Raw genomic sequence first — 230,686 nt, 5'->3', positions numbered from 1 at the left:
ATTGCGCTTATCTCGATGGGCTCAGGTGGTATCTCTGCATTGCAGTCTTTCATCGTGATTACCGCCGTACCAGTGTCTTTCATTCTGCTGCCAAGCATTTGGAAAGCGCCGAGCATCGCGAACCACATGGCGAAAGAGCAAGGTTTGGTTTAACTACATAACCCAAGTCCTTCTCGCCAATTAGATAAGAAAACGGCCCCGACACATAAACTGTGTCGGGGCCGAATATTATGGATTAGATTCGAAAAGCTTTCTTATCCACTTTACCGATGGGGATTCTTTTTGTATTTTTCTTAATGTTCGCCATACGCGAGTGGCGCTATTATCGCTCAAAAAACAAGACTGTATTCAGTACACAATATTGAGATCTGGTTCGAAAGACGCCTTATATCTAAAACAGCCTTGTATCTAGAGCATCTGTAGACCTAGCGCACCAATTTACGTAACGTACAAATGCATCTAAAGCACGCAGTTCGTATAAGTATCACTGTATTGTAGTTGTCTATCGCCAACTCAGACATGATTCAACCCATGACATTGATATTCTGTTTTACAAAAGCCAGAAAAAGTGCCACGAAATCGTCACAGTTTATCGTTAGCATACGTCCCATACTCGTAAACCTCGCTCTATACTGAGCGATACATTCCGTCGACCTCGATTCAAACTGTGAGAAGCCAACTATGTCCAAGCCTTTGTATTTTTGATCTGGATGAAACCTTAATCAACGCTGACTGCGCAATGATTTGGAATGAATTTATGGTTGAGAAAGGGCATCGCCACTGCACCTAACTTTATTGAGGAAGATCAGCGTCTAATGGGCTTGTACACAGAAGGCAAAATGGACATGGAAGATTACCTAACGTTCTCCATGAAGCCGATAAAAAACATGCCTATTGAGCAGGTAGAAGCCATAGTAAAAGAGTGCGTTGAAAACCATATTCTGGCTAAACAGTTCCCTCAAGCCAAGACACTGATTGAACAACTGTCTGGTGATGAGATAGATATGGTCATCATCTCGGCCAGCGTCACTTTTTTGGTTGAAGCGGTTGGTCAACGCATCGGTATTCCTAACGCGCTCGGGATTGACTTAGTGGTGGCTGATAACCGTTATAGCGCAGAGATTGACGGAATCCCTAGTTACCGAGAAGGCAAAGTAACGCGCTTAAAACAGTGGTTAGAAACTCAGCCTGACAATTACTCAGAAATCCATTTCTATACGGATTCAGTCAACGACTTACCACTGTGTGAATACGCAGATTACGCCTATCTGGTCAATCCATGCCCTCGCCTAAAAGAGCACGCCAATAGACCAAATTGGACTGTGTTGAGTTGGGGGTAACCCCATTCAACATCACTTACCCTTAACGAGGCATAAAGAGCAGACCTTACTGCTCTTTTTTGTACCTCTCCCTCACAAATTAATCACTTGATTAAATACTGATTAATTTTCGCATGTCGTATGAGAAACAGCGTCTTATAATTAATCAAATGTTTAATATTTTGAGAGACGATTGTGACGGAAGCTCATCGAAGGGCGGGAAGACCCACAGATAAAATCGACGCACGGGAGAAACTGATTTTCCATGCGCGCGAACTCTTCACTATTATGGCTTACGACAAAGTATCTACTCGCCTGGTCGCGCAGAAAGCAGGCGTGAACGTGGCGATGATTCGCTACTACTTTGGCAACAAAGAGGGCTTGTTCGAGACCATGTTGCGCGAGACGCTGTCACCGATGCAAAAGCAGATGCAGGCATTGATGTCCGACAGTAACGAGCAAAACTTCCTCGATTTAATGCGTACCTACTATCGCGAGATGATCAAAGTGCCACAGTTCCCACGTTTGATTGCTCAAGTCATGCATATGCCTCCTTCAGAAACTCAACGTAAATTACTAGAAAAAGTTTTCGCTGACATCAGCAAACCAATGCAAGGCGTGATCTTTGATAAGTTGATCGATGGTGGTGTTTTGCGAAAAGACGCTGACCCTCAACTTTGTCGCGTCTCTTACATCAGCTTAATGGTGTTTCCTTTTATGGCACCACCAGCACTTCTGGCTATTCACGGTATCGAGCTCTCAGAAGTCTTCTTGAACCGATTATTCGACCACAACATACAACTGATGAAACATGGATTTTTAGATTCGGGCGACCAATATGAAAATGAATAAAAAGCTGCTGTTCTTTCCTGCCCTTGCTGTTGGGGTCGTCATTCTATTTTTGGCGATTAGCCTTAGACCAGATTTGCCCGTCAAGCCCGCAAGTGATCGTGCAAGATTGGTTGAAACAATTCCTCTGGAACTCAAAGCCATCGCACCTGTTGCTATTGGCTTTGGTAAAATCGCACCAAAAGTTGAATGGAAAGCGATAGCCGAAGTATCCGGCAAAGTAGTTTACCGCCACCCGCAACTGGAAAAAGGACAAGTGCTGCAAGCAGGGACGGAAATCTTGCGTATCGATCCTCTCGATTACGAGTTAAAACTGGTTCAAACTCAAGCTGACCTCAAGTCTGCCCAAACCTCTCTGGCAAAGCTGAACCAAGAAGAAGCGAACCTCAAAAGCACCCTCAAGATAGAAGCCAACCGTCTGGTTATCGCCAACAAAGAGCTAGACCGTAAACAAAACCTACGCAAGAAAGGCCTAACTTCCCAATCAGATGTAGACCAACAAGAACAAAGCGCGCTATCTCAACGTAAGGTAGTGCTAGATATCGAAAACCAAATCGGTTTAATGCCGGATGAAAAGCGTGTCGCAGAAGCCCTAGTTAAGGTCAATGCATCAAAAGTCGATGAAGCGAAACGTTCGCTTGATAAAACCATCATTACTTTACCTTACGATCTGCGTATTGCAGAAGTCGAAATTGAGCAAAACCAAGTGGTAAACCTCCAACAGACCATGGTGACCGGACATGGCATTGATGTCATGGAAGTGGAAGCTCAGCTGTCCATTCATGACATGCAAACTTTGGCGGCGAGCATCGGTGAGTTTGTTCGCGACGAGTCCGGTATTCCACAACCTGATATGAATGCAATTCACGCTAACATTGAACTCAACAGCGGTAATCTTTCTGCAAGCTGGTCTGCTAAAGTTGCACGTATCAGTGAGACCGTCGATCCAAGCCAAGCAACTGCTGGTGTGATTCTGGAAATTGAACAAGACTACCGTGCATTAAACCCAACCTCTGCTCCGCCATTGGTGAACGGCATGTTTGTGCGTGCCTTGATTGAGGGGCAAGAGAATCCGAGTTGGGTCATCCCAGAGCGTGCGCTTCATGGCGATAAGATTTACCTGATGGGTGATGACAATCGTCTGCAAGTGGTGACGGTTGAAGTATTATATCGCCGAAATAACCAAGTGGTGATCGATGGCGAATTGGAGCAAGGTCAGAAGCTGATCATCAACGATTTACTGCCTGCGATACACGGCATGCTATTGAAAGAGTCACCAGAACAGTCAGAAGCCACTATTGAGGAATCTGATTCATGATCCGATTCTTCGCCAAGCACCCAACAGCAGCCAACTTGCTGATGCTAACGCTGCTGATATTGGGTATTTCTTCACTTTCCACGATTAAGCGGGAAACCTTTCCTGAGTTTGATCCACCTTACATCCTAGCTGGTGTAGTTTACCCTGGCGCTTCCCCGCAAGAAGTCGAAGAGAGTATTTGTGTCCGAATGGAAGATGCTGTTGATGGTCTTGCTAACATTGAAGAAACGCAATGTGAAGCGATTGAAGGCTCTGCGCGTCTTATCTTAAAACTGAATGAAGAAGCCGATATCGGCCGTATGCTGGTCGACGTTCAAACTCAAATCAACTCGATTAATGACTTTCCACAAGAGATTGAATCACCTGTGGTCCAAGAACTAGATTGGAATGAGCCTGTTGTGGATGTCGCGATCACCGCAGATACCACATGGCCAGAGTTAAAAGCGTATGCGGAACAGCTTAAGCGCACGTTAAAGCTCGACTATGACGTATCTTTGGTTGACGTGGCCGGCTTCTCAGATCACCAATTCAGAGTAGAGCTAGACACTCAAGCTATTCGCCAACTTGGCTTGAGTGTTGGTGATATTGCTGAGCAGATTGGTCGTCAAAACGTTAAGTTGCCAAGTGGTAATGTCGAAACGCCAGATAAGAACTTTCTGATCCGCTTTGACGAACGACGTGTGACGCCAGAAGAGCTTGAGACTATCGTCGTGGGTTCTGGTCCAAATGGATCAATCATCCGTCTAAGAGACATCGCAACGATTACTGATCGATTTGAATTGGACGAACAGAAAGTCCTCTTTGATGGTCACCCTTCTGCCTTACTAAAAGTCAGTAAAAACAAAGAAGACGATGCGCTACGTATCAAGGAACGTGTTGCTCAATTTGTCGAAGAACAACAAGCCATCGCCCCAGACGGTGTGATGCTACAAATGACCAATGATCTTTCATCCGTACTTTGGGATCGCCTGACCATGATGGTCAAAAACGGTTGGCAAGGTATCATTCTGGTCTTCGCCACCATGTGGTTGTTCTTTAGTTTTCGCTACTCTTTTTGGGTCGCGGCTGGTTTGCCCGTTGCCTTCTTAGGTGGGTTATTTTTGATGGCGCAACTTGGCCTGTCCATTAACATCATGTCTTTGGTCGGGTTACTCATGGCCATCGGTATCATGATGGATGATGCCATCGTTATTGCTGAATCGATTGCCGCTCACCTCGACCGAGGAGAAGAGATCGATGATGCGGTAATTAAAGGGGTGAAAAAGGTACTGCCGGGGGTAATTTCTTCCTTCCTAACCACGGTGTGTATTTTCGGTAGCTTGTTATTCCTGCAAGGTGAAATGGGTGCAGTACTTAAAGCGGTACCTCAAGTTCTGATCCTCGTTTTGAGTTTGAGTTTGGTGGAAGCCTTCTTGATCCTACCTAACCACCTTTCTCATTCACTGCATAAACAAAAGCAAGAGCGAAAGACACCCAAGTTCAAACAAAAGCTGCTGGCTTCTTTTGAGAACTTCCGCAACACCACCTTAGTCAACGCAGTCGATAAAGTGGTCGAGTATCGCTATGCCTTTATGGGGGGCGTGGTTGCCTTGCTTCTTATCTCCGCAGCCACGTTAGTAGGTGGTTTACTCAAGTTCCAACCCTTCCCTGAATTGGATGGCGACATTGCAGAAGCGCGCATTATTCTTCCTCCGGGTTCTTCTCTTTCTCAAACGGAAGCTGTCGTCGATAAGATCGTCGCTTCCGCTCAAAAGCTAGATAAAGAATGGACAGAAAAAGTGGAAGACGGCAATCCATTGGTTCTGCACATCACCAGTCAATTCAACGCCAATGCCGACGCGAATGAATCAGGCCCTCACATTGCCACGGTACGTCTGGATTTGCTTGGTGCAGAGAGTCGTAACACACTCATCGATGAATTTATCGATGCATGGCGCGAAGACATTGGTGAACTTGCCGATCCTATCTCACTGGTATTTAAACAACCGACCATGGGCCCGGGTGGACGAGCAATTGAGATTCGAGCGAAGCATGACGATCTGGATGCGCTCAAAGCAGCTTCTATCGACATTCAGCAATACTTGAATGAGTTTGACGGTGTCCATGGTGTGTTGGATGACATGCGTATGGGGAAAGAAGAAGTCTTGGTTAAACTGCGTCCGGGAGCGGAAGCTTATGGGATTAACGGCCAGCTCATCGCTAATCAATTGCGTGCGGCTTTCTTTGGCCAAACCGCAGACGAAATCCAAGTTGGGGTAGAAAACATTTCCATCGAAGTTCGCCTTGATAAAGCACAAGCCGGTGACTTACAGCAATTGGCAAACTTCCCAATTATCTTGTCCGATGGCAGTCAAATTCCACTCGCGACCATTGCGACTTTGGATTTCCAACGTAATTACGTAAGAATCCAGCGCATTGATGGCTTGCGCACTGTGAGCGTATTCGGCGATATCGACAATACGAAAGCCAACTCAACTGCCATTATTCGTCAGTTCCAACAAGATGAAGCGCCAAAGCTTATGCAAAAGTATCCTGGCCTTCGCTTCGATTTTGAAGGCGAAGCCAAAGATACCGCCGAAACTGGCGCATCAATGGGTAAAGGCTTCTTGCTTGGTTTGTTTGGCGTGTTTGCGATTCTGAGTTACCAATTCCGCAGTTATTTGGAACCATTCGTGGTAATGCTTGCGATTCCACTCGCCTTTATTGGCGTGGTATGGGGACACATCCTACTCGGTCACTCATTAAGTATGCCAAGTATGATGGGCTTCGTCTCATTAGCAGGGATTGTGGTGAATGACTCGATTCTGTTAGTTCAATACATACGCCATCATGTGGATGAAGGAGATAATGTACATGACTCGGTAGTCAAAGCCAGTCGGGAGCGCTTTAGAGCAGTATTCCTGACATCAATGACCACTGCAGCAGGTTTGCTTCCGTTACTGACTGAAACCAGCCTGCAAGCACAGGTTATCCAACCACTGGTTATCTCCATCGTGTTTGGTATTTTTGCATCCACTCTGCTGGTGCTGTTTATGATCCCAGCAGCGTATGCCATTTTAGCTGACTTCGGCCTAGTCCATAAGCACGAAGAAATCTAAAACGACTGATAAGTTTGCTTATCAACATAGACAAGAGCGGCTTAGGTCGCTCTTTTTGTTCTCAGCAAATAGCGTTAAAAGCAATACAAATGCTTAACAAACACAGAGTTATTATGTGGCATTAAGTGCAAATATGAAACAGTTAAGAATGCAGTATGTCGAGTTTTATATAACCAATCCAAATGATCACCGTAGGATTTATGATAAGTTTTATTATCAAAAACGATATTTGGCACACTTATGACACACACCAACAACACATTCACACCCTGAACTAACGATAATGAAATCATTGATTGAAGAATTAACATTTTAACAATCATTACAACAATGTTAACTTTAGCCTCGTTGGTCGCACTGGTGGTAAGCCTTTCACCAAGCCTATTGTCAGTATGATATGGACGTTCGACCATCTCCAAAATGAATAGACACCCAATTTGGTGCCCTTTTTTCGCCCGTGAAGGTATTCTTCGCGGGCTTTTTTCTATCTGCCGTATTTCTCCTACTCAACTCTCAGTTTTGACGCCCCTCCTCAATCAACAGGCATAAAAAAGCCAACCCATAAATAGGTTGGCAAATAGAGCAACAAGGTTGACGCTGACTGCTCACTAACGTCATGCTTGTATCGGATGCACTCTGGTTAGTCACTCGTCCTTGTGACTAACACGGAATCTTTGTCGTCAGAGGTTATGACTTGGTTGCCTCTGTCTTCTGGCATTTGATCTTTACCAGTTGAGCTTGTTGTTCTTTGATGTGTTTAACAATGCGTTCATCGCGTTCATCAATAGCATCCATGTTCATTTGTTGGATGTCCGCAACCGCCTCATGCTTCATTGTTGTAAATTCTTGACGTAAATCCGCACTCCACTCTTCTTTGTCTAGAGTGTTAGCAGCAGCGATTGGTGATGACATTACAGCAATAAGACCTAGAGTAGATAGAAATACGCTTTGCATAATAAGCTCCTTAAGGATTAGCAGTTCATTGGGTTGCATTCTATACATTGCACATAGAGTGCCAACTTTTTAAACCTTTAATATCAACAACTTAAACAAAGGTTTATTTTTCTACCATCTGCTTTATGGCGAATTTCACACACACAGTGTTAAATTAACCAACGATATCCATGAACAACAAACCATTCACCAAACTTATTATGTAGATAGTCCATTTCAGTTCGCTTAAGGCACAAAAAAAGCAGCCCGAAGGCTGCTTTAGATTTTCGCTTTAGGTGAAACTAGCTTTGCGTGCTTTCGTTGCCGACAGTGTTTGATGACTGTGATTTGAACTTACCTATCAAACGACCAAAGAATCGTTTAACAATGCGGAAGATGTTTTTAATATCCTCTAGCATCAGGTACAAACAAGGCACAAGAATCAAGGTAAGGACAGTTGCAAACAGAACGGCAAAACCAAGCGCGACCGCCATCGGGATAACAAAACGCGCCTGCAAGCTGGTTTCAAACATGATAGGAAGTACACCTGCGAAGGTGGTAATAGACGTCAGCGTGATCGCTCGAAAACGAGCACAGCCAGCTTCAACAACCGCCTGTTTAATGCTCATGCCTTTTTCTCGCACTTGGTTAACGTAATCCGTCATCACCAAGGAATCGTTGATAACCACACCCGCTGCTGCAATTAAACCAAATGTCGACATCATGCTGATGTCCATATCCAGCCAGAAGTGTCCCCAAATCGCACCCGTTAAGCTAAACGGAATTACCGACATGACGATCAGCGGTTGGGTGTAGCTCTTAAGCGGCACGGCCAACAAGATGTATACGATGATCATGCCAGCAATAAAGAACATGATTTGCTCGTTACGTTGCGCGGCTTGCTCTTCGATGTCACCACCCAATTCCGTTTTCACACTTGGGAAGGATTGCTTCATGTCCGGTAAGATGTTGTCGTCGATAACTTTCACCACTTCTTGAGGTTCAACCAACTCTTCATCTATAGAGCCATACACATAAACGGTTTGATAACCGCCTTCACGTCGAATACTACTCACACCCGGTTGTTCGTTGATCTTCACCACATCACCAAGCATGACCTTCTTGCCTGCTGGTGTGGTAATCACAGCGTAACGAAGTGATGAGAAAGCTTCACGCGTCAGTTGCGGGTAACGCACCATGACTTTGATTTCTTCGCCATCACGAATAATGCGTTGTGCTTCGCCGCCGTAGAAACTACCGCCCACTTGTTCTGCGATCATAGTCAGATCCAAGCCCAAGTCATAAGCAACCGGGGCAAGTGATAGCAGTACCTCTTTACTACCGGAATCAATAGACGACGAGATATCGTACAAACCTTCCTCTTGCTGCAAGCGACCAATCAAATAGCGACCTGCTTCGTTTAGCTCATTGATATCCGAGCCAAACAGCAAGTAACCAAACTCGTCGCGGTCACCGCCACCTGCACTTTGCTCGCGGATCTTAAAGCTCTTCATGCCCGGAATAACTGGCATTGCCTCACGCCAGCGACGTGCAAGTTCAAAGGTATTGAATGGACGTAATTCTTCATCCACAAGCGGTACAAGAATACGACCTTCAGTACGGCTGCGGTTATAAGAAAGCACATCTCGAATCATCCCCTGACCATGCTCATCAATGATCTGGTTTTCGATTTTCTGCATCACGCCTTCAATGGTTTTTAACGCATTGATGGTTTGCTCGCTCGACACCGTGTCATTCATCTCAATCGTAATCGCCGGATAATCCGTTGGCACTTTCGGGTTTGGAATCACACGAACATAGTTCGAGCTAACTAAAGCTGCACTAATCAGTAACAGACCACAGAAGAAGGCAAACACGGTCCAACGCCAATGGGCACAAACCTTAACAAAGCTGCGGTAAGGACCATTTACAAATCCGAAGAAACGCTTGTTGAAATTATCCCGCCAACCGCCTGCTTTGATTGGCGTAAAGTTGGTGTGGGCTAAGTGAGCCGGCAAGATCAACTTAGATTCTATCAAGCTAAAGATAAGACACAGGATCACCACACCCGCAATGCCGTAGAAGAAGGCACTATCAATCCCACTTGAGAGTAGGAATGGGGCAAATACCGCTATCGTGGTTAACACACCAAAGGTCGCCGGAGTCGCGACACGCTTAACACCCGTCACAACGTTCTCAACACCACCACCCTTCTCTTCGATCTCACTGTAGGCACTTTCCCCGGTTACGATGGCGTCATCGACCACAATACCGAGCACCATGATAAAGGCGAACAGAGACACAATATTCACGGTGATACCCAGCATTGGCATCATCATCACTGCGCCTAAGAAACACACTGGTAACCCCAACATTACCCACATTGCTAAGCGGAAGCGAAGGAATACCGAGAGCATGATGGCAACCAATGCGGCACCTTGAAGAAGGTTCTTCAGCATCATGTCGAGACGACCATTTAAGTAGTAGGTCATATCAACGAGAACTTTCAGTTGAATGTCGTCAGGTAAGGTTTTGTTCTTTGCTTCGATGTAGTTACGAACGGATTCAGCAACTGGGATGATGTTTTGATCACGCGTGGCTTGAACCGCCATGTAGATCGCGTTTTGACCCGAGTATTCGAAGTAACGATCTTCTTCTGTGAAGCCGTCTTTAATCGTTGCGATATCTTGAAGGAGTACCTTCGCACCATTCGCTCCCAGCTTAACTGGGATATTGCGGAACTCATCACCACGGTAGTATTGGTTCTCAATACGTACTGCGATCATGCCTGCATTGGTTTTTACTTCACCAGCAGAATAGTTTGCAGAATAACGACGAATCGCATTACTCACATCGTTCAAAGTCAGGTCGTATTTGCGCAAAACAAGCGGATCGACTTCAATCGCAATCTCTTCTTCTGGTGCATTTATATCCACCAGCATAACGTTTTTCAGTTGCAGTAATTCGTCTTCAACTTGCTTAGCGATAGGTTTGAGCTCTTCTAGTGGCCTATCACCCACCAAGCCCATCTCTATCACCTCTTGTCGCCATTCCACCTGATAAACGTTGATGGGTTCCATCCCTGCTGGCAGGTTAGATAAGGTATCTACCCGCTGCTTTACATCGTCCAATACACGTTTGATGTCGGCATTCACATCCACTTCTATCGATACATGAGCGCTACCTCGAGAAGCACGTGCTACGGTCTTTTTGATCCCAGTAACGTCTTTGATCGACTCTTCGACTTTAACCAAAATACTCTCTTCAATCTCTTGAGGAGAGGCTCCAGGGTATGCCGCGTGAATATTAATGTAGTTTACTTCAACGTTTGGAAACATTTGTCGTTGAATGAACATGAAGCTGACGATACCCATCACGATGATGAACACCATCATTAGGTTCGCAGCGACAGAGTTATTCGCAAAATAGGCAATGATGCCCTTTTGTTGATTCTCTTCCATGATTGACTCCTACTTACTGTACGACGGTTTCGGAGTCGTCATTCTTTTTTGCGACTTGGACAGCCATGCCTTTTTGTGGGTACTCAGGCAACGTCAGTACCAACTTGTCTGATTGCTCAAGACCCTCGCCCACGAGGAGGAATTCCCCCTCAGCACGAAGGACATTTACCGTTCTTGGTTGAAGCTCATTTTCACCATTCACAACCCATACAGTGCGGTTTCTCACCAGCTCTTGAGGAAGACGGTAGATATGCTTAAGTTCCTTACCAGTAAAGCTAACTTCAACATACGAGCCAAACTTAATTGGCGGCTGATTGTTGTCGAGACCATATGGGTCTCTTACTTGGATGACCATGTTGATCATGCGCGTCGCGCTGTCGATCATGCCAAGATCTCGAACAACTTTACCTTCACGAGTCGTCGATAGAATGCCTTGTTGCGTAACCGTTGCACGCAGCTCTTTCAGTGATTCAGGAAGAAACGCACTGTCAAAGCCAGCGATAGGAACGTGGATTTCCGCCACTTCGATATTGTTCAGTGTTGCCACACGAGAACCAGAAGAAACAAACTGACCCACACCGATTTCACGCTCAACGACGAGCGCATCATATGGCGCTACTACTTTGCAATTTTCTAGGTCGCGCTTCGCTCGCTTCAGCGCGGCTTGAGCTGACTTCACTTGAGCCTGAGCACTCAACACATGTGGCTTGCGTAAGTAAAGGTCGGTCACTTGTTTGTCGCTTAACTTTTTCGCTTGGCGTTTTGCGACTTCCGCTTTGGCTTGCTCTTCGATCAACGCAGCACGTGCGCTTGCCAAGCCAGCTTCTGCCTGTAAAACGGCCGCTTCGTAGTTATCACTCTCAATCGTGAATAACACCTCTCCACGCTTAACGATGCCACCTGTCACAAAGTTGGGGTGCCAACTGACTACTTCGCCGCTAACTTGCGCCGCTAAGTGTGTTTTCTCGAAAGGAACCATCTCACCATGGCTGGTGATAACCACTTTGTGATCGGTAGGAAAGAGTGAAGAGGTTTGTACCGTCGGTTCAGTAACGGTGTCTTTGGTTGACTCTTTCTCGGGCGCAGTAGCAGCAATTGCGGCATAACCCGCATAAGAACTGCCCACCACAAAGAAGGGTAAAAGCCAACGTAATACTGGTTTTGCTAACATCAAGATTCCTTTTTTATTTTTGTATTCTCCTGTTTGTCTCCATCAGGCTTGCGCCTCGGGGCTGAGTTAACGAACTGAACATCCGGCAACCTAGCATCCTACTCCCAGCAGACAAACAGTGAGTTTTGCATCTGAAATAGACAACTTTATAAGAGAGCCGCGCTTCCGCTGTGTTTCGCAATTATCAATCGCAAAAGAACTATCCATGGCAAGTTAATAAAATTAACAAAAACTTAACCACCTACGCAAGTTACGACCTCTTACGCTCACTGTTTATACGCAATCGCCATGCCAAACGTTTACCCTTTAAATATCAATAAGTTAAGCTAGAACGGTGGTTTCTCTCAGTGCAGTGTTGGTAATTACCACCAGATATTAGTGATATTGACCATTCTTGAGTAAAAGATAAGTAAAAAAAATGATATTGTCCGCCCGAATCGTATTCCCTCAAAAGCCATACCGACTCATTTAGATTCGATTGCTTGATTAAGAAAACTGCGACTTGGCTACAATCGCTCGCATTACTTACTTTCAACGCTTGATATATAATCGAAAGTTAACGTTATGTATTAAGAGGGAACCTCAATGTCAGTAGCATGGAACGAATACTACCAAAAGGTTGCAAGCCAACCTCACCGACCAAACGTAGAACGTGCCGCCAATCTCCTTATGCTCGACAGCAAAATCGCCATTGATGCAGGATGCGGTACTGGTCGAGATTCAAACTACCTTCTTAATCAAAGCTTTACCGTTTACGCGTTTGACACTCATCAAGATGCGGTGGAAACTTGCTTGACGCGTTTCGAAGGCAATCCTAACTTTTCCATATCGCAATCTTGCTTTAGTGACTTTGATTACCCACCGTGCAGTTTATTTATTGCCAGTGCAAGCTTGTTCTTTTGCCCTAGTGAACGCTTCGAAAGCGTGTGGCAGAGAATTAACGAAACATTACAACCGGGTGGTATATTCTGCGGCGATTTACTGGGGATTCGCGATTCCTGGGTTGGTACAGACATACACTCAAATATCAGTGCGTTTACCAAGGAAGAAGTCGAAGCATTATTTGACGATTACGAAATCATCCACTTTTATGAGAGGGATGAAGAAGGCACCACTGCTGTCGGGAACGCTAAACATTGGCATACGTTCAGCATCACTGCCATCAAACGTTAACTCGTTACTATCAATCCGTTACTAAAAGGAGTGTTATGTACCATTTCCAAGGCGTCACACTAAGAAGAGCCGTTCCGGAAGAAGCCAAAGCGCTCTATAAGCTCATCACTGAGGATGAACGCTGGGCGCAATTTAATGGTCCTTACTTCCCTTATCAAACACCGACATTAGAAGGCTTTCGGAACCACACATTTCAACGCCTACTGAAAGGCAAAGACATGTTGTTGATTGAGTTTGAGGGCAAACCTGTCGGTTCAGTGAGCTGGTATTGGGAATGTGAGAGCACTCGTTGGTTGGAAGCTGGCATCGTCATTTACGATTCGAACTACTGGGATAGAGGGCTGGGCTTTTCCGCACTCGTGCCTTGGATAAGCCACATCTTTGATACCCAAGACATAGAACGAGTGGGCTTAACAACATGGTCAGGTAACCCAAGAATGATGCGTTGTGCAGAAAAGCTTGGCATGCAGCGAGAAGCACGCATTCGCAAAGTACGTTATTACCAAGGCAAGTACTACGACTCAGTAAAATATGGCGTATTAAGAGAAGAGTGGCAAACGCTGATCCAACAGCTCTATAGCCAAGAACAATTGGCGTAAACAATCTTATTAGAAAAAGGCTTAGCATTTCACCAAGCCTTTTTCTATCAGGTTCATTTCAATTGCGGATACACTACTTCAAACCGCTCTAGAAGCAATAATCGCTGCTCATGCCATTCGATACCAAGCTCTTCGCATTCCGCTTTAAAAAATCTGGTGTGCGCTTTTCGCCACCAAGCCATTGTGCGGTCACCTTCCCCTTCTGCGTGAGCAAATTCCTCACTCACGTCTGCATATCGACAAGTACTTACATCAGTGATTCGAATGACGCATACAGGTTCACCATCCCAGTTGGTCACAACTTGTAAGTGTCCAACTTGAGGCATCATTTCTCCCTGTTCGCTATACCAAAGCTCCATGCTGCAAGAGGCGGTTTTCTGACCAATTCTTACCAATTCAGCGCAAGCATTCGCATTATGTTCATCAGCGCAGTAGTAATCTGCACTCACCGATGGGATTGCGTCTTTTTCTTGCTGGGATAATGTTTGAAGATATTGCTCAAGATAAGCTTGTGATTTTGCGTCCATACTGTTTGCCATGCATTTCCAATAAAAAGAAAGGATATCCATTCACCATAACAAGGACAAGCATCAAGCTTATTAGAAAACCTTATAAAACAAGCATTTTTTATCAGCTCTTTGCTAAAACTAGCCTCTATTTGCTATGGTTTCAGGGATTACACCACACACGACGCAAAAGGACGTTCTATGCGCTTATTCATTGGCATCTTCTTCGCTGCTCTCCTCTCTTTTCCAACCCTAGCATCAGAAGAAAAACATTCAGAATCCGACCTTTTAGACCGACCATTAATGGAGCGTTATATCCTTGATGAGCTGAAATCACTTCGTCAGGAGCAACAAGACCTAGAGCGGAGAATGATTGTTGAAATCACTGACCGTGAGTTAACGGTGGCCGATAAGTCACTGAACTATGCCAATGTCACCGTCACGTACTTCTTCTACATCATTGCTGGTGTCGCCTCGCTCATTGCTTTTGTTGGTTGGCAATCCCTGCGCGAGTTCAAGCACAACACCAAAGAAATGGCAGACAAACGCTTAGAAAAAATAGCCCAAGAGTACGAAAAGAAATTTTTAGCATTAGAGCGCGACTTAAAACGCAAGACTCGTATTATCAGTGAGAACAACAAAGAAATAGAAAAGATCAACGAGATCCATAACTTATGGCTTCGCGCACAAAGCTCACAGACACCTGAGCAACGCATCGATATCTACGATGAAATTCTGCTTGTTCGCCCAGGAGATTTGGAAGCATTGACTTACAAAGCTGACGCTGCGATGGAGATCAAGGAGTATCACTGGGCACTGAGCTTGTGTAACAGAGTACTTGAAGTAGATGACACCAACGGTCCAGCCTTGTATCAACGTGCTTGTGCATACTCTCGTTTAGGGATTGAAGAGCAAGCGATTGAGGACTTGGAGCGTGCGATTGATACCAGCCCATCCATTCGCGATCTACTAGCGGAAGAACCCGATCTAGAGCTACTTCATGGCAATGAGCGATTTGAGCGATTGATGTTTTCTATTACAGAACAATAGACGCCAGACTCACTCTTCAAACACATCGATGAAGAAGAACTCAACCTTCTTCATCCAATATTAGATTTGAACCTGCGTGCTCTTTACCCAGAATATCTTCTGGGTTTCTTAATGCACAGTTTTCTAGCGACAAGCAACCGCAACCAATACAACTTCCCAAGTCACTTTGTAATGCTTTGAGTTTTTGAATTTTCTGCTCTAACTGCTCATGCCAATGACTAGCCATGGTTTCCCACTGTTCCTTGTTTGGGGCTTGGTGCTTAGGCAATTCTTCCAGTGCCTGTTTTATCTCTTCTAATGACAACCCAACTTGCTGCGCAGCTTTGATGACCGCCACGCGACGAAGCACGCTGCGATGATAACGACGCTGATTGCCTTGATTTCGCCAGCTCGAAATCAATCCCTTTTGCTCATAAAAGTGTAATGCGGATACCTTAACCCCTGAGCGCTTTGCCACTTCACCTACGCTGATTTCCATTTCTAGCCTCTTTTATCGAACAAAGTGCTTTACCTCAAGTTTACTTGAGGTTTTAAAGTTACATTACGTTAACAAATTAAGCAGATAAAAACTATGAAAAATAAAACAATTCCCTACTTGGCTGGACGCTTCTTTGATGGCATTTCTTCCGGATTATTTATGATGGCGCTGCCATGGGTTATGTTGGCTGAACCAGACATGGGAACCTTCGTCGCATTGGTCGCTCTCTCTTGTACCGCTATTTCCTTCTTGGCGACCCCTTTCTTTTCCACTTTTATCGACCGCCGTTCAAGAAGGCAGCTCCTAGTACTCAATCAATGGCTACAAGCGGGCATGGCATTTATTGTTTTTATCGCTTACTGGCTTGAACTTGGATCACATTGGCTTTTAGCTTTTGCGCAAATGGTTTATTGGGTATCCAGTAATTTCGCATGGACAACCAATAACGCATTCACCCAAGAAAACTACCAACCTCATGAATACGCTAAGATTTCAGGTCAGCAAGAAATCATCATGCAATCAACCACTTTAGGCGCTGGGGCATTGGGTGTCATCTTGCTTGAGATGTGGGGAATGTTGGAGTTCGCGTTATTTGCCGCCTCGGCCTCTTCCATCGCAGCACTTTTCTACATGGTAACGCCTTACGTACAGCAAATCAGAGAAAACCACTCAATTGCATTCATGAATCAATTGAAAGAGAGTAAACAGATCTTTGCCAGAGAACCGACGTTTTACGCCTTTATTCTGCTATCTTGCTTGTCGTATCCGATCTTAACTTATCTTGGAAAACTGGTGCCGATTTGGTTCGCACAACAAGGTATATCCGGCGATTGGTACGCTGGGTTTAACATCAGCTTTGGATTGGGCTCCCTGTTTACTGGGCTTGTTGTCACCAAAATACTGCGTCAGTTTTCTCATACCAACATCATTGTCGTATCGATGAGTTTTTTAGCATTTTCCCTGATTGGTATGAGCTTATCCGCAAGTCCAGTCTCCATCCTGATGTTTACGGCACTATTTGGCACCTTTAACGCGCTCAATCGAATAGCAAGAATCAATTGGATGCACCATTCCGTATCTGTACGCCAAAGAGGACGAGTTGATGGTGGCATCAGTATGTTTGCAACGACAGTACAGTCTTTTAGTTATGTCCTCATTGCGATGCTAAGTCACTATGGCGTAACCCATTTCGGTTTCACACTCGCGGCAGCCACCGTATTGTTAGCAGTCTTCTTTATGTGGCATTTGCAAGGAAAACTAAACCAACAAGGCAACATATATGGGTATAGAGTTAGAAACTGCAATGAAGTAAATTAGAAGCTCTTATAAATCTCAAACAGCGAAGGAAACCGCAGTGAATTTAAGGCAATTGGAAGTCTTTTACGCCATCATGCAAACCGGAACCGTTTCTGGCGCCGCGCGCCTATTGCATGTATCGCAACCTAATGTCACTCGGATACTTGCCCATACAGAGCAACAACTTAGCTTTACCCTGTTTGAGCGTGTCAAAGGTCGCTTAGTGCCAACCCACGAAGCCAAAGCCCTATTGCCAGAAGCCGAGAAAGTCTACCAACAGCTTGGACAATTTCGCTCCCTCACCAATAAGGTGAAGCAAGGTACTCAGCACTTGAGAATCGGAGCGCCGCCTGTCTTAGCTTCCCAACTGCTTGCTCCAACGGTTGCGATACTATCGAACCAACAAGGCATCTCATTTGAACTATTAACCGCAAACCGTGATGAGCTGTGTTCAGGCTTACTTAAGCACGAATTGGATGTAGCGATTGCCTTTGGTGAAGAAGCGCCACCCGCAATTTTGAGTGAGATTTTACTCAAGCAACAACTTGTTCTGATTGCGCCAAAAGAAGCGCTCAATTCGGACGACGACGCAGTATCGTTTGATGATTTGATTAAGCACGCTCTGCCAATCATTGGCTTGGACAGTCGCGACCCACTCGGTTTGTTGCTTCATCAAACACTCTCTGCACGTGATAAACATTATCACCATGCGATCACAGTACGCAGTTACGCCTCTGCCGCCGAGCTAGTCAAGCATCATGCCGGGTTTGCGATTGTCGACCCATGGACAGCAAAACAGTATCAAGATGACGAATCAGTAAGCGTGCGCTCACTTTCTCCAGCGCTGTCATTTTCTATCTCTATCTTGTTTGCAGAACACTCGCCGCAATCCATATCGACCAAGCTTTTTATTGAGTCGTTAAAGCAGCACGTTAATCAGTAAGTTAGCACTCATGCCCACCTATAACTTCAAGTTATAGGCGCACAACAAATAGGCATTCGGCTTCCCTCTTCAAACTGACTACATTGTCTGAAAACGTATGAATAACAGAGGGAACCATCATGCAAATTGCTCAACCTTACCTACTTTTTCTTGGCGACGTCACCGACCCATTAGCGGCAAAAACCGCGCGCGGAATTCACCAATGGCGCCCAGAGATTTGCTTAGGTCAGCTTCGTCTTACGTCAGAAACCGTCTCATTAGGTTTAACCGACATGACGCTGCAACAGGCTCAGCAGCAAGGCGCAAAAACGCTTGTCATCGGTACCGCAAACCCTGGTGGTGTTATCCCTGAATCATGGCAGGCGACGTTACTGGAAGCGGCGGAAATGGGTTTTGAAATTGCCTCGGGTATGCATCAACGTCTTTCTGAATTTGCGCCTTTGAATGACTTACAGCAACGTGGCTTAACCAAGTTGCACGATGTACGCCATTACGATGAACCACTGATAGTGGGCACTGGTAAAGCGCGCTCGGGTAAACGCTTACTAACGGTTGGCACCGACTGCTCCGTTGGCAAAATGTTCTCAGCTCTCGCGATTGAGAAAGCCTTACAGCAATCTGGTTGTAAAGCTGAGTTCAAGGCCACAGGTCAAACGGGCATCTTAGTCGCGGGCAGTGGTATTTCGATTGATGCGGTTGTCGCGGACTTTATCTCTGGTGCGGTGGAAGCCATTAGTCCCGAGTTTACTGACCACGAATGGGACATCATTGAAGGGCAAGGTTCAATGTTCAATCCCTCTTTTGCTGGCGTGAGTTTAGGCTTGCTTCACGGCGCACAAGCAGACGCTTTGGTATTGTGTCACGAGATCGGTCGCCCGCACATTCGCAACCTTCCTCATGCTAAGTTGCCAACAATTGAGCAAACCATAGATGCGAATTTACAAGCTGCAAGTTTAACAAACTCTGACACACGTCTTGTCGGAATCTGCTTGAATACTTCTGCAATCAGTGAAGGTGATGCTGCACAGCTTTGCCAAGACTGGACTGAGAAATACCAAGTACCAGTGACCGATCCTGTGCGTTTTGGCGTAGAGCAAATTGCTCAACACATTATTGCGATTTAAGGATTATAGACGCGATGAAAATTCATGTAGAGCCCGTCACCATTGCGATGGCGACACCTTTCCGTATCTCCCGTGGCAGCAGAACCGAATGCCACGTGGTGCGAGTAACCATAGAGCAGAGTGGCATCAGTGCCCAAGGTGAATGTACGCCTTATCCCCGTTACGGCGAGTCGGTGGAATCGGTGATCAAAGCCATTTCTCAAGCCGCTCATGAACTGCAAGGTTTGTTTGCCAAAGGCGATGCAAACATACTCTCTCTCAGAGAAAAGCTGCAAACCCTTCTCCCTAGTGGTGCGGCACGTAATGCACTCGACTGTGCGATGTGGAACTTACAAGCTAAGCTAGCGGGCAAGCAACACACTCAAGATTTATTTGAACTACCAGCATCCATTGTCACTGCAATGACCGTGTCGATTAACACGCCAGAGGCAATGGCAAACCAGACCCGCAACTACATCGAGCAAGGCGCAAAACTGCTTAAAGTGAAGCTCGATGGCGAACAAGTGATTGAACGTGTTCGCGCAGTTCGTGAAGCGGCAGGCGATGCGATGATCGTGCTGGATGCGAACGAAGCATGGCAAGAACTGGATTTAGACGCCACCTTTGCCGCGCTTGCGCCATTAAATATCGCAATGATTGAGCAGCCTTTACCCTCGAATGAGGATGAAAAGCTAAAAGACATTTCGCACCCAATTCCACTTTGTGCCGATGAAAGTTGCCATACGCGCCAACAATTGCATGAATTGGTAGGCAAATACGAGATGGTCAACATCAAGCTCGACAAGACGGGTGGTCTTACCGAAGCCCTACAGCTTGCAGAAGAAGCGAAACGCCTTGGCTTTACCTTGATGTCTGGTTGCATGCTAGGCACTTCATTGGCGATGCGAGCAGCACTACCTATCGCTGTTCAATCGAAAGTGGTCGATTTAGATGGTCCGGTTTTACTGGGTCAAGATGTTGAGCCTGCTTTGGTATATCGAGAAGGTGAAATCGTCCTGTAAAGGTACAGTGATCACCCCATCACCCATTTCATGACCTAGACTAGAAAACAATCACCGTCAGCATAAAATAAGTCACATAGGTTAAAGGGTTATTACGGCATGCTAATACCGTAGTAACCTCTAATGCGCTTTTTCAGCAAGGTGGTGGTTGTATTTGTAGAGTCATACGAAAAATGACATGGAAGACGAAAAGGCGGTAAACCCGCCCTACTCCAATGCAGTTCGTGCCTGATGTCAGGTCTGCAACAAAGCTAAGACTTAACACATTTAACCTCACCAAAAAAACGCCCTCGAGACTTGAGGGCATTGTTGTATTCAGTTGAGGTCTATTTGTCTAACGACATACCAATCTGCTCCAGTTTGGTTTGGAACTGTTCTACACTGTCGGCTTTATAGGTAGGAGAACCGTTAAAATAGCGAGGCTTCTCTGGCAACATCGCATTCTTTAGTTCTAGTTCCTGATCGACATTGTCATGGTACACCGTCACACGGTTTGGGATATCCTGCTTCATAAATGCCATTTTGGTTCTCCTTCATTAATACGAATTCTAAGCGTAGAAACGAACAAAAAATTCGCAAAGACTCACCATCAAAAAATATGATCTCCTAGACAATATCTTCCAAAAGTAAAGCCAAGATATATCCCCTACTACTACAGTAGAACAATGAGAACGATTATTGTCGCTTCATTTCACGTTCCCTCTTGCCACGCTCATTGTATTTACGACAGCCAGCGCGAGCAATGTTCCGTTACATTAGTATTTTCCCCACGTGCAGGGACACGGTTTCAAAATGTTTATGCTTAGTTATGACGCTCTAGCAAAGACAAAGTATCCGCTTATACCTCGTTCAACTAATCGAGGAATATTGTCATAGATACTTTCAGGCATTGAGACAAATTCTAACTCTGTAAAACCTGCTAGGGTCAATTGCTGCTCAATTTCGGAATGATTATAGCAATTGAATAACATTGAGCATTCTGGGTCATCAGCCCAATCATCAATTGTATATTGTTCTAGACCCTTCGAAGACTGAATCAACTGTAGACACAAAATTCCTCCAGCCTTGAGGAGACCATTCAGATTCAGCAATGACTCGTAAGTAAACTCTCTTGGAATATGAATGAAACACGCGAAGCCATAGATACCATCAAACTTTCTCTGTAGAGATCCAGTGTTCGTGACATCCAAAAGTTGAGCATTTAAGTTTGGATATCGTTGCCGTACAATTTTTATAAACTCAGAAGAGAAGTCGGTAGCTAAAACATCAAAACCTAACTCATGAAACTTTGCTGCATCAGTACCAGGACCGCATCCGATCTCTAATATGGATTGTCCACCCAATCGTTTTATAAATTCATTTCTTGCGAACTGCCTTAGCTGAGGGTCGTCCTCTGTAGCTGATTCACCGGAGTAAACTGGAGCCACTTTCTCCCATGCCATTTTGTTTATCTCATTTTGACCTTTGTTCAATTTAGCCATCTCCCTGGTTTTTATGTCTGAGTAGTAGATTAATTTTCCTACAAAACAAGAGCTTGATTGACGCATAAGTAAAAATCCTCAACAACTAAGTGGTTGAGGATTGTCATACGCATCCAATATGCTTAAAACACCAAGCTTAACAACAGCAAACTTATCGTCAGTTTATTATTTATGCCGCGTTATAATCTAGCTCAGACCCACAAGACAACGCCATTGAGGCTGCCGCTTGACTGGCAGAATGGCCCAGCTCTTCGAATAATGAGTAGTAGACATCACTGGTCCACGGTACTTGTTTTACTGAGCTTATATGACGGTAGATTTTTTCTTTAATCTTACTTCTCCCTAAAATTTCATCGCTTGCGACAAAGTCACTCATCTCTTTAAACATGCAGTGCTGCCACAGACGAATCGGAGAATAGTCATCCGCTGCATTAGTGTTAAAAGAGGCGGCCGAAAAAAGGATAAAAAAACTCAAAGTTTTCATTTTCATATTTAATTATCACCAGTAGGTTCACGTAATTTTGTCTAGTTGAACTTTTATTCTCAGACAATAAGCATTCGTATATCCTTGTAGCACGGCAGTAGTTGGTGTTAAAAATATAATTTTAATTCAATAACTTAAAAGTCAATTAAAGCCTAAAGTCATATGATATAGACCACATTAGCTAGCCCTGTTCGACATGTAATATTATCATTCGTTCAAGTATGGTCTGAATATTGCCGCGTTGGACGCCCCCTCTTCTAGAATGCTTTCCTGACAACTTCGGGGGATGCTCATACTCTCAAGGAGAGCTTTTACTCGCATCCTTTTCCTGCGATACAAATAGTATAATCGTCATTAAAACAACGCCCATCTGTCGTTCCCCACGTCCCGTGACTCACAGCTAATACCTTACAAACACCATGCTTTTCTATTTGCTCAGTCCTAACGGAAAAGTCAGTATAGGGCGATTTGAGATTAAATTTTAACTGGGAGTAACTCCCGAGTGGGATCACCAGTTGTGAACCATCGGCAGGGAATAAACGCAGATATTCAAGGTTTTTACGACTGCGTGAGTAACCTTGAGCATTAAAAACTGTAAATACTGAGCAATTACCATCGGGACAGCTGGGGTTTGCTGAGTGATTAACGACGCGAAAAGTCTTCGGTGTAAAACCATCAGAGTAGACATACTTGTCGTTACCGTTCCGAAAATGGCACGTTTCTCCATCTGCGCAACCAGCGAAATCTGGTACTTTATGGGTACTATCTGCAAAATCGAGCAGATTCACGAACGCAATATGCCCATCCTGCGTTGTTTGTGGTCTAAAGCCCTCCGTATGGAATATGTTTCTCATCATTTCCGATGAGGCATAATTCTCTGGTACTGTAAGAAGTTGAAAAATAAAATGTGATGCGAGAATAAAGTGCGTCTTGGTCGATGGGTGAACAGCGCCACCTACCACAGCTTTATTTACAAGACTCGGACGATATGGAATCAGAGAGTCACGGGCAAAACTTTCCATTGGCCCTGCAGTTATCGAGCCCACGCCTACTGTGCCAGCTGTTTCATTATCACCACGTAAGTTGAAGAGCCCTAAAAAGTTGCTGCTGTCATTTATATTGCGCAAAATACCATTGTTTTCACTTGGCTGATTTAGCATGGTTTTGGCTTGTCCCCACATCTGGGCTGATAATCCATGGTGATAGTTTCCCCCGTATAAACCATCAGAGAAGCCATAATGCGTTTTTTCTCTTTGGATATTTTTGAGCCAAGCGTGAGTAGGTATGTATACAAATTCGATGTGGGGGTAGTCACTTCTGAGTTGTTCGTACGCGATTACTAGCCGTTGGTTGAAAAGTTCAATCTGCGCACGAAATTGCCCTAGGGGTGTTGGAGTTACACCATCGCGCATTGAATGGTATAACTGAGGTGCGATACTAATATCGGGAAGCTCAAAAAGAGCAATACTGATTCGCTCTTGCTCTTCATCGGTGAGCTTTGCAATTAAGTTTTGACGAATATTAGTTATCAAAGATTGCGCAACTAATGGATAATTACGCTCAATTTCTCCTCCCGCCATTGCCATAAAGTCGTTTCCTCCCATTAGGAAAGTCGTCATTACTTTACGCTCAACCTTTGCTCTGGCCAAACGACGTTTTAACTGAGGCATGGCGACGCTCAGTTCATCCTCCAAGCTTGGCGACATAGGAAACCCAGAAGGCATGAATACGATATCAGTGTTCAATTTTTCGATATGCGTTGCCGCACTTAAATTAGCATCAAACCGACGTGATACCCTCATGCCACCAAAAGCATAATTGTGGCTAGGAATACCAGTAAACATAGTGACATAGTCGGGCCACATTAGGCCATCAGCCCAACGACCGTTGTAAAACACACCTTTAGGCAAATCCCCGCCACTAATACTGAATGCGTTGTGAGTATCAGTCAAACTATCACCAAAGAAGAAGATATCACTGTAAGGTGTCTGGTTCTTAGGTAGCTCCGAAACTTGTATCAGATAAGTCGGCTGATAATGTGTACTTGTATAATTGTTTAATAATTGTTTTGTTTGTTGAGAAAGGTCTGACTGACATTTATTGAGAGCAGAATCTGAGTGGTAAGCACACCAAGTATAAACATGACCATTGTCGATAAGGGTCCCCTGCATTGACCCAGCGCCTGCATGTGAAGCTAAACGATATTCAATATGCTGACTACCTAAACTAAATTTGAGGGGACCAAATTCAGACATAAACTCTTGGTAGGCTCGTGCTGGCAGCGATAGGCAGGAATAAAGGTCTAGCGCTGTGAAATTTGGCCAGGTTATAGCTTTCCCAAGTCCCGAAGTATTTAGGTTAAAATCTAATGCTGATGAGGACTTCATAGTCCAATTATGCCTAGACCCATCTGTGGAGACCGCATTGGGATATAACTTACTTTGAGTACACAGGTCAGGAAATATAAAGCTTATACTCCCACCAGTAGATAATTTTTCACTTGGATTTAATGAATGGTGAGAGATATCAGATTCAACACTTACACTGGATATGTTTAACACCCTGCTAGTATTATTGACAATCACCATATTTATGGATGGAATTGAATCAGATGCGTATAATTTAAATGCTGGTATGAAAGCACAAAAAATAACCAGAAAAGTGCGGAAATTCATATATTTTCCTGAAAATAGACTAAGTAAATTAACATCTATTATTTATAATAATAATTTATATGCAAGCGTATTTTATTTTTTTATGGCTTGAATTATATTTAACATATAAGATGCATCCGAATGACCTAGTCAAGTACTTCTTCAAAGTCCACGGTAATTAAAACAATTCACTAAAAATAAAAAAAACATACCAAACTCATCATTGATAATGTATCTCTCAATAATTGATTCACTATTTTAAGTTGAGAAAAATGAAAACTCTCACCGTAAAAGGAGCTAAAAGCAGAGTCTCTATACGTAAGTCTTTGGTGAATGTTCTGATTGAAAAAATTGTAACTCCAAAAATTATTCTACCATTCTTTCGCCTTATGATTGAAAGGGCAAAGCAATAATCCTTATGTATAATGCCAATATAGTCCGTGTCAGTCTCGCCGTTGTTAATACGTCTTTTTCAATAACATCGCAATAAATTTGCTCTCAATAGAGTATTAACCCTAAACGAAGAAGGCTCACACTATAACGTAAGTTATCATTATAGAGCCTCCCATTGATAAGAAATGATCGTCTAACTAAAAAATCTCCACTAATGCTCTGAAAATAATGACTTTTAACAAAACCCTGTCAAACAGAAAACAAAGATTAGAAGAGAAATAGGCAGACTCTCAAGTATCATTTAGCACCAAAAACTAAGGATAAAAGGAATTCAATGATAAAGCACAAGTTATTGCTCGCAGCTATCTTTGCAACGGGATTTATTGCCCCTATCCAAGCTGAAACTAAACAGCATAATTCTTTGGCCTCACGATCATGGGTTGTGACTGGATTTGTATTTAAAAATGGTACCGATGAAAATGATATTCGACGTGTTGAGTCTCAGTTAACCCTAAATGCCAAAGATTTAAATGGACTCAAAGGTTTAAAAGAGTATACAGACCACGCTCTCTTATATACGCGTTACCAAGCATCCGGCTACACATTTTTAGTTGGGCCTTTTCCCTCTGATTCGTCATATATTGATGACTTCCGAAAAAAAAATTCAAGCTTAAGTCTAGTACAAGCTTTACAAATGGGAGAAGAAGAGCTGGATATAAATGTAGAATCAATATTGTTATCACGTTCAAAAACGCAACCCGGCTACGCATATATCAACAGTTTTTGGGAGCATGGAATCACTGGAAGTGGGTATTTGTCAGCCGTACTTGATAGTGGTACTGATGTTGACCATCCCGCATTTTCACAAAAAAAGATCATTGTCATGGGGAGTGACACAGATGACGAAGAGCGTTACAACTGGCTGATGAGAAGAGAGTGGCTCAAGACTGAGGGTAGCCGACATCTTAGAAGCACTCATGGCACTGCGGTTGCAGGAGCAATGGCGGGGAATCCCTCTACTAGCACTGATGTCCACAGTCCTCAAGATGGTATCGCGAAAGATGCCAACATCATCAGTGGGTACGCAGGCTCAGCATCGGATACGCTCTATCCAGAGGGTAATAGTGAGTTTGCTCAATTACTCAGAGAACTATATGCGGCTAACCTGACCATGTCTAGTCTATCAAACTTGAAAAATTACAATGTTGTAACCCTAAATTACAGTTATGGTAATGGGCGAATACCAGCTCCAAAAGGGAGAAAAACGACAAATCAATGGCAAACATGGTCGTTTTGGGCAAGATACTTTGATGCTGTGAGCTACCAAAATGATTTTCTACTTTCAAAATCTGCTGGTAATGATGGCTCAAAATATCCAAATGGCGATACAGCTGATAAACCTCAGCCTTACTCACTATCTATACCCGGAGATAACTACAATGGCTTGACGGTAGCAAACGTAGACACAACAATATCGAGTGGCCCATCTGAGAAAACCGCAGACAGATCACAGCATACGATACGCTCAACAAGTAGTCGTGGACCAACTACAGATGGTCGACGTAAACCCGACATAGCGGCGCCTGGTCACGACACTAGAACGGCAGCTCCAGATCCCGAAAAATATAGTTATGAAGGTCCTTTCAAGGACAGATTCCAAGCAGATAAATACAAGGAATATGATCCCACCACGATTACTCGTCTTGCCACTGGTACCAGCCTTGCTTCGCCACACGTTGCTGGTGCAGCGGTACTTGTAAGGGAAGCTTTAGAGAAGACAAAAAATCCTCAATATAAAAAGTACTCACCTTTAGTGAAGGCAGTACTGATCAATAGTTCTGATAACAATTCTAAAAATATCTTAGAAGAAGATCTGCCTAAGTATTGTGATTCTAATGGTCATTGGTGCCCATCTCGAGGGTGGGGTTATATGGATATGACCCAAGCATACAGTGAATATAAATATGCCAAGCAATTTGAATTACGATTTGAACATAAAACAAAATCATACCGAATAGTACACATGGGGAATAATTTTAAAGCTACTCTGGTCTGGGAACACAAAAATTTTGATGATGCCAGTAAGTTGCTCTCCGTCGAAATGACTTTGTACAACGATGACACTAAACAAGAAATACAGTCAGATCAGAGTCAAGGTATTCACAATGTACTACAAGTACAAACACAGATTCAGCAAAACTTATGTATGCAGATTGAAGCTAAAACGAATCAAAAGGTGACCTTTAGCAACAACTATATGTCATTGGCATCGAATACAATGTTGATTCCTGTATCTTCATGCATTTAGCCTGCAGACGATACAGTAGCTGAACAATATTAAATGCCGATGAAAAGCCTCGGCATTTTTTATTTACTAAATCATCTTTAATCCATTTTCCCCACTTAAAAAAGTTGAGTATTAAAGATACTATCCACACTAACACGGACTCTCATAAACAATGTGATTATCAGGGAAGAGTCGAGATACAGCAACAGCAGAATCCTAGCTTATTTTTGAATAATTCAAAAAGTTGGATAATTAAAAAGGCGTCATAGCAGCGCCTTTATTTTTTAGCTTGTTAACAAAGTAGATACTTACTTCGTTCTTGACCCCATATTTTTGTCTTCTTCCGGCCCTTCAAGTAAAGTGGACAACTCATCAATATACTCTAACTTCCCGGATTGGTCGAAGTAGTAAAAGGCATAAAGCTTCAACTTAGACCGGCTACCATCGAGTTTCGTTACTTCAACCGTATGTATTTCAGATATTGTTCCATCCGAACTAACATTAACATCTTCAAACACAATTTCCATTCTAGTAAGCTGCTCACTTAACACTAATGAATGCTTGATAAATTCATTATAACTGTTTTTCTCCCCGCCAAATTTCTGAGCAAAACCTTCTGATAGCATATATTTCAGGTTTGACTTATCATGAGCAATGAATGCTTTAAAAAGTTCTTCTAGATATTGATTATTTTCTGGATTTGATTGATCTTCAAATTCCACAGTTAAAACTGGTGACATATCTTGCTTTATTTCAGAATTTGCGCTTACATAGCCGCTGGAAAATAAGATCGACATTAAAAAAGCTGAGACCAATTTTTTATTTAATAATTTAACTTTCATTTTTAAATTCTCCTTGAGTACGAGAGTAAAACATACACATACCGAGAGATATTTAGGTAACTAATTTACGACAACTACTTCTGTTTACACGCCAATTAATCACCTCCTTCTTCGGCATTAAGTATCCAACTATCTTGCTGTACACTATCTAACTCAGCTAATTTCATATCCAGAATGAAGTATTTTTTCATATTCGATTCTCTCTGGTAGCTTCAGATTCTATCGGAGTTCTAACTCTTTTGATTAAATCACTACCAGTAAGATTGAGCGCTATGCGGAAATCTTTGTATATGAATACTCACGGCCTGATCATGAAATTCATTAGATCGTTTAGAAGCAGCCCATCAAATCTGTACTCACTATTTAGTAGCACTACTTTTACTTAAAAGCGCAGTCTGCAATGTCTTTATTTACCCTAGAAATGATTAGACATCTAACAAAAACAGGGCAAAACATACCAGAATCCATATGTTTAACGGATTGTAGACACCGCTAATCGCTCACTTTTTAAGCTTAAAGTAATCAAACCTTCTATATTTTTCACAATTATTTACAAACAAAGCTACAATTCTCGTGATGCATTAATTTGAACACTAATGATCAATTCGTTACCCTAAGTGAGCTATTTAGAGAAAGGAAACTCAATATGACGTACAAAACTCCCTTACTACTAGCGATTGGTGCGCTAGCAACAACCAACGCAAACGCAAGTGAGTGTGGAACGGTTACCATTGCAGATATGAACTGGAACTCTGCAACACTGATTGCCAATGTAGACCGTTTTATTCTTGAGCACGGCTACGGCTGTGATGCCGAACTCATTCCTGGTGATACCATGCCGACAGGCACATCAATGATTGAAAAAGGACAGCCTGATGTGGCACCTGAACTGTGGAGTAACAGCCTTAAAGACGCGCTAGACAAAGGTGTCGAAGAAAAACGCCTACGCTATGCAGGTAAAGCGCTCGTCGATGGTGGTGAAGAAGGATTCTGGATCCCAGCCTATCTTGTTAAGCAATACCCTGAAATGAAAACCATCGAAGGTGTGAAAAAGCACGCGAAGTTATTCTCTCATCCTGAAGACAAAGCAAAATCGGCATTTTACAGCTGTCCTGCCGGTTGGAACTGTCAAATTAGCGCTGGCAATCTTTTCAAAGCGATGAATCTTGCTGACTCAGGCTTCGACATCATCGACCCAGGTTCAAGCGCCGGTCTGTCTGGCTCAATTGCAAAAGCCTACGAGCGTGAAGAAGCGTGGTTCGGCTACTACTGGGCACCTACTGCGGTTCTTGGTAAATACGACATGGTAAAAGTGGATTTTGGTAGCGGCGTTGATGAGAAAGAGTTTGTCAGCTGTACAACACAAACAGACTGTGAAAATCCAAAAGCAACCATGTACCCACCTTCACCAGTTCATACCATTACGACTGAGGAGTTTGCTTCACGCTCTCCAGCCGCTTACGACTACTTCACTAAGCGTGGCTTCACCAATGCGGATATGAACCAGCTGTTAGCTTGGATGGAAGACAACCAAGCAGACGGTGAAGAAACCATGTTCCATTTCCTAGAAAATTACCCGCAGATCTGGAACGCATGGGTTCCACAAGACGTAGCTAAAAAAGTGCAAGGTGCACTGTAAGACTTAGACGTTTCGTAAATGGTATAGGAATACCAAAATTGTTGTATGCCGAGGCTCACTTGAGTCTCGGCAAGAAAAGGAAGTAAACATGTCTGACTCGAATTGGCTTAGCGAATTTCCAGAAATGGATCGCTCAGATCTCAGAGCCATCCGCAAAACCTTAGATGGAGCCTACCGCGATTTCTCTCGCGAATACGGCGACCTTATTGAATCATTCTTCGACCCTCTTCTCTCATTTCTCGTTTGGTTCGAAAAACTCCTCATTTCTACACCATGGATGATCATTCTTGGTGTGTGTACTGCATTAGTTTATGCCGCTAGTCGCTCATGGAAACTGGCTGTCGCGTGTTTCGTGTCGTTGATCCTGATTGGGTACTTTGGCATGTGGGAAGACACGATGCGAACGCTCAGCATCATCACGGTTTGTACCATGCTCGCCATTGCGCTCGGCATTCCAATTGGTATTGCGATGGCGCGCTCAAATCGTGTGCAATCCGTTGTGACACCACTGCTCGATGTGATGCAAACCATGCCCGCGTTCGTCTATCTGATTCCTGTCGTGATGCTCCTTGGTATCGGTAAGATCCCTGGCTTGATTGCGGTTGTTATCTACGCAATCCCACCAGTAATTCGTTTGACTAACTTAGGCATCCGACTCGTAGATAAAGAAGTTCTTGAAGCCGCCACTGCCTTTGGTGCAAGTAACAAGCAACGCTTAGTCGGCGTACAATTACCTTTAGCAATGCCAACCATTATGGCTGGTATCAACCAAACCATCATGATGGCGCTGTCTATGGTTGTTATCGCTTCTATGATTGGCGTAAAAGGCTTAGGTCAGCCAGTATTAAAGTCAATTACGAACCAGTATTTCACGCTTGGTCTGCTTAACGGCTTGGCAATTGTGGCACTGGCGATTCTGTTTGACCGAGCGTCGCAAGCTTACGCGAAGCGAACCCAAGCACACTTAGGAGATCTGAAACATGACTAAGCCACTTATTGAAATCAGCGGGCTGTACAAGATCTTCGGGCCAAAGCCAAAAACAGTCATCGAGCGAGTAAAACAAGGTCAGAGCAAAGACCAAATTCTTGCTGATACGGGTCATACCGTCGGTTTAAAAGACATCAACCTGCAAATTAACAAAGGCGAAATCTTCGTTATCATGGGTCTATCTGGCTCTGGTAAGTCGACTATGATTCGTCACTTCAACCGTTTGATTGACCCAACTATGGGACAAATCTTAGTTGAAGGCGTCGACGTGATGCAGCTGTCTTCAAAAGAGTTGGAAGAGTTTCGTCGCCATAAAATGTCGATGGTATTTCAACGCTTTGGCCTTTTGCCTCATCGCACTGTGGTTGACAACGTCGCTTACGGCTTGGAAATCCAAGGCATCAAGAAAGAAGCACGTATTGCGAAAGCCAACGAATGGTTGGAGACAGTTGGTCTTAAAGGTTACGAGAACCAATACCCAGCTCAGCTTTCTGGCGGCCAACAACAACGCGTTGGTTTGGCTCGCGCGCTGGCGACTGACGCTGAGATTCTATTGATGGATGAAGCCTTCTCTGCACTCGACCCGCTAATCCGAAGTGAGATGCAAGATCAGCTGATTGAACTGCAAGAGAAGCTGCATAAGACCATTATCTTTATCACTCACGATTTGGACGAAGCGCTTCGCTTAGGTGACCGTATCGCTATTTTGAAAGATGGTGAATTGGTACAACAAGGTTCTCCAGACGAGATTCTGCTCCACCCTGCCGATGAATATGTAGAAGCCTTTGTTAAGGACGTAAACCGAGCGAGAGCGCTTACGGTAGAAACCGTAATGCAGCCACCAGCATATCGCATTGCAGCTACGACTATCGAAGAAGCCCTTGTCGAGATGAAACGCGTGAAGCAAGACTACGCGTACCACGTGACCGACGAAGGCTATCAAGGTGTCGTTACCAAAGAGAGCTTACTAGACGCCGCGAAGACGGATGCCGCGCAAGAGCTGGCAGAAGAGATCTACGAAGAAGTGCCTGTTGTCTCTCCGGATTCCGTAATTGAAGAAGTGCTACCAGACACCATGTCTTGTGACTACTCACTGCCGGTTGTGGATGACGAAGGTAATTTACAAGGTGAACTAGAACGTAGCGCCGTAGCTGAAATCTTTACTGATAATACCGAAGAGGTGTCGCCGCCAAAGGAGGTCAAAACGCCTCCAGTAATGGATAAGGCATCTTAATACAGTAAAGGCTCATCGTCGGATGAGCCTTTTTGTTTGCTTTGTTGTCTCTTTACTACTGGTGTTATTGCTATCGCTACAGCCTTATAAGCAGTGCGAAAATTAACAGACTCAACACGATACCAAGCAGAACAATCCGTCCCTGCATTTCTGTCGAGACGGGACGATGAGGCCTTTTACCTAACGTCAGAATATACAATCCCGCGTAACCGATACTGTAAGCAACCCTGTCTAAACAAAGTTCGATCAACAACCAACGAATAAGTGCTCCCAATATCCTAAGCGCACCTAGAACTAATTCTTCCATTTTTCTTTTCCTATTCCATTTTATTTTCAAACCACTGACGTTAAAGAGTTTTTCTTACAAAGGCTGTTCAATGGTTTGCTTTGTTCTGACGCAGGTTTAGGAAACAGGTCTATTATTATCACGGTATACCCAAGTGACCTTAGCATACAGGCAACGAGATTATTTGGGTATATCAACTTGTTGATTTAGAGAGGAATATTATGAAAAAGACACTATTAGCACTAACTGGTGCAGTCGTTATCTTAGCAGGCTGTCAGGATGAGAAACCCGCGGAGACAACTGCGGTTGAGGTTCCTCAAGCAACAGAAGTTGAAACCACCGTTGATGCAACACCGATTGAAGAAGAGCAAGTGATCACCACAGATACTTTTGTTGATTCTGGTCACAACGCGCAAAATGCGCTGGATTGGAACGGCATTTACAAAGGTAAACTTCCTTGTGCTGATTGCGCGGATATCGATACAACACTGACTCTGAACGAAGACGGTACTTACTCATTGGTAAAGCTGTATGAGGGTAAAGAAGGCGGCCCAATCAAATCGGATGGTAAGTTCACTTGGAACGAATCAGGCAACACGATCACCTTGATTGATGAATCCGGTCCGAACCAGTACTTCGTTGGTGAAAACATGCTAATGAAGCTGGATATGAACGGCGAAAAAGCAACAGGCGAGCTAGCGTCATTCTACAACCTGAGCAAAATGCCTTAATGCTGAATAGCGATTTCATCTCATCCTGATAAAGACCCAATCCGAGCCTCCACTGCTCGGATTTTTTCATTTTCGTGAGAGAACAGCGAAGCAATCACTCAAATTACACTACAAGCACTGCTGTTTGAGCCAGTTGGTCAACTTAATGATTTCTGGCTGACGGGCACGATTCCTCTTGTGTACGAAGTAGAAGCTGTCTCCCGTTTCCAGTCTATGCGAAGGGATATAGACCAAATCCTGAGATTTATCTCGTTCATTCAACATGAAGTCATTAGCGAACGTAATGCCTTGGTCGTAACGAGCGGCTTCGATAGCAAGCAGCATGTGACTGAAGTGCTGCATATCAATGTCTTTTGGCAGTTCAAACCCACCGGCTTTGCACCACTCTGCCCAATCTTTACCTCGTTCGCGATAGATAGAATCAGTAGAAAGGATCGGATAGTACCAGAGCGCATTCGGCATAGGTTGGTCTTGGATTTCTTTCCAGATATTGAGGCTGCATACTGGATACAAAACCTCATCATATAAGCGCACTGCCATATAATTACGCTTCGGCTTTTGCACTGTGATAAAGCAATCACCAACACTGTCGGTTTGTTCGGGATCTCCGGCGACCATATTGAGTGAGAGATCGATTTCTGGGTACTGACGCTTAAAGTCCGCCAATCTTGGGATCAGCCATTTCACCGCCAGCGAGCTGTAAATCGCTAACCGTAGACTGCCCTTTTCTCCTTCTCGCACCTTTTGACTCGCCATCGCAATTGAACTAATAGCAGGACTGATATCTTCAAGATAACGAAAGCCGGTATCCGAGAGTGACAACTTACGCCCCTGGCGAATAAACAAGGCTTCACCAAAATAGTCTTCTAATACTCGAATCTGATGGCTCACTGCACTTTGGGTCACGTTGAGCTCCTCTGCTGCAAGGGAAAAGCTCAAATTGCGCGCAACAGATTCGAAACAGTGGACCGCTCTAAGAGGTGGTAGTTTCATTATCTAAAAATCTCATACTTAAACTAATAAATATCATTTCAATTCATCCTATGACATCACCTACTCTTTGGCAAAGAATGAGGAGAGGAATAAAGTGAAAGTCACATCTGTCGGTGCAGCCATGCTGCTATTAATCGTTGGTAACCTAGTTGCGGTGCTCTCAGACGCTTTGATCAAAAGTGTCGGTAATGAAGTGCCGGTTTTTCAGTTTGTGTTTTACCGACAATTGTCAGCTATGATGATGTTACTACCCGTGTATTTACTCACTAAACAAGCCCCATTAATGGAAGGCTTCAAGTGGCATGCAGTTCGTGCGCACGTTTGGTTAACTGGCGCGATTTTCATGGTGTTTGCCATCTCGTCGATGCCACTCGCCACCGCGAACGCGATCTTCTATGCCGCGCCTTTGATCATGCTGCCACTTGCGGCCATCTTCTTTGGAGAGAAACTTTCCGGTCAATCCGTTGCGGCGGCAGTGATGGGCTTTGCAGGCGTGCTTGTGATTATTCGTCCCGATCAGATTGATTGGGCGGCACTATCGGCATTGGTTGTCGCAGTCACATTGGCGATCAACAACCTGCTGATCCGCAAACTGCCAAAGAACCAATCTGTCCCACACGCACTGTTGATGACTAACCTAGCCGGCATCCCGGTATCATTGTTGTTGGTGTTTATTGAAGGTGAAGCATGGGATTGGAGTTCCTTCCCTATTGCGGCAGGTTCGAGCTTGTTCATCATGATTTATGCAGCAACCTGTGTATTGGCTTATCGCTCTTTCGATAGCAACAAAATTGCCAGCGCAGAATACAGCGGCTTGATTGGTGCAGTAATCGTTGGTTTGATTTGGTTTGGTGAAGTGCCAGATATCTTTATGGCAATTGGCACAGTGATGATTGTGGTGCCTCTGGTTTGGTTATCTAAGCGCGAACGCCGCAAGCAAAAACAAGCCCAAGCTGCAAAGCTCGCTGAAGAGCAACAGCACCACCAAGCACCTGTGGCATAGACGAAACCGAAACAAGGGGCAATTCACTGTCCCTTGTTGTTTGGTAACAACTGCTATAGTTAAAAACGTAAATAATAAAACTAGGGCAGTACTGAATTCATCATCACCCCCTCTGTTTCTGAACATTCTTACATTTTTAGGGTGACTCTCGCTCTCGATACAATTCACAGCTGCCTCTTATTTGAGGTCTTGTGCATGCAAAACGTATTCAAATTGACACTTCAACACTTTGTCACTTCCGCACTTTTCGTTATTGTCTTATTTAGCTCAGCCTCCTTCGCTACCCCTCTCAAAGTCGGCACTTATCCCTGTCCTCCCTTTGTTATTCATTCGACTGGTGAAGAAATTAACGGCCTGAGCGTTGAGCTATGGGAGCGAATAGCTAAAAACATGGGAGTAGAGTTTCAGCTTGAGAATCATCCTCTCGACGATCTCCTCAGTTCGATTGAAACTGGCCAAGTCGATATTGGCGTCTCCTGTATATCGATCACACCGGAGCGAGAGTTATTTGCCGATTTTTCTCACTCCTTTTATGAAACACACCTCGCTATCGCGGTTAAGCGTCAAGGCTACCTACATACCTTAAAGTCGATATTTTTGAACCCTGCGTTATGGCTGATCATTGGGGCAATTGTATTGATAGCAGGTTTAGTAGGCGCTTTTTTCTACATCATAGAGAAAGGAAAGAATGAAAAGCTGTATTCAATGAACAGTCGAATCGGTCGCTGGGTTGAGAGCTTTATACTTGGCTTACTGTTTATCACTCGCGGCCCGTTCAATTATTTTGAGTTTAAGAGCCTGACAGGGCGTATCATCACTGTACTAATCGGTGTACTTAGCATGCTCTTCATCGCAAGTATTACCGCTGTTTTAGCCAGTAAGCTCACGCTCAGCCAAGGATATTCTCAAATTAAAGGCGTCAATGACCTTGCCAAAGTTCAAGTTGGCGCCAAAGGAGCAACGACCTCTTCGCTCATGCTCACTAGTTTTGGTATTCGACACAAAAGCTACGACGACATGACAACCTTGCTGGAAGCATTGGAGAACGGGGAAGTTGAAGCAATTGTCGCTGATGATGTCGTCCTAAAGTACATGATTGGTAACGGCAGACAGAGCGGACAATTTGAAAACCTTGAAGTGTTACCTTATCAATTGGAAAAGCAAAACTACGGTTTCATCATGACCGAAAACAACCAATATGAGGAAGAGATCAATCGCGCATTATTGCAGATTAGAGAATCGAGAGAGTGGCGCAAAACCTTAGTCGACTATTTTGTCGAGAAATAATCACTGCATGATCAAAAAAGCCCTTTGCTCGCTTAAGTAAAGGGCTTTTACATTCAAGTTTGTTGGCGATTATTGCGGTAGAACCACTTTGCCATCTTGAATTGGGAATGTCTTGCCTGCAGGCTTGCTCTTCATACGAACGGTGGTTGGCGCACCAGCAACCTCGTAAGTGACATCGTAACCGACTACTTTTTCAGAAGTCGTGTACTCGGTATGACATTGCTTCTCAGTTGATGTCACAACATCACCCTTCTGAACATTGTCTTGGATTTCGCGACCCGCCATTGCACCCGCGATAGTACCTGCCGCCGTTGCAATCACTTTACCTGAACCGCCACCAATTTGGTTACCTAACGCAGCACCTGCTGCTGCACCACCAACCGTGCCAAGGATCTTGTTGTTATCCTTTGGTGCAACTTGGTGAGTCACAACCACGTCTTTACACACTTGGTGTGGGTTCTTCACTGTTTCAGTTACCGCTTCAACAAGCGTAATGTTCGCTTCTGTTGGTGCCGGTGGCGTCTTATCTTTACAACCTGCTAGTACAGCAACAACGGCTGCAGCGATTGCGATAGATTTCATATTCATGGATTACTTCCCAGTACAGTTATCTTTGCTTGGCGGTATAGTAAATCGCGGCCTGAAATTCACATCAGGTCAAATTAAGCCTTCTGTCATTAGCAGGTTAAAAAACATTGTTTTATTAAGGTGACGTCAGCAAAAAAGCAAGCTACGGTAAATCAGAGCTAGATCACATCAGGTTGAGCTATGAGTATTCGGCTAACTACATTGTAAGGATGGGTAATAATTACGCAGGCACCATCCATCGCGTCCAAAATGCAAGCAACATCGAAGCGAACATAACCCAAACAAGTGTCGCCGCTGTTAATGTGCCAACCAAGCTCAAGCGATAGCTAAAATAGAAGACTGAAATCAGATACGCGGCATAAGGAATAAGAAAATAGATACCAAACAGTATCGTTTGCCGCAAGGCTTCCATATCTCGTTCACTGCCCACAATAAAATGAGCGATCAACGCAAAAGTTGGAAACAGTGGCACTAAACCCGCGATGTAGAAGCTTTTCGACTTCGACAGCATAGCAATGATCAACACTGCGACTGCACCGAGTAAAGATTTAAGAAAGAGACTCGTCATCCGATTTTTCCAGAATGCTTAAGCCAAACTTAAAAACAATTCATCATCCGTTAGATACTTATGACGATGGCTAAGGCTACGTAAGTGCATAAACATAAAGTCAGGAAAACCTGGAGCAATGATATTGTTTGGCCCCCAGAAAATTCCGCCAACAAATACGTAACGACCTTGTTTTTCATCATCATACAGAGGATTGTTAATCGGTGTCGTCAGTTCAGCGCGGCAACCTTCAACAACACACACGATTTGCCCCTTGTAAATGCCAATCACACGCTTAACAAGGTTCGCTTTGATGCCACACTTCCACGCTTGGCGCGTTGCCCACTCATAACCCTGTTTGTTAATCACTTTCTTCTGTAGATGCACAACCAAATTCATCGTAAATTCCAGACCTGATCTTTGTTTGTACTATAACCAAATCACCTCCTAGGTTTGCCGATATAAATTTGTCGAAACCATAGAAGTTAAAAATCAAGAAATGAGAGCATTACAACAAATCGCTTTGTACTTAACGATTTTTAGGATTTTTCTGACATTAGAAACTGGAATGTGTTGCATAGAGTAATAACAAATTTATAAAAATAAAAATGACAACACGGTGAAGTATGGCTTTTGATGATTATTGGAAGAAAGTTCGGGAAAAACACCTAAAGAGTGCCGACCTAGAGGGGCTTATTGTAAAGAGGGTTCGTGCCAATACAGGCAGTAAACGTCTCCCTTATCGCACAAAATGTGGGGCACTGTGCGAAATCAAATACAACGAAGTTTGTGAGGTGCAAAAAGAGTGATGCCTTTGCACCACTCTTTTTATCAATCATTAACTTCTCTTATCAGGCGTCGATGAGGTAATTATCTCCTTCATCCTCTAGACGGTCGATCAGTACACGGCACTCGTCAAGATCAAGTGGCTGCTCAAAACGACGCTTCAAATTCATTAAAAAGAAGATGTCTTCGCACATCGCTTTCTCTGGCTCATCACTGATTTTAGCAACTGGTGAGCCATTGCATGACACCATCTTAATCACAATAGACAGTGGCTTGTATGCGATGCCTTGCGCGTTTGCGTAATCACCCATGTCGTTCGCTAGTGACGTACCAATACCAAAACTCACTTGAATACGGTCTTGGAAGTGCTCACAAATATCCAGTGCTTGCTCGAAGTTCAAACCATCGGTAAACACTAAGGTTTTCGTCATTGGGTCGATGCCAAGCGATTGGTAATGCTCGATCATCTTCTCGCCCCATGTGTAAGGGCAGCCACTATCATGGCGCACTCCCACGTACGCGTTACTGAGTTCCTCATCAAAGTCTTTTAAGAACGCATCAATGCCAATAGTGTCCGTTAACGCGATACCTAACGCGCCGTTAAACATCTTTTGCCAACGTTGCAAAGCCACCTTTTGTGAATCACGAACATTCACCAATGCTTGATGACCCATAAACCATTCATGTGCTACAGTACCAATCGGTGTGAGGCCTAGCTCTTTCGCCAAGTGGTAGTTGCTGGTCCCTGTAAGGCAGTCAGGCAACTCTTTGCTCAGATAATTCAGCATTGAGCGTTGCGCTTGGAAAGAGAAGCGACGACGAGTCGACATATCTGCAAACTTAAAGTTGGTGATATTGCGACGTTTCAGTTCTGTTTTAAGGTGACGAACCTTCTCTTCTAAAACAGATTGGAATTGCTCGACTGGAATCTCCGCCCAACGTGCACGACTACGCACTTCGGACACAATACTCATGATGATGGTTTCGTAGAGAATGGTTTCTTTCCAAAGACCATTGATGGTAATGCGCAATTGGCTGGTACCATCTGCCATGGTTTTAATGTTAAAAGAAACGTTACGTTGAGGATTAAAACGAAACGCGTGCAGCGCATCAACAAACTCAGGGTTTAGATAAGGTGCAACACCTTTGATGTACTCGATTTCTTCAGTGGAGAAAGTGATGTCTTGCAGTTTAAGTACTTCAGCTTTCACCTCTGGCAGTAATTCCGACAGGTCTTCTTCGCTGCGTACGATGAATTTATAAGACACCATCGCATCAGGATAGAGCGCTGCAACAGCACTCATCATATTCACTTTATATACGTCAAAATCTAAAGCACTTTGGATGATGCGAGACGAAAATAAATTGGTGGTCATTCGGAGCCCTTCTACACGCCCTTTTTCGTTTATACCCAAATTCCCTCAGCACGGTACAAACCGCATCTTATTGTTTTCCCAACCAAGTTGGTGGAAAGTTCTCAACAAGGCAAACTTGGGTATATAACTTGTTGTTACTAACTTAATTGCGTAAACAATAAACACCCACTTAGAGTTTGTCAACTTTTGTTACTAACCACTCATTTCTATAAGGTTTTTACGTACAAAAATCCGACAGTTATTGTGAATAACCTAAGTAGATAAGCACACCCTTGCTTAAAGAGAAACGCTAGGCAGCAATGAGCATGTTTCTAACAATCGGTTACTTACCCATTGATTGACTACTTGTTATGCGCTAGATTACTTACAAATTTTTCTCAGGACCAAATCATGATCGTAACCGTCGACATCATTCCATTCAGGCTATCTGGCTGCGCCGATAAAGGGTTGGAAGTGTTGCTGATCAAACGTTCGAATCCTGAACGTCCGTACCACGGTGTATGGGCTCTTCCCGGTGGGTTCGTGTTTGATAAAGACATGACCGACGAAGGTGGATGCCCAGCAGACGAGAACTTCGAAGCGGCACGACGTCGTATTTGCCGTGAAAAAATCCACACCTATCCACGTCACTTTAGTGAAGCCTTTGTCGATGGTGACCCAAAGCGCGATCCTGAGGATTGGAGCCTGAACATCACTCACTACGCCTTGGTTGACCGTAACAACAAAGAGCAAATCGATAACGCTGGCGTACCAGAATGTCATCTGAAGTGGTTTCCGCTCCAAGCAATCCTTGATGGTGAAGAAACCCTCGCTTTTGATCACCAAAAGATGATTGAAAAAGCATGGCAAAAGCTGCGCGCCTCTATCGAATACACCTCTGTCCTGCTGTTCGCACTTGATAAAGAGTTTTTGGTTGCCGACATCATTTCCGCCTATCAAGAGTTCGGCATCGACATCAGCCGAATGACGATCAAACGCCGTTTGATTGATTCCGGCGTACTTAAGCCAACCAACAAAGTCGCTTCCACCAACAAAGGCAAAGGCGGTAAGCCAGCTATGGTGTACACCCTAGCAAGCGACGAAGTGACCTTTTTCCAAAACTGTTTGCGTGGCTAACGCAAGCATAGAGACAGACAAGGAGTCTGCCATGACCGTTCGAGTTAATTATCAAACCACTGCTGTGATCGATGTCGATCCAGAGAAAGGTTTTACCGAACTTTGCCCTGACGAACTACCAGTTACTGGCGCATTAGAAATCGTTCCAGAGCTGCTTAAGAACCACACGAAAGGTCGTTTGAAATTAGTCAGCCGTGACTTACACCCACCAAAAGCGGCTTGGGATGCAGAAACGCCAGCAAATATGCTTGAGCCAGTTGGCCTGCCCAATGTGGATATTAAGTGGAACCGACACTGTGTGCTTGGTACTAGTGGGGTAGAGCTGCTAGACGGTCTGCCACCTGTTCTGGAATACGATTTCCAAGTGAACAAAGGTATGGATCCAGACGCCCACCCTTACGGCATCTTTTTCCATGACGTGGCGGATACCAAAACCACCGGTGCGAATGAGTTCTTAAAATTCAACCACATCGACACCGTGGTTGTTGGTGGCTTGGCACTCGATTTTTGTGTGAAAAAGTCCGTCACTCAAGCTCTAGAGTTAGGTTTCAAAGTGATTGTGAACCTAGCGTCTAGCCGCGCAGTATTGCCAGATACTATCGATGCGGTCATTGCTGAAATGGAAGAGAAAGGCGCGGTGTTTGTTAACAATGCAGATGACATCATCGTAGAAAATTTCGCTTAACCCCCCTCTCTGAATAACAAAAAACGGTCCAGCAAAACTAGACCGTTTTTATTCGATATGAGCCAGATGAACTATTCGACCTCGGCCACAGTCATATTTATAGTATAATGACGAGCTTTCCTCCAGCTACTTACAACTGACCAATAACTACTTTGCAGTAGATATCCGCGTCTGGACAAGGTTTATCATTCTCAATTGAGGACGATAAAGCATACTGTAGAAGAAAGATGGACATGACTGATACTATAGATAGGTTTAAGAAAAACATTTATTCACCAAAATTTATAGACAGTTAGACAGCTTATCTGAAAAATTAAAATAATTTTCTAAAGATGTTACTTCCTAGTAATAAACTTACCTGCATTTATGATAAAGCTATTTTCAGAATCACAACTTGCATTGGCTTTCAATCTTATATCGTTACCAAGATTCAAAGATAAGAGTTGGATATACTCGTGTTTTTGTGGGTGGTTTTGAGCTACCTTCAAAGTTGTCACACTTTCACAACCTTGAAGTCCCCATCCTTCATCCGAATCAAGAAACCAGCTTCCATCAACACCCACAGAAATAGAAGTTACTTTTGTAACTTTCGTAACTAGTAATAACTCTTCAGCATTAGAAAAAAATGAAGTTGTCGATGTAAGAAAAAGTAACGCGGTCAACTTAAAATACAATCTCATTATAGAGCCTCAATTGATTTATAATCATCATAAATAATATCCACCTTTAGTATTATTTCAAATTTATAGATCACAACAAACGAGAAACTTACTGACAAATAAATTAAACCAAACCTTAAATTATATATTTAAGGTTTACTTTTTATTACATTATTTAAATAACTTGAAATATAAAGAAACATTTAACAAATTAAAATAAAATTTAAACAATAGAAAAATCAAAAATCTTTCTATTAGTGAATAGTCAGTTTTATTAATTGGTGTTAAAAAATAAATAACCAATCAACCAGTAGCTACTTACACCTGTAGAATAGGGCTCTCTACAGTTTTAGATTAGAACAACTTACAAGCAAGTTTAGCGCTAATGTTATACCTACTATTGATCTCACCTTTGGTTTAAGTCACTGTTAGTGCAACAATTAATCAATGAGGCGCTAGACCTCGACCAAGGATGTAACATGAGTGTAGCCAGTTTTTTTCGCTTACTTTGTCTCGCTGCTATTTGGGGAGGTTCGTTTCTATTTATGCGAGTCGCCGCCAATTCATTTGGACCCGCTTACTTAATTGAGTTTCGGGTAGCCTTCGCAGCAGTAGCATTATTGTTGATTGCCCTCTACCTCAGAAAGAGAGTAATCTTCTTCAAACACATTAAACACTTTTTCATTATTGGCTTGTTTAATAGTGCCGTACCCTTTCTGCTTTTCGCGTATGCAGCACAAACACTGAATGCATCAACGTTAGCTATTCTCAACTCAACGGCACCGATATGGGGGGCTTTAATTGGCTTTGTTTGGTATCGCAGCCCGTTAAGCGCAAAAGCGATTCTTGGCATGATGATAGGTATTGGCGGTGTCGCCGTTCTTGTTGGCTTAGATTCTTCGACAATTGGCGACGAGGCAATATTCCCTATCGGGGCGAGTTTAATGGCTTCATTCAGCTACGGTATTGCAACCAACTACACCAAGAATGCACGACAAATCCCTGCCTTTGATAATGCTCACGGCAGTATGTGGGCAGCCGTGATTTGGGTACTTCCTTTGCTGCCATTTTTGCCAATGCGGGCAGAACCGAGCACCTTTGAATGGGGCTCTGTGATTACACTCGGTGTGCTATGTACTGGCTTAGCCTACTTACTTTACTTCCACTTAGTCTCTGAAATTGGCCCGACTTCAGCCCTCACGGTCACGTTCCTTGTCCCTGTCTTTGGCATCCTATGGGGCTATTTAATTCTGGGCGAGCCGATCGGCTTCAATACCATCATAGGTACCATTCTGGTGCTGAGTGGAACGATGTTGGTTACAGGCTTCTCCCCTGCCGCCGTGCTTGCTAAGAGAAAGGCAAAGTAGATTCGTTAACCCAACACCACTTCTACACCTTGCTTTCTCAACTGTTCGAGGTCGCTTTTCGGAGCGGCTTCGTCAGTTAACAGCACCGAGATTTCACTCGTTTTACCAATCGAAGATGGGTAGATTTGCCCAAACTTGCTTGAGTCCGTCAGCACGATATTACGGCGCTTTTTCGCAATGATGGTTTCAGCGATTTCTGCGCGCATCATGTCTCGGCTAGTAAAGCCTGTGTCTTGATGGAAACCGTCAATACCCAAGAAAGCCGTGCTGAAGTGAATGTTCTCAATACACAGCTTGGTTAACGGACCAACCAAACTCTCGCCTTGATGTTGATACACACCACCGAGCAAAATGATATTAGCTGAGGTGTTACGGATGAGGTGGGCGATGTACGCCGATGGGGTAATGATGGTGACGTCACCACGTTCAGCCAGCGTGCGAGCCAATAGCGCATTAGCACTTCCGCCTTCGATCAATACGGTTTCGTTTGGTGATACCAAATCTGCCGCTTTGTTGGCTAACGCTTGTTTGATGTCGAAGCGCACTTCAAGTCGCGTATCAATATCGTCACTTTGTAGCGCCGTCGCAGCGCCATGTACACGCCTCAAGTAGCCTTGTTGCTCAAGGCAGTTCAAATCCTGCCTGATGGTCACGCCCGACACGCCAATGATGTCAGAAAGCTCCGTCACTTGAACGCGTTTGCGGTCATTAACCAATTGCAGGATTTCGTTTTGTCTTGAGTTCAAAGGCTCGCTCCTTATAGATGAGCTTGCAGTATACGCCCGAACACTTTCATATGAAAGCAGCCTGTCAACGATAGAAATAAGCTAAGTCGCGTTACACCGTAAGCTCAAGTCGGTTGCCGTCCGGATCTAGCACGCAGCTTTCGTAGTAACCGTCTCCAGTTTGTCTCGAACCGTCGAACCATTGGTAGCCATTATACACTAAGGTTTTGGTTAATTGATCCACTGCCTGCTCTGATCCTAAGGCGAAGGCAAAGTGTGCCAACCCTGTTACCTGCATTGCATGAGATTTGTCACAGGCGGTCACACCTTCCATCGACATCATCTCCAATCGTTCGCCACTTTCAAACGAAAGAAAGTAAGATGAAAACTGCTTAGTTGGGTTGTGGTATTTCTCGTTAGACACCGCGTTAAAGTATTTCTCATAGAAAGCTTTTAGCTCTTCCAAACGTTCAGTCCAAATCGCGATATGTTCAATTTTCATTAGGATTCCCCCTAGCTCTTAACTGCGTTAAATCTAACGAGGAAAAGCAGCACAAAAAAGAGAGCAAACCACCACCGAGTTGTTCCTATTTTATGGTTGGAGTTGTGTTTTAGCGAAAGTGATGCCCATAATGACGCAAAGTTTTTCAGGACAGAATAATGGAAGAGATTTACTTCGCAGGCGGCTGCCTTTGGGGCGTTCAAGAATTTATGCGCCACCTTCCGGGCGTAATTAGCACCGAAGCAGGACGAGCAAATGGCTCAACGGATAACACACAATCCGAATACGATGGCTACGCGGAATGCGTGAAAACCCAATTCGACCCGGAGCAAGTTTCGGTTGAAACTTTGATGGGGTATCTGTTTGAGATCATCGACCCGCACAGTGTAAACAAGCAAGGTGAAGACGTAGGTGAAAAGTACCGTACCGGTGTTTATAGTCAAAACGAACAACACCTAGCGATTGCCAAAGCGTTTATCGCCGCAAGACCAGATGCCGATCAGATCGCCGTAGAAGTGCTGCCACTCACAAACTATGTGCCAAGTGATGATGAGCACCAAGACAGACTCACACGCTTTCCCAATGACTACTGCCATATCCCGTTAGATTTGCTGCACAAGTACAAGAATCCGTCTTAATGGATTAGCCAAATCCAGCGTCACAGCCTCTCCTAGCCTCCCCTTGGCTTTAAATTCGGAGCTTACATTCGCCAATGTGTATCAAGGGGATGAACTAGCTGAGTTCACTATCCGCTCTCCTGCTCGCTTTATGTCTTTTATCAAAGAGATAGAAAATTAAGTTAATAAAAGGACTATTGGAGTAACTTTAGCACAAAGCCTCTTTGTTATAGCAAAATTGAACCATATTTGATTCCCTTCTCGTTTATTTTTAAGCTTCATTATTAATTTCAAAATAAATGGAACATAAGTCACAATACTAATTCCCTTCTAGCTCATTGATATTAATGACTTCTATCACACTTAGCACTCAGTGATACAAAAGTATAGTTATTGGATTTTTTTTACTATTTCAGAAAACCGTAACATTAATTAAATTTGCCTCATTACTTCAGTACCAATGAGTCAAAAAATGATTACAGAACTAACAAACGTCAATTTAATTAAAGGCAACCTTCAAGCAAATAATAAAAAAGAAGTCTTTGAAGAACTAGCGCAAATGCTATTCGAAAATAATCGAATCAGCAGCAAAGAGGCTTTTTTAACCGACATCGAAGCACGTGAAGCATTAAGCGTGACTTCAATGGACGGCATCGCTTACCCACACGCAAAAAGCAAAGCGGTGACAGAGCCTGCAATCGCTGTTGGCGTAAAGCGCGAAGGCATAGAGTATGGCGACGAAGAGGGAGTCAAACCGACCGTATTCTTCATGATTGCTTCACCAGATAACGGAGCCGACCACCATATTTATGTTCTTCAAGAATTATTCGGTAAATTTAGCGAAGAGTTTATTGAAGATATTCACAACGCAAAAGAAGAAAACCAAATACTAAATATTTTAATTAATTCATAAGGCGTGAAATTATGAGTACAATCACAACTCAAGCTAGTAATAATAGCGATTTAAAAAAAAATCCTAAGTACCATGAAAGGTCACCTTTTATTCGGTACTTCTCACATGCTTCCATTTATCGTTGCGGGTGGTGTACTACTGGCGCTGGCGGTAATGGCATCAGGTAAAGGTGCGGTTCCTGCGGACGGTTTATTGGCTGATATTTCTAATATCGGTATTAAAGGTCTGGTGCTGTTCCCAATCATTCTTGGTGGCTTCATCGGTTACTCAATTGCAGACAAACCAGCACTAGCGCCAGCGATGATCTCTTCTGGCATCATGGCTGACATGGGCGGCGGCTTCCTTGGTTGTATCGTAGCGGGCTTCATCGCAGGTGGTGTGGTATTCCAACTTAAGAAGATCCCTCTTTCTGCTAACATGACTGCGTTGGGCGCTTACTTCATCTACCCTCTACTGGGTACGCTTATCTCAGCAGGTATCGTTCTTTGGGGTATCGGTGAGCCAATCAAGATCTTCATGGCGTCTATGAACGAATTCCTAGCTTCTATGGCTGGCGCTTCTAAAGTGGTTCTAGGTACGATTCTTGGCGGTATGACTGCATTCGATATGGGCGGTCCAATCAACAAAGTAGCAACGCTATTCGCTCAAACTCAAGTTGATACTCAACCATGGCTAATGGGTGGTGTTGGTATCGCAATCTGTACGCCTCCTCTAGGTATGGCACTAGCAACATTCCTATTCAAGAAGAAGTTCACTAAGCAAGAGCAAGAAGCGGGTAAAGCAGCAGCAATCATGGGTTCTATCGGTATCTCTGAAGGTGCTATCCCATTCGCAGCAAACGACCCTGTACGCGTTCTTCCTTCAATCGTTGCTGGTGGTATCGTTGGCTGTGTGTTCGGCTTCCTAACAGACGTACTACTACACGCACCATGGGGCGGTCTAATCACGGCACCTGTATCAAGCAACATCCCAATGTACGTTGTGGGCATCGCACTAGGCTCACTAACAACAGCAGTTATCGTTGGCTTCTGGAAACCAGTTGCTGAAGAAGAAGACGAAATCGTTGAAGCAGCACCTGCACAAGCTCAAGCGGCTTCAGCAGCAGGCGAAGGCGAGTACGACATCGTAGCAGTAACATGTTGCCCATCTGGCGTAGCACACACATTCATGGCAGCGAAAGCACTAGAGAAAGCAGGTGCAGCAGCAGGTCTGAAGATCAAAGTAGAAACTCAAGGTCAAAACGGTATCCAGAACCGCATCACTGACCTGGATGTAGCAAACGCGAAGCTGGTTATTCTAGCTCACGATATCCAAGTAAAAGACGCTCACCGCTTTGCAAAAGCAAACGTTGTTGAGTGTTCAACGAAAGAAGCGATGCGTAACGCAGCGACTCTTGTGAAAACTTAAACCTCAAGCTCCTCCCCCTAAGAGCCCTTTCTCCCAAAGGGCTCTGTTTCAAGTTTTTGAGTTTTAGTAATACCCCTGATTTTTTTAATTATATAACCCTTAAATTCACAGGGTTTTAAAAATGAAATTCAAACCTTCCCTACTTGCTTGCGCAGTTCTCAGTGGTCTAGTTGATCTAACAGGCTGTAACAGCGACAACAATTCTTCCTCTTCACTGCCGGGCGATCCAATTGTTGATCTCGCGGTGTTGAAATACGTCGATCCTATGATCGACACAGCAGCTTCAGGTCATACGTTCCCGGGCGCGACGGTACCGGCTGATATGGTTCAACTTTCCCCAGATACTTTCATCGGTTCCAACACAGACCATGAATCTGGTCTTGGCACTCGGCATCTGGCTACTAGGATTCATCCAACTACGAAACTGGCGAAGTGGTTAACACTGACGTTCCGCTGTACGGCTTCTCCCATACTCACCTTTCAGGTACAGGCGCAACGGACCTAGGCGACATCTTGGTTCTGCCATACGCAGACATGGCGAACACACAGCTGAACTCTTTCGACAAAGCCAATGAAGAAGCAAGCGCGGGCTACTACAAAACCAAGCTAAACAACCTATTTACTGCCGATCCAAATGGCGGCGAAGCACACCAAGACATGACAGGCTACATCGGTCAGTACATTCACGGTAACGAGCCTTCGCACCACATTATCTACTTGTACAACCGTGCTGAAGAATCTTACAAGGCGCAGGAATACCTAGACCAAGTTTACGACCAGTTCTACAAACCGACGTCAGACGGCATCATCGGTAACGAAGACGTAGGTCAAATGTCGGCGTGGTACTTGATGTCAGCACTGGGCTTCTACCAAATCTCGCCAACCGATCCAGCCTACAGCATTGGTCGCCCAATCTTCGACAAAGCGACGGTAGACATTGGCTCTGGCACCTTCACGGTAACGGCTGAGAACAACGCCGATGACAATATGTACATCAAGTCTGTCACCATCAATGGCAAAGCTTTGGATAACGGTTTCTTCTTCGACCATCCCGAGTTCAAACCAGGTGGTGAGTTGCACTTCGTGATGACGGGCGAGCAATCTTAAGCGATGAAAGCGCCTCAATAAACCTCTATCACTCTTCCCTCTTCAAAGGTCAGTTCGCAAGCGCTGACCTTTTTTCATAAACAAATCAATCGATGTTCTGACCAATACGCCACAACACGCCACTAGGATCGTGCAAACAGAACTCTCGCAGCTTCCAAGGTTGATCAATCAGTTCCGTCATCTTGGCTCCGAATGACGCCAGATCAACACTCGAAACATGTTCATGCCAACTGGCAACATCTTCCACCAACAAATGCATCATGAAATTATTGCAGTGTTTTGGCTCATGAAAATCTTGCAACAAGAATGAGCAACTGCCCTTGAAGAAGTACGCCACACCACCAAAATCCGAAGGCATCTCAAAACCCAACGCCTGATAAAAACGCTTTGATAGCTCATAATCTTTCGCCGGAACAAAAGATTTAATTTCAACAATATTGAGGTTTTCCATTTCCTAAATTTCCATTATGTAGCACGTATTCAACCACGTTAAATAACTCAGCGCGCCCTGACTAGGGTCTCTCTCTGTTTCTTAGGTGCAAGGCACACACTCCGCCATTTGGTTTTGCAGCCAAAGCACAAATTTTTGTTCCAGTTCAGAGCGTGCTTTGTCTTGAGTCAATAAGACATAGTCATGCCCTGACGGCACAAAACCAAATGGTGCAACAAGACTGCCACGTTCCAGTTCGTCCATCACCAAAGGATAAGAGCCCATCGCCGCGCCTAAGCCGTCGACTGCAGCTTGAATGCAGAAATAGAAATGCGCGAAAGACTGCTCTGCTTTGCCATTCATCGACGCTTCACCAGAGCGCTGCATCCATTCTTGCCAAGCTTCAGGTCTGGTTTGGCTGTGTAATAGCTTCACAGAGTTCAAATCACTTTTCACTTGCTGCCAGTAATCAGGTGAAAACACGGGACCCACCCACTCTTCCACCAGCTTGGTTTTTGGGTAGTGATACAAAGGCTCAAAGTCATCTCGACGAATCGCCATAGCAAGCCCCGTCGAGCCAAGCGTTACAGGTCCTCCCGCAGTAGAAAGACGAACGTCTGCGTCACAACCATCATTAAACGCGGAAAGCCTTGGCATCAACCAACGCATGGTTAACGTTGGCTCACAAGAGACTTCAAGGTATTGATGCTTCTCCTGCACCAGCTTGTTCACGCCAGTCTCCAGCGCTTGGAATGCTTGCTCGGTGTAGCTTTTCAGCACCTCCCCCTCTTTGGTGAGCAACATATTGCGCCCTTGTTTGTAGAACAGAGGTTGAGCCAGATAGGTCTCCAACACTTTGATCTGCTTACTCACTGCGCCATGCGTAATACTGAGCTTATTTGCTGCTTCACTAAAACTCGCAGACGACGCCGCGACATGGAAAACATGGAAGGATTTAAGATGCCTCATCTGTGACTTTTTCTCACACCTAGCAGAATTTGTTTCGATTATAGTCTCCGAACTCTCGACCTACAATTGCCTCATTCATAACAACGAAGAAATAGGAAATACTATGGAGCTTTTCAGCCTTGCCTTATTAGGCATACTCATTGTCATCAGTCCCGGTGCCGATTTCGTATTGGTTCTTAGAAACAGCCTCAACAATGGTAGACGAGCGGGGATTTGGAGTGCCGTAGGCATTAGTCTTGCGATTTCGGTGCACATTACCTATTCCTTGCTTGGAATCAGTTACTTAATCTCACAGAATGAATGGTTGTTCAGCTTGATTCGCTACCTAGGTGCGGCTTATCTGATCTATCTCGGATTGAAAGGGATTTTTAGGGCTGATTCTCAACAGAAGATAGAGGGGGAAACACAACAAAGCATCTCAATTTGGCAGTTCTTTTTCCAAGGCTTTTTGTGCAATGTGCTTAACCCAAAAACCATGTTGTTCTTCTTGAGCATCTTTAGCCAAGTCATTGATCCAAATACAGAATCGCAACACCTTGCTTTGGGTTACGGTGCCTACATGATTGCGCTACACGGGATTTGGTTTTCTATGGTTGCCATCTTATTTACCTCACCACGATTACAGAGCTTATTATTACGCGTGAAACATAGGTTGAATCAGGCTTGTGGCGCTGGCTTATTGGTGTTTGGGGCCATGCTAGGGTTAAAGTCATAACACGCTGAATTACGACATTTCGACTGGTGCCACATCGAAGTTTGATAATCGCACGTATAATCTTCGTCGGAACAATTAAGGGCAATTGACTTGAGGAAAGGCACTCAATGAAAAAACTACTTCCGATTGTATTCACTTGTTTGAGCTTAGCTTTCACCGCACCATCGGTATTTGCTTCTGAACGTGTAGAGCAAGGTTGGCAATGGATTGAGCAAGGCGCAATGATTGTCGATGTGCGCACACCGCAAGAGTTTGCCGATGGTCACTTGGACAAAGCGGTTAACTTCCCGCTTTCAGAGTTAGATAAACACTTTGCTAATGTCGATAAAGATACGCAAATCGTGCTTTACTGCCGAAGTGGTAATCGCTCAGGGCAAGCGTATCAGTACCTACAATCACAAGGGTTTACCAACCTTCATAACGCGGGTGGCTTAGTTGAGATGCAACAATCGAAGTAACGACTAAGTCGCCGTAAAAGCGCGGAAAAGCGCAGCGACCATCGACGCGTTCCTTAAACATGGTGGTCAAACAGAGCGTGACGCGAAAGACATCCGAGGCATCTTTATGGATACGGCGGCGGAGTTAAACAAACAATAGAACTTGGTTCGCCATCGGCCTAAGGCACCGATAGCCCGTTGATGCCTTTTCTATTAGAAAACTCGGGAAATCTTATTGCATGAAAGACGATTAAATCATTCGTTTATTGCAAACTTGGCTTATCAACAGCAATGTTAGAAACAAAATTGCGCGTGCGAGGAAATACAATGGAGGCAGTTAAATAATAGCCAGAACATTAGAGAAACGAGGTCCTCCATGAATCAACTTCCCGACGAAAACCAAAAACGATTTGTTGCCGTAATCAGTAAAAAAGTCGAGGTGGGACGCGCCGTTAACGTATTAGGACACTTGAGCATAAGCCTTGCGAATCAACTTTCTGATGGCGACGCAGTCTATACCGACTATCACGACCTCGACGGCAATGCTCATCCAAATATCTCCCACTATCCGTTTATCGTCCTGAGATCGGATAGCTCCAACAAAATCAGAAAACTTCGCCAAGAAGCACTTGATAAAGGCATCCCCTTCTCCGATTTTACTCACACCATGGTAGAAGGCGGCTCTGAAGTTCAACAGCAAACCACCAAAAACACACCAGAAGCCGAGTTAGAATATTTGGGCATTTGTTTGTTCGGCGAGACTGAAACTCTTCGAGAATTGACCAAGAAGTTCAGCTTATATCGCTAAAAGCGCGTGATACCTTGGTGATCCTCTCATCATTTTTTCATCAAGCTATCTGTACATTGCCACTTTTAGGGTTAGAATCTAGCGCATCTATCAACCAAAAGTGGCAACACTTACAACGAAATTAAGGAGGAATTTATGTCTTTGTGGTGTTCAATCAACCCACGTTTTTATGGCATGAAGGACCGCTCAAGAGTTTCAGATTTCGCGCTGCGATAATCTCGACTTGAGCGAATAATTACCTTTCGACGAAAACACGTCACCCGAGTACTTTCCCTCAAGCTCGAAGAATTATTGTCAGCTATGACAACGGCGTTTTACGCCCAAAATTCTTGAGAACACTATGAGTACTTTTTTAACTGCACAATCATTAACCCTTTCTCACACAGCAACACCAATCTTCAAAGATCTAACGTTTACGATTCATCGTGGCGACAAAATTGGTCTTATCGGTCATAACGGCTGTGGTAAAAGCTCCCTACTCAAACTGCTTAGCGGTCAATTTGAACCAAGCCAAGGCACGGTTGCCAAAGCCAGTTCATGTTTGATGCGTTATGTTGAGCAGCATTTACCTGAATCTTTAAGCACACATTCTGTCTTAGATGCGTTAGCGGAATCCTTATCCGATGATGAGATTTGGCGCGCCGAACTCTTATTGGATGAACTCGGATTTTCAAACACAGAACGACACATGCCGGTTGAGAATTGTAGCGGAGGTCAGCAAATGCGATTCCTGCTTGCACGTGCGATTATCCATCAGCCTGACTTGCTGCTTCTGGATGAGCCCAGTAACCACTTAGACTTGCCATCGCTCCTTTGGTTAGAGCAATTTCTATCAAACTGGAAAGGCTCATTCGTGTTGGTATCTCACGATCAAACCTTACTCGATCGCGTCACCAACACCACTTGGGTCATGCGAGGTCGGTCTCTTCATCATTTCTCTCTGCCTTGTTCTCAAGCGAGACAAGCATTGAAAGAGAAAGATGAAACCGATCAACTTCGCCATGCCAGCGAGCAGAAAGAGATCGACCGAATCGAAAAAAGCGCCAAGCGTTTAGCCACTTGGGGCAAAGTCTACGACAACGAGGATCTTGCTCGAAAAGCCAAGACGATGTTTGCGCGCAAAGAACGTTTAGAGGAAGAACAAACCGAGCTGACAGAAGGCACGCCGTGGGCACTACAGCTTCAAGGTGAATCACTGCCAGCAAATCGACTATTAGAGGTTTTACCTTTCTCGGTAACGCCACCAGACAGTGATTATCACTTGTTTGATATGGCAGAAATACGCGTCAAAAGTGGCGACCGAATTGCCGTTCTAGGCAGTAATGGTTGCGGCAAATCGACGTTGTTGAACCTGCTTTATCATCAGTATGAAGCCATCCAAACCGACCTAAGCAACCAACATGAGAGTGTGACTTTCCACGATCGCTGTCGCTTGGGTTACTACGATCAATCTCTAAGGCAACTCGACGATCATCAATCCATCACGGATGCGTTGCAGTCGTTTGCCAGCATCAGTAGTGAACAGGCAAAACTTTCGGTAATTGGTGCAGGATTTGAGTACGCAAGACACGAGCAGAAAGTCATCAGTCTAAGTGGTGGAGAACGAGCAAGGCTGCTGTTTGTCGGCTTAACCCTCGCTCGTTATCACATGCTGTTTTTAGATGAACCGACCAACCATTTGGATATGGAAGGCAAAGAGGAGTTGATTGAAACTTTGCAAAACTTCGAGGGTGCCGCCTTATTGGTGAGTCACGACCGAAGCCTGATAGAGCAGAGCTGTAATCGATTCTGGTTTATTGAAAATGGCTTACTGACGGAGTATTTAAGCGTGGAAGAAGTGTATCAACGCGTAACTGATACTGCTCCCAAATCAGCCATATCGCATCACTGTAATGAAGTAATATCGATGGAAACAAACACCGCGTCTGATGAACAATCCGAAGAGCAAATGCTGGAAAGACTGTTGGAACTGGAAGGCTTGCTGGAAGCCGATTTAGGGCGGAAACCCAAACATCAAAAACCAGCGATGCAAAAGCAATGGCAGCAAGAGATAGAGGAAATTACGGCGCAGCTATAAAAACAAAGCCGGAGGTAATCTCCGGCTTTCTTTATTAGATTCGAATTAGATCCACTCAATCTCAGGTCCTGCGGGCACAATCCCATTTGGGTTGATGTGCTTGTGCGAGAAGAAGTAATGCTGCTTCATGTAATCAATATCGATTGTGCTGCGAATGCGTTCATCGACAACCAAATCCAGCATGTAACGATACAAGTTTTGGTGCGCCTTTAGGGGCTTTTTGTTGGCTTTGAAGTGCACTTCATACACCGCCTCGAAGCGCACTAATGTTGGCAGCAAGAACAAGTCTGATAGGGTAACGTCTTCACCATGCAAGTAGCGCGACTGCCCCAAACGCTTATCCAGCTGCTCTAGCGCATCAAACAAGGTTTCACTCGCTTGGTCATATTGCGCTTGCGTGGTTGCAAAGCCGACTTGATATACCTTGCCATTCACATTGCTGTGAAGCCATCGATTTAGGCTTTCGAGCTCTTCACGCAATGCGGCTGGTACCAGCTCCACCGGATGTTTTGCCAAAGGCAGCCAACGCGTAGCGAGGTCCATTGCCATTGCGGCTGAATCATTACCCACAATCGCATGGTTTTGCTTATCCCACAGTAAAGGGACGGTTACGCGTCCGGTGTAGTCGCTTTTCGCTTTCGCATACAACGCCGCTAGATTATCCGCGCGGTACAGAGGATCAGGATGTGCACTATCAAACTCCCAACCATTGCTGTAAAGCTTTGCAGCAACGGAAGAGATGGAAATGACCTCATCCAAACCAAGGTACTTGATCACTAAGTAAGGGCGATGGGCAAATGGACAAGCCAACGACATGTACAAGTGATAGCGACCTGCTTCGATCTGACTTGGTAACGCGAATTGATCTTCTGCTGTCAGCTCACTTGCGTCTTTGTTTGGATACCAAACGCCTTGTTCTAATACCGCCATATCTTACCTACCTTTCTTGATTAGCTACCCTGATGAATCACTACTCATGCGAGTATAGATAACTTAAACAGACTTCTCGAAAGACACCATTAGCTCACTCAGTTCCGCTAAGGTCGCAACATCAAATTCGCCACCTTGGAATTTGTCGTAGAAGCCGCCTAGGCTGTATGTGCCTTTTACATCGCCACCCCACCAAGGCATCAACTCAGCCATGGTTTTGATGTTAGTTGCGCCGCCGTTTGCACCTGGAGATGTGCTCACTAGCAGAACCGGTTTCTTGGTGTCACCAAAGAAAGACGTGCCTTGGGGTGCAACACGCGATAGCCAATCAATCGCATTTTTCAGGAATGCTGGCATTGAGCCGTTGTGCTCTGGTGATGCAATGATGATCGCATCGTATTCGTTTAACGTTGCACGCAGTTTGTGTGCGTTTTCTGGGATGCCCTGACCTTCAACGTCCAAGCCGTACATTGGCAATTCAAAGTCATTTAGGTCAATGGTGTTTACTTCTGTTTGTTTAGCTTGGTTTGCCAACGCTTGAACTAAAAGGCTGTGGATTGATTGGCTGTTGTTGCTACCAGTAAATGCGACGATCTTTTTCATAGTGGAATCCTAATTACGTTTGCCCCTACTTATGTCGGGCACTCAGTGAATGAGGTGATATTAATTAACTCCCACCAGTGAATAAACACTATAATAGTGGCTATATAGTTCACCATTAGTGAACAATAAAAACATGAGGAAACTAATGCGTGGATAAGATCAGAGCATTAACCGTATTTCGTCGAGTGGTGGAGCTAGGTAGCTTCGTCGCGGCTGCAGAAGATTTAAACCTCTCAAAAGCCGCAATAAGTAAGAACATCAATGAGTTAGAGAGCTATTTGAAAAGCCCTTTGATTAACCGCACGACGCGTAACTTGCACATTACCGATAATGGTCAGCTCTATTATCAGCAAGTGTGCCAGGTTCTCGATGCTCTCAACAATGCAGACCGCTCAGTGATTGAGTCTTCCCACACCTTAAAGGGCACGCTAAAAATCAGCATGCCGATGTCATTAGGATTGATTGAGCTAAACCCCATCATCTGTGAGTTTATGAAGCTACATCCAGAACTGTCCATCGAAGTGGTGATGAGTGATGAACATATTGATCTAATTGAGCAAGGTGTCGATATTGCCATTCGTGGCGGAGGTGAATTGGGTAACTCTAGCCTACGCTCGCGCAAACTATTGGATATCCGCCGTGTACTTTGCGCTTCACCTCAATACCTTAAAGAATCGCAGCCGTTTCAATCTCCACGTGACGTTATAAACCATCGCCTACTTAGCTATAGCCTCTCTTCAACATCTCGCCGCTGGACATTTCAAAATGGCAGTGAGGTACTGGAAGTTGATCTGCCTGCGAGTGTTTACACCGTCAATAGCGGTTTGGCACTCACCCAAGCGGCATGTGCCGGACATGGGGTTGCGTTGTTGCCAGACTTCTTTGTTGAACCTCAATTAGCTTCAGGTGAATTGGTTGAGATTACCCCTGAGTGGCAGATGGAAAAGCACGCGCTGTATATCGTTTACCCTTACCACAAAGAGCAATCGCAAAAGTTACGAGCCTTTATTGATTATGTCGTAGAGAGCTTCCCAGCGCGATTCAGCCGTCAGTCAGACCCGCAACAGATGTACTCTTCGATTATTAAGCTAGGGTCTTGATAGCGAGGTTTAGCCAAAGAAAAGACAATAAAAAAGCCAAACTGGGTAGTTTGGCTTTTAATCAAAATCATTCTTCTCTTAGACATCAAGCCTACAAGAACAAGAAAATGAAAGTTTATCGACGGCGGTTGTTAAAACGAGCACGATCTGAGCGTTGCTTTGCTGAACGCTCTTTGTGGGCAGATGCTGCCTTCGCTTGTGAAGCCAGGATTGACTCAACCGTCAGTTCCATTGGTTCACGCGGCTCCAATCCATGACGGAAAGTACGTGCACGTGGTGGCAGATTGTACTCGTATTCAGACGCCTTTGGCATGCGCTTGTAACGGTATAGGTAGAAGTTTTCTACACGCTCACGAGCCCATTCAGTTTTCTTCAGGTATTTAACACTGCTTGCGATGCTTGGCTTGGTGTTGAAACAGTTCATACGCATTGCTGTGTCGAGGATTTCCCAACCGTAATGGTCAACAAGCTGCTGCAACATGTCTTCTAATTTAAGACCGTGTAGCGGGTTGTTCTTCTGCAGTTCAATACGTTCTTCGTCGGTCATAAATTCATGGCTCATGAACGGCTCCTTAATTATGGGTAGCGAGCATGGTACTCACTACCTTACCTCTATTAGGTTTAGATTAATTCATCATAGTGAACAAGCCATCAAAGTTCTGTTTAACAGGTATACCTTCTTGGCTTGATCACAATTATATGGCTTAGCTACGTTGGTTACGCGGCACTCAACATTTTTTGCTGATGTGCCATGTACTCTTCGAACGTACCTTGGAAACTCACTAACTGTTTGTCTTTCATATCAATGATCGACGTCGCCAAAGACGATACGAACTCACGGTCATGACTAACGAAGATCAAAGTACCAGTGAAGTCTTTTAATGCGCTGTTAAGTGCTTCGATAGCTTCCATATCCATGTGGTTGGTTGGCTCATCCATGATCAGCACGTTGATGTCTTGCATCATTAGCTTACCAAACAGCAGGCGGTTCTTCTCACCACCCGAGCAGTTTTTCGCCTTTTTGTTGGCATCGTCAGCAGTAAAAAGCAAGCGACCTAGAATGCCTCGCACCATTAGGTCATTGTGCTTCACGGTACGCCACTGCGAGATCCACTCAAAGATGGTCAGATCATTATCAAAATCTGCACTGCTGTCCTGTGGGCAGTAACCAATCGAAGCGTTTTCAGACCATTTTACTACGCCTTGAGTTTGCTCGAGTTCGTTCACTAGACAACGCAGCAAGGTCGTTTTACCCACACCGTTTTCACCAATGATCGCAAGGCGAGTGCCCGCTTCAAGTAACAAATTGCCTTTTTCAAACAACAATTCATCACCAAACGAGTGACCAAGGTCTTGCAGTTCCAACGCTAAGCGATGCAGTTTTTTACCCTCACCGAAATCAATCGATGGGCTAACACGGCTACTTGCTTTCACTTCATCGAGTTGGATTTTTTCCATCTTCTTCGCGCGAGAGCTGGCTTGTTTCGCTTTCGATGCATTCGCACCAAAACGGTTTACGAATTCCTGAAGTTCATTGATTTCAGCGGTTTTCTTCGCGTTAGAAGCCAATAACTGCTCACGACGAAGACCAGATGCTTCAAGGAAGTATTCATAGTTGCCAGGGTAAATACGCAGTTCGCCGTAATCGATATCTGCCATGTGAGTACACACAGAGTTTAAGAAGTGACGGTCGTGCGAGATGATGATCATCGTACACTTACGTTGGTTCAACTCTTCCGCTAGCCAGTTGATGGTGTGAATATCCAAGTTGTTGGTTGGTTCGTCGAGCAGCAAAATATCTGGGTTAGCAAACAGAGCTTGCGCCAAAAGCACACGCAGCTTCCAGCCCGGAGCAACTTGTTGCATCAAACCAAAATGCAGCTCTTCTTCAATACCCGCTTGCAGCAAAATATCGCCAGCACGGCTTTCTGCTGTGTAGCCGTCCATTTCTGCGAACTCGCTTTCCAGCTCTGCGACTTTCATGCCGTCTTCTTCGCTCATTTCAGGTAATGAATAGATGCGGTCACGTTCCTGCTTCACTTCCCAAAGCTTGCGATCGCCCATGATCACAGCGTCAATTACGCTGTATTGCTCGAACGCAAACTGATCTTGGCTCAATACGCCCAGCTTCAGCCCCGGAGTAATAGACACATTGCCTGAGCTTGGCGCTAGTGCTCCACTCAGGATTTTCATAAATGTCGACTTACCACAGCCGTTTGCGCCAATCAGACCATAACGGTTGCCGTTGCCAAATTTAGCAGAGATATTTTCGAACAGTGGCTCGGCACCAAATTGCATGGTGATATTGTTTGTACTAATGATAGCGGCGTCCTCGAAGGAAATTTCTTTTAAATAACAAGTTGTTAATTCACTTTCGAGATACGGTGAGACAAGGGCATATTGAAAGTGGCCGCCATTCTATCTGATTCGTTCAATAGGTGATATAGATCACGCTAATGTTGCGAAGGATTTTTATCAAAAATAAAGCGTGGCTTTAACCACGCTTTGCTTATTAACGACATCTTGGATTAAAAATCGAGATGGTAATTGTTGTTGGATTGGTTCAACGAAATCACCCAGTTCTTCTCAGGTTCACCGGCATTCATTGGTACCCATTGTGCGTACAACTTGGTCCAATTGCCATTCACCTCTAACTCAACCTGATTGGTTCGGGTTGGATAAATGGTGGTGATGCGTGACGTTGGGTCTGCAATCACATCACCGTTTTCAGCCATAAACGCCTCTCTGGTGTAAAGATGCAATGCACCATCAGAAGCCCCTTGGTAGTTCATAGACAAGGTAATGGTCTCGCCAACATCAAAGGAAAAGTCACGTTGTGCCACAATGTCTTGGGTTCCTTTAATAGGATCATCCGACGCCTCAGGAGGTGGAGTTGAAGAACCTCCACCGCCTCCGTCACCACCTCCACAGGCAACGGCAAGCAATGAAACAAAAATAATGGTTGGCAGCCTTGTAAAGATATTCATGGGATGCTCCTTGCTATTCCGTTGCTGAGATAACTTTGCCACTCGCTGGTGCGTTGTACCAACTGGTGTCCGTTTCGCCACTGCTGGTTACCCATGCTGGGAATCCTGTGTAGGCATGGCTGATGTCTGTTTTCTCGGTTGGGTGATCCCATTCATCACGAATGTTGATTGCCCAAGGCATGTTGTTGCTGGTTAGGAAATATTCCGAGCCGCCTGTGTCGTCATCATGCAGGTTGAACAATGCGTTATTCATGTCCCCAGTGCCTGAGAATGTCTTAAAGTGGGTTTGCCATGTAATGCCAGGGAAAGTCGAAACAAAGTCCCCGTGGTAGGTACCTTCTGCCGCAAAGATAAATGAGTCATATGGCGGGTAACCGATTTGATCTCGTGCGACTGGCGTGGTCAGTTCGACGACCATCTGGTAGCTGAGGATGTCGGTAGCTTGCTGATTCAAGCAATTGCTCTGAGTACGGTAATAAGTACAACCTGAAGTCAGAACACCAAGCGCATCCAGTTCAGCTCTTAAATCCTCCGATACCACCAACACGGTTTCGCTGCCAGATTGAAGCACCGTATGCTCCACTGCTTGCCCATTTTTGGACACCGTTACCGATGCCACGTTGGATGAATCCACATTAGGCAGCTTCACGGCAAAACCATTGGAATAACCCGCCCCCATTGCTTGTAGGGTGTAATCGACGGTAATGGTCTTTAATTCACGTTGACCATTCAAAAGTTCGGTCACACGATAGCGCCACACCACATCGTTAAAGTCGTAGTCACCCATTAACGGCCAGCGATCTTCGAACGCCATCGTTGCGTAAGTGTTGGAACTTGGATAAACCGAGGTCACAGTCACGTCAGGATCATTTTCTTGAACAAGAACTTCGTATTTCGAGTCAGTGGTGCCATCGGTGTTCACACCATCAACTGCCGTGAAAGGTGTCACTTCAACAGTAAAAATTAGGTCATTAAAATCGTTGTCTCCACTAGGGCGTTTAATGTCCTCAAACCCCAAGACTAGGAATTCATTCTCAGTGTCTAGGAATGCCACATTGTGCCTACGGTAATCGGCAGTCGCTTCTGGGTTTAGACTGGATAAACTGTAAAAAGGGGTATTCCAAGGACCTAGGTAATGAATGTTGTTATAAGTACCTACATGCCAACCATTTGGAATCAAGAAGAACGCTAGCGTTTGGCCCGAAGTGAGTTGTACATCCAGATTGATCGTGTCCCCTTCTTGCATATCACCATCAGGAGCTTTGGAGGTGTTAGGGAAAATCACTATGTGAGCAGCAATATCATCCTTGGTCGCTGGGGGGTTGGCTGTGTCATAAACAAAATATCCGAGGGTATTTCGATATCCAGCCCCTTCGTTCAGGAATGTTACAGACGCAGTTGCGTATTCAGCACCATCAAGTTCGTCATCGATATCGATGTTTGAATAACGCTCTGGTGCAATAAACGCACTGTTAACGTAAGTGCCTTCTGGAAGCATCGAGTAGACATTTGAGAGCGTATCGTGAGGTAAAGAGTCCGCAATGGATACAGTCTCTAAAGGCTTGCCTTTAATGGTGTAATTTGAGTTGTCGCTACCTGATTCGAACGATAAATCACTGGTAGTGAGTGCGTATCCAAACATTGACACGCAGCAACTGGTCAGCGCAATCAGTTTCCCCGCTTTCATGTTATTCCCCCTCATCAACTGAATCGATGGTCGTAGAGAGATAAGGCAAATATGATGCCGAAATAACTTCTTTATAAAACATGAATTTATATTTGCTTTAATGTCATTCTCATTTTGAGAATTAAGCTGATAGGCAAAGTGAGGCCAAATGGGAAGAAAAGAAAGAAATGCGAAAGGTGGACCACATGAAACAAAAAAGCGCCCCGAAAGACGCTGTTAATATCAATTAGTATGAATCTATGAACGCGCAGTCATTGGGTGGCTTGGACTCATTTCTAGCAAATCCCACAGGTTGCCATAGAGATCTTCAAATACGGCGACTGTGCCGTAGTCTTGCTCCGCTGGCGGGCGAACAAACTTAATACCCTGCTCTACCATTCGATTGTAGTCACGCCAGAAGTCATCGGTATTCAAAAATAGGAACACACGTCCACCGGTTTGATTACCGATGAAGTCATGCTGCTCTGGCTTAGACGCTTTGGCTAGCAATAATGTCACACCATTAGAACCCGGTGGAGAAACCACAACCCAACGCTTGTCTTGCTCTGGTTGGTAAGTATCTTCCACCAGCTCAAACTTCAGCTTATTCACATAGAAATCAATCGCTTCATCGTAGTCTTTTACGACCAAAGCAATATGGATAATGGATTGTTTCATCGCGTTATACCTTGAGTTTTCCGCTGATTACCGTCTTTGCGGAGCCAATCAGTTTAATGCGTCCGTTTTCTAACAACTCGGTTTGTAAGTGGCCGCCACGCGCTGAGGCTTGATAAGCTCTAAACTGATTTTGACCGAGCTTCTGCGCCCAAAACTGAGTCAGTGCGCAATGGGCTGAGCCTGTAACAGGATCTTCGTTCACGCCTACCCAAGGAGCGAAATAGCGCGAGATAAAGTCGAGGTCTGGGGAGTTCGATTGAGCAGTGACCACCACGCCGCGCCCTTGAATGTTCTTTAATGCATCAAAGTTAGGCTCGAGCTCCAACACGGTTTGTTCACTGTCGACTTCAATAAAGCCTTTGCTGTCAAACTGAGCGTAAGAAACCACTTGCTCCGCTTTGAATCCAAGCGCCGCTAGCAATGTAGCGTCTTGTTCAACATCCATTTCAAGCTGAGTCGAAGGAAAATCGAGCTCAATTGTCGACTCGTTTACTTTTGCATGAAGCTCACCAGAGAGAGTTTGAAAGGCAATGGTATCGCCAACCTTCGCTAATCCTTGTTCTTTTAAGATTTGCGCTGTAGCTAATGTGCCATGACCACATAGCGCCACTTCTACTTTAGGTGTGAACCAACGCAGTCGCATGTCTTTCAAACAGAGAAAAGCGGTTTCTGATACCGCCATTTCTTCAGCGATAGAGAACATCAATGCTTCTGGTAACGGTTCTTGTGAAAGGCAGACTCCAGCAGGGTTTCCTTTGAAAGGTTCGGTGGTGAAAGAGTCCACTTGGTAGATATCGAGATCCATGATGCGTTTCCTAATACTGCTATTTTGGCAAGATGCCAAACAGCTTATCGGTTTCATGGTAAAGCGACAATGCATGCCCTGATTGTTCTTGCAAAACACAAACAAAAGGCACCTTTCATGATGCCTTTTAGTCTCTATTTGGATTGGTTGTATATTAGCTCAATCATTTCCTTTACTTCTTGGCTAACAAACGCTTGTTTATGTAATGTCTTTTCGATAGCTCTAGACATTGAAGGACTTCTAGATTCTGCTTGGGAGATAATTTGCCGAACGTACGCCAAATCTGAAGCATCCTGACTAGCGCTCCATTTAATCAACGCGACACCAGCTTCATATTGCCCCATATTAGCAAGGGAATTTAAAGATGCTGCCACTAATTGGCTCTCAGCTGCATTACTATCAATCACTTGCTGCAAGTTCGGAACCAAACGTTCATTATTTAAGTATTGCAAACTAGATAAAGCCACCTTGGATTTGCTGCCATCAGTTTTGGCCATATCAATTAAGAACTCCAAATCACGCGCCGAAGCATTCTTCGCAATCCCTTGAGCAACATCACCGATATAAAGATTATCTTCTTCTAACTCTACAAAGCTATCCTTCAATAAACTGGTGTGATTGGCATCTTTAGATATCTTTTGTATGGACTTCTTCGCTACGTATACCGTATCTGAGCTCGAGTTAGAAAGCGTTTGCAACGCGTCTAGAAGTACGGCAACAGATTCTGGGGTGTTAATAGCCGCCAAAAGGCTCAATAAGTACTCCTGCGTCCGATCAGACGCATCATTAGGGCCTAGCTGCAATAGCTTTCTAATTTCATCATAAACATCAGGGGCTGCTTTCTCCTTCAACATAAGAATCAATTGTTTTTCTTTTGCTGAATCGACCCTTGCTATCTTTATGGAATTCACCAATTCTTGCCAAACACCAAAAGTCGAAATGCTAGTGCTTGTCTGCCGACTGTCCTGCACGATCATCTCTCCATCCCGGTTGGTATATGCATCTTCAATATTTGATGCTTTACCACCTTGTCTAGTCTGCTCATGAGCAATAGCTTTACTACTCTCGTCCCCCACCAGTTCAGAACTAACAGACTCACGCAAGCCAAGTTTGGTATACCCAAAATAAGCGAGTAGCGAAAAGCTGCTAACAAGAATGGCTAGTTTTTGTTTTCGCGTCACATTTTGTCTCCCCAACCTATGGATTCTGATACTTGCTGGTACATCTCAAATAAATCTGTAACTTGCTTAGTCTGATCGATATGGACGATATTATGACCATCATTCGTTAAAGAGAAATCAACATTTCTACCATATGGAGTAAGAACCTGGCTTAACTTTTGGCTATTGACGGGTACGATACCATCGCCAACCAAACTTGCTCTCGTTGCGCCATTTTCTATATACCTAAGCGTACTAGGATGTGGGTGGTCGCCATTAAACCATGATCCATAGTCGTACAAATCATAAATACCAACAACTTCAACATCTGTATCCAAAATACCAAATTCAGTTCCGCTGTAACTTAGTTGAGATAACACTGTTTTTTCTAACGCCAGTACATCTCTATTCAACGCGATAACTGATTCAGACTCAGGTGATAGAAAATCAACACTAGGAGCCATCAAGTCCATAACGTATTGACCAATTGGTAAACCCCAAAATGTTCTTTCACCAGCCAATAATTCAATCACTTCCCAGCTGTCTTCACAAACACTATTGTCCTGCCTAAAACTGCTCTTTGGCGTACAATTCTCATCCATATATTTATAAAAACGTCCAAGCGGTGAACCTTGATGAGGCGTACCTGTTGTCATCATTGCTTTTACATGATTTCTATTAAGTAAGGCGGTATTTTGTAGGTAAGCTCTAGCAGCTAAGCCACCTCGGCTATGACCAATCAGCACTATCTCCGTATCGATTCCAAGTTCATCTACAATTTTACCAATGATCGTTTCTACTTCTTTGCCTAGCAACTCAAAGCTAGAGTAGTCTCCATTGCACCCCAGAGCAGAAACACAAGTTTTCCCATCGAGTCCTTTAGAGCTGAGTATTGTATCTCTGTCATATCCACCGAAATCTAAACTAAAACAGTACTCCCCACGCATATTAACATCTGGAAGCGAGACGAGTTCGCTATCCAAATCGAGTACCTGACAGGCTCCAGAATAAAAACTATCGTCATTGATCAACGGTTGCCATGTTTCTGAACTTGATGCTAGGCCATGCAATAAAAGAGTGACTTTGTTGACGATTATTTCATCTAGTCTCGCCAATATTTGGTAACTCGTATCTTCTTCGGCAGACACTGCGATGAAATGAACCTGACCTGTTTTAAGTCTTTGCAGACATTTTTCATCAAGCTTGTAACTGTTGTTTGACCGACAGTCATAATCAAACTTAGTTGGAAGAGAGCCTTGTTTCACGTAAAGGTCGGCGTCACCTGATAATCCTTTCAAACTGATATTGAGTAAAATGTCTTCCGGAGTTTCTACCTTAAAGTAATGCCACTGCCCTGAGTTAATATCTTCACTTAAAGGCGCAGATAGCGACAATGTTGTAGGACGACTGGCTGTGTGATCATCGAATTCATACGGGTAGGAATCTTCGTCGTTTAAGATACCATCGCCGTCGATATCAAGGTCATCGCTATCAGCGGTGCCATCTTGGTCGGTATCGACTTCCATCTCATTTTTTGAGTTTCTCACGACATGCAAGAAATCATTTGGATCGGATTGAATCTGAGCGTAATGACTTAGACTTTCATATGTCTCTGTTGAGTTATCGAGAACTTGTTCAAAACTCGCATCGCTATCTGGCAGTAGATTTAATCGAACTAAATCTTCTGCGATAGAAATCATTCGCTCATCATTGTTCTTCACGAAATCTGACAGCAAATGCTCAGGCTTAACTTGAAGCTCTGCCGCTAATTGCTTTATTGCCTGTTCCGTTGTCAAACCTGACTGAACTTTGAAATAAACAAAAGTAGAAAACGGTGTGACGACATTTGTTCCTGCTGGAGCTGCCATAAGAAAATCATTTGTCACATAGCGATTCAAACCTTCGTCAAAGGTTTTTCCTGAACTTGCATGGACAAAAACGGTGTAGTCCTCAGGATTAATATCATCCGGAACCTTAAATGTTGCGACTCCTTTTGATCTTGTTACGGCAGCAAGAGATGATCTTTGAGTCGGTCCTACTCCCTCCTTATCCAACCAAGCGGTCGCATCAACTAAATAACCATCAATTGCTGTAATGGAGTAGTCATTGTAGGTTGTTGACGTTGTTGAATTCGACGCACTGGATGAGGAGTCATCTCCACCGCAACCAGAAACCAATAACAATGAGCAAAGAGCCGCCCATTTATAAATAGCCATTGCAAATCTCCATATAACACAAAATGCATAATCAACGAATACTAACAGGCTTAAATATCATTACAATTTGTTATTTAACAGTTAGTTGAGCGATCTCAAATATAAATAGAAAGAATGCAATTCAACAAATTATTATTCGACGAGTATGGGGGGGATATGGATAGCGGCCTCAATCAAGCGCCATATGTCTCGACTCATTCACATTTACAGGACACATGAAAAAGGCACCAATCGGTGCTTTTTGTTTTACTTAGTGAGTGTACTTACAGCTCGTGCCCGGTTCGAGCGATGATGTCGTCTTGTGCATCACCCGAAGTCATGTTGCCTTCGACTTTAATGATGGTGCTGGCTAAGATTTCTTGCTGCTCATCAGTAAACAAACCATAACAACGATCTTGAATTGTTGCTCGATCAAAACCAACTACCAGCGAAGATTTTGGCAGCCCAGCCTCAAGAACACTCAACAAGCGATGGAGGTGATGAAACTGGGCATCGAAGCCATTACATTACCAACCGATGTGGCGGCACAAATGTTCGCTCACCCAGCAGTAAAACCGGCGTTTGCACAGTTCGATAAAGACTGGAAAGAGACGTTTGGCGAGAAACTTTCATTTGAAAGCTAATTAAAAGTAGCAGCTAGACGTCTCAATGAATAATAAAGGGAATCTTCACTCACCCTGTGCGCCGGTGAGTTTAAGATTCCCTTTTGTGTTTCAGATAAAGAAGTAGCGCTATAGCAGCTCTCTATTGGTCAGTGACCAAAGGTACACGCGCTTGAGTAAACTGATTTTGAACCTCTTACGAATACCTCGTTTGGAATAGCGGAGTCGGCTTGGCAAAGTAATTGCTTTCAGCTCGGTTTTCATTTCTTTTCCATCCACCAACACAGTAAACCTCCGATGCAGTAAGCTAGCAGATCTTTCCAATCAAATGTGGCGCCCAAAATTACAGCCAGAGGCGATGAAGGTTCGATACCAAGCCAAACAGCAACCTGTAACAATTGCCCCAACTCGACGGCAAACGCAATCAACACCACCAATGAAACCAGCCAGTTAACGGACATGGAAAACAAGCTTGCGAGAAAGTAGTAGAGCCAAACCACAACCAGAACATCGCCAAATGTCGGACGAATAAAGCTGTCTCGAACAAAGAGCGCGATAACGACCAATGCGATAAAACACACCAAGCTTCTGAGTCCATTTTTTGCAGAAAATTGCAAGTGGATAGCGGACGTCTCTATCACCATATCGCTTGGCCGACCAGCGAGAGTGGCTCGCTTAAACATCTTCATGATTCGCCTCTGCGCTTTCTTCCACTTTCTTATTTCGTGCGTACCAGTCGATGTTGCGTGTAATGACCATAGTGAAGCTCAAAATCGCGAAACACAGTAATGTCCCCATGACCAATGCGTAACTCTCTGCTTGTAGCAAGCCAAACAGCAATCCATAAAGAGTGAGCAAACACGCTCCGAATATCGCGCCGTGTTTGGTGTTACTCAACATACCGCTCACGTACACACTTAAAAGCCCAGTCGATGCGACTGCCGACACCACATATGCCCAGTTGAAGCCGAGGTGTTCACTCATCGAAATCAGCAACAGATAGAAAAGCGCTAAAGCCAGACCAATAAAGCCGTATTGTACTGGGTGAACCGGACGCGCTTGGAACAGCTCCAGCAAGAAGAAACTCGCAAATACTAATGTGATAACCAACAGTGAATAGTTCACTGCTCGGTGAGATTTCAGATAGTGGTCCACGGGATCAATCAAATCTACGCCCATTTGTCGCTGTTCAAGCTCGTGACAAGCGTGATTAGATGACAAACAGCTTTGGAACAGCTGCGCGATATTGGTTGAGAAATTGTTGCTCGCCCATTGTGCGTTAAATCCATCTTCAGATACTTCTGACGACACCGGTAAGTAATCACCGATAAAGCTTGGATGTGCCCAAGCTGAAGAGAGCTCAACCGTTGTTTGACTGCCGATTGGTGTGACTTGAAGCTGCCCCATCCCTTGCAGCAAGAAGTTAAGATCGAACGCCAAAGGTTGCTCTGTGTTTAGGTCTGCAAGTGTCAGAGCATTGTGGAAGCCTTGTGGTAACTGGTCTAGCCCTGTTCCCGGTGCGACTTCGATATCAGCACTCGCCATGGTCATGTCATCCAAACGAATCAATCCGCGGCTGTCTTCAATGCCAACCACTAGACTCATGTTTTCAATATCAAGCCCCTGCAACGCCGCGACATCGTCTGCATCAAAAGCGCCTTTCAGCGACACTTGCGCTTTGTATAAACGCGCACGGTAAATACCTCGGTACTTTTCAAAACTGTCCAGATTTGCGCTCATATCAAAAGTGCTAGGTAGGAGGAATTTACGACGCTCTTTAATCTGTACTTTGTCATCTCGGTAACTGGTTTCGGTGTAGTTAACCATGATGAATGGACCAATGATGCGCTGTTCGCCGCTGCTGCTGCGTGCGATGTCATTTCTGACTTCATCTTGGCGATATGAGCGTTCTGAGATCAGCCCTGTGACCATTGAAAGTGGGATTTGCAGTAAAACAAACAAAAACAGCACGAAGGAGAACTTCGTGCCGAGTTGGTTATTGAGGATCTTTTTCATATTTCATTCTCCATTTGCTGATGGGAGTAATCTAAATCAGCAATTTGGAGAACGAATGGAGCTAATGTGGAGTTTCTATGGAGTTGGTAAAATCAAGGTCACTTTCACACCAGAATCGACGTTTTCTACTTGTAACTTACCTTTGTGCAGCTTGACCACTTGCTCAACAAAATTAAGCCCAAGCCCAGTGCTCTTAACGCCATTTTCCCGAGCGAGGGAGTAGAAGCGCTCGGTCAAACGAGGTATCGCGTAGTCGGGAATGTGAGGACCTGAATTGAAAATCGATAGGCACACTTTCTCTTTCGTGACCTCAGCTTTCCATTCAATACCTCCATCTGAATGAACAAAATCCAGCGCATTATCCATCAAGTTAAAAACGGCTTGTTTCAGTAAGAAGGCATCACCAAGCACGGCGAGATGGTCATCAATTTGGATGTTGGCAGTGACCGACTTAGCACTCAAACGCGCATCCGCCGATTGAACCACTTCATTGACCATTTGTTTTAGCGAGATAGCTTCGACTTGCTCTAGCTCGGGGCGCTTTTCAAGACGAGCAAGTTCTAGCAACTTATCAATCAATGACTGCATGCGGTCGCTTTCTCGCTCAATGTTGCCAGCAAAGCGCGTGACCTTTTCTTCAGGCAACGGCATTTGCAATATTTCACTCGCGCCTTTAATCGCTGATAACGGACTTTTCAGCTCATGAGTCAGCGTCTGTACGTACTCTTCCACATATTGTTTGCCGTCGAGTTGGTTGCGCATTTTCTCCAATGCGTCGCTTAGCGTGCCGTACTCATAGAAGATACGAAATGTAGGCTTAGAGACCTTTTCGCCCTCACCCATTTTGGTCGCGTAGTCTTCTAGCTTGTTCAGTGCCGAGTGAATTCGCCAAGCAAACAATGCCCCTGCCAGTAGCACTAAGCCACTCATCCACACCATCCAAAACAACACATTGCGTTTAGAGAGATCGATGAAAGGTTGTACTGAGCGATTGGATTTTGCCACCGTTACGCTGCCAATGATTTCGCCTTTGTGGTAAATGGGCGCAGCAACGTGCATAACGGTTGAGAGTGGATCTTTCGGGTCTTCAATGGTACTGCGCGCGCCGTATTGACCACGCAACGTGAGATACACATCATTCCATTGCGAGTAGTCTTTGCCTACATCTTGCTGCCAAGAATCTGCAATCACAATGCCTTGTTTATCAGTTATGTAAATTCGATGGTTAATCGCTTTTTTGCCGATTTCCCAAATGCGCGCTTGAGGTTCTCGCTGCCCATAAGCCGCTAGCAGTTTGGAAAAGCGACTCTCAGATAACTTGTCGTTCGCGACGTCCTCTTCAGCCAATACCGCGAGTAAGTTCGCCATATCCACCAGCGTCTCTTCGGTGGTTTGACGCACAGTTGGCTTAAGCTCTTGGACGACAGTTTTACTCACCATGTAAGCCGTCATTCCGACTAAGATGAAGTAGAGAAAAAACAGTCTGAGTCCAAGCGGGATCTTCGGCCAGCGATTCATCATTCACCTTTAATGCAGTAAAAGTACCCAAAGCCACGCTTAGTACAGATGCGTTCAGACATCTCAACCGGCTTCAACTTGTGGCGAATCGCTTTGATGTGGGTATCGATATTACGCTCATATGCAGCCTCTGGCGCCATATCAGCAGCGATCATAAGCTGCTCTCGACTCAATACATTGGAAGAGACAGAAATCAGTTTATTGAGGATCTTGAACTCCACCGCAGTTAACCCAAGCATTTGCCCGCCAATACCATAGTCGAAGTTTTGCGCAACCAAGTCATGGCTCAATTGAGGTTGTTCTGGAACAGTCACAGACTCCGGTTTGTGCTCCATCATCGGCGCTTTAGCTTTGATTCGAAGTTTAATACGAGCCAACATTTCACGCGGGCTAAATGGCTTAGTCACGTAATCATCCGCGCCAATCTCCAAGCCCACTACACGTTCAATTTCATCGCTTCTTGCAGTGAGAAAGATAATCGGAATATCAGAAAACTCACGGATGGTTTTGCACAATTCAAAACCATTGCCATCCGGTAAACCAACATCCAACACAAGTAACGCTGCTGGGTTTTGTTGCAAAAAAGCTAAACCCTCGCCTGCCGTTGCAAACCACGCCGCATGATAGCCATCCATCTCTAATACATGAATGAGGTTTTCTGCAATAGCAGATTCATCCTCAATAATAACGACAGTTGATTGGTCGCTCATTGTCTTAACCTCGTTGACGATATTTATTTTTGTGTTGGGGTTATCCCTTACTTTGATGCAGAGGCTATCGGATTGATACAGCAATGGCAAAATCCGCGAGAGATATTAATAAAACAAAATTCATTCAAATAATGGAACTTATCACCCGCACTGATGACTCACTACATTTGCGAATACAATGATTTCACCCATTGATATGAACAGTGTTCATTTTACACTCTTTGGTTGGAATCAATTTAAAGGACAATAACGGATGAAAAGAGCACTACTCCCCTTAACGTTAATCACTTTGCTCTCTGGCTGTGCCAGCATGTCTCCCGAAGAATGTAAAACCGCGGACTGGTACAACGTCGGATACCAAAATGGCTTAAACGGCAACGCGCCAAGCATTATTAATAGTTATACCGAAGACTGTAACGAGGCCGGGGTGACTCCAAATCGCGCGCAGTGGAAAGAAGGCTTCGATAAAGGCACCATCATCTATTGCTCTCCAGACAACGGTTACACCGTGGGAAGTGAGGGCAGAGAATATTATGGCGTATGCAGCAACAAGCAATTTCTTGAAAATTACCAATTAGGTCGTCAGGAATATCAACGCCAACAGCGTATCCAACAAATCGATACCGAAATCTCGGTTATCGACAATCAGCTAGACAACAATCCTGATAAAGAAAATTCTAAGCGATTAAAAGAAAAGAGAAAAAGGCTAGCAGATGAGCGTTCACAACTGCTCACACCAACCATTAATTTCAATTTGAACTTCTAAAACCGCTGCATTTCGTTTGCTAAAAATCCATGGCCCTAGCTCAGCTCTAGGGTCATAAATTGGCTGTTCGGATCGAGTTCGTAATCCCCGAACGGCTTACAGTAGACAAAGCCATGTTTCTCATACAGCAGACGGGCAGGCTCAAAAAATTCCATCGAACCCGTTTCTAGGCTTAATCGTCGTAGCCCTTTTTGCTTTGCTTGCTCAATCACATGAATCAATAATTGAGACGCCACACCTTGGCCTCTTGCCGATGGCGTAGTGCGCATTGATTTCAGCTCTGCGTGTTGCTCGTCCAATTCCTTAATCGCAGCACAACCAAGTAGCTGTTTCTCTCTCCATCCAGTCCAAAATGTCACTTCTGGCGCTTTCAGTCTATCCAAATCTAACGCATGTACGCTCTCTGGTGGCGACGTGGCATACATATCTTGCAAATGCTCTTCTAGCAGCGCAATGACCTCTGCTCTTTCTAAATTATCGACTTCAATGTTCACATGTCTTCCTTGAGAGTTCGTGGTTATTCATTCAATTGCATCAAATTTATTGCAAAACTTTAGTAAGTACAATCTATTGCTTTGTTCTTCTTTACAACCCTTGTCGCATGATGTGCTGAGGCCCAACCGGACCACCATGATACAGCTCGTTAGTATCTTCAAAGCCCGCCTTTAGGTAACACTGGTAGGCGGGGACGTTTCGACAATTAACCGTTAGGTAGAGAAATTCAAACGTTGGGTAATGCAACTTAACAAAATCCCCAAACAGCCCGATTGCTTGCTTCGCAATACCTTTGCCTTGATGGCGATGATCCACCAGTAATGAGCGAACACCTAAACTTCTTTGAGGGCAAAAGTCATAATCTTCACTGTACGCAGCATCAAATAAAAAGAACCCGACGACACGATCATCTTCAAGGATCAAATGAGGCAGCTCTGTCGGTTTAAGACTTTCCAACCGCTTACCAATATTCTCAACCGTAAACTGAGCTTGATCTTCCAAGACTTGCAGCTCAATGGTTTGAGCGTGTCGACATGGCGTATACTTTTCAATAGTAATCATGGTCATCCTTGTTTAATTTACATTCGATTCATACAGGGTATGTCGTAAATGGAAATACCTACGGTCGTAATTCCCACTCGCAGGCAAACGTTTCACATTTTATTATCCTCGCCAATTGTCAGTGAGGTTATTATGTTCCGTTTTCTGCTTTGTAGTTTTTCCCTTGTATTACTCTATCCTACCGCGATTGATCTTTACCTTGTAGGTTTGCCACAAATTGCAGCCGATTTACACGCCAACGAGTCACAATTACATATCGCGTTCTCTATCTATCTCGCGGGAATGGCAGCCACTATGCTATTTGCAGGCAAGATTGCCGATTCCATTGGCCGCAAACCCATGGCTATGGTTGGCGCTGCGATCTTCATTGCGGCATCACTGCTTGGTAGCATGGCTGAGCAATCCACTGCATTTTTAATCTCACGTTTTGCCCAAGGTATTGGAGCAGGCTCTTGTTACGTGGTTGCTTTTGCCATTCTAAGAGACACGTTGGATGATAAACGCCGCCCTACAGTGCTATCTATGCTCAACGGCATTACCTGCATCATTCCGGTCATCGCGCCAGTGATTGGGCACTTGATCATGCTTAAATTCCCTTGGCAGAGTCTGTTTACCACTATGGCAGGCATGGGTGTGGTGGTTTGTTTGCTTTCAGTCTTGGTGCTGAAAGAATCGAAACCTAGCGTCATCCCACAACAAAACACCGCTTCAGCTTCTAACCAAGAAAACTTCTGTGAACGCTTTTTTATCAGCCGACTCATCATTACTGCCATTGGCGTGACCACCATTCTTACCTACGTGGATGTCTCTCCAATGCTGGTGATGGGCGAACTTGGTTTTGATCGTGGTGGCTACTCTTCGGTCATGGCTGGCACAGCATTAGTCAGTATGATCACTTCTTTCTCTGCGCCATTGGCTTTGTCTTACTTTAAGCAACGTACTCTGATGTTGATTTCGCAAACCTTGCTTGTCAGTGCTGCGATGGTGATTGGTTTTGCGCATCTAAACCAATGGGGAATCCCATTTTACTTATTCGGATTTGGGCTAATTTGCGCTGGCTTCTCGATTGGCTTTGGCGTGGCTATGAGTCAAGCGCTCAGCCCTTTCTCTCTGCATGCTGGTGTAGCAAGCTCACTGCTGGGCATCGCTCAAGTATGTTGCTCTGCCCTCTACATCTGGTTTATGGGGTTCATCGGCGTTAATGCGCTGAATATGTTGGTGTTTATGTTAGCAATAGGTGGCGTAATCAGCTTGTCTCTAATACTATTTATTCCTATGCCTGCTCATGAAAGCCACTATGAAGAAGTCACTAGCTCGTCTTGATCTCAACTTGTTGTTCACTCTGCAATTGCTGCTGCAAGAGCAGAGTGTTTCTAAAGCGTCGAAGAAATTAAACGTCACGCCTTCAACGGTAAGTAAATCGCTTAATAAGCTTCGTGACTGGTTTGATGATCCTCTGTTTGTCAAAACACCAAAGGGATTAGCACCCACTCCGTTAGCGCAAAGCATGGAGCAAGATCTGGCGGAATGGCTACAAATTGGCAGCCAAATTGCGGAGAAACGCAGCGATATAGCCCCAAAAGGCATACGCTTTGATCTGACCATTGAATCCCCGTTAGTGCTGACGATTCTTGATAATCTTCTTGTTGCAATCCACCAGCGCTACCCAGACGCCAAAGTCAAAACCAGTAACTGGGATTACGATTCACTCGATGCGATTGTGCGTGGAGAGGCAGACATCGGCTTTACCGGAAGAGAGAGCCATCCCCGCTCGAAAGAGTCACTCGACCTGCTCCCTTACTTCCTCGATTTTGAAGTATTGTTCTCAGATTTACCTATGGTGTACTTGCACAAGAATCACCCTGCTTTGAAGCAGGAATGGAATCTTGAGACCTTTTTGAGCTATCAACACATCAACATTGTTTGGGAAAAGAGTGAAACATGGGCTTTAGATGAAGTGTTGAGTGAACTTGGCCTACAGCGCTCTATTGGCTTAACCATGTCGAGCTTCGAGCAGTCTCTGTTTATGGCCGCGCAACCACACCACAATATGCTGACCACAGCGCCGCAGTACTGCGAGAGTTACACCAAGAAGCTGCATCCAGATTTGGTGTGCCTACCCATTCCATTGGAACAAACTCAACAAGATAAACTGCTGATCCCATTCACCATGATTTGGCACAAACGGAATGCTTACAACCCAAAACTGGTGTGGTTACGAAATACCATTAGGTTGCTTTTTTCCAGCCAACCGTGACGAGCAATTAGCAGCTAAGTGGGGTGAAAATGTCATCCCACTTAGAGTTTCTAAATGCGCTTCAAATCAGCCGCTGCTTATTCCACATTAACCTGCCTTTTCTCAGCAAGAGCCATAGCGATATTGGCTTTGCTGTATGCACTCTCATTGATGAAGTGCGGATAGATCTCCTGTTTGCCTTCCCAAAAAATGTCGTAACCAAAGAAAGTCGCAAGCAAGGGCTCTCCGGGTTTCACCACTTCGAAATCTCGTCCACAGATCATAGGGTGCACTATCGCAACACGCATTCCATCGTGGTCAACAGGGATCATCACTTCTTCAGTATAAAAATATGCATCATAGTTGTTCAACTCACCAACTTGACCAAGGTTATGCTGCTCAAGGTAATCTAATACCATGGTCAGCATCTTTTTCATCAGCTCTAGAGTCTCGTAGTTTAGCGAACCATGCGCTTGAGCCCCAACTTCGATCATCACACCATGCTGCCCAGTGGTGCACAAGTAAGGTTGGTCATCCCACGCTTTTCTGTCTTCAAACAAGATGTTGGCTTCTGGCATGCGTTGCTTCACATAAGCCCCCATCTTGCGATAGAACACGTCGTTAGAAACCAAAATCAAGGTCGCGCCCATGTTACTGGTGGTGTTATGTAGGTCGACAATAAGTTGCTTTTCTTCAGCGGCATGAGTTTGGGTAAATTGCTTTGCCAATTCTGTCTCTTGCAGGCTCCCGCCTTCACGATGAGAAGAGGCTGATGAATTCGCAAGCGCAAACTCGCGGTTTAAATCCGTCTCAACATAACGAACGTTTTGCTTTACCGCTTCCGGGTTGCCAAGCACACATTGAGTGCTGAACGTAGAGCGTTCAGCATCGTAAAGACGATCTTTGATGAGCTTCTGAAGATAAATGCCAGAAAGCTCATTACCATGCGTGCCTGCTACGAGCAGAACACGATTAAGTTTGTCCATAAAAGTGATATTCCAAATATTGAGTAAAAGTGAGTTTTGGTTGAGGTTGAGCAGCGCCGTGCTTTTTAGCGAAAGGCCATTGCTCCTTTCCCTACGCCTTCATAAGCAATGATTTGTAACGACTGTCCTTCATCCAATGAAGGAGCGATTTCATTTGCGACAAACACAGCCAACAACTCTACCGTCGTATCGGTGTTCAATACCTCGGTTTCGCTGTGCGCGATAGCGAGTTGGAAGTCACCTTGTGAAGTGGCGTATCGGAAACCAAAATGCGTGTCACAGTTGATGAGGCTTGCGTGTTCGCTTAGATCCAGGTGGCCAATCTCGACTAAGTCTTCGATGGATGCGAGGTAGATATCTTGCCAACGCTGTGCAAAAGCGTGCTCACGAACGGTATCTCGCTGACCATCAACCAAAATTTGAATCGGTGAGCGATGCCCGTGCGCAATGCGCTGGCAGTTACCGTCGTGTTTTTTCAAACCGTGGGTGTAGTGATAATACGCACCATCAAGTTTTTCATGACGCAAGGTCAGATCAATCGATGCGACATTACTTGGCAGATGACCTTGCAGGACGTCGTGGATGTGTTGCGTTAAGCTCTCTATTGAGATGTCTTCCGCGTTCACAAAACAAAATGCTTCATCGGGGCAATTCAGGTGAATACTCTTTTCTCCACGCATAAGATCCACTTGAGAATAGCCCGCTTCGGCATTGGTAATTTCCACCGCCTCGTTCTTTACGGGTATAAGCAAACGGTGATCAACATATTGATCCACCAATTGCTTGATTTGTTTTTTCACTTTAGAGAAATCCAGCACCATGCTCATCTCATTGAGATCACCATGCATTACTACGTCCAGAATCCAACTCTCACCCACCATGCCTCGTGTTTGACACAGGTATGAAGCATCAATAACCGTGAGATCGTTAACAAATAGATTCAATCTGAATTCCTCATTCTATATCGAGCATTAAAATCAAATTGTTATATTATAACACTTGCTATTGTTACTCAATTTCGCAATATGATGACTTTTTGACTCAATGCTGCACTTGTTCTCTTTTGTTTAAGTAAAACTAGCAGCTGTTAATGAAGCATTGTTATTTTTTGGTGTCGCACAGCTGACTTTGCTCGCACTTTACAGGCGGCAAGCACAGCAACCATGTTTACGGTTTGGGTTGTAGTGGCAGCGCTTTCTGAGAACTTGTTTAAACCAATGTCGATGGGCCGCGGGGTTGATGTTCCAATGCCAGTGATTCTGCTTGGTGCAATAGGTGGTATGCTCTTCTATGGCATCGTTGGCCTGTTCTTGGGTGCCGTTATCCTAGCAATTTGGTACGAACTGTTCGTTTGGTGGTTGAGCATTGAGAAAGCACAACAGCAAGAAGAGAGCTTGCGAGAAGAGAAGGATGAAGCACAAGCCGAATCAGGACACGGTGCGGTCATCTAATCTTTATTAATCACCTCATCAATTGAAACAAACCGCTGCCTTTGCAGCGGTTTGCGCAACTAAGTTCACAGTTTCATTGTTTGCTATCCGATTAAAATGACGTTCTTGTTAAATTTTCAATCTTCTTACATTAGGGAGTTGCAATCAGACAATGAACGATGCACTCTCGATGACCACCAATACAGTGCTTAGGATAAAAACAATGAAATTGATCAAGCCTTTAACTTGCGCGCTTGCTCTGGCAATGAGTGGCATGGCTTTCGCGGATGTGACAGTAACCGTTCCTGACGACGTTTCTATTTTGGCGGCTAACGGCGAGAAAGTGAAATTATCGGGTGGCTTCTTTGCTTCTGAACGTTCACTAACTCTGCCAGATGGCGTTAACCAAGTTGTATTCCGTTACTCACCATACTTCAGCCAAGGCAATGATCGCCTAAGCGTGGAAAGTGACGTTATCGTAACTCGTTTCGACGCAGCGGGCGCAGAACTAAGCATACAAGTTCCTGAATACCGAGACCTTCGCCAAGCGGAAGACAAAATCAAAGACCTAGATTGGAAACTGATTGATGCTTCTGGCAACGCAATTGCGGTAGAGCAAGACAAGCTAATCAAACCTGGCATGCAAATCGGTCGTAATTACGTGCGCGAAGTGGAAGATTACAACAAGACAGGTGGCGTAGCGGCAATCGGTGTTGCAACAGCAGCGGTTCAACCTGTAACACTTCCTGCAAAAATTCCAGCAGACATGAAGCAAACTAAGCCTGCGACAATGAAAGCAGATTCAACGGCTGAAGAAATGCTACATTTCTGGTACCAAAAAGCGGACGCTGAGACACAAGCGCGCTTTAAAGACTACATCAACCAGCAATAAGCCCGTTGTGTAGTTAACGAAAGATTCAATGCAAAAAGCCACACTCGAGTGTGGCTTTTTTAATTCAGAATTTATACGCCTAGGTCAGCATTGGACCATAGAATCGGTAGGTAACATCGAGCTCGGACTTATCACTTTCATAGTCCACGCCAATCAACGTAAACGCTGTGCTTTTTGTTGAAGTAATACTCCACTTCGACATAAGGCAGCACGGTGAACTCTTTCAAATCGAGATCAGATTCGAAATCAATGGTGCGAATTTTGTCGAGGTAAGGGTCGTAAGCGTTGAGTTTTGTATCAGTGCGAGAGAAAAAGCCACCCACTTCCACCTCCCATTCGCCAGCCATCGTAGCAAAAGAAGTGAGCGCCGCAAGGCACACTGCCCAACCTGCTTTTTTCATCATCCTTGAATCCTAAGCGATTGAATTTATGTCTGAAGAAAGTGTAGTTGTAGGAAGGGAGATATAAGAAGTTGACTCGATCGCAACTCTGAATGAAACAAAGATTGTAATGCAGGATAAGCGAGTGGCTTAGCAATTGACGACTTTGGTGCCCGAAAGCATGTCGTGCAACAAACGTTGCTCTGGATGGCAAAAAAGCAAAACGATGTTCAATAGTGAAGTAAATGGTATAAGCATCTCAATTAAATAGCTTAGACACAATCGAAGTGAAGCAGTGACTTTCGTCGTATCGTGACCGTTCTTCATCACGACTTTAATACCAACGAGCCGCATACCTATGGTTTGCCCTTCCCTAAGCAAATTCCAATTCACTAACATCAACATAGGTATGGTGAGTACGTAGCTAGCCTTGGTATCTTTTACTAACTGAAGGTTTTCACTCAAGGAGAGTTCGAAGCCATTCACAAATGAATTGATGGTCAACGCGATCAGCAACACGAATCCCGTTACGATCAACAGATCGATGAAACCGCCAATAATCCTTTGCTTTCTCTTGGCAATAGAACGACTCATACCTAATCCCCTCAAATGCAATCTGATGCATTCTAGAGACGAGACTAGGCATGCTCAATTAAGAGACGTTATATTTGTGACGCTCTCTCAGAAGTGAGATGATCTAAAAATTAGTCAGTGCTCACCAATATCTCTCGTAAATGATATTACCACCCGTACGAGCTCGATATTTTTCTAACCCCAACTCTTGCAAAACAGGCGAGGTATCTTTGATCATCTCAGGATTACCGCACATCATCACAAAACTGTTTTCTTTAGAAAAAGGCCGGTCAGCACAGTTAGCCAGCTCTCCTGAAGCGATCAAGGCTGGAATACGACCTTGTAACTTATTCGGAGCATTTTCTCGGCTAACAATCGGCACGTAACGCAAGCGACCGTCATAACGCTGCTGAAGCTGTTCGATCAAGTATTTGTACACCAAGTCCCTTTCATAGCGCACGCCATGTACTAACACAATATGATCGCAGTGCGGCAACAAGTTGATGTCATCGAGTAAAGAAAGGAAAGGACCTATCCCCGTCCCCGTAGAAAGTAGCCAGAGATCATTGGCGTGTTTGGGGATGGTGTCGTGGACCAGATCGCCATGAGCGGTCTCACCCACATAGATGCTGTCGCCCGTTTGAAGCTGCTGCAGCCTTGGAGTTAGTTGCCCTTCTGGATTCGCGACAATTAGGAATTCAAGCCATTCAAACTGCTCACTAGGTGCATTTACCACCGAGTACGCACGGCTGATTGAGTTGCCCTGTTCGTCGAGCAGAGCGAGTTTAGTAAATTGTCCGGCTTTGAAGGAGAGAGGCGCACCGGACACCCTTAAACTGAACAGCTCACCTGTCCAGTCGATTCGTTTTTCTACTCTGGCAAGATTGAAACCTTTCAGCTCTGTCATCGGACATCTCCTTTTGGTTGCACTTACTTAAACCTACGCCTCACAACTGACTATGTAAAGTTTTTAGTTTACAAAAATAAGCAACCATTCTATTTCACAATTTACATACAATTTTATTACAATTTAATCAATTCCATCTAGAATAAATACTCAAAGTGATAAGTCGCTCAGCAAATTGCGGCAACGTCGATGAAAAAGGAACATGAGTAATGGATACGTTATTAAAAGAATTCCCAGTGATTACGGAAATCAAAGTCGCTTGGGGAGAGATGGACGCCCTGCAACACGTTAACAATGCGGTGTATTTTCGTTACTTCGAGACCGCGCGTTTGGACTACTTCAACAAGATTAATCTATTGGTAGATTTGCAGACGTCTCACATCGGTCCGGTTTTAAGTGAAACTCAATGCCGTTACAAGCTGCCCGTTACTTTTCCAGATACGCTTTTAATTGGCTCACGCGTTATCGACATGCAAGACGATCGCATGACAATGGAATACCAAGTGCTTAGCAAGAAGTGGGGCAAGATTGTGACTGTCGCCACCGCCACTGGTGTGATGTTTGATTTTAAGAACAACGTGAAAGCCGCAATTCCAGACCATGTTCGCCAGTCGATTTTAGAACTGGAAAGCAACGTGGGCAGTACGCATCATTTGGAATAATAAAGAGGCGAGATGCGAGAGATTAGAATCGAGATTTCCGACTGCGCTCCTTCGTCGCTATCGGGAATGACGCAGAGGAACTCTTCCAGCTTACGTTATAAGAAAAGCTGTGTCATTCTAGCGAGCCAAGGCGAGACTAAGAATCTACTTACCGCTTGCTGCAGACCATAAAGCAGTGAATAAACTCAATATATTCTGAATCACGCTTCTCGCTCGGGCGCTCAGCCCTCAATGCGAGCTCAGACGTCATTCCGGACGAGCCCGAGCGAGCCATCCGGAATATCTCTTTGAGACGTTAACCAAATCCAATTAACAGAACGTCTCGATGTACAGCGCTTCCACCTTATCTCTCGCCCATTGCGTTTTACGCAGGAACTTCAACGACGATTTAATCGAAGGATCTTTCTGAAAACAATTAACACGAACGCGCTCATGCATTCCCTTCCACCCAAAGTGCTCAACTAAACGGGTAAGGATTTTTTCTAAACTCAACCCGTGAAGTGGGTTATTCGGCTGCTGTTGGCTCATGCTATGGATCCAGTAAAGTGAAGTTGCGCGCTAATCTAACTCAAACTCGCCGTGCAACCTAATGTTTTAGCCTTGAATTGCCCTGCGACTCTCCCCTATAGTAGCTCAAACTTCTTAAAAGCCCCTTTTCATTATGAAAGCCCTCAACGATCTGAATATCTTTGTCGAAACCGCACGCCAAGGCAGTTTTTCGAAAGCCGCCAACAGCATGGACATGACACCTGCAGCCATCAGTGCATCGATCAAACGTCTTGAAGGGCAGATTGGCTTTCCGCTGTTTGTACGCTCGACTCGCAGCCTGCGCCTAACCTCCGAAGGTGAACTGTTCCTAGATAAAACCACCCAAGCATTGGCAACATTGCAAGAAGGTTTGGATCAGATCTCAAGCGCGCGTGGTGAGTTATCAGGTCAATTGCACATCACGGCACCATCTGACTTTGGTCGTAACATGCTGCTTGATTGGGTCGATGAGTTTATCGAGCTCTACCCGAACGTCTCCATCAAGTTAGAGCTGTCTGACAGCTTGACGGATATGTACACCAAACCCGTCGATATTGCGATTCGATACGGTGAACCCGCAGATTCTAACTTAGTTGTGCTGGCATTATGCGGTGCGAACGAACGGATCTTATGTGCCTCCCCAGAATACGTTGCAAGTAATCCAGAATTGACTAAACCAGAAGATCTCCACCAGCACAACTGCTTGTGTTACATGGTAGCGGACTCGGTATACAACAAATGGACACTGACTCGCGAAGGTGAAACAGAACAGGTTGTCGTAAGTGGCAAGCTACTCAGTAACGACAGTGACTTATCCCATCGATTAGCAATTAAAGGCAAAGGCATTACCAATAAATCACTGATGGACATCAGCCAAGATTTGATTGAAGGAAGATTGGTACGCGTACTGCCTGAGTGGGATTGTGGTCCCGTACCGCTTTACATGGTGTGCGCTGATCGTCGATTGCTAACACCAACGATTCGTACTTTCCGAGATTTTATCCAAGAGAAATGTTGCCAGCAAAGGAAGTCTGTACTGACAACATTCTGTTCAGAGCGTTAACCAACGAACGTCATCGGTCGGATATGGGTGTACTCAAGTAGGCCGTTCTTTTCTAATGTAGAAAAACATTGGGCAATGTGAGGGCTTTGTAAGTGCTTGTCTAAAGCTTCTTGCGATGCCCACATTTCTTGGAACATAAACAGGCCTTCGATTTTTTCATCCAAATACAGCTCGTATTGGCAACATCCCTCTTCTTCACGAGTGGGAGCGAGTAGTTCAGTAAGTAACTGAGTAACCTGTTCAATATGGTCAGGAAAAGCTTTAATTTCCGCGACTAGATGGATCATTTTTTATCTCTTTGAGTGTGTTTCTATATTCCAACAATCTACTCCTTTCCACCCAAGAGAAAAATCGACCTGAGCGAATAACTTTTTCAAAATAAATTTGAAAATTTATCTGACGCTAATTAAACAACGATTTCACCCACAGCACCAAACTGTCCCATAACTTACCAATCCATAAGCCCTCTTCCACCGCTTGGTTACTTACCAACGGATAGCTTGCTACTGTTTGATCGTCACTCTTCCACACGACTTTACCAACCACATCGCCTTTCGCGATGGGTGCTATCAACGGTTCATTCACGACCACGCTCTTGTCTAAACCAGCGGTTAGAGAACGAGGCAGCGTCAGGTACGCATCTTGAGCAAAGCCCAAATCAATCTCACTGACATCGCCTTTCCACACTTTTGCACTCGCCTGCACTTCTCCCTGTTTTGCCACTTGTTTGGTATCATAAAAACGGAAGCCGTAACTGAGTAAGTTCTTAGACTGGGTGATTCGCGATTGTTTACTTGGCGTCCCCATGACGACAGAGATCAATCGCATCTTTCCTTGTTTAGCAGAGCTCACCAAACTGTATCCCGCATTGCTGGTGTAGCCCGTTTTACCTCCATCGACATCCATCGATTTATCCCATAGCAACTTATTGCGGTTGTATTGGGTGATCTTGTTCCACTTGAACACCTTCTCACTATAGAGGGCATAGACTTCAGGCACGTCATTGATGATGGATTGCATCAGCGTCGCCATGTCATTAGGAGAAGTTTGAATGCCCTCGCTATCCAGACCATGCGAGTTAACAAAGTAGGTATCATTCAAACTGAGCTTGTCCGCCCAACCGTTCATGAGCGCGACAAATGCTCCTTCGCTACCGGCAACGTGCTCGGCGAGCGCCACACAGGCATCATTACCGGACTGGATGATCACGCCGCGCATTAGGTTAGCAACGGTGATTTCATCTTTGGGTTGGATAAACATTTTTGATGAATCCGGGAATTTGGCCGACCACGCGTTTTCACTCACCGTCACTTTGTCGTCCCAATTGAGTCGCCCAGCTTTGATCTCTGTACCTACCACATAGGCCGTCATAAGCTTAGTTAAACTGGCAGGGGCTAATCCAGCACGCGCGTTTTGCTCCGCAATAATAGCGCCGGACTGAAAGTCCATTAGCACATAACCTTTCGCCTGCAACTGAGGCGGATTCGGCGTTACGACCGCCAGTGCGGGTGCGCTAAAAGTCTGTAGTAATAAACAAGCAAGCGTAATTCGGGTTAGTGACGTGTTCATCAAGCATCCTCCATGGTCAATGACCGCCAAATGTCTCGTTTCATAAAAACTGTTCAAGATGGTGATAAGACAGTGATTTCCAAACTTCACCTAACAGATCATAGTTCACTCAGTGCATACCAACACGGAAAGATCGAAGAGTTTCAGTTTTGATTGCCTTTCAGGAGTCAAAAATCGAGTTCTTACAACAAATCGGTTGTTTCTAATAAGGAATTCGATATCGTAAAGCGACTATAAACAAGGACAGACCATAACAATGAACGCTCAATCATTTATCGACGCAGGATTGCATTACACGCCCCACTCGTTCACCGTGCCACTGGATTACCAAGATCTAAGCAAAGGCACGATCAACGTCTTCGCTCGCTCCGTTTGTTTAGTCGGCGATGAAGACTCAAAAAAACCATGGCTAGTGTATTTTCAAGGCGGTCCGGGCTTCCCTTCTCCTCGTCCAAACGGAAACAACGGCTGGATCAAGCGCGCGCTGAGTGAGTATCGTGTACTGCTGCTCGACCAACGCGGCACTGGCAACAGCAGCGTGATCAATCATCAGACTCTTACGCACCTCACGCCGGAGCAACAAGCAGACTACTTAAGCCACTTCCGCGCAGACAACATTGTTCGCGATGCGGAATTTATCCGCGAACAATTTGGCGTTAAGAAGTGGGCGATTTTAGGTCAGAGCTTTGGTGGTTTCTGTTCATTAACTTACCTATCGCTATTCCCAGACAGTTTGCTGCAAAGCTATATCACAGGTGGTGTGCCTTCGGTTTCTCGTCATGCGGATGATGTGTACCACGCAACATTCAAGCGCACGATGGAGAAGAACCAAGCCTTCTTCCAGCAATTCCCACAAGCGCAGCAACTGTGCCAAAACATTGCCAATCACTTATTGGAGCACGAAGAGTTTCTGCCAAATGGTCAGCGTTTTACTGTTGAACAGTTCCAACAAATTGGGATTAACTTTGGTGTCAGTGATACCTTCTTGCCAACTTACTACTGGCTAGAAAGTGCCTTGATTGAAGCGAACGGTAAACCTCAGCTTCGTTATGAATTCCTCAACGACATGTTGGCGCAGCAAAACTTCCAGACCAATCCAATTTACGCGATTCTGCACGAGTCGATTTACTGCCAAGGATTTGCTTCTCGCTGGAGCGCGCACCGAGTACGTCAAGAGCACGATGCGTTCAACTACGAACAAGGCAAGCCGTTCTACTTCACTGGCGAAATGGTCTTCCCTTGGATGTTCGACCAATACGTAAATCTAAAGCCATTAAAAGAGGCAGCAGAATTACTGGCAGAAAAAGCCAATTGGACGCTACTATACGATGCGCAGCAACTGGCAAACAATAAGGTGCCGGTAAGCTGTGCCGTCTATGCCGACGATATGTTTGTAGAAATGGACATTAGCCGTGAAACACTCGCTGCGATACCGAACTCAAAAGCGTGGATCACCAACGAATATGAGCACAACGGTCTTCGCGCGGATGGCGAGCGCATTCTCGACAAGTTAATTGCAATGGGAAAACAAACCGAAGCGACACTGAAATAAGCGGCTAACGCTCAGAAAACCTAGATAGAAAAACGCCTCTTTATCACGAGATAGAGAGGCGCTTTTTATTCTGGTTTGAGTGCTTGTTACGATTAATCTTTGACCCGCTTAGTCATCATTTTGGTGATAACGCGGTAACCCATCTTATGATAAAAATCCTCGCCTTCGTGATTAAATGAAGCCACGTTTAAACCAATTTCTTCAATGCCTTGGCTGCATAAGTCGCTCTCGATTTTATCCATCAAAGACAAACCAATACCTAAATTTCGGTGGCTTTCAGACACCACTAATTCGTTGATATAACCGATGCATTTTTCCGGAGAAAGCATCGAGTTAACCTCTCGAACGGTACCAGAGATAAAACCAACTACTTCTCGGTGTGAACAAGCAATAAAAGCCGTGATGCTGCCATCAAAATATTTATCGAAGGTATTACGTTCCTCTCTGAGCTTTGCCATTTCCTCCGGTGAGCGGTAGAAGTCTGGCTCAGCCTCATAGTGGGAAGTGTCGAGTTCAACTAAGAGCGTTTTCAACAGAGGGACGTCTTCTTCTCTTAGTCTTCTGATGTGGAACTGTTGCATATTGAATTCCTTTGCCAACCGATCTGCATCAAGCACAGATCTTTGCTTCAACTGATTATCGGATAAGAAGTTGTAGGAATGTGAAGCACATCAACAGTACAAATTTCGACCATGCATGTCGAGTACGTTTTCTACACTTTTCTGAGTTTTTAATGATAATTTGAACACCCACAAAATTTAAGTGGAAATAAAAATCCCCTTTTCTCAATAAAAGGGGATTAGAGACCTAATTTAGAAAGCGGCATTTTGCTCAAAAGCGAGTGCGGATTTTAAGCGACTGAAATCGCCAATGGGTTCGCCATCAAGCATAAACTGTGGGTAGCTTCTTGCGGTTGGGAATAACTCGAACAAGGTTTCTCGGTCAAATTCCACATCCAACTTGAGCGTTGCCACGTTAAAGCCCTGATTTTGCAACCACATTGCTGCGGTTTCACATTGGGAGCACTGCTCCTTGCTGTACATTTCTATTTTCATCACTCTTCTCTGCTATTCCTTGCCGTTAGAAATCTGCATCAAAACTCAGCTGGCGATCTTGTGGTCGTTTGTACTCAGTAACGCGTTTTTCGAAGAAGTTGGTCTTTCCTTCCATGTCCAGCAAACGCATGTAATCAAATGGGTTTTCCGCACCAAAGATCGGGGTGAACCCAAACAAACCAGCGATAACATCGGCAGTGTGTTCAATGTACTGGCACATTAGTTCTGCATTCATACCAATCAAGTCCACCGGTAGGGCTTCCGTTACAAACTCTTTCTCAATTGAAACCGCTTCTCGGCAAATCTCTTCAAACTCTTGTTGCGTCACTTTGCCCTGCCCCAAGGTTTTGAATAGCAGCGCAGAGAAGCTAAAGTGCAACCCTTCATCACGAGCAATCAAGTCATTGCTTGCTGCCAAACCAGCCAGCAAACCACGTTTACGGAAGTAGTAAATGGCACAGAAGCTGCCAGCGAAGAACAAGCCTTCCACCAAACCAAATGCGATCAAACGCATTGCCAAAGGTTTATCGGAAGAGATCCACTTCATTACCCACTCCGCCTTACGCTTCACGGTCGGGACGTTTTCAATCGCATTGAACAAGCGCTCACGCTCTTCAACATCGGGAATGTAAGTTTCGAGTTGCAGTGCGTAAGTCTCTGCGTGAATAACCTCATTAAATGCCTGCAAAGCAAGGAAGCAGCGTGCTTCTGCGATTTCAATTTCGCCATAAAATCGAGTCAATAAGTTCTCGTTGATCATCCCTTCGCTCTGGGCAAAGAACGCCAACACATGTCGAATGAAGTGCTTTTCGCCTTCGGTCAGCTTGGCAAGATCAGCAAGATCTTGAGCAAAGTCGAGTTCTTCTGTGGTCCAGAATGCCGCTTCGTGCGTTTTGTACGCTTGCCAAATCTCTTCGTATTGAATGGGGAACAAGCTAAATTTGTTTTTAACAATCATACCGTTTCCTTACTTTCGGTTGATGTGAATCTTTTTAATTGACGAGAGAGGTTTATGCGCCGCAGTTTAGGCAATCTTCATCTTCGCTTTGCTGACCAACGGTGACCTTCACCGCATTCGTTGATGGCTTAGAGCGCAAGTAGTACATGCCGGTTTTCAGACCACGTTTCCACGCGTAGAAGTGCATCGCATTGATTTGGGCGAACGTTGGTGATGCGAGCCATAAGTTGAGGCTCTGCGATTGGCAAACAAACGGGGCACGAGCTGCCGACATATCAATGATTACCTTCTGAGAGATTTCCCACACGGTGCGATACACGGATTGAAGATCGTCTGGAATAGCATCGATGCCTTGTACTGAACCGTTATTGAGAATAATGGCGTCACGGATTTTGCTCGTCCAAAGACCACGTTGTTCCAGATCGCTTACCAAGTGTTTGTTGATGATGATGAACTCACCCGACAATGTTTGGCGTTTATAGATATTGCTGGTTTGCGCTTCAAACGCTTCGTTGTTACCTAAAATTTGCGCTGTCGACGCCGTTGGCATTTGAGCAATCAGTAACGAGTTGCGCACACCATGCTCTGCGATTTGGCGCTTGAGCTGTGACCAATCCCAGCGGCTGCTTGGTTGTTCATCCCACAGATCAAATTGGAACTGACCATGACTGATTGGTGAGCCGTCATAACTGGAGTACGCACCTTTTTGCGCCGCGATTTCACAAGACGCTTCAAGGGAGGCGTGATACATGGTTTCCGCGATGTCACGGTTAAGCTGCAATGCTTCTTCGCTATCGAATGGAAAGTGCATTTTGAAGAACACATCCGCCAAACCTTGGATACCCAAACCAACAGGACGATGCGCGTGGTTCGATTTTTCAATCTTATCGGTTGGGTGATAGTTCACATCGATAACACGGTCGAGGTTCTTAATCGCGACTTTGGTGACTTGATGAAGTTTGTCGAAATCAAAGCCCGCGTCTGTAACGAACTTAGGCAGTGCCATAGACGCCAAGTTACAAGCCGCCGTTTCATCTGGCGTTGAGACTTCCATGATCTCTGCGCACAAGTTACTCGACTTAATGGTGCCGAGATTTTTCTGATTCGACTTTTCATTACACGCGTCTTTGTAGAGCATGTACGGCGTACCTGTCTCGGCTTGTGACTCAATGATTTGCGTCATCAACTGGCGGGCTTTGATGGTCTTCACGCCCAAGCCCATACGCTCGTATTCTTGGTACTTCTGAGTAAATTCAGCGCCGTACAAATCAGACAAACCTTTGGTATTGTGTGGGCTAAACAGAGTCCATTCCGCGTCGTTTTCGACACGTTCCATGAACAAGTCTGGCACCCATAGAGCAAGGAACAAATCACGTGCGCGGAACTCTTCTTTACCGTGGTTTTTACGTAAATCGAGGAAGGATTCGATATCCGCATGCCAAGGTTCCAGATAAACCGCAAACGAGCCCTTACGCTTACCGCCACCTTGGTCCACATAGCGAGCCGTTTCATTGAAGACTTTAAGCATTGGCACAATGCCATTCGACACACCGTTAGTGCCAATAATTGGCGCACCCGTCGCTCGAATATTGTGGATGTGTAGCCCAATGCCACCCGCCGATTTAGAAATCAGCGCACAATCTTTGAGAGTGTCGTAAATGCCGTTGATGGAATCTTCTTGCATCGCTAATAGGAAACACGAAGATAGTTGTTGCATCTTACAGCCAGCATTAAACAGCGTTGGCGTAGCGTGAGTGTAGTAACCAAGGCTGAGCAAATCGTATAGCTCTCTAATTTCTTCAAGATCGTCACCCGCGACAGCGACCGCCACGCGCATAAACATATCTTGTGGCCGTTCAACCACCACACCTTTTACTTTCAATAGGTAGGAACGCTCGAGAGTTTTGTAGCCGAAGTAATCAAACTGATAGTCGCGTTTGTAGTCAATCATCTCTTCGAGCGCAAACTGATTCTTGGCAACAAAGTCCACGTAAGCATCGGAAAGAATACCGATTTCAGAGAGCTCACGTGTTGCAGTGGCGTATCCGCTGGTTTCTTTTTGCAGAGAACTCACCATCACGCGAGCAGCAAGCTTGGCATAATCAGGGTGTTCCGTCGCAAGGCTTGCTGCCGTTTCGGCGAGGAATACATCGATTTCCGTCACCTTAATGCCGTCGTACAAACCGCTTACCACGCGTTGTGCAACCGCAATAGGTTCAACTTTTAGTCCATCAGCCAGCGCTTCGGCTCTTCGAGTCACCTTATCTAGACTGGCTTTTTCTTTCCGTCCATCTCGTTTTATAACGTCCATAACCTATATCTTGTGTGTAGTTTAAATGTTGAGCACCATATGTACGCAATAGATCTAGATGATAATAGTTATCATTACAAGATAGTTTTTTAAAAGTTAGAACTGACGATAGAGAGGGTAAGGAAACATATTGACACCGACACCAAGCTCGACAGGAGCAGCAATCAGAGGCAAGCACCGCAAACCTGACAAAGTGATGAAGTTTTCCACAAAGCTTAAATTTTCATTAACTTAGTTCATTTCTAGAAAAGAATAACAAATGTGATCTGTTTCAAATTTTCACACCCTTTAACTTCCAATGCTATACGCTGAAATTTGTTGAAAAAAACGCCGGGGAAACATGACTAAAAATATCCGCATAGTTTGTCCGTATTTCCGACTAAATTACTCAGGTATACTCCGAGCCGCTAAAATTGTTAGGTATCGAGCCGTTAAACTAGCGACGTGTCGAACCATCGAACCTTAAAGTAAGGAATAATCATGAGTCAGTATGTTGTCTGCGCCCTGTATAAATTTGTGGAACTGGAAAACTACCAAGAGTTACGCGAGCCATTGCTTGCCCTAATGGAAGCCCACGGTGTACATGGAACGTTGCTACTGGCGAGTGAAGGTATTAACGGTACGGTTGCAGCGAAACGCGAAGGTATTGATACACTGCTTGCATGGCTAAATAACGAGCCTCGCCTTAATGGCATTGTTTACAAAGAGTCATACTCAGATACTCAGCCGTTTAATCGCACCAAGGTAAAACTCAAGAAAGAGATCGTGACATTGGGCGTTGAAGGCATCGATCCTCGTCATGTCGTTGGCACCTATGTGAAACCTCAAGATTGGAACGACCTGATTGCTGATCCAGAGGTATTTGTGGTTGATACTCGTAACGACTATGAAATCGAGATCGGAACATTTAAAGGTGCAGTTAACCCAAATACTGACACATTCCGTGAATTTCCTGACTATGTAAAACAAAACATGGACCCAGAGAAACACAAAAAAGTCGCAATGTTCTGTACTGGTGGTATTCGCTGTGAAAAGTCGACCGCTTACATGAAAGAGCAGGGCTTTGATGAGGTATACCACCTAGAAGGCGGTATTCTGAAATACCTTGAGGAAGTGCCAGAAGAAGAAAGCATGTGGGAAGGCGACTGCTACGTATTCGACGGTCGCGTTGCAGTTAACCATCAGCTGGAAAAAGCAGACTACGACTTGTGTAACGCTTGCCGACTGCCAATCACGGAAGAGGACAAACAATCTGAGCAGTTTGAGCAAGGCGTAAGCTGCCCAAAATGTTTTGGTAAACACAGCGAAGAACAGGTAGCACGCTTCCGCGAACGTGAAAAGCAAGTGTCGTTAGCTGCGGTTCGTGGCGAGCAGCACGTCGGCGGTGAGAGTGCCAAACAACGTCAGCAACGACGCGCAGAAAAACTGGCAAAGAAAGAAGCTCAGCGTAAACAAGCGTAATTAGTAAGGTGCGAGCTAACAAACCTAGCAGCTCGCACTTTCCCCTCTTTCAATCTAATTTCAATAGAGCTCGTTGTCTTTCAGCAACACTTCCAGCTCATTAGTACCAATCCTACTTGGCTGCCCAACCATTTCATCATAGGCACTTTGCTGGCGAAGCACCTGTTTGTTCGCTTTCAAGTTACGACATTGCTTTTGCAACTCCAATATCGAATGCGCCCTTAAAAACCTCCCTTTATCGTCAGTAACAAAGTGTTCCTCTCCGTCGACTAGAACCGAGACTTGATACAAAGCGAGATCGAGAGAGTGGATGACAAGCTTGTCGATATAGAAAAACTTTTCCAGTTTACTGAGTGGCATAGACATAAAGCACCTCCTTGCTCCGTGCCTCTACGTCAGCTGCAATAAAATCGATCACCGAGTGAGAAATTTGCCTCTCTCATGCGTAGAAATCGGAAAACCAGTGAGGGCTCCGATGCACACAATCAACTTAGTATGGCTAAAACGCGACTTACGCCTGACCGACCACCTCCCTTTGCAGCATGCTCTATCTTCTAAGAATCCAACAGTGCTGCTCTACATTTTTGAGCCCATGCTGCTGGATGACCCACATTACTCCGAACGTCATTGGCGCTTTGTTTGGCAATCAATTCAAGACATGAACGCACAGCTTGCCCAACATGATCAAAAAGTCTCAGTAATGTTTGGCAATGCTCGGGATTGTTTGAGTGCGATTCAAAACCAATTCAGCATCGATGCCGTTTTCTCACATCAAGAAATTGGATTGAATTGTACGTTTGAGCGAGACAAACAAGTATCAGCATGGCTTCAAGCACAAGGCATTCCATGGCATGAGTTTGAACATGGCGCAGTTGTGCGAGGCGCAAAAGATCGATTCGGCTGGGACAAACATTGGGATACCGTTATGCGATCTCCGATAGAAGAGGTTGAGCTTGAAAGCGCTTCTCTTATTACTCTCGATGTCGAAGCGCTAGGTTTCACCTTTACTCCTCCCCCTTCTTGGTTAGAAAAAGTAAAAGGCATGCAAACTGGCGGGAGCTCAATCGCTTGGCAAACATTGGAAGACTTTTTTCAACGCCGAGGACGAGATTATTACCGAAGTATTTCTAGCCCGACTGCATCTCGGACAGCCTGTACTCGCCTCTCTCCCTATCTTGCATGGGGAAATATTTCGCTTCGAGAAGTATATCAGTACCTCTTGCAACATTGGCAAGTGACGGGGTTTCGTCGCAGCCTAATTGCGTTGTCTTCAAGGCTTCATTGGCATTGTCATTTTATGCAGAAATTTGAATCTGAATGTGAGATGGAATTTCGCTGTGTGAACCAAGCCTATGACCCTTTGCTTCGCCAAGCGAGCAACAACGACCCAATCCGACTAAATGCTTGGAAGGCGGGAACCACTGGCATACCTCTCGTCGATGCCTGTATGCGCTGCCTTCATCACACCGGATACATCAACTTTCGCATGCGTGCGATGTTAGTGAGCTTTTTAACACATCATATGAACATGGACTGGCGCGATGGCGTAACTCACCTAGCACAGCTCTTTCTCGATTTTGAACCGGGTATCCATTACCCACAGTTTCAAATGCAGGCGGGCGTGACGGGCACCAATACCATTCGTATCTACAATCCGACGAAACAAGCACAAGAACACGACGCCGATGGTGAATTCATTCATAAGTGGATTCCGGAGCTCGCCAAGGTACCCGCGCCCATGTTGTTTGAACCTTGGAAAATGACCGCAATGGAAGTCGTAATGTACCAGTTAGAACCGGATTCAAAATACCTCGCCCCAACAATCGATTTAGAAGCGAGTGCAAAAGCAGCCAGAGAACGCTTATGGGCTTGGCGAAAACGTGTCGACGTAAAAATGGAAGGCACACGTATTTTAGCTCAACACGTCCGCCCTTCTAATAAAAAGAAAGCCAGTTGATCGCCAAGAAAAAGGCGTGCGTACAATCAGGGACTTTATCAGGGAGAGAGCAGTACCCAAACAACAAAAGGAACGCATTATGTTGAAACGTATCTTGGTTACGACCACGGTTTTGTTCGCCACCCTAACTTTTTTACTGCCAGCGAAAGCACATGAACATGGAATGATGAAAGAAGACATCGTTGATGTGGCTGCAGCAAATGGCTCGTTCAATACGTTGGTCGCAGCAGTCAAAGCTGCAGGCTTAGTGGATACTCTGAAAGGTGAAGGTCCATTCACTGTGTTCGCTCCCACGGATGAAGCCTTTGCTAAGCTTCCAGATGGAACAGTCGAAATGCTAATCATGCCCGAGAACAAAGATAAGCTGGTTGCGATTCTCACTTACCATGTGGTTCCAGGAAAAGTGATGGCCGCAGACGTGGTCAAAATGAATAAAGCGACGACAGTCCAAGGACAAGACGTGATGATAGAAACCATGGGCGACAAAGTCATGGTAAACAACGCAAATGTCATTGCGACTGACGTTAAAGCCAAGAATGGCGTGATACATGTGATCGACACCGTCATCATACCGAAATAGCGACATAACATGGAAGGGCGAGGTATCTCGCCCCTTTTTAGGACATGGAAAACATCAAACTCTCAAAGCACGATATACAAACGATGGAGCAGCGCCAAAGAACTCGATTGGTCAACTCTCTTGCGGGATACAAAAGCGCGAACCTCATAGGAACAAGAGACAGGCAAGGACAAGAGAACCTGGCTATCGTAAGCTCTGTGATCCACTTAGGCTCACATCCGCCACTGTTTGGTTTTATTGTACGTCCACGCAAAAGCCGTCGACATACATTAGAAAACATCCTCGATACCAAGCACTTCACCATTAATGCCATCGGCGTCGATTTCGTCCAAAAAGCACATCAGACCTCCGCCCGCTATCCAAAACATATATCTGAGTTTGAAGCGGTAGGGCTTACTCCTAATTACGATGATGCGTTTCCTGCGCCATTCGTCCTAGAGAGCAATCTCAAAATGGGCTTGGTGTTGAGAGAGCACATCAAGATCGAAAGCAATCATACAGAGATGTTGATTGGTGAAGTGTTGGCGGTGCACGCTCCTGAAAGAGCCATCATGCCCGACGGTTATCTCGACCTAGAGCTGCTCGACTTAGTGACCATTTCCGGGCTGGATAGCTACCACGTCACTCAACGTCTGCATAGGTTAAGTTACGCCAAACCAGACTCTCGCCTATTCCCTCTAACGAGAGAAGGAGAGCCTTCATCTTGGGGAGCGCTTGAAGTCGATATGGACTAACCTCTATACATATCAAAAGCTAAATACAGAAGTGGCAGTTTTCTCTGTCTAAGCCGTGTTCACCGGCCCGGTTGGTAAGGTGAGCGCGCCCTGCTTCCAACCCCATTTCGTAACCTTCTAGCAATACTGTCTGGCGCATTGATAGACGTTGTACACTGAATTCATCCGGCGGTGCGACAACACGAATGTGCGTGTCTTTTGGAGGGTTACGAATGAAATCTAGCGATTCATTGTAGTTCTCTGAACGGTGCAGCATTGCCTCTGCCATCTGTGGATGCTCTGCGAACAACTTCTTCATTAACCAAGGTGTTTTTACCGGCTTTTTCTCGTAAGCCAACGGGTGTGAGAGAACCACTGTTATGTCACGAGCACCACGGCGGTATGCTTCTCGAACAGGAATAGAGTCCGCCACGCCCCCATCGGTATAACAACCACCAGAGAAACAAGGAGTATGTTTGTAAGCAATAGGCAGTGCCGTCGTCGCTTCCATCGCGTTATGAAAGTTATGGCGGTTCACACGGTAATAATCCGCTTTACCCGTATTTACGTTCGTTGTCGCCGCTAAGAAAGGGATGCCTTCAAACAGTTTCGCTTCATCGACTGGGTACAAACGATTTGACTCTTCAAACAACCATTTAACGTCGATCAAATCACCGCCCTTCAAAAAACGGGTAGGATCGAAAAAGCGTTTGCTGGTTGCTAATTTGGTAATAACGTTGATGCTACGATGCGGGTAATCGGTCAAATAACCGATCAAATTTGAAGCCCCTGCCGATACGCCAATCGCAAAATCAAATGGTTTGTAGTCTTGTTCTAAGAATGCATCTAATACGCCGCTAGCAAAGACGCCACGCATTGCGCCACCTTCGACTACAATTGCTTTTGTTGCCATGTTCCCCCCCAATAAATACGTTAAAAAGATTACTGAAATTCGTGCTACAGCAACAATCGGTTATTCTTATTATTGAGATAGGTGAAGTCTATGTTTTTATTACTTTATAAATGGAAACTTAAAATTAACAAATCCACATCAACTGAGTAGTCAATGTGGATTCTAAGCAGCAGAAACGGGGTTAAGCAAAAACGGTTTTATACGCCTCTGCTGCGCCATCAATAAACATTTGGGTACCAATCACGGCTAGGATCAAACCCATCATTTTGGTGATCACATTCAGCGCGCTTGGACCAACGGCTTTAACCAGCTTGTCACCAAATAAAAACAGCACATAAGTGATCGCACACAACACAGCAAACGACACAATTGTAATTATGGTTTGGTCGAATCCACCAGCTGTAGCAAAGTTCATTGCGGTAGCAATCGTACCGGACCCAGCCAAGATAGGCATTGCCAATGGCGAAACGGCAATGCTCAGTGCTGCTCGCTCTGCTCTGGCGAATAAGCCTTTTCTTTGGTTTTTTGATGCGTTGATTCCCCCTGAAGCATATGGAAACCAATCAAAAACACCAAAATACCACCGGTAATACGCAGTGCGTATAACGTAATGCCGAACAGATCGAAAATCACTTTACCTGCAACAGCAAACAAAGCCACGATAACAAAGGCGATAAAAACAGAACGAAACGCAATTGATCGAACCGTTTGTTTATCTTCATCCGCCGTTAAGCTCAAAAAGATAGGGATATTGGCGATCGGGTTCATGATGGCAAAAAAGCCCATAAACACTGTGACCGTATGAAGTATAAGCTCTTTCATGTCCTCCATATTCGGTAACTTATTGATTATTTAAAATAAGTATATACCTAGCTTTATAAATAACGTCATTTTATGTTCGCATCATTATCCATGATTGTTATCTGTTACCCACAAACACGAACTTGAGAGCCCTATCAGTTTACGCCCAATATAAATAGCGTTATGGTGAAGATTCAGCCAATACCAACAACAAGCTAAGGAAATTGATTCATCATGAACAGTACGATTGAAACCATTCTCGGTCATCGCTCTATTCGTAAGTTCACCTCTGAGCCAATTGAAAGTGAGCAACTACAAACGATTCTCCAATCGGGGTTAGCTGCCTCTTCTTCGAGCATGCTGCAAGTCGTGTCGATCATTCGAGTAACAGATACAGAAAAGCGCAAACTGTTAGCGCAATACGCTGGCAATCAGGCTTACGTTGAAAGTGCCGCAGAATTTTTGGTGTTTTGTATCGATTACCAGCGTCACGCCACTATCAACCCAGACATTCAAGCCGACTTTACTGAATTGACTCTGATTGGTGCAGTGGACTCTGGCATCATGGCGCAAAACTGTTTACTTGCTGCCGAGTCTATGGGATTGGGTGGTGTATACATTGGTGGGTTAAGGAACAGCGCTGCACAAGTGGATGAACTGCTCGGTTTACCTAAAAATACCGCCATTCTGTTTGGTATGTGCTTGGGTCACCCGGACCAAAGTCCGGAAACAAAGCCACGTCTGCCAGCACATGTGATTGTTCATGAGAACCAATACCAAGCACTTAACGTTGACGATGTACAAACCTACGATAAAACCATGCAAGAATACTACGCAAGCCGTACAAGTAATCAAAAACAGAGTGTATGGTCACAAGAAACCGCCGGAAAGCTAGCAGGAGAGTCTCGCCCTCACATTCTGCCTTATTTGAATAGCAAGGGGTTGGCTAAACGCTAATGATATAGTTCGCTAATCAAGAAAGATAAAAAAGGCCTCGTATGAGGCCTTTAGCATTTCTGCACATATTATTTGAATGAAAATCCACTTTTGACACTACACCACCATCAACTTGTCAAAACCATAACAAATTAGTATTGACTAATGGAATACAACAAGATCTAAGTCACAATTTAAGATAAATTAAATAAATTCATTCCGTGAATTCACCAAATTTATAGCAATGCATAATTTATAGAAAAAAACGTTTTCGTGAGCCAATACGAAAAATAAGAGCCAATTACCAAATAGTTTTATCAATCAAACACAGAATACTTCGCATAAAATAGAAAAATTGCATATATAACTGGATTTTCATTAATTTATCATCTATTGCCCCGCCAAAAAAATTTCTTTAAAGTGCGCATCGCAAGATGCAACCCATTTACTATTGAGTATTTTATAAATTAAACCTAATAATAATGCCCAATTAAATTATGACGCGTTGCTAAATAATGTTGCTATTAGCAACTCGCTCTTTACGTCAGATGAATGAAAACGCATGAATTTCAACTATACAAAGCTAGGTAGTTTACTCCTTTCCTCTGTACTTCTCGCCGGGTGTACAGTTCCGGGCAGTCACTTATCCACGGGTGGAAAACACATCGTTGAAGACAACAGCTCCAATACGGCGGCAGATTTTAACGTCTTTCCACTGACTATTGATAAAGTCTCGCAGCTAAAAAGTTCAGATGTAGAGACCAAAGCCAACCCAAATCTTGACCTACAACTCGCGGCTTACGAGTATGAAGTAGGTCCTGGCGATATTCTAAATATCACTATTTGGGATCACCCTGAACTTACTATTCCAGCAGGCTCTTACCGTAGCTCTGAAGAAGCGGGTAACTGGGTGCATGCTGATGGCACAATTTTCTATCCATACATCGGTATCGTTGAAGTTGCGGGTAAAAATGTTCGCCAAATTCGTACCATTATTGCTAACAAATTGGCGAAGTACATTGAGAGCCCACAAGTAGATGTGAGTGTTGCGGCATTTCGTTCCAAGAAATCTTACATCACTGGCGAAGTTAACAAGCCAGGGCAACAACCTATCACCAATATCCCACTTACGCTTCTTGATGCAGTTAACCGCGCTGGCGGTCTAGCAGAAGATGCGGATTGGCGTAACGTCACACTGACACGCCAAGGCAAAGTCGAAAACATTTCTCTCTATGCGCTAATGCAAGAGGGTGACCTTACTGAAAACCGATTACTTCAACCTGGTGACATCGTACATGTGCCAAGAAATGACACCCAAAAAGTGTTTGTTATGGGTGAAGTTAACGATCCTAAGCTACTGAAAATGGATCGCGCAGGCATGAGCTTGACCGAGGCTCTAAGCAATGTTGGTGGTATCAACCAACTTTCTGCGGATGCAACTGGCGTTTTTGTCATCAGAAAATCTCAAGACAATCAATCATTAGGCGACATTTACCAACTTGATATCTCTGACGCAGCGGCTTTAGTGATTGGTACTGAATTTGATTTGGAACCTTACGACATTGTGTATGTTACTGCTGCACCAGTCAGTCGTTGGAACCGCGTTATTGCACAGTTAGTACCGACGATTTCAGGCTTCAATGAGCTTACAGAAGGTGTTCTACGCGTTAAAAACTGGCCGTAGTTCAGACGTTCTTGAAAGGGCTTATGTGAAGGGGTAAGCCCTTTCCAATAGTTATTGATAAGGAACAAACCATGTTTTCAAACATTCTTGTCGTATGCGTGGGTAACATTTGTCGCTCTCCGACTGGGGAACGAGTGCTTCAACAACTTCTTCCGAATAAAACCATTTCTTCAGCTGGTATTGCCGTTGAGAAAAGTCGACTGACTGGGAAACCAGCGGATGAAACTGCAACGCTGATTGCATCAGAGAAAGGTTTATCTTTAGAAGACCACAAGGCTCAGCAGCTGACTGCACAACTATGCTCGAAGCAAGATCTCATCCTTGTGATGGAACAAGGGCATATTGATGCGCTGACTGAAATCGTTCCCGAAGCAAGAGGCAAAACCATGCTATTTGGACATTGGATGAACTCTGTCGACATTCCAGACCCATACAGACAGAGCAGAGAAGCATTCGACCATGCGTTCTCACTGATTGAAAAGTCCGCTCATGCATGGGCAAAAAAAATATAACTTCAGACTACTTGGCGAAACATAAAAATAATGGCTAACCACACTATAAGTTCATCTACACCCACCGATGATGAAATCGATCTCGGTAAACTGTTTGGCATACTAATAGATGCGAAATGGTTCATCGTTGGCATTACACTTCTCTTTGCAACAATCGGTATTGCCGTTGCATTGCTATCGACACCAATTTACAAAGCTGATGCCCTAATTCAGATCGAACAGAAAAGCTCCGGCGGTATTTCGGCGATGGTCGGTGATATGGGCGACCTTTTTGCTGCTGAATCTTCAGCAACGACTGAAATTGAGATCATCAAGTCACGTATGATCCTCGGTGATACCGTCGATAAGTTTAACCTAACAACAATTGCCACTCCGGAATACTTTCCTTTTTTTGGCAAAGGTTTGGCTCGAATCAATGGCACTCAAAATTATATTTCAGTATCAAGTTTCGAGATACCTCGCACCGCGCAAGGCTTCAAACACCACCTTGTAGTGAGCGATGCAGAGAACGGTACTTTTGATCTGATGATTGAAGATAAAATTGTGCTATCTGGCGTTGTTGGTCAAACGATCGAAATGAATGGCTACCACATCAAAGTGCGTGAACTGGTTGCGCAAAACGAAGACAGTTTTTCAATCGGAAAAATTAGCAAGCTTGATGCGATCAACCGATTAGCTTCACAACTGTCTATTTCAGAACGTGGAGCGAAAACGGGTATTGTTTCACTGAGTATTGAAGGCGAATACCCTGAGCGTAACCAACAAATCTTGAATGACGTCGTACAAAACTATTTCCTACAAAATGTGCGAAGAAATTCAGCAGAGGCAGAACAAAGCTTAAACTTCCTAAAAGATCACCTGCCAGAAATTAAAGATAAGCTTAACGGCTCAGAGGACGTATTGAATCGTTTTAGACAAGAAAACGAATCGATCGACTTAAACCTTGAGGCACAATCAACACTCAAAGTGATGGTTGCTCTTGAAGCACAGCTAAATGAACTGACCTTTAAAGAGAGTGAAATCAGTCAGAAGTTCACTCAAGACCACCCCGCATACAAATCACTATTGGATAAACGTCAGACACTACTGCAAGAAAAAGCTCGTTTAAACCGACAAGTACAGAAGTTGCCGAAGACACAACGTGAAGTGTTGCGTATGACACGTGACGTTGAAGTGAACCAACAGATCTACATCCAGCTTCTAAACAAAGTTCAAGAGCTGAACATTATTAAAGCTGGTACCGTTGGTAACGTACGTATTATCGATAGTGCACAGTCTTACGCTATTCCAGTGAAGCCTAAAAAGCCTCTTATTGTTGTTCTAGCAACACTATTAGGCGGAATGGTGGCCGTTGCTTTCGTTCTGGTCAAAACTGCTTTCCATCGCGGTGTCACATCCCCAGATGAGATTGAACAAACGGGGATTTCCGTTTACGCAAGTGTTCCTAAGTCTGTACAACAACTGGAAGTCGCTAACAAGCTTAAGCGCAAGGGTAACAAGGACCTACTGTTATTAGCAGAAGAAAACCCAGCGGACCTTTCGATTGAATCATTACGTGGACTTCGTACCAGCCTTCATTTTGCGATGATGGAAGCGAAAAACAACGTTCTAATGATCTCTGGACCTGCTCCCTCAATTGGTAAAACATTCGTTTCAACTAACTTTGCAGCAGTTGCGGCGAAGACAGGCCAGAAGGTACTATTGGTTGACGCAGATATGCGTAAAGGTTATCTGCAACAGTGTTTTGGCCTGGCGGCAGATAACGGCCTTTCTGACTTTTTAAGCGGTAAGATTAGTCAAGATATGGTGATCAAGCCGACTAAGGTTGAGAACTTAGATGTAATTACTCGTGGTCAAGTACCACCAAACCCTTCTGAGCTTTTGATGCACCCACGATTTGCTGAGTTTGTAGAAAAAGCATCACAAGAGTATGACCTAGTGATCATCGATACACCGCCAGTATTAGCAGTGACTGATCCTAGTATCGTTGGTGCGATTGCAGGTACCACTCTTATGGTTGCTCGATTTGACCAAACGACATCGAAAGAACTAGAAGTCGCTCGTAGCCGATTTGAACAATCGGGTGTCGAAGTAAAAGGCGTCATTCTTAATGCAATAGAGAAGAAAGCCGCAAGCTCATACGGTTATGGTTATTACAACTACGCTTACAAAAGTGAATAATCTAACTCCCCGTCGAAGTGAAAAGCCAAGCCCCGCAATTATCGCGGGGCTTTTTCAATAATTATCACACTATTAGAAATCTAAGCGGTCACCTTTAGTAATATCTTCATCTTTTCAGTGACATCAATACCATGCCTCATTATTCTCACACTCATTATGTAAACAGTTGTAGTGCAAGTATTATGTCAGTTGCTTTAGATACCCAATCTCTGGTCGTGGAATACGACCCTCAATCTCTTGAATCTTTACGCCAAGCCCTAAGACACTATCGAGAAGCCCTCCTGAAAGAAAATGCCTTTAATAACTATCATTGTCATGTTCGCTTCCAAGTAAATAACGGGTGTGACGATCAAATTGGTTCATTGGTTGAAAATAAAATTGCTCAAGAAGTGTTTGCTTACGTTGGCTACTCGTACGAAAGCGATATTCAACCAACTCAGTTATTAAACAGCACCTATTTAACCAGTGAAGGCGCGTTTTTTCTTCGAGCAAGTCAACATCAAGCACTAGAGTCTGAATTAGAGGAAACGGCTAAATTGATTTGCCACCTCGCGAGACAATTTAATGACTCTAGTGAGATGTGGGTATCTGAAGAACAAGTATTTGGGTTGTTACCACTTTTGATTGTAGGGCTCACCTTCCCTCGATTGGCTTTTTATCTTGGCGGTTACACCATCCCATATTGGGACAGTGAGCACGCTCCCCACGGTGAGTTTGCATTGGGGGTTCTGACAAACCATTTGGGTTATACCCACGATACACTGAAAGCATTTTGCTACTGCGATAACAGTACTGCTCGAGGATACATGTTTGATGATTCTAAATATGGGAGTGCAAGCGACCTAACGAATCATAGCCAAGTCACTGGATTACTTAAAATCTTCCGCGAAAAGCCACACGAGTTCGAAGTATTTCGATCTTTAATGAAGCAACGCTTTGCTGATCAAGACTACCTACAATATACAGATGACTCTCGCTACTATGTTGAACGCCCAGTAGACCGATTCATCTATTCCATCATGTCGCCCATTCATGGCATTGATAACGATGATCATGAAATAGATTACCACACGGTGATGATGAGCAACTTTATTGACTCATCAGCAGAACAAGCAGCGGTGGCACTTACCAGTGAGATCGAAACATATCTGGGTCGTCCAATTGTTCCACCCAAAGTCATCGAAAATGAAGACGACTACTACCGTGATCACTACTATTATCGAGGCACTGGTATTGCGCAATGGAAGTCATTCATTACCGAAGGTTTTAATGAAGGGAAAACAATTTGGCATTACATCGAGAGTGGGGAAGATGCACAAGTCCTAGATGTGATTGAACCGTGTAACATTCAAATCGCTGCGAGAAAAGGTAACTTCGATATCTCCGAGAAATTCGAATATTACCTCGGCCGCTATGACTCTTATCACGAAGAGATGATGACCATTGCCGGTGAAATCCTACACGATTGGCACAATGAAGACTTGGATGACGCTGCGATAACGGAAAACAATCAAAAGATCTTGCGCTTGTTTGACGTATTACATTGTTGGAACAACAAAGCGTCCTTTCATGCCGATGTGGCTCATGGGCTTGTCCACGACTTTGAGCTCATAAGTGATGAGGATTTCACCCAACGTTATAACGGTGATTGGAAGGCGCAATTTCTAAACTATGTCGAAGAATGTGGTGCATACCGAGACAATATTCGCCAGAAAGAGACCCAGCTTGCCCATGAGTTATTGAACAAACATCGAGAAGAGGCAACTGATCTTCTCGAACAATTGGCTGACGCGTTTGATGACAAGTTTAGCTTAGCCAGTCAACTGGCCTTCTGTGCTGGCATGCTTTACTACGATAATAAGCACGGTATCAACGACAGGGCAACAGAAGCATTTGAGGACAAACTTGCCTCAAGCCTAAAGTCAGAGCTTCTTCTCGCTTTGAGTGAAAACAGTCGATTCCATTGTATTGAGACTGCCGAGAAACGTTGGCGATACGTTCCTCTCACAGAGGAAGAGGAATCCCAAGCAAAACAAGATTGGAAGATCGTCGATGCATTTCTAAGCAATGAAAGCGATTATTTCGATGTCACGCTAAAATCTTTTAAAGGCAATATCGAACAACTCAGTGACAGCAGACAAATCAACAAAAATCAGCCTTACTATGAGTTTCTGCGTGACTTTGACGACAAAGCCCAGAAACTATTAGTCGCTGCTCATGTTTGGGGCTCACTACAAAATACTCCTGAGCAAATATATTGCCATCGCTTACTTTTACTCTGGTTGACATCAGCTCCGGCGAAAGTAACTCGCATGCTGTCTTATTTTTATTGCGATCGTTATGGAGAGTTAAGCGATCAATCACACTCATTTGTCGATGACTTAGACTACCATTCAGAGATCGATAAACTGACTGGGCGCTTGGAATTACTATTGTCTCAAATCGATCGCAGAGACGATGATGAAATCAGTTTGATGGACATATATTTCGATCAGTTCGAAGCGCAGCAACAAACAGAACAAAACAAACAGCACGTTCGATCAGCACTTAAACGACTCCGTCCGGATGCTGAGCTGCGCTTCATCGAGCTGCTGGAGCAACGAAGACCAAATATCAAAACCAGTTACTACGATGAAGCGCTCTTAGACTCTATTCGCTACACCGTAAGTGAACAAATGGGACGTCGTAACCCTAATGGTTACGCCATCACCAAAGAGCAATCCAAAACAGTAGAGTGGATCACTGCTCAGATCGCCCAAACGACATTGCTCAACTCAGAGCAATTACAAACATTACTGGATACACTAACAACTAACTTCATCAGTGATTTTGATACCAGTTACGGAATTCCTGGTATTGATGAACTGTATTGGAAAGCCTCACCGCACATCCAAGATAACCTCTTGCGATTATTTTCTCTTAATCCTAGTCTAGGGTTGAAGCAGCTTGAGAATGAACGAGTGCTTTCTCTACCTGAATTATGTCAACAACTGTATGAACGCGATGCGCAACTGATCGTCTTACTCAAGTATGCAATTAAGCAGCATTGGTTCGATGCGATGCCTTGGTTTGCCAAACAAACCGATCTAAAGCGCTATACAGACCAATTGGAGATAAGCCAACTACTTAAGTTTATTGAGTTAGTCGCTAACCTCCCAGAGTTCACAACACTTATCAGTGAATATGCGCAGCACGCGTCGTTGAAAGTCCAACAGCTTGTAGCAGATATACAGGCTGGAAAGTATTGTCATGCCGCGCTTTCTCCTTTTGAGTTGCTCGATTGGGGCATTTACCATATCCCAGAAGATGATGACCCAAGCGAATTAATAAAACAAACCACCCTAGTCCGTGCGGAAGATCAACGTTATTTTGGACTTCGTATCGGCTATTTCCCAGAAGATGATGACGAGGACGGTTATGAACCTGAAGTCTCCCTGACAGTTCGCATCGATCACCCATACAGAGCTTCAATTGGAGGTTACTCACATGAATATGAGTCTTCGATCCGGCTTAATCACTCCAACTGTTTGACTTGGAACCTAGGCGAAAAAAGTTCTAACTCAACCGGCGTCTATCGATATCGAATTTATCATCCAAATGGCGACTTGCTTGCGGACAAAGTGTTCCATGTCGTCGATGATAGCCCTAGGCAAATGGCGCTAATGGAAGAAGCTCAACAAAAAGCACCATTTGAAAGCTCTCATATTGGTTCGATCTGCCTTAATCAGGGGCTTCTCGATTTTGTGGATGCGAAAACGAAGCCGTACGGAATGATCTTTGGTTGTAAGTTGCCAGAAAAGCCGATGCCCGTTCACTGTCATACAAAAGACAACCAATTGGAAATCGCTGAAATACACGTCACTCCTGCCGAGCCGACACAGTGGTTCTATGCTTCAAACCCAACCTACGCTTTTATGGAACAGCGCGTGAAAAGCCGAGTGCTTCTCGTTGGCAGTACAAACACCATAACGGAGACTCAATCAAAAAAATCGCTATGGAAAAATGCGGTCAAACAGAGCTCCCCCGTAGCACTCATTCAACCAGATGAAACAAAAGCCAACAATGTTGCTGCAATTTATCTCGATAAGTGTGGAGCGAAGGTGTTTTATGGTTTTGATGAGAAAGACAACTTATGTCGTATCGCGGTAACGAACGTTAAATATGGTTTGGCTCGGCGCTTCTTCATCCGTGTCATGAACCGTATTGCGAAAAAGATAATGAAAGATGGTGGCGAGTTTATGCCTCATTAACAATGAAGCCCCGTGCGTATCACGAGGCTTCTTATCAGCTTGGAAACTTGAACTTTTATGTGAGTTCAAAGGCAGTTTTGCTTGTTTATATGATTCTAAGTTGCGAACCCCATTTCAATTACATACCATGTAAAAAGCTCAAGCCTAAAGCACCCAACACTCGCGGAAAGAACTCGGTTCATGGCAACTCAACTTCCCTGCTTTCGTTAGCAGGAACAATCTGTTTTTACCTTCTTTTAAGCTTCTAATAAGGCGAGTGTGGAAGAGATAAGAAAGGTGAAAAATGCAATCTCACAATAGCTTCTCTATTAATCTTAACCAGCAAAAGTCCGTAGCGAAAAAGCGTCTAAAAGCGATCCGCCAAAATGATGCCAACGCACTTGAGCAGGTTAAACTGTTTCATTCCCAACCCGAAACCCTCACGCCAGAGTCTATCCAGCTTGCAGATGTTCAACACGCCCTAGCTAGAGAGCTTGGCTTACCCAGTTGGAACAAGTTAAAAGCTCATGTAGAAGAGCTAGAAAGTCACAAGCTCGCTATCAACAACCAAGCAAATCCACTTGATGCCGAACTAACAACACTGCACGTCCGCTGTGGGCACGATATTCAACAGCAACTAAAGACATGTGGGTTCGAGGGTGACTTCTTACCCATGATTGATCCATTGTGCGTCGGTCCCATTCCGAGCAATCAAAAAGGATTTGTCGCTATTCGAGCACAATACGTTGTAGACACATTACTGCCTGTTATGGGGAGAAAAGACTCGGTGCAAGAGGTAGCGCAGTTTGAGCAAGGCAACATCCATACCCTGCTCGACCAGCAATACGAACGCATCGTGTTTTGGGTTGAACATGATGCCTACGATCAGTTCATGCTACTTCGAGGGCTATCTCTGCTAGATAACACCGAAGGTAAAGTCATTGAGATCATCGAGTTCAACCAGTTTCCGGGAACTGAGCGGTTTATTGGCTTTGGGCAACTTCCTGCAGAGGCGATTCGATCGTGTTGGCAGTATCGAAAGCCTGTGACGGCCAAGTTGTTCAGCCAAGCTAAACTCTGCTGGAATGCCTTACTCTCTCCAACACCGCAGCCACTCGTTAACTTGCTAGAGCATCATAAACTGGATTGTTTACCGAACATCAAAGCTGTCATCACTCGGCACCTACAAGAACTGCCACACTCAGAGTCAGGGTTGAGCTTCACACAACATTTGGCTTTGCAGATATTGAACGAGCAAAACGAACCAATCAAAGTGAAAGATTGGTTTCAGACGAGCCAACAACGAGAACCACTTCCTACTCTCGGTGACGTGATGTTTTATGCTTTGATGTTGCCACTGGCACAAGCAGAGAATCCCCTGGTCACTGTTGATTCATTGGATAAGAATTGGTGGGAGCAAGAAGTCAGTATAAGCTCGCGAGGCAAAACTTGTTTGATTGGGAAAGGTGCTTTCATTCAGGACTACTGGAGCGGAGGGATCCACAACCACGCACAAAACCGCTGGATATGGAATCACACCCAGCTTTCTACCTTACGCCACTTATCTATTAATTAGATGAGAGTGATGACAAGCTAGTAACGGTAGCCATCTAGAAACAGCGTAAGGATATCTTCGACGATTTTCTTACGCCGCTCGACGCTTGGCACCGCTTGATTGGCAACCAACTGAGGCCACAAGCAGTTTCCTTTTAACAAGTACATCAGCATGCCGCTCATCATTGCAGGGTCGTACGCTTTAACCTTGGTATCTGCAATAGCCTCTTTAAGCCAGTTTTCCAGCAACACCTCTTTATTTTCAAAATGGCGATATAAGGTACGCTTCGTCGCCCCAGCTCGCTCATGTACTCTATCCACATTTGCGCCACTAAATCCGAGCTCAATAAACTCAAACTAGAGCGCTTCTATCTATTAAAAAGCAAATGATTTTCCGGTGGCGGTCATCTATGTCCGTGGCAGAAAAAACATCAAGGCAGTCTCATGATCTTGGCGACGAATGAAGTGGTTTATATAATGAATAAAAAGTACTGCCTAGTTATGCACTAGGCACTTAAAACCACTCCTTTATGCATGCAGTTTCCCACCATTTGAGAATGTAAGAAACCCTTTCTATCGGTTGTAAATTCGATAAATTTGTTAAATGGCAAACTTTTTACCCGTTCATATGGTTATCATTTGGTTAAAATTCTATTTTTTAAAGTGATTAGCTTCACATCTATTAACCATTTAGACGATTATTCTTTCGTATTTTCACACTCCACTGCTAATCTGCTCGCCGCCTTGAAGTGAACTCAAGGTGCATAACTATAAGGAGTGTTCTCATGAATACCAAGAAACCGATGTCGCTCACCAGCCGCGTAATTTTGGGTATGGTAGCGGGTATCTTGACAGGATTTGCAATTCGCACACTTTTCGCCGACAACGGATTTGTCGACGCATACATTGTTAATGGATTATTCGAAGTTGGTGGACAGATCTTCGTTGCCAGCTTAAAAATGCTTGTAGTACCACTGGTGTTCGTTTCACTAGTTTGTGGTACAAGCTCTCTAAAAGACCTATCAACATTAGGTCGCATGGGTGGTAAAACCCTTGCTTTCTACGTAGCAACGACTGCTATCGCAATCACACTTGCTCTAACCATGGGTACGCTATTCCAGCCGGGCGCTGGTGCAGACCTAACCGCAGCAAGTTCATTCAAATCAGCAGAAGCGCCATCTTTGGGTAAAGTGATCATTGATATGTTCCCGACTAACCCAATCAGCGCAATGGCAGAAGGTAAAACACTGCAAGTGATCGTGTTTGCCGTACTATTCGGTATCGCAATCAGTGCAGCAGGTAAGCCTGGTAAGCGCATCGCCGCTTTCTTCTCTGATCTAAATGAAGTAATCATGAAATTGGTTGCGATTCTGATGAACTTAGCGCCATACGGTGTGTTCTTCCTAATGGCGAAGCTGTTTACAGGACTTGGTCTAAGCGCAATCTTCAACCTTGCTGAATACTTTGTTGTACTAGCAGGTACGCTATTGCTGCACGGTCTGGTCACTTACAGCTTGATGCTAAAAGGCTTCACTGGTCTAAACCCAATTACGTTCTTACGTAAAATGAAAGATGCAATCATGTTTGCTTTCTCTACAGCATCATCGAACGCGACCATTCCGGTGACAATGGAAACAGCTAAGCATCGCATGGGCGTCGAGAACCGCGTATCATCGTTCACAGTACCGCTAGGTGCGACCGTGAACATGGACGGCACAGCGATCATGCAAGGTGTGGCGACTGCGTTCATCGCACAGGCATTCAACATCGACCTAACTATGGGTGACTACCTAATGGTTATCATGACGGCAACATTGGCGTCTATCGGTACCGCAGGTGTCCCTGGTGTTGGTCTAGTAATGCTAGCAATGGTACTGAACCAAGTGGGCCTACCTCTAGAAGGTATTGCACTTATCATGGGTGTTGACCGTCTACTTGATATGATTCGTACCGCAGTTAACATCACCGGTGATAGCGCAGTGACGATCATTGTTGCCAAATCGGAAGGTGCATTGGATGAAGCTCGCTTCAATGATCCAATAGCCGGCGTAGCCGAAGAAGAAGTGCGCCTGAAACGTGCTGACGCCTAAATCGTTCTACGATTAAACTATCCTGTCTAAATGAAAGCCCCGATGGAAACATCGGGGCTTTTATTTTATTTGCCATCTAAAGAATAGGTCATAGCAGCCCTACTCCGTCATCGAACTCAGTTTTTCTCTCGCTTGCTCTTCATGCTCGTCGGTGATGGCATTGCCGACCGAGTTCGCCGCTAGAGTCAATGCTGCCATGTCATCGGTAAAGCCGACACCTGCTAACACGTCTGGCACCATATCTGTTGGTAGGACGAAGTAAGCCAGCGCGCCACCTAAAATAGCCTTGTGGCGAACAGAGGTGTTGGAGTCTGCCATCGCGAGCCATGATTTAATACCCATAACAGCAATCTCTTCGCCTACTCTCTTGACGGAGTTTTTCATTTTACGCCAGAAGGTTTTCTCATCTGGCGCTTGCAGCTTTTGGACAAAGGCGGCATCGGACGCCGAATTTACAGACATGCTTGTGGTCATCGAGGCTCCTAAATTTCTAACAGTGGTGCAGATATTAAAACGATGAACCTGAACATAGTATTAATACAGCACAATAGTCTGCGCACGGCGAAACATGACCATGTTGGTATCATCAACGTGCCCGCTTTTAGCTGCTCTTTGTGGAAACGTCTGAAGGTAAGCGCATGATGGCGGAGAAAAGCTCCCCCGAGGCAGGCAGAAGGGAGCTTACCCATATTCACATTCGTTAATTTTACTTCGTTTGTCGCCCGAAGCATCGCTCAACTACAATGAAAAATACAGGCACGAAAAATACGCCCAAGAACGTAGAACTCATCATACCTCCGAGCACAGAAGTACCTAGTACAGTTTTAGCACCTGAACTCACACCATGGCTGATAGCTAGGGGCAGCACACCAAGACCGAATGCTAATGACGTCATTATAATTGGTCTTATGCGAGACCTCACAGCATCAAGTGTTGCCTCAACAATAGAGCATCCTTGAGTATATTTCTCTTTTGCAAACTCAATGATTAGGATCGCGTTCTTTGTGGCTAGACCAACTGTAGTAAGTAAACCTACCTGGAAAAAGACATCATTTGCCATTCCTCTTACTCCCACAGCAGCGAGGGTACCAATAACGCCAAGTGGTATTACCAGCAGCACGGAGAATGGTACTGACCAACTCTCGTATAGGGCAGCAAGAACAAGAAACACAATCAAAACAGACAACACATAAAGCAATGGTGCTTGACTACCAGATTGCTTTTCCTCGTACGACAAACCATTCCAAGCAATAGAGAAGCCGGGAGGCAACTGCTTCGATAGAGCTTCAATATCCCTCATTGCATCTCCCGTGCTGTAGCCATCAATAACGCCACCCTGAATATTTACGGCAGAGACGCCATTAAAACGCTCAAGACGAGGGGAACCTTTTTCCCAGTGCCCAGAAACGAAGGAGCTTAACGATATCATTTCTCCGTTGCTGTTTTTCACGTACCACAAGCCGATATTGCTTGGCGACAATCGATACTTTTCATCACTTTGAACATAGACTTTTTTAACTCTTCCTTGGTCGAGGAAGTCATTGACGTAGGTTCCACCAAAAGCCGTACTCAACACAGAGTTAACATCATCCATAGAAAGCCCAAAAGACAGTACTTTCTGTATATCAATGTCAAGTTGATATATTGATGAATCCTCTTGACCATTTGGTCTAACGCCAACAAGATTCTTATTATTTTGCGCTAAACGAATCAAATCATCACGGGCATTCAATAATGCCTCATGACCGTGCGCTCCGCGGTCTTCCAGATAGAAACTGAAGCCAGTAGCCGTCCCTAATTCAATAGCAGCAGGCGGTGCAAATGAAACAGCAATCGAATCTCTCATAGTAGAAAAGTACTGCATAGATCTTGCGACCACAGACTTAACATCCGTTCCTGGTTTTTCACGCTCTTTCCAGTCTTTTAAGCCTATAAAAGCGACACCCATATTGTTGCCAGTGCCTGCAAAGCTAAACCCTGATGCAGTAAAAACATTCTCAACAACGTCTGACTCTTGCTCTAAAAAATACTTTTCAACTTTCTCCATTTCTCGCTCGGTTTGTTCCTGCGTTGAGTTACTAGGCAAGACAACCTGAGCGAACAAAATACCCTGATCCTCATCTGGTAAAAAGGCAGTAGGTAGAGTAGTGAAATACCACGTCCCTGCCGCGGAAATTACCACAAATAAAAGCATTACCCGGATTGTTCTGTTTAACATAAACGAGACAGTGCGTTCATAATTGCCTGTAAAAGCATCAAACATTCGATTAAAACAAGCAAAGAACTTATTCGGTTGTGACTCTTTATTTACTGGCTTCAACATTGTGGCACATAATGCTGGTGTCAGTATTAACGCAACGATAACAGAGAGCGCCATAGCGGTAATAATCGTTATTGAGAACTGGCGATAGATAACTCCAGTGGAACCTGACATGAATGCCATAGGTACAAAAACAGCTGACAATGTAAGCGCAATACCGACTAGAGCACTTGATATTTGCCCCATAGACTTGTGAGTTGCCTCTCTCGGGCTCAAATTCTCCTCGTGCATTATTCGCTCGACATTTTCAACCACGACGATAGCATCATCTACTAACAAACCAATAGCCAAAATCATGGCGAACATCGTTAGCATGTTTATCGACAAGCCAAAGCTATACAAAACGGCAAAAGTACCAAGTAATACAACAGGAACGGCAATCGTGGGTATCAGCGTCGCACGTAAGTTTTGTAAAAATAAGTACATAACAAAAAATACGAGTAACACGGCTTCAAACAAAGTATGCACGACCCCTTCAATTGACTTTTCAACGAAAGGAGAAGTGTCATAAGGGTATACCACTTCCAATCCGTCTGGAAAAAAAGGACGTAGCTCATCCACTGCTTTTTTCACTGCTTCAGCGGTTTGTATTGCATTCGCTCCTGTTGCTAATTTAATACCTAATGCTGCGGCAGGATAACCATTATAAAAGTTTTTCATAATATAATCGTCTGCCCCCAACTCAACGCGGGCGATATCTTTCAGAGTAACTTGAGCCCCCGTGCTGTCAGATTTCACGACAATCTTCTGAAATTCTTTTGCAGAACTAAGACGACTTTGAGCTGAAATAACCGCGTTAATCTGCGTATCCTGTTCCATAGGCGTCGTACCAAATTGACCAGCAGAAACTTGTACGTTTTGTTGCTTTATGGCGTTGACTACATCAGAGCTTGCTAGGTTGTACTTTTCAAGTTTGAAGGGGTCGAGCCAGATTCGCATTGCATAGGGTGCACCAAAAACTTGAATATCCCCAACTCCTCGAACGCGACTTAGGGGTTCACTCATTTTTGAGAAAACAAAGTCAGATATATCATTCTTATCTAAGCTTCCATCCTTTGAATACAAACCAACAATCATTAAGATATTCGAACTTGCTTTACTCACTTTAACCCCCTGCTGTTGGACTTCAAGGGGCAATAACGGCAAAGCAGATTGAAGCTTGTTTTGCACTTGCACTTGTGCAACATCAGGATCCGTTCCACCCTCAAAAGTGATAGTAATTTCCACATTTCCAGAACTATCGCTTGCCGACGAGAGATATCGTAAGTTATCAATACCTGTAATTGACTGTTCAATGACCTGTGTGACACTGTCCTCTACTGTCTTGGCACTTGCACCGTTATAGCGAGTAGTGATCATAACTGTAGGTGGAGCGATACTAGGGTATTGTGAAATAGGCAACTTTGTAATAGAAAGTGCTCCAGAAAGCATTATCAAGATTGCAATCACCCATGCAAAAACGGGTTTATCAATAAAGAATTTCGCCATTATTGTGCTCCGACCTGATCATTGATTGCCAACTCTTTCGAGGAGATCGACGCAGGTTTAGTGGCCTCACTCGCTCTATTATCTACCTTAACTCGGTCCCCGCTTTGAATACGTTGCAAGTTACTGATAACAATTTCGTCACCTTCAACTAAGCCGGAAATGACACGCCATTTCTTTCCAACTGCCTCCGCGACTTCCACGACCCTCCGTTCGACTTTGCTCTCTTCTACAATCACCATGATCGTCGACTCACCTTTGCTGTTTCTCGTTACAGATTTTTGAGGCACGAGGATAGCATGGGGATCTTCCCCAACTTTCAAGGAGGTATGAACGAACATTCCAGGAAGAAATTGACGGTTTTGGTTAGGAAATTCGGCTCTGAGTACAACTGAATCGGTATCTCGATCGACATTGATTTCGGTGAACTTAGCCTTTGAACGATAAGAAGTATCGCCACCAACAGTAATAGAGACTGTTGGTGTTGAATCAAGCACCAGTTCGCCACGCTCACTCGCCTGCTTCAAACGCAAAACTTCAGTTGTCGAACGACGTAGATCAACGTTGATAGGATCTAATTGCTGAATTTTTGCAAGCATCTGATTTTGCCCAGAACTTACTAGAGCTCCATCTGTGATGTAAGACTGGCTGATGATCCCAGAAATCGGAGCTTTGACTTTTGTATAGTCTAAATCAATTTGTGCTTGGTGAAGCGACGCTTCAGCAATATGGAGTGAGGCAACAGACACTTTATAGCTTGCCATGTCCTCATCTAACCGCTCTTTGCTAACAGCGCCACTTGGAACAAGCTTCTTAGTTCTGTCTAATTTCGCCTTAGTAGCCTCTAACGATGCCCTCTCGGCTTCTACTTTTGACTTGGCCATCATCAAATTAGCTTTATACTGAGCAGGATCAATTTGATAAAGTGACTGACCTTTATTTACAAACGAACCTTCTTCAAACAACTTAGCCATAATGATACCGTCGACTTGAGGTCTTACTTCGGCCTCCTTAAAGGCCTTCGTATAGCCAGGTAAGTTAAATAGGATCGGCTGGACCGTTTCCCGTACGATGAATGTATCGACTTCAACAAGCGAGCGTTCCACCGGCACGTCTTCAGTTCCCCCACACCCCAAAAGTAGGACAGGAAGAAGTGAGAGGCTTAATTTTCTGTACATAAAAAAATTCTCTATTCACAAGGGATAGAGAATTTAACAAGATATGCAAAGCACCATTTACAATATAAAAGACAAATTACATCAATTTAAGGACGCATTTTTTGTAACACTGTCAATCCCATCACTTTAGATTCAACGGTGAAAATTAGGCTCTAATAGTCATTCATAAAATTCATAGGTGTCTGGCCCGTTTTCTGTCTGAAGAAATAGATAAACGCACTATCGCTAGAAAAACCGAGTCTATCTGCCACTTCTGGGATCCTAGACCCACTCGATAAAAGCTCAATAGCACCTAGTAGACGCCACTGTTGACGCCAACTTTGATAAGGCATGCCCGTCTCACGGTTAAAGATCCTCGTAATCGTTTTTTCGCTCGCCCCAACCAATTGACTTAACTGAGCTAAAGAAGGTGCTGTGAAGGCCTCATCATCAATTTTCGCGATCCAAGACTGTAATCGATAATCTTTGGGTAGTGGCAGTTGCAGATAGACATCTTTGGAATTGTTTAACTCTTCTATAAACAAATTAAGAGTATTAACCTGTTCGTTCTCAGGTTTTTCGAAAGGCCAAAAAGCCATTCTCTCGATGAGAAGCCTCATAAGAGGCGTAACATCAAAGATTCGAATCTTCCTTGGCAGGCGCGCTGCCAGTGAAGGGTCAAAGTAAAGAGAGCGGTATTGTGCCACATTTGTTGACTGAGCATTGTGCAATACACCTTTAGGAATCCATGCTGCTCTCATCGGTGGCAGTACATATTTTATATTCTCAAGCGTTATAGTCATACAACCATGTTGTGAAGAAAGTAGTTGGTCCTTCTCGTGAAAGTGGACACCTGAATCATGAACTGATCTATCGGTTGCGACTCCGATGACCAACCCATCTAGCTCATCAGCACAAAAATTATGATTTTCCGAAAGCAATGCCATTGCACCACCCTGTCCTTATTTTGATGTTTTAAGTTTTGTTCTCATTATAAGACCAAGTGATAGTCGAGGTATACTTTGTCACATCACGTACCTCATAAAGCGTGAACTTCGTACTCGAATACCATTTACTCAACATTTACTACAAAGTTTGAGTAACATTTAAAAATAGAGGAAATATTGAGAACTGAAAAATGAATAAATTAATAGAAAAAGTATCTATCCCGTTGGCCGTCGTGCTTTTGATGTTTCCGCAAATCATCGAAACAATGTACAGCCCTGCACTGACTTCTGTGAAAAGTACGTTCGGTGTCAGTAGCAATGAAGCCGCACAAGCTATGTCAATTTTCTTTGTCGCTTTTGCCTTTGGTGTGGTTTTTTGGGGAAGAATGTGTGACATCGTAGGCCGAAGACCATCAACCCTACTTGGACTGGTCGTATTTATTATCGCAGCCATTTTTACCATGCTTGCACCAACATTCAATTTGTTACTCGCTGGTTTTGGTTGTTGCGCATTTGGAGCGGCTGTTGGCTCCGTCTGTACTCAGACTATTATTCGTGATGGCTACCATGGCAAAGAACTCGGCCACGTTTTCTCGATTGTCGGCACATCGATCGGTATTAGCCCTGTAGTTGGAATGCTCGCTGGCAGTTGGTTAACTTCATTCGGCGGATACCAATGGGTGTTCTTCGCTATGGTCGTGTTCATCGTGGCTTTATTAATTTGGTCTTTGTTCAAATTGCCAGAGACAAAACCAGAGCACACCAAAAAAGATAGTTTGCTGTCTGTTGGTATAAAAATGCTGACCGATGCGCATATCTGGTACATCACAATCATGGTAGGTTTGTTTAACATCGCGCTGTTTTCTTATTACAGCATCGCACCATTTATGTTTGAGAAACTGGGTGCAAGTGTCAACTTTTTTGGTAACACAGGGTTCATACTCGCTCTGGGATCCGTATTAGGTTCTCTTATCAACATGAAATTAATACGCATGCATTTAAGCCACGAAAAGATTGTGATGTTTGCTTCATTCTTGCTTTTAATTAGCGGTTTTGGCGTGTTCATAATGCAAGAGTCCGTTTGGTTTTTCATTCCTGTGGTATTGGTATCCCTATCATTTGGATTGGCTATTCCTAACCTTTTGAGTGGCGCGTTAACTCACTATCGAGACCACTTAGGGAGTGCTGGTGCACTATTGGGCTTATTCTACTATCTGGTCATCGGATTTGGCCTTCACAGAGCCGCTGAGTTTGGTGATTTGGCAATGACTTTAATTGGCTGCGCTGCCGTTGCATGTGTCATTTCAATGATGAAGCATCTCGTTGGGCTAGTCACTTTCAAGACATCCGATACCAATTCCTAAAAGTATTGATTTAATAAAGACCTATCAACACTTCAACCCCTTCCCACGTCCAAACGAGAAGGGGTTGATATTTCGGTTGTAACATCGATGACTAAATCACTCTGACCATCATCATATAACCTACCACCCTTCGAGCTTGATTCTATTAAAGCAAATGTCCTTCTTTTGATATTTTTTGCTTATTAATCATTATAAGACCAGACAAATACAAAGGTACACTTTGCCACATCACGTACATCAAGAAGCGTGAACTCCGTACTCGAATGCCATTTACACAAGATTCACTAGAGCATTTAAGTAACATTCAAAAATAGAGGAATATTTGAGAAGTGAATAAATTAATAGAAAAAGTGTCCATTCCTTTAGCGATTGTGCTCTTGATGTTTCCACAAATCATCGAAACAATGTACAGCCCTGCACTGACTTCCGTGAAAAGTACGTTTAGTGTTAGTAGCAATGAAGCCTCAAAAGCAATGTCAATTTTCTTTTTCGCTTTTGCCTTTGGAGTGGTTTTTTGGGGGAGAATGTGTGACATCGTAGGCCGAAGGCCATCAACGCTACTTGGACTGGTCGTATTTATTATCTCAGCCATATTTACCATGCTTGCACCAACATTCAATTTATTGCTCGCCGGTTTTGGTTGTTGCGCATTTGGTGCGGCTGTTGGCTCCGTCTGTACTCAGACTATTATTCGTGATGGCTACCGTGGCAAAGAGCTCAGTCACGTTTTCTCAATTGCTGGTACATCTGTCGGTATTAGTCCGGTAGTTGGGATGCTCGCTGGCAGTTGGTTAACTTCACTCGGCGGATACCAATTGGTGTTCATCGCTATGGTTGTGTTCATCGTTACTCTATTAATTTGGTCATTGTTAAAATTGCCAGAGACAAGACCAGAACACACTAAAAAAAGTAGCTTATTGACTGTTGGTATAAAAATGCTGACCGATGCGCATATCTGGTACATCACAGTCATGATAGGTTTGTTTAATATCGCGCTGTTTTCTTACTACAGCATCGCACCATTTATGTTTGAGAAACTGGGTGCAAGTGTCAACTTTTTTGGTAACACAGGGTTTATACTTGCACTGGGCTCCGTATTAGGTTCTCTTATCAATATGAAATTAATACGCATGCATTTTAGCCAAGAAAAAATTGTGATGTTTGCTTCATTCTTGCTTTTAATATGTGGCCTTTGCGTTTTCATGATGCAAGAGTCTATCTGGTTTTTCATCCCTATGGTATTGGTATCCCTATCCTTTGGGCTGACCATACCAAACCTTTTAAGTGGTGCGTTAACACATTATCGCGATAACTTAGGGAGTGCCGGTGCACTATTGGGCTTGTTCTACTACCTGGTCATCGGATTTGGCCTTCACAGAGCTGCTGAGTTTGGTGATTTGGCGATGACTTTAATCGGCTGTGCTGGCATAGCTTGTGTCATATCTATCATCAAATATCTTATTGAACTGGTTACTTTCGACATTTCAGATATTGATTTTTAAATACGACAATCTTGGAAGAAACACCTACAGCACTCACGCAGCCCCTTCCCACATTCAAGTGAGAAGGGGCTGATGCCGTAGTGTCGTTTATTTCTCACGACCAACAAAAGCCACAACAACTTTGTCATTGCCAAGCGAGCGAGAGAACACGTACGCGCCTTCTTGTTCAATCACTTGGTGCTGACCTGCACCAATCGCTGGATGCGCTTTACGGAACTGACCAAGAGTTTGCCAATGTTTGAGCAGCGCTTGCTTCCCATCAGATAGCTTCCATACCATGTCAGAGCGTGTACCTTGGTGGAAATCATCCGCGTAAGGGCCAATATTACGACCCACTTCGTCACCGAAGTAAACCTGAACAGCACCTGGGCTCAGAAGCAGTGCATTCGCGGCGTTACGCTGCATGCCGTAATCTTTGAAGCGAGAGAAGAACAACTCAGTATCGTGAGAAGACATGTAACTCACTGGGTTGAAGTCTTTCTCGTTAGCGATTGTGTTTGCGTAACTTTGGTAGGTGTCTGCCATTTGGCTGAAACACGCCGCGCCTTTGTCTAACTTCTTCTGCATATCAAAGTTAATCAACGCATCAAAGCCATCGTCAAAGTAAGGACTGCGATAAGCGGTATGTCCCCATACTTCGCCCATCATCCAGAATGGCTGACCTGACTTACCGTTCTCTTTACGCCACTGCTCAAGGCTGCTCGAAGCTTCTTCTTTCAAACGTTTCCACACATCGCCTTCAACGTGCTTCACCGTATCAACACGGTAGCCATCAATACCAAAGCGTTTCACCCAATCAGTTTGCCACTCAATTAGGTAGTCCGAAACGGTGTAATTGTCACGCGCCTCTACGCGAGTACCAGGGTTATCCAATAGCCACTGCGCAGGCTTCACAGCTTTGTCTGATTCGGTGATAAAGTCAGGCAAACCCGCCAATGACATAGTGATGTCACTGCTGCCCGGAGCTGGGTATCCCGGCAAACCGGTTCTTACCCAGTCACCGCCCCACCATTTCGCCCAGTTTGGACTCTGGTAATCAATATTCTGGTGGTAGCTATGCCAATTTTCACCCGCTTTTGGTTGCCAGTCGCCCCACTTCTTCGGTAAATCAGCGTTTGGTTTTAACACCTCAATACCGTCAAATTGCAAATCGGCTAACGTTGAGTAACTGGTGTGGTTGATTACTGCGTCCATCAAGACTTTAAGACCACGTTTGTGTGCCTCTTCCACCAGCAATTTAAGGTCATCTTCGTCACCGAAGTTCTCATCAATCTTCGTAAAGTCACGCGTCCAGTAACCGTGGTAAGCGTAGAATGGGAATGAGCCGCTATCGCCGCCGCCCACAAAACCATGCACTTGCTCAACGATTGGCGATAACCAAATTGCATCGGTACCTAGGCTCTTGATGTAATCCAGTTTCTCGATCACGCCTTTTAGGTCACCACCGTGGAAAGTGCCGATCTCTTCTTTGCCATCTTTATTGCGCCCATAGCTGTTGTCATTGCTCGTATCGGCGTTGTTGAAACGGTCGACCATCACGAAGTAAATATTGGCATTACGGTAATCAAACGGTACTGCTTCTTTGGTTTTCTTCACTGGCTCTAGTAGCACCAAACCGCCAGAGTCTTTGCTTGGCGTCAGCGATACTTGCTGATCTTTTACTTCGACCATTTGCCCAGAATAGGCATCACGCAACTTGGTGCCATCAGGGAAACTGTCACCTAACGCAATGGTAACTTCACCACCTTGGTAAACTTCACATTGCACTTGTGGGATTGGGCGTTTGAACTCAGTCTTGGCGACTTTCTTAGGCTCACGCTTGAAGCGCAGTGTTTTCGCTTCCGCATCAAAAGCAAAAGAGTAATCGCCGGTAAAGCGGATTTTTAACGGCAGTTCCGTTGGCTTACCGCAGTTCAACGCGATAGGCTTGTTAAACTTTACCTTTTGACCATCAGGCGCGACACAATCGCCTTCAACACCCGTGATTTTGAGTGTATAGCCATCTTTGGTTAAGGGCACAACCAAAGGCTGCTCTGCACTTAAAGGAAAGTCACGGCTGTTGGTCGTGGTAGATATGGTGATGTTTGGCTCGGCGATGGCACTTGCCGATGCAAGCAATAAGGTAGTCGTAATCAGATTCAGTTTCATCGTTCAGTCCATTGGTTGCGCATAGGCGCAGTATTCGTGTTGTAGTTTTATTCACACTAATAGTAAATGGATGAAAAACTGAGCACATCATTCTGAAAGGCTACGCCCTAAAGCTTGTGACGCTTCACATTTTGCTTTTATTGGGGCGTAGTTCTATTTATGAGCAGGATAAAAGGGAGTTTAAAGCTGCACGCTCCCTAGGTTGCGCATTTGTCTCATCGCCCAATTGACGCGGCTGATGGTGTAAGAAGTCTGAGGGTAGACTTTGATTCGATAAGGGTTTGGCAGCACTACTGCTAGCCTTGCGGCTTGGCGCGTCGAAAGTTGTTTAGCAGGGATACCAAAGTAGTTTTGCGCAGCGGCTTCTGCGCCATAAATACCTGGGCCAAATTCCACCACATTCAAATACACTTCGAGAATGCGTTCTTTACTCCACATTGCTTCCATCAGCAGAGCAAAATAAAGCTCATAAGCTTTGCGCACATAAGAGTGTGAGGGAAACAGAAACACGTTCTTTGCAGTTTGCTGAGTAATCGTGCTCGCACCGCGAGAAGGGCCGTTCTCGCCAGACTCTGAGATCACTTTAAACAAGGAGTCAAAATCCACTCCGTAATGGGTCGGGAACTTTTGATCTTCTGTCGCAATCACGGCCAATTGAATGTGCTTAGAAATGTCACTCAAAGGCACCCATTCATTTTGACTCTCTTCAGAGAATCCCTCTGGAGGAGAAATCATGCGGCTGATCTTCCATCCCCAAATTGGTGGATCGACGTATTTCACTATGCCAACGAGCATCACTGGTAAAAGCAAAAGCACCAATAAGATATTGAACAGAAGGGATTTAATCTTTCTCAAAGTCCGACCTAGCTTGATTTCATAAAACAATATGATGCAAGTATAGAGTATGCAGTCTGTTTATCGTTAGTGAAAACTTGGTCAAAAAAAGCCCGATTTACAATGTAAACCGGGCTTAGTATCTGATTATAGGCAATTATTTAATCAGCTTGTAGAATACCGTCGATAGAGGTGGCAAACACAACTCTAGAGATTGAGGTAGTGACTCACTTTCTACTTCTTCTGTGTCTACGCTGGTTAGCACTTCAAAGTCGCTACCATCGTATTTCGCATCGTCCGTGTTAAGCAGAAGTTCGTACTTACCTTCCATCGGCACGCCCAAACGGAAATTTCCATGCGGCACTGGGGTAAAGTTGCTGATCACTAATACGCGTTCGCCAACTTGGCTAATACGCTCGTGCGCAAGAATGCTTGCTTCCGCTTCATCTTGCAAACGCCATTCAAAACCAGCTGGCACACAATCTTGATCGTGCATCGCCGCTTCATCACGGTACAAATGGTTCAAGTCTCGAATCAGCGCTTGCACACCTTGGTGACGACCAAATTCTATTAAGAACCATTGCAACTGATCGTCGTGGTTCCATTCTGCGGTCTGACCAAGCTCTGCACCCATGAAGTTTAGCTTCTTGCCCGGTTGACCGTACATGTAACCGAAGTAAGCACGCAAGTTCGCCGTTTGTTGCCACTCATCACCCGGCATCTTGTTATGGATAGAGCCTTTGCCGTACACCACTTCATCATGAGATAGCGACAGTACATAGTTCTCGCTGTGTGCGTAAACAAGCGGGAATGTGATGGTATTATGGTGGTATTTGCGATGAATAGGATCTTCTTGGATGTAAGAAAGACTGTCGTGCATCCAACCCATATTCCACTTAAAGCCAAAGCCTAAACCGCCCATAAATGTCGGTGCAGATACGCCCGGGAATGCCGTCGATTCTTCTGCAATGGTCATTGCGTTCGGGAAGTGCTTGTACACTTCTTCGTTCATCCACTTCAGCGTTGCGATCGCATCGTAGTTCTCGTTACCGCCGTCCACATTTGGAATCCACTGATCGTGACTGCGTGAGTAGTCTAGGTAGAGCATCGACGCGACAGCGTCCACACGGATACCATCAATATGGAATTGCTCAAACCAGTAAAGCGCGTTAGACACAAGGAAACGGCGCACATGCTCACGACCTAGATCGTAGATGTAAGAGTTCCAGTCTTGGTGCCAACCACGGCGAGGATCTGGATCGTGGAACAGAGGCGTACCATCAAAATTCGCTAAGCCATGATCATCCGACGGGAAGTGCGCAGGTACCCAATCCAGTACCACGCCCAAGCCAGCTTGGTGACACGCATCAACGAAGAACTTGAAATCATCCGGAGAGCCGTAACGACTGGTCGGCGCAAACAAGCCAACAGGTTGGTAACCCCAAGAGCCAAAGAACGGATGTTCAGAAACTGGCATCAGTTCAACGTGGGTGTAGCCCATGTCTACAAGGTAAGGTAATAACTCAGCGGCCAGTTCACGGTAGTTTAGGAAATCGCCGTCTGCGTTGCGCTTCCAGGAACCAGCGTGCAGTTCGTAGAATGACAACGCTTCATCACGTTTCTGCGTCACTGGACGGTTTTGCCATTTCGCATCTTGCCATTGGTAACGGTTGTGATCGTATGTGATCGACGCGAATGACGGGTATTGTTCAGAGTAGAAGCCCCAAGGGTCTTGTTTATGAGGAAGCCCTTCCCCATTCGGACCTTTGAGTTCAAATTTGTATTGTACGCCCTCTTCCAAACCAGGAATGAATAGGCCCCAAATACCGTAGTCTAGGCGTTGCATTGGATGACGACGGCCATCCCACTGGTTAAAGCTACCCACTAGGCTGATAGCAGATGCATGAGGCGCATAAACAAGGAAACGTACACCAGAGATGTTTTCACCACCGCGCTCGATGGTCACAAACTGTGAACCCATGTAACGGTACATGTCTTTTGGTGTATGTAGATGTTCGTATTCTTGATAAATGTTGTGGTATTGGTAAGGGTCGTCGATGAGCTGCTCTACACCATTCCAGTCGACTGCAAGTTGGTAATGCGTTAGATGCAAGTCACGCTTGTCTTTTAAGATGAAGCCGCTTTCATCTTCACGATCTAGCTCAATTCGAGGTTCGCCGCTGATAACCAATTCAACTTTGTCTGCACCTGGCATCCAAACGCGTAACGATCCTTCGCCGTCATCAATGAATGGACCAAGTGACGCAAACGGGTCTGAGTAAGCCGCCTCAGCTAATAATTGGTAAGCGCGTTCGTGTTTTTTCTTTACCTTGGTTTTCAAATTTTTCTCCCTAGCACCGATATTCTCCTTATGGTTTTTGAACATCGGATTTCCTCAGCCAAACGTTGTGAATTCACACAATTATAAAAAGCCGCACTCTATCCAAGAGATGAATAAAATAGCGTCAAAAAACAAAAATGCCCGCTATTGTTGCGGGCATAATAACGGTACACCATCCTAACGGATTGTGCCGATTTAATGAGTGACCTAGGCTGTACTTTCGTACCTCAGCGCAATTAAATTCGCGGATTCCTACATCACTCATTCCACCTTATTTGCTCGCTTTCGCGCGCACTTCAGTCAAGCGCTTAGAAATACGGTTAACGTCTTCACGGCTGAAGATTTCATCAAGGTTCATCGACAGTTTACGACGCCAGTTTGGATACTCATCTACCGTGCCAGGAATGTTGACCGGTTGGTCCATCTCTAGCCAGTCTTCAAGCTGAACACTCAGTAGTGCTGAATCACCCGCAGCCACATGCAACTGCAATGCTTCACTTAGGTAAGAATCCATTGGTACGTATTGCGCATCATGGCCGATACCTTCTGGCAGGTAACCGTGCCAACGTACGCTGTCTAGGATACCTTGCTTACACTTCAAACGATCCTCAAACAGACCTTCCAGTTGTTGCTCGTCTGGGTACAGACCGATCTCACGCCCCATCTTCAAGTCATCACAGTGCCAGAAACCACGGAGAGTTGGCATATCGTGCGTACACAATGCCGCCATAGACTGCTCAGCGTAGTGCTTCGGAGAAATGAAGCCGCCGTCGTCTTTTGATGTTTCGAAGAAAAACACTTTGTATGAGTGCACGCCTGCGTCACGTAGGATGTCGACGATTTCATCAGGCACAGTACCCAAGTCTTCACCGATTACAGAACACTGATGACGGTGAGACTCAAGTGCTAGGATTGCTAGCATGTCTTCTACTGGGTAGTACAGGTAAGCACCTTCTGTCGCTTTCTCACCTTTTGGAATCCACCATAAACGAAGCAGGCCAAGAACGTGGTCGATACGCAGCGCACCACAGTGTTTCATGTTGGCACGCAGTAGCTTGATGTACGCGTCGTACCCTGTTGCTTCCAACACTTGTGGGTTTAGCGGTGGTAGACCCCAGTTTTGGCCTAGTGGACCAAGGATATCTGGTGGCGCACCGATGCTCGCATCCAATACTAACGCGCCGTCATCCGCCCAGGTCTCGCTGCCGGAATCCGCAACACCAACCGCAAGGTCGCGGTACAAACCAACCGTCATGCCTTTTTCTTCAGCAAGAGCCTGCGCTTCTTTGATTTGGTCGTCTGCAAGCCACTGTAGGTACATGTACAGATGAACGCGGTCCGAGTTATCTTTAATGTACTTCTGAGTTGCCGCTGCATCGAACGTGCGGAACTTCTCAGGGAATACTGGCCAACCCCAAACGCTTGAATCTTCAGCGTGTAGTTCACCGTGTAGCGCATCGAATGCCGCTTGGTGAAGCAGGCTCTCGCCACCAAGTTCTACAAACTCAAGGAATGCACGAGCACGGTCTGTGTTCTTGTCTAGATGACGCGCTTTAAACTCGCTAAATAGCAACGGAAGAATGCTCATCTTAAGCTCAGACACTTCGGTGTAGTTCACCCAATGTGATTCACGTGCTTTTTGTAAACGTTGTTGGAATTCAGCGCTGCCAACGCGTTGTTGTGCTTCTGCACTTAGCGCGAATTCAGGCACAGAGCTTACGTCGATGTACATGATGTTCAACCAACGACGAGAAGATGGGCTGTATGGGCTCGCACCTTCTGGGTTCGCTGGGAACAATGAATGAATTGGGTTCAAACCAATGAAGTCACCGCCACGAGATGCGATGTCACTCACCAACTGCTTCAGATCACCGAAGTCACCGATACCCCAGTTGTGCTGAGTACGCAGTGTATAAAGCTGGATGCTTGGGCCCCATAGCTTTTTGTGTTGGTTTAGGTCTTCTTGTTTGAAACACGCTTTAGGTGTGATGATCAGCGACATTTCGTAAGGGGTCTTGCGACGCTTACGGCTGATGATCAGTTTGTGGTAACCCCATGCCAAGTTCTTTGGCAATGCAAACACTAGAGGGCCACCCTCAGCTCGTTCATCACGAACAATTTGCGACTGAAGATAGCCTTCAAGTACCTCTCCTTGTTCTGTTTCTAAACGCCAGCTAAATTCGCTCTCGCGAGCACTCGTACCTAGGTTTAGTTCCACTTCGACTGGTTCGCCGTCGCGTAAAACAAGAACAGGGGCTAGTACGTCTTTCTTATGTTTTTTCTCAGCAGAAGCCAATAGCTTCTCATCGCTGCCAGTATCGTAGCCAAGTGAAGTGAGCAAGCGGCGCAGTGTTTCTTCAGAAACTTTTGCCTCGTCTCCCCACGCGCTGACGTAGCTATCAGCTAATCGCGCCATGTCTGCGACTTTCTTTAATGCTGTTTGTTCTTTCATCGCTCTCTCCGAAGGTAATACCAACACCTTCCATGTAGGGTTTTATTGTTATCAATAACTAATTCTTGAAAATGACCAAAGGTAGCGCTCGGCTACCTTGGTCTTAACTGGGTTCTATTAGCGTTTCACCGCTTCAAGTTTCCAGATGTTGTTCACGTAGTCGCGGATAGAGCGGTCTGATGTGAACTTACCAACTAGGGCAGTGTTAAGAATCGCTTTCTTAGCCCAGCCTGCTTGGTCTTTGTATTGTTTGCCCATTTCTTCATGCGCTTTCACATAAGATGCGAAGTCAGCAAGACATAGGTATGGGTCACCGCCATCTAGTAGGCTATCGAATGTAGCGCGTAGTAGGCCTGGTTGACCTGGCGTAAACTCTTCACCTTTTAGTAGGTCTAGAGACGCTTTCAGTAGGTGATCGGCGTTGTAGTAGTCGTAAGGGTTGTAGCCAGCTGCTTTAACCGCTTTCACGCCTTCAACATCAAGACCGAAGATGTAGATGTTCTCGTCGCCCACTTCTTCACGAATCTCAACGTTAGCACCATCCATAGTACCAATAGTTAGGGCACCGTTAAGAGCCATCTTCATGTTACCTGTACCAGATGCTTCTTTACCCGCTAGCGAGATTTGTTGTGAAACGTCTGCCGCAGGGATGATGATCTCAGCCATGCTCACGCGGTAGTCAGGGATGAATACCACTTTCAGTTTGTTACCGATGCGAGGATCGTTGTTGATCTTCTCTGCAACCTTGTTGACTGCGAACATAATTTCTTTCGCTAGGTGGTAGCCCGGTGCTGCTTTCGCTGCGAAGAAACATACGCGCGGCTCACACTCGAAACCTGGTTCGTTCAGAATGCGGTGGTATAGAGACAGAATGTGTAGCAGATCTAGGTGCTGACGCTTGTACTCGTGTAGACGCTTGATTTGAACGTCGAAGATAGCGTTAGTATCTAGCTCGATACCCATGTTATCTAGAACCCAATCAGCAAGACGCTGTTTGTTTTCTTTCTTAACAGCCATGAATTCTTTTTGGAATTTCGCGTCTGTTGCGTATTTAGCAATGCCTTCTAGCTGCTCTAGTTTCGCAGGCCATTCTGGACCTACTTTCTCAGTGATTAGCTCAGATAGACCTGGGTTACAGAACTTCAACCAACGACGTGGCGTGATGCCGTTCGTTACGTTGTGTAGACGAGTTGGGTACATCTCGTGGAACTCTGGGAATAGGTCTTTCTTAACCAATTCAGAGTGAAGTGCTGCTACGCCGTTTACCGCGTAAGAACCAATCACACATAGGTTAGCCATGCGAACCATGCGGTTGAAACCTTCTTGGATGATAGAAAGCTTCGCTTGCTTCTCACCGTCACCAGGCCACATCTTACGAACTTCTTGTAGGAAGCGGTGGTTGATTTCAAAAATGATTTCCATGTGACGTGGCAGTAGACGCTGGATTAGCGACTCTGGCCATGTCTCTAGTGCTTCTGGAAGTAGCGTGTGGTTAGTGTACGCGAATGTCTGAGAACTGATTTCCCAAGCCGCTTCCCAAGTAAGACCTTTTTCGTCCACTAGGATGCGCATTAGCTCAGGGATAGCAATTGTTGGGTGCGTATCGTTAAGCTGGATTGTCTCTTGCTTAGGTAGATCCGCTAGCGAGTAACCTGCTGCTTCGTGGCGACGTAGGATGTCGCGTACAGACGCTGCTGAGTGGAAGTACTGTTGCATTAGACGCAGTGTTTTACCTTTTTCGTGGTTGTCGTTCGGGTAAAGCACTTTAGTGATGTTACCTGCATCGATCAGCGCGTGCTGAGCTTCGAAGTAATCACCGTTGTTAAAGCTTTCTAGTGAGAATGGTGCAATTGCCTGACATTCCCAAAGACGTAGAGGGTAAACCGTGTCTGACTCGTAACCTACGATAGGTAGATCCCAAGGCATTGCTTTTACAGACATGCCAGGAACCCATTTACGAACTTCTTTACCGTTCTCGTTTACCACTTCAACGTGACCGTAGAAGCCGATTTCTTGCGCAAGCTCAGGGCGAGCCACTTCCCAAGGGTAACCTTCTACACCACGCCATGCGTCTGGTGCTTCTTGTTGACGGCCGTCTTTGAACGACTGCTTAAATAGACCGTATTCGTAATGCAGGCCGTAACCTACGGTTGGGAATTCTTGAGCCGCACATGAATCCATGAAACATGCCGCTAGACGACCTAGACCACCGTTACCCAGTGACGGGTCGCGTTCTTCTTCTAGAAGGTCTGTTAGGTTGTGACCTAGCTCAGCCATAGCTTCAGTGATCTCTTCGTAAAGACCCATGCTGATTAGGTTGTTACCAGTCAAACGACCGATAAGGAATTCTAGTGAAAGGTAGTTAACGCTTTTCGCTTCTTGGATGCGAGCGTCCGCTTCAGTAGCAAGCAAATCACAAGTCGTAAATTCAGCCAGTGCGCGACCCATTGCTAGGTACCATGCGCGGCTATCTGCATTTTCAATCGTGTGAGCGTAAGTTACAGATAGATGTTTCTTCACGCTTTCTTGGAACGACTTCTTGTCAAATTGTTTCTGTTGAGTAGGTTTCATTAAGAAATTCTCACGTCTTTTAGTAATTCATCTGCCATACATCGTGCATTTCCCTCTGTGAATAAACATCCTCCCATTTGTCCTCCCCACAAGGAGGAGGGGGTAGGGCGTAGAGGGCGTAAGCTTGCAAACTTAGTGATCTAAATCGCAACAGAGCAACCTATCATCCGATTCTTAGTGATTCGGATCACAGCCACCTAATGGAAAGATTAAAATTTGTTCATGACGTTTTTTATTCACCCTTCTCACTCCATTGTAAAAACTGTCTTATCGATCACATTACTTCTTTTAACATTGATAATTTCTCCTTAATAGATGTGCAACTCTTTCTACATGGGTTCAATACCACCGGCTCTTAAGTGACCAAAATCACAAATATAGGGCGTAGTTGATGGCATTTGCATCAACTCTCGAGAATTAGGAAGTGGATCAAAGTAAGAGGCATTTCTGATGTCGTAACATCCACAACGACTCGCAAGCTTGTACACTTTTTATACAAGCTAGAATTTAGTGGTGTGAGTCAATTTCTAGTTTCGCTAGCTCAAAAGATTTAAGGACAGAATTAATAATGTGGATTCCATCTAAACTTACCCGCCCTGGCCGCTTGCATAATGCGATCGTCCGCCCGCGAGTATTGGACTTACTGCAACAAGCGCCTTACTACAAACTGGTACTGTTTCGCTCGCCAGCTGGTTATGGGAAAACCACCATGGCAGCGCAGTGGCTATCAGATAAACCCAATGTGGGTTGGTACAGCATTGATGACAGTGATAACGATGGTTTTCGCTTCGTCAACTATTTGCTGCAAGCTTTAAACAAAGCGACCAACTACAAATGCTCCAACGCACAAAAATTGGCTGAGAAACGTCAGTTCTCTTCTTTACGCTCTTTATTCAGCGAAGTTTTCGCTGAGATGGCAGATTTTCAGCACGAATGCTATGTCGTTTTAGATGACTACCATTTGATCACTAACGACGAAATTCACGAGTCAATGCGCTTCTTCTTAAAGCACATGCCAGACAACCTGACTGTGGTAGTCACTAGCCGTGCGGCGCCACCATTGGGTACTGCGAACCTTCGCGTCCGTGATCTGATGATTGAAATCGGCAACGAGATGTTGGCGTTTGATACCGAAGAAACTACTCGTTTCTTTAACCAACGCATTGCCGATGGCATCGATGAAGATATGGCCAATAACCTGCGCACTTACGTAGAGGGCTGGCCATCCGCGCTACAGCTAATCGCACTGCAAGCGCAGCACCAGAACCGTACACTGGCACAAACCGTAGAATCGGTGTCTCAATTTAACCACGCGCATCTGTGGGATTACCTCGTAGAGGAAGTCTTTGACCTTCTCGACCAAGAAACCCGTCATTTCTTAATGCAAGTGTCGGTGCTTGACCACTTCAACGACGAGCTCGTGTTTGCCCTGACTCAGCGTGAAGACGCGCTAGGCATAATTGAATCACTCAACCGCTTCGGCTTGTTTATCTATCCATTATTAGAAGGTGAGCAAAACTGGTTCCGCTTCCATAACCTATTTGGTGAGTTCTTATCTCATGAGCGCCTTGCTCGCATTCCTCAACAAGAAAAAGACCTACATCGCAATGCCGCGGTTGCTTGGCTTAAACAAAAAGCCCCTCATCAAGCGATTCATCACGCCCAAAAGTCCAACGACACCGATCTGCTCGTAGAAATCTTGAATGAGTTCGGCTGGAAGATGTTCAACCAAGGCGAGTTGACGACCCTAGAGTCTGCCATCAACCAACTTGATAAAGATCTGTTGTTCAGCCATCCGAAATTATCGATGTTGCGAGCGTGGCTAGCGCAGAGTCAACACCGCTATAACCAAGTAGGCAAACTGCTAGCGGAAGCAGAAGAAGAGCACAAGAAGCGTAATATTGAAATCGATTCTGGCTATCAAGGCCAAGCGAATGCCTTACTCGCTCAGGTCGCGATCAACAGCAACCAACCAGAGCACGCATTAGAGCTTGCCGAGCTTGCCTTAAGCCAGCTTGACCCAACCGTATACCGCAGCCGTATTGTGGCTACGTCGGTCGTCGGCGAAGTTAACCACGTATTAGGCAAACTGGATCGCGCATTGCCAATGATGCAGCAAACCGAAAAACTGGCGCGCCAGTATCAGGTTTACCACCAAGCCTTGTGGGCAATCTTGCAGCAAAGCGAAATCATGATCGCCCAAGGCTACGTTCAAGCCGCATTTGAACTTCAAGATTCTGGCTTCCGTCTGATTGAAGATCAGCAACTTCAACACGTTCCTCTTCATGAGTTCTTGTTACGTATTCGTGCGCAGGTACTGTGGTGCTGGAACCGCTTAGATGAAGCGGAAGAATGTGCGTACAAAGGCCTGCAAATTCTAGAAAACCACTCACCAAGTAAACACTTACACAGCTACTCAATGTTGGCTCGCATTGCCATTGGCCGTGGTGAGTTGGATAAAGCCGGCAAGTTCATCGAACATATCCAACATTTGATGAAGCAATCCACTTACCACGTTGACTGGACAGCAAATGCCTCACTTTCTCTGATCTTATTCTGGCAAGCGCGCGGCAATACAGAAGCGATTCAAGAATGGTTGAACACCGCCGTCCGTCCTGAATCGGCATGTAACCACTTCCAACAGTTGCAATGGCGTAATATTGCTCGTGCTCATATCAACCTTGGTCAGTATGATGAAGCGCGCGAAGCACTGGACTTTTTACAAAGCGAAGCTCGCCGTACGAATTTGGTCACGGATACGAACCGTAACTTGGTTGTCGAAGCCATCTTGGCAGCACGCCAGAAAGACGAAGAGCAAGCCAAAACACTGCTGAAAGAAGCACTGGTCATGACAAATCAGACAGGCATGGTAGGTAACTTCTTAACTGACGGTGCAACCATTGGTGGTCTGCTAGAGAAGCTGAGCTTACGTCATGAGTTGGGCGACCTAGAACGCCATCGTGCGCAACAGTTGATGAAAGACATTTCATCGAACCAACGCAGCCGTTCTATTCACTTCGATGAAGACTTTATCGAGAAGCTAGTCAATCACCCGAATGTACCGGAATTGGTTCGTACTAGCCCACTGACTCAACGCGAATGGCAAGTACTTGGCCTGATTTACTCTGGCTTTAGCAACGAGCAAATCGCACAAGAGCTGGATGTGGCAGGCACAACGATTAAGACTCACATTCGTAACTTGTACCAGAAGCTCAACATTGCCAACCGTAAGGAAGCGATCGTGACAGCGGAAAACTTATTGCAGCTAATGGGTTACTGATTGGATTGAGTAAATATAAGTGGTGAACACAAGGGTTGGCGTTATGCGTCAGCCCTTTTTTATTACTAATTAATCTTTGAAAAGTGCAAATTGCAAAGCACGTAGGAAACGTTGTACATATATACCCAAGTAGCCTCGAGATGCTAGGTTCAGCGAGAATGACTTGGTTTGTAGACGCGGCGGCGATTTAAAGGTTTAGTGGGTCTAAATCAAGAATCGGCAACAAAGTATACAAGCCAAGACAACTCGCCCTTTGGGAGCGTGTCATTGACTCGATTGCTGCGTCAAACAACTTGGAAAGAGCTAGCTATTACACGGCGTTGTTTTCCTTGCCCCCGAATCAATGACAACGCTCTGAATCCTGCATCTTGAAGTCACTTGGGTATATTACAAACAAAAAAATAGCCAACCGCAATTAGGGCGATTGGCTTATGTATTTTGTGAACAATGTGTATTCACTAACAACGTCAGTTGGCTAGGTGACCCTCGGCTTAAGAAGGGTCGAAAAGAATTATGCATTAATCGTGCCAGTTTAAAAAGCACTATTTTTGGGCACAAGATCTCATATAAAATCTTGTTACACCCTCCACCTTTGCATTATGCAAACCCAAAATGCAAAGCGCAGTTGCAAGACGCAAACTGGCCACATAAGTGATAAATAAATCATCAATTAGCCAAATTCACCAAAATTATCGTTTGTCCTAGGCAATTTATACCATTTGTCGATTTTTATATTTCAACGTCTTTGTCGTCCAATCTCGCATATCTGCCTGTTTTGGTTCGTTGAAACTCGCAACTTCACCCGAGATGTTCTGATAAGCAATCATTTCGATATCTTCAGCAGCACTATTTCATACTTTTTTGACATCAATGTTTGTATACTCACTGCCATCAACATGACTTAGTACTTGAGAAATGAACTATCTAATCACCTACTTTAAAGGAATGGCTATGGGTGCAGCTGATGTTGTCCCTGGCGTGTCAGGCGGCACCATTGCATTCATTACCGGCATTTACGACACGCTGCTAGAAAGCATTCGACGTATTAACCCATCACTTTTCTCGATTTGGAAAAAAGATGGCTTCAAAGCCGCATTTAGCCACATTAACGGCTTCTTCCTGATTTCATTGTTTGCAGGCATCTTCACCAGCATCGCAACTCTGGCTAAACTGATCAGTTGGTTACTAGAGACCCATCCAATTCCGATTTGGTCATTCTTCTTTGGTCTGATTTTGGTGTCGGTTTACCACATCATTCGCCAAGTAGAAAAGCGCGATGCGATTCGCTTTGTCGCACTATTAATTGGTGTTGGCTTTGCTTACAGCATCACGGTGCTAAAACCACTTCATATGGAACCAACGGCGATCAACACCATTCTTGCTGGTGCCATCGCAATCTGTGCGATGATTCTACCGGGCATCTCAGGTAGCTTTATTCTGCTGTTGATTGGCATGTACGCACCTGTTTTAGGCGCAGTGAAAGGTTTCCAAATTGATATCCTTGCGCTGTTCCTTGTTGGCTGTGTGGTCGGTCTGTTGTCCTTCTCTCATCTGTTATCTTGGTTACTCCGCAAGTTCCGCGATGTCACTCTGATGTTCCTTACAGGCTTGATGATCGGTACGCTACCAAAGATCTGGCCTTGGAAAGAGACGCTAACATGGCGTACAAACTCGAAAGGTGAACAAGTACCATTGCTAGAGCAAAACCTATCACCGTTTGAGTTTGAGCACATCACATCTCAGCCATCACAACTAGTGTTAGCTGTGATCATGATGCTAGCCGCTATCGCGCTGGTGCTTGGTTTAGAGAAGTTTGCAGATTCAAACAAGTAGAGCAAAATCACTGTTTAATCATTTAGGAAGCGGAGCCATTGGCTCCGCTTTTTTTGTTTACGCTTCACAAACGATAAGTTTCAAATAGATCAGGATAGTGCACAATTTGTTGAAGTTACGAGTTTTCCTACATCCCATCTGTGCTAGGATGCTGGCAATGTTAAGTGATAAATACTGAATCTTAGTGAAAGTGTTACAAATCGCAGGGATAGCCGTTGCACTGGTTGCTGGCTTTTACGCGCCTACCCTGTTCAAAAACTTCTCTTCAGCGCTCGAGCCTAAGTCGCTCGATGAATACTGTTTCCTCTCTACTGAACCTTGCATCCAACATGATGTTGCGATGACGCTTAGCGTCGATACTGCTCAACCTCTGATCCCAGCTCAGCTCGAAGTCGAATGGCAAGACAGCGAAGCCGATCAGCTAGTATTAAGTTTGGTTGGTCGAGAAATGGAAATGGGCGAGCCAAAATTCATGCTGAAGAAAGTGGCGCCGGGTAAATTTGTGGGCGATGTGACATTGCCCGTTTGTACACAAGATTCAATGACGTGGGTTGGTGAGCTTTCCGACGGAAAAGACATCATCTACCCAGCCCTCAAAATGCAAAGATAAGGAATAACTATGAGCCGTAACTGGTCTCTTTTTCTCGTGGTTGCTTTCGTTCTCGGCTTTGGTACTAAAACGTATCTAGACGGCCAAAAAGAGGTAGAGAAAAAACCGCAACAAGTCGCTACCGAACAAAGCGTGCTGTTTGGCGAAGGCGATAAACCTGTCGATATCTTCGACACTAGTGATGATCGAATTCGTATTGTTTACTTTGGCTTTACGCGCTGCCCAGATGTGTGCCCAACCTCATTAGCCATGCTAGCCGGCGCTCTCAACCAAATCGACGATGCACAAAAAGCACAGTTGCGTCCGATGTTCATCTCACTTGATCCGGAACGCGACGAAGCAGATGCATCCGCTAAGTACGCCCATTACTTCCACCCAATGATTGAAGGTCTGTCAGCGCCACTTGATGTGACCACCCCACTTGCTCATAAGTACGGTGTCATTTTCCGTAAAACAGAGCTTGAAGGCTCGGAGCTGAAATACACACTCGACCACAGCTCTTACTTCTATTTCTTGAAGCCTGACGGCACACTTATCACCAAAGTGCCGCATACCTTAACGCCTGCGCCAATTGTCGAGGCAATAACCAAACTGACTGCAGAAGGAAAAACCAATGAAAGCTAAGCACGCAATCAAAACGTTGGCACTCTCCGCCCTACTTCTAAGCCCTTTAGCGCAAGCAAATCTCAACGTGATGCCACATGAGCCGTATGCACGAGCAATGGCGCCAGGTGCGGTCACTAGTGCTGTGTTTGTGACCTTTGCTAACCGAAGCCAAGAAGACATCAATATCGTTGCAGCGGAAACCCCAGTGGCAGGAAAAGTCGAGCTACACGATGTGATTAAAGAAGGCGATATGATGAAGATGCGTCAAGTAGACCACATCACACTAGCGGCAAAAGGGACCACCGAGCTAAAACCGGGCAGCCTACACATTATGTTATTCGATCTTAAGCAGCCGCTTAATGAAGGTGACGAAATCGAAGTCACCGTGACTTACGACAACGGTCAAAAGCAAAGCTTTACCGCACCGGTCAAAAAAGTCATGGCGGGAATGAAAAAGCACGAACATCACCATTAATTGTTGATCGGAAAATCAGTTCAAAGCTCCTCCAACGTGAGGAGCTTTTTTATTCCTCTATCTTTTCCCTAAACAGCTATCAAAAACCATCTCACAGAGTAATCAATGCAAAGTTTTATGTCCTAAATCAGCGCGAAGCAGCCAAAGCTGAGATATAAACAAGGCTTTGCTGACGAACGAGTTTCTCGCCATGTTAAAAGCCCTTTCTCGCGTCTTCAAAATGCTGACGCAAGTGAATCCAAATCTAGTACAAGACGTCGATACTATTATTAACGCTATCGGTGGCATGGAGAATTTGGTGGAAACCGGTGCTTGCACGACAAGATTACGCCTAACTCTAAAAGACACCTCTATCGTGAATCAAAAAGCATTGAAAGCACACGGGGCACATGGCGTGGTGATCATTGATGAGCGGCATATTCAAATCATCTACGGCGTAAAAGCCAACACTATTCACAAGAGATGGCAGAAAGTCGAATAAAACACAAAGGAATTGTAAGAATCACATTACTGCCGCTATACTCCGACCGTTAACTCACCAACATAAGAGGAAATATGATGATTGTAATGAATAACACTAACTGGGCAGTGAAAGGGTAAACGTCCAACTTTTTTCTCGTGGCTAAGCCGCAACTCCTCCCCTCTTTGCCCGGTTTTCACCGGGGTCAGCTCTATGCGAATTAGACCCTAATGCGATTTGTATTAAGGCGCTTTGTTGCGTCTGGGATAATTCAACAATGAATAAAACACATTATTTTTGTGAAACAATACTAACTCAGCCTAACCCATTAAAACGATTAGGTTGGAAACCGTTCTTTCAACAACAACTGACGTTAGACGATTACGAGAATACGCTTTTCGCGCGAGTGATTGCTCACCATCGTAGTGGTTATGTTGTGGTTAGCGAGCAAGGTGAAACTCACTTATCTATCCAAACATCACTACCCAGCATGACCGTTGGCGATTGGGTGATTCTAAACCACCAGCAGCAGTTTTCTCGTTTACTTGAGCGCCGCAGCTTATTCAGCCGTAAAGCCGCTGGTAGCAGGGTCGCTGAGCAGCTTATCGCCGCCAACATAGACACAGTATTTATCGTTTGTTCACTCAACCACGACTTTAACCTGAGCCGCATTGAACGTTACTTATCACTCATTAATGAAACCGACGTCGAGCCTGTTATTGTGCTAACGAAAGCAGACTTATGCGAGGATGCTGACGAACTCATGGATCAAGTACAAAAACTCGATCCGTCGCTTATGGTTGAAAGCGTGAATGGTCTGGAGGAATCGAGCGTTGCTACCTTGATGAGTTGGTGCGGTGAAGGTCAAACTGTCGCGTTCATCGGCTCTTCCGGAGTTGGAAAGTCAACCTTGGTGAACACTCTACTTGGCGAGCAACAACAAGCGACAGGTGGTATTCGTGAAGATGACAGCAAAGGTCGACACACTACGACCTCTCGTTCAATCCATCTACTGCCCTCTGGTGCAATCCTCATGGATACTCCAGGAATGCGTGAGATCCAGTTGGCTGATAGTGAAACAGGGGTCAGCGAAACCTTTGCTGATATTGAAGCGCTAGCAGAAAACTGCCGATTCAATGATTGCCAACATCAAACCGAACCTGGATGCGCGGTTCAAGCCGCGATTGAGGGTGGTTCATTGGAGTCGCGCCGCTTTACTAACTATCAAAAGTTATTACGCGAGCAAGCTCATAACGGTGCAACACTTGCAAAACAGCGAGCGCAGTACAAACAGTTAAGCAAAATGGGGCGTAACGTGGCCAGCGAAAAGCGCAAACGACGACAAGGTTACTAGTTTGTTACAAATACGTAATCAATAGAACAAAGGAGGCTAACGCCTCCTTTTTTAATAACTTACTCAAAAATCATCATTCATACTTTGCCATACAAAGCAACACAAAAGACCAATAACGATAACATTGAGCAAACATTTAAACTAAGGACAAACTAAAACTAGACACAAAATATTACCAAGCTAAGATGTGTGATATTCAGCGAGAAAATAGCTGAATTTATAAATATAGGATAATTGATAATCAGGACGTCTTAGCAACGCAATAACAAGATTCAGCCCCCTTAACGCAAGGGAATATTACGCTGTGTGATGACTGAATTTGCGCGTTTGCTGAGGCAAAAAATTGCAGGAATGATGTATGCAAATGCAACACAACAGTCTCGTTGCCCGATACGCTCGCGGTAACCTCGTTCTCCAAATCCTTGTCGGTATCGTCTTTGGTATCTTGCTTGCAACGATCTCACCAAGCCACGCTGAGAGCGTTGGTATACTGGGTAGTCTATTTGTAGGTGCGCTAAAAGCGATTGCTCCAATATTGGTGTTCATCTTGGTCGCTGCGTCTATCGCGAACCAAAAGAAAAACCAACACACTTACATGCGTCCAATCGTAGTTCTTTACCTAGCGGGCACTTTCTTTGCAGCATTAACCGCAGTGTTACTAAGCTTCCTTTTCCCGACCAATTTAACGCTAGTAACAGGCGCTGAAGGTGCAACGCCACCACAAGGTATCGCAGAAGTTCTACAAACCTTGCTGTTCAAACTGGTTGATAACCCAGTAAACGCGCTAGTAGAAGCTAACTACATCGGTATTCTTGCTTGGGGTGTGGGCCTTGGTCTTGCACTTCACCACGCATCAGCAACGACAAAAGCGGTATTCGAAGATCTAAGCCACAGTGTTTCTCACATTGTTCGCTTCATCATTCGTCTTGCGCCTTTCGGTATCTTTGGTTTGGTTGCATCAACGTTTGCTACAACAGGCTTCGGCGCACTAGCAAGCTACGCTCACCTTCTAGCGGTACTACTAGGCTCAATGATGATCATCGCGCTAGTGGTTAACCCAGCTATCGTGTACTTCAAAACCAAAGAAAACCCATATCCTTTGGTGTTCCAATGTCTACGTGAAAGTGGCGTAACAGCATTCTTCACTCGTTCAAGTGCTGCGAACATTCCAGTTAACATGAACCTATGTAAGAAGCTAGACCTAGACGAAGATACGTACTCAGTGTCTATCCCACTAGGCGCAACTATCAACATGGCTGGTGCCGCGATCACTATCACTACACTAACGCTAGCAGCGGTACACACTATGGGTATCGAAGTTGACCTAATGACGGCAGTACTACTGAGTGTTGTTGCAGCGGTATCAGCGTGCGGCGCATCTGGTGTTGCAGGTGGTTCTCTACTGCTTATCCCACTAGCGTGTGGTCTGTTTGGTATCTCAAACGACGTAGCAATGCAGGTTGTAGCGGTTGGTTTCATCATCGGTGTGATCCAAGACTCGGCTGAAACAGCGCTAAACAGCTCAACAGACGTTATCTTCACTGCCGCTGTTTGTAAATCAGAACAGAAGAAAGCTCAGTAAGACTTAAGTATCTGTAAGATATAAAAATAGAAAGGGGAGCCAATGCGGCTCCCCTTTTTTGTGTAAACGCCAATTAATACCGCCACACCAAACGAATTCAAAATGCAAGAGGAGCAATATGCTCCTCTCCTCATACTTTGATCATACTTCAACTTTGCGTCAGGATTTTCTGAAACACACAATTTGCCCTTAAATTTTCGAAAATCGATGCGTAGAATCCCGCCCTGTTATACGTATGGTTGAGTTGTATTTAGGGTAAAAACCAATGAGATTGTTGTCTGGATTCTCGTCAAAAGAATGGCTGTTAACGGCTGTAATGCTCGGAGGCTTAACCGCGTATGCTGTTTATCACTCCAACCAACGTACTTCTGATGCCCGCACAGCCGCCATTCAAGTGATCTTCGCCGACATGCAGTATCACGTTTCCATTCTCAATCAGAACGCGAAAGCCTTTAAGCAAGACCAAGGGGCCGACCAGTGCGTCTTAACCACCGTTGGGTATCAAGAGTTTTACAATGGCTACCCAGAAACCCAAAGTGAGTGCGGTGAGCAGGTCAGCTTCTTCGATAACCTAACCATTACCGATGAGATGAAACAGACAGATTTAGTCTTCATCGAGAACGACCAATACTCCATGGTTGGGTATGGCAACGACGAATCACCAGAAGCGCTCATGGCTGGCAAATGCTACGCCTACTACCGAATGGATGGCAAAGGCGCGGATGGACACAGCTTTAAGGTTGATACCTCTCGCTGTTAGGGCAGACTTAACGCTGTATAGAACAGGCTATAGAAATCAAAAAGGGAGCTAAGTGCTCACTTTTTACGGCTTACAGCCTGAATTTACGCTTGGCTGAGTGTTACTTCTTCCAATGGGAAGTGCGCGCTAGGCTCAACGAACTCTTGCTGTGCTGCGATGGTTTGCAGTTCCCATTCGCCCGCTTGGTAAGTCGCGTTAAGTACGCCATAGCAAGCGTCGTGGCAGTGTTGGAACGCTTGTTTTGGCGTCCAACCTTTCAATAGACCAGCGGTGAAAATCGCCGAAATCAAATCGCCAGCACCAACGGGTGCTTTAGCAAACTCAAAATGTGGACGCTTCGCTAGGTAAGTGCCTTCTGACGTCGCAAGTAGCATGTTGAAGCTGTCATCTGACAGGCAGTAAAGGTGCTTCACTAACACCACTTTAGGGCCTTTTTCTAGCGCACGCTGACAAGCGTTGATTGCGTCATCCAACGTGTGAATTTCCATCTCTGCAAATTGGCTTAGTTCGAACTGGTTAGGCACGATCACATCCGACATTGGCATTAGACGATTCAACAAGTTATCTGCGATACCCGGCGCAACAATACAGCCTTTGTCTGGCGCGCCCATCACTGGGTCACACACGTAAAGCGCTTCTGGATTCGCTTGTTTAACTTTAGTGACGGTATCTTCTACTGCCAGACATTGCTCAGCACTGCCTTGGTAGCCAGTCAGAACGGCTTGGCACTTCTCTAGCGCGCCAATATTGCCAAGACCACGAACTAATTCGCTGATGTCATCAGCCGAAAACGCACGACCCGTCCAGCCTTCTTGATACTGGGTATGGTTAGAAAATTGAACCGTGTGAATAGGCCACACTTCGAAACCCATGCGCTGCATTGGGAAAACGGCACTGCTGTTACCAGCGTGACCAAAAGAAACATGAGATTGTATAGAGAGGATACCTTGCATAGTACCAGACCTCTTCTTGTTGTTATCAATAGTTCAAAGACAGCGGCGAGCGCCAGATTTGCGAAACCAGTAGTGTATCCGACAAACCAAGATTCTCTAACTCAATTCTAGCCTTCTTCGCTAGAATCGCTTGGAGAGCTGGTTTTCAGAACCATTTTCTTAATTTCCATTTTGTCTTTATTGAGCGCAATTTCGATGGTGCCCCCGCTCCCAGAAGGCTGCCCCTGCTCTTGGGGGAATAAGCGCAATGGCTCCCTTAATCTTAATAGCAGCTTGACACGCTCTCGTGTAATAAGCCCCATCACCAGATACCTCGAGGATACTTCGGCCTGTTTGTTTCAGTAAATTCGAGAGAACTGCCCCATCTGTAACCCGACGTGGTCTCACGCACTTATTCTGCTTGCTTTTCGCCAACCCGCTTATCGCCTCTTCATCAATCTAAAAGGTCAGAGAGCCACGGTTAATGAGTGATTGGCTGTATTGCTTCCAGTTGGTTGTTTTGTAACGTGGTTTAGGCATGGGGCGACGAGAGATAGTGAACGTAACGGAACAGATCGTAGATTCTGGATTTAGTTCAATTGAATCACGCAACAAAGCCGCTAGGGGGGAATCACTACTTATTGATTTATATAAGAATAGGTTGGTGGTAGGTAAAATTCTGTTGAAGCTTTGCATAAAGATCACCCAACAAATATGTAAGCGATAGAATAAAGAAGAATTTGAGTGATAAAAAAGCCTCACGAATGAGGCTTGTTGAGATTCTGTGGCTGTAAAAAGTTTTGCGTAAAATCGAGCACTTCTTTGGAAGGTTGTTTTGGTGGAGGTGCAAACTCTTGTTGAACAGGCATCTCCGTTTCAAAGTTCAACTCTGGTGTGTCACCGAGGAGGCTTGCTTCATCATGCTGTTCCTCACTGAGCAGCTCGTTTAGCTCCTCTTCACCAGGGAAGTAAACTTCACGTTTGTAGACCTTGTTCAATGCACGAATGATAGAATGCTTCTTCACAACACCAGACGCTAACTTTCTTTGTAGCGGTTTAGCAATTGATTGTAAGCCAACCACCACATCCACACCGATATTGCTGGCTACCTCATCGCGTACAACTCTCGCAGGCTCATAACCCATGTTCGCAGACAAGAACAACCAAACGTAAGCAATCGCGTTACCTGTTTTGCCTGTGTCTTTCCAAGCTTCACCTGCATGATACATGGCCTCTGCACTGCCACATTCTGCTGCTCGTTCTAACCAGTAGCAGCCTTTTACCATGCTCTTTTCAGTACCAATGCCATTGAGGTAACAAAGGCCAACTTGGATTTTGCCATCCGCACTGTCTTGTTCTGCGGCTTTCATAAACCAAAATAAGGCGTCTGCTCGCTGACCTGATGTATTTTCTGGTGACAACTGCCACTCACCCATATACAGCATGGCTGGAATGCAGCCTTCATCGGCAGCTTCTTCGATTAATTGATGACCTTTAGGAATGTTTTTCTCTGTACCACGCCCAAATACGAGCGCTTTACCAGTGGCAAACTTCGCCTCAACATCCCCTTCTAAGCCCGCAATCGCCGTGCGCCAAAAGTTGGCTTGCTCTCTTAAGATCACGTCTTCACGCATGCGCTCTGCCAAACGAACGACACCGTACATGCCGGTAACGTTATCCAGTTTGGCGGCTTTGTCGTACCAATACAGAGCTTGCTTGATGTTTTCTCGTTCCGCTTCTTTTGCTAAATAGAGAATGGTCGGCACATGGCCCGTTTCCGCCTTAAACGCACGTTCTTTACGTTCTTGCTCTCGCGCTTTTTGCATCGCCTTGCGATACGCAACCTCGCGCGCTTTCCTCTCTGCCTCGAGACGTTGCTTTCGCATCGACAACGAGATCATCCAAACAAATATCAGGATGAGTGAAAGGCCAGTTGCTGCAATAGCAATGCCCATACTACTCATAAACCGCCTCTTTTAAATCGGGCCCATAAGGATTTCCCCTTCGACAGGAAAATCTTGTAAATTCGAATTTGGGTGTCAATACGCTCACGCAATGAAGCGCACACCGTCTCTATTATATAACGACCGTGTAAGTAAAATCTGAAGTTTACAAGTCATGAATGACGTCTTTTTATTCAGTATCAACCAAACTTATTTTTAGTCGATAAATATCCCCCTTATTTTTATAGAAATAAGTCACAGTTTTGGGGCTTAGACATTCTCATCCCCTATCATCCCCCCTTTCTCCTCCTATAAAAATTTACATCATTAGGCTGTGCTCGATATCTCACTATGCGACAGATTTATTATTTAATTTGTGAACAAAATCTACTGTGATAGAAAATTTTCACTTGTAAAAAACTTAACGGCCTGCTCTCACATTTTGCTGATAGTTCAGTGTATTAGCATCTAGTTGAACATTTCCTTTTCGGCATTTTGCCAACCTATTATCAATTCAATAACAATGGATTTGTAAACGTGGACAATAAAACATTTAAATTATCAGCGATCGCCAAAACCGTTCTGCCTTTGATTTCCGTAGCGGTTATCAGCGGTTGTGGCAGTGATAGCTCTAGCGATGACACAACGAACCCGGGCTCTGGCCTACACCCTGCGGGAGAGAACGAAGTTGTCATCTATTACAAACGTGACTTAGCATCAGCTTCAACAGCAAGCGACTACGAAGGTTGGGGTCTGCACCTTTGGAATGGTGAGGGCTGTACCAGTACTGACCTAGAAGCAATGGGGATTGCTGATGGCGGTACAGACTGGGCATCACCACTTCCATTCGATGGCATCAGCGACACTTACGGTGCGTACTACGTGCTTAAAGTCGATCCAGATGCGTCTGACCCACATAACTGTATGAACTTCATCCTGCACAAAGGCGACGAAAAAGCCTTCGGCAGTGGCAATTCAAAAGTGGACCTGACCAAGCTAGGTGAATCACAAGGCCTATTCGGCTTCCACGGCAGCAGCGAGCTTTACTACGAGCCAATCGAAGAACGCCCTGTAGACATCGATGGCCAAAAAGCCCATTGGTTAGACGCTGAAACCATCGCATGGGAAGCGGCAGTTAGTGCTGACTCAATGAAGCTCTACTACAGCTTGACCAATGACATCAAGATGGATGAAGACAAGCAAATCACTGGCGGTACAGCGGTTGAGCTGACAAAAGCTGGCGACTTGTCTGATGAACTAAAAGAGCGCTTCCGTCACCTTGCTAGCCTGCAAGCTGCGGGCATCGACGTGAATGCCGAGACACTACGTACGATTTTAAAATCACAAATCGTAATGGTCGCTTACAATGTCGATGGCGATGTGACTTCAGCTACTGAAGTACAAAAACCAGGCGTGCTTGATGCCGTATTTGCAGATGAAGATGCAGGTAATGCAATCAGTGAAGAGTTGGGCGCAATTGTTGAAGGTAGCGCGGCTACATTCAAACTTTGGGCACCAACCGCGCAAGACGTTGACCTAATCATCTACGATGCGAACTTTGCAGAAGAAGCGACAGTTGCAATGACTGAGAACCCAGAAACAGGTATCTGGGAATCAGAAGCACAAGGCAACGTACTGAACAAGTTCTACCGTTACCAAGTTCAGGTTTACCACCCGACGACTGGTGTTGTTGAAACTCGTCTAGTGACTGACCCTTACTCGCTAAGCTTGTCGCAAAACTCAATGTACTCACAAGTTGTCGATCTAGACAGCGCTGCGTTGAAACCAGCAGAGTGGGATAACTACGACCGACCAACGGTTGCAAAAGATGAAGACCACGTTCTTTACGAATCACACCTTCGTGACTTCAGCTTTAGCGATACGAAAGGCACGCAATCTCTAAACGGTAAGTACCTAGCACTAACAGAAGCAGAGCGTGAGTCGGTTACTCACCTTCAAGCACTGAAAGACGCAGGTCTAACTACGCTTCACATTCTTCCAGCGTTCGATATTGCAACGGTTGACGAAAACGCAGAAAACCGCGTTGATATCACAGATACCGTAGGCAAGCTATGTGGCATCAAACCAGCGGCTTCAATCTGTGAAACTGAAGACGACGCTAAAATCATTGAAGATGTACTAAACAGCTACGATCCAGCAACGGGTGCAGCACAAGCACTGATGAACGATCTACGCATGCTAGACAGCTTCAACTGGGGTTACGACCCATTCCACTACACTGTGCCAGAAGGCAGCTACGCGACCGATCCAAACGGTTCTAAACGTATCCTTGAATTCCGTGAAATGGTGCAAGCGACACACAAAATGGATCTCAAGCTGGTTATGGACGTAGTGTACAACCACACTAATGCATCGGGCGTAAACGAAAAATCTGTCCTAGATAAGATCGTCCCTGGATACTACCACCGTCTAAATGTGAACACGGGTGGCGTTGAGAACTCAACTTGTTGTGACAACACAGCAACTGAGAACTTGATGATGGGTAAACTGATGGTTGACTCATTGCTTGTGTGGGCGGACGACTACAAAGTTGACGGCTTCCGTTTTGACTTGATGGCACACCAACCTAAAGACTTAATGGAATACGCTCTGAAGCGCGTTAAACAAGTCGATGAAAACACACTATTCTACGGTGAAGGTTGGGACTTCGGTGAAGTAGCAAACAACGCTCGCTTCGATCAAGCAACACAAATCAACATGGCTGGCACTGGCATCGGTACCTTCTCTGACCGTCTACGTGATGCGGTTCGTGGTGGCAGCCCATTCGATGGCGGTGTGGACTCTGAAGGTAAGCACCCACTTCGCTTTAACCAAGGTTTTGGTAACGCAGGTTACCCGAACGAAGAAACGAAGACAGATGCAGAAGCGGTAAACGGTCGTCTACACAACCAAGACTTAGTACGTCTGGGTATGGCAGGTAACCTAGCAGAATTCGTTCTTCTAGACTTCGAAGGTGAGACTAAACTGGGTAAGAACGTAGACTATAACGGTGCGCCAGCGGGTTACACTAAGATCCCTTCTGAGAACATCTCTTACGTATCTAAGCACGATAACCAAACGCTATGGGACAACAACGCGTACAAGATCGCGACTGGCACTTCATCTGCTGACCGCGCACGTATGCAAATTGTGTCTCTATCTACGGTAATGCTTGGTCAAGGTATCCCGTTCATCCACATGGGTTCTGAACTACTGCGTTCGAAATCAATGCAGCGTGACTCTTACGATTCAGGTGACTGGTTCAACCGCGTTTACTTCGACGGTAGCGACAACAACTGGAACGTCGGTCTACCTCGTGAAGACAAAGACGGTGCAAACTGGGAGTTGATCAAAACGATCGTTGCTGACAGTACTGCGATGCCAAACACTGACGATATCGAGCTAACTAAGCAACAATTCCTAGAACTACTTACTATCCGTAGCTCAAGCGAGCTGTTCCGTTTAGATACTGCTCAAGAAGTCATGAACCGCGTTGACTTCCGCAACGTAGGCAAAGACCAAGTAGAAGGCTTGATCGTCATGTCTATTGATGACGGTGTATCAGCAGGTAAAGATCTTGATACCAACTACGATGCAATCGTGGCAGTAGTGAACTCAACATCAGAAACGAAATCGTTCAAAGTTGAAGGTGCAACTGGCTTCGAACTGCATGAAGTTCAAAAAGACTCTGCAGATAACCGTGTGAAAGGCGCAAGCTTCTCAGGCGAAACCTTTACGGTTCCAGCACTAACAACAGCGGTATTTGTTCAACCACAAAACGGCGCTCAAGGTGCAGGTCTACCAGTAAACACTGACAACAAAGACGTATCGAGCATTCCTCCTTACGGTGAAACAGTCGTTTACGTTAAGGGCACAATGAACGATTGGTCGGACAACAGCGATTGGGCAATGAGCTTCATCGGCAACGGCATGTACTCTGTAACTGGCATTCTTGAAGCTGGTGAGCACGAGTTCAAATTTGCGGACTCTGGCTGGGCAAATCCAAACATTGGTTGTGATGCTGCAGAGCAAGCGTCTGGTTCACTAGATTTAGGCTCAGAAGGTAACTGTAAGTTATCGGTTGCTGAAACAGGTAAGTACAACTTCACTCTGAACGCACTGCACGCTCAAGATGAAAGCGTAGAAAAGCCTGTTGTATCTGTGACTAAATCAGCGGATGCACCAACGTTCGGCGAAACAGCACTTTACCTACGTGGTGATGTAACCGATGCAAGCTGGGCGGCACTAGAGACAGCAAAATTCAGCTACGTTGCGAATGATGTTTACTCTTTAGACATCGATCTAAAAGCGGGCACATTCGATATGAAAGTAGCGAGCTCCGACTGGGCAGATGCAACCAACTTTGGTGGTCAAGGCGCGATTGAATTTGGCACACCACTGACTATGGAAGCGGGTGGCTCAAGTGGCAACATCAGCATCACACTAGCAGAAGATGGAAACTACAACTTCCACTTCAACGCAGCGGATAAAGCAGCGCCAATCGTGACGGTGACTCAGAACTAAAAACAGTAGGCACAATTACGTGCTAGTTTGGGGAGGGTAATACCTTCCCTTTTTTTGTGCTTTAACAGACACCAAAAAGCCGCCAAGTTAACGTTTTTAACTTAGGCGGCTTTCGTGTTTTTGGTGGTTTAGGATTAATTACCCCAAATGATCTCTACAAACTCAGGGTGATCCACAAACGGGTTGCGGTTACCTTGGAATTCAAACACCGCTTGGTTACGGCTGATCTCTTTCGCGCTAACAGGATCGTTTTTGTGCCAACGTTTCAACATGTTCAGCATCCATGGTTCAAAGACGGTCGTTTTCGTGCCGTTCAATACCGCGTCAGAGTTGCTAGAGTTGCTTTCCCAGTTGCCAATGACGTTTTCATAGCGCGTCGCCATGTAGAAATACGCACGAGCAAAATCACCTTTGAACTCATCTATAGGTTCAAATACCGTTCCTGAATAGCCCAAAGTAGAGCTTGCTGAACCAACTTTTGAGCCATTGCTAGATACGTAAGTGCTGTTACCCACTTCACCAAATGGCCAGTTGCTGCGCTTCGCATTCACATAGCCATCGGTTGCAAACAAGTGGTGACCATCCGAGTTCATCGGTTCAACCTTGCCACCAAACCAGCTTTTCGGGAACGAGTGCTCACGGTTGTAGCAATCGCCTTCAGTTCTGTATTGACCACATTGGTCGGTGACTTTGGTAAAACTTACTGTATCGCTACCAGATGGCTTTTCAGAATACATATCGAGAATGGAGCCATCTTTCTCGTAGTAGTTGTCTATGTCCGCGTCTTTCACTAAGGTCCAAATCGCTGAGTAGCCGCGCCCTGTATGATCCTTGATGATGTTAAACAGCGCTGTTTTCAACTCAAAACCTGTTTTGCCTTCTGCGGCTTTATAGTATTCCCCGACCACTGGCGGAGGCGTCGTTGAACCACCAAGAGTAAAGCTTGTGGTTTGAGATTTCGTGAATTCACCACCAGACGCTAATGTGGTTTGGCCAAACATTAAGGCGTATGAACCACTGCCATTACCGCAACAAATGCCATCCCCATAGCTATCACTGATCGTAAACTGGTAGTCACCATTCGTTAAGCACATGGTTTTTTCGTAGGTTTTCGAAGATTCAAAACCTTGGCCTGAAAACAGAACTTGCGATTGGCTATCTTTCAGTTCCCAGCTGGTTTCTGAGCCATAACTGTCGGTGTTCAATGTCAGTAGCACTTTGTTGTCATTACAGCTTTCTACTGGCGGCTGAGTGCCACCATTTTGGTTTGGCTGAAAGTTATCGACATAAACGACTTCGGAACCATCAAAGCCAGATTTATCATAAAAGCGTAATCCGACATTGATCGTTTTGTTAGATGATGCAGTGTAGCTATGGGTGATTTGTTGCCACTGATTGGTTTGCTGAGGGTTAGAGTAGCTGTGGTATCCATCAACTACAAAACGCGCTTTAACATTACCTTCAGTATGGTAAACCGAGACTGAAAATGGGTAGGTTTTCCCCTGCTCCACATTAATGGTTTGCAAAAAGTCGGTGTTGCTTTGGGTACCTGTATTTACAATCACTTGAGCCGCAAGACCACCTGAGTTGTGCGGATTGCTGGTTGGTGAAACGGCAATGCCAGAATCAATCACAGACCACTGCGTTGGTGCATTGCCATTCCACTGTTCAAAGTCTCCATTCAAGACCTCAGCATAGGCGATTGGAGAGCAAATGAGAGGTAAGAGACAGAGGGGTTTCGTTATGGATTTCATTATAATTTTCCATTAGTTATATAAATCCCCAAAAAGATAAACATAACAATTACACATGGGTAAGCCTTGAATCACAGTTTGACGTTGCATGAATGTGAATATTCTCATTATCGTGCAGCACATCTCACAAACTGCGCACTGTTTCTTTCACTTCTGCATGGACGGTTGTGCGATAAAAAACAAAGAGATGTAAAGAAACAAGGCGGGGCCTCAAAGTGGAATATCGCCATCGATGACTAAAAAGAGCGGCACCTTAGACAAAGTGATGAAAAAAGCCAAGTGCGTTTCTATTGGGGTAGAGAACAACACTTGGCTTGGTATGGGTTATCTTGATTGAGAATGACTTATTGAGTGTTTGGCGTCACTTTGAAGAAGCGCCCTTGTAATGATGACATTGGGATTTGGTATTGCCCGTTACTTGGCGTGATTTGTTGGTTAGTGATTAAATCCACCAGCGCTTGATTACTCCCGGTTTGCGCTTCTGTCAGCACAATATTGCGGGCACTCTCAAGGGTATTCAAAGCAAATAAGACTTGGTCGTCGCCAGATACTTTCAAGTCAACATAACTGCCATTGCTTGCTACCAAGTTATTACGATTGCCTTGATACAAAGCAGGATGTTCAGCACGCATTGTCATCAATGACTTAACGTAGTTTTTCAGATCAACTTGGTTAGCATCTAAGGTTGCAGTTACGCCTTCGATCTTGGCACTGCTGCGAGCGACATGGTCATCACATACGCCACGAACCGCACACGTATTGTTGTCTTCTTTTGCGGCAAAACCATCAACTTGGTCACCGATTTCATCTCCATAATAGAGAGTGATTGGCCCGGTGTAAGCCGCTTGGAATGCAAACGCGGCTTTGTGACGTTGCCAATATTCAGCATCGTTCACATCCGCTAATCCGCCTCGTTGCAACAAATCACCAAAGCGAACCAAATCGTGATTGCCAATCATCAAGTTTGGCTGAGCATGAGACGGATATTGGTTGTGTGTTTGGTAGCCATTGTCTAGCCAATCCACACCACGACCGCCGACACCACTCTCATTAACAGCCAGTGTTTCCACCACGCGATAGCGCATTGGGAAATCAAATGCCGAGCACAACGCAGGATCGTCAGCCGCGCCATATGCATCACTCGCGATTTCTGACTCGCCTTTCCAGATCTCAGCGACCATGTAACCCAGAGGATTCACTTGATCACCTTCCGCGTTGGTGTAAGTCACACTCTGTGAGGCTTCATCCACCGCTTTGCGGATTTGTGTCCATGCGACGGTTGGGACTTGGTACGCTTGGTCTAAACGCCAACCATCAATTTTTAGCTCTTTGACCCAGTAAGTCGCGACTTCTTTGTAGAAATCCAAACTTGCAGGGTAGTCGACCGGATTGCTCGAACCAGAAGGTAATAAACCCGATGGAGACGGCTTAATCAACCCTTCTTTGTGATGACCAAATACACCATCAAAGAAAACATACAAGCCGCGTTTGTGTGCTTCATCAACTAAGGTTCTCGCCGTTTCTAAATCGCCAAAGCGAGGATCAATCTTAAAATAATCCGTGGCGAAGTAGCCCGTTGCATCCAAACGATCGGCACAATGATCCTGCCCATCAATGGCTTCCGATTCAAAAACTGGCGTCAACCAAATCGCATTCATGCCCAAGTCTTGGATGTAATCGAGCGAATCGATAACCCCTTGAAGATCACCGTTATGATGGCTGGTGCCGTAACCTGTGCCATGACCGATATTCGAATCGCCATCAACAAAGCTCTCAACCATGATTTAATAGGTGCGAAGTTGGTTGCTTTGCTCCATTACATTCGCTTGGCAAGCATAACTTGTATCAGGAAGTGGCGTGCTGCCATTGTCGCTTCCGCCAGAGGAATTACACGCGGATAAAGCACCAACCACACTCAAGGCTAAAAGTGATTGGCCAAATAGTTGTTTATATCTTACGTTGCGCATTAAACTCTCCCAAATAAAATTAACCCAACATGTTCCCCATACAAGGATTAATAAATAAAAATAAATTTTAAATAACTGAATGGAATATTATTGGCATTTAGAAATCATGATCGAGTAAGGAGAGCCATTATCTTTAAAATCCAAGCTCCACAAATATTTCCCTGGTTCTTTAATCTCTAATTTCGTATCCGTACCGTAGCCACCATAAGTCAACTCATTTAATTGACCAACCGTTAACTTTTTGCCCTTAGCTGTAAATTGTGGCTTCCATTGTTCAGCGGCGTACTGCATTTTATATTTGCCAGCGACTTCATCGGTAACCACTTGATAAACTTTGTTTCCTTTATAGGTTAACTTGCGCTGTACAACATGCTTCCAATCGGCATTGGGGAAGCTACCAACAACAAAAATGTCTTTAGATAATGGGCCTAATTCTGCAGAATCCGGCAGAGCACAGTTTGTCATCATATCAAGGTTTACGCTTGTTAATGCCACCGTATTATTTACTTCATCTTGCGCAATATTTTCTGATGATGTTGACGAGCAAGCAGATAAGATAGAAACAGCAGCCAGAGTGCATGCTGTATTTATAATTAATTTTTCACGTTATATCCTTATTTTTATTCGACCATGTGCTAATTGAATTAGCACTGGATATATTATGAAGTGAAATTAATTAAACTTTAAATGTTAATAATATAATCTGTGAAAAATATAACTAAATGTATAATATAAAAGCCGACATTATCGGTCGGCTTTTATAATTTAATTATTTTGTATTTACTGCTTTAACAAATACTTCTTGCGCACCTTTAATACCTAACGCTTTTGCTTCATCTAGCAGTGTAAGCGCTTTAGGAATATCGTCCGCGGCAACCGCTGCCTTGATAGAACTGTGGTAGTAGCTGGTTAAATCTGTACCTTGAGGAATATTGTCGTTTTTCGCAACAATCTTAGTATTCACGATATCGTTCGCGGATACTGAAAAGCGGAACTGGCCAAATGAGCTGTGTTTCGCTTGAGGGTCTGCAATATCTGGTGGCTGAGTATGATTTGCCAGTGCGAAGGCTTTTGCAGGGTGAAGAACTTCAGAACTTCCTTTTAGATCAGCGGAAGTTGTGTAAACCAGTACATGCAAGTCATTACCTGTCATGTCTGGAATCACGTTCATTTCAAGTACGAATTTGTCGTTATCCAACAGTTTTGCTGGCTCGTACCTAAACTTTGAGAAATTTGCTTGGTAGATAGTTTCACCAGCCGTGTTCATAACAACGACATTAGGTGCGTAAAACTCTAGATTTTTGTTTACAAATGTCTCTAGTTTGATGTCGAGACTGCCACGATTACCTGGTAATGCGAACGCTGCAATTGCACCTGCGCTATCACCATCTAGCAGCATCTGGCTTTCATCAGTCAAAGCAAACTTAGTAACCACAGGTACATCAACTGGTACCCATTGAATATCACCCGGCTGCGTGATCACTTGTAGTTGACCTTTCGGGCTTATATCGACTTGTTCTACAGAAGTACATCCTGTAGCCAACATTCCCAACAGCACGGGAGCAAGCCATTTTTTCATTACCGTCTACCTCGACTTCATTATTGTTTTTTGAAATAAATACAGCCAGATAAGTTTCTGGCTGTATCATTCTAGGACAATCTAGGACTTAGTGGCTAGATGATTACCACCAAGCTTCAGCTTGTACACCGAATTGGAATGTATCGTCTGAACGACCGCCGTCGAATGCGTTTGAGTTGTCGTCTTTATCTGCAGTTAGGTAAGACGCATAAACGCGGATTTCAGGACGATCCCAGAAGCTAGAGCCAGCAGACCATGCTTGAGCAACAGTTAGTTTACCGAACTTGTTCTCTGCACCGTCGTTATCATCAATAGCGTAACCAGCTTCAAAGATAGTTTTGTGGTTGTCATCCCATTTGTACATTGGACGAACAACTACAGACATGGTTTCCAACTTGTCTTGGCCAGCCGACATATCTTCACCAACGCCGTATACTAACTGGTGACCCATTTCCCAGTTTTCGCCCATGCCGATTACACCCCAGTTGATTAGGCGGTAACCAGATGCGCCACTGTCAGCTTCTGCACCGTACCAGCTACCGTCACCGTAGTATGCCATTGTTTTAGAGTAGCCTTCTGTACCGTACTGGAATACTGTTTTGTTGAAGCCAGAATCTAGACCTTGAGTCAATTCGGCAGTGAACATGACACCGTCTTCTGCATCTTTAGTACTATTTGGTGCGTCGTCAGTTTCGTTAACTAGGGCATAGTTTAGGCCAAGTTCTAGAGAGCCTTTTTTCCATACTGGAAGACCCGCGTAACGTAAGTCTAGAGTGTTAACGTTTGCATCGCCGCCATTGTTACCCGGGTCCGCAATATCGCCACGGTCGTTACGAACCCATGCAAAAGATAATTGACCTGGACCAGCTTCGATACCTTCAACACCAGCGCCCGCGCCGGAGATGTTCCAGTAATAGAAGTCAGAGATATGGATGTCGTGACGTTGGTAGTAACGCTTACCTGCCCATAGTGTTGCTTCTGGAGCGAAACCCAGAACACCTTTAGCTTGAACGTTGAACTGGCGTAGAGCGAATTCGGCGTCGTCGGTACAGCTGACTGCATCACCATCGTCGTTTAGACCACAGTTAGATGCTGTGCCTTCCCAATCGTTAGAGCCGTTGGAAGTTACTGCGATCATCGAGTCTACGTAGAACGTTTTACCGTTCTTGTTGTAAACTTCTTGACCTAATTGGATTTCCCCGTAGATGTCGCCTTCGTTACCTAGACGGCCAATTTTGTTCTTTTCGAACGTTAATTGTTGGCCACCGTCAGCGCTTACGCCAACACCAGCACGCATGTAACCATGAAAGTCCACTGCGAAAGCAGAACCAGCAGCTAAAGTTGCAGCAACAGCAGCAGCAATTACACTTACTTTTTTCATTCTTAACTCCATTAAGGGTATTTATAATTCTGTCTTCCCTGCTCACTCTTTTGGATACATATAGGCAGTAAAAATGCACCTAAAGAAAGAGAGGTAAGATGGGAACAAGTCCCCGTTTGTTTCAACAGTCTGCAGATTACCCAAGGAGTACAAGGATGACTTCCTCCGCCCCAAACTAATTTAGGGGGGATGAGAAGGGATGAGAAAATTTACCAAATGGCGTTTTTACGAGTCAGATCACCAATCTAGGGAGGAATTAGTAAGTTTCTTCAGTTTATGGCCGCTACAAAGTGATAGCCATTTCATATTTTTGTCAAAAATAGGTCGTAAAAAGTAATTTAATTACAGTGATAATTTTCGATATAAGGTGGTTGACCTCAGTAAGACAAAGTTTTTTACTTATAGTTTCTTAAAGGTAGCAATAAAATTAAAAAAAGATTCGCTGATGACACAACTTCACTCTCGCCCATACCCACTCGGCGCAACTGTGAGTAAGGAAGGTTGTAACTTCTCTATTCACGCTCCGAGTAGTAAAGATATTCAACTTGCGCTATTTGCGGAAGACGGTAGCTATGAGCTGCACGACTTGCCAAGCGAATATGCAGGCATTCGTCATACTTTCATCCCAGACATTAAACCGGGGCAAAAGTATGGCTATGTAGTGACACATCAAGACCAACCTTTGCTGATCTCCGATCCTTACGCAAAGTCGATTGATAAAGCCCTTCACTACCAACCTCCCTTCTCCCCTACAAAAAGCTTTGATATGCCCAAGTGTGTCGTGATTGAAGATAACTTCGATTGGCAAGACACCGATCATCCTCGCATACCACGCGAAGAGATGGTGCTATTCGAAACCCATGTGAAAGGGTTAACTCAACAGAACCCAGAAGTCGCCAGTGATACCAAAGGCCGTTACTTAGGGTTGTCTTCGCCAGAAATGCTGGCGTTCTACAAACAGCAAAACATCAATACGCTGCAATTGCTACCCGTGGCAGCGTGTATGCATGAGCCTCACTTGCTCAAGATGGATAAAGTGAACTATTGGGGTTACAACCCATACTTGTTCATGGTGCCCGATCCACGTTACGCAGAGAAAGACGCCGTCACCGAACTTAAAACCACCATCCGCGAGCTACATAAACACGGCATTGAGGTGATTCTTGATGTTGTTTACAACCATACAGCCGAGAGCGGGGAAGGCCCAACTATATTTAACTTGAAAGCGCTCGATCCACGCTTCTATATCAAGCACGGTCAGCACTTTGCTAACTTCACTGGTTGCGGCAACACGGTTGATATGACCTACCAACCTGCACTGAATCTCGTTATGGATACGCTGCGTTACTGGATCAGCGAATTTAAAGTCGATGGCTTCCGTTTCGACTTAGCAGCGACGTTGGGTCGTCAAGGCGATGATTACAACCCAGAAGCAGCGTTCTTTAAAGCCGTCGCGCAAGACCCCATTGTTCGCGAAACTAAACTGATCGCTGAGCCTTGGGACATTGGCCCTAACGGCTACCAAGTGGGTAACTTCCCATTTGGTTGGAACGAATGTAATGACAAACTTCGCGACATCTCTCGCAGCTTCTGGCGGGGTGATCAAGGCTATCTGAAAGAGTTTGCGACTCGCTTGATGGGCTCTCGTGATATCTACAGCGCAGCGAACTGGCCTTATAAACTCACAGTCAACTACATCACGTATCATGACGGCTTCACCTTGCAAGACTTGGTGTCTTACAAACAGAAGCACAACGAGGCGAACGGTGAAGAGAACCGCGACGGCCACGGTGACAACCGCTCGGAAAACTATGGCGTTGAAGGTGAAACAGAGAACCTTATGATCATCGCCACACGCGAAAAGCAAAAGCGCAACTTGATTGCTAGCTTGCTATTCGCGTTCGGTATACCTCATATACTGACTGCAGACGTGCTATCTCATACTCAAGGTGGTAACAATAATGCTTACTGTCAGGATAACGAAACCAGCTGGTTGAACTGGACAACGTCTGAGCGCAAGCAAGATTTCAAAGCATGGATTTCACAAATGGTGGCAAACCGTAATCAATATATGGTGCCATTCATTCGTGCTTTCAGTGGTGAAAATCGTAATAACAACCGCATCTTCTGGCGTCGCATTGATGGTAGCTTGATGGAACACGACGATTGGAACCGTTTAAGCTCGGTAGCGCTGCATCTAGGCATTGGCAAAGAAGGGCAAGAGTTGGTGTACTTGATCAACCAAACCAACGCGCCAGCGCGTTTCAAGCTGCCAAGTGAGCGTGGTCAAGAGTGGGTAACGGTGTGCGATACCAATGTACGCAACCTAAACCCAGGTCATGCAGAGGGCGAGGTACTGCTTTCTCCGACTTCGATGGCCATTTTACATTATCAGCCAACTAAAAAAGCTTAGCTGACCCAAACCGCAGCTTATTCCTACACACTCTGACAAACCCAGCAACACGCTGGGTTTGTTTTATCGACATTTCGAGTAGAGATCCATCAACTAGGGCAAATAGCACACCATACTCATTGATACAAAAATGAAACTCACAAAAAATCCCATTTAGGGAGCCTTTAGAGCGGCTTTCCTCGCAAAACCTAATACTTAGTAACGCCTAGTGTTACTTTTGGTCTTGTGCGCTATGACTTGTTTTACATTGATGGTGACACTCGTTCGACTCAGGCAATCTTCCTCTCAACCAAGGCTCATCCCAACAAACAAAATCAGAGCCAGAGCCAGAGCCAGAGCCAGAGCCAGAGCCAGAGCCAAGATACCATTTTTGGGAGTCAGCACTATGAAAGCCATCAAATCAATCATCATCTCACTACTGTTTACATCGACACTTTCTGGGTGCGTTTCAACGCCCGGTCACTACCGTTTGGCACCCAACGTTCGTCCTACTTTGATGAATGCCAATATTAACGTTCAACCACTGGTCAATACCGCAGTCTCCGTTGGCAAAGTCATACTGCCTTATGCGATATCAGCGCGACACGCTTACGTTAATACGCCTTACTTCCTATTGCGATAAACCCGCCAAACCCATTCATTTCCCAAAAAACTAGCCAATTTCTTCGGCTAGTTTTCATCTATGTATCATAGAGATAAAAATCATTACCTCACATATGGTTCATTTGGTGTTGTAAGAATTAATGAACCTCTGTATATTTATGGACCATTACAGTATGTGAACCAATCTCAAGAGACGCATTGCACCCATGGCTACCTTTCTCTATACGCGGCACTCGCCAAAAAATCGAGCTTACCCTGAGCAGCTCAACACTTTGAAAGCCTATGCTCCAGAAGCAGTTCATCTTGAGGACAAGGTACGCGGCTGCACACCACCAGCCGAGCGACAAGCCTTTCAACAGCTCTTAAACACCGTGCAAACCGGCGACACCGTTGTACTTTGGTGGCTAACCGCCTTTGGCCGAGACTTCAGCCAAGCATTAAGCACGATTCAAACTCTGCTAAACAAAGGCATTACCTTAAAAACCGTTTGTGAGCCACTGACCTTTGAACCCGATTCCGTACAAACGCAAACCTTGCTTTCGCTGCTTTCTGGTTATGGGCAAGTACAAACTCAACACCGTCTATTTGCCGCAGCACAAGGCCGTAAAGCAATTAAAGACAACCCTGAGATGTGGAAACAGAAGTTTCGTGGTCGTCCGGCAGACAAAGCAAAACATCAGCACATTGCGACCTTGCTTCTGGAAGGCAACACGCTACAAAACGTCGCAGAACAATGCGAAGTTAGCCTATCGACGGTCAAACGCGTGAAAGCCAAACTGAATGAATTTGATGAGGAAGGAAGCCTGCGCCGCCGTGGCAATGGTGAAAAATCATGAGTCGACCGATTGAATTTAAAACCATCTTGCTGGCGTGTCTCATCATCAGTGTTGGTCAGCTCAGTATGGGCTTGGTGTTCCCATCTCTTCCTTGGATCGCGAAAGATTTCGATATTTCCCTCGACCAAGCTCAGCTGTTAGTCAGTGTTTACTATCTTGGTTTTGGCCCGTCTCAGTTTATCTATGGCCCAGTATCCGATGCATTGGGCCGCAAAAAGGTGCTGTTAGCTGGCTTGCTGGTTGCCATGCTCGGCCTATTGATGATCATCTTCCTAAGCCACACTTTCACTGGCATGGTCACAGGCCGTTTTCTGCAAGGTTTGGGGACAGGTTGTTGCGCGGTGTTAGCCCGAGCGTCTACTCGCGACCGCTTTAATGGCCCTGAGCTCCCTGTCGCTTTGTCCTACATTGCGATGGCTGCCTCTATCACACCATTGGTTGCTCCGGTTATTGGTGGTTTCATTAACGCCCACTTCGGCTGGACTATGGTGTTTATCTCGCTGTTGGGTTACGTATTGTTGGCTTGGACTGTGATCGTATTTCGCTTCCAAGAAACCATCACACAAACCTCTGCGTTGCCATCACCGAAAAAGATGCTGCTGCAATATCGTGATCTGCTGACTTCTCGTTACTTTATGAGCTTTGCCAGTATTGGTTGGCTTAACTTCAGCTTGATGATCACCACCGTTTCGGTAATGCCTTTTATCATGCAAAACCAAATTGGCATGACATCCGATCAATACGCGATGTGGGCACTGATTCCAGCATTCGGCATGATTTGCGGCACCAGTATCTGTAACCGTGTGCGCCCAATCATCGGAACGAAGAAGATGCTATTGGTCACACCTATCCTACACGTAAGTTCCGCAGCATGGCTGTTCTTCTGTCCTGTTGAGCCGCTGTATTTAATGCTAGGCCAGCTGTTGATGATTTTAGGCAATGCTATCGCTCTACCTTGTGCTCAAGCCATGATAATGCAACCCTATAAGAAACAAGCAGGTGCAGCTGCGGCGATGTCAGGCGGTGGCCAAATGGTGGTGTCATCAATTGTGAGTATGGCATTGGTGCAGCTTGGATTAAGCCAAGCGTGGCATCTATCATTGGTGATTGTGGTCTTCGCGACCATTACACTAACCAACGTTCTGCGAGGCTTTGCCACTGAGCAACCTTCAGAGCAATAAAAACAAAAAGGCGACACCAAGGTCGCCTTTTGATTATGAAAAAATGCTTCGAGCTTGAAGCCAGTGAATCACGCTTATTGCTGCGCTACCTTCACTGGTGGTTTGGTTGAGCTTGTATAGTCAAAGTCAAACGCAATGCCATCTTTGGTTACATCCAAAGACATACCACCGATAAGCTCACCTTGTAGACTCATCTTCACGTCTTCTGGTACTGGCTCGCCAGACACTTGAGATGCCGTTTCAATCACTTCCAGTACTCGGTCCGAATCCATAGTAAAGCTCAATAGGCCATTCGCTGTTAGCGGCTGAGCCATGACTTTCTCACTCGCTGCTGCTGACGCATCACCACTGTAAAGCGTTAAGTGGCTACCGTTGAGGCGAGCAAACACGTCCATTGGTTTACCTGCGTATGGTTCAAGCAGACCGCCAATATTCACCGGTTGGTTGTCCGGTTGGATATGAATCTGCGCTAGTTCAGGCATAAACATTTGCGCCGTTTGCAGCAACATGTTTGGATCATCTGCTGAGATGGACAAGATCGCATCCAGCTGACCTAGCTCAGGCCCGTACTGACCATTCATGTTCACATCTAGGCCGAACATTTCCATGCTCAAGCCTTTCAGGCCATTTGCCATGCCTGCACCCATGCTGATCGCCGGAGCTGGGTTTTGACCACGCATTTCATTTTGCGCCTGTGCCAGAAGCGAACATTGGTATTCAGGCGTGGTTAAATCTGTCCAGATCTTACCAATCGCAGGAGCCAGAGTAGCAACGTCTAGGCCTAACGCCACGCTAAACATGCTCTGCTCACCGTTAGATTCAGCCAATACGCCACGCATAGATTGCAGCGCTTCAAGGATCACTTGGTTCTTCGATTCAACAACAAAGCTACCATTTAGGCGAGCTTTATCACCACCAGAGCTGTACTCTCCAAACGCTACCATCTGCGGCCAGTTGTTTGCTATTTGAGTAAACTCGGTATGACACGCTGGAGAACGCAGTTGCTCTAAGGTTGGGTCAGAATCGACATTCTTAAGTTGGCGCGCCATTAGGTTGCCATCAAGTGTCGTTAGGCCTTTAATGATCTCACGAATGTCGAAAATCCCGAATGAGTTGTTGTTCGTGCCGTACTTAGTTTGCACCGCTTCGAGGCGACCAGAATCAACGATGCTGCTCTTAGGAGCTTCCAGACCAAATGCCAGTTTAAGTGGGTTTTCAACACCAAGTTCAGGAATGTCGAAAGTCACAGTCAGTACGTTGTTAACCACTCCCACCGCAAGACCAATGCCCAGTTGTGGATCTTGCGAATCCGTCAACTCATAGCGACGGAACTCCACGGTATCTAGCTTAACAAGTTCATGTTGAATGCCCGCCAGTTGCTCTTGCTCATCCAGCGTTTTCCAAAGCGCTGCAGGGGTTTCCAACTGCACTTTGTAAACAGGAACAAGGCCTAGGGTGTACATGATTGGGTTGACCATATCGCCCGTACCCAAGAAGGCTTTTAAGCTCTCAGGAGAAGACGCCGCTGCCATATACGCATCCAAGAAATTAACCGCAAACTCTAAACCAGGAGTCAGCTCTTCTTCAGCAAACAATTCTCCCATTGGTGGCTGCTGTGATGTACCGAACGCATTCATGTACTCGAAGTGATTAAAAGGTTCCGTTTGGTAGGTAATCAACAAGGTATCAGCAGGCACTTGAGCAAGTAGCGAGCTTGAAGATTCACCTTGGGCAAGGTTGTTTTGGTACATATATGCGGCACCACCGGCTGCTGCGACCACTGCAGTAGCTAATAATAATTTTTTCACGACCAACTCCGTTGTCTTGGTTTTATTTCCCCAAACCAACCTGCTGGTTTGAGTAAACATTAAGCCTTAAATAAACGCTTTGAAAGGATGAGAAACTTCATTCCAATATTCAGGTATTTATTTGCATGCAACGCCATCATAAACGCACAAACAAAGTTATCAATTGGCTGAATATCAATTTCTTAAAATATCCAACATTTATAAGACGAACCGTGAAGTAAGTTAAACTGCGCAGCTACACTATTAGCAAGTGGCTCAATAAAAATAATGAGATGCCATACCCACCGTCCAAACTCAGCGCACTATTAAATCCATTTGCAAACTTTTCTTTATTGTCTGAAAACAGCTCACGACCTGACATTTCCATCTATTCCCCCTCTAGAAGACGACGGAGCTTTCACTTACAGTCAGAGCTATCAATAACGAATATCGCACCATTATTGCCCTATATATTGCCATGAAAGACCAGCTGACTATTTCTATCTCGACCATCAATGGCTCTAAGCATTGGTACTTCAGCAAAACCATGCAGCGTAACTTTAAAACGTGCTTGGCGGTATTCGCCTTAGGGTTAGCAGCGACAGCGATGTTGGTGAATCGCCTCTACTCTCAAGTGGATGAGGCGGTGCTTGAACAAGCAAAGTTATCCGAGCATTCACGCAATATGGGGCAAGAGTTAAGTCAGCTAAAAACACTGAAGTCAGAGCTTGAGAACGACCTCTCTGAGCGAGAAGAGCGCGTCCAACTTGTTTCTGAACGTTTGGGCGAGTTGGAGAAAGTACTCGGTGTCGCCAAGGAATCCAACACTGAAAGTCTAGATGCGCGCTTTGATACCGCCGCGATCACGTCCAATGTCAGAATGGTGATGCTAAACCAGATCCCTAGCGGCTCTCCAGTCGGTAAAGCACGCCTTTCATCGGGGTTTGGCAAGCGTATTCACCCTGTCACCAAGCAGGCCAAGCTGCACCGAGGACTCGACTTTGCAGTTAACACTGGCACCAAAGTATATGCCTCTGCCGACGGCGTTGTAGAAGCGGCACGTCAAAGTAACAAAGGTTACGGTAACTTGTTGCGCTTACAGCATTCATTTGGTTTTTCGAGCGCTTACGCGCACTTAAAAGAGTTCAAGGTTAAAGCGGGTGAGTTTGTTAAAAAAGGACAGCTCATCGCCATTTCAGGCAATACCGGGCTCTCTTCCGGTCCCCACCTTCATTACGAGGTGAGATTTATTGGACGAGCCTTAGATCCGAGGCCATTCGTGGATTGGCACCTCAATGATTTTGAAGACATTTTTACCAAGGAGCGAAGAATACGATGGGAATCTTTAATCAAAACCGTGGAACAACGAGTGGCTCATCAGCTTCAACTCTCGTCGCCAAAGGCTGTTCTGTTAGCGGAGAACTCAAAGTAGAAAGTGACATACAGGTTGATGGCATCATCGAAGGTCAGTTGCATGTCGAAGGCGCATTGGTCGTAGCAGAAAGCGGCCGTGTTAAAGGCGACATCTACGCTAAACAACTGATCGTCAATGGCTTGCTGGATGGAAACTGCCATGCAGAACACATCCAAGTGCTAGCAAAGGGCCGAGTCAGTGGCAAAATTTGGAGCAACAATCTGAGTATTGAAGCGGGTGGCAAGTTCTTCGGAGAAGCCGCAGAACTGCCAGAAAAAGAAGTCGTGACGCTAAAAGATAAGTCTACTGAAGCGAGAGAGGCAACACCGAAATCAGACAAGTCACCAGATTGCAACACTGCATAAATAGTATCTTTGGTTGGACTACTTCCACCCAGCTTTTTGCAGGTATCTCCTGAGATGGGAAAGCGATAAACAATGCTTTAACGATCATTGCAGGATTTAGTCCTACAGAGGAACGTAAAGAAGTCAGGGGACTCAACATTCGCTCGCTCTGTTATATACATTTGATAGTGGTTCATCTTATCTCTCTAAAAAGGTGAACTCTTATATTTTTTATTAAAAAATCATTGGGATTTAAATGTCATTCATATTAGTTATTTTTGAACCTTGCAAAAAATCAGAACCAGAAAAGGACTAAAACCACCAAATAATTTTGACTTACAGCCAAAAAGTGAGTGCCATGTTGACATGATCCCAGCAAAATAAGCAGACTATGAAAATCAGTAAAGGCTAATTTAAAATTCGGCTACGCCAAAGTATCTTAGACCGAGAGGGGTAGATATAAGTTAAGCCCTCAAACATTAATTTAATTTATCAATAAGAGAATTGTCTAAATATAAATACGAGAAAGCCATTTTTTATACTTAAAACCGTAAAAAGTGCTAAAATATTAAAGTTAACGTTCACAGTATATAAATATATGATTTTTTCCTTTTTATTTATTAAGGTTAATTATGATAGATAGAATTAATACGAAAATAGTTCTTCTAGGTACACTAATAGGTGGCGCTATAAGCTCAATGGTGAAATCTGGATCCGAGTCGCCAATGCCACCACGTATACCGGGAGAAGCTTCTCCACCAGCCATTAACATTAACGAGTGGGGACAATGGTTCGGCGTTGATGCTCACTCTTTAGACTATGTTTATCAAACAGTAACCGTACCTGGTGCAGTACTTCTATACCACTGGTTATTTAGCTTTATTTTTGCGTTTGTCTATATTGCTCTATCGGCTTATTGGCCAAAGGTAAGATTGTGGTATGGTGCGGCTTATGGCCTAGCTATTACTTTTGTTATGCATGGACTTATAATACCAGCATTAGGTTTCCGTAATCCTGCTTATCTCAACGGAGAAACAGGCTGGCTTTGGAACCTCAACGGCTACGAGCTGTGGAGTGAACTTATCGGGCATGTTTGTTGGTCTGTTTCTATCGAAGTCTCTTTAATTGCCGTTTTGGCTTGTTTCTCTAAGCCGATTTTCGGTAATTGGTATGAATCAGACTAAAGTAACAGGCTCTGCAATTACACCTAACAAGTTGTTAAGGATAGCAAACGCATGCATCGCTCTAACTGGAATATGTTGCTCACATGTAGCCATGGATATCTTCACATCTAAACCAAAATACTCTTGTCCTAATTTTCTGTATGAATTGATTTGATCCATAGGATAGGTGTTTAGTATTTATGAATACCTCCCACCCGCCCCCGCTAATAACGCGGGGAGGGTGATTAGCTTCGTTCTTTTCGTTATCCGGACACTTCGCTTGACTAAAAACGTCTTTTGATATGACGCTTCTTCTGAATTATCGTTGCACAACTTCCAACCAAGAAAACAAGCCATCGGGCTCATGATTAACCGACGAAATATGACTTCAGAGCCACCTTGTTGCCTATGCTCCATTTCGAAACCCCAGTCTTTAAGTACCTTACACCAAGATTCTATATCCCGTCGCCAATAGTATTAAGTGCCAAAGGTCCAAGCATATACGTAGTCAACTTCTTCTAAAAAAGTTCATTACCAACATAACGCTCAACTGTTGGCAACGTAAATTAGAGTCAAAGAGTGGAGGCTATATAGTTTCAAGTGGGCCATGATCGTCACAGTGGTCACCATGTTGATGGTGTAAGCGTCCGTCAACTATATAATCTATATGATCACCATGCTTTATAGCTTCGTGCCCGCAACCGGGGCCATGCACATGTGCCCCGCAAGAATGAACTGGTTTGCACTCATTTGGGTTTTTATCACTGTACTCAATTATATGCTCATCGCAGTGATCACCGTGAGGGTGGTGAAGCCTACCATCTACCAAATAGTCTATGTGACCATTGTGTCGCACAGCAGTGTGACCGCAAGATGGGCCATGGGCGTGGCTATCGTGTTTATGGATGTTGCTACATTTCATTTGGAAGTTTCCTTTTTGTAGTGTGACCTAATTTATAGATTAGTTGCTCGTACTATAAAGTGAAGTTGTGTGATCAAAAATCTCGATGATGATTTGCAGCAACACTCGCGGATCAAAGTAAAGGTAGAGAAAGACAATATTACAGATCGGCGTAACTTTGGTTACCGCCGCTGTGTGAAAAACATCGAAGTTTACGGTAACTCTGAAGGCTCTAAAGCGGGCGTTCGCGTTTACGGTAAAGAAAAGAACGATTAATCGCTACGAGATTCAAAAGGGATTAAAACCAACCTCATCCTTACCGAATACAAAAACCCCTCGCCGATTGGTGAGGGATTTTTATTTGTGGTTAGAGTGCTCTTGCTGTCGTTATTGCGGTGACACCAATTCGGTTCCGTTCACCATCACTTCCACTTTCCGCGCGCCTTGTTCACTGCGCTCTTGTTCGATGACAGACGTCTCAAGACGAATACTCTCTGCTTTCACACCATGTAAAATCAAGAAGTCAGCGACCACTTTCGCCCGCTCCTCTGCTAAACGTTTATTGTGCTCCAAATACTCAGGCTTACTATCGGCACCTCCAGTCACCACCACTTCATAACTTTCCAGTTCAGCTATGCGACTTGCCATTTGCATCAGTTGCGTTTCCATTTGCAGATTCAATGACGCGTCATCGTAGCTGTAAACCTGACTGTTCTCAGCGAGAATCACGGTTTGCTCTTCAGGTGCATCTTCTATGTGCTCGATTGGTTGAGGGTCATAGCTGCTGCTTGACCATGGATGCAACACCAGAGACAAATTCACCTGACGCAACTGCTTGGTGTCTTTCTTGTCGTAGTTCTGATCCAGCACACTCACATTGAATAAATTGTCGAATTGGACAGAAACATCAATAAACTCACTCAGAGCATAGTAACCGCCCACCGATAGATACGGTGCCACGCCGCTGGTTTCTGTCGGTGAATCCAACTGAGGTTTATCCATGTCTGCGTTGTAGAAATAGCCACCCACACCGGCAAATAACCCGCCATCGGGCCATAATGGCCATTTGTGTTTAGCGAGAATGTCCAAGCCTTTCATATCAAAGCCATTGCCGTCCGATAAGCTGCGATAACCTATCTCATAATCCAAAGGCTCAGTCGTGATACCCAAACTGTATTTCAAACTGGTGATGTCGTTATCGTGCTTGTACTGTTCGTCCTGAAACTGGGCAAGCCCTCCTCCTATTTGAAAGTACAAACCATTTGATACCAAGGTATCAATTACGCTTTTCTCAGGCTCCTTGGCTTGCTGAGCCTCTTGGGCAAAAGCCGGTGTAAGCGCGAATACAGACAGCGCGAACAAAATTGTATTTTTGTAATTCATAAGCCTTCCCCTATAAGTAAGAAACGGTATAAACCACCATTCCTTCAAATTTCCCTTTCTTGATATGGTCAGGATCGAAAGGCACCAGTTTGGCAAGATAACGGTCATAGCCGACCTGCTCTACTTCATAGCCATCACCGACAGGCTCATTAAGTTGCACCTCTTCACCACTTGGGGTGTAAAGCTTGATGCCATAGGATTTGATTTCTTTGCCGCTTTCATCAAAGACAGGGACATAAGTTCGGTTGGTCAGATCTCGTACGTTATCAAAGTAGCCACGCAACTTGACGGATGGGCAATCGGCACCGTATTTTACGTTGCGAACAATGATAGTGAGAGGGCGAGGTTCAGTTTGCACAATATCGTCTACGCCAATGCGCCCGTAATCGATGTTGTTGTTCTTGATCTCAAGCTCAACCAAGCACTTAGAAGGCTTAAGAATATCCATGTTCTGAATCACGCTGCGGTAGTTCGCATACGCACCGTTGTAGCCCAACTCCCCATCTAACTGGAAAATGTTGACCGGCGCGCTATATCCAGAGAAGTCCCCCGGCCCCGTAACAATGATGGGCTGGTATGTAATGGTTTTGGATGTTTTTGTGCGTGATTCACAGGCGTTGTTATCTTCGCTGGCACTACACTGAGGAACCCTAAAGCCATCGACAGCCGTTTTTACGCCATAAATATCTCGGCCTTCATATCGAAACCCCACCTTAATACCGGGAATATTCGGGACGACGGTATCACCCGTTTTACCGGGCCAGAAGAATACTTGTTCGGGGAAATCCTTCAAGTCAGGGAAATTCGTCGCATCTTTATAACAAGTAACATTCACCGTCTGAGACGGGCCACGCCATACCACTTGCCCATCAGGGGCATCAATGGGTACCGATGCAGAAGGGTCAATGTAGAAACGGCTTACACCGCCAGGACCACTACCACCAAAACTACCACCGGCCTCTGTGCTATAGCAGGCTAATGCCCACGCATTGGGAGCAACTGAGAACCCCGTGACAAGCACAAAAAGTGTCAGAAATAACGCTCTCATCATTACCCCTCACTTTCGTCTTTGGCTGTACAGATATTTTGCGAGCTGCAGTAGAACGTGTTCGTTACTGTGGCGCCATAGTCATTGATATGGCTTAGTTCGTATCGGTCGCTTTTTTCTACTTTCAACGTTCTGCTGGTAAACGGCGCTAGCATCACGGGTTTAAATCCCGCGGCTTTGCTCGATTTGCCCACCAGCAACTCCGAGTAGGTCACATAAAATGGCGAGCCGTTTTCTAGGACGATTTTATTACTGCCTTTTCGCTTAATTTTGGTCGCGCTAGCTACCGCTTTATCAACACGCTTAATCTTGTTCAGGCTCGCTGGTCGGTAGAAGAACTTGATCACCGATTCAATCGCAATTTGGATAGAACCAGTGGCCGTGTCGGCTTTTTCATCAGCACTTTTCTCGTCCTCAGAAGGTGGTACCTCTCGAACATGTAAGAAGTAAGCGGTCTCTCTGTCTTGGGGTAATTGAGAGGCAGTAGGTAACGACTTGATGCGCAACATGGCGTAATCTTTACTCTCGATCCTTAACACCGGTGGGACAACGATGAATTTGTCCTCTAAATCCTTACCATCCATGTCCGTCAACCAAGATTGCGCCAAGAATGGAATGTCGGCAGGGTTTTTAATTCTTACCGTTTCCACCTTCGAGTCGCCTTCATAAACAACACGAGTTCGGTCTAGAGCCAATGCAGCATTCGCCGATGCTGAGACCATCAAACAACACAGGATGGCCAAAATTGAATTTTTCATAATTTCTCAACTACTAATTAATTATCACAATGAACGGAACGGATGACTTCTTGACTATTCAGAATCGAGTCATCAATGACTAAGTGACAGCTTTGGTTATCCCCCCAACTCACACTGATCTGTGAATCGAGATTGACGCCGACCAGATAAGCCGTTGAGGCTTGCCCAACAATGCCAATCTCTTGATCAAGTTCGTCATCAAAAACCAAGGCACCAAATGGAATCTCTTGTTTGCTTTGCAAGCGCGCCATAAAGTTACTGCCCTGACGTGCTTTAATTTTTTGATAACCAATCGCGCCTTCGGTCAGCACCATGCTTTTCACGCTTCCAAGCACCTCAACATCATCAGGCAGTGATTTGTAATCGATGGTGTTGTAGCTCTTTTGATAAGGTGTCACACCGTTAATCAACGCCAAACCAAACGCATTAGTCTCTTCGTTGTTGCTGCCGTTAATGGTGACGTTTGGTACATTCGAATCGATGAGAATGCGCGACGTACCTGAGTTAAGTGCGCTATACGCCAAACCATGTTTTGAAAGCAACACCGTGCCCATCGTGCTGGCATTCACTTGGCTGTATGAATTGGTTTTGTAGCTGCCACCAACAGAAGTGGACATAAACGAGAAATCGCGATTGTAGTTACCACTTACCCCATTGGATTCACCTTCATAAACGTCGTAAGTAACGCGATAGTTCGAACCGTCATCGTTGTTGTAGCCCGAGTAAGCAAGGCTTTGAGAGTAGTCCCCACCTCGAGAGTTGGTTTGTACTGAGACAGAGTTACTGCCACCAATAGGGATAGAAATTCCCAGCGACCAACCTTTTTCATCGATACTCGGTGAGTACTCATTAATACCCGACTCGTAGTCGTAGGTCAGGTAAGAGTCGTTTGACTGGTAGAGATTCATCGTCAAGTACAAGTCGATCCCGTTGATCTTCAACGGATGCGATATATTGATGTCGTAACGAGAACTGTCACGGCGATCGTCCCAGTAGTTATTTGAGGAGTAAGAAACGTACGCACTGGTTGAACCAAAACTTTGAGTCAGCGCGATGTACTTTTCATCTTTACGGTTGTTGTTCGCGGCATAGATGATGGACGAAGTGTGGTCATCATAGGACCTTAAATATTCACCAAATTCGTAGTACTGCTCTTCAGAAAAACGGTAACCAGCCACACGCAAACCCAAGCCGAAATCGGTCAAGGTGTTGTTGTAGGTAAAACCATAAGACAAGCCAGAGGCATTACTTTCATCACCCAACTTGGCTTGCGAAGTAGAGATATCGAAGGAAGCTGCGCCCAAGTAATTTAGGTTGATACCACTACCGATGGTGTAAGATTGATAATCTTCAGACAACAATGTCGCAGAGAACAGCGACAGGTAGTTGTTCACACCATAGGACGCCTCTGCAGAGAAGAACTCTGGCGTGATCTCGTAAGAGTCACTGTCCGGCACACCCGCAGAAAGGCTGTAGCGTAGGTGATTTGGTCGCGTCAAATACGTGACGTCCGCACCGTTCACTTGGTAGCGTTGAATCGAACCGTCAGCCTGTTTGACTTCGACATCCAACGTACCTTGAGAGGCTTGTGAAAGGTCATCTATGAGATACGGGCCTGCATTTACGTTAACCACTTTAAGCACATTACCCTGCTGACGAATAGTGATCACCGCATTGGTGTTGACCGTGCCAGAAACCACCGGAGAGTAGCCACGCAAATTCGATGGCAACATTTGATCATCGCTTTGCAGACGTGCGCCCGTCATTTGGAACGAGTCGTAAACGTCCGAACCAAACTGGGTATTACCGAACGTCAATTTCGATTTAATGCTGCGGATCGGCGCGTAGCCATACAATGAAGTAAAGTCACCCGAGTAGTTGTTGGATGCTTGGTAGTTTGCTCGGAAGCGAAACACTCCAGTATTTAGCCCCACAATGCCATAGGTGGATAGATCATCATTCCAACCGTTTTCATCGTCTTGTTGGCTAGAAAAGTAGTTAACGTTGTAATCCAGATAGAGCGCGGCAATACCATCATCCCACAAACGATCTGGGACAAAGCCGTATTTGTACTCATTGGCGATGTATTCTTGAGGCGTGGTGATCTCTAAGCGAGCTTTACCAAGATCCGATGCCACCTTGGTATAGCCAACTTCTTCAACTTGGTAGCATACTGCGTTACCGACTGATGTCGCGTTTTCTTTATAGACTTTATACCCTCGTTCGCTTAGAGGAAGACTGTCCATTAATGCATCTGAGATGCAGGGCTTATTGTTATTAAAAACAATATTTTCTTTGGTTAAGAACTCTCCATTAATATAAACCTCTAGCTCATATTTACCGTCTTCCACAAAGTTCGCATTCGAAAACTTGCTTAAATCGACACTATTTTCACTTCTTATAAAATAATTATTGAAGCTGGCCGCGTAAGAAAAAGAAGGAAAGGAAAGTACAATTATTAAACCGAGTAAATGACGACGCATTTTATCAACCAGTGTTTTTTATTAGAATGAGAGCTTTGGCAAAATGCCAAAGCTCTCTCAGCAACCGCTTATAGGTAAGTCACGCGTAATAGCGCCCATGACTCTGCAACACCAGCAGTTACAGGCGTTGCTGTCACGTCTACGTTCGCTTCATATGCCGCAGAGAACGACGCGATGTTTGTGCCGTCGACCAGTACGTTGCTTGCCGCTACGTCACCGTTGTTGATTGGGTTACCATCGTGAAGGATACGCACACCAATGCCCGTCGCACCGCCTTCTACGCTGAACAGATCACCGGTTGTATCTGGGTTAGAAGCGAAAGTGAATTGCGCTGTTGTTGCCACACTCGTATCACAATCAGTCAACTTCACTTGGAAAGGCACTGGCGTAGAGCGATCACCTTTCGCCTTAAAGATGTGTGTAGGCTGCTGACCAAGTTGGATCGTCTGGTCAATGCTGTCTGGAGATAGACCACATGCTGATTCTACGATTTCACCTTTAAAGTAAACGTTAGTCGTGTTTTCTGCCAAAGCAGGTGTTGCAGACATTAGTCCAAAAAGAAAAGTTGCTGCGATTGATGAGCGAATGAATTTAGCTTTCATTTTTAATCCCGTGTTTTTTAGCGAATAAATGCAAATAAGAAATCATTATTTCCTATATGTGCAATTTAGTTTTTAATTAATATACGGATGGAATAATATTACTTCCAATTCAATATTTTTGTATAAAGATACAAGCTTGATGGTTTTTGTTTATCGTGAAATATACTTAAATCTAAACCATTAATTTCCCCCTAGGCTGATCGCTCCTTTTCATCAAGAAATTAAGGTATTCTTGTCATGAGCCTATAATTTATTTATCTATTCCTTTTCTCATTCATCCAATTAAGCGTTTACTCGAAGATAGTTATCACTCAGTATCTAATCCGTGAAAATTAAGCGTTATTTGAATGGTTCCAAGAGCGGAGTGTTAATAACTCGCCTAAGACGAAATCTGCACCCGCAGAAAACACTCCTGTTTTTGCACTCACCTCTTGCAACTGAAGAACCCTGACTTTTTTGAGCGCCTTCTTCTCTGGTGCCACCATCAAAAAAAGCCGAGCTCGACTCGCGTACAAAAGCTCAATTAAGCGCTCTATTGAAGAGAGTAACGCCGAGTAGGTAAGGCTCTCTGAATGCATGAGAATGAATGCATCCCCTTCCACTCGATAGGTGATGGACGCCAAGGCACACCCAGCCACTGACCATTGCTCTGTGAGCTCTCTGCCACTTAAAAACCGTTCATATTCGGTGATAGCGCAAAGTTGCTTTAAAAACTGACGCCCACTGCCCTTTTCATTCAAACGCCGCCACTTTCCATTTCCCTCAGGAAGATGAACCAAGCCGAAGTTTCCATAGCGAAAACGTTCAAACCTTTTTATCAATTGAGGTTTGTTCGGAAAGCAGCATGATTTGAGTTCATCTACACTGTTTTCAAGCACTCTTAGAATTTGAACCATACGCTCTGCCGTTGGTTGTACCTTCTCGCTCTCCCAGCGAGATAGTGCGTTAACATCCAAACCGACAAACAAGGAGAAAGGGAAATGACGTAGCCGTTCAACTAACTCTCTCTGTGACCACCCTCTGCGTTTTCGTGTGATTCGAAGGTGTTGAGAAAAGTTCGTCTCCACCTTTACCTCCAAATGCCTTAATTGACTTATGAATCAATCAGTTAAATAGGCATGCAAAAGTTAGGCAATATGGACATGCCCTGTACGTTTGAAGTTCACGAAAGATAGAATATGCTCCAAGTTAGTTGAGGTCATCTTCCTGAAAAATAAAAGGAAAGACTCAAAAAAGCATTTTGATTCAATGGTAAAGAACGAATACCGTATTGCGGAAGCGTTTTGCTAAGAGCGATCAGTTTTCTATAGAAAACGAATGGATTGCCAGAGAAATACCCAATAAATGGGCGTGAAAAATCCCCCCTAATTATGAGAGTTTAAGGTGCAAGGCACTAGAAATCCTGAGGTCGCTCTGGCTTCCTCAATATATAAGGTGGGTAAATGGTTTTGCGATTAGCTAAGCAAAGAAGTAGTCAAACAGCCGCAATTGTGCCCGCTTGGTATCTTCATCGGATATGCCTATGTACCTCAGTGTGGTTGAGACCGATTGATGCCCAATGATGGTAGCAACCAAACCGATGTCCATATCACTGGAATGATAAAGGTGACGAGCAAAGATTTTACGCAAGCTATGGCACCCAATTTTGTGCTGACGTAACTCCTCAATGCAGCAAGATAAGCACGAGAATACGCGCCAACAAGCTTGTCTTGATATAACGCCACGCTGCCTTTTGGCTCGGTTACTGGCTAATGTCGCCCGTGAAAAAATCAGGCCGCTGTCCTTGCCCTGCCATAACTTTCGACGCTTTTTCAGCGCGGTCAAGGTTCGTGAACTCAGATAAGCCACTCGCTTTTTGACCGGTGCACTCTTTGTCGCTTCTTCCAATCTCACTTCAATACTGTGCTTCCAGCTGCGAGGGACCAGATCAACGATGTTCCGGTAATCACAAACGTAAACAGACAACAGCTTCGCATGGTCACGCTTGTAATAGTTGAGCAATTCATTTTTGACGCTTTTCAGTACTTTATGACGCGCCCTAGCTTGACGAGCAAGTGTCCCTTTACTCTCAATTACTGTCACTTCACCAGATTCAAAATTAATATTGTCGTAGCTCAGCTTGGTGATATCGGTAATTCGTAATCCCGTTTCAATGCCTATTCGCCATATCAGCCAATAAACTTCGTCATGATGACGCTTAAGGTATTTTTCTGCTTTCTTTACAACGCGCTTATCGCTAATTGCTTGCACAGTACTCATGCATATACCTTCCGTTATAATCATTTATATTTAAAATATAGACCAAGCAAACATAAGCACCCCAAATAAGAACTGTACCTAATAACATGTTCTCAATAAAAACGATGGGGTATATTTCTTTAATAACACAAATTAACAATGGCTCGCCGAATGCCATCCCATTCGTATTCACTCTAACGACTATATCAACTCGTTTTCAATTACTCACAATGGTGGTTTGATGGCTAAATCCCTAATTTAGTTTGATAAATGATCTAATTTACCAATCATATTGACATTTCTATCAAAAATATGACGGTTTATTTGGTGATATGAACGGCATTTCGGTGACGCAGTTGGTGTATTTTTGTGATCAAGCGCAAAGATGAAGGTTATAGAAGGAAGGTCACAGTGCCTTGCATAACAATAGTAGAACAGTTGAGCCCTTCACTTTGTTTGCAGGATGAGCTGAAGCTGATTCACTTTCCATTAAAAAAGACTCCCATTAGGGAGCCTTGGTTTAAATAGGGGGAAATAAAAATCTGTGTTTACTGAGCGTCTTTTTGCAGTGCTTCAAATTTCTTCAGTTGCTCTTGCTGACGCTTTTCTAACGTCGCTTTCTGCTCTGCTGTCAGTACGTTGTAGATATCGTGCTGTGCTTTCAATTGCGCCAATTGTGCATCAAGCTGTTTTGTATGTGCTTGTTTGATCAGCTTCGTCGCTTTCACTTCATCAAATGATGATGCTTTCACTAACTTCTCGAATTGCTTTGCGCTCTCTTGAACCGCTTTGGGATCTTGGTTACCCGCCAGCTCACTGCTCAGTTTGATTTGAATCTCTTCGATTTTCGCTTGTTGCTCAGTCGTGATGCTTTCTAGACCAAATGGCTTTGGTGCCGCAGGCTGCGCTGGTGCAGATTCTGCGAATACATTTGCGCTGCTTAGGATTAGAATTGTCGACAATAGGTAGCGTTTCATTGGGGGAACCTTTTTTACTTCAATTTGGAGTTAGGTGAGACCGAGGCGATACCACATGGTTTCCTACATCGAATCAATATGAGATCTTCGTCCACAAAACTGAGAAAGTTAACAAATGAACGGAACTTTAAAACAATTGAGTGATGACTTCGTCTCTTTCCAACGATTGACGCCTTAGACATTGTTTAACTTGAATCTTAGCGCTGACATTTACTTTTACACTAGTAATCATCGAGATTGATACCCATAAATCACTCTGTCACCTGACGACCAAAATTTGGTTGAAGTCGCACGTAAGGCCAAAGTGAATATCGCCGCACCTTGCTTGAAGAACCATCGTAAACATGGATGCAGCTATGCTTGCAAAGTCGAAGTGGATGGGAAGCCACGTTACGCCTGTAAGGTAAAACCGAAATCGGGGATGAAGGTGGTGGTGCGTCGCCCTGATCTCGATACGGCGCGAAAAGAGGCGATAAAAGCCTACAAGCAGCAAATCAAAACGGGCGAAACTACGCCTTGTCAGTGTGGCTAAAGGTACGCTTCTATTGCCAATTCGGAAACAAAAAGGGCGACCATTGAGTCGCCCTTTTGCTGATTATTGTTTTGGATTGAGGATAATGGTGGTGCGTTTCGCTTTGTTGCCAAACGCTTGAAGTGCTTTGGCTTGCACTTCTTTCAGCGTCACGCTTTGCGCCGCTTTATCAATATCTAGCAACACATCTAATCCGTAGTCGTGCACTAAATAACGAGTATATGCCCAGCTGCGTTGCCCCGGATTGTCATCCATGTCTTTCATAGAAACAGAAAGCTGTTTCGCGGCAATATCGACTTCTTGTTGCGTGATGTTTTTCGCTAACGCATCGAAGATCTTGTCTAACTGCGCATCCATCTTACTGACGTCTCTAGGATCGATTTGCGATTCAAAGAACCAATCTGAAACCTGCTCTCTGTCTTGCGTAATCGGATAAATACTCGGGCTGTAATCCAAGCTTGCTTCTTCACGCAATTGATCTGTTACTCGTGCTGCCGCAATGCGTTGCAACATGTCCTCGATCACCGTATCACGCGCGGTTCTTGGTGACTCGTGCTTGTTAGTTAAACGCAGCAAGTACAACGACGACGGCTCATTCCCTTCCGCCATCACTAAGCGGCTTTTAGCGTTAGGTTGAAACGCGACATGATAATCCACCGCCGCCCCTGTTCTGAGTTCAATGGATGCCACGTACTTGCGCAGCAATGGTGTAATTTGTTCTGGCTCAACATCCGCCAAAATCACCATTTTAAAGCCACGATTCACCTTAAATAACGCATCATGCACGGCAAATACTTGCTCTTTGGTTACCTCATCCGCGCCATGAGTTAATAGCAAGCGGTGGCGACTGTTAGGTAAGTAGGCATTTTCATTCGCCGCTTTGACCCATTTACCCATTGGTGATTCAAAGAACGAGCGACGTTGCTGCACATACTCACGCTTCACCGCGTCGAGTTGGCGCTCATCGACTTTAATTTGCGTTGCCACGTTGTACAAACCGTTCATCGCACTGGCTAGGTGCGCTTTGGGCGCTATAACCTCGATACCATGATTCGTCGGCCCCAGAATCGGGAACAGTGAAATGTCGTTTTTGCGTAAGTAACTATCCAGCTCTGCGCCTGAGAAATCGCCTAAGCCACTACGTGCTGCTGACATTGTCGCCACTTCAAAAGCAGGATAGAGCGATTTATCAAGTGCCGCTTTACCACCTTGGCTCACTAAATATACGTATGCACGGTTAGCGGCCTTTTCATCTTTTTGGAACCAAACTTCAATGCCATTTGAGAGGGTGTAAACTTGGAACCCACCCTTCTCTTCACGCACGTTAATAATGTCACCTTCTTGGCTCGGCTGAATAAAGCCATCTGTCTTAGCGTACATTTCCAACGGCTTTTCACCAGCTTGTGCATAAGCGGCGCTGAGCAATGCAAACTCACCAGCGAATTGCTGCTTACTTTCCGTTTTACCCAAACCAATCAGAAAGTTAGCTGGCTCAGCAAGCAAATCTTCAAGTGCTTGGTTGGCATGGCTAAGATCATTATCTTTTACAAAAGTCGTCAGGCTGTGCTTGTAACCGTCTTTTGATTGGAACACCGAATCACGCTCAAGTTGGAATACGCGCGCTTCTGCGTAACCTGCTGGCTTACGTTTCGCCCAATCCGAGTCGAGGTTGTTCAGCTCGCCGTACCAACTCGACATTACGTTCTCAAGCTCTTGTTGCGTGACACCATAATCACGCAAAGACGTCAGTGTATTGAGGAAAATTTGCTGGATGTTGTCACGACGTTCCGGTGCAAACGAGACACCTGCCGACATCATGCGGTGATAATTAGACGAGTAAGGCTGTGCATATACGTATTGGAAAGATTCAGCGGCTTTATTAAACACCGTCAGCAAACGTTGTTGAATAAGCTGAGCGCTCAGTTCATCTTGCCACGCTGCATGTTGCTGCTGCACCGTTTGTCGCGTGACAGAGTCTCGGTCGATGATCAGATGTAAACTTGGCGACTCCATCTGGCTACTTGGCAGAATACGGTTAGCGTTGTTCACTCGTATATCACGACGATTTTCGAGCTCGATATCAGAGGTGCTTTCCCAGTTAGAGAACTTTTTCTCGATGATCTTGGTGATCGACTCAACATCGACATTACCGGTAATGATCAACTCGGCATACTGCGGTTGATACCACTTGTCATAAAAGGTTTTTAACGCCGGAGAGGTGGTATTTTCAATTGAGCTGCGCGTGCCAATTGGATCGTGATCTGCATAAGGCGTCCCCTCAATAGAAGCTTGATAAGCATTGAATGCTAACGCTTTATCATCAGGACGAGAGCGTCGCCACTCCCCTAGAATCACCCCTTTTTCTTTTTCTACCTGCGTTGGGTCAAACTCAATACCATCACTGATGTCACGCATCCACGTAAGCGCGTCATCTAATTTACTTGGGTTGGCAAGGTCGAGCTTATAAGTCGTCTGCTGGTAAGTGGTGGTAGCATTAATGTCAGCCCCAAAACTGCCACCAGATGCTTCAAACAACTTCACCACATCATTGCCAGAAAAGTGCGTACTGCCGTTAAATGCCATGTGCTCGACAAAGTGTGCATAGCCTTTTTGGTTGGCGTCTTCTTGGAACGAACCAACATTCATCATCAAACGTACTGAAACTTCCTCATCTTGAGTTGGGTAGATGTGGTATTTCATCCCATTGGCAAGCTGGTCGACCGTCCAATTTGGATCGGCTTGGAGAGGTGTAGATTGAGGAGTCAGAGCACACCCTGACAGCAATAAAGCGGGGAATAACAACGTGCTACGCATAACTATCGTCCCTAATAAAGATTAATTGAGGCAATATATCGGTCACGTCATATGCTTGATATTTAATATGAAATATACGCCCGAATAGTAAGATCTCCATCACACTTTATAAAAATAAGAATTATTTACAAAGCGTTAGGAAGCGCCTTTCTTTTAAACAAGTTAGCGCGAAAAGGCAAAGCACTGTGTTGAATATTTGCGCATTAACATCAGTACCACTCAAATACGCGACATAGATCTGAATTTATTTTGACTACTAAAATATAATGTCGCCGCTAAATACCTATTTTTATAAATATAAGAGCCAACTATAACTTTATGCTTAGAAATCTATCTCTAAAGAACAAACTGGCGATCTCCGCTAGTGCTGCCATCATCCTCGGGGGAGTGTTGGTGGAGGGGCTGTCTTTCCGTGATGCTTTGCAAAGACTTGATGTTGAAGTCGCTCAGCGCCTAGAAAGTACTAGCGCATCTTACAACCAATACGTAAGCGACTGGCTGCTGTCGAAAGAACGTGCACTCACATCGCTTTCTCAAGACGCTGAAAAATCAGCGATTGTGACGCACCTTAAGCAGGTTCGCGATTCTGCCGCGTTTGATAACGTCTTCCTTGCGTATCCAGACGGTTCTCAAGACAACGCGAATGGTGTTGTATTGCCACCGGGTAACGACGACCCTCGTCAATGGGGTTGGTACACCAACGCGATCGCAAACCCTTCGAAAGTCTTTATGGACAATCCAACCGTTGCTGCGGCAACCGGTGCAAACGTAGTGTCTTTGGGTAAAGCACTCCAGCTTCACGGTCAAACCAGCGTGCTAGGTGCAGACGTGGAAATCAGTGACATCCTAAATAGCCTGAACCAAGTGATTCTGCCTGGTGAAGGTTATATGTTCATCGCCAACGATCAGGGCAATATCTTTACCCACAACAACAGTAAGCTGCTTAACCAGCCCGTGAGCAAGCTGGGCTTAAAAAACAGCGACATCGTCGCGGCTGCCAACTCTAGACAAGAACGCACCATCTCCATCAAAGGCAAAGACTTCGTGGTTTACGCGAAAGCCATCGATGGCACCAAATTGACCACAGTAACGGTTCTGGATAATGACTCTTTAGTCGCCCCGCTTTACGATGCCGTTTGGGGCCAAATCATCGCAACTACGATTGTGGTGATCATCTGTGTGGCCTTGTTTAACCTACTGTGTAACATCCTTTTCCGTCCGCTTTACAACGTGTCAAATGCTCTATCGCAAATCGCCAATGGTAGCGGTGATTTAACTCAGCGCATCAAAGTTGAGAACCGTGACGAAGTGGGTGAATTGGCAGAAAACTTCAACCAGTTCGTTGCCAGTCTTCAGCAGCTTATCGGCCATATTCGTCATCAAGCGGAAAACTTAAACGATCAATCAGAGCTGAGCACGAAACGGGCAAACCAATCGGTTGAAGAGCTTAACCACCAGCAACAAGAAATAACGCTTGTGGCAACAGCAGTGACCGAAATGGCCTCTGCGACGCAAGAGATCGCTTCTCATGCCGAGCAAACAGCAAAAGTGGCGCAGGACTCTTCCGTAAGCACACAAAACGGCCACTCACTGGTAGTGAACACCAAAGACTCGATCAACAACCTGTCTTCGGAAGTGAACCAAGCCAGCGGTGTTATCAGTGAACTGAACCAGCATGCTCAAGACATCAATACCGTGCTATCGACCATTCGTGACATTGCTGAGCAAACCAACCTACTAGCATTGAACGCTGCAATTGAAGCAGCACGTGCAGGCGAACAAGGCCGTGGTTTTGCTGTGGTTGCGGATGAAGTTCGTGTTCTATCGCAACGTACTCATACTTCGACAGAAGAAATCAAATCCACCATCGAGACACTGCAACGTACCACGCAACGCGCAGTGACCTTAATGGAGCGCAGCTCTGAGTTGGCACTGGGCTCGGTAGAAGATGCCGACCACGCCTCTCAAGCCTTGGATGAAATCAACTCGGCAGTAGCAATGATCAGCGATATGGCGACCCAAATCGCCACCGCCGCAGAAGAGCAAACCCACGTGACCAATGAAATCACCCAGAACGTCACTTCAATCAAAGACGTCACGGATCAATTGGTTATCGGGGCAGAGGAATCGATGAATCAGTCGTCTGAGCTGAAATCTCAAGCAGAGGATCTCAATTCGAAAGTGGCAACGTTCAAACTGGCGTAATTCTCGTTCCAAACCTCAATTCCAAACCCTGCCACGTGGCGGGGTTTGTTGTTTCTCCCTTATGTAAATTGGGCTTAAATTGACCCGAAAGCCCCAAAAAACCGTACATAAGAACAATACCATCGACATGATCACCCATCGACATCAGTAAGCTTCTTAGAAAGCGAGATGGACAATATATTTCAGGGAAACGGCTTTTTAACCTTATTCAGGAACACTTGAAGGGGTGCGCTTATGAATCTTATGGACCTACCCAAAAAACGGGGCAAATGGAATCTAGAACTGTGCAAACAAAGTGCGGCGAACTACAAAACACGTACAGCGTGGTGTGAAGGATGCAAAGCAGCCTACAGCGCGGCCTATCGTAATGGATGGCTCGACCAATGTTGCGCTCACATGCAACGTGTCGGCGTCAAATGGACATACGACAAGTGCAAGCAAAACGCCAAACAATACCACACTCGTTCAGAATGGAATCACGGCTGCAAGAGCGCCTACCACGCAGCAAGGAAAAACGGTTGGATAGAAGATTGCTGCGCTCATATGCTTCCTTCTCGTACCGGTAAGAAATGGACATTCGAAACCTGCTCAGAAAACGCAAAACGATACGAGACACGCTCCGATTGGCAGAGAGGATGCAGCGGCGCTTACAACGCGGCCAATAGAAATGGATGGTTGGATGACTGCTGCACGCATATGAAGCCCATCGAATTGAAATGGGATTTGGCCGCCTGTGTCAAAAGCGCGCGAGCCTTCGGAACACGCACCGAGTGGATCAGTGCCTGTAAAAGCGCTTACCAAGCAGCCAGAAATCGAGGTTGGCTGGAGCAGTGCTGCGCTCATATGGGCGCCCCGAGAACACAAAAGAAATGGACGCTCGACGCTTGCATCCGAAGCGCGGCAGAATACAAAACCCGAACAGCATGGCAAGAAGGATGCAGTGGCGCCTACTTCGCTGCTCACCGCAATGGTTGGATGAAAAGGTGCTGCGCCCACATGCGCTCTGCACGTTCAAAATGGACGCTGAAAATCTGCAAAGGCAGTGCATCGTACTTCTCGACCAAAAAAGATTGGTTACGCTGCTGTCGCGGAGCTTACAACGCCGCTCATCGCAACGGTTGGTTAAGTGAATGCTGCTCGCACATGGCCAGACCTCGACCACGAGCAGCCTAGCAACCAGTAAGACAAACTCTCTTGGTTTCACCGCTGCAACAGTGCCTTTACTCGTTGCAGCAGACCCGTCACGAACCAATAATTGATTCAGATTAATAAAGCGTTAATCAGTCCAACATTAAAACCGTGAAGCACATAAAATACGCGTCCTATTTTACTGAGTAAGAGCTAACGAGTGACACGCGATCAATTTGAGTTATTAGCGCCGGGCGGCGATCTGGATTTTTACCTCTTGGATGGCCGTTTTGAACACCAAAATCGCCATCCAATTTATCACTTTATCCCGCTTATTCTGACTCTGTACCAGCCTATTTTTGGGCTCAAGATCCACTTTTATCATCGTATTAGCAATTCATTTTATTCACCCCAACAATGCTCTCCTACCTAATCAAAAGCATTAATCAAGTAAATACTCTAGCCATCAATAATCGACACCAATATTCATCCCAATCAATAAATTAGCTCAATTTATAAAACCAATTTCATATGGTGATTTTTTTCTGAATCGGCCTTCAAATTTTGAGTTGTTTCTTTTCATTTGTAACTGGATGCAAGCAAAAAATATAAATGATTTCGGCAGTGGTTAGATCAAGGGCCTTCCTCTCTTTGTGACGTTTGCTTAGTGTTTGAAGTCCTCGCCGGAAATCCCCCACGAATAGAAAATCAACAAGGACAGTTACTTAGCTTTTTAAAGTAAGTGATGAGGATTCAACAATGAAGAAAACAACAATCAGCTTGATGGTGACAGCAGTGCTCATGGGTTCCCCAATCATGGCCACCTCTGCTCTTGGTGCAACGCAAGAAAACGTTATAACAGCAGCTCAAAGCGAGTCGGTCTCTGCTACGATAATCGTGCCACAGGTTGACCAGTGGTACTCACAAGCTCAGGTCGATTTGAAGAATATCTCAGGTCAGCAATTAGACTTGGCGGACGCAGAGATCTGGGTAACGTCAGACAAAGATGCGACGGTGAATAGCTCATGGGGCGCACCTTTTAACGTCAGCAGCCCTGCTCCCAATACGTTTGTCTTTACTCATGACAGCACGTCACAAATTCTAAACGATGGTCAAGCAGCTCAAATCTTCTTTGGTCTCAATGCCAGCAATGGTGATTACATCGATGGAAACGACGTGCATGTCGAGAAGGTGATCATAAAGAATGATCCTGCGCTTCAAGGCAAGATCACCCTACAAGCACCAAGTGCACCACACGCCAGCCTAGCCGCGGCATCGATTTTGGTCGAAGGTGAAAACTACAGTGAGACCGTGTCTGTCTCATGGGGAAGCAGCTTTGTTCTGGAGCACCTCCAAGATGGCGAGTATCAAGTCACCGCTCAAGATGTAACGAGCGAAATGGGGATTGCCCACGCCTCCTCGCCAACCTCCACCGTGACTATCGATAGCGATGCAACGCAGCCGAGTGTTTCCGTGCAGTACGATGCGTTTATTTACTACGCGACCATCTCGCTCACCATGCCAGCACTGGATGGCATTACGGCAAGCCTAACCACAGATGCCACCGTGAAAGCGGCAGGCACACAAGACGTTGAAAGCAGCCTAGTGGTGCCATTTGGCGGCGAGATTGACATCAGCAAACTGCTTGATACCCACAAATACGATCTCTCCTACTCACCGATTACGGTAAACAACGTGCTTTACCAACCGAGCGACAACTTCGATGTCTTGGTCAACAAAGACAAGGCGACAGAAATCAGCACCAACATCGTTGAAACGCCTATCGCGAGTGATGACTTCACTACCGTTCAAGCAAGCATTGTCGACTTACCTCAAGAAGCGATGCCAATTGTGCTCAACCTTGTCGCCAAAGATGGCTCTAGTCGCTACAGCTACGAGATTACTAGCTCACCATTCACCTTACCTGAAGACGTTAAGCCGGGTGAGTACGATATCCAAATCGATTCAGTGTTTGCCGGAGACACGCGTTACGCCTATGACGGTGATGACTCTGTCTCTGTCACGCAAAGTGATGCTCCGTTGTTGCTAACGCTGCCATTCCGCGAAGCGATGAGCCTTGCAGTCAAAGGCTTCCCAGACTACGTAGCAAACGGCACGGTAACGAACGACAGCGAACAGACCACCAATGAAATCGGCGCAACCAAGGTCAATGCGATCTTCAAATATGCTGGCTTGAGTGGTTCTGGTGATCCTGGCGTGATCCTGCCGAAAGACGAGCTTCCGCTGCATAGAACCTACGCAAATGCACAAAGCGCTTCAGATCTTTCAGGCCATCACGTTCTGCCAGTGATGGTGGTTTACACTGCAAATGCTAGTGGTGGTGCAAGCTGGACAGACTTAGTCGATGATGAATTGCTCTACAAACATTACGCGACCTTCATTACTCAAGCTATCGCGGCGCAAGAGTACGCGGCTGGCGATGGCAGCTCGCCAATGTCGTTTGTGCTTAACCCTGACTTCTTAGGTGAACTACAGAAAAACCCAAGCCATGTGGACGATCTAAACCAAGCGGGCGCGGTCAATGTGAATGATCAACTCGCTCGTGCGTTGGATTACATGAAGACGACTTACGGTTATCAACCACCAGTGGCCGTTCCTCAATTCGAGAACACACTAAAAGGCTACATTGCGTCACTCAACTTCATCATGAATGGCTTGGCAGAAGACGTAACTTACGGCTGGCAAATCAACTTGTGGGCGGTAGGCTCTGCCAACTGGATTCACCAGACCGACGACCAATCAGCTGACAAAGGCCAAGAAGTGGCGAACTTCGTAAACTCGCTGGATGTTTACACTGGCACTTACCAACCAGATTACATTGTGTTCGATAAATATGAGCGCGACGGTTTCGGCTCAGAAGCGATCGCGAACTACGCGTACAACGCCACCAGCTGGACCCGTTACCTATCGTATGTCAAAACAATCAGTGATGGCGTTGAGTCTCCGGCCATGATTTGGCAAATCCCAGGTGGTCACATGCCGACTCAAGATGAAGGTAATACACTGATCAACGTTGAGCATGAGGCGTCTGGCGGCTCTTACTTTATGGGTGATGCGCGCATCGGCACGGACATCAACAACGTACGCAGTGGCCTACTCGACAAGCAGCTCAATCCAACCACGTACAACGGTGCGAGTAATGTTCGCGAATTGCTAGAAAAAGACGCAGGTTACGACTGGTCTCATGTCGCTATGCAAGATCTACCGAAGAGCAACGTGTTTGCCCTGTTATGGGGTGGCGGCTCAACTACGGCAGTTGTAACCATTGGCTCGAACGGCACGGACAACGGCTGGCTAGACAACAAAGTTGATGCTTACGCGCAAAACCCAACGTGTTTGGTTGGCAACGATTGTGACGGCTCAATTTGGGGCGGTGACGGTGGTGATAAGCCACCAGTCGACAATAATCCACCAAGCGTTTCACTGCCTCCAAACTATCAGGTAAACAGCGGCGAAAGCGTAACCATCACCGCTAACGCTTCTGATCCAGATGGCGACGTGATTAGCTATCAATGGGAGGTTCCTTCTGACCTAACGGTTGTCGGCGACACTAATAGCGACACACTGGTGGTAACGGCTCCGGTCACAGACCCAGACCTCACCTTCACGATTTCATTAGAGGTTTCTGATGGCGAACTAAATGCCTCAGATTCGACATCATTGAAGGTGATTGGCGATAACAGCGGTGGTGGTGATGGCATTTGTGCTGATATTCCAGAGTTCGAGCAAAGACAGTATCAACCGGGCGAACAAGTGACCTACCAAGGCAACTTGTATCAAGCCGACCGTTGGACAGACTCGACGCTGACCCCGGCTGACCCATACTCAGGCTGGGCCTTGATTGACAACTGCTCGTAACAGTCTGATTAACCAGCGTTAACCATCTAAACTCATAACATTCGATACCGTCTTGATAGGCGGTATCTTTTTTGTTCTAGCGAAACAATTCTTTAGGAAACAAAAAACCCATCACTCGTTCAGACAAGCGATGGGATGAATACGAGACTCTATAAAAGATTTAAACCAGTTTCGCCGCAGCGAAACAAGCCGTTCTGGCTGGACCGGGGATCGCCATGCTAAGCAGTTAATTATTCTAAGAAAAATTGCGCCAGCAGACCATCGTCCCTATCTTGCAGCCTTATTGGGGAGAACCTGTCACCATCTGGGTCTATTATTCTTCAAGGCAGTACTTACCCAATCGAGTTCGTTTGCTTATAAACTACTTGATCGAAAACATACACCGTGTTGCCTAAGGAAGGATGTCATTAAACGCGATGAGAATCCTTGAACACTCGCCTTGCACTGACTACAATGGCGCACTTTTTCTAATGACTTCAAGGTCACACAAAATGACAGATACAGCTAAACCAGCTCTACCAGATCGCCTAGCGGGTAACCCACGTAGCCCATTCTTCATCAAAGAATGCTTCGAGCACCAAATCGGTATTCGTATCAACGGCCAAGAGCGTACTGACGTAGAAGAATACTGCATCAGCGAAGGTTGGGTAAAAATTGCTTCTCCTAAAGCAAAAGACCGTTTCGGTAACCCAATGCTTATCAAGCTAAAAGGCGAAGTTGAAGCGTACTACGTGTAAGCCGTCCTCAATTCAAGAAAAAGCCCAACGCTTTAAATGCGTTGGGCTTTTTTTGTTCTTTTACTGAGGTGCGTGTTGCGCCCCAATGTAAGCCACGAACACCCGTTAGTTCGCTAACTCGAGCAGTTTTACTGAGCTGTCTACGTTGCAGTAACCAAAGCTTAGCGCTGCCATAAATGCGGCATGCACTTGCTTGGCTGGTACTTTCACGCCATCAAATTCTAAGTCTAGCGTCGCACAAGCGTCGTGAGCGACGTGACATTCATACCCTAAATCTACGGCGGCACGTGAGACTGCATCAATACACATGTGGCTCATCGCTCCAACGATCACCAACCTCGTGACATTCTCATCATCAAGAATGGCTTTCAAATCCGTATCTAGAAAGCTGTTGATTTGATGCTTTAGCACCACAGCCTCACCTTCGATAGGTGCGACACTTGAGTGAATTTGCGCACCTTCAGAATTAGGTAGGAAGAACGGCGCTTCCTCTGTTGGAAACTCGTGTCTTACGTGCACAACGGGTAACCCTTTTTGGCGAAATGCTTCAAGCAGTTGTGCTGCGTTCTCTGCCGCCTCTTCTGTGCCTGACAGTGGCCATTTTGCACCTGAGTAGCTTGGGTAGTAGTCGTTTTGAAAATCAATCAATAACAATGCAGTTTTAGACATTCTTATCTCTCTTTGTTTTATCTGTTGCTGATGGGTGTATTGTGCCGATGATTCGCCGCACACACCCACGGCAAAAATGACATAAAACAAGCCAAAAGCGACAAAGTGAGATTTAAGCCGATATTATGCTTCTAACCAGAGAGAAAACTTATGTCCTTATCAATCCACTTAGCCAGCTATGCAGTACAAGTTGTTAAGAAATCGATGTAAATCTCTGTTTTTATCTGATTGTTGTCTAAAGTTTTTATAGAACTTACTCAAATAGCCGCTGCCAAAAGAAACGACATCTTTTGATTGTAAGGAGAGGAAATGGAAAGCCCACTTGTCACACTCAAACACGCCAGTAAAAGCTTTGTCGACGGCAAAGAGACACATCGCGTGTTGGAAGGGGTCGACTTTACGTTGAACACAGGAGCGAGTGTTGCACTGACGGGCGCCAGTGGTAGCGGCAAAAGTACCTTACTCAATGTCATCGCTGGCTTTGAGCCACTTTCCGATGGTGAGTTGTGGTTAGATGGCGATAACACGGCGGCTTGGAAAGACCCACAATGGAGCCGATTTCGACACCAAAAACTCGGCGTTATTTTTCAGCAATTCAACCTATTAACGCCTCTTAACGTGAAGCAAAACATCGCCTTTCCTCTACATTTGAATCAACAGAAATGGGATAACTGGTGCGATTACCTGGTCGAAACGCTGGGCATCAGCCAACTGCTCGATAGGCATGTTTCCGCCCTTTCCGGCGGTCAACAACAACGCGTCGCTATTGCCCGAGCACTTGCCCACAAACCCAAACTTCTGCTTGCCGATGAGCCCACAGGCAACCTTGACCAAAAAGCGGGCTTAGAAGTGATGAAACTGCTCAGTGAAATCACCACCCAAGGCAATACCGCCGTGCTGTTAGTCACCCACAGCCCTGACTGTGCCGAGTTTATGCAAACCCCGTTACGCTTAAAAGATGGGCGTTTGAAGGACGGGCGCTTGAAAGTTAGGCGTTTGGAAAACGGATTGACGCAAAATCAGCGCGATGTAAATGAGCAACATCATGAAGCAAGCTAAGCTCCTAAACACCAGATTCACGCATACTCGACTCGCCCTGAATCTGTTTGCAGCACATTATCGACAAGCGCCGCTGCAAGCCGCTGCGATTCTGATCGGTATCGTGTTGGCTGTAACCTTATTTGTTGCGGTGCAAGCCATCAACCTCAATGCCAAGCGCAGTTATGCTGAGTCTACCGAGCAGCTTAGCGCACAAGCTCAGAACTTAATTATTCCACCAGCAGGGCAAAACTATCTGCCCGAATCACTCTACTTCACCCTTAGACAGAACGGACTCAGTGCAGCACTACCGGTAATCGAAGGACGAGTGAGAGACGAACAAGGGCGTCGTTGGTCAGTGCAAGGTAGCGAATTAATTGCTGCCATCTCTTCTCGTTCACGCTATTCATCAGATAGTGAGGATAACGTGTCTTTGTTCGACAGTGCTTTGCCTCTACCTGAGCTTTTAGCCGGCAAGCCAATCGTGATGATGAGCCAATCTCAACATCAAAACTTAGGAGAGGTAGAAACCCTAACTTTAGACGACATCCCAACCCAAGTGGTGGTATTACCCGATGATTGGCAATTGGGCAGCCGAATGTTGATGGACATTGGCTTTGCCCAGCAACTGCTCAATAAACAAGGACAGCTCAGTTACATTGCGGTTTTCCATTCGGGCGATAAAGGGAATAAAGACACGCAAGCAAAATGGCAGAACCTGATTGGCGAGCAAGGGCAATGGATTTCCAATAATCAAAGTACAGACCTTGGTTCGCTAACCGACAGCTTTCACCTCAATCTCACAGCAATGAGCTTACTTGCCTTTTTAATCGGGCTGTTCATCGCTTACAACGGCGTAAAGTACAGCTTGCTGAAACGCAATCGGCTGTTAGTGCAGATTCAACAGGCGGGTGTTGCGCCGAGCATTGTGTTCTCTGCGCTGTTAGTTGAACTCACTATTCTCGTTACCATCGGCGCTTCCCTCGGTTTTGTATTGGGCATGCAGCTCAGCCATTGGTTGCATCCGACCGTAGCACTGACTCTAGAACAACTTTATGGTGCGACACTGCTGCCCGGTACTTGGCAGTGGCAATGGTGGGCGCAAGCGCTGCTGCTCACGTTAGCCGCAACCCTATTGGCATGTTGGCAGCACTTTAAACAGCGAGTGCGCCAGCCGCTTTCCTCTCATGGCGGATTTTATCAAGCGCCGGAAGCCTCTAACGAAAACCAATTGTTTGTGATAGGTGCTTCGTTGACGGCTCTCGCACTCGCAGGGTTATGGTTGAGTGAGCATCACCGCTTCACCATGGCGTGGCTCGGCGTGCTTGTGGTGTCGATTCCTTTGTATCTACCCAAAACACTCAGCGTGTTAGCCAATTGGTGTGAAAAGCGCACCAGTTCTGGTTTGATGCAGTACCTGTTTGCTGAGCTGCGCGAGCTGATTTCTCCGCTTTCTCTCGCCATGATGGCACTGCTACTCGCCGTTACTGCCAATATGGGGATGAATACCTTAGTGGGCAGCTTTGAATCCACTCTGAAACAGTGGTTAGAACAAAGGTTGCACGCCGATATTTACGTTAGCCCTGCACAAGGAGAAATCGCAGGTGTGGAGCGTGCGTTAGGGCAATTCGACAATGTTGAGACCGTCTACAAGCAATACTACGTCGACGATAACCTGCAAGGCTTACCGATTTTGCTCGGTACCAAAGACAAAGACAGCTTAGAGCAAACCATGGTGTTCAAATCGCATTTGGAAAACTTCTGGCAGCGTTTTTACCAAAGTGAGTTAGTCGCTATCAGTGAACCAACCGCGGTCAAACTGGGTTTATCACTGGGTAGCGAGCTCACGCTTGATGCCGTTCCAAATAAGAACCTGCTTGTGGGTGCGGTATTCCATGATTACGGCTCACCCAACGGTGAAGTGTTATTGGCGCCCAAATTATGGCAAGAGAGCGGATTTACCGACTTGCCGACAAGCCTTGGCATTAAAGCATCTGGTGACCCACAAATCGTCTACGACCAACTACGCGAGCAATTGAATCTGCATCCAAGTCAGCTCTACGATCAGGCTCAAATCAAATCCATCGCGTTGGATATATTCTCACAGACCTTCGCCATTACGCGCGCGCTCAACGGCGTAACTTTGATGGTCGCCGTGATTGGCTTGTTCAGTGCTTGTTTTATGTTACTCGACGCGCGCAAAGCCGCCATTGCAAGGCTGTACGCTCTTGGCGTCAGCCGTCGTAAATTAATGACCATGGTGGTCGGACAGATCGTCGCTCTGGTCAGTTTTACTCTGGTTATCGCCCTGCCCCTCGGAGCCATGGTGGGTTATGTGCTGACCGACATCGTCACCTTACGAGCTTTTGGTTGGAGCTTAAATTATCTGTGGAATTGGAGTGATGCGATGAGCATTGCGGCAATCACCATCTTGGTGGCAGTGATTGCGACCTTGATTCCGCTGTGGCGATTGGTCAGTAGGCCTGTTGTGTCCAGTTTGCAAAGCGAGGTGTTGTGATGGTTCGATTAGCAAGCAAAGTTACTCTACTCATAAGCAGTCTGTTCCTATTTGGTTGTGAAGATCCCCAACAAAAAAATATGGGCACGCAAAATATGGGTATGCTTTTGGGCAGTGGAGAAACACAAAGCGAGAACAACCCATTCGCACCCGTAGAAAAAGGGGTTGAACTTACCTTCCCGGCAGACCATCAAGCACACCCGAACTTTCGTCATGAATGGTGGTACTTAACCGCCAACTTAATCGATGAAGACGGCAACTCACTTGGCGTTCAATGGACACAATTTCGCTTTGCTGCTGCACCGCCAACGGGCGAAGATGACGTGAAGAAAACCGAATGGCAAACTCAACAAACCTTCATGGCGCACAGCGCTGTCACGACAACCGACAAACACTATGCAGATGAAAAGTGGTCACGCGCTCAAGCGTCCTTAGCCGGCGTCGATGGCTCTCCACTTCGTGTTTACCTCGATGATTGGCAGTGGGCCTCTTCAACCAACGACCTCTTCCCTGCCGCGCTAAATGCCAATTCAGAGCAGTTTGGCTACTCACTAAAACTGACCAGCAGCGCACCTTATCAAAAGCAAGGCGAGCAAGGTTACAGCACCAAAAGTGCCGATGGTCAGGTGGCTTCGTATTACTACAGCCAACCGTTTATTGATGTATCCGGTGAAGTCACCATCGACGGCGAAACTCATCAAGTGTCGGGTAAAGGCTGGATAGATCGAGAGTGGAGCTCGCAATTCTTACTCGACTCACAACAAGGCTGGGACTGGTTTGCTCTGAGGTTGAGTGACAAAACCAGCTTGGTGGTGTTCCAGTTGCGGGATTCCAAAACCGGACAAGCTAGTTACGCCAGCGCAAAGCTGATGCAGCAAGATGGCTCTGGCATCGCCATTTCTCAAAAAGACATTCGCTTAATAGCAACCAAGCAAACAGAAATCCAAGGGCGAAAGTATCCAACCCAGTGGCAAGTGTCGATTCTAAATCAGCAAATTGAGCTTACCGTTTCTGCTCTCAACCCGAACGCGAAAATGCCGCTTTCTGTGCCTTATTGGGAAGGCCCAGTACGTATTGAGGGCTCTCATTCTGGGACTGGTTACATGGAACTCACTGGCTATTAGTCAAAATAAAAGCCGTGCACGATATAAGTCATTCGATTAATAATAAAGCCATTATATCCACGAACGGTTGAAACTTCATGAGCAACATCACTCTGCCTATCCCAAAATTACAGCTCATTTTAGGAGAGCCTTTCAGAGCGCTGGAGTTTTCAGGCATCCAAGAAGCGCCGTTTATCGAGCCGCATCGTCACGAATACTGGGAAATCGTGTGGTGTTTGGGTAATAGCGGAACGCAGAGCATCGATTTCGTCGAATACCAAAACCGCCTTGGCCGTTTATTTACGATTTCACCAGGGCAGGTTCACCATTCTGAGTTCATGGGCAAAAGCGTTCGCATGTTGATATTCAGCTCCGGCTTCGCTGAAACTAATCCACGCAGCACGCAACTGGTGAATACCGTATTTTCTACGATTGATCGTCCACCGCACCTTGATTGCAACGAAGAGGGTTTTCCCTACCTAGAATCGATTTACACACTGCTCCAAGAAGAATGCGAACGAGAGGCATGCGACTGGGATCTTGTAGAATCACTCCTCAACAGTTTTTTACGTTACGTATTGCGCTTTTCTAAACAGCCATCCCAAAAAGGGGAGCAGAAAGATGCTCGCATTGTTCAATTGATCGAATTAATTGAACTGCATTATCGCGAACAAAAGAACTGCCAGTTCTACTCCGATGCCTTAGCTCTCACCAGCAAACGTCTAAACGAATTAGTGAAAGCCGACAGAGGTAAGACGGTCACGCAACTGATTCATGACCGAATCATATTAGAAGCGAATCGAGAGCTGGTGTTTTCGACCAAAACCGTCAAGACCATAGCGTTTGAATTAGGCTTTGATGACCCTGCTTATTTCAGCCGCTTCTATCGAAAGCAAAAGGGAGAAACGCCTGCAAAATTTCGCCATCGATGTTCAGATAGTACAATATAAAGGGCGGATAATCCCTTTTATCCACGTTTAAATGTACCAATAATACCCGAAAATAAATTTATCACATTCGGGTATTTTTCTATTCCATGGCTATCAACCTAAACACTGATCCTATTTCAAAATCCTTTTATCAGTATCTATGGCCAGCGCTTACTGGCATGTTAATAAAATCCTTGTTCATCATGGGCGATACACTCATCGTCGGGATGGGAATCGGCTCCGAAGGAGTTGGGGCAATGGCATTAATTGTTGCGCCATTCTCCATTTTTACCGCCATTGCAATGATGGTTGGGGTTGGTGGCGCCGCCAAAATGTCGATAGAAATTGGCAAAGGAAAATCCAGAGCCAGCCAAATCTGGTTTAGTCAATCAATCTTGCTCACAGCGCTCCTTTCGAGCATAACGGTTGGAGTTGGCATAGCCTGGCTCGATCAAATCATTGCATCAATTGGAGCCACAGGCTCTATAGCGAAACATGCTCACGATTATATGTCTGCAATGCTACCTTTTTTCGTCGTCTACTCACTCGCTTGGGTTCTATCCTGCTTTGTACGCAACGATACAAACCCTAAACTGGCCACTTATGCCATGTCTTTTGGTGCGATAGCTAACCTAGCATGCGACTATTTTTTCATCATGGAAATGGACATGGGAATGGCAGGGGCAGCCTATGGAACTGCAGTCGCACAAACACTAATTGCATTAATTTTGATCACTCATCTCGCCAGAGAGAAAGGCACGTTGAGGCTTAATTTAAAAGGCATCGGATTAAGTAAAGCGAAAGACATTTTAAGTATAGGTACACCTACTTTCTTTCTTGAACTCACATCAGCAATGACCATTATTTTGTTCAATTATGTCCTACTAAACCAGTTTGGTGAGGGCTACATTATCGCCTACGGTTTGACCACAAACGTTGGTATATTTGCCCTATTTGTCATGGTAGGCATCGCACAAGCATGTCAGCCAATCCTCAGCTTTAATCACGGAGCAAGACGACCAGAACGCATTGACGAGACTCTAACACTGGGGGTAAAAGCAGCCATGGGCAGCGGTACGGTCTTTCTGTTAGGTATCTGGCTGTCGGCGCCACTGATTGCCTCGATTTACTTAGGTAATGCGAATGACTTAATCCCAATCGCCGCAACCGCATTGACGTTCTACTTCTTCGGCGTCCCTTTGATGGGGTTAAACATGGTGATTGCCAACCTGTTCCAAGCCATTGACAAGCCAAAACAAGCGACGCTTATTTCCTTATGTCGAGGGTTTGTGTTTGTTGCGCTAGGTGTATTGTTACTGCCTAAACTCTTCCCGCAAAACGGCATTTGGGCAAGCATTGTCTTTGCAGAATCGCTCACCGCGATGATCAGTTTGAGCATGTTGCTAAACTACAAACGTAAAGCCCTTTTACCCGCCTATTCTTGATATTAAATAAATCGGGCCTATAGACTTGCTGTAGGCCCGGATAGATTAAAAAAACGACTTATTCACGTTCATCAAAGACGAATTGGCCCTCAACACTGAAGTGATCTGACAAATGCCACTCACCCCACGTCTCTTCGCTCACCCGCTGTCTCAACTTAACCGTATTCGTATTTTCAAAGGCTCTGCGGTGCTCTGAACTAACGAGTACATAGTCGAGGTATTCAGATTGGGAGCCACCAGAATATTTAGCAGACGCGTATGAGTTTATACTCGGATCAAATGTTGCTTCTCGATAACCTAGGTAAGTAGGCGGATCGACCTCAAGCGTAGCCAACATAAGCAAGTACTCCATAAAATCGCTATTTTTATCGATGTTAAAGTCACCTGCGTAAATTACTGCCTCGTCGGCTGGTATTTGTTTAGTCAACATAAAAGTCCGTAATAACCCAAGCTGCAAGCGACGTAATCTTTTTGCGGCACTTGTATTAAACGAAGCTAGGTGTGTATTGAAAATATGGTATATCTGACCATTTTTATCGATTTTAGTGTAAACAATTCCTTTATCAGCATAACAATCTGTCCCAGAGCAGTGATCAAACACCAAAGCATCCGTCTCTAAAATTGGGTAGCGACTTAACGTAACAACACCACCATCATAAAGTGCAGCGCTATCACCACCGACGACATCGGTTTGGTAAGGGTATTCCAGCTCTAAAGCGTCAAACATTGGATCTCTCGCGCTCGAAAACGCTTCCTGTAAGACCAAAACATCATAGCCGGACAAACTGTGTTCCATCAGAGCAGCACGAGCATCAATGTCTGAAGAGACAGAAGGAATCATCCATAGGTTATAAGTAGCAACCGTCAGCACATGATCTCGGTACTCCATGTCGGCAATATCATGGTCAGCAATCACAAACTCAACGTCATCAAAGCCAGAGGTATAAACCGCTTTTACTCCGAACTCAGTATGACTACCGTCACCGCGGTTAAGAGTGGTCACGTAGGGATTATAATCCGTTTTTAAAACGAACCTCTCATACCCGTAGGAAAGCGTGGTACCAGCCCCATGGCCAACTAGACGCAATTGCGCAACCGGTGTACCGGTTTCCTCTATCCATCCTCCCGAACCGTTTGCACGTTCAACATGCATAAAATAGTCATAGGTTGCACCGTTGACTATCCCGTAATAGCGATTAAAGTTAGCAACCTTAACTCGTTGATAGGCGGGTATGATAATTTGCTGTGAGGTTAAACGGTATTGGTTGCCGTTTTCAATTGGAGCCGTCGCTTCTGCTCTAAAGTAGATGCGGACAGGTTCATCCGTGCGGTTTATGTAGTAGACAGAAGTAGCTAGTGCTTGGAACGTCATTGCCCACAACAGGGTGGCAATTGTCAATGTTCTCATCATTAATATTCCTTATTAGTTGTTACACATAGACTTACGATTCAAAACTAAACCCAATATGCAACCATGCGCAATTAGAAAAAAATGGAATTGAGCGGTGTAACCAGATTGTTATCTGATTGTTAAATTTATGTGATATTCTTTCAGAATATGACCAATTATTATCCACAACATGCAGTTTTACTCCCGAGGATGAGGTACTTAGGATTGCACGCACCATTTACTTTTTATGGCTACCATCAATAAACCCGACAGTGATAAACTCGGGTTCTATTTCATTCTGTGATTAAAAGGAAATGCGATGAACCCGATTATTGCGCTGCTAAAAGAGAACAACATCAGCGATGAGCAAATCAACGAGATTTTTCAGACTCTGACGCAAAACCCTCTAGCGGCAATGGCAACAATCAGCCAACTAGGCTTGCCACAAGACAAGCTACAAATGCTGATGGCGCAAGTGATGCAAAACCCTGCGCTAATCAAAGAAGCAGTAGACGAATTGGGATTGGATTTCTCAAAGGTTGAAGAAGCAAAAGAGAAGCTTCAAAGCCAAAACCAAGGCAACTAAGCCTTTGCCATTTAGCGCTGAATATAGAAAAGGCCGTTAGCCCGAACATGTGGGTTAACGACCTTTTTTGTTGGGATGACCTCCCACTCACACGCTTACTCATTCAAACATCCCCCTAACGCTGTTTATCTTTTAACCCAGATACTTAGAACACAAATTAATACATCGTCATTTTCGTGATCCTACTTCGCGTTTTGACCTTACGTATTTAATCACTCGGTTGAGTTGGGATTCATTTCACAGATTATTCATGAACCGGACCTAGACTGGCCCCATCCATCGACTTTGTTCGAACTATAAAAACGCGAAACACTAGGTAATACAGCACCTATAGGATACCCCATGAAGAAGAACTTACTTGCCATTGCTCTTGGTAGCGTGATTACGCTGACGGCTGCCCCATACTCTATCGCGGCTAACGATGCTGCTGTCCAATCTTCCGCCGACTACTCACAGATCGTTACTAAACGTCAGGTTGTCGACCAACTTCTCAACGACGCCGTACAGGCATTCAAATCCCCTGCGCGTATCTCGCATGCGGGTTTTACCGCCAAAATGCCGAGCAACATGGAGATTGTTACCGACCGCTTATTAGAAGCGTACAAACTTGAGCCGTACCGCACTGATCTACTGATTTCTGCAGCAAACGCGCAGATCTACAACAAGAATGCAGATCGCGCGATTGAACTGTTCGAACAAGCCCTTTCTGTTGCGCCAGACGATGTGGATTTACACGCTTACTTAGCGGTATGGCAACGCTTTGATGGCAACCAAGCGGAATCAGCGAAACACATGGCGACGCTCACTAAGCTCAATGCAGGTAAAGCCGCAGACATCCAACGCATCTTCGACACCGTAGACCGCGTACTTGCAACGCCGCTGAAAGAAAAAGCCGACAAAGACAAATTGGATGACAAAGGCGCAATCGTCACGCTGGGATACGCGCTGAACCCAGATGGTTCTATGCACCAGATCTTAGTTGAGCGTTTGGAAACCACGCTAGCCATGGCGAAAGCAAACCCAGACGCGTTGATCGTATTGACGGGTGGTGTACCGAAGAACCACAAAACCGAAGGCAAGTTAATGGCGGATTGGCTGATTAAAAAAGGCATCAGCAAAGATCGCATCATTGAAGAAAACTACGCCACCAGCACGGTAGGTAACGCCCTATTCAGCAGCTACGCATTGGCGCGTCATAACATCAAACACGCGACCATCATCAGCTCAGCGAGCCACGTGCGCCGTGGTCAAACCTTGTTTGAAATTGCAAGTTGGCAAACTGGTCCGCAAGACATCACTTTCGACACCGTAAGCTACCCAGACAAGCCACTGAAAGACTTAACCAAAGCCAGCGATGGCGAACTGCTTGGTATCTACCGCGATGCACTGCGTACCTACGGCATGTGGAGCTACCGCTCTTACCCGCTAGAGTCGCGTTAAGAATTCTCGACTCATACCAATCAAAAAAAGCCTGCAAACTTGCAGGCTTTCTTATCTTTGTGACGTGGTTAAAACCGCTTAAATCGCTTCACCGTTTACAGTGACTACTACGTCAATGTTGCCACGAACTGCATTTGAGTATGGGCACACTTGATGCGCGCGACGAGTGAGCTCTAGCGCTTGTTCTTGTGGCATATCTAACTCTACCGCTAGACCAACCGTCAGTGCAAATCCACCGTCATCATTCGGTCCAATACCTACTTCTGCAGTTACGGGAGCTGGCTCTATATCCATTTGACCTTCACGTGCTACATGCTGAATCGCACTAGAAAAGCATGCAGAATAGCCCGCCGCGAAAAGTTGTTCTGGGTTTGTCGCCGAACCAGTACCGCCCATCTCTTTAGGGTAAGACAGTTCTAACTCTAGAAGGCCATCATTTGTTTTTACTTGACCATTGCGACCAGCCAATGCGGTAGCCTGAGTTTTATAGATTGTAGTCATACTAATTTCCTTTTCAATTTAAGTTGCGCGCTATCTAATTGCCAACAACCTTATATCGAATTAAAGATCGTTGCAACTATATTGCGCACAATTTATTATGTTTTTTTCCATGGATAGCTAGGCAACGCCAATGAGCCAGTGTCACACCGACAACATCATGACCGACGACGATAAACTCTTACTCGAAAACCAAATTTGCTTCCCTCTCTATAGCGCAGCGAATGCGGTGATTCGAGCTTACCGCCCGTTGTTGGACAAGCTTGATCTGACTTATTCTCAGTACTTGGTGATGATGGTGCTGTGGGAGAAAGACGGTGCCAGCGTAAAAGAATTGGGGTCACAACTGCATTTGGACTCAGGCACACTCACGCCGCTGCTTAAACGCTTAGAAGCAAAAGGCTATGTAGAACGTGGGCGCAGTGAGACCGATGAGCGCGTTCGCGTACTCAACCTAACAGAACAAGGTCGTGACCTTAAAGAACAAGCTAAGTCAGTGCCAAACGCCATGATGTGCAAAATAACCTTAGAGCTGGATGAAATGATCATGCTTAAGAAGTTGTGTGGCAAAGTGCTCGACAATCTGAGCTAACAAGATAGAAGCATCCACTTCCCCACTTCCTATTAGAAAGAGCCTGCCGAGATGCAGGCTCTTTCGATCTTAGCTAGAATATCGACTCAAAGTAATCATCGATATTCTCTATTGCTAATCTGCCTTCATCTTCAATAAAACCTATCAAAGCAAACTCGCTTACATCGGATTTCCCTATCAAGTGAAATAGGAAATGGCTATCAATAGGATAGTTACAAGCGATTTTCCTTAAACACACTCCGGTGAGAATATACTTTCCGAAAGCAACAACAGCTCAGCTTAAAACATTCAAAGGAAAGTAAATTATGATTAATACTCAAATCAAACCATTTGCAGCTACAGCGTACAAAAACGGCGAATTCGTTGAAGTAACAGAACAAGACGTTCTAGGTAAATGGGCAGTATTCTTCTTCTACCCAGCAGACTTTACGTTTGTATGTCCAACAGAACTTGGCGACCTAGCAGACCACTACGAAGAGCTACAAAAACGTGGCGTAGAAGTTTACTCAGTATCAACTGACACACACTTCACTCACAAAGCATGGCACGACAGCTCAGACACAATCGGTAAGATTCAGTACTACATGCTTGGCGACCAAACAGGCAACATCACAAACAACTTCGGTGTGATGCGTGAAGGTCAAGGTCTTGCTGACCGTGCAACGTTCCTAATCGACCCAGAAGGTACTATCCAAGCAATGGAAATCACTGCTGAAGGTATCGGTCGTGACGCAGAAGACCTACTGCGCAAAGTGAAAGCAGCTCAATACGTAGCAGCGCACCCAGGCGAAGTTTGCCCAGCGAAATGGAAAGAAGGTGAAGAGACACTAGCTCCATCACTAGACCTAGTTGGCAAAATCTAAGCCACTGAAATTTAAGTTCTAATCAGTTCCCGATTTCCTTTTTCTGATTAGAACTGAATTAGAGAGCACTTCAGGTTAGATACCTTGACGACCTTCTGCCTGATTTGCTCTCTCCCCCTCAGGTTTTATCTACAGTAACCACTTTTTAGTTTTAATTAAGGTAGTAACAACTATGTTAGACCAAGCGATCCAACAACAACTCAAACAATATCTGGCTAATGTAAAAGAAGAAGTTCGTTTAGTGGTTAGTCTAGATGAAAGCAAAGCATCGAATGACTTTTTGTCTCTAGCGAACCAAATCGCAGAGATGAGCGACCTAATCACCGTTGAACGTGACGACAACGCAAGCGCACGTAAACCAGTGATGGCGGTAACTAACCCAGCAAAAGGCACGGCACTACGCTTTGCAGGCTTGCCAATGGGTCACGAATTTACCTCTCTAGTATTGGCTCTGCTTCATTCTGGCGGACACCCAATCAAACTAGAACCAGAAGTGATTGAGCAAATCGCAGCACTAGACAAAGATCTAGACGTAGAAATCTTCATTTCACTGTCGTGTCAAAACTGTCCGGACGTGGTTCAAGCGTTCAACATGATGGCGGCGATCAACCCGAAAGTAAAAGCAACCATGATCGACGGTGGTTTGTTCCAAGATGAAGTGAAACAACGCGACATCATGGCTGTACCAAGTGTATTCGTGAACGGTGAGCTATTCGGTCAAGGTCGTATGTCTCTGACTGAAATCCTAAACAAAGTGGATGACGGCGCGAGCGAGAAAGCGGCGAAAGCACTGAGCGAAAAAGACCCATACGACGTACTTGTTGTCGGCGGTGGTCCTGGTGGTAGCGCAGCTGCTCTATACGCCGCTCGTAAAGGTATTCGTACTGGCGTTGTTGCTAAGCGTTTTGGTGGTCAGGTTATGGACACCATGGCAATCGAGAACTTCATTTCGGTAAAACGTACTGAAGGTCCAAAACTAGCAACTGACCTAGCAGAACACCTAAAAGAATACGATGTAGACGTCGTGACTGAGCAACAAGCTGAGAAGCTAATGGGCGCAGCACATACAGAAGATGGTTTGATTCACATCCAACTTGAAAGCGGCGCAACGCTGAAGAGTAAGAGTGTCATCTTAAGCCCAGGTGCACGCTGGCGTGAAATGAACGTTCCGGGTGAGCAAGAGTACCGCAACAAAGGCGTCGCGTACTGCCCACACTGTGACGGTCCACTGTTCAAAGGCAAGAAAACCGCAGTTATCGGTGGTGGTAACTCAGGCATCGAAGCTGCTATCGACCTTGCTGGTATCGTAGAACACGTAACGGTTCTTGAATTCGCAGACGTACTTCGCGCTGACCAAGTGCTTATCGACAAAGCGAACTCACTACCAAACGTAGACATCATCACGATGGCGCAAACAACAGAAGTAGTAGGCGACGGTACTCGCGTAACAAGCTTGAAGTACAAAGACCGCAATACAGATGAAATCAAAGAGATTGAACTGTCAGGTATCTTTGTTCAAATCGGTCTAGTACCAAACACAGAATGGCTAAAAGATTCAGAAGTAGCCCTATCTGAGCGCGGCGAAATTGAAGTCGGTAGCCGTGGCGATACTAGCCTAGAAGGTGTGTTCGCAGCTGGTGACGCAACAACCGTTCCTTACAAACAGATCATCATTGCGATGGGTGAAGGTGCAAAAGCAAGCTTAGGCGCATTTGACTACCTAATCCGTAAGCAAGGTTAATCTCCAATTTCTTGAGCACAAAGCGCACGGTGCTGTGTTTTCTTCCCCGGAAACCAATCGGGGCACCGTGGCAGCGATGAGTAACAAGAAATAAAATCAAAAATCCTAGAAGCCCAAAGACTTTGCCAGCAGTTATTAACTGCTGGCTTTTTTGGTTTGTGGCGAAAGCACTGAGCACACAACAAGAAAGAACAGCCCTCCCCCTTGATAACCACATCCAAATGCTTGGCAAACCAAGTCGAGAAAAGGGGGAGATGGAGGGGGCTGCAAGCACATAACCCAACATTCAGCTTCAAACCACCAACCCCACCTAACCTCCCCTTGTATCAAACTCCGAAGCTTTCAACACGCTGAGCTCAAAGGGGAGGAACTGGTTCTGTATTCGCGGGTAATTCAATTCACACTGTCAGCATCACAACGCGCTGAAAGTAGATTCTGAATACTCGCCTAGGCTCCTTCAGAATGACGGTGGGAAAGCTCTGAGCTCACCGCAACAAAGAATACCCTCCCCCTTGATAACCACATCCAAATGCTTGGCAAACCAAGTCGAGAAAAGGGGAAGATGGAGGGGGTTGCAAGCACATAACCCAACATTCAGCTTCAAACCACCAACCCCACCTAACCTCCCCTTGTATCAAACTCCGAAGCTCTCAAAGCAACGAGATAAAAGGGGAGGAACTGGTTCTGCATTCGCGGATAATTCAATTCACAATGCCAGCATCACAACGCGCTGAAAATAGATTCTGAATACTCGCTTAGGCTCCTTCAGAATGACGATGGGAAAGCTCTGAGCTCACCGCAATAAAGAATACCCTCCCCCTTGATAACCACATCCAAATGCTTGGCAAACCAAGTCAAGAAAAGGGGGAGTTGGAGGGGGTTGCAAGCACCTAACGCAACATTCAGCTTCAAACCAACAACCCCACCTAACCTCCCCTTGTATCAAACTCCAAAGCTCTCAACACTCCGAGCTCAAAGGGGAGGGACTGGTTCTGTATTCGTGGATAGTTCAATTCACAATGCCCGCATCACAACGCGCTGAAAGTAGATTCTGAATACTCGCTTAGGCTCCTTCAGAATGACGCTGTTCGTTTAGCGCTCTCTTCCCGTCATTCCCGCGAACCTAGGTGAGACTGGGAATCTACTCACCACAAACTCGATCGAAAATAATTAGCAAGAACACGAACAAACAAAAGGTGAAAGAGGGTTGCAAGCACATAACCCAACATTCAACCTCAAACCATCAACCCAACCTAACCTCTACTTATATCAAGCTTCATAAGCTCAAATAAAAAATTCCAAAAAAGCCCTTTACCTAAACTTAACTTGAGGTTTTAGCATGTTCACCGTTGGCTAGAAAATGACAAAAAGGAGCACACCATGATCCAGCTAGAACACGTGAACTTAGTGGTAAAAGACATCCCTGAAATGCTGAAGTTTTACCAAACGGCCTTTCCGCATTGGTATGTGCGTGATGAAGGGGAAGGTACATGGAGCGGTAAGCACAGAAACTGGCTACACTTTGGCGATGAGTACCAATACATTGCGTTGAGCGACCACGGCGAAGGCAACAATCGTGATTTAGATGCTCATCAAGTTGGGTTGGCGCATTTCGCTTATGTGACCAATAGCGTTGATGCTGTGACGAAAAGACTGGTTGAAGCGGGCTACTCAATCGCCCAATCCGGCGCGGATGAGCCATACCGAAAGAACGTCTATTTTGTTGACCCTGCCGGTTTTGAAATCGAGTTTGTAGAATACCTGACGGATGACCCAAAATTGCGTAACTCGACGAATTAAGAGCTTAACCTTTATCTCTCTTTTATCCAGAAAGAGCAGCGTCTTAGATACCCAAAGCCCCTAACTTTTCAGCTAGGGGCTTTGAATATTTTACCTTGAGCGAGTGATTAGCTAGCGGCTAATTCAGGCTTTGCGGCCTTATTGCTTTTTGACTTTATCCAAACGATGACGGCCGCAAGCACTAAGATTGGTACCAGTGGGTCAATGAGTGTGCCACCCTTACCGAATACTAGGTTTAGCGCCATGATGATCGATGCACCAATCGCCCACGCCACAGTTGACGATACTGACCAGATTTTAATTTGGTCTGCCAACTCTGTAATGCCTAGCGTACGGTTGATGATGTGGAAGTAAGAGTCATTAAGGTGTGAGAAACCAACCGGGCCAACCGCACACGCCAGTGCCACGAATACAGGATCCAGACCTAATGTCTCGACTAGAGGTAGCGTCATTGTCGCAGCAACCATCATCGATGCTGTAGCCGAACCTTGAATCAATCGAAGCATAGACGCGATAGCCAATGGCACAAGTAGTGGTGGGATACCGCTGCTAGCAATAGCTTCTGCCACTTGTGGGCCTGCGCCAGACGCTTTAAGTACCGCGCCCATTGCGCCACCACAGCCCGTTACCACTAGGATAAGACCCGTTGTTGATAGCGCTTCGTCCATCGAGCCAACCATGTCTTTGCGGTCGATGTTGCGAGTTAGACCATACAATGCCATTAGTACGCCAAGGCCTACAGCAACAACTGGGTTACCAAGTAGCGACAATGCCGTATGAAGGAACGTGTCTCCTGAGCCAACAAGTGTGTTGATAAGGATAAGTGCGATTGGGACAAGAATTGGACCAAAAGAAAGGAAGTTACTTGGCAGCTCTTTATCGTCTGTTACCTGCACTTTTTCTAAGTTTGCCCAATCCGCTTGGTTTGTGATCCAGCCATCGCCGTTTGGTACGCGGTAGTACTCGTTACCCACACGGCGGATGTAAATCATCGATAGCAGCATCATAGGTACAGATACCATTAGACCCCACAGCATGTACTCACCTAGGTCGACACCAAGAATACCAGCTACCGCAACAGGGCCCGGTGTTGGCGGCACAAGTGCGTGAGTGATCAGCAGACCAAGTGCGAGTGTCACACCAAGACCCACGGCAGATTTACCCGTATCTCGTGAAATTGCGCGAACAAGAGAGTGCAAAATGATGTACGCAGAGTCACAAAAAACCGGGATTGCCACCAGCACACCAGTGAAACCAAGCGCTAAGTCTTCACGGCCTTTACCACAGATCTTAACGAAGGTTTTCGCCATACGAACCGCCGCACCAGAGCGCTCAAAACATGCGCCCATAATGACACCGAAGGCAATGATCAAACCGATACCACCAAGTACGCCGCCGAAGCCCGCTTTAATTGCATCAATGAGTTCTGTCGGCGCCATGCCTGCGAATAGACCCATGATAATGCTCGCAATTACCATTGCCAGTGCGACGGGAATACGTGTTTTTATGATCATTCCCATCATGGCAAGAATACCGATGACAATGCCGATTAATGCTCCATCCATTTTTATGTTCCTTTTGTTTCTGATTCTGTAGGGTGCGTGCGGCTAGGCGATGAACTCTCATCACCTAGTACATGTTGTTGCGCAAGCAACTGAAATTGTTATAAGTATTTTTATTAGAGGTAAGGACGAACCCAACCAAGACCTTCTTCAGTACTGTGCCTTGGGTTGTATTCGCAGCCAATCCAGCCTTGATAACCTGAGTCATCCAACACGTTGAACAGGTGTGGGTAGTTCAACTCACCTTCTGACGGCTCATGCCTTTCAGGTACTGAGGCGATTTGAATGTGGCCGGTGTAAGGAGCGACTTCACGAATTAATGTGCTTAGGTCGCCATCCATAATTTGAGCGTGGTAAAGGTCGAGTTGCAGTTTTACGTTTGGACGATCCACTTGCTTAATCAGCTCGACCGCTTCGCGTTGATGGGCGACAAAGTAGTTCGGTACATCGCGATTGTTGAGTGGCTCTATCATCAGCTCAACAACTTGCTCGGCAAACTTATCCGCAGCATAACGAATGTTTGAGGTGAAGGTTTCAATATGCTGCTCACGAGTGAAACGGGGATCAACGATGCCAGACATAGCGTGAACCTTTTTACACTTCAGTGCTTTGGCGTACATCAGCGCAGTATCGACACTCGCCTTAAACTCATCCTCTCGGCCCGGAATTGCGGCGAAGCCACGTTCGCCAGCATCCCAATCACCCGGAGGCATGTTGAAGAGTGCTTGTTCAAAACCGAATTGTTCGATCTTGTTGGCCAGTTCTTGCGCCTCGAATGCGTATGGGAAGAGGTACTCTACCGCTTTGAATCCCGCTTGATGCGCTTTCTCAAAACGCTCTAAAAACGGCACTTCTGTGAATAACATGGTTAGGTTTGCTGCGAACTTAGCCATTATTTACCTCTCCCTTTTAGGTCTTGAACCTCGGCATCCGTTAGGTATCGGATGTTGCTGTCTTTAAGAATGAACGCCAGTTTTGCGGTTTCTTCCAGCTCTTCAGCGTTGTCTACTGCATCTTCAAAGTCTGTGCCTGTAATGACCGGGCCGTGGTTAGCCAGTAAGAAGGCACGATAGTCACCAGCACGTTGTGCGAGCTCTTCTGCGATTTGTGGATCTCCCGGACGCAGGTAAGGGATCACTGGTAGCTCACCAATGCGCATCACAAAGTAAGGAGTGAATGCTTTGATGGCATTGGCGCGGTCTAACTCTTCAAGGCAAGACAACGCCGTTAGGTACGTTGAATGCAAATGCACGATGGCATTGCACTGCGAATTATTGCGGTAAATGGCTAGGTGAAATGCCACTTCTTTCGACGGCTTTTTACCCGAGATATGGTTGCCATCGATATCCACTACAGACAGCTCTTCTGCCACTAAACGCCCAAACGAGGAGCCCGTCGGCGTTGCCAAAAAATGGCCATTCGGTAATTTCACAGACAAGTTACCAGCACCGCCCGTTGCGTAGCCGCGCTCAAACATAGAGCGAGCCATGGTCACCATTTGATCTCGCAGTTGATGCTCTGTCATTAAATCTTTATTCATCACAACTCCTGTTATTCAAAAAGCGACTGCGCTTTGGCAAAGAAATGCTCATCACCAAAGTTGCCAGATTTCAGCGCAAGTGAAAGCTCGCCATCGACGGATTTCACCCAAGGCACACCCGGCGCAATTTGAGGACCAATATGGAACCCTGTTACCGCGAGGCTTTGCGTAACAACGCCAGATGTTTCGCCACCAGCAACGATGAAGTTCTTCACACCGTGTTGCTGCAGTTTGATAGCCAACTTACTGAAGAATTGCTCAACGGCATGGCTAGAGGCTTGTGCGCCAAACTCTTCTTGAATAGCTTTTAGAGCGGTTGACTCTGCGGTTGCGTAAACCAACGGAGCAAATTCACTATCGATGTTGGTCATCACCCAATCAAATACGTGATTTGAGTACGCTTCATCGGTAAGGCAGGCTTTCACATCAATCGCGAAGTGCGGTGCTTGTTGCTTGTAAACTGCAACTTGTTGATTTGTAATCACAGAACATGAGCCAGAGAACACCACCGTCGGCGCCTTAGTTGGGTTGCCCGCTTTCTTAGCGTCGCTTTGATCGGCCAGATGTTCTGCCCAGTTCTTAGCAATCCCCGCTGCAAGGCCAGAACCACCGGTAACCAGTTTGAGAGATTTCGCGGCCTGACCGAGAGTCACAAGATGATCGGCATTGAATGCATCGACAACAGCATAGCGAACACCTTGTTGTTTGAGGGTTTCAAATCGCTCAGACACCGCTTGGGAGCCTTGCTCAACCACTTGGAAGTTCACTAAACCAGATGAGCCTTGTGACTGCGCATCCATCATGCGAATCAAGCTAGAATCTGTCATTGGTGTCACTGGATGGTTACGCATACCAGAATCACTGAGCAGGTCTTGGAAAACAAACAGGTGGCCGTTGTAAACCGTGCGGCCATTAACCGGCAACGCAGGACAAACAATGGTGAAATCTTCATTTAACTCGGCTAGCAACGCGTCAGTAACAGGACCAATATTACCTTCAGCGGTGCTGTCGAAAGTTGAGCAGTACTTAAAGTAGAACTGCTGACAGCCATTGGCTTGCAGCCATTTCAACGCAGCCACCGAATCGTTGATTGCTTCATCGACAGGGCAAGAACGAGATTTAAGACTGATCACAACCGCATCGGCATTAATATCAACCTCTTGCTTTGGAATGCCGTTAAGCTGCACGGTGCGCATGCCATTTTCTACAAGGAATCCGGCAATATCAGTCGCACCAGTAAAGTCGTCTGCAATAACACCTAATAACATAATTACTTCTCCACTTTACTTGCGCTTATTTGTCTTTGCTTTCCACACCAGGAAGCTCAATACCGTTAAAGATTTTGATAACGGCACTGTCGTCTTCCTGACCAAAACCAGCATTGCTTGCGCTTACAAACATGTTTAGGGCGGCACTGGAAAGTGGCAGAGGGAATTTCAGATCTTTCGCGGTATCTGACACAAGGTTTAGGTCTTTAACGAAAATATCGACCATTGATTTCGGCGAGTAGTCACCGTCGACGACATGCTTCATGCGGTTCTCAAACATCCAAGAATTACCCGCGGCATTAGTCACCACGTCGTACATCAAATCCAATGGAATGTTTGCACGAGCGGCAAGCGCCATCGCTTCGGCACCTGCTGCAATGTGAACACCCGCAAGCAGTTGGTGAATGATTTTCACTGTCGCACCAAGGCCTACAGCTTCACCAATGTTGTATACCTTGGCAGCCGTTGCACTCAGTACTGGCTCCAGCGCTTCAAAGGTGCTTTGCGCGCCCGACGCCATAATGGTCATATCACCAGCTTCTGCTTTTACTGCGCCGCCAGATACCGGCGCATCGAGCATCACAAGATTGTGCTCAGCCAATTTGGCTTCAATTTGCTTGGCGTCTTCTGCCGAGATAGTGGCTGATACCATGACAGGCGTATTGGGCTTGAGCGCAGCCGCAAGACCTGTTGTGAACAATACGGTGTTAACTTGCGCCGCATTCACGACCAAAACCAACACGGAATCAAGTCGATCGGCAAACTCGACTGCGTTGGTAGAAACCGCTTTCACGCCAAATGCACCCAGCTCTTCCAAAGCACTAGGATTCAGGTCGAAACCATATACATCAAGGCCAGCACGCACACATGACTTCGCCGCGCCCATTCCCATAGAGCCTAAACCGATAACACCGACAGATTGAACTTCGCTCATAACAACAATGCCTTCTTGGTAAATTGAATTTTGTTAATTCTTGTTTAGTTGGTGTGATTATATGTGAAGCATTAATCCGAGACTTCGCTTTGAATCACATTTTTTCACACAAATTAACAACAAAGTGATATTTACTTCTTTATGGGCAGAGATAACCTGATCAGTTAACGCAAGGGAAGGCAAGGCTTATTAGGTTGAGAACAGATATTCACAGATATTCACAAAAAGCGAAAAGGTTGGTAGGATACTGAAAAACAAGAATATAGAAGTGAAATCATGATCCCTGCAGAACGTCAAAGAACCATATTGTCCCTGTTATCACACCAAGAAGTGTTAAGCATTTCAGATTTAACCGACCACCTTGGCGTATCACATATGACCATTCGCCGTGACATCGTGAAACTGGAATCCTCAGGTAAAGTCGTTTCTGTTTCTGGTGGAGTGCAGCTGGCTCAGGCTTTACATTCTGAGCTTTCCCATGACGCTAAAGTCGAGCAACAAGCGGATGAGAAGGTTCAAATTGGCAAACTTGCAGCCACGTTAATTGGCAAAGACGCTACGATTTACTTGGATGCGGGAACCACCTCTCTAGAGATCGCCCATCAAATAGCGGATCGTGACGATCTATTAGTGATCACCAATGACTTCTCTATTGCGGGTTTCCTGATGACGCACAGTCAATGTGAGCTTTACCATACCGGAGGCAAAATTGATCGTGAGAACCAATCCACAGTTGGTGGAAAAGTCGCAGAGTTCTTGAACGGATTGAACATTGATATTGCCTTTATCTCGACGTCTTCTTGGAGCTTAAAAGGCTTATCAACACCAAACGAAAACAAAGTCCTTGTGAAAAAGGCCATCATCAAAGCGGCACAAACTAACTACCTAGTTTCTGACTCCACCAAATACGGCCAAATTGCCAGCTTTCATGCATTAAATATCGAGCAATTAGACGGCATCATTACCGATTCAAACCTGTCTGACGTAGTAACACAAGAGCTGATGGACAAAGGGTTAAGTGTGATTAGAGGCAACTAATAACTCCCCTTCTCGCCTCAAAAAACAAAGAGGCTTACCCGTTTTAGGTAGGCCTGGTTTACCTACCCAATAACACCTAAAACCTTGCCCAATGATAGCTCATTTGCTGTTTATTTCATAAGTCGTTACACAACTCGGGGCTTTAAGGCTTTACATCTGGCTCAAGGAGTAGAACACTTCCCCCAAAGTAAAATTCAGCCGACATAGTAGAGTCAGTAAAGTTATGAGTAACACCACGGCGAAAAAGTCGAATCCCCTATTCGAGATCCTGTTTAACGTCATCATCCCTTCATTCATTTTGATGAAGTTCAGTGGTGAAGAGCACCTAGGTACAGCAATGGCACTGGTTGTCGCTTTGATGTTCCCATTGGTGTATGGCGGCATGGACCTTATCCGCAACAAGAAATTCAACTTCATTTCTGCACTTGGTTTTATCAGTGTGCTGTTAACTGGCGGCATCGGCTTGCTAGAGTTAGATACGCGTTGGTTGGCGCTAAAAGAAGCATTAATTCCGGGTTTGATTGGTATCGCGGTACTGGGCTCTACCTTCACCCGCTACCCGCTTATGCAGAAGATGCTTTTAAACGACACGATTTTGAACCTACCGCTGATTAACGAGCGTTTAGAACAGAATGGCAAAACTCAGGCGTTTGAACGTTGCTTGATGTCTTCTAACTACCTATTCGCAAGTACCTTTGCATTCTCATCAGCGATGAACTACTTCCTTGCGACTTGGATTGTGACGAGCCCAGCGGGGACTGCTGCATTCAATGAAGAGCTAGGCAAGCTGACACTTTACAGCTACCCAATGATTGCGATCCCGAGTATGTTGATGATGTTTGGTATTTTCTACTACATCTGGCGCCAAGTTCGCGCCATGACATCGCTAGAAACTGAGCAGATTTTTCATACCAAATAACACCTGCTCAAATGCACTAAGATAAAAAAGCACCCAGATAATTGCTCGCCGATTATCGGGGTGCTTTTTTAGTAAGTAGCCATTCAATTGGACAAAGGCTATCTATCAGCTGTGTATTAGAATTTGAAGTCCAACGTCCAATATAGCTCGTCTTTCATAGACTCATCTTCCTGAGTACTGCCACTCAGAACTCTGTAACCTAATTCAGTAGAGGCATGCTTAGAAAAGCGATAGTTCAAACCTGCTTGTCCACCAATAACATAAAAACTATTGTTGTCGGATATATCTACATCTTGTTTTTTATAACCCATACTTACACCAGCAAACGGATTCCATCGCCTCCTCGAATCGAGTGTAAACATATAGTCATATGAACCAAGATATTTAGTTAGCTTACTCTCATCTGAGTAGGTATAAGTCCCTAAGAATCTGTGAGTGTCACGTCTAATTGCGCCTGCTCTCAATACATAAGTCTCTGAGCTAGACCCAACAATGTGGTTATTGTCCGCACTTAGACCAGCACCCAAGGTAAAATTAACATTTTTAGCATTAGAAAAAAAAGGAAGAAGTAAAAGAAGTAATATTTTCTTATTCATAAATAACCCAATAAAACACCGTTCGATTGATGGGAAAGAATCCTAATTTCTACGTAGTAAAAGATCAAAACTAAAAATGTAACAACCAGTAAAATTTAATTTATACTTAAAAAAGTAAAATATCAGGCATGTCATTAATAATATAAAAACAAGAGTTTCAATTAACTAAACTAACAGTAATTTTAGTTTCAGCTCTTATTATTACTGCATGGAGTATTCAAAATCTACTCGGATAATTTTCATAAACCATCGTTTTAAACACCAAAAACTAAATTATATTTAGTAATAGGCGATAATCATCACTTGCGCTTATCTTCCAAAACCAAAACGAAACTCTAAGCGTCAATTCAATATTTTATTAGAGTTTTATTCATAAGATTTATAATAACATTCAATCTCAAAGGGAGTTTCACTGCCATAAATCACTAATCTTAAAAGTTAAAAATATGAATAAAAGCCGCTCTTAATATCAATTTTAAAAATATGTCCGCAACCACTTTAAATTGTGATAATCCCCTGCAAATATATAAACTTCAGAGTGTTTTAAACTCTTAACTCGATTAATATGCACTTTTAACATTTAGTTACATTTGTAAATTCTATGTTTGGATTAAAACGAGTCAAAGCAGAAAATGAGGTGCTAAAGCAAGAGTTAGCAGACCTCAAACAGAAGTACCAAACTGACGTTACTGCTCTGGAAAAACAGCTCCAAGAAACACAACAGCTTGTTCGCACTGTACAGCAAGAGCAGCACAACAGCGACGAGTTGATGTCGAGCAGTTTGAAAGGCGGAGACATGCTCCAAACCATTCGAACCGAAATGGTTGAAAGTGCACAGTCGATGGCGCATGAAAACCAAGAGCTGCAACAACTTGATGAAATGTTTAAGCAAACGCATCAAGCTCTTGCACGCCTTGATAACCGAGCGGTGAAGATCAGCACTCAAGCTTCCCAAAGTATTGAATCGGTTCAAATATTAGATAACACCGCCACTTCTATCTCTCATCTTGTATCAACGATTCAAGAGATTTCTGATCAAACCAATTTGCTCGCTTTAAATGCAGCGATTGAAGCCGCGCGTGCTGGCGAGGCTGGGCGTGGGTTTGCGGTGGTGGCTGACGAGGTAAGAAATCTGGCAGGTAAAGCCAGTGAGGCTAGTGAACAAATTGATTCGTTGGTGAATCAAGTACTCACTCAGGTCAACGCGATTAAAACCTCCATCGATGAAAACCAGACCTGTGCAGAAGAAGTTTCAGCCTCTTCCGCACAAATTGGTTCTATCGTGAACGAAGTCGTCGTGAAATCGGAACACATGCAGCAGGTGATTCATATTGCGTCCACCCGTGCTTTCTTAGATACAGTGAAACTTGATCATGCGATTTGGAAAAACAACATCTATCGTTTGCTACAGAGCGGAGCATTTGGTGAAACGGTGAATAGCCACTCAGAGTGTCGTTTAGGCCAGTGGTACTACCGTGGCGATGGCAAGGCTTACAGCCACCTAACAAGCTATGCGCTACTTGAAGAACCACATAAAGGCGTACATGACAGCGGACGTGAAGCAATGAGCCAAGCTAAATCTGGCAACATGGCAGCGATGGTGACCGCAATTAACGCCATGGAAGATGCCAGCGAACAAGTAGTAGTGCAAATCGATCGCTTGATGGATGAGATTATCGCGAGTTAGAAGCAACTCAATAACCCCCAACTAGAACGCAAAAAGGGATGGTGAGAGCCATCCCTTTTTTATCCCTCAACATACCATAGCCACCTCAAGGTGCTTTATTACAGCTACTGCATGGTCAGAATGATTTTGCCTTGCAGCGTAACCGATTCATCTTCTATCAGTTCGAATGCGCTCTGAAAATGTTCTAACGAAAGGCTGCGATCCACATCGAGCTGTATTCGGCGCTCAACAAAATGTTCTAGCATCTCAGCAAAGACTTGTTTGCGAACAGTCTTACCAACTGACTCTTCCCAATAGCGCAAAAAGAACGTACTGAAGTCAATATTGTGCTGCTTCATACAAGCGAAGAAAGCGGGCTCATAAGGGGTGAGAGAAAGCGTTCCGTAATTAATATACGTTCCCGAACTTAGCAGAACTTGGATTAATTCGGTGCCAAACTTGCCGCCAATGGCGTCGAACGCGACATTGGGTTGAGGCAACTTTCGTGCATCGATTTGAGATTGCAGATCTTGCTTACTATCTAACGCCGCAATGGAGTCATATGGATAACGCTCTGGCGCAGAGGTTATTACAATCAAAGTAAATCCTAGCGAATGCGACAACTGAGCGAAGATCTTACCAATCGCAGAATTGCCCGCATTGATGAGCACCACATCCTCTTTGCCTAACTTGGCAACTTGAGTGGTGATCACCCAAGCCGTCAGGGCATTGATATACAACTGGCAAGCGTAGCCATTCTCAAGTTCTTCCGGCACTGCAAAGACATTCTCCGCAGGCGCATCGACATAGCTTTGCCAAGTCCCACTTTGTGCCAACAGCACCTTTTGCCCAATGTGAAATTCGGTTTGATGCGGATCGTTTATCTCAACCACACACCCTACCGCTTCAAACCCTGGCACTCGCGGCGGTACATGGATACGACGATACTGTCCTACTCCCTGAATCGACAATCGGTCACTTGGATTAATGTTCGTGGCTTTGATTTGAACGCGAACGTTACCCAAAGCCAGTGGCTCTAGCTCAACATGCTCCAACACCAACGATTCACTTGGCAAACCAAAGCTCAGTTGATTAACGCGAATGTTTGTCTTGGTCGAGTTGGTCTTAGTTAAGCTCATCTGGATACCACGGGATTGAGAGAGGGAATATGGCGCACCATAGCGAAACGGGTATATAACGTTTTCTCGGCGCGCACGTCAAACCTAAGTGTTTAATAAGCTATTGGATAGGCAAATAAACTTCCGTCAATAAATCACACTCATCCACCTCGTGAACAAAGTTTAAGTACTTGAAGAAGCATGGGTATTCTCGCAGCGTTTCACCGCTTTCCGGTAACCATGTTTGGTAGAGATAATGAATAGACTCCCCAATCGAGAAACGGCTACCTTTATGTATCACGACAGCACAACGTCCACTTGGAATTGCTCCTGATTGGACACCATAAGTGTTTTCAGGCACTTCACCTTGATACGAGCCAGCAATATCAAATCGAAACTCCTCTTCCGGCGTGTCGTTCGGATCAGAATAAGGAATACCAAATGTCTCACTCGATTTAATTGGCGAGAGTCCGCTGCTTTTTCTCCAAGCAATAAACTTGGCTAAGCTTTCGTAAACTAGTTTAAGGCTACCTCTATGCTTGATGAAAGCAATGTCTCTCTTCGCAAAGTCAATGATTCTTACGTTCATAGGATGTTCTCCAATCATTGGCGACTTAAACTCAAATTGTTTGTGCCAAACCTTCCATTCTGGCTGCTTTCTAAACTGAGTCGGTGTCTGCTTAAACAACCGAGAAAACGCTCTAGAAAAAGCTTCGAGACTTTCGAAACTTGCCTCAAAAGCAATATTGGTAACACTCACTTGAGGCTCAAATGCCAAACGAAATGAAGCTCTCTTCATACGTGATAGCAGCACATATTGCATGATGCTAATACCTGTGAAGGATTTGAAGATACGGTGAAAGTGATACTTGGAACATACCGCGACCTCGCTCAACAATTCTAGCGTTAAAGTTTCATCTAGATGTTCATCGATGAAATCACAAACGACTTTAATCCGTTTTTGTTGAAGAGTTGCAGTTGTCATTTTTCTTGGTTTCTCAGTTAAGAAGTGGGAAGAATCATACCGAGCATCAAACCACTCCGCTTGATTGAAATTGCGCAGTTACGATATGAGTAACCCAATCACAGTGAGTCTTCCCATCACGCCACAAGAAATAATGCCCTAAAAGGGTTGGCTCAGCATAAACACCACCACTAACGCTAGGCTGCTGCCCATGCATCGGTTTACCCACACCACCTTTTGTGGTGACTGAATAAAACGGTTTAATACGGTGCCAAAGTACGCCCACGCAAACATCCCCAGCACACCGGTTCCCACCATCACGCTAATGATGATCACCACTTGAGTTAGGTAATCATTGTTTGGCGAGATAAATTGAGAGAACACCGTCAGTGACGCAACCCAACTTTTCGGATTGAGAATTTGCACCCAAACGCCAGATAAAAAGCCAGACTTTTTTGCATTCGAATCATTGTCGAGTTCCATTGTGGCAATCGACCATGCGAGATACAGCAGGTAGGCTGCACCAACCCACTTTAGCGCCGTGTACAAATCTGGGTAAAGGGTAAACAAACTGACAAGCCCCACACTGGCACCAACCAACATGATGATCACCCCGACTGCATTGCCCAATACAAATGGCACGGTCGCCGAAAAACCATATCGGCTAGAAATACCTAACAACGCGACGTTGCCTGCTCCCGGCGTTAAAGAAATAGAAACGGCAAACAAAAAAAATGCCGCCAACAATTGAGCACTCATGCACTCTCTCCCAAAAAGTAATCAACAACTATGGGAACAGTCTAACGATTTGGGTAGAAAGAAAATTGCTATCTGCGCTACGATAAAGACCAACTTGAGCAGACTATTTCCAGAATAACCATGAAAAAGAAAGAATCCTCCAACTTTGAATTAGATAGTACTGATTTCGCTATTCTTGACCATATTCAGAAAGATGGTCGCATGAGTAACTCGAAGCTCGCCGAGACCGTTAACCTTAGTGAAACGCCCTGCTGGCGACGCTGGAAAAAGATGGAAGAGGAAGGCTACATTGAGGGTTATGCCGCGAAGCTGAATCGCAAAAAGCTCGGTTTCCAAGTCTCTGGTTTTACGCTGGTGACACTAGGCAGTCATGAAGTAGAAAACACCACGCCTTTTGAAGACTTTGTCGCTGAAACCAACTGGATCTTGATGTGTCACTGCATTGCTGGCAGCGCAGATTATATGGTGCAAGTGGTGGCTCGAGACTTAGACGAATACTTTGACCGCATCAGTGCGATTCGCCGCGTGAAAGGCATCAGCGCCATTCAATCCAACGTATCCGTAAAGGAAATTAAGAGTACCTTTCAGTTGCCAATCGGTTAGGAAAACTTTTCCATACCTAAAGAAAAGCCAGCGACAGGGCGCTGGCTTTTTAGACACTTTGGCAAAAGTACTATTTTTGATCGTGCATATAAAACAAGGCGAAAGCACTAGATTGTTTGTCAAATCGATGAACACGCCCTTTATACAAAAAAGAACCAGAGTCTTCGTCAATGCCAACGTAAAGAATGCGACGCTCATCCATAGATTCAGTTTCAAAGTTGTAACAACTCAAGAACTGCTCATACTTTCCCTGCATAAAGTCATAAGCATAGTTACCGACAAATTGTGCTTTATCAGAAAACCAAACACCGTCCTCTCCATACGGTGTATGCCACTTATCTTGAACAATGTTAGCCTCTGACCACTGATTAGTGTCCATATCAAAAACATTCAAAAGAGACTTTTGATATACATAGATTTTGTTATCGTGGACTCTTGTTGTCCTTACAAGCGTGGTCCTTTTATCATTCTGATTGTTTTCAGGTAATTGTGGAAGTTTTGCCCATTTTTTCGCAGTCAATTCGTAGCTAAAGTAGTTTGGCTCGTTTGAGTAAAAGCCGTGCGAAGCAAAGACATAAACGGTGTTATTGGTGATTTGTATATCAACCTTTGCATTATATCCATTAAAGTTGAAGTTTAGAGGGACTTTGCTCTCTTCAATTAATGACAGATCATTTTTGTTTAGTAGATACAATTTATCTCTGATGAGCATATAAATATTGTCTTCGTAAACTGCAGCAGAAATATCATCGTCACCTAAAGCAAAGTAAGTATAAGGCGAAGAATTTTTTGTAATTTCTTCCTTTTTGATAAGGTCGTATTTAACGATAGACTTTCTATCGAATGCATAGAGCGTATCATCCAGAACAATCAGCTTTTTCTTAGGAAAAGAATCTGTAACATTTGTGCTTGAGTATCTTCTGGTCAAAGCACCATCATCCAGATCAATATTCAGTTCCTTAACAAACGCCTTGTCGCTCAGAACGTTTACCACGATGCGTTCTTTACCTTCGAACTCTTCGTCATCATGAATAGCCAACGTGAAATATCCGCTTTTAGACGTCGAATTTTTCACCTCTACCAACTCAACATCCAGTGTCTGGCCTTGTGCTTTCTCTACCGTCGCTGTGGATTGCTCTGACAGTTCAAATGTTATTTTTGACGCATCGATGTTGTCTGACTTTACGTCATACCAAATTCGGTGCTGGTACTCATTTTCATACAGAACAATATCGCTGTCTCTAAAGACAATGCCTTCAACAACTTCGACGACTCGTTTTGCCGTTGCCTCATTGCCCGCGGTATCTGTGACCTTGTACGTTAGTGTGTAGGTGCCAACAGTACCAGTATCCGGTTTGCCGCTAACCTGTACACGTTTGCTGATGTCACCATCCACGTTATCTGTTGCAGTAAAGCCTGGATCCTGAAATTCATCATTCAGATAAACGGTGATCTCCTCACCACCTTTTAGTGTAATTTGAGGCTTCTCGGTATCTGCAACCGCTTTACTCCTTACGGTCACTTTACGAGATGCCGTTGCTTTGTTACCCGCTTTATCCGTGACTGTGTACGTTATTGTGTAGGTGCCCACAGTGTCAGTATCCGGTTTGCCGCTAACCTGTACACGATTGCTGATATCACCATCCACGTTATCTGTTGCACTAAAGCCTGGATCCTGAAATTCCTCGTTCAGATAAACGATGATTTCCTCACCACCTTTTAGTGTAATTTGAGGCTTCTCGGTATCTGCAACCGCTTTACTCCTTACGGTAACTTTACGAGATACCACAGCTTTGTTACCCGCTTTATCCGTGACTGTGTACGTTATTGTGTAGGTACCCACAGTGTCAGTATCTATCGGTTTGTCGTAGCTAACCTTAACGCGCTTACTGATGTCACCATCCACGTTATCTGTTGCAGTAAAGCCTGGGTCCTCAAATTTATCATTCAGATAAACGGTGATGCTTTTGCTCCCTACTAACGTGATTACTGGTGGGGTTTCATCTTTCTTATTCTCAATTGGAGGTTTTGCAGCAGGGGTGGAATCAGAGTCTCCACCACCACCACCACATCCAGACAACAGGCTAGAAACAGCCAAGGTCGCCAACAACTTATTAACATTACTCGCAGTCCAAGCGATATTTCTCACGTTATAAACCTCTGTTACATTGTTATTATTCGTCACTGCTGCTCATCGACTCCATTGTTATCACGAGCTAACATTAACGTCTTTACTCTACTTTAAGCCCATAATAAGTATCATTTTTTAGGCAAAGGCATAATAAAGTAAATGCAACTAGTTTAATGTCATACTGTGTATTTTTTTGTCATTCACGACATGAATTTAAAAAACAGAAAATGATTCAAATAAAATGTTAAAACTCGGTTAGATTGGGCTTGCTAGGGGTGAAGCTTATCGCTCGGTGTTAGAATTTTTGATGGAAAAAATAATCTGCAATACAGCAGAAGCGTTGAAAGCAGAACTTATCGGCTATTCATTCGAAACTGCTGGGGGGTGACATCAAAATAGGCTTTAAACGCTTTGATGTAAGAAGAGTCGTTTTGATACCCCACTTGATCGGCAATGCTTTGGATAGAAAGCTCTTCGTCAAGCAAAGAGAGCGAATAAATCAGCCGAATTTGTTGTCGCCAAAGTTGGAACGAGGTGTTGAACTCTTTGGAGAACAAGCGCGACAAAGTTCGTTCGGATGCACCGACTTTCTCTCCCCACTGTTTGAGTGACCAATCCAATGCCGGCGTATCGGTCAACGCTTCGAATATCAGCTTTAAGCGTCGGTCTTCTGGTAGCAGCAACTGAAAGGTCTGCACGTTATCTTTCATGATTTGATCGTGGAGTACGCCAAGCAAGCGTGATACTTTCTCATCACTCACGTCCCCTTCACATTGGCGGCGTATTTCCTGTAGCAGCTCGTTTAAGAACGGTGTGAGAGTGATGGTTCTAACTTGATGCTCGTACTCAGCACCGAACTTAGGGTTTAGATAGATACCGACAAATGTCGTATGGCTTAGCGCGATGGATTCATGTTGAATGCCGGCAGGTACAAACAGCGCAGAGGTATGGGGCACAAGGTGCTGGTAATGTTCGGTTTTGGTTTGTAATAACCCTTTGATCGGGAAGATGACTTGATGCCACGTGTGTTGGTGCATCGCATCAATGTAACCTTTCGGCATGTCGATGGTCTTAACCAAAGCCGGTGAGTGGGGACTGGCAGCCATCATCTCATTGGAGGTCATAACACCGGAGTGAGAATCGATTTGGCGGGTTGGCATCATTAACTGTCCTTACATCCCTACTCTGACACAAGTTCACTAGGCTATCATGCCCGGCAAAGTGAATGAAGCCGTGAGGTGCGACGTATGCGATATCAAGTGGAAATATCCAAAGAGAACCAACTCTTATTCAAAGTCGATATTGATAACATCAACCAAGACAAATGCGAAGCATCGCTCGAAACCGTGTTGACCAAGTTTCCTAAAGCGGAAGGTTATCAACGCCATGTGTTGGTTTCAGATAGTGAAACGCGTTACTTAAAAAGCACAGAAAAGCGCATTGAAGTGCTGGCAGCGATTCCGGTATTCAAATCATTGGGCGAGCGCTAACGCGGTCTTGTCTCATACCGTTTGGCAAAGCAGTTTTATGCGATAAGGAGAGATTATGAAGAAGTTGGGCGTAGTTAACAGCGTATTAGCAGGTAAAACCGTTGCTTTTGCACATGGTGCGAAAAGTGCGATTAACAAACAGGTTCTGCCGCAGCGTCAGCATGCAACAGAACTGGGTTTTACCAATGATGAGCAAGGTGATCCACGCTTTCATGGTGGGATTCAAAAAGCCCTTCATATTTACCCAAGCGAGCACTATTTCATTTGGCAGCAAGAGCTAGGTAACAAAGCAATTTTCCAATCAGCTGGGGCGTTCGGTGAGAACTTAAGCTCAAGCGGCGTAACAGAAGCATCCATTTGCCTGAAAGATAAAATCCGAATCGGCACAACCTTATTGGAAGTATCCCAAGGTCGCATGCCTTGCTGGAAACTCAACGTCCGCCTCGAGCAGAACGATATGGCGAGAAGACTGCAAGACACGCTTCGAACAGGCTGGTACTTCCGAGTGCTACAAGAGGGCGATATCGGCGCTGGTGACGAGATTCTTCTGTGCGAAAGACCTTACCCAGACTGGTCATTGGCTCGCATCATGGGCGCTGTATTTACTGGTTGCCTGGATAAAACAGAGCTAAGCCAACTGGCGGAACTTCCATTGGTTGAATCTTGGGGCAAGCTTGTCGAACGTCGCTTGGAAACGGGTGAAGTCGAAGATTGGGAAATGCGTTTGGTTGGCCCGACTGCGGGTTAATTCTCGTTTTGACTCCCCGATAGATCGGAGCGTATCCCTTCTAATATTAGCCCCACAACCAAGTTAGTGGGGCTTTTGCTTTTTAGTCGTTCAAAAAAGCAAACCTTTGTTTACGCTTGCTCTGCGCAATTAACAAAGGTTAATGAATCCCGCACAAATACTATTTATGTTGTACCCAAAATAATACAAGGGGAAGCATGATGCTCGAATGGAGAATTAAGAAATTCGCAGATCTGTCTGTTCAAGAGCTTTACGATTTTTTGCAGCAAAGAGTCAATATTTTCATCGTAGACATGAACGCGCCATACAGCGATTTGGATGGTAAAGATAACCATCCCGACACCTACCACGTAATGGGATATGATAACGAACGTCTGTTGGCTTATAGTCGCATAATGCCTCCGAAACTCGGATACCCCGTTGACGTTTTACCCTTGCTGAACTCTGATGCCAATGACGTGTGTATTGGTCGCGTTATCGTCGCAGAAGATTACAGAGGGAAAAGCATCGGTAACCAATTGATGCAAGTGAGTTTCGATGCCACAAGAAAGATCTACCCGAACGACAGCATTTTTATATCCGCACAAGCACACTTGAAAGACTACTACGGAAAGTTCGGCTTCGATGTTGTCACCGATAGCTACTTGGAAGATGGATGCACTATGTTGGGTCTTAGACACATTCCGAAAGTTATCTGCTCAGCATAAAAACAACATTAACTCATTGTAAATATTACAAAATAAAAGCGGGCAGAGTTTCAATGTTTGGTATTTAGCATTTACTCACCTTTGAACGATTCGGCATAATCAGCGCTCAATAACGGAATATCAAAAGGGAGTAAAAGTGGAAGATTTCTATATCGATCACAAAGGGTTAGCGGCATATTTCGAGATTCAGTGGCTTGATAAACTTCGACAAAACGGCGTGAGCAAGCCGCTAGATAGCCAGTCTAAGGCAGTCCCTGATTGGTTTGTCTCTTCAAGCCACTCGAAAGACGTCGCGCAGTTTGTTGTTGAAGCGCTCGGCAGTGAAAACCTTTCTCCAAAAAGCCTATTAGAAGTGGGGCCTGCTCTCGGAAGAAACTGTTATGAATTGATAACCAGCATACCAAGTATCAATTCGGCTACGCTCGTAGAACCTTCTCATCGTTTTCTATCAAACTTGAAACAACTACTGATGGATGGGGGAGAGTGTGACTTCCACTATATTAAGAGCTTAAAAGAGCAAAAGTATTTCACATTTGATGCATCGCCAATAGCCAGAGCTTGTGACCATGTGGATTTTTCTCTCATCGAAGCACCTTTTGAAAGTGACGTGGTCGCTGAGCAGCATGATTTGAGCCTTTGCTTGAACGTACTGGATCAATGTGACTCCCCTAAAACGGTCGTGGAAGCATTAATGGACGCAACGGCTGCTAATGGTGTTTTGGTTTTAGCCTGTACCTATCAGTGGAGCAAAAAACATTTAAAAGATGAGACTGAAGCAGTTGACGATATAAACGATTATTTTGGCAATGGTTGGGTACCACTATCGGAAGCTGAACACGAGTACAAAGTCAGATTCAACGAGAGATACTCTCTCCTTTTCTTATCTCACATCGTCGCCTATAAAAAGATTGGCTGATAGATAAAGAAGCCACGCACCAGTTACCCTAAACCAGTGGCCCAAGAACGAGTCGATCTCACTATTAAAGAGCTCAACTACCACTGAGATGCACGGGCAATGGAATTGCAAATCCCAGCATTAATAAGCCAGGTATACTCAATAAGCACTTGGCTGACTCTTTCTTCGCGTTGATAGTCAAAAGTGTTAAAGAAGTGGCTCGTTAGAATGTTTTCATATTGATGCATGGCTTTTGGTTTCTCTCCTAGCACTAAAGCAATACAACTTATATGGTTATCATTACAGTTCCATACGCTGTACTGATACATCATTACACAACCGTTTTGTACACTGTTCAAAATAGTCAGGAGAAAACAATGAACAAAACAATTATTGCATTATTAACGTTGACGGCTTCGGGTGCAGCAACAGCTGGTGACACTTACATTCGTAATGGTAACATCTATAACAACGAGGGCGGTTGGATGGTCGAAGCTGGCGTATTCCAAGCCAGTGATCTTTTCAAAGACCAAAAGCACAATACAGCACCAGTATTAAACGGTGGCTACCACGGTGAAGACTTCAACGCTGATTTAGGCGGTATCAACTACCGTTTCCTAGGTGACAACGATGAACTACTGAACATGAGTGCTTACGTGGTAGGTAACGGTGTGCCTCGTGATAGCGATGTAGCGAAGAGCCTAAAAGGTACTAAACGACGTGATATCGCGATCGATCTAGGTTTAAACACAGACTTCAGACTTGATCCAAACAACGTGATTTCAACTTACCTACAACACGATGTCTCTGGTGCCTATAAAGGCTTCCAAGGTGGTGCGACTTACTTCCACATCATGAACATCGGCAATGCTGATTTCGTACCATTTGCGAGCGTGTCTTACCAAAGCGCAGACTATGTAGATTACTACTTCGGTGTCACAGACAAAGAAGCACGCGCTAATCGCAAAGCATACAAAGGCGACGCAAGCGTAAACTACGGTTTAGGTTACAAACTGGTAGTGCCAATCACTGAGCACTGGCAAATCAGCCAAGTATCACAATATACACGTCTAGGTAGCGGCATCAGCGATTCTTCTATCGTAGACAGTGCAAATCAATGGGCAGTAGGCGCGACAGTTTCTTACAACTTCTAAGCAATCCCCCCTATTTAGACACACTCTCCATTTAATTAAAAAGCCATCATTACGATGGCTTTTTGTTTATTTGAGCTTGTCTACTTAGCTTTAGGCGCTTGGTGTTTCGGCTTGCCTTGGAACTGTTTGATGCTCTTTTTGGCATTGGTTCGGCGATTGGCTTTTTTATCACGTGGGGCGCGTTTGCTTTCGCCTGTTGATGGCTTATCCGTTACTGGGAAACCTTCTAGGTCTTGTGTTGGCAATTCACGTCGAGTCAGATGACGGATCGCCGTAAGCGCATCGGTTTCGCCATGGCAAACCAGCGACATTGCAACACCTTGTTCGCCTGCACGGGCTGTACGTCCAACTCGGTGAACGTAAGTCTCTGCGTGCATTGGCAACTCAAAGTTAATCACTACCGGTAGTTGCTCGATGTGAATACCGCGCGCCAACAAATCGGTGGCAATCAATACCTGTGTTTGCCCAGATTTAAACTGCGCCAGCGCATCTTCTCGCTCTGCTTGGCTCTTATTGCCGTGCAACGCATTGGTTGTGATTCCAGCTTTGTTCAACTTCTTCGCCAAACCATCAGCGTTCTCTTTCGCACCAATAAATACCAATACCTGCGCCCATGCATTTTGCTTGACCAGTTCAATCAAAGCTTTGGTTTTGCTGCCTTTGTTGACGAGATACAGCGTTTCGGCAATATCTTGATTGGTGCTGTTTTCTTGATGCGCTGCAACCTGTTTTGGTGCATGCATGAGCTGCTTGGCTTTGCCTTTTAACTCATCAGAAAACGTTGCTGAGAACATCGCGGTTTGACGCTGGTTTGAAATCAGCCCCGCAATATTTTGCACGTCAGGCCAAAAGCCCATATCCAGCAAACGATCCGCTTCATCCAACACTAGGTAATGGATATTACTCAGGTCCAAACCGTTGTTCGCCAGATCAACTAAACGACCTGTTGTCGCCACAAGAATTTTAGGGTCTGCCGCAAGCGCTTTTAGTTGCAACTCTTTATTCACGCCACCACACAAACACACTGCGTTAATGCCAATAGCTTGACCAACTTGGTTAATCGCCTCGCTCACTTGTGTCGCCAGCTCACGTGTTGGTACTAGAATCAGCGCTTTTTGCTCTGGATTTACACTTAGCTTTTCCAACAAAGGCAAACCATACGCAAGGGTTTTGCCGCTGCCCGTATTTGCTAATGCCAATACGTCTTTACCACTGAGTAATTCAGGAATTGCCAAAGCCTGAATATCGGTTGGCTTCTTAAAGTCTTTTGGCAGTGCGTGAATCAGCTCAGAACTCAAAGAGAGAGTAGAAAATGGCATTAGCTTAACCTTGTGCTGTTGATTGAAGAGGCAGTAAAAGATGCGGTAAATCGCAGGCGCGGACTTTACCACAATCTTTTCGATGAACCACTCTCTTTGCATCTTAGGATGCATTCGCCCAGAAGGTGGAAGAAACACCGTTTGTTTGTCAAAAGAACTCAGCTCGTAGTTTTCCAGATAGGAGGAAGCTAACTAAGAATTGATCCCTTTCATGCCTTCTTCTGTATATCTTGCTCCCGCGGGACGAAAGCTCTCTAGAGCCAACTCTATTTGAAACAAATCTTCTCGGGTAAGCGAGACATTGGACGCACCCAAGTTATCGACGATGTGGGTCATTTTTTTCGTTCCTGGAATAGGCACAATATCCTTACCTTGAGCCAATAGCCACGCCAGAGCAATTTGGGCCGGAGAACACGACTTATTTTGCGCTATTTGAGCCACGATATTGGATAGCGGGCGGTTCGCCTTTAGATTACCTTCTGTGAATCTTGGCAATGTACTTCGCGCATCCCCTTCAGAAAAGTCACGATCAGAGTGAAAACGCCCCGTTAAAAAACCGCGCCCCAGCGGAGAGTAAGGGACAAAACCAACGCCTAATTCTCGACATGTGGGCAAGATTTCACGTTCCACATCTCGCGTCCACAGCGAGTACTCGGTTTGCAAAGCGGTCACAGGGTGGACTGCATGCGCTTTTCTGAGCGTCGTCGCGTTGACTTCAGAGAGACCAATGTGGGCAATTTTTCCTTCAGTAACTAATTCTGCGAGCGTTTGCATGACTACTTCAATTGGTGTAGTCGAATCTAAACGATGGATGTAGTACAGATCGATGCATTCAACACCTAAGTGACGAAGAGAATTTTCACATGCTCTTCGGATATAAGCTGGACTATTGTCGATACGTCGTTCGTACTCTCCTGGTCGACGAACAATGCCACATTTTGTTGCTACCTTTACATCCGAACGATGATGTTTAAGAAAACGGCCAATCAGCTCTTCATTGTGAGAATTACCGTAAGTATCCGCCGTATCGAAAAAGTTGCATCCTAAATCCACGGCTTTATGCAGTACTTTTAATGATTCTTCATCGTCTGTTGGTCCGTAGAATTCACTCATGCCCATGCAGCCTAAACCAATTTCTGAAACTTCCAAACCATTACCTAATATGCGCTTATCCATTTTTTTTCCTCTAGCTTTGTTATTCGCATATCAGTATATTTTCCAAAAGTGGAGTGATACATGACCAATAATTGCAATCAGATTTCCGATATCGGAAATAAAGAGAAATCGAATCATTTAAATTGGGATGATGCCAAGATATTTTTAGGCATCGCAAGAGAGGGAACGCTGAGCGGCGCCTCGAAATCGCTAAGGCTCGGAATCGCAACAGTATCACGACGATTAGAGCGATTAGAAAGCGCGATGAGCCTAAAATTATTTACCAGGGACCAACTTGGTTATAAGTTGACCGACGAAGGAATGGCGCTCATCGTTCAAGCCGAAGCTCTAGAACAGGCTGGTTATGCCTTCAGTGCGGCTGCTCAAGTTAATGACCAAGATGTTAGAGGCCACGTTCGTCTCGCCACCGCTCAAGGACTTGCCGATCATTTTATTATTCCTGCACTACCCCAGTTTCTGGCAAACCACCCAAATCTAACGATAGAAGTAGTAACCAGTGTATCTACCGTTAACTTACACAGGCACGATGCAGACATAGCATTGAGAATGGTTCGTCCAGAACGAGGGAACGTCAGTATCCAAAAATTAGGTGAGCTCGGCTTTGGCGTTTATGCATCACAGAGTTATCTAAAAAATAGGAAGAAGAATCAGCAAAGCGGCTCATTTGAGAACGATGATTTTATTGGTTGGTCAGAGACACTGCAGCACCTGCCAGCGGCACAATGGCTAGCACGGACGATGCGAGGAAAGCCTTGTAGGCTTATTACGAGCAACCTATCTGCACAATTCAGCGCGGTAGAGGCTGGGCTCGGTATGGCAGTACTTCCTCATTTTATCGCTCAACCTAAAGAATTAACATGTGTAGAAAGGGATATTGGCTGTGATCAATCCATTTGGTTGGCAATTCACTCCGACCTTTCCCACTCAAGAAGGGTGAGAACCGTAGCGGACTTTCTACACAAGCTTGTTCAAGAAAACAAAGACTTTCTTGAAAGTGGTAACCTTGAAATCAGAACATAACGCCCTTTGTTGATAGCTTGAGGTTGACTACTTTTTCATGACGTGAACACAAAAAGCTTAGAGCTAAATGAGTCCACGGTTTGAAGACCGGCAATAATCATTGAGATAGCTAGACGGTTACCTTTTGTGACATGGCTTCGAAAAGTTGCTGAAAAAATATAGGGGAATACAGCCAAGCATAGAGTAAACAAAGCATGGAGAAATTATTGCTTTTCTTTTGAAATCATAAGCCTAACAAGCACCTTGCAATGCGCATTTAGTTTCATTTCGTCAGAGTTTTGTCAAGACTCGTTAAGCGGGCTGATCCACACATAAAACCTTCACACCACGGTCATAATCTAGGGTCTAAAATTACTCTTGAACTCGTGTCTACGGACGAAATTCTCAATCGCTATTGTGGGAGGTTGTAATGGAAAAATACTGTCCAGTTTGTCAAACCGAGATGATTGATCGCAGCAATTATTTCATCTGTCCAAGAAATAACATCGGCGAATGTGCTTACGACGGCTACGAGGACCACCACAGTCACTGCTGTCATGATAACCAAGAACACTCTCATGAAAGAGAGTTGGTTACTTCGGTCTAAACAATCTTAGAAAAAACGACGTATAAAAATGCCACTCAGTGTTGAGTGGCATTTTTATGGTCATCTGTTCACCTACGGCATAAAAAAGCACCACATCTTTCAACATGGTGCTTTTTGGGGGAAATTAGAGTTGGTTTATAACACAGCTTTACAACTTGGTAGGAAGACTTCACCTAACATGCAGCGTACAGAGCCACCGCCGATCGATTCTATGGTAGAAACGTCAAATGGCAGCAATTTACCGTGTGTCGCTAGTTGATTTCTTTGTGCTGGAGAGAAAGCATCGTAAGCTGATTGAGACATAGCAATGACCTTATCGCCGCGTACCGTTTCCAGTTGCAGGATATTGCCGCAGAACTGGTTCATCTGCTCAAGTGAAATCGAGATAACCTGCTTGTCTTTCGCCAACGATTTAAGCACAAAGCGGCGTTCAAATTCAGGGATCACTTCATCACAAATCACGCAGAAATGCTCACCCACTGCCATCATCACGTTGGTGTGGTAAATCGGTGCGCCAGAAGGCAGACGGGTTTGGAAAGAAATCACGCGATCATAGCCAATGCGCTTGGCGTAATCTTCTAACACCAGACGATCACAACGTTGCGAGAGCGCGGCATAAACAGTCTTATCCAAGTGGTCAAACACCATCACGCCTGTGCTTTCTAGATAGGCTTCTTCATCTAGATATTCGGTCAGTGAGTCTTGTTGATGCACTTCACGACCCGCGTGCGCTAATGCAGCGACCAACGCATCTGGGCGAACTTCATGCTGACGGTTTTCACACGCCATCGGGAAGGTATACAAAGTACCTTCTGGGGTAGTGCTAAACCAGTTATTCGGGAACACTGCATCTGGCGTAGCGATGTCAGATTGAGGGTAATCAAACTCAACCACTTGCACGCCTTCGTTTCGCAAGGTCTCAACCATCGTAACAAATTCAGCCATGGTATTACGTGAGACTTCTTCTTGGGTTAGCGCTACTTGGTGTTGAAACTCGTTGTCTTGCGCAGTTTCTTCGTTAAAACGAAACTCTTTCGGCGGCACCATCACAACGCAGTTCGCGGTATGACGCAGAGCACTTTGCGTGCTTTCTTCTTTTCCATGTGCATTCTGAGGCACTGATTCGTGTAGTAGCATCCAATACATTCCTTTTCACTAGAATAATGAGATTGTAAATTTATTGTTAACTTCAGTTTTGCTGTTTTTAATAATAATTCCCTCACGCAGAAGTAATAATTACTGGAAAAGCCACCATTAACCCGACTTTTTATTGTCACTTTGCCGATTTACTGTTTTGTGACGTGTGAATGGTCATCTCAAGAATAATGCACTACCGAATTCTTTATAACCAACTAGTTACATTTAAAAAGCAATCGGTTAGACTATTTTTTCGCCTTTCACACATACGCAAAAACGTCTGCTTTTCTGGCTAGCAGACCACAATATGTCTTATCTCATACTCGGTATTAACTGCTTCGTCCAAGGCAGGAAGAATTGATGGATTCAATTACTGAGATGGCAACTATTAACTTTAGGATGAGTTATGTTTAAACGATTTGAAGGCTTTACTGAGCCGTTCCCCAAATCACAGCCTGACCAACCCCCAGCGGGGATCTTTGCGTTTTTACGCCATTACACACGCGGCTTTGAGAAACCGCTGATCATTATGTCGATCATGTCGACGATTGTGGCTATCGTAGAAGTCTCTCTGTTTGGTGCCATGGGTCAATTGGTTGATTGGCTGTCCACCAGCAACCCAGAAACCTTTTTGCAAGACAACAAAGCAGACCTTATTTTCTACGGTACCTTACTGCTGGTTATCATGCCGATTTTGGTGGTGATTTACTCACTGCTGATCCACCAAACTCTGCTGGGTAACTACCCAATGTCGGTTCGCTGGCTTGCGCACCGTTACTTGCTCAATCAAAGTCTGAACTTCTATCAGGATGATTTTGCAGGTCGCGTTGCCACTAAGGTGATGCAAACCTCTCTGGCGGTGCGAGAAACCGTCATGAAGACGATGGATGTTTTCGTCTACGTCTTGGTTTACTTCACCAGCATCATCGTGATGTTGGCCGCCGCTGACTGGCGTTTGATGATTCCTATGTTGGTTTGGCTAATGGCGTACATCGCGATTCAGATCCACTTCGTTCCGAAACTAAAGGCCGTGGCTACCGAGCAAGCAGATGCACGTTCAACCATGACAGGTCGCATTGTAGACAGCTACACCAACATTCAAACCGTTAAGCTGTTCTCGCACAGTAAACGAGAGACCGAGTACGCCGAAGAAGGCATGAAAGGCTTCTTGAGTACTGTGTATCGCCAAATGCGCTTGGTGACCGGCTTCGATGTAGCAGTAGAGATCTCCAACTATCTATTGGTGTTCTCGGTGGCTGCGCTGTCGATTTATTTGTGGCTGGACAGCGCGATTAGCGTTGGTGCGATTGCGATTGCTGTCAGCTTAGCTTTGCGTATCAACGGCATGTCGATGTGGATTATGTGGGAAGTCGGTGCCCTATTTGAAAACTTGGGTACCGTCGTAGATGGAATGAAGACGCTGTCTAAACCTATCGACATCAAAGACAAAGCCGATGCGAAAGATCTGCAAGTGCCTAAAGGCGGTATTCACTTCGACAACGTGAGCTTCCATTATGGTGAGAAAAAAGGCGTGATTAACAACCTCGACCTTAATATAAAACCGGGTGAGAAAGTGGGCTTAGTTGGGCGCTCTGGCGCAGGTAAATCAACCTTAGTGAACTTGTTATTGCGTTTCCACGATGTGGAAGAAGGCAGCATCAAGATTGATGGGCAAGAAATCTCAAGCGTCACGCAAGATTCTTTGCGCTCGAAGATTGGTATGGTGACACAAGATACGTCCCTGCTGCATCGCTCAATCCGCGATAACATCTTGTATGGCAATCCAGATGCAAGTGAAGAAGACCTGATTAAAGCGACCAAGCAAGCGCACGCACACGAGTTTATCGAAACCCTAACCGACCCGTTCGGCAACGTGGGTTACGACGCACAAGTGGGTGAGCGTGGTGTGAAGCTGTCTGGCGGCCAACGTCAGCGTATTGCGATTTCACGCGTGCTGCTAAAAGACGCACCTTTACTGGTGCTTGATGAAGCGACTTCAGCACTGGATTCGGAAGTTGAAGCGGCCATTCAAGAAAGCTTGAACGAGCTAATGCAAGGTAAAACGGTTATCGCCATTGCACACCGTTTGTCGACCATTGCGCAGATGGATCGCTTGATTGTGCTTGATAAAGGCAACATCGTGGAGCAAGGCACGCACAAAGAGCTTATTGCCAACAACGGCATTTATGCACAGCTTTGGGCACACCAAACGGGTGGTTTCCTTGGTGAAGAGTTAGAGAGTTAATGCGCTTCAATACCAATAAATACCCCAAAAAACGGCGCTCTAAGCGCCGTTTTTTCTACGATTTTGCTATATCCACTTAAGCCATCCAATATTTCACCACACACATTTAGTGATCAAGATCACTAAAAAACTCACTTATGAAACACTTTTATTGATGCAAGTCACAAAATTTCTGGTAGTATAGCGCCCCGTTGCGTAATCGTTAGCAGTGGACACAACGCAGAGTAGCAAGCTGGATTCATTTGTAATTTCACTTTTTGAGAAACAGCTATACTCAATTGATGGCTTAGTTATTAATCTAATAATAAGGTAATTAGCTTATGTGTAAATGTGGTTCAATGCAGATCGTACAAGTAAAACAAAGTTGGGCGGATAAATTATTCGGCTACTCAGAGCGCTGGAAATGCCAACTTTGCCGTAAGGTCTTCCGCTTCTAAAAGCACAATAAAAAATAATCTTAGAGTTTCTAAGAAAAAGCAGTGGCCCGACAATGATTGTCGGGTTTTGTTTTTTGGCGCATTCCAATTCTCCCTACCCAAATAAATCCAAGTGAGCTCAACCTAGCATCTACCTATCGCTTAGGTATAAAATCATGCCCACTTATTCTTCATCAATTCATAAATAATCGGTCACTATGAACAAAAGTTTGCTGACTAATATCCTTGCTATCGCCATGATGGGTGCGGGATATCACATTCAAAATGATTACCTTTGGTACGCGGGTCTTTTCGCTTTTTCTGGCGCTATCACTAACTGGCTAGCCATTCATATGCTATTTGAAAAAGTACCCGGCTTATACGGATCAGGCGTCATTCCAGCACGTTTTGAAGAATTTAAATTGGCCGTCAAAAACTTGATGATGGAGCAATTCTTTACTGAAGCAAACATCGACCGTTTCCTAAATAAAGAAATGGCAGGCGGCATGAAAATTAAC

At 45.1% G+C, this 230,686-nt stretch carries 189 protein-coding genes and 12 pseudogenes (2 of these 201 cut by a window edge); 103 read left to right on the top strand and 98 right to left on the bottom strand.

The window, feature by feature from the left end; all coding sequences use genetic code 11:
* From A8140_RS24590 to A8140_RS24570, 5 genes and pseudogenes are all read left to right on the top strand, one after another.
* Window positions 1-153 (top strand): annotated as a pseudogene (locus A8140_RS24590) (BCCT family transporter); it begins 1,429 nt to the left of the window's first position.
* 528 nt (window positions 154-681) lie between these two features.
* Window positions 682-1,340: pseudogene (locus A8140_RS24585) on the top strand (HAD family hydrolase).
* Window positions 1,341-1,514: 174 nt separating this feature from the next.
* On the top strand, window positions 1,515-2,171 hold the full coding sequence (locus A8140_RS24580) for a TetR/AcrR family transcriptional regulator (RefSeq protein ID WP_033000153.1): 657 nt from the start codon (window positions 1,515-1,517) through the stop codon (window positions 2,169-2,171).
* The gene (locus tag A8140_RS24575; RefSeq protein ID WP_005531816.1) at window positions 2,158-3,486 is read left to right on the top strand and encodes an efflux RND transporter periplasmic adaptor subunit; all 1,329 of its coding nucleotides are present in this window, start codon (window positions 2,158-2,160) and stop codon (window positions 3,484-3,486) included. The genes A8140_RS24580 and A8140_RS24575 overlap by 14 nt, the downstream gene beginning before the upstream one ends.
* A complete protein-coding gene (locus A8140_RS24570) occupies window positions 3,483-6,584 on the top strand; it encodes an efflux RND transporter permease subunit (RefSeq protein ID WP_005531813.1) in 3,102 nt (1,033 codons plus the stop codon). Before A8140_RS24575 ends, A8140_RS24570 begins: the two co-directional genes overlap by 4 nt.
* Before the next feature lie 687 nt (window positions 6,585-7,271).
* Here A8140_RS24570 and A8140_RS24560 read toward each other — a convergent pair.
* The 3 genes from A8140_RS24560 to A8140_RS24550 all read right to left on the bottom strand — a co-directional run bounded on the left by A8140_RS24560 (window position 7,272) and on the right by A8140_RS24550 (window position 12,149).
* Window positions 7,272-7,538 carry a hypothetical protein gene (locus A8140_RS24560; protein WP_005429553.1) on the bottom strand — a complete coding sequence of 89 codons (267 nt, stop codon included), beginning with the start codon at window positions 7,536-7,538 and terminating at the stop codon, window positions 7,272-7,274.
* Window positions 7,539-7,819: 281 nt separating this feature from the next.
* Window positions 7,820-10,978: an efflux RND transporter permease subunit gene (locus tag A8140_RS24555; protein WP_005531811.1), complete on the bottom strand. Its 3,159-nt coding sequence runs from the start codon at window positions 10,976-10,978 to the stop codon at window positions 7,820-7,822.
* Between the two features lie 13 nt (window positions 10,979-10,991).
* The gene (locus A8140_RS24550) at window positions 10,992-12,149 is read right to left on the bottom strand and encodes an efflux RND transporter periplasmic adaptor subunit (protein WP_005531809.1); all 1,158 of its coding nucleotides are present in this window, start codon (window positions 12,147-12,149) and stop codon (window positions 10,992-10,994) included.
* Window positions 12,150-12,734: 585 nt separating this feature from the next.
* Here A8140_RS24550 and A8140_RS24545 point away from each other — a divergent pair.
* Together A8140_RS24545 and A8140_RS24540 are read left to right on the top strand one after the other, a co-directional pair.
* The gene (locus A8140_RS24545; protein WP_005531808.1) at window positions 12,735-13,322 is read left to right on the top strand and encodes a class I SAM-dependent methyltransferase; all 588 of its coding nucleotides are present in this window, start codon (window positions 12,735-12,737) and stop codon (window positions 13,320-13,322) included.
* Between the two features lie 35 nt (window positions 13,323-13,357).
* Entirely contained in the window at window positions 13,358-13,921 is a 564-nt protein-coding gene (locus A8140_RS24540; RefSeq protein ID WP_005531807.1) for a GNAT family N-acetyltransferase, read from the top strand.
* A gap of 53 nt (window positions 13,922-13,974) precedes the next feature.
* On the opposite strand, the gene A8140_RS24535 is transcribed toward A8140_RS24540, so the two are convergent.
* Window positions 13,975-14,448, bottom strand: coding sequence for an ASCH domain-containing protein (locus A8140_RS24535; RefSeq protein ID WP_005531806.1), 474 nt, complete (start codon window positions 14,446-14,448; stop codon window positions 13,975-13,977).
* A 180-nt stretch (window positions 14,449-14,628) separates the two neighbouring features.
* On the opposite strand from A8140_RS24535, the gene A8140_RS24530 reads away from it, so the two are divergent.
* The gene (locus A8140_RS24530; protein ID WP_005531805.1) at window positions 14,629-15,477 is read left to right on the top strand and encodes a tetratricopeptide repeat protein; all 849 of its coding nucleotides are present in this window, start codon (window positions 14,629-14,631) and stop codon (window positions 15,475-15,477) included.
* 40 nt (window positions 15,478-15,517) lie between these two features.
* On the opposite strand, the gene soxR is transcribed toward A8140_RS24530, so the two are convergent.
* On the bottom strand, window positions 15,518-15,955 hold the full coding sequence (gene soxR, locus A8140_RS24525; RefSeq protein WP_005531804.1) for a redox-sensitive transcriptional activator SoxR: 438 nt from the start codon (window positions 15,953-15,955) through the stop codon (window positions 15,518-15,520).
* 93 nt (window positions 15,956-16,048) lie between these two features.
* Here soxR and A8140_RS24520 point away from each other — a divergent pair, with 93 nt between their 5' ends.
* The 4 genes from A8140_RS24520 to dgcA all read left to right on the top strand — a co-directional run bounded on the left by A8140_RS24520 (window position 16,049) and on the right by dgcA (window position 20,319).
* The gene (locus tag A8140_RS24520; protein WP_005531802.1) at window positions 16,049-17,272 is read left to right on the top strand and encodes an MFS transporter; all 1,224 of its coding nucleotides are present in this window, start codon (window positions 16,049-16,051) and stop codon (window positions 17,270-17,272) included.
* 37 nt (window positions 17,273-17,309) lie between these two features.
* Window positions 17,310-18,194, top strand: coding sequence for a LysR family transcriptional regulator (locus A8140_RS24515; protein WP_033000151.1), 885 nt, complete (start codon window positions 17,310-17,312; stop codon window positions 18,192-18,194).
* Between the two features lie 119 nt (window positions 18,195-18,313).
* The gene (gene dgcN, locus A8140_RS24510; RefSeq protein ID WP_005531797.1) at window positions 18,314-19,318 is read left to right on the top strand and encodes an N-acetyltransferase DgcN; all 1,005 of its coding nucleotides are present in this window, start codon (window positions 18,314-18,316) and stop codon (window positions 19,316-19,318) included.
* A gap of 14 nt (window positions 19,319-19,332) precedes the next feature.
* Window positions 19,333-20,319 (top strand): N-acetyl-D-Glu racemase DgcA, encoded by a 987-nt coding sequence (dgcA, locus tag A8140_RS24505; RefSeq protein WP_005531796.1) that lies wholly within the window; start codon window positions 19,333-19,335, stop codon window positions 20,317-20,319.
* A gap of 326 nt (window positions 20,320-20,645) precedes the next feature.
* Here dgcA and A8140_RS24500 read toward each other — a convergent pair whose 3' ends face one another.
* From A8140_RS24500 to A8140_RS24485, 4 genes are all read right to left on the bottom strand, one after another.
* The gene (locus A8140_RS24500) at window positions 20,646-20,840 is read right to left on the bottom strand and encodes a hypothetical protein (RefSeq protein WP_005531795.1); all 195 of its coding nucleotides are present in this window, start codon (window positions 20,838-20,840) and stop codon (window positions 20,646-20,648) included.
* Between the two features lie 285 nt (window positions 20,841-21,125).
* Entirely contained in the window at window positions 21,126-21,866 is a 741-nt protein-coding gene (locus A8140_RS24495) for a class I SAM-dependent methyltransferase (RefSeq protein ID WP_005531794.1), read from the bottom strand.
* 103 nt (window positions 21,867-21,969) lie between these two features.
* On the bottom strand, window positions 21,970-22,290 hold the full coding sequence (locus A8140_RS24490; protein WP_038863441.1) for a hypothetical protein: 321 nt from the start codon (window positions 22,288-22,290) through the stop codon (window positions 21,970-21,972).
* Window positions 22,291-22,595: 305 nt separating this feature from the next.
* Window positions 22,596-24,959 (bottom strand): SGNH/GDSL hydrolase family protein, encoded by a 2,364-nt coding sequence (locus A8140_RS24485; RefSeq protein WP_005531792.1) that lies wholly within the window; start codon window positions 24,957-24,959, stop codon window positions 22,596-22,598.
* A 706-nt stretch (window positions 24,960-25,665) separates the two neighbouring features.
* Between A8140_RS24485 and A8140_RS24480 the strand changes: the two genes are divergently transcribed.
* Window positions 25,666-27,639, top strand: a complete 1,974-nt coding sequence (locus A8140_RS24480; RefSeq protein WP_005531789.1) for a S8 family serine peptidase — start codon at window positions 25,666-25,668, stop codon at window positions 27,637-27,639.
* Between the two features lie 287 nt (window positions 27,640-27,926).
* On the opposite strand, the gene A8140_RS24475 is transcribed toward A8140_RS24480, so the two are convergent.
* On the bottom strand, window positions 27,927-28,460 hold the full coding sequence (locus A8140_RS24475) for a hypothetical protein (protein ID WP_038863438.1): 534 nt from the start codon (window positions 28,458-28,460) through the stop codon (window positions 27,927-27,929).
* A 646-nt stretch (window positions 28,461-29,106) separates the two neighbouring features.
* On the opposite strand from A8140_RS24475, the gene A8140_RS24470 reads away from it, so the two are divergent.
* From A8140_RS24470 to A8140_RS24460, 3 genes are all read left to right on the top strand, one after another.
* Window positions 29,107-30,099: an ABC transporter substrate-binding protein gene (locus tag A8140_RS24470; protein ID WP_005529648.1), complete on the top strand. Its 993-nt coding sequence runs from the start codon at window positions 29,107-29,109 to the stop codon at window positions 30,097-30,099.
* Window positions 30,100-30,187: 88 nt separating this feature from the next.
* The gene (locus tag A8140_RS24465; RefSeq protein ID WP_005429511.1) at window positions 30,188-31,087 is read left to right on the top strand and encodes an ABC transporter permease; all 900 of its coding nucleotides are present in this window, start codon (window positions 30,188-30,190) and stop codon (window positions 31,085-31,087) included.
* Window positions 31,080-32,321 carry a quaternary amine ABC transporter ATP-binding protein gene (locus tag A8140_RS24460; protein WP_005529645.1) on the top strand — a complete coding sequence of 414 codons (1,242 nt, stop codon included), beginning with the start codon at window positions 31,080-31,082 and terminating at the stop codon, window positions 32,319-32,321. Before A8140_RS24465 ends, A8140_RS24460 begins: the two co-directional genes overlap by 8 nt.
* A gap of 76 nt (window positions 32,322-32,397) precedes the next feature.
* On the opposite strand, the gene A8140_RS24455 is transcribed toward A8140_RS24460, so the two are convergent.
* Window positions 32,398-32,628 (bottom strand): hypothetical protein, encoded by a 231-nt coding sequence (locus A8140_RS24455; protein WP_005529643.1) that lies wholly within the window; start codon window positions 32,626-32,628, stop codon window positions 32,398-32,400.
* A 200-nt stretch (window positions 32,629-32,828) separates the two neighbouring features.
* Between A8140_RS24455 and A8140_RS24450 the strand changes: the two genes are divergently transcribed.
* Window positions 32,829-33,338, top strand: a complete 510-nt coding sequence (locus A8140_RS24450; protein WP_005529641.1) for a copper resistance protein NlpE — start codon at window positions 32,829-32,831, stop codon at window positions 33,336-33,338.
* Window positions 33,339-33,446: 108 nt separating this feature from the next.
* Here A8140_RS24450 and A8140_RS24445 read toward each other — a convergent pair whose 3' ends face one another.
* Window positions 33,447-34,331: a LysR family transcriptional regulator gene (locus A8140_RS24445; protein WP_005529639.1), complete on the bottom strand. Its 885-nt coding sequence runs from the start codon at window positions 34,329-34,331 to the stop codon at window positions 33,447-33,449.
* 94 nt (window positions 34,332-34,425) lie between these two features.
* On the opposite strand from A8140_RS24445, the gene A8140_RS24440 reads away from it, so the two are divergent.
* Together A8140_RS24440 and A8140_RS24435 are read left to right on the top strand one after the other, a co-directional pair.
* Complete coding sequence (locus tag A8140_RS24440; RefSeq protein WP_005529637.1) at window positions 34,426-35,334, top strand: DMT family transporter; 909 nt, start codon at window positions 34,426-34,428, stop codon at window positions 35,332-35,334.
* A gap of 195 nt (window positions 35,335-35,529) precedes the next feature.
* Window positions 35,530-36,621: a transporter substrate-binding domain-containing protein gene (locus A8140_RS24435; RefSeq protein WP_005529635.1), complete on the top strand. Its 1,092-nt coding sequence runs from the start codon at window positions 35,530-35,532 to the stop codon at window positions 36,619-36,621.
* A 69-nt stretch (window positions 36,622-36,690) separates the two neighbouring features.
* On the opposite strand, the gene A8140_RS24430 is transcribed toward A8140_RS24435, so the two are convergent.
* The 3 genes from A8140_RS24430 to A8140_RS24420 all read right to left on the bottom strand — a co-directional run bounded on the left by A8140_RS24430 (window position 36,691) and on the right by A8140_RS24420 (window position 38,155).
* Entirely contained in the window at window positions 36,691-37,209 is a 519-nt protein-coding gene (locus tag A8140_RS24430; protein ID WP_005529633.1) for a glycine zipper 2TM domain-containing protein, read from the bottom strand.
* 220 nt (window positions 37,210-37,429) lie between these two features.
* Window positions 37,430-37,777, bottom strand: coding sequence for a GlpM family protein (locus tag A8140_RS24425; protein WP_005529630.1), 348 nt, complete (start codon window positions 37,775-37,777; stop codon window positions 37,430-37,432).
* 18 nt (window positions 37,778-37,795) lie between these two features.
* Window positions 37,796-38,155: a hypothetical protein gene (locus A8140_RS24420; protein ID WP_005529628.1), complete on the bottom strand. Its 360-nt coding sequence runs from the start codon at window positions 38,153-38,155 to the stop codon at window positions 37,796-37,798.
* Window positions 38,156-38,382: 227 nt separating this feature from the next.
* Here A8140_RS24420 and A8140_RS26045 point away from each other — a divergent pair, with 227 nt between their 5' ends.
* Window positions 38,383-38,565 (top strand): hypothetical protein, encoded by a 183-nt coding sequence (locus A8140_RS26045; RefSeq protein ID WP_005529625.1) that lies wholly within the window; start codon window positions 38,383-38,385, stop codon window positions 38,563-38,565.
* A 42-nt stretch (window positions 38,566-38,607) separates the two neighbouring features.
* On the opposite strand, the gene pncB is transcribed toward A8140_RS26045, so the two are convergent.
* The gene (pncB, locus tag A8140_RS24410; RefSeq protein WP_005529623.1) at window positions 38,608-39,918 is read right to left on the bottom strand and encodes a nicotinate phosphoribosyltransferase; all 1,311 of its coding nucleotides are present in this window, start codon (window positions 39,916-39,918) and stop codon (window positions 38,608-38,610) included.
* A gap of 390 nt (window positions 39,919-40,308) precedes the next feature.
* On the opposite strand from pncB, the gene A8140_RS24405 reads away from it, so the two are divergent.
* Window positions 40,309-41,034 (top strand): NUDIX domain-containing protein, encoded by a 726-nt coding sequence (locus A8140_RS24405; RefSeq protein WP_005529620.1) that lies wholly within the window; start codon window positions 40,309-40,311, stop codon window positions 41,032-41,034.
* A gap of 31 nt (window positions 41,035-41,065) precedes the next feature.
* The gene (locus A8140_RS24400) at window positions 41,066-41,719 is read left to right on the top strand and encodes a nicotinamidase (RefSeq protein WP_005529619.1); all 654 of its coding nucleotides are present in this window, start codon (window positions 41,066-41,068) and stop codon (window positions 41,717-41,719) included.
* A 335-nt stretch (window positions 41,720-42,054) separates the two neighbouring features.
* Here the strand turns inward: A8140_RS24400 and A8140_RS24395 are convergent, their stop codons facing one another.
* Complete coding sequence (locus tag A8140_RS24395; RefSeq protein ID WP_005529616.1) at window positions 42,055-42,399, bottom strand: hypothetical protein; 345 nt, start codon at window positions 42,397-42,399, stop codon at window positions 42,055-42,057.
* Between the two features lie 458 nt (window positions 42,400-42,857).
* Between A8140_RS24395 and A8140_RS24390 the strand changes: the two genes are divergently transcribed.
* Window positions 42,858-43,745 carry a DMT family transporter gene (locus A8140_RS24390; protein ID WP_005529615.1) on the top strand — a complete coding sequence of 296 codons (888 nt, stop codon included), beginning with the start codon at window positions 42,858-42,860 and terminating at the stop codon, window positions 43,743-43,745.
* 5 nt (window positions 43,746-43,750) lie between these two features.
* Here A8140_RS24390 and A8140_RS24385 read toward each other — a convergent pair whose 3' ends face one another.
* Complete coding sequence (locus A8140_RS24385) at window positions 43,751-44,491, bottom strand: DeoR/GlpR family DNA-binding transcription regulator (protein WP_005529613.1); 741 nt, start codon at window positions 44,489-44,491, stop codon at window positions 43,751-43,753.
* 91 nt (window positions 44,492-44,582) lie between these two features.
* Window positions 44,583-44,972 (bottom strand): VOC family protein, encoded by a 390-nt coding sequence (locus A8140_RS24380; protein WP_005529610.1) that lies wholly within the window; start codon window positions 44,970-44,972, stop codon window positions 44,583-44,585.
* 158 nt (window positions 44,973-45,130) lie between these two features.
* Here A8140_RS24380 and A8140_RS24375 point away from each other — a divergent pair, with 158 nt between their 5' ends.
* The 5 genes and pseudogenes from A8140_RS24375 (at window position 45,131) to A8140_RS24360 (ending at window position 49,016) form a co-directional block, all read left to right on the top strand.
* Window positions 45,131-45,610, top strand: coding sequence for a peptide-methionine (S)-S-oxide reductase (locus A8140_RS24375; protein WP_005529608.1), 480 nt, complete (start codon window positions 45,131-45,133; stop codon window positions 45,608-45,610).
* A gap of 451 nt (window positions 45,611-46,061) precedes the next feature.
* The gene (locus tag A8140_RS24370; RefSeq protein WP_005529606.1) at window positions 46,062-46,502 is read left to right on the top strand and encodes a PTS sugar transporter subunit IIA; all 441 of its coding nucleotides are present in this window, start codon (window positions 46,062-46,064) and stop codon (window positions 46,500-46,502) included.
* 11 nt (window positions 46,503-46,513) lie between these two features.
* A pseudogene (locus A8140_RS24365) lies at window positions 46,514-47,909 on the top strand (PTS fructose transporter subunit IIBC).
* 121 nt (window positions 47,910-48,030) lie between these two features.
* A complete protein-coding gene (locus tag A8140_RS26040; protein WP_414826141.1) occupies window positions 48,031-48,414 on the top strand; it encodes a hypothetical protein in 384 nt (127 codons plus the stop codon).
* Window positions 48,342-49,016 carry a glycoside hydrolase domain-containing protein gene (locus tag A8140_RS24360; RefSeq protein ID WP_032999964.1) on the top strand — a complete coding sequence of 225 codons (675 nt, stop codon included), beginning with the start codon at window positions 48,342-48,344 and terminating at the stop codon, window positions 49,014-49,016. Before A8140_RS26040 ends, A8140_RS24360 begins: the two co-directional genes overlap by 73 nt.
* 85 nt (window positions 49,017-49,101) lie before the next feature.
* Here A8140_RS24360 and A8140_RS24355 read toward each other — a convergent pair whose 3' ends face one another.
* Both A8140_RS24355 and A8140_RS24350 read right to left on the bottom strand, forming a co-directional pair.
* Window positions 49,102-49,467: a VOC family protein gene (locus A8140_RS24355; protein ID WP_005529602.1), complete on the bottom strand. Its 366-nt coding sequence runs from the start codon at window positions 49,465-49,467 to the stop codon at window positions 49,102-49,104.
* Window positions 49,468-49,548: 81 nt separating this feature from the next.
* Window positions 49,549-50,415: a LysR family transcriptional regulator gene (locus tag A8140_RS24350; RefSeq protein WP_005529600.1), complete on the bottom strand. Its 867-nt coding sequence runs from the start codon at window positions 50,413-50,415 to the stop codon at window positions 49,549-49,551.
* 103 nt (window positions 50,416-50,518) lie between these two features.
* Between A8140_RS24350 and A8140_RS24345 the strand changes: the two genes are divergently transcribed.
* The 5 genes and pseudogenes from A8140_RS24345 (at window position 50,519) to A8140_RS24330 (ending at window position 54,452) form a co-directional block, all read left to right on the top strand.
* Window positions 50,519-51,130: a LysE family translocator gene (locus tag A8140_RS24345; protein ID WP_005529597.1), complete on the top strand. Its 612-nt coding sequence runs from the start codon at window positions 50,519-50,521 to the stop codon at window positions 51,128-51,130.
* Between the two features lie 107 nt (window positions 51,131-51,237).
* Window positions 51,238-51,588: a rhodanese-like domain-containing protein gene (locus tag A8140_RS24340; RefSeq protein WP_005529595.1), complete on the top strand. Its 351-nt coding sequence runs from the start codon at window positions 51,238-51,240 to the stop codon at window positions 51,586-51,588.
* Between the two features lie 16 nt (window positions 51,589-51,604).
* Window positions 51,605-51,727: pseudogene (locus tag A8140_RS25765) on the top strand (enoyl-CoA hydratase/isomerase family protein); the annotation flags it as partial.
* Window positions 51,728-51,943: 216 nt separating this feature from the next.
* Window positions 51,944-52,375 carry a DUF2000 domain-containing protein gene (locus tag A8140_RS24335; RefSeq protein ID WP_005529593.1) on the top strand — a complete coding sequence of 144 codons (432 nt, stop codon included), beginning with the start codon at window positions 51,944-51,946 and terminating at the stop codon, window positions 52,373-52,375.
* A gap of 340 nt (window positions 52,376-52,715) precedes the next feature.
* Window positions 52,716-54,452, top strand: a complete 1,737-nt coding sequence (locus tag A8140_RS24330) for an ABC-F family ATP-binding cassette domain-containing protein (protein ID WP_005529591.1) — start codon at window positions 52,716-52,718, stop codon at window positions 54,450-54,452.
* Between the two features lie 45 nt (window positions 54,453-54,497).
* On the opposite strand, the gene A8140_RS24325 is transcribed toward A8140_RS24330, so the two are convergent.
* Together A8140_RS24325 and A8140_RS24320 are read right to left on the bottom strand one after the other, a co-directional pair.
* Entirely contained in the window at window positions 54,498-55,382 is an 885-nt protein-coding gene (locus tag A8140_RS24325) for a glutathione S-transferase C-terminal domain-containing protein (protein WP_005529588.1), read from the bottom strand.
* Window positions 55,383-55,445: 63 nt separating this feature from the next.
* The gene (locus A8140_RS24320; protein WP_005529586.1) at window positions 55,446-55,985 is read right to left on the bottom strand and encodes an NADPH-dependent FMN reductase; all 540 of its coding nucleotides are present in this window, start codon (window positions 55,983-55,985) and stop codon (window positions 55,446-55,448) included.
* A gap of 149 nt (window positions 55,986-56,134) precedes the next feature.
* Between A8140_RS24320 and A8140_RS24315 the strand changes: the two genes are divergently transcribed.
* The gene (locus tag A8140_RS24315) at window positions 56,135-57,085 is read left to right on the top strand and encodes a LysR family transcriptional regulator (protein WP_005529584.1); all 951 of its coding nucleotides are present in this window, start codon (window positions 56,135-56,137) and stop codon (window positions 57,083-57,085) included.
* A 115-nt stretch (window positions 57,086-57,200) separates the two neighbouring features.
* On the opposite strand, the gene A8140_RS24310 is transcribed toward A8140_RS24315, so the two are convergent.
* The 8 genes from A8140_RS24310 to A8140_RS24275 form a co-directional block, all read right to left on the bottom strand.
* A complete protein-coding gene (locus A8140_RS24310) occupies window positions 57,201-57,632 on the bottom strand; it encodes a VF530 family protein (RefSeq protein ID WP_005436283.1) in 432 nt (143 codons plus the stop codon).
* A 170-nt stretch (window positions 57,633-57,802) separates the two neighbouring features.
* Window positions 57,803-59,407, bottom strand: a complete 1,605-nt coding sequence (locus tag A8140_RS24305; RefSeq protein WP_080619501.1) for an ABC-F family ATPase — start codon at window positions 59,405-59,407, stop codon at window positions 57,803-57,805.
* Between the two features lie 206 nt (window positions 59,408-59,613).
* Window positions 59,614-60,072, bottom strand: a complete 459-nt coding sequence (locus A8140_RS24300; protein WP_005529579.1) for a hypothetical protein — start codon at window positions 60,070-60,072, stop codon at window positions 59,614-59,616.
* A gap of 13 nt (window positions 60,073-60,085) precedes the next feature.
* Window positions 60,086-61,759, bottom strand: a complete 1,674-nt coding sequence (locus tag A8140_RS24295) for an LruC domain-containing protein (RefSeq protein ID WP_005529578.1) — start codon at window positions 61,757-61,759, stop codon at window positions 60,086-60,088.
* Window positions 61,760-61,996: 237 nt separating this feature from the next.
* Window positions 61,997-62,416 (bottom strand): VOC family protein, encoded by a 420-nt coding sequence (locus A8140_RS24290; protein WP_005529575.1) that lies wholly within the window; start codon window positions 62,414-62,416, stop codon window positions 61,997-61,999.
* Window positions 62,417-62,420: 4 nt separating this feature from the next.
* Entirely contained in the window at window positions 62,421-63,221 is an 801-nt protein-coding gene (locus tag A8140_RS24285) for a PhzF family phenazine biosynthesis protein (RefSeq protein WP_005529572.1), read from the bottom strand.
* A 134-nt stretch (window positions 63,222-63,355) separates the two neighbouring features.
* On the bottom strand, window positions 63,356-64,402 hold the full coding sequence (locus tag A8140_RS24280; protein WP_005529570.1) for a phosphoheptose isomerase family protein: 1,047 nt from the start codon (window positions 64,400-64,402) through the stop codon (window positions 63,356-63,358).
* Entirely contained in the window at window positions 64,399-66,597 is a 2,199-nt protein-coding gene (locus A8140_RS24275; protein ID WP_038862778.1) for an alpha/beta fold hydrolase, read from the bottom strand. The genes A8140_RS24280 and A8140_RS24275 overlap by 4 nt, the downstream gene beginning before the upstream one ends.
* Before the next feature lie 391 nt (window positions 66,598-66,988).
* On the opposite strand from A8140_RS24275, the pseudogene A8140_RS24270 reads away from it, so the two are divergent.
* Window positions 66,989-67,220, top strand: a pseudogene (locus A8140_RS24270) (fructose-6-phosphate aldolase); the annotation flags it as partial.
* A gap of 239 nt (window positions 67,221-67,459) precedes the next feature.
* Here A8140_RS24270 and A8140_RS24265 read toward each other — a convergent pair.
* From A8140_RS24265 to A8140_RS24250, 4 genes are all read right to left on the bottom strand, one after another.
* Window positions 67,460-67,888, bottom strand: a complete 429-nt coding sequence (locus A8140_RS24265; protein WP_005529564.1) for a ribosomal maturation YjgA family protein — start codon at window positions 67,886-67,888, stop codon at window positions 67,460-67,462.
* A complete protein-coding gene (gene creD / locus A8140_RS24260) occupies window positions 67,875-69,215 on the bottom strand; it encodes a cell envelope integrity protein CreD (protein ID WP_005529561.1) in 1,341 nt (446 codons plus the stop codon). The genes A8140_RS24265 and creD overlap by 14 nt, the downstream gene beginning before the upstream one ends.
* Window positions 69,216-69,290: 75 nt before the next feature.
* Window positions 69,291-70,733, bottom strand: coding sequence for a two-component system sensor histidine kinase CreC (gene creC / locus A8140_RS24255; RefSeq protein WP_005529559.1), 1,443 nt, complete (start codon window positions 70,731-70,733; stop codon window positions 69,291-69,293).
* Window positions 70,733-71,443: a response regulator gene (locus tag A8140_RS24250; protein ID WP_005529557.1), complete on the bottom strand. Its 711-nt coding sequence runs from the start codon at window positions 71,441-71,443 to the stop codon at window positions 70,733-70,735. Before A8140_RS24250 ends, creC begins: the two co-directional genes overlap by 1 nt.
* 253 nt (window positions 71,444-71,696) lie before the next feature.
* Here A8140_RS24250 and A8140_RS24245 point away from each other — a divergent pair, with 253 nt between their 5' ends.
* On the top strand, window positions 71,697-72,209 hold the full coding sequence (locus tag A8140_RS24245) for a DUF2799 domain-containing protein (RefSeq protein WP_005529555.1): 513 nt from the start codon (window positions 71,697-71,699) through the stop codon (window positions 72,207-72,209).
* A gap of 35 nt (window positions 72,210-72,244) precedes the next feature.
* Here the strand turns inward: A8140_RS24245 and A8140_RS24240 are convergent, their stop codons facing one another.
* Window positions 72,245-72,703: a GNAT family N-acetyltransferase gene (locus A8140_RS24240; protein WP_005529552.1), complete on the bottom strand. Its 459-nt coding sequence runs from the start codon at window positions 72,701-72,703 to the stop codon at window positions 72,245-72,247.
* Window positions 72,704-72,794: 91 nt separating this feature from the next.
* On the bottom strand, window positions 72,795-73,265 hold the full coding sequence (locus tag A8140_RS24235) for a GNAT family N-acetyltransferase (protein ID WP_005529550.1): 471 nt from the start codon (window positions 73,263-73,265) through the stop codon (window positions 72,795-72,797).
* Between the two features lie 132 nt (window positions 73,266-73,397).
* On the opposite strand from A8140_RS24235, the gene A8140_RS24230 reads away from it, so the two are divergent.
* Window positions 73,398-74,588: an MFS transporter gene (locus A8140_RS24230; RefSeq protein WP_005529549.1), complete on the top strand. Its 1,191-nt coding sequence runs from the start codon at window positions 73,398-73,400 to the stop codon at window positions 74,586-74,588.
* The gene (gene yidZ, locus A8140_RS24225) at window positions 74,563-75,522 is read left to right on the top strand and encodes an HTH-type transcriptional regulator YidZ (RefSeq protein ID WP_005529547.1); all 960 of its coding nucleotides are present in this window, start codon (window positions 74,563-74,565) and stop codon (window positions 75,520-75,522) included. The genes A8140_RS24230 and yidZ overlap by 26 nt, the downstream gene beginning before the upstream one ends.
* Window positions 75,523-75,599: 77 nt before the next feature.
* Here yidZ and A8140_RS24220 read toward each other — a convergent pair whose 3' ends face one another.
* Both A8140_RS24220 and A8140_RS24215 read right to left on the bottom strand, forming a co-directional pair.
* A complete protein-coding gene (locus tag A8140_RS24220; RefSeq protein WP_005529545.1) occupies window positions 75,600-76,487 on the bottom strand; it encodes an aspartoacylase in 888 nt (295 codons plus the stop codon).
* Window positions 76,488-76,552: 65 nt separating this feature from the next.
* Window positions 76,553-77,431: a 6-carboxytetrahydropterin synthase gene (locus tag A8140_RS24215; RefSeq protein ID WP_005529543.1), complete on the bottom strand. Its 879-nt coding sequence runs from the start codon at window positions 77,429-77,431 to the stop codon at window positions 76,553-76,555.
* 198 nt (window positions 77,432-77,629) lie between these two features.
* Between A8140_RS24215 and A8140_RS24210 the strand changes: the two are divergent.
* Window positions 77,630-77,938, top strand: a pseudogene (locus tag A8140_RS24210) (AI-2E family transporter); the annotation flags it as partial.
* Between the two features lie 202 nt (window positions 77,939-78,140).
* Window positions 78,141-78,809, top strand: a complete 669-nt coding sequence (locus A8140_RS24205; RefSeq protein ID WP_005529538.1) for a DUF2057 domain-containing protein — start codon at window positions 78,141-78,143, stop codon at window positions 78,807-78,809.
* A 140-nt stretch (window positions 78,810-78,949) separates the two neighbouring features.
* Here the strand turns inward: A8140_RS24205 and A8140_RS24200 are convergent.
* The 3 genes and pseudogenes from A8140_RS24200 to A8140_RS24190 all read right to left on the bottom strand — a co-directional run.
* Window positions 78,950-79,213 (bottom strand): annotated as a pseudogene (locus A8140_RS24200) (DUF481 domain-containing protein); the annotation flags it as partial.
* 126 nt (window positions 79,214-79,339) lie between these two features.
* On the bottom strand, window positions 79,340-79,783 hold the full coding sequence (locus A8140_RS24195) for an RDD family protein (RefSeq protein WP_005529534.1): 444 nt from the start codon (window positions 79,781-79,783) through the stop codon (window positions 79,340-79,342).
* A 121-nt stretch (window positions 79,784-79,904) separates the two neighbouring features.
* Window positions 79,905-80,669, bottom strand: coding sequence for a ferredoxin--NADP reductase (locus tag A8140_RS24190; RefSeq protein WP_005529532.1), 765 nt, complete (start codon window positions 80,667-80,669; stop codon window positions 79,905-79,907).
* A 209-nt stretch (window positions 80,670-80,878) separates the two neighbouring features.
* Between A8140_RS24190 and A8140_RS24185 the strand changes: the two genes are divergently transcribed.
* Window positions 80,879-81,331 carry an acyl-CoA thioesterase gene (locus A8140_RS24185; protein WP_005529529.1) on the top strand — a complete coding sequence of 151 codons (453 nt, stop codon included), beginning with the start codon at window positions 80,879-80,881 and terminating at the stop codon, window positions 81,329-81,331.
* A 309-nt stretch (window positions 81,332-81,640) separates the two neighbouring features.
* Here the strand turns inward: A8140_RS24185 and A8140_RS24180 are convergent, their stop codons facing one another.
* On the bottom strand, window positions 81,641-81,859 hold the full coding sequence (locus A8140_RS24180) for a VF530 family protein (RefSeq protein ID WP_005429327.1): 219 nt from the start codon (window positions 81,857-81,859) through the stop codon (window positions 81,641-81,643).
* A gap of 133 nt (window positions 81,860-81,992) precedes the next feature.
* On the opposite strand from A8140_RS24180, the gene A8140_RS24175 reads away from it, so the two are divergent.
* Window positions 81,993-82,922, top strand: a complete 930-nt coding sequence (locus A8140_RS24175) for a LysR family transcriptional regulator (RefSeq protein WP_005529526.1) — start codon at window positions 81,993-81,995, stop codon at window positions 82,920-82,922.
* Here the strand turns inward: A8140_RS24175 and A8140_RS24170 are convergent.
* Together A8140_RS24170 and A8140_RS24165 are read right to left on the bottom strand one after the other, a co-directional pair.
* Window positions 82,919-83,209, bottom strand: a complete 291-nt coding sequence (locus A8140_RS24170; protein WP_005429323.1) for a putative quinol monooxygenase — start codon at window positions 83,207-83,209, stop codon at window positions 82,919-82,921. The two genes, A8140_RS24175 and A8140_RS24170, sit on opposite strands and share 4 nt — an antisense overlap.
* Window positions 83,210-83,324: 115 nt before the next feature.
* Window positions 83,325-84,491, bottom strand: a complete 1,167-nt coding sequence (locus A8140_RS24165) for a D-alanyl-D-alanine carboxypeptidase family protein (RefSeq protein WP_005529523.1) — start codon at window positions 84,489-84,491, stop codon at window positions 83,325-83,327.
* Window positions 84,492-84,747: 256 nt separating this feature from the next.
* On the opposite strand from A8140_RS24165, the gene A8140_RS24160 reads away from it, so the two are divergent.
* Complete coding sequence (locus tag A8140_RS24160) at window positions 84,748-86,043, top strand: alpha/beta fold hydrolase (protein ID WP_005529522.1); 1,296 nt, start codon at window positions 84,748-84,750, stop codon at window positions 86,041-86,043.
* Between the two features lie 92 nt (window positions 86,044-86,135).
* On the opposite strand, the gene A8140_RS24155 is transcribed toward A8140_RS24160, so the two are convergent.
* From A8140_RS24155 to A8140_RS24140, 4 genes are all read right to left on the bottom strand, one after another.
* A complete protein-coding gene (locus tag A8140_RS24155; protein WP_038862782.1) occupies window positions 86,136-86,624 on the bottom strand; it encodes a GNAT family N-acetyltransferase in 489 nt (162 codons plus the stop codon).
* A 231-nt stretch (window positions 86,625-86,855) separates the two neighbouring features.
* Entirely contained in the window at window positions 86,856-87,098 is a 243-nt protein-coding gene (locus tag A8140_RS24150) for a glutaredoxin family protein (RefSeq protein ID WP_005529518.1), read from the bottom strand.
* Window positions 87,099-87,123: 25 nt separating this feature from the next.
* Entirely contained in the window at window positions 87,124-88,056 is a 933-nt protein-coding gene (locus tag A8140_RS24145) for a ribonucleotide-diphosphate reductase subunit beta (protein ID WP_005529517.1), read from the bottom strand.
* A gap of 52 nt (window positions 88,057-88,108) precedes the next feature.
* Window positions 88,109-90,367 (bottom strand): ribonucleoside-diphosphate reductase subunit alpha, encoded by a 2,259-nt coding sequence (locus tag A8140_RS24140; protein WP_005529515.1) that lies wholly within the window; start codon window positions 90,365-90,367, stop codon window positions 88,109-88,111.
* Window positions 90,368-90,847: 480 nt separating this feature from the next.
* Between A8140_RS24140 and trhO the strand changes: the two genes are divergently transcribed.
* Entirely contained in the window at window positions 90,848-91,828 is a 981-nt protein-coding gene (gene trhO / locus A8140_RS24135) for an oxygen-dependent tRNA uridine(34) hydroxylase TrhO (protein ID WP_005529513.1), read from the top strand.
* 60 nt (window positions 91,829-91,888) lie between these two features.
* Here trhO and A8140_RS24130 read toward each other — a convergent pair whose 3' ends face one another.
* Entirely contained in the window at window positions 91,889-92,194 is a 306-nt protein-coding gene (locus A8140_RS24130) for a DUF6482 family protein (RefSeq protein WP_005529511.1), read from the bottom strand.
* Window positions 92,195-92,303: 109 nt separating this feature from the next.
* Between A8140_RS24130 and A8140_RS24125 the strand changes: the two genes are divergently transcribed.
* From A8140_RS24125 to A8140_RS24115, 3 genes are all read left to right on the top strand, one after another.
* On the top strand, window positions 92,304-93,785 hold the full coding sequence (locus A8140_RS24125) for an FAD-binding domain-containing protein (protein ID WP_005529509.1): 1,482 nt from the start codon (window positions 92,304-92,306) through the stop codon (window positions 93,783-93,785).
* 79 nt (window positions 93,786-93,864) lie between these two features.
* Window positions 93,865-94,365, top strand: coding sequence for a fasciclin domain-containing protein (locus A8140_RS24120; protein ID WP_005529506.1), 501 nt, complete (start codon window positions 93,865-93,867; stop codon window positions 94,363-94,365).
* 44 nt (window positions 94,366-94,409) lie between these two features.
* The gene (locus A8140_RS24115; protein WP_005529504.1) at window positions 94,410-95,099 is read left to right on the top strand and encodes a flavin reductase family protein; all 690 of its coding nucleotides are present in this window, start codon (window positions 94,410-94,412) and stop codon (window positions 95,097-95,099) included.
* Window positions 95,100-95,118: 19 nt separating this feature from the next.
* Here A8140_RS24115 and A8140_RS24110 read toward each other — a convergent pair whose 3' ends face one another.
* The gene (locus tag A8140_RS24110; protein WP_005529502.1) at window positions 95,119-95,991 is read right to left on the bottom strand and encodes a patatin-like phospholipase family protein; all 873 of its coding nucleotides are present in this window, start codon (window positions 95,989-95,991) and stop codon (window positions 95,119-95,121) included.
* Between the two features lie 181 nt (window positions 95,992-96,172).
* Window positions 96,173-96,813, bottom strand: a pseudogene (locus A8140_RS24105) (MarC family protein).
* A gap of 213 nt (window positions 96,814-97,026) precedes the next feature.
* On the opposite strand from A8140_RS24105, the gene nfsA reads away from it, so the two are divergent.
* The 6 genes from nfsA (at window position 97,027) to A8140_RS24070 (ending at window position 107,910) form a co-directional block, all read left to right on the top strand.
* A complete protein-coding gene (gene nfsA, locus A8140_RS24100; RefSeq protein ID WP_005529498.1) occupies window positions 97,027-97,749 on the top strand; it encodes an oxygen-insensitive NADPH nitroreductase in 723 nt (240 codons plus the stop codon).
* Between the two features lie 541 nt (window positions 97,750-98,290).
* Window positions 98,291-99,412 (top strand): polysaccharide export protein, encoded by a 1,122-nt coding sequence (locus A8140_RS24095; protein ID WP_005529496.1) that lies wholly within the window; start codon window positions 98,291-98,293, stop codon window positions 99,410-99,412.
* A 71-nt stretch (window positions 99,413-99,483) separates the two neighbouring features.
* Window positions 99,484-99,924 (top strand): arsenate reductase/protein-tyrosine-phosphatase family protein, encoded by a 441-nt coding sequence (locus A8140_RS24090; RefSeq protein WP_005529494.1) that lies wholly within the window; start codon window positions 99,484-99,486, stop codon window positions 99,922-99,924.
* 30 nt (window positions 99,925-99,954) lie between these two features.
* Window positions 99,955-102,105: a polysaccharide biosynthesis tyrosine autokinase gene (locus tag A8140_RS24085; RefSeq protein WP_005529492.1), complete on the top strand. Its 2,151-nt coding sequence runs from the start codon at window positions 99,955-99,957 to the stop codon at window positions 102,103-102,105.
* A 182-nt stretch (window positions 102,106-102,287) separates the two neighbouring features.
* Window positions 102,288-106,355, top strand: a complete 4,068-nt coding sequence (locus tag A8140_RS24080; RefSeq protein ID WP_005529490.1) for a hypothetical protein — start codon at window positions 102,288-102,290, stop codon at window positions 106,353-106,355.
* Window positions 106,356-106,638: 283 nt separating this feature from the next.
* Complete coding sequence (locus A8140_RS24070; RefSeq protein WP_005529488.1) at window positions 106,639-107,910, top strand: DUF1835 domain-containing protein; 1,272 nt, start codon at window positions 106,639-106,641, stop codon at window positions 107,908-107,910.
* A gap of 17 nt (window positions 107,911-107,927) precedes the next feature.
* On the opposite strand, the gene A8140_RS24065 is transcribed toward A8140_RS24070, so the two are convergent.
* A complete protein-coding gene (locus tag A8140_RS24065; protein ID WP_227740697.1) occupies window positions 107,928-108,236 on the bottom strand; it encodes a TetR/AcrR family transcriptional regulator in 309 nt (102 codons plus the stop codon).
* Between the two features lie 437 nt (window positions 108,237-108,673).
* Here A8140_RS24065 and A8140_RS24060 point away from each other — a divergent pair, with 437 nt between their 5' ends.
* A complete protein-coding gene (locus tag A8140_RS24060) occupies window positions 108,674-109,978 on the top strand; it encodes a dicarboxylate/amino acid:cation symporter (protein WP_005529484.1) in 1,305 nt (434 codons plus the stop codon).
* Between the two features lie 99 nt (window positions 109,979-110,077).
* Here the strand turns inward: A8140_RS24060 and A8140_RS24055 are convergent, their stop codons facing one another.
* The 4 genes from A8140_RS24055 to A8140_RS24040 form a co-directional block, all read right to left on the bottom strand.
* Window positions 110,078-110,452, bottom strand: a complete 375-nt coding sequence (locus tag A8140_RS24055; RefSeq protein WP_005529482.1) for a YkvA family protein — start codon at window positions 110,450-110,452, stop codon at window positions 110,078-110,080.
* Between the two features lie 232 nt (window positions 110,453-110,684).
* A complete protein-coding gene (locus tag A8140_RS24050; RefSeq protein WP_005529479.1) occupies window positions 110,685-113,786 on the bottom strand; it encodes an efflux RND transporter permease subunit in 3,102 nt (1,033 codons plus the stop codon).
* Complete coding sequence (locus A8140_RS24045; RefSeq protein WP_005529477.1) at window positions 113,786-114,961, bottom strand: efflux RND transporter periplasmic adaptor subunit; 1,176 nt, start codon at window positions 114,959-114,961, stop codon at window positions 113,786-113,788. Before A8140_RS24045 ends, A8140_RS24050 begins: the two co-directional genes overlap by 1 nt.
* Before the next feature lie 152 nt (window positions 114,962-115,113).
* A complete protein-coding gene (locus tag A8140_RS24040) occupies window positions 115,114-115,887 on the bottom strand; it encodes an AraC family transcriptional regulator (RefSeq protein ID WP_010646796.1) in 774 nt (257 codons plus the stop codon).
* Between the two features lie 191 nt (window positions 115,888-116,078).
* On the opposite strand from A8140_RS24040, the gene A8140_RS24035 reads away from it, so the two are divergent.
* Window positions 116,079-117,251: a multidrug effflux MFS transporter gene (locus A8140_RS24035; protein ID WP_087490673.1), complete on the top strand. Its 1,173-nt coding sequence runs from the start codon at window positions 116,079-116,081 to the stop codon at window positions 117,249-117,251.
* Window positions 117,252-117,580: 329 nt separating this feature from the next.
* Entirely contained in the window at window positions 117,581-118,753 is a 1,173-nt protein-coding gene (locus tag A8140_RS24030) for an MFS transporter (RefSeq protein WP_087490672.1), read from the top strand.
* An 87-nt stretch (window positions 118,754-118,840) separates the two neighbouring features.
* Here A8140_RS24030 and A8140_RS24025 read toward each other — a convergent pair whose 3' ends face one another.
* The 5 genes from A8140_RS24025 to A8140_RS24005 all read right to left on the bottom strand — a co-directional run bounded on the left by A8140_RS24025 (window position 118,841) and on the right by A8140_RS24005 (window position 129,099).
* Window positions 118,841-120,901: an alpha-amylase gene (locus tag A8140_RS24025; RefSeq protein ID WP_005532511.1), complete on the bottom strand. Its 2,061-nt coding sequence runs from the start codon at window positions 120,899-120,901 to the stop codon at window positions 118,841-118,843.
* Window positions 120,902-121,081: 180 nt separating this feature from the next.
* The gene (gene mtgA, locus A8140_RS24020) at window positions 121,082-121,756 is read right to left on the bottom strand and encodes a monofunctional biosynthetic peptidoglycan transglycosylase (RefSeq protein WP_029388735.1); all 675 of its coding nucleotides are present in this window, start codon (window positions 121,754-121,756) and stop codon (window positions 121,082-121,084) included.
* Window positions 121,757-121,892: 136 nt separating this feature from the next.
* Window positions 121,893-124,121: a 1,4-alpha-glucan branching protein GlgB gene (glgB, locus tag A8140_RS24015; RefSeq protein WP_005532509.1), complete on the bottom strand. Its 2,229-nt coding sequence runs from the start codon at window positions 124,119-124,121 to the stop codon at window positions 121,893-121,895.
* 226 nt (window positions 124,122-124,347) lie between these two features.
* The gene (gene malQ, locus A8140_RS24010) at window positions 124,348-126,528 is read right to left on the bottom strand and encodes a 4-alpha-glucanotransferase (RefSeq protein ID WP_005532508.1); all 2,181 of its coding nucleotides are present in this window, start codon (window positions 126,526-126,528) and stop codon (window positions 124,348-124,350) included.
* A 117-nt stretch (window positions 126,529-126,645) separates the two neighbouring features.
* Entirely contained in the window at window positions 126,646-129,099 is a 2,454-nt protein-coding gene (locus A8140_RS24005) for a glycogen/starch/alpha-glucan phosphorylase (protein WP_005532507.1), read from the bottom strand.
* Window positions 129,100-129,667: 568 nt separating this feature from the next.
* Here A8140_RS24005 and malT point away from each other — a divergent pair.
* The 9 genes from malT (at window position 129,668) to A8140_RS23955 (ending at window position 140,059) form a co-directional block, all read left to right on the top strand.
* Window positions 129,668-132,379, top strand: coding sequence for an HTH-type transcriptional regulator MalT (gene malT, locus A8140_RS23995; RefSeq protein WP_005532506.1), 2,712 nt, complete (start codon window positions 129,668-129,670; stop codon window positions 132,377-132,379).
* A 915-nt stretch (window positions 132,380-133,294) separates the two neighbouring features.
* Window positions 133,295-134,212: a polyprenyl-phosphate transporter gene (locus A8140_RS23990; protein ID WP_005429253.1), complete on the top strand. Its 918-nt coding sequence runs from the start codon at window positions 133,295-133,297 to the stop codon at window positions 134,210-134,212.
* 184 nt (window positions 134,213-134,396) lie between these two features.
* Entirely contained in the window at window positions 134,397-134,822 is a 426-nt protein-coding gene (locus A8140_RS23985; RefSeq protein ID WP_005532505.1) for a hypothetical protein, read from the top strand.
* Window positions 134,823-134,831: 9 nt separating this feature from the next.
* Window positions 134,832-135,446 (top strand): SCO family protein, encoded by a 615-nt coding sequence (locus A8140_RS23980; RefSeq protein WP_005532504.1) that lies wholly within the window; start codon window positions 134,832-134,834, stop codon window positions 135,444-135,446.
* Window positions 135,436-135,903 carry a copper chaperone PCu(A)C gene (locus A8140_RS23975; protein ID WP_005532503.1) on the top strand — a complete coding sequence of 156 codons (468 nt, stop codon included), beginning with the start codon at window positions 135,436-135,438 and terminating at the stop codon, window positions 135,901-135,903. Before A8140_RS23980 ends, A8140_RS23975 begins: the two co-directional genes overlap by 11 nt.
* 190 nt (window positions 135,904-136,093) lie before the next feature.
* Window positions 136,094-136,384, top strand: a complete 291-nt coding sequence (locus A8140_RS23970; RefSeq protein ID WP_005532502.1) for a PTS sugar transporter subunit IIB — start codon at window positions 136,094-136,096, stop codon at window positions 136,382-136,384.
* A 256-nt stretch (window positions 136,385-136,640) separates the two neighbouring features.
* Window positions 136,641-137,717, top strand: coding sequence for a ribosome small subunit-dependent GTPase A (rsgA, locus tag A8140_RS23965; RefSeq protein ID WP_005532501.1), 1,077 nt, complete (start codon window positions 136,641-136,643; stop codon window positions 137,715-137,717).
* A gap of 364 nt (window positions 137,718-138,081) precedes the next feature.
* Entirely contained in the window at window positions 138,082-139,299 is a 1,218-nt protein-coding gene (gene sstT / locus A8140_RS23960; RefSeq protein ID WP_005532500.1) for a serine/threonine transporter SstT, read from the top strand.
* Between the two features lie 265 nt (window positions 139,300-139,564).
* A complete protein-coding gene (locus A8140_RS23955; RefSeq protein ID WP_005532499.1) occupies window positions 139,565-140,059 on the top strand; it encodes a hypothetical protein in 495 nt (164 codons plus the stop codon).
* Window positions 140,060-140,142: 83 nt separating this feature from the next.
* Here the strand turns inward: A8140_RS23955 and pdxY are convergent, their stop codons facing one another.
* The 3 genes and pseudogenes from pdxY to A8140_RS23940 form a co-directional block, all read right to left on the bottom strand.
* Complete coding sequence (pdxY, locus tag A8140_RS23950) at window positions 140,143-141,012, bottom strand: pyridoxal kinase PdxY (protein WP_005532498.1); 870 nt, start codon at window positions 141,010-141,012, stop codon at window positions 140,143-140,145.
* Window positions 141,013-141,195: 183 nt separating this feature from the next.
* A pseudogene (locus A8140_RS23945) lies at window positions 141,196-141,531 on the bottom strand (IS5/IS1182 family transposase); the annotation flags it as partial.
* A 218-nt stretch (window positions 141,532-141,749) separates the two neighbouring features.
* Window positions 141,750-142,955, bottom strand: coding sequence for a tetratricopeptide repeat protein (locus A8140_RS23940; protein WP_005532496.1), 1,206 nt, complete (start codon window positions 142,953-142,955; stop codon window positions 141,750-141,752).
* Window positions 142,956-143,471: 516 nt separating this feature from the next.
* On the opposite strand from A8140_RS23940, the gene pulA reads away from it, so the two are divergent.
* A complete protein-coding gene (gene pulA / locus A8140_RS23935) occupies window positions 143,472-147,458 on the top strand; it encodes a pullulanase-type alpha-1,6-glucosidase (protein ID WP_005532495.1) in 3,987 nt (1,328 codons plus the stop codon).
* 134 nt (window positions 147,459-147,592) lie between these two features.
* On the opposite strand, the gene A8140_RS23930 is transcribed toward pulA, so the two are convergent.
* The 5 genes and pseudogenes from A8140_RS23930 to A8140_RS23910 form a co-directional block, all read right to left on the bottom strand.
* Window positions 147,593-149,212, bottom strand: coding sequence for an endonuclease (locus A8140_RS23930; RefSeq protein ID WP_005532493.1), 1,620 nt, complete (start codon window positions 149,210-149,212; stop codon window positions 147,593-147,595).
* Between the two features lie 344 nt (window positions 149,213-149,556).
* Window positions 149,557-151,179 (bottom strand): annotated as a pseudogene (locus A8140_RS23925) (alpha-amylase family glycosyl hydrolase).
* Between the two features lie 87 nt (window positions 151,180-151,266).
* Window positions 151,267-151,674 (bottom strand): early set domain-containing protein, encoded by a 408-nt coding sequence (locus tag A8140_RS23920; protein ID WP_005532491.1) that lies wholly within the window; start codon window positions 151,672-151,674, stop codon window positions 151,267-151,269.
* Between the two features lie 274 nt (window positions 151,675-151,948).
* Window positions 151,949-152,758, bottom strand: a complete 810-nt coding sequence (locus A8140_RS23915; protein WP_005532490.1) for a MalM family protein — start codon at window positions 152,756-152,758, stop codon at window positions 151,949-151,951.
* 103 nt (window positions 152,759-152,861) lie between these two features.
* Complete coding sequence (locus A8140_RS23910) at window positions 152,862-154,139, bottom strand: maltoporin (protein WP_005532489.1); 1,278 nt, start codon at window positions 154,137-154,139, stop codon at window positions 152,862-152,864.
* A 445-nt stretch (window positions 154,140-154,584) separates the two neighbouring features.
* Here A8140_RS23910 and glgX point away from each other — a divergent pair, with 445 nt between their 5' ends.
* The 4 genes from glgX to A8140_RS23890 all read left to right on the top strand — a co-directional run bounded on the left by glgX (window position 154,585) and on the right by A8140_RS23890 (window position 159,172).
* Entirely contained in the window at window positions 154,585-156,552 is a 1,968-nt protein-coding gene (gene glgX / locus A8140_RS23905; protein ID WP_005532488.1) for a glycogen debranching protein GlgX, read from the top strand.
* A gap of 385 nt (window positions 156,553-156,937) precedes the next feature.
* The gene (locus A8140_RS23900) at window positions 156,938-157,174 is read left to right on the top strand and encodes a hypothetical protein (RefSeq protein WP_080619532.1); all 237 of its coding nucleotides are present in this window, start codon (window positions 156,938-156,940) and stop codon (window positions 157,172-157,174) included.
* Between the two features lie 187 nt (window positions 157,175-157,361).
* The gene (locus A8140_RS23895) at window positions 157,362-157,991 is read left to right on the top strand and encodes a recombinase family protein (RefSeq protein ID WP_005532487.1); all 630 of its coding nucleotides are present in this window, start codon (window positions 157,362-157,364) and stop codon (window positions 157,989-157,991) included.
* Window positions 157,988-159,172, top strand: coding sequence for a multidrug effflux MFS transporter (locus A8140_RS23890; RefSeq protein ID WP_005532486.1), 1,185 nt, complete (start codon window positions 157,988-157,990; stop codon window positions 159,170-159,172). Before A8140_RS23895 ends, A8140_RS23890 begins: the two co-directional genes overlap by 4 nt.
* Window positions 159,173-159,246: 74 nt before the next feature.
* On the opposite strand, the gene A8140_RS23885 is transcribed toward A8140_RS23890, so the two are convergent.
* Complete coding sequence (locus tag A8140_RS23885) at window positions 159,247-160,980, bottom strand: hypothetical protein (protein WP_005532485.1); 1,734 nt, start codon at window positions 160,978-160,980, stop codon at window positions 159,247-159,249.
* Between the two features lie 235 nt (window positions 160,981-161,215).
* Window positions 161,216-161,347: a hypothetical protein gene (locus A8140_RS25865; RefSeq protein ID WP_005532483.1), complete on the bottom strand. Its 132-nt coding sequence runs from the start codon at window positions 161,345-161,347 to the stop codon at window positions 161,216-161,218.
* A 90-nt stretch (window positions 161,348-161,437) separates the two neighbouring features.
* On the opposite strand from A8140_RS25865, the gene A8140_RS23880 reads away from it, so the two are divergent.
* From A8140_RS23880 to A8140_RS23860, 4 genes and pseudogenes are all read left to right on the top strand, one after another.
* Complete coding sequence (locus tag A8140_RS23880) at window positions 161,438-162,391, top strand: M23 family metallopeptidase (RefSeq protein WP_005532482.1); 954 nt, start codon at window positions 161,438-161,440, stop codon at window positions 162,389-162,391.
* Window positions 162,295-162,738, top strand: coding sequence for a bactofilin family protein (locus A8140_RS23875; RefSeq protein WP_080619531.1), 444 nt, complete (start codon window positions 162,295-162,297; stop codon window positions 162,736-162,738). Before A8140_RS23880 ends, A8140_RS23875 begins: the two co-directional genes overlap by 97 nt.
* Window positions 162,739-163,349: 611 nt before the next feature.
* The gene (locus tag A8140_RS23870) at window positions 163,350-163,901 is read left to right on the top strand and encodes a DUF1440 domain-containing protein (RefSeq protein WP_198299869.1); all 552 of its coding nucleotides are present in this window, start codon (window positions 163,350-163,352) and stop codon (window positions 163,899-163,901) included.
* A gap of 1,024 nt (window positions 163,902-164,925) precedes the next feature.
* Window positions 164,926-165,057, top strand: a pseudogene (locus A8140_RS23860) (DUF2541 family protein); the annotation flags it as partial.
* A 111-nt stretch (window positions 165,058-165,168) separates the two neighbouring features.
* Here A8140_RS23860 and A8140_RS23855 read toward each other — a convergent pair.
* The 8 genes from A8140_RS23855 to A8140_RS23820 all read right to left on the bottom strand — a co-directional run bounded on the left by A8140_RS23855 (window position 165,169) and on the right by A8140_RS23820 (window position 174,270).
* Complete coding sequence (locus A8140_RS23855; protein WP_005534399.1) at window positions 165,169-166,164, bottom strand: OmpA family protein; 996 nt, start codon at window positions 166,162-166,164, stop codon at window positions 165,169-165,171.
* 10 nt (window positions 166,165-166,174) lie between these two features.
* Window positions 166,175-167,215 carry a hypothetical protein gene (locus A8140_RS23850; RefSeq protein WP_005534401.1) on the bottom strand — a complete coding sequence of 347 codons (1,041 nt, stop codon included), beginning with the start codon at window positions 167,213-167,215 and terminating at the stop codon, window positions 166,175-166,177.
* Window positions 167,215-167,970, bottom strand: coding sequence for a fimbrial biogenesis chaperone (locus A8140_RS23845; protein WP_005534403.1), 756 nt, complete (start codon window positions 167,968-167,970; stop codon window positions 167,215-167,217). Before A8140_RS23845 ends, A8140_RS23850 begins: the two co-directional genes overlap by 1 nt.
* 17 nt (window positions 167,971-167,987) lie before the next feature.
* On the bottom strand, window positions 167,988-170,453 hold the full coding sequence (locus A8140_RS23840; protein WP_080619551.1) for a fimbria/pilus outer membrane usher protein: 2,466 nt from the start codon (window positions 170,451-170,453) through the stop codon (window positions 167,988-167,990).
* A 68-nt stretch (window positions 170,454-170,521) separates the two neighbouring features.
* A complete protein-coding gene (locus tag A8140_RS23835) occupies window positions 170,522-171,055 on the bottom strand; it encodes a fimbrial protein (protein ID WP_005534407.1) in 534 nt (177 codons plus the stop codon).
* Between the two features lie 332 nt (window positions 171,056-171,387).
* The gene (locus tag A8140_RS23830) at window positions 171,388-171,951 is read right to left on the bottom strand and encodes an XRE family transcriptional regulator (protein ID WP_231692822.1); all 564 of its coding nucleotides are present in this window, start codon (window positions 171,949-171,951) and stop codon (window positions 171,388-171,390) included.
* A 562-nt stretch (window positions 171,952-172,513) separates the two neighbouring features.
* Window positions 172,514-173,314 (bottom strand): tyrosine-type recombinase/integrase, encoded by an 801-nt coding sequence (locus tag A8140_RS23825; RefSeq protein ID WP_005534412.1) that lies wholly within the window; start codon window positions 173,312-173,314, stop codon window positions 172,514-172,516.
* Between the two features lie 527 nt (window positions 173,315-173,841).
* Window positions 173,842-174,270, bottom strand: coding sequence for a Spy/CpxP family protein refolding chaperone (locus A8140_RS23820; protein ID WP_005534414.1), 429 nt, complete (start codon window positions 174,268-174,270; stop codon window positions 173,842-173,844).
* 203 nt (window positions 174,271-174,473) lie between these two features.
* Here A8140_RS23820 and A8140_RS23815 point away from each other — a divergent pair.
* Window positions 174,474-174,802, top strand: a pseudogene (locus tag A8140_RS23815) (2Fe-2S iron-sulfur cluster-binding protein).
* A gap of 63 nt (window positions 174,803-174,865) precedes the next feature.
* Here the strand turns inward: A8140_RS23815 and A8140_RS23810 are convergent.
* Window positions 174,866-177,616, bottom strand: coding sequence for a M16 family metallopeptidase (locus A8140_RS23810; RefSeq protein ID WP_005534417.1), 2,751 nt, complete (start codon window positions 177,614-177,616; stop codon window positions 174,866-174,868).
* Window positions 177,617-177,934: 318 nt separating this feature from the next.
* Between A8140_RS23810 and A8140_RS23805 the strand changes: the two genes are divergently transcribed.
* From A8140_RS23805 to A8140_RS23790, 4 genes are all read left to right on the top strand, one after another.
* Complete coding sequence (locus tag A8140_RS23805) at window positions 177,935-179,821, top strand: methyl-accepting chemotaxis protein (RefSeq protein WP_005534419.1); 1,887 nt, start codon at window positions 177,935-177,937, stop codon at window positions 179,819-179,821.
* Between the two features lie 234 nt (window positions 179,822-180,055).
* On the top strand, window positions 180,056-180,994 hold the full coding sequence (locus A8140_RS25945) for a hypothetical protein (protein WP_005534424.1): 939 nt from the start codon (window positions 180,056-180,058) through the stop codon (window positions 180,992-180,994).
* 714 nt (window positions 180,995-181,708) lie between these two features.
* Window positions 181,709-184,828, top strand: a complete 3,120-nt coding sequence (locus A8140_RS23795; RefSeq protein WP_038863632.1) for a PKD domain-containing protein — start codon at window positions 181,709-181,711, stop codon at window positions 184,826-184,828.
* 491 nt (window positions 184,829-185,319) lie between these two features.
* Complete coding sequence (locus A8140_RS23790) at window positions 185,320-185,565, top strand: DUF3297 family protein (RefSeq protein WP_005374689.1); 246 nt, start codon at window positions 185,320-185,322, stop codon at window positions 185,563-185,565.
* A 105-nt stretch (window positions 185,566-185,670) separates the two neighbouring features.
* Here the strand turns inward: A8140_RS23790 and A8140_RS23785 are convergent, their stop codons facing one another.
* Window positions 185,671-186,234: a cysteine hydrolase family protein gene (locus tag A8140_RS23785; protein ID WP_005534430.1), complete on the bottom strand. Its 564-nt coding sequence runs from the start codon at window positions 186,232-186,234 to the stop codon at window positions 185,671-185,673.
* 309 nt (window positions 186,235-186,543) lie between these two features.
* Between A8140_RS23785 and A8140_RS23780 the strand changes: the two genes are divergently transcribed.
* The 5 genes from A8140_RS23780 to A8140_RS23760 all read left to right on the top strand — a co-directional run bounded on the left by A8140_RS23780 (window position 186,544) and on the right by A8140_RS23760 (window position 193,267).
* A complete protein-coding gene (locus A8140_RS23780; RefSeq protein WP_005534433.1) occupies window positions 186,544-187,293 on the top strand; it encodes an ABC transporter ATP-binding protein in 750 nt (249 codons plus the stop codon).
* Entirely contained in the window at window positions 187,280-189,790 is a 2,511-nt protein-coding gene (locus tag A8140_RS23775; protein WP_038863629.1) for an ABC transporter permease, read from the top strand. Before A8140_RS23780 ends, A8140_RS23775 begins: the two co-directional genes overlap by 14 nt.
* The gene (locus A8140_RS23770) at window positions 189,790-190,914 is read left to right on the top strand and encodes a lipocalin-like domain-containing protein (protein ID WP_005536300.1); all 1,125 of its coding nucleotides are present in this window, start codon (window positions 189,790-189,792) and stop codon (window positions 190,912-190,914) included. Before A8140_RS23775 ends, A8140_RS23770 begins: the two co-directional genes overlap by 1 nt.
* A gap of 77 nt (window positions 190,915-190,991) precedes the next feature.
* A complete protein-coding gene (locus A8140_RS23765; RefSeq protein ID WP_038863627.1) occupies window positions 190,992-191,843 on the top strand; it encodes a helix-turn-helix domain-containing protein in 852 nt (283 codons plus the stop codon).
* Window positions 191,844-191,929: 86 nt separating this feature from the next.
* Complete coding sequence (locus A8140_RS23760; RefSeq protein ID WP_033000653.1) at window positions 191,930-193,267, top strand: MATE family efflux transporter; 1,338 nt, start codon at window positions 191,930-191,932, stop codon at window positions 193,265-193,267.
* 58 nt (window positions 193,268-193,325) lie between these two features.
* On the opposite strand, the gene A8140_RS23755 is transcribed toward A8140_RS23760, so the two are convergent.
* Complete coding sequence (locus tag A8140_RS23755; RefSeq protein ID WP_033000652.1) at window positions 193,326-194,678, bottom strand: sphingomyelin phosphodiesterase; 1,353 nt, start codon at window positions 194,676-194,678, stop codon at window positions 193,326-193,328.
* Between the two features lie 298 nt (window positions 194,679-194,976).
* Between A8140_RS23755 and A8140_RS23750 the strand changes: the two genes are divergently transcribed.
* A complete protein-coding gene (locus A8140_RS23750) occupies window positions 194,977-195,243 on the top strand; it encodes a DUF2999 family protein (RefSeq protein ID WP_004746427.1) in 267 nt (88 codons plus the stop codon).
* A 342-nt stretch (window positions 195,244-195,585) separates the two neighbouring features.
* A complete protein-coding gene (locus tag A8140_RS23745; RefSeq protein WP_038863623.1) occupies window positions 195,586-196,683 on the top strand; it encodes a YdcF family protein in 1,098 nt (365 codons plus the stop codon).
* Between the two features lie 78 nt (window positions 196,684-196,761).
* Here the strand turns inward: A8140_RS23745 and ohr are convergent, their stop codons facing one another.
* A complete protein-coding gene (gene ohr, locus A8140_RS23740; RefSeq protein ID WP_005536295.1) occupies window positions 196,762-197,184 on the bottom strand; it encodes an organic hydroperoxide reductase Ohr in 423 nt (140 codons plus the stop codon).
* Between the two features lie 130 nt (window positions 197,185-197,314).
* Between ohr and ohrR the strand changes: the two genes are divergently transcribed.
* The 4 genes from ohrR (at window position 197,315) to A8140_RS23705 (ending at window position 202,177) form a co-directional block, all read left to right on the top strand.
* A complete protein-coding gene (gene ohrR, locus A8140_RS23735) occupies window positions 197,315-197,773 on the top strand; it encodes a transcriptional regulator OhrR (RefSeq protein ID WP_005536293.1) in 459 nt (152 codons plus the stop codon).
* 305 nt (window positions 197,774-198,078) lie between these two features.
* The gene (ahpC, locus tag A8140_RS23730; RefSeq protein ID WP_005374632.1) at window positions 198,079-198,636 is read left to right on the top strand and encodes an alkyl hydroperoxide reductase subunit C; all 558 of its coding nucleotides are present in this window, start codon (window positions 198,079-198,081) and stop codon (window positions 198,634-198,636) included.
* 172 nt (window positions 198,637-198,808) lie between these two features.
* Window positions 198,809-200,377, top strand: coding sequence for an alkyl hydroperoxide reductase subunit F (gene ahpF, locus A8140_RS23725; protein WP_005536291.1), 1,569 nt, complete (start codon window positions 198,809-198,811; stop codon window positions 200,375-200,377).
* 1,380 nt (window positions 200,378-201,757) lie between these two features.
* Window positions 201,758-202,177, top strand: coding sequence for a VOC family protein (locus A8140_RS23705; protein ID WP_005533932.1), 420 nt, complete (start codon window positions 201,758-201,760; stop codon window positions 202,175-202,177).
* 107 nt (window positions 202,178-202,284) lie between these two features.
* Here A8140_RS23705 and A8140_RS23700 read toward each other — a convergent pair whose 3' ends face one another.
* The 5 genes from A8140_RS23700 to ltnD all read right to left on the bottom strand — a co-directional run bounded on the left by A8140_RS23700 (window position 202,285) and on the right by ltnD (window position 207,481).
* The gene (locus A8140_RS23700; protein WP_005533931.1) at window positions 202,285-203,742 is read right to left on the bottom strand and encodes a GntP family permease; all 1,458 of its coding nucleotides are present in this window, start codon (window positions 203,740-203,742) and stop codon (window positions 202,285-202,287) included.
* A gap of 113 nt (window positions 203,743-203,855) precedes the next feature.
* Complete coding sequence (gene otnI, locus A8140_RS23695) at window positions 203,856-204,632, bottom strand: 2-oxo-tetronate isomerase (RefSeq protein WP_005533930.1); 777 nt, start codon at window positions 204,630-204,632, stop codon at window positions 203,856-203,858.
* Window positions 204,632-205,279, bottom strand: a complete 648-nt coding sequence (gene otnC / locus A8140_RS23690) for a 3-oxo-tetronate 4-phosphate decarboxylase (RefSeq protein ID WP_173399558.1) — start codon at window positions 205,277-205,279, stop codon at window positions 204,632-204,634. The genes otnI and otnC overlap by 1 nt, the downstream gene beginning before the upstream one ends.
* 11 nt (window positions 205,280-205,290) lie before the next feature.
* Window positions 205,291-206,547, bottom strand: coding sequence for a 3-oxo-tetronate kinase (otnK, locus tag A8140_RS23685; protein ID WP_005533928.1), 1,257 nt, complete (start codon window positions 206,545-206,547; stop codon window positions 205,291-205,293).
* Between the two features lie 25 nt (window positions 206,548-206,572).
* Window positions 206,573-207,481, bottom strand: a complete 909-nt coding sequence (gene ltnD / locus A8140_RS23680; RefSeq protein ID WP_005533927.1) for an L-threonate dehydrogenase — start codon at window positions 207,479-207,481, stop codon at window positions 206,573-206,575.
* 276 nt (window positions 207,482-207,757) lie between these two features.
* Here ltnD and A8140_RS23675 point away from each other — a divergent pair, with 276 nt between their 5' ends.
* Both A8140_RS23675 and A8140_RS23670 read left to right on the top strand, forming a co-directional pair.
* A complete protein-coding gene (locus A8140_RS23675) occupies window positions 207,758-208,519 on the top strand; it encodes a DeoR/GlpR family DNA-binding transcription regulator (protein WP_005533926.1) in 762 nt (253 codons plus the stop codon).
* 223 nt (window positions 208,520-208,742) lie between these two features.
* Window positions 208,743-209,438 carry a VC0807 family protein gene (locus tag A8140_RS23670; protein ID WP_005533925.1) on the top strand — a complete coding sequence of 232 codons (696 nt, stop codon included), beginning with the start codon at window positions 208,743-208,745 and terminating at the stop codon, window positions 209,436-209,438.
* A 116-nt stretch (window positions 209,439-209,554) separates the two neighbouring features.
* On the opposite strand, the gene A8140_RS23665 is transcribed toward A8140_RS23670, so the two are convergent.
* Entirely contained in the window at window positions 209,555-210,034 is a 480-nt protein-coding gene (locus A8140_RS23665) for a hypothetical protein (RefSeq protein ID WP_005533924.1), read from the bottom strand.
* A gap of 601 nt (window positions 210,035-210,635) precedes the next feature.
* Between A8140_RS23665 and A8140_RS23660 the strand changes: the two genes are divergently transcribed.
* Entirely contained in the window at window positions 210,636-211,721 is a 1,086-nt protein-coding gene (locus A8140_RS23660) for a methyl-accepting chemotaxis protein (protein WP_033000396.1), read from the top strand.
* 104 nt (window positions 211,722-211,825) lie between these two features.
* Here A8140_RS23660 and A8140_RS23655 read toward each other — a convergent pair whose 3' ends face one another.
* From A8140_RS23655 to A8140_RS23645, 3 genes are all read right to left on the bottom strand, one after another.
* Window positions 211,826-212,839, bottom strand: a complete 1,014-nt coding sequence (locus A8140_RS23655) for a zinc-dependent alcohol dehydrogenase family protein (RefSeq protein ID WP_005533922.1) — start codon at window positions 212,837-212,839, stop codon at window positions 211,826-211,828.
* A 100-nt stretch (window positions 212,840-212,939) separates the two neighbouring features.
* Entirely contained in the window at window positions 212,940-213,803 is an 864-nt protein-coding gene (locus A8140_RS23650; RefSeq protein WP_005533921.1) for an AraC family transcriptional regulator, read from the bottom strand.
* A 138-nt stretch (window positions 213,804-213,941) separates the two neighbouring features.
* Complete coding sequence (locus tag A8140_RS23645; protein ID WP_005533920.1) at window positions 213,942-214,541, bottom strand: LysE family translocator; 600 nt, start codon at window positions 214,539-214,541, stop codon at window positions 213,942-213,944.
* A gap of 120 nt (window positions 214,542-214,661) precedes the next feature.
* Between A8140_RS23645 and A8140_RS23640 the strand changes: the two genes are divergently transcribed.
* On the top strand, window positions 214,662-215,144 hold the full coding sequence (locus tag A8140_RS23640; protein ID WP_005533919.1) for an Lrp/AsnC family transcriptional regulator: 483 nt from the start codon (window positions 214,662-214,664) through the stop codon (window positions 215,142-215,144).
* A gap of 70 nt (window positions 215,145-215,214) precedes the next feature.
* Here A8140_RS23640 and A8140_RS23635 read toward each other — a convergent pair whose 3' ends face one another.
* Complete coding sequence (locus A8140_RS23635; protein ID WP_087490671.1) at window positions 215,215-217,329, bottom strand: DUF5011 domain-containing protein; 2,115 nt, start codon at window positions 217,327-217,329, stop codon at window positions 215,215-215,217.
* Window positions 217,330-217,628: 299 nt separating this feature from the next.
* Window positions 217,629-218,438, bottom strand: a complete 810-nt coding sequence (locus A8140_RS23630) for an AraC family transcriptional regulator (RefSeq protein WP_033000394.1) — start codon at window positions 218,436-218,438, stop codon at window positions 217,629-217,631.
* Between the two features lie 84 nt (window positions 218,439-218,522).
* Between A8140_RS23630 and A8140_RS23625 the strand changes: the two genes are divergently transcribed.
* From A8140_RS23625 to ompV, 5 genes are all read left to right on the top strand, one after another.
* Window positions 218,523-218,765: a hypothetical protein gene (locus tag A8140_RS23625; RefSeq protein WP_005429049.1), complete on the top strand. Its 243-nt coding sequence runs from the start codon at window positions 218,523-218,525 to the stop codon at window positions 218,763-218,765.
* Window positions 218,766-218,820: 55 nt separating this feature from the next.
* Window positions 218,821-219,513 (top strand): MOSC domain-containing protein, encoded by a 693-nt coding sequence (locus tag A8140_RS23620; RefSeq protein ID WP_005533916.1) that lies wholly within the window; start codon window positions 218,821-218,823, stop codon window positions 219,511-219,513.
* A 200-nt stretch (window positions 219,514-219,713) separates the two neighbouring features.
* The gene (locus A8140_RS23615; RefSeq protein ID WP_005533915.1) at window positions 219,714-220,220 is read left to right on the top strand and encodes a GNAT family N-acetyltransferase; all 507 of its coding nucleotides are present in this window, start codon (window positions 219,714-219,716) and stop codon (window positions 220,218-220,220) included.
* Between the two features lie 136 nt (window positions 220,221-220,356).
* A complete protein-coding gene (locus A8140_RS23610) occupies window positions 220,357-221,136 on the top strand; it encodes a hypothetical protein (protein WP_005533913.1) in 780 nt (259 codons plus the stop codon).
* A 356-nt stretch (window positions 221,137-221,492) separates the two neighbouring features.
* A complete protein-coding gene (ompV, locus tag A8140_RS23605) occupies window positions 221,493-222,269 on the top strand; it encodes an outer membrane protein OmpV (RefSeq protein ID WP_005533911.1) in 777 nt (258 codons plus the stop codon).
* A gap of 80 nt (window positions 222,270-222,349) precedes the next feature.
* Here ompV and A8140_RS23600 read toward each other — a convergent pair whose 3' ends face one another.
* Window positions 222,350-223,588: a DEAD/DEAH box helicase gene (locus A8140_RS23600; RefSeq protein ID WP_033000391.1), complete on the bottom strand. Its 1,239-nt coding sequence runs from the start codon at window positions 223,586-223,588 to the stop codon at window positions 222,350-222,352.
* 192 nt (window positions 223,589-223,780) lie between these two features.
* Entirely contained in the window at window positions 223,781-224,764 is a 984-nt protein-coding gene (locus tag A8140_RS23595) for an aldo/keto reductase (protein WP_005533907.1), read from the bottom strand.
* A 60-nt stretch (window positions 224,765-224,824) separates the two neighbouring features.
* On the opposite strand from A8140_RS23595, the gene A8140_RS23590 reads away from it, so the two are divergent.
* On the top strand, window positions 224,825-225,784 hold the full coding sequence (locus A8140_RS23590; RefSeq protein ID WP_005533905.1) for a LysR family transcriptional regulator: 960 nt from the start codon (window positions 224,825-224,827) through the stop codon (window positions 225,782-225,784).
* 409 nt (window positions 225,785-226,193) lie between these two features.
* The gene (locus tag A8140_RS25300; RefSeq protein ID WP_021018350.1) at window positions 226,194-226,370 is read left to right on the top strand and encodes a hypothetical protein; all 177 of its coding nucleotides are present in this window, start codon (window positions 226,194-226,196) and stop codon (window positions 226,368-226,370) included.
* A 135-nt stretch (window positions 226,371-226,505) separates the two neighbouring features.
* On the opposite strand, the gene A8140_RS23585 is transcribed toward A8140_RS25300, so the two are convergent.
* On the bottom strand, window positions 226,506-227,507 hold the full coding sequence (locus A8140_RS23585) for an arginine deiminase-related protein (protein WP_005533903.1): 1,002 nt from the start codon (window positions 227,505-227,507) through the stop codon (window positions 226,506-226,508).
* A gap of 406 nt (window positions 227,508-227,913) precedes the next feature.
* Here A8140_RS23585 and A8140_RS23580 point away from each other — a divergent pair, with 406 nt between their 5' ends.
* Window positions 227,914-229,752: an ABC transporter ATP-binding protein gene (locus A8140_RS23580; protein ID WP_005533901.1), complete on the top strand. Its 1,839-nt coding sequence runs from the start codon at window positions 227,914-227,916 to the stop codon at window positions 229,750-229,752.
* Between the two features lie 634 nt (window positions 229,753-230,386).
* Window positions 230,387-230,686 carry the 5' portion of a DUF445 domain-containing protein gene (locus tag A8140_RS23575; protein ID WP_005533899.1) on the top strand. The gene runs 408 nt beyond the window's last position, so 300 of the gene's 708 nt are visible here — the first part of the coding sequence; its start codon is at window positions 230,387-230,389; its stop codon lies beyond the right edge, outside the window.

The organism is Vibrio campbellii CAIM 519 = NBRC 15631 = ATCC 25920 (assembly GCF_002163755.1).
Lineage (GTDB): Bacteria > Pseudomonadota > Gammaproteobacteria > Enterobacterales > Vibrionaceae > Vibrio > Vibrio campbellii.
The sequence above is the reverse complement of the archived record's forward strand: the minus strand, read 5'-3'. Positions and strand labels throughout refer to the sequence as shown.

Excerpts from the sequence above, each read along its gene's own strand:
- A8140_RS24575 (WP_005531816.1), top strand. The coding sequence starts at position 2,158 with ATGAAAATGAATAAAAAGCTGCTGTTCTTTCCTGCCCTTGCTGTTGGG.
- A8140_RS24570 (WP_005531813.1), top strand. The coding sequence starts at position 3,483 with ATGATCCGATTCTTCGCCAAGCACCCAACAGCAGCCAACTTGCTGATG.
- A8140_RS24560 (WP_005429553.1), bottom strand. The coding sequence starts at position 7,538 with ATGCAAAGCGTATTTCTATCTACTCTAGGTCTTATTGCTGTAATGTCA.
- A8140_RS24555 (WP_005531811.1), bottom strand. The coding sequence starts at position 10,978 with ATGGAAGAGAATCAACAAAAGGGCATCATTGCCTATTTTGCGAATAAC.
- A8140_RS24550 (WP_005531809.1), bottom strand. The coding sequence starts at position 12,149 with ATGTTAGCAAAACCAGTATTACGTTGGCTTTTACCCTTCTTTGTGGTG.
- A8140_RS24545 (WP_005531808.1), top strand. The coding sequence starts at position 12,735 with ATGTCAGTAGCATGGAACGAATACTACCAAAAGGTTGCAAGCCAACCT.
- A8140_RS24540 (WP_005531807.1), top strand. The coding sequence starts at position 13,358 with ATGTACCATTTCCAAGGCGTCACACTAAGAAGAGCCGTTCCGGAAGAA.
- A8140_RS24535 (WP_005531806.1), bottom strand. The coding sequence starts at position 14,448 with ATGGACGCAAAATCACAAGCTTATCTTGAGCAATATCTTCAAACATTA.
- A8140_RS24530 (WP_005531805.1), top strand. The coding sequence starts at position 14,629 with ATGCGCTTATTCATTGGCATCTTCTTCGCTGCTCTCCTCTCTTTTCCA.
- soxR (WP_005531804.1), bottom strand. The coding sequence starts at position 15,955 with ATGGAAATCAGCGTAGGTGAAGTGGCAAAGCGCTCAGGGGTTAAGGTA.
- A8140_RS24520 (WP_005531802.1), top strand. The coding sequence starts at position 16,049 with ATGAAAAATAAAACAATTCCCTACTTGGCTGGACGCTTCTTTGATGGC.
- dgcN (WP_005531797.1), top strand. The coding sequence starts at position 18,314 with ATGCAAATTGCTCAACCTTACCTACTTTTTCTTGGCGACGTCACCGAC.
- dgcA (WP_005531796.1), top strand. The coding sequence starts at position 19,333 with ATGAAAATTCATGTAGAGCCCGTCACCATTGCGATGGCGACACCTTTC.
- A8140_RS24500 (WP_005531795.1), bottom strand. The coding sequence starts at position 20,840 with ATGGCATTTATGAAGCAGGATATCCCAAACCGTGTGACGGTGTACCAT.
- A8140_RS24495 (WP_005531794.1), bottom strand. The coding sequence starts at position 21,866 with ATGCGTCAATCAAGCTCTTGTTTTGTAGGAAAATTAATCTACTACTCA.
- A8140_RS24490 (WP_038863441.1), bottom strand. The coding sequence starts at position 22,290 with ATGAAAATGAAAACTTTGAGTTTTTTTATCCTTTTTTCGGCCGCCTCT.
- A8140_RS24485 (WP_005531792.1), bottom strand. The coding sequence starts at position 24,959 with ATGAATTTCCGCACTTTTCTGGTTATTTTTTGTGCTTTCATACCAGCA.
- A8140_RS24480 (WP_005531789.1), top strand. The coding sequence starts at position 25,666 with ATGATAAAGCACAAGTTATTGCTCGCAGCTATCTTTGCAACGGGATTT.
- A8140_RS24475 (WP_038863438.1), bottom strand. The coding sequence starts at position 28,460 with ATGAAAGTTAAATTATTAAATAAAAAATTGGTCTCAGCTTTTTTAATG.
- A8140_RS24470 (WP_005529648.1), top strand. The coding sequence starts at position 29,107 with ATGACGTACAAAACTCCCTTACTACTAGCGATTGGTGCGCTAGCAACA.
- A8140_RS24465 (WP_005429511.1), top strand. The coding sequence starts at position 30,188 with ATGTCTGACTCGAATTGGCTTAGCGAATTTCCAGAAATGGATCGCTCA.
- A8140_RS24460 (WP_005529645.1), top strand. The coding sequence starts at position 31,080 with ATGACTAAGCCACTTATTGAAATCAGCGGGCTGTACAAGATCTTCGGG.
- A8140_RS24455 (WP_005529643.1), bottom strand. The coding sequence starts at position 32,628 with ATGGAAGAATTAGTTCTAGGTGCGCTTAGGATATTGGGAGCACTTATT.
- A8140_RS24450 (WP_005529641.1), top strand. The coding sequence starts at position 32,829 with ATGAAAAAGACACTATTAGCACTAACTGGTGCAGTCGTTATCTTAGCA.
- A8140_RS24445 (WP_005529639.1), bottom strand. The coding sequence starts at position 34,331 with ATGAAACTACCACCTCTTAGAGCGGTCCACTGTTTCGAATCTGTTGCG.
- A8140_RS24435 (WP_005529635.1), top strand. The coding sequence starts at position 35,530 with ATGCAAAACGTATTCAAATTGACACTTCAACACTTTGTCACTTCCGCA.
- A8140_RS24430 (WP_005529633.1), bottom strand. The coding sequence starts at position 37,209 with ATGAATATGAAATCTATCGCAATCGCTGCAGCCGTTGTTGCTGTACTA.
- A8140_RS24425 (WP_005529630.1), bottom strand. The coding sequence starts at position 37,777 with ATGACGAGTCTCTTTCTTAAATCTTTACTCGGTGCAGTCGCAGTGTTG.
- A8140_RS24420 (WP_005529628.1), bottom strand. The coding sequence starts at position 38,155 with ATGAATTTGGTTGTGCATCTACAGAAGAAAGTGATTAACAAACAGGGT.
- A8140_RS26045 (WP_005529625.1), top strand. The coding sequence starts at position 38,383 with ATGGCTTTTGATGATTATTGGAAGAAAGTTCGGGAAAAACACCTAAAG.
- pncB (WP_005529623.1), bottom strand. The coding sequence starts at position 39,918 with ATGACCACCAATTTATTTTCGTCTCGCATCATCCAAAGTGCTTTAGAT.
- A8140_RS24405 (WP_005529620.1), top strand. The coding sequence starts at position 40,309 with ATGATCGTAACCGTCGACATCATTCCATTCAGGCTATCTGGCTGCGCC.
- A8140_RS24400 (WP_005529619.1), top strand. The coding sequence starts at position 41,066 with ATGACCGTTCGAGTTAATTATCAAACCACTGCTGTGATCGATGTCGAT.
- A8140_RS24395 (WP_005529616.1), bottom strand. The coding sequence starts at position 42,399 with ATGAGATTGTATTTTAAGTTGACCGCGTTACTTTTTCTTACATCGACA.
- A8140_RS24390 (WP_005529615.1), top strand. The coding sequence starts at position 42,858 with ATGAGTGTAGCCAGTTTTTTTCGCTTACTTTGTCTCGCTGCTATTTGG.
- A8140_RS24380 (WP_005529610.1), bottom strand. The coding sequence starts at position 44,972 with ATGAAAATTGAACATATCGCGATTTGGACTGAACGTTTGGAAGAGCTA.
- A8140_RS24375 (WP_005529608.1), top strand. The coding sequence starts at position 45,131 with ATGGAAGAGATTTACTTCGCAGGCGGCTGCCTTTGGGGCGTTCAAGAA.
- A8140_RS24370 (WP_005529606.1), top strand. The coding sequence starts at position 46,062 with ATGATTACAGAACTAACAAACGTCAATTTAATTAAAGGCAACCTTCAA.
- A8140_RS26040 (WP_414826141.1), top strand. The coding sequence starts at position 48,031 with ATGAAATTCAAACCTTCCCTACTTGCTTGCGCAGTTCTCAGTGGTCTA.
- A8140_RS24355 (WP_005529602.1), bottom strand. The coding sequence starts at position 49,467 with ATGGAAAACCTCAATATTGTTGAAATTAAATCTTTTGTTCCGGCGAAA.
- A8140_RS24350 (WP_005529600.1), bottom strand. The coding sequence starts at position 50,415 with ATGAGGCATCTTAAATCCTTCCATGTTTTCCATGTCGCGGCGTCGTCT.
- A8140_RS24345 (WP_005529597.1), top strand. The coding sequence starts at position 50,519 with ATGGAGCTTTTCAGCCTTGCCTTATTAGGCATACTCATTGTCATCAGT.
- A8140_RS24340 (WP_005529595.1), top strand. The coding sequence starts at position 51,238 with ATGAAAAAACTACTTCCGATTGTATTCACTTGTTTGAGCTTAGCTTTC.
- A8140_RS24335 (WP_005529593.1), top strand. The coding sequence starts at position 51,944 with ATGAATCAACTTCCCGACGAAAACCAAAAACGATTTGTTGCCGTAATC.
- A8140_RS24330 (WP_005529591.1), top strand. The coding sequence starts at position 52,716 with ATGAGTACTTTTTTAACTGCACAATCATTAACCCTTTCTCACACAGCA.
- A8140_RS24325 (WP_005529588.1), bottom strand. The coding sequence starts at position 55,382 with ATGGCGGTATTAGAACAAGGCGTTTGGTATCCAAACAAAGACGCAAGT.
- A8140_RS24320 (WP_005529586.1), bottom strand. The coding sequence starts at position 55,985 with ATGAAAAAGATCGTCGCATTTACTGGTAGCAACAACAGCCAATCAATC.
- A8140_RS24310 (WP_005436283.1), bottom strand. The coding sequence starts at position 57,632 with ATGACCGACGAAGAACGTATTGAACTGCAGAAGAACAACCCGCTACAC.
- A8140_RS24300 (WP_005529579.1), bottom strand. The coding sequence starts at position 60,072 with ATGAATATCTTTACAAGGCTGCCAACCATTATTTTTGTTTCATTGCTT.
- A8140_RS24295 (WP_005529578.1), bottom strand. The coding sequence starts at position 61,759 with ATGAAAGCGGGGAAACTGATTGCGCTGACCAGTTGCTGCGTGTCAATG.
- A8140_RS24290 (WP_005529575.1), bottom strand. The coding sequence starts at position 62,416 with ATGAAACAATCCATTATCCATATTGCTTTGGTCGTAAAAGACTACGAT.
- A8140_RS24285 (WP_005529572.1), bottom strand. The coding sequence starts at position 63,221 with ATGGATCTCGATATCTACCAAGTGGACTCTTTCACCACCGAACCTTTC.
- A8140_RS24275 (WP_038862778.1), bottom strand. The coding sequence starts at position 66,597 with ATGGCTATTTATAAATGGGCGGCTCTTTGCTCATTGTTATTGGTTTCT.
- A8140_RS24265 (WP_005529564.1), bottom strand. The coding sequence starts at position 67,888 with ATGAAGATGTTTAAGCGAGCCACTCTCGCTGGTCGGCCAAGCGATATG.
- creD (WP_005529561.1), bottom strand. The coding sequence starts at position 69,215 with ATGAAAAAGATCCTCAATAACCAACTCGGCACGAAGTTCTCCTTCGTG.
- creC (WP_005529559.1), bottom strand. The coding sequence starts at position 70,733 with ATGAATCGCTGGCCGAAGATCCCGCTTGGACTCAGACTGTTTTTTCTC.
- A8140_RS24250 (WP_005529557.1), bottom strand. The coding sequence starts at position 71,443 with ATGAGCGACCAATCAACTGTCGTTATTATTGAGGATGAATCTGCTATT.
- A8140_RS24245 (WP_005529555.1), top strand. The coding sequence starts at position 71,697 with ATGAAAAGAGCACTACTCCCCTTAACGTTAATCACTTTGCTCTCTGGC.
- A8140_RS24235 (WP_005529550.1), bottom strand. The coding sequence starts at position 73,265 with ATGATTACTATTGAAAAGTATACGCCATGTCGACACGCTCAAACCATT.
- A8140_RS24230 (WP_005529549.1), top strand. The coding sequence starts at position 73,398 with ATGTTCCGTTTTCTGCTTTGTAGTTTTTCCCTTGTATTACTCTATCCT.
- yidZ (WP_005529547.1), top strand. The coding sequence starts at position 74,563 with ATGAAGAAGTCACTAGCTCGTCTTGATCTCAACTTGTTGTTCACTCTG.
- A8140_RS24220 (WP_005529545.1), bottom strand. The coding sequence starts at position 76,487 with ATGGACAAACTTAATCGTGTTCTGCTCGTAGCAGGCACGCATGGTAAT.
- A8140_RS24205 (WP_005529538.1), top strand. The coding sequence starts at position 78,141 with ATGAAATTGATCAAGCCTTTAACTTGCGCGCTTGCTCTGGCAATGAGT.
- A8140_RS24195 (WP_005529534.1), bottom strand. The coding sequence starts at position 79,783 with ATGAGTCGTTCTATTGCCAAGAGAAAGCAAAGGATTATTGGCGGTTTC.
- A8140_RS24190 (WP_005529532.1), bottom strand. The coding sequence starts at position 80,669 with ATGACAGAGCTGAAAGGTTTCAATCTTGCCAGAGTAGAAAAACGAATC.
- A8140_RS24185 (WP_005529529.1), top strand. The coding sequence starts at position 80,879 with ATGGATACGTTATTAAAAGAATTCCCAGTGATTACGGAAATCAAAGTC.
- A8140_RS24180 (WP_005429327.1), bottom strand. The coding sequence starts at position 81,859 with ATGAGCCAACAGCAGCCGAATAACCCACTTCACGGGTTGAGTTTAGAA.
- A8140_RS24175 (WP_005529526.1), top strand. The coding sequence starts at position 81,993 with ATGAAAGCCCTCAACGATCTGAATATCTTTGTCGAAACCGCACGCCAA.
- A8140_RS24170 (WP_005429323.1), bottom strand. The coding sequence starts at position 83,209 with ATGATCCATCTAGTCGCGGAAATTAAAGCTTTTCCTGACCATATTGAA.
- A8140_RS24165 (WP_005529523.1), bottom strand. The coding sequence starts at position 84,491 with ATGAACACGTCACTAACCCGAATTACGCTTGCTTGTTTATTACTACAG.
- A8140_RS24160 (WP_005529522.1), top strand. The coding sequence starts at position 84,748 with ATGAACGCTCAATCATTTATCGACGCAGGATTGCATTACACGCCCCAC.
- A8140_RS24155 (WP_038862782.1), bottom strand. The coding sequence starts at position 86,624 with ATGCAACAGTTCCACATCAGAAGACTAAGAGAAGAAGACGTCCCTCTG.
- A8140_RS24150 (WP_005529518.1), bottom strand. The coding sequence starts at position 87,098 with ATGAAAATAGAAATGTACAGCAAGGAGCAGTGCTCCCAATGTGAAACC.
- A8140_RS24145 (WP_005529517.1), bottom strand. The coding sequence starts at position 88,056 with ATGATTGTTAAAAACAAATTTAGCTTGTTCCCCATTCAATACGAAGAG.
- A8140_RS24140 (WP_005529515.1), bottom strand. The coding sequence starts at position 90,367 with ATGGACGTTATAAAACGAGATGGACGGAAAGAAAAAGCCAGTCTAGAT.
- trhO (WP_005529513.1), top strand. The coding sequence starts at position 90,848 with ATGAGTCAGTATGTTGTCTGCGCCCTGTATAAATTTGTGGAACTGGAA.
- A8140_RS24130 (WP_005529511.1), bottom strand. The coding sequence starts at position 92,194 with ATGTCTATGCCACTCAGTAAACTGGAAAAGTTTTTCTATATCGACAAG.
- A8140_RS24125 (WP_005529509.1), top strand. The coding sequence starts at position 92,304 with ATGCACACAATCAACTTAGTATGGCTAAAACGCGACTTACGCCTGACC.
- A8140_RS24120 (WP_005529506.1), top strand. The coding sequence starts at position 93,865 with ATGTTGAAACGTATCTTGGTTACGACCACGGTTTTGTTCGCCACCCTA.
- A8140_RS24115 (WP_005529504.1), top strand. The coding sequence starts at position 94,410 with ATGGAAAACATCAAACTCTCAAAGCACGATATACAAACGATGGAGCAG.
- A8140_RS24110 (WP_005529502.1), bottom strand. The coding sequence starts at position 95,991 with ATGGCAACAAAAGCAATTGTAGTCGAAGGTGGCGCAATGCGTGGCGTC.
- nfsA (WP_005529498.1), top strand. The coding sequence starts at position 97,027 with ATGAACAGTACGATTGAAACCATTCTCGGTCATCGCTCTATTCGTAAG.
- A8140_RS24095 (WP_005529496.1), top strand. The coding sequence starts at position 98,291 with ATGAATTTCAACTATACAAAGCTAGGTAGTTTACTCCTTTCCTCTGTA.
- A8140_RS24090 (WP_005529494.1), top strand. The coding sequence starts at position 99,484 with ATGTTTTCAAACATTCTTGTCGTATGCGTGGGTAACATTTGTCGCTCT.
- A8140_RS24085 (WP_005529492.1), top strand. The coding sequence starts at position 99,955 with ATGGCTAACCACACTATAAGTTCATCTACACCCACCGATGATGAAATC.
- A8140_RS24080 (WP_005529490.1), top strand. The coding sequence starts at position 102,288 with ATGTCAGTTGCTTTAGATACCCAATCTCTGGTCGTGGAATACGACCCT.
- A8140_RS24070 (WP_005529488.1), top strand. The coding sequence starts at position 106,639 with ATGCAATCTCACAATAGCTTCTCTATTAATCTTAACCAGCAAAAGTCC.
- A8140_RS24060 (WP_005529484.1), top strand. The coding sequence starts at position 108,674 with ATGAATACCAAGAAACCGATGTCGCTCACCAGCCGCGTAATTTTGGGT.
- A8140_RS24055 (WP_005529482.1), bottom strand. The coding sequence starts at position 110,452 with ATGACCACAAGCATGTCTGTAAATTCGGCGTCCGATGCCGCCTTTGTC.
- A8140_RS24050 (WP_005529479.1), bottom strand. The coding sequence starts at position 113,786 with ATGGCGAAATTCTTTATTGATAAACCCGTTTTTGCATGGGTGATTGCA.
- A8140_RS24045 (WP_005529477.1), bottom strand. The coding sequence starts at position 114,961 with ATGTACAGAAAATTAAGCCTCTCACTTCTTCCTGTCCTACTTTTGGGG.
- A8140_RS24040 (WP_010646796.1), bottom strand. The coding sequence starts at position 115,887 with ATGGCATTGCTTTCGGAAAATCATAATTTTTGTGCTGATGAGCTAGAT.
- A8140_RS24035 (WP_087490673.1), top strand. The coding sequence starts at position 116,079 with ATGAATAAATTAATAGAAAAAGTATCTATCCCGTTGGCCGTCGTGCTT.
- A8140_RS24025 (WP_005532511.1), bottom strand. The coding sequence starts at position 120,901 with ATGAAACTGAATCTGATTACGACTACCTTATTGCTTGCATCGGCAAGT.
- glgB (WP_005532509.1), bottom strand. The coding sequence starts at position 124,121 with ATGTTCAAAAACCATAAGGAGAATATCGGTGCTAGGGAGAAAAATTTG.
- malQ (WP_005532508.1), bottom strand. The coding sequence starts at position 126,528 with ATGAAAGAACAAACAGCATTAAAGAAAGTCGCAGACATGGCGCGATTA.
- A8140_RS24005 (WP_005532507.1), bottom strand. The coding sequence starts at position 129,099 with ATGAAACCTACTCAACAGAAACAATTTGACAAGAAGTCGTTCCAAGAA.
- malT (WP_005532506.1), top strand. The coding sequence starts at position 129,668 with ATGTGGATTCCATCTAAACTTACCCGCCCTGGCCGCTTGCATAATGCG.
- A8140_RS23990 (WP_005429253.1), top strand. The coding sequence starts at position 133,295 with ATGAACTATCTAATCACCTACTTTAAAGGAATGGCTATGGGTGCAGCT.
- A8140_RS23980 (WP_005532504.1), top strand. The coding sequence starts at position 134,832 with ATGAGCCGTAACTGGTCTCTTTTTCTCGTGGTTGCTTTCGTTCTCGGC.
- A8140_RS23975 (WP_005532503.1), top strand. The coding sequence starts at position 135,436 with ATGAAAGCTAAGCACGCAATCAAAACGTTGGCACTCTCCGCCCTACTT.
- A8140_RS23970 (WP_005532502.1), top strand. The coding sequence starts at position 136,094 with ATGTTAAAAGCCCTTTCTCGCGTCTTCAAAATGCTGACGCAAGTGAAT.
- rsgA (WP_005532501.1), top strand. The coding sequence starts at position 136,641 with ATGAATAAAACACATTATTTTTGTGAAACAATACTAACTCAGCCTAAC.
- sstT (WP_005532500.1), top strand. The coding sequence starts at position 138,082 with ATGCAACACAACAGTCTCGTTGCCCGATACGCTCGCGGTAACCTCGTT.
- A8140_RS23955 (WP_005532499.1), top strand. The coding sequence starts at position 139,565 with ATGAGATTGTTGTCTGGATTCTCGTCAAAAGAATGGCTGTTAACGGCT.
- pdxY (WP_005532498.1), bottom strand. The coding sequence starts at position 141,012 with ATGCAAGGTATCCTCTCTATACAATCTCATGTTTCTTTTGGTCACGCT.
- A8140_RS23940 (WP_005532496.1), bottom strand. The coding sequence starts at position 142,955 with ATGAGTAGTATGGGCATTGCTATTGCAGCAACTGGCCTTTCACTCATC.
- A8140_RS23930 (WP_005532493.1), bottom strand. The coding sequence starts at position 149,212 with ATGAAATCCATAACGAAACCCCTCTGTCTCTTACCTCTCATTTGCTCT.
- A8140_RS23915 (WP_005532490.1), bottom strand. The coding sequence starts at position 152,758 with ATGAAAAAATGGCTTGCTCCCGTGCTGTTGGGAATGTTGGCTACAGGA.
- A8140_RS23910 (WP_005532489.1), bottom strand. The coding sequence starts at position 154,139 with ATGAAAAAAGTAAGTGTAATTGCTGCTGCTGTTGCTGCAACTTTAGCT.
- glgX (WP_005532488.1), top strand. The coding sequence starts at position 154,585 with ATGACACAACTTCACTCTCGCCCATACCCACTCGGCGCAACTGTGAGT.
- A8140_RS23900 (WP_080619532.1), top strand. The coding sequence starts at position 156,938 with ATGAAAGCCATCAAATCAATCATCATCTCACTACTGTTTACATCGACA.
- A8140_RS23895 (WP_005532487.1), top strand. The coding sequence starts at position 157,362 with ATGGCTACCTTTCTCTATACGCGGCACTCGCCAAAAAATCGAGCTTAC.
- A8140_RS23890 (WP_005532486.1), top strand. The coding sequence starts at position 157,988 with ATGAGTCGACCGATTGAATTTAAAACCATCTTGCTGGCGTGTCTCATC.
- A8140_RS25865 (WP_005532483.1), bottom strand. The coding sequence starts at position 161,347 with ATGGAAATGTCAGGTCGTGAGCTGTTTTCAGACAATAAAGAAAAGTTT.
- A8140_RS23880 (WP_005532482.1), top strand. The coding sequence starts at position 161,438 with ATGAAAGACCAGCTGACTATTTCTATCTCGACCATCAATGGCTCTAAG.
- A8140_RS23875 (WP_080619531.1), top strand. The coding sequence starts at position 162,295 with ATGGGAATCTTTAATCAAAACCGTGGAACAACGAGTGGCTCATCAGCT.
- A8140_RS23870 (WP_198299869.1), top strand. The coding sequence starts at position 163,350 with ATGATAGATAGAATTAATACGAAAATAGTTCTTCTAGGTACACTAATA.
- A8140_RS23855 (WP_005534399.1), bottom strand. The coding sequence starts at position 166,164 with ATGAATTACAAAAATACAATTTTGTTCGCGCTGTCTGTATTCGCGCTT.
- A8140_RS23850 (WP_005534401.1), bottom strand. The coding sequence starts at position 167,215 with ATGATGAGAGCGTTATTTCTGACACTTTTTGTGCTTGTCACGGGGTTC.
- A8140_RS23845 (WP_005534403.1), bottom strand. The coding sequence starts at position 167,970 with ATGAAAAATTCAATTTTGGCCATCCTGTGTTGTTTGATGGTCTCAGCA.
- A8140_RS23840 (WP_080619551.1), bottom strand. The coding sequence starts at position 170,453 with ATGCGTCGTCATTTACTCGGTTTAATAATTGTACTTTCCTTTCCTTCT.
- A8140_RS23835 (WP_005534407.1), bottom strand. The coding sequence starts at position 171,055 with ATGAAAGCTAAATTCATTCGCTCATCAATCGCAGCAACTTTTCTTTTT.
- A8140_RS23830 (WP_231692822.1), bottom strand. The coding sequence starts at position 171,951 with ATGGTTCAAATTCTAAGAGTGCTTGAAAACAGTGTAGATGAACTCAAA.
- A8140_RS23825 (WP_005534412.1), bottom strand. The coding sequence starts at position 173,314 with ATGAGTACTGTGCAAGCAATTAGCGATAAGCGCGTTGTAAAGAAAGCA.
- A8140_RS23820 (WP_005534414.1), bottom strand. The coding sequence starts at position 174,270 with ATGAAACGCTACCTATTGTCGACAATTCTAATCCTAAGCAGCGCAAAT.
- A8140_RS23810 (WP_005534417.1), bottom strand. The coding sequence starts at position 177,616 with ATGCGTAGCACGTTGTTATTCCCCGCTTTATTGCTGTCAGGGTGTGCT.
- A8140_RS23805 (WP_005534419.1), top strand. The coding sequence starts at position 177,935 with ATGCTTAGAAATCTATCTCTAAAGAACAAACTGGCGATCTCCGCTAGT.
- A8140_RS25945 (WP_005534424.1), top strand. The coding sequence starts at position 180,056 with ATGAATCTTATGGACCTACCCAAAAAACGGGGCAAATGGAATCTAGAA.
- A8140_RS23795 (WP_038863632.1), top strand. The coding sequence starts at position 181,709 with ATGAAGAAAACAACAATCAGCTTGATGGTGACAGCAGTGCTCATGGGT.
- A8140_RS23790 (WP_005374689.1), top strand. The coding sequence starts at position 185,320 with ATGACAGATACAGCTAAACCAGCTCTACCAGATCGCCTAGCGGGTAAC.
- A8140_RS23785 (WP_005534430.1), bottom strand. The coding sequence starts at position 186,234 with ATGTCTAAAACTGCATTGTTATTGATTGATTTTCAAAACGACTACTAC.
- A8140_RS23780 (WP_005534433.1), top strand. The coding sequence starts at position 186,544 with ATGGAAAGCCCACTTGTCACACTCAAACACGCCAGTAAAAGCTTTGTC.
- A8140_RS23775 (WP_038863629.1), top strand. The coding sequence starts at position 187,280 with ATGAAGCAAGCTAAGCTCCTAAACACCAGATTCACGCATACTCGACTC.
- A8140_RS23770 (WP_005536300.1), top strand. The coding sequence starts at position 189,790 with ATGGTTCGATTAGCAAGCAAAGTTACTCTACTCATAAGCAGTCTGTTC.
- A8140_RS23765 (WP_038863627.1), top strand. The coding sequence starts at position 190,992 with ATGAGCAACATCACTCTGCCTATCCCAAAATTACAGCTCATTTTAGGA.
- A8140_RS23760 (WP_033000653.1), top strand. The coding sequence starts at position 191,930 with ATGGCTATCAACCTAAACACTGATCCTATTTCAAAATCCTTTTATCAG.
- A8140_RS23755 (WP_033000652.1), bottom strand. The coding sequence starts at position 194,678 with ATGATGAGAACATTGACAATTGCCACCCTGTTGTGGGCAATGACGTTC.
- A8140_RS23750 (WP_004746427.1), top strand. The coding sequence starts at position 194,977 with ATGAACCCGATTATTGCGCTGCTAAAAGAGAACAACATCAGCGATGAG.
- A8140_RS23745 (WP_038863623.1), top strand. The coding sequence starts at position 195,586 with ATGAAGAAGAACTTACTTGCCATTGCTCTTGGTAGCGTGATTACGCTG.
- ohr (WP_005536295.1), bottom strand. The coding sequence starts at position 197,184 with ATGACTACAATCTATAAAACTCAGGCTACCGCATTGGCTGGTCGCAAT.
- ohrR (WP_005536293.1), top strand. The coding sequence starts at position 197,315 with ATGAGCCAGTGTCACACCGACAACATCATGACCGACGACGATAAACTC.
- ahpC (WP_005374632.1), top strand. The coding sequence starts at position 198,079 with ATGATTAATACTCAAATCAAACCATTTGCAGCTACAGCGTACAAAAAC.
- ahpF (WP_005536291.1), top strand. The coding sequence starts at position 198,809 with ATGTTAGACCAAGCGATCCAACAACAACTCAAACAATATCTGGCTAAT.
- A8140_RS23705 (WP_005533932.1), top strand. The coding sequence starts at position 201,758 with ATGATCCAGCTAGAACACGTGAACTTAGTGGTAAAAGACATCCCTGAA.
- A8140_RS23700 (WP_005533931.1), bottom strand. The coding sequence starts at position 203,742 with ATGGATGGAGCATTAATCGGCATTGTCATCGGTATTCTTGCCATGATG.
- otnI (WP_005533930.1), bottom strand. The coding sequence starts at position 204,632 with ATGGCTAAGTTCGCAGCAAACCTAACCATGTTATTCACAGAAGTGCCG.
- otnC (WP_173399558.1), bottom strand. The coding sequence starts at position 205,279 with ATGAATAAAGATTTAATGACAGAGCATCAACTGCGAGATCAAATGGTG.
- otnK (WP_005533928.1), bottom strand. The coding sequence starts at position 206,547 with ATGTTATTAGGTGTTATTGCAGACGACTTTACTGGTGCGACTGATATT.
- ltnD (WP_005533927.1), bottom strand. The coding sequence starts at position 207,481 with ATGAGCGAAGTTCAATCTGTCGGTGTTATCGGTTTAGGCTCTATGGGA.
- A8140_RS23675 (WP_005533926.1), top strand. The coding sequence starts at position 207,758 with ATGATCCCTGCAGAACGTCAAAGAACCATATTGTCCCTGTTATCACAC.
- A8140_RS23670 (WP_005533925.1), top strand. The coding sequence starts at position 208,743 with ATGAGTAACACCACGGCGAAAAAGTCGAATCCCCTATTCGAGATCCTG.
- A8140_RS23665 (WP_005533924.1), bottom strand. The coding sequence starts at position 210,034 with ATGAATAAGAAAATATTACTTCTTTTACTTCTTCCTTTTTTTTCTAAT.
- A8140_RS23660 (WP_033000396.1), top strand. The coding sequence starts at position 210,636 with ATGTTTGGATTAAAACGAGTCAAAGCAGAAAATGAGGTGCTAAAGCAA.
- A8140_RS23655 (WP_005533922.1), bottom strand. The coding sequence starts at position 212,839 with ATGAGCTTAACTAAGACCAACTCGACCAAGACAAACATTCGCGTTAAT.
- A8140_RS23650 (WP_005533921.1), bottom strand. The coding sequence starts at position 213,803 with ATGACAACTGCAACTCTTCAACAAAAACGGATTAAAGTCGTTTGTGAT.
- A8140_RS23645 (WP_005533920.1), bottom strand. The coding sequence starts at position 214,541 with ATGAGTGCTCAATTGTTGGCGGCATTTTTTTTGTTTGCCGTTTCTATT.
- A8140_RS23640 (WP_005533919.1), top strand. The coding sequence starts at position 214,662 with ATGAAAAAGAAAGAATCCTCCAACTTTGAATTAGATAGTACTGATTTC.
- A8140_RS23630 (WP_033000394.1), bottom strand. The coding sequence starts at position 218,438 with ATGATGCCAACCCGCCAAATCGATTCTCACTCCGGTGTTATGACCTCC.
- A8140_RS23625 (WP_005429049.1), top strand. The coding sequence starts at position 218,523 with ATGCGATATCAAGTGGAAATATCCAAAGAGAACCAACTCTTATTCAAA.
- A8140_RS23620 (WP_005533916.1), top strand. The coding sequence starts at position 218,821 with ATGAAGAAGTTGGGCGTAGTTAACAGCGTATTAGCAGGTAAAACCGTT.
- A8140_RS23615 (WP_005533915.1), top strand. The coding sequence starts at position 219,714 with ATGCTCGAATGGAGAATTAAGAAATTCGCAGATCTGTCTGTTCAAGAG.
- ompV (WP_005533911.1), top strand. The coding sequence starts at position 221,493 with ATGAACAAAACAATTATTGCATTATTAACGTTGACGGCTTCGGGTGCA.
- A8140_RS23600 (WP_033000391.1), bottom strand. The coding sequence starts at position 223,588 with ATGCCATTTTCTACTCTCTCTTTGAGTTCTGAGCTGATTCACGCACTG.
- A8140_RS23595 (WP_005533907.1), bottom strand. The coding sequence starts at position 224,764 with ATGGATAAGCGCATATTAGGTAATGGTTTGGAAGTTTCAGAAATTGGT.
- A8140_RS23590 (WP_005533905.1), top strand. The coding sequence starts at position 224,825 with ATGACCAATAATTGCAATCAGATTTCCGATATCGGAAATAAAGAGAAA.
- A8140_RS25300 (WP_021018350.1), top strand. The coding sequence starts at position 226,194 with ATGGAAAAATACTGTCCAGTTTGTCAAACCGAGATGATTGATCGCAGC.
- A8140_RS23585 (WP_005533903.1), bottom strand. The coding sequence starts at position 227,507 with ATGCTACTACACGAATCAGTGCCTCAGAATGCACATGGAAAAGAAGAA.
- A8140_RS23580 (WP_005533901.1), top strand. The coding sequence starts at position 227,914 with ATGTTTAAACGATTTGAAGGCTTTACTGAGCCGTTCCCCAAATCACAG.